Below are 230,686 nucleotides of genomic sequence, written 5' to 3'. Positions count from 1 at the left end.
AAGGAAGGCACCACCTCCGGCAAGGCGGCCCGGAAGATCCTCCCCGCGTATGTGGCATCGAGCGTCGTCGCCCCCGACATCCCCGCGAAGAACGGCTCCTCGGCCGGTTTCACCAGGGCCGTCTCACCGGACCGGCTCAAGACCTCGGTGCCGGACAAGCTCGGCAGCGGCGGCGAGCTGACGATCATGGCACCCCTGTGGGGCACCCCGCCGGACAACGGCAACCCGTACTACAAGGCCATGAACGAGGCCATCGGCGTCCAGACCAAGTGGCAGAACCAGGACGGCAACACCTACGACGAGAAGCTCGGCGCGATCCTCGCCTCCAGCGACATCCCGGACGTCGTGGTCGTCCCCGGCTGGAACCTGAACGGCAAGATCCCCAACGCCGTCAACGCCAAGTTCGCCGACCTCGGCCCCTACCTGTCCGGCGAGAAGGTCAAGGACTACCCCAACCTCGCCGCCGTCCCCACCGACGCCTGGCAGCGCTGCATCTTCGGCGGCCTGCTGCGGGCGATCCCGCTCCCCGCCTCCTACGTCACCAACATCGCGCCCTTCTACCGCAAGGACGTCTTCGACAAGCACGGCTGGCAACCGCCCAGGACCACCGACGAGTTCCTCGCCTGGGCGAAGGAGGCCACCGACGCCAAGGGCGGGGTGTGGGCCTGCTCCGACATGAAGTGGACCGCGTTCAACGCCTTCGGAGTCCTCAACGGCAGCGACAAGGCGCTGTGGTGGAACCTCCAGGACGGCAAGCTGGTCAACCGGGTCGAGACCGAGGAGTACCTCGAAGCCCTGGAGTGGTCCCGCAAGCTGTTCGCCGCCGGCGTGGTCCACCCCGACGACAAGGCCGGCAAGACCACCAACCCGGCCGGCACCCGGTTCACCGCCGGCAAGCTGCTCGTCTACAACAACGACCTGTCCGACTGGTTCGGCAAGACCTCCGAACAGCGCGCCCAGAACCCGGACTTCGAGATGGCCGCCATGGACGTCTTCACCCATGACGGCGGCGACCCCCTCCTCTGGGCCGTCCAACCCTGCAACATCTTCACCTTCGTCAGCGAGAAGGCGTCGGAGCAGAAGATCAAGGACTTCCTCGCCATCGCCAACTTCTGCGCCGCCCCCTACGGCACGAAGGAGCGCCTGCTCGCCGAGTACGGCGTCGAGGGCACCGACTTCACCCTGGCCAAGGGCGTGCCCACCAAGACCACCAAGGGCGTCAACGAGGTCCTCGGCGCCTTCGACTACACCGGCAAGCCCGCCGCCTACGTCGCCCACCCCGACTTCCCCGAGGTCACCCGGGGCATGGTCGAGTGGCAGCAGCGCATGGGCGCCTTCACCAAGAAGTCCTCCTTCTACGGCCTGACGATCACCGAGCCGGGCCGCTGGTCCAACCTCGCCGACGACTTCGAGCAGCTGGAGGACGACGTCGTCCGCGGCCGGAAGAAGATCGGCGACGTGCAGCAGGCGGTCTCCGAGTGGAAGAAGCAGGGCGGCGACGACCTGCGCGACTGGTACCGCGAGCTGCTCGACACCACCGGTTCGGCGAAGTGACCAGCACGGTGCCCCGCGGCAGCGCCGGGACGAAGCGGAAACCGGTGGCGTCCGGCGGAGCCACCGGCCGCCGGGAGCGCGCCCGGGGGCTCGGCCTGCGCACCAGGTTCCGGCGCGACCGCACCCTGATCCTGATGACCCTGCCCGTGGTGCTGCTGCTCCTGGTCTTCAACTACGTTCCGATCCTCGGCAACGTCGTCGCCTTCCAGGACTACGACCCCTACCTCAGCGACAACGGCTTCATCGCTGTCTTCCAGAGCCCCTGGGTCGGCCTGGAGCAGTTCGAAAGGGTCGTCCAGGACGCCGGGTTCTGGCACGCCGTGCGGAACACGTTCGTCCTGTTCCTGCTCCAGCTGGTGCTGTTCTTCCCGATCCCGGTCGCGCTGGCCCTGCTCATCAACAGCGTGGTCCGGCCCAGGGTCCGCGCCGTCGCCCAGGCGATCATGTACCTGCCGCACTTCTTCTCCTGGGTGCTGGTCGTCACCGTCTTCCAGCAGGTCTTCGGCGGCGCCGGCGTCCTCGCGCAGGCCCTGCGCGAACACGGGCACCCGGGCTTCGACATCATGACCGACCCGGCGGTCTTCAAGTACCTGGTGACCGCCGAGATGGTCTGGAAGGACGCGGGCTGGGGCATCATCGTCTTCCTCGCGGCCCTCGCCGCCGTCCCCCACGACCTGTACGAGGCCGCCGCGATGGACGGCGCCGGGCGCTGGCGCCGCATGTGGCACATCACGCTGCCCGCGCTGCGCCCGGTGATCGCCCTGCTGCTGGTGCTGCGCGTCGGCGACGCCCTCACCGTCGGCTTCGAGCAGTTCCTGCTCCAGCGGCAGGCGGTCGGCCCGGACGCCTCCGAGGTGCTCGACACGTACGTGTGGTGGAACGGCATCCGCAACCAGGACTTCAGCTACGCGGCGGCGGCCGGCCTGATCAAGGGCGTCGTCGGACTGTCCCTCGTCCTCGTGGCGAACAAGGCGGCCCACCTGATGGGCGAGCAGGGGGTGTACAAGAAGTGAGCGCCGTGGTCGGCCGGCCGGTGCCGGAGGGCGTGCGCGGGCGGAGCCGGTGGGCCGCGCCGCCCCGGCCGGTCTGGGAGGAGGAGCCGGCGAAGGCCGGGCTCGCCGCGAAGGGGCTGGTCCTCGGGATCGCGTGCTTCGCCGTGCTCTTCCCGCTGTGGATCGTGATCGTCACCAGTCTGTCCCCGAAGAAGGTCATCGACGACACCGGCGGGCTCGTGGTGATCCCCAAGGGCATCACCTTCGTCGCCTACCAGGAGCTGCTCGGCGGCGGCCAGGTGCAGCGGGCCGCGCTGGTCAGCATCGGGGTGACCCTCGTCGGCACGCTGTTCAGCATGACGGTGTCGGTGCTGTGCGCCTACGGCCTGTCCCGCCGGGACTCGCTGGGCCACCGCTGGATCCTGATGACGCTGCTCGCCACGATGTTCTTCGGCGCCGGGCTCATCCCGACGTACCTGCTGGTGCAGGCGCTCGGCCTCACCGACACCTACCTGGCGCTGATCCTGCCGAGCGCGGTGAGCGTGTTCAACATCCTCGTGCTGCGCGGCTTCTTCATGGGCATCTCGCCCGAACTCGTCGACAGCGCGCGGATCGACGGGGCGGGGGACTGGCGGATCCTGTGGCGGATCGTGCTGCCGCTCTCCCGGGCCGTGCTCGCGGTGATCACGCTGTTCTACGCGGTCGGGTACTGGAGCGCGTGGTTCAACGCGTCGATCTACCTGACCGACCAGAAAATGATGCCGCTGCAGAACGTGATGATCCAGCTGGTGCAGAAGCAGGAGCGGCCGGTGGGGCTGTCGGCCCAGATCAACACCGGGCAACTGTCGCCGCTTGCCGTCCAGATGGCCGTGATGGTCCTGGCCCTGCTGCCGGTGGCCGTCCTCTCGCCGTTCGTCCAGAAGCATTTCCGGAAGGGGATGCTGACGGGGGCGGTGAAGGGATGACCGGGGCGCCTGACCAAAGGGGCGGTGCGGACTCGTCGGTGACCGCGGGTGCGTACGGGGCGCCCGCGCGGTTCCCCGCCTACGACACGGACACCGGGGCTCCGTACGGCGGTACCGACGTACAGGGAGCCCGCATGAGGCCGACCCTCGGCGATGTCACCCGGGGCCGCATCCTCTTCGGCGGCGACTACAACCCCGAGCAGTGGCCGGAGGAGACCTGGTACGAGGACGTGCGGCTGATGGAGGAGGCCGGGGTCAACTCCGTCACGCTCGGCGTCTTTTCCTGGTCCCGGCTCGAACCGGAGCCGGGGGCACGGGAGTTCGGCTGGCTGGACCGGCTGATGGACCTGCTGCACGGGCACGGCGTCGGGGTCGTCCTCGCCACGCCCACCTCCTCCCCGCCGCCCTGGATGGGCCGGCTGCATCCGGACACCCTGCCCCGGGACGCCGACGGCCGGACCGAATGGTGGGGCGGGCGGCAGCACTTCTCGCACTCCAGCGCCACCTACCGCCGGTACGCCGCCGCCATCACCGAGGACCTGGCCGCCCGTTACGCCGGCCACCCGGCGCTGACCATGTGGCACATCAACAACGAGTACTGCACCTTCGATCACGGCGACGAGGCCGCCGCCGCCTTCCGCCGCTGGCTGCGGGAGCGGTACGGCACCCTGGACGCCCTCAACTCGGCCTGGGGAACGGATTTCTGGAGCCAGGGTTACGACACCTGGGACGGCATCCTGCCGCCGCGCCGCCCGCACTACCTGAAGAACCCCGCCCAGGTGCTGGACTTCCGGCGGTTCACCTCCGACATGCTCCTGGAGTGCTGCACCGCCGAACGGGACATCGTCCGCCGGCACACCCCGCACCTGCCGGTGACCACCAACTTCATGCCGCTGTGGACCGGGCAGGACGGCTGGCGCTGGGCCCGCGAGGAGGACGTCGTCTCCGTCGACCTGTATCCCGACCCGCGCGACCCGCTCGGCGCCCAGCGCGGCGCGCTGGTGCAGGACCTCACCCGGTCGCAGGCGCGCGGGCCGTGGATGCTGATGGAACAGGCGGCCGGACCGGTCAACTGGCGCGGGGTGAACCACCCCAAGCCGCGCGGGCTGAACCGGCTGTGGTCCTTCCAGGCCGTCGCCCGCGGCGCCGACGCCGTCTGCTACTTCCAGTGGCGCCAGTCCCGGCAGGGCGCGGAGAAGTTCCACTCCGGGATGGTCAGTCACGCGGGACCGGAGGGGCGTACGTTCCAGGAGGTCAAGCGGCTCGGCGCCGACCTCGCCCGGGTCGCGGGCCAGGTGTCCGGCACCCGGATCACCGCCGACGTGGCGATCCTGCACGACTGGCACTCCTGGTGGGCCGCGGACCACGAGGGGCGCCTGTCGACGCTGGTCGACTACCCCGAGGTGCTCACCGCCTGGCACCGCGCCCTGTGGGAGGCCCACCTCACCGCCGACTTCGCCCACCCCGAGGACGACCTGTCCGGCTACCGGCTCGTCGTCGCCCCGCAGCTGTACCTCCTCACCGACTCCGCCATCGACAGCCTCCTCGCGTACACCGGCGGGGGCGGCACGCTCGTCTGCGGCTTCCTCACCGGCGTCGTCGACGAGGACGACCGGGTCCGACCCGGCGGCATGGACGCCCGGCTGCGCGAGCTGTTCGGCATCCGCACCCTGCACGAGTGGTGGCCGCTGGAGGCGGGCGAGACCGTCGGGTGCGAGGGCTTCCGCGGCACGCTGTGGTCGGAGGAGATCGAGCCGGCGCCCGGGGCCGCCGAGACCGTCCCCTACCGGGGCGGGGAACTGGACGGGCTGCCCGCCGTACTGCGCCGGGACCGCGCCTGGTACCTGTCCACGCTGCCCGAACCGGAGGCGCTGCGCTCCCTGCTGGCCCGCATCGCCGCCGGGGCCGGGGTCCGGCCGGTGCTGGACGGACTGCCCGAGACGGTGGAGGCGGTCCGCCGGGGGGACCTGCTGTTCCTGCTGAACCACGGGCGGGAGCCGGTCACCGTCCCGGTCCCGGGCACCCACCGCGACCTGCTCGGCGGCGCGGACGTCACCGACACGGTCACCCTCGGCCGCCACGGCGTGGCGGTGCTGCGGTCATGAGCGCCACGCCGGTCCACGGCACCTGGGAACCTGCCCCGGCCGGGCGCTGGGAGGACGCCTTCCTGAGCGGCAACGGCCACCACGGCGCCCTCGTGTTCGGTGACCCGGACGACGAGCGGGTCATCGTCACCCAGCACACCCTCGTCCGGCCCAACGGCGGCGAACACGCCCGGCCGCCCCGGCTTGCCGCCGCCCTTCCCCGGATCCAGGACCGGCTGCTGGCCGGCGACCTCACCGCCGCCGAACGCTTCACCGACGGCCGCCCGCTCCAGTGGGTGCAGCCCTTCCACCCCGCCTTCCAGGTCCGGGTGCGCCGGCCGGCGGGCGGCGGGCGCCAGGTGCGCCGGGCCGTCGACTTCACCAGCGGCGAGGTCACCGCGGCCGGCCGTGGTGCCGCGGGCCGGGTCTTCGTCTCCCGCGCGGACGACGTGATCGTGCACGAGGTCACCGCCGGCGACCTGGCCGTCACCCTGGACCACCGGCTGCCGGGCGCCCCGGCCGGGCTGCGCGTCGGGCACGGCGCGCTGCTCACCCCCGAGGGCGCCCTGCTGAGCCTGCGCGTGCGCTACCCGGACAGCGACCGCGCCTACACCGGCGTCACCCTCGTCGCCGTCACCGGCGGCCGGACGGAACTCACCCCGCCGGGCGTCCGCGTCACCGGCTGCCGTTCCGCGCTGCTGCTCACCCGGGTGCTCCGGCACACCGGCGAGGCGGACGTCACCGCCGAGTCCGGGCACCTGAAGGACCTGCTCGACGGCACCGAACACCCCTACGACGGCCTGCTCGCCCGCCATCTCGACCTCCACCGCCCCGCCTATCTGCGGGTCACCCTCGACCTCGGCGCCGACCCGGCCGAGCGCGCCCTGCCCGGCTCCGAACTGCTGAGGCGCCCGCACAGCCCGGCCCTGCTGGAGAGGCTGTTCGCGGCCGGCCGCTACCACCTGCTCTCCAGCAGCGGCCACCACCCGCCCCGGCTCACCGGACTGTGGACCGGCGACTGGGACACCGCCTGGTCCGGGGCGTTCACCACCAACGCCAACCTCAACCTCCAGACCGCCGCAGCGCCCGCCGCCGCGCTGCCCGAGGTCACCGAGGCGCTGGCCGCCTTCGTCGCCCGGCAGCTGCCGCACTGGCGGGCCAACGCCCGCGCGATCTTCGGCACCCGGGGCGCGGTCGCGCCCTCGCACAGTGACGGCGAGTCCGGGCTGACGTACCACTTCAGCCGCGAGTACCCGCTGCACCTGTGGACCGCGGGCGCCGACTGGCTGCTCAAACCGCTGGTCGACCACGACGAGATCCGCGGCGCGCAGGACCCGCGCACCGCCGCCGCCCTCGCCGAAGCCGCCCTCTTCTACGAGGACTTCCTCACCCGCACCGACAGCGACGGCCACCTCGTCGTCGTGCCCTCCTACTCCCCGGAGAACCGCCCCGCCAACGGAAGCTGGGGAGCGCTCAACGCGGCCATGGACCTCTCCGCCGCCCGGCACACCCTGCTCACCGCCGCCCGCTACCACCCCCAACACGCCAATAAATGGCGGGCGTTGGCCGGGCGGCTGCCCCCGCACCGGATCAACTCCGACGGCGCCCTCGCCGAATGGGCCTGGCCCGGCCTCCACGACACCTACGACCACCGCCACCTCAGCCACCTCTACGGCGTCTGGCCCCTGGAGGAGATCACCCCGTACGACACCCCGCGCCTGGCCGCCGCCGCCCACCGGGCGCTCCAACTGCGCGGCGCGGAGAACGACTCCGCCCACGGCCATCTGCACCACGCCCTGATCGCCGCCCGGCTCGGCGACGGGGACCGCGCCGGGCATGCCCTGCGCCGGGTCCTCGACGGCGACTACTTCCACGCCTCCCTGATGAGCGCCCACTACCCCCGCCGCGCCGTCTACAACGCGGACGCCGCGCACACCCTCCCCGGCGTGCTCATCGAGACGCTCCTGCAGTCCACCCCGGACCGTTTGATCCTGCTCCCCGCCGTCCCGGACGCCTGCCCGCGCGGCGAACTGCGCGGCATCCGCACCCGGTTCGGCGCGGAAGTCGACCTTGCCTGGGGCCCGGACGGCGCCCGGGCGGTCGTACGGCCCGGCCGCACCCTCTGCGTCGAACTGCTGACTTCCTCCGGCACCGAACCCCTCGAACTGGTCGCCGGGGAAGACCGCGTCCTCACTTCGAGGGCGCGGTGAACACTCCCCACACCCCCACCCATGGAAGGGACGCCATGGCAACGAGCATCATCAGCAGGGTCGCCAAGGCCCTGATCGCCCCCGCACTCGCCCTCGGCGCCACCGTCGGCCTGGCCTCGGCACCGGCCTCCGCCGCCGTCTGGAGCACCTGCGACCAGTGGGGCAACACCACCCTGAACGGCTACACCCTCTACAACAACATCTGGGGCTCCGGCGCCGGCAGCCAGTGCGTCTGGGCCAACTCCGGCACCAACTGGGGCGTGCACGCCGACCACCCCGACACCGGCGGCATCAAGTCCTACCCCAACGCCAAGAAGGTGATCAACAAGCCGATCACCTCCCTGACCTCGCTCACCAGCAGCTACAACGTCACCGTCCCGGCGTCCGGCGCGTACAACACCTCGTACGACATCTGGGACACGGACTACGACTACGAGATCATGCTCTGGGTCAACAAGACCGGACCCGTCGGCCCCCTGGGCACCGCGCAGGGCACCGTGACGCTGGGCGGGCACAGCTGGGCCGTCTACAAGGGCAACAACGGCGCCAACGAGGTCTTCTCCTTCATCCGCACCTCCAACTCCCGCTCCGGCACGGTGAACATCCTGCCGATCCTGAAGTGGATCAAGGACACGAAGGGTTGGTTCGGCAACGAGACCATCGGTGACGTCCAGTTCGGCTACGAGATCACGTCCTCGTCCGGCGGCCTGGACTTCACTACCAACAACCTGACCGTCAGCAGCAGTTGACCGACCGGGACCGACCCGCGCCGTCAGGAGGCGGCCGGCGCCGGTCCCGAACTCGCCCGCCGGGTCAGCTCGGGCGCGAGCAGGACCACCTCGTCGCCGCCGCGCCCGTCCAGCTTGGCCACCAGGCGCTCCACGGCCCGCCGGCCCATCTCCTGGGCCGGGATGGCCACCGAGGTCAGCCGCACCGACGCCTGCACGGCGACCTGGTCCGGGCAGATCGCGACCACGGACACGTCCTCGGGCACCGCCCGGCCCTGCTGGCGCAGCAGCGCGAGCAGCGGCTCCACCGCCGACTCGTTCTGCACCACGAACCCGCTCGTCGCCGGGCGCTCGTCGAAGACCCGGGCCAGGGTGAGGGCCATCGCGTCGTACCCGCCCTCGCACGGCCGGTGCAGCAGCCGCACGCCCGTCTCCCGGGCCGCGGAGCGCAGCCCGTCCAGGGTGCGCTCGGCGAAGCCGGTGTGCCGTTCGTAGACCGCCGGGGCCTCGCCGATGACGGCGACGTCGCGGTGCCCGAGCCCGGCCAGGTGCTCCACGCACAGCGCGCCGGTCGCGCTCCAGTCCAGGTCCACGCAGGTCAGACCGTCGGTGTCGGCGGGCAGCCCGATCAGTACGGAGGGCTGGTCGGTGCCCCGCAGCAGCGGCAGCCGCTCGTCCTCCAACTCGACGTCCATCAGGATCATCGCGTCGGCCAGCCCGCTGCCGGTGACCCGGCGCACCGCGTCGGGGCCCTCCTCGCCGGTGAGCAGCAGGACGTCGTAACCGTGCGTGCGGGCGGTGGTGGCCACGGCGATGGCGATCTCCATCATCACCGGCACGTACAGGTCGGTGCGCAGCGGGATCATCAGCGCGATGATGTTCGACCGCTTGCCGGCCAGGGCGCGGGCGCCCGCGTTCGGGTGGTAGCCGAGTTCCCGGATGCTCCGCTCGACCCGCTGCCGGGTGCCGGCGGAGATGGACCGCTTGCCGCTGAGGACGTAGCTCACCGTGCTCGCCGAGACTCCGGCGTGCTGGGCGACCTCGGCGAGGGTGACCATCCGGATCTCCAAGCTTGTGAAGCGCTTCGACACTGCGCGTTGCCGACAGGGTGGGTGAGGGTGGAAACGACCCTAACGCCAAGGAAGGCGGGCTGTCCATAGGCGTCGAAGCGCTTCGACAACGCCTGTCGTCCCCTGTCCCGGACCGGTCACGGCAACCTCCGCGCCGGACGGCGGCCACCGCGGCCACCGCGGCCACCACGCTAGACCCGGCCGGCTCCGCCCGGGTGGTGGGCCCCGCCCGTTTCGGGTACCAACGATCCAGCGGCACCGGTCGGTGCCGGTCGTCCCTCTCCGCGGCGAGGTGAGCCTCGATGTCCGCCACCACCACCCCACGCACCACCGTCACCGAGCACGAGGCCCGCCGGGTGGCGGAGGCCGCACGGCAGCGGGACTGGCACAAGCCCAGCTTCGCCAAGGAACTGTTCCTCGGGCGCTTCCGGCTCGACCTCATCCACCCGCACCCGCTGCCCGACGAGGAGTCCGTCCGGCGCGGCGAGGAGTTCCTGGCGAGGCTGCGCGCCTTCTGCGAGACGGAGATCGACCCCGCCCGCATCGAGCGCGAGGCCCGCATCCCCGACGAGGTGGTGGCGGGCCTGAAGGAACTCGGCGCCCTCGGCATGAAGATCGACCCCCGGTACGGCGGTCTCGGCCTCACCCAGCTCTACTACAACAAGGCCCTCGCCCTCGTCGGCTCCGTCAGCCCCGCCGTCGGCGCGCTGCTCTCCGCCCACCAGTCGATCGGCGTGCCGCAGCCGCTGAAGCTGTTCGGCACCCAGGAGCAGAAGGACGCCTTCCTGCCCCGCTGCGCCCGCACCGACATCTCGGCGTTCCTGCTCACCGAGCCGGACGTGGGCTCCGACCCGGCCCGGCTGGCCACCACGGCCGTGCCCGAGGGCGACGCGTACGTCCTGGACGGGGTGAAACTGTGGACCACCAACGGGGTGGTCGCCGATCTGCTCGTGGTCATGGCCCGGGTGCCGGAGTCCGCGGGGCACCCGGGCGGCATCACCGCGTTCGTGGTGGAGGCCGCCTCCGAGGGCATCACCGTGGAGAACCGCAACGCCTTCATGGGCCTGCGCGGCATCGAGAACGGCGTCACCCGCTTCCACCGGGTCAGGGTGCCGGCGGCGCACCGGATCGGCCCCGAGGGTGCCGGCCTGAAGATCGCGCTGACCACGCTGAACACCGGCCGGCTGTCGCTGCCCGCGATGTGCGCGGGCGCCGGCAAGTGGTGTCTGAAGATCGCCCGCGAGTGGGCGGCGGAGCGCGAGCAGTGGGGCAAGCCGGTCGCGCTGCACGAGGCCGTCGGCTCGAAGATCGCGTTCATCGCGGCGACGACCTTCGCCCTGGAGGCGGTGCTCGACCTGTCCTCGCAGATGGCCGACGAGGACCGCCACGACATCCGCATCGAGGCCGCCCTCGCCAAGCTCTACGGCTCGGAGATGGCCTGGCGGATGGCCGACGAACTGGTCCAGATCCGCGGCGGACGCGGCTACGAGACGGCCGAGTCCCTCCGGGCGCGCGGCGAACGCCCGGTCCCGGCCGAGCAGATCCTGCGCGACCTGCGCATCAACCGCATCTTCGAGGGCTCGACGGAGATCATGCACCTGCTGATCGCCCGGGAGGCGGTGGACGCCCACCTCGCGGTCGCCGGCGACCTGATCGACCCCGGCAAGTCCCTGGCCGACAAGGCGAGGGCGGGCGCGAACGCGGGTGTCTTCTACGCCAAGTGGCTCCCGAAACTTCTCACAGGCCCCGGCCAACTACCCACGTCCTACGCCGAGTTCAGGCACCACACCGATCTCTCCGGGCACCTGCGCTACATCGAGCGCACCGCCCGCAGGCTCGCCCGCTCCACCTTCTACGGCATGTCCCGCTGGCAGGGCCGGATGGAGTCCAAGCAGGGCTTCCTCGGCCGGATCGTGGACATCGGCGCCGAACTGTTCGCGATGAGCGCGGCCTGCGTGCGCGCCGAGCGGCTGCGCGCCGAGGACCGGCACGGCCGCGAGGCCTACCAGCTCGCCGACGCCTTCTGCCACCAGGCCCGCGTCCGCGTGGACGAACTGTTCACCCGCCTGTGGACCAACACCGACGACCTGGACCGGACGCTGGTCAAGGCGATCCTGACCGGCTCCCACACCTGGCTGGAGGAGGGCGTCCTCGACCCGTCGGGCGAGGGCCCGTGGATCGCCGACGCCACTCCGGGTGAGAGCCGTCACAAGAACGTTCGGAGGCCGTACGGGAGTTAGCAGTACTTGTCGCTCGGGTCCCGCGTCGTCCAGGAGCAGGAGGCGACCTTGGCGCCGCCCGCCTTGGTCAGGGTGGCCGTGTCCTTGTCGTTGTTCCAGACGTAGGCGCGGCGGCCCTGGTACCGGTCGGACGCGGTGTTCGTGCCGCTGCCGGTGTGGATCTTGAGGTACTTCCCGGCGCCGATCTTGATGTTCGGGAAGACGTACTTGTGGTTGGAGGCGTCCTTCAGCACCCAGCCCTTGAGCGAGACGGCCTGGCCGCTGGTGTTCTTCAGCTGGACCCACTCGCCGTTCAGGCTCTTGTTGGAGCGGTTGTCCGAGCCGGGGCTGTCGAACCACACGTGGTGGATCTTCACACCGCCGGCGGCCTGGGCCGGGGAGCTGAGCAGGGTGCCGGTGAGCAGGGCCGCGCCCGCGAGCGCGGGCAGGGCGGCGCGGAGGCGCACAGAGCGCATGAAGATATCCCCCCAGGATGTCGTCCGTGAATCATGCGGAACGAAGTGTTTATCACAAGATCTTCATGCCGGTTTCACAGGAGGAATTCCGGCCACCGCACCCACCCGGGGGACGCACTGTCCGGCCCGCTGCCGCTTGCCGCAACAATGGGAGGATGACCGACAGTCCCGCCCATCCGGCACCCCTCGCCGATCCGCACCTCGTCTACGACCCCGTCGCCGCCGACGGACCCAAGGACGTGGTGATCCTCGGCTCCACCGGATCCATCGGCACCCAGGCCATCGACCTCGTGCTGCGCAACCCCGACCGCTTCCGGGTCACCGCCCTGTCCGCGCACGGCGGCCGGGTGGCCCTCCTCGCCGAGCAGGCCCACCGGCTGCGGGTGCGGACCGTGGCGGTCGCCCGCGAGGACGTCGTACCCGCGCTGCGCGAGGCGCTCGCCGCCGCGTACGGCACCGAGCCGCTGCCCGAGATCCTCGCCGGGCCCGACGCGGCCACCCAGGTCGCCGCCTCCGACTGCCACACCGTCCTGAACGGCATCACCGGCTCCATCGGGCTCGCCCCGACCCTGGCCGCCCTGGAGGCGGGCCGCACCCTCGCGCTCGCCAACAAGGAGTCGCTGATCGTCGGCGGCCCGCTGGTCACCGCGCTCGCCAAGCCCGGCCAGATCATCCCGGTGGACTCCGAGCACGCGGCCCTCTTCCAGGCCCTCGCCGCCGGCACCCGCGCCGATGTGCGCAAGCTCGTCGTCACCGCCTCCGGCGGCCCCTTCCGCGGCCGGACCAGGGCCGAGCTGGCCGGCGTCACCGTCCAGGACGCCCTCGCCCACCCCACCTGGGCGATGGGCCCGGTGATCACGGTGAACTCCGCGACGCTGGTCAACAAGGGGCTGGAGGTCATCGAGGCACACCTGCTGTACGACATCCCCTTCGAGCGCATCGAGGTCGTCGTGCACCCCCAGTCGTACGTCCACTCGATGGTCGAGTTCACCGACGGCTCCACGATCGCCCAGGCGACGCCCCCCGACATGCGCGGGCCCATCGCCGTCGGCCTCGGCTGGCCCGAACGCGTCCCCGACGCCGCGCCCGCCTTCGACTGGAGCAAGGCTTCGACCTGGGAATTCTTCCCGCTGGACAACGAGGCCTTCCCCTCCGTGAACCTCGCCCGGCACGTGGGCCGGCTCGCGGGCACGGCCCCGGCGGTGTTCAATGCGGCCAACGAGGAGTGCGTCGCGGCCTTCCTGGACGGCGCGCTGCCCTTCAACGGGATCATGGAGACCGTCACCCGGGTGGTCGAGGAGCACGGCACGCCGGTCACGGGAACTTCGCTGACCGTGTCGGACGTCCTCGAAGCGGAGACCTGGGCCCGTGCCCGGGCCCGCGAACTCACAGCCACGACGGCGACCGCGGAGGCGCGTGCATGACGACCTTGATGTTCATCCTCGGCATAGTGGTCTTCGTGATCGGCCTGCTCGTCTCCATCGCCTGGCACGAGCTGGGGCACCTGTCCACGGCCAAGCTCTTCGGCATCCGCGTGCCCCAGTACATGGTCGGCTTCGGCCCCACCATCTGGTCACGCAAGAAGGGCGAGACCGAGTACGGCATCAAGGCCATCCCGGCCGGCGGCTACATCCGCATGATCGGCATGTTCCCGCCCGACGACCAGGGCCGCGTCGCCGCCCGCTCCACCTCCCCGTGGCGCGGCATGATCGAGGACGCCCGCTCGGCGGCCTTCGAGGAACTCCGGCCCGGTGACGAGACGCGCATGTTCTACACGCGCAAACCGTGGAAACGGGTCATCGTCATGTTCGCCGGGCCCTTCATGAACCTGGTCCTCGCGATCGGCCTGTTCTTCTCCGTGCTCATGGGCCTCGGCGTCCAGCAGCAGACCACCACCGTCGCCTCCGTCTCGCCCTGCGTCATCGCCCAGAGCGAGAACCGCGACACCTGTGAGAAGAGCGACAAGCCCTCCCCGGCCCAGGCCGCCGGCCTCCAGGCGCGCGACAAGATCGTCTCCTTCGACGGCAGGCCCACCAAGAACTGGGACACCCTCTCGGACCTCATCCGGGACAGCGCGGGCAAGAACGTGCCGATCGTCGTGGAGCGCGACGGCAAGCGGCTCACCCTGCACGCCGAGATCGCCACCAACCTGGTCGCCAAGAAGGACTCCGGCGGCGGCTACGTCCAGGGCGAGTACGTCAAGGCCGGCTTCCTCGGCTTCGGCGCCGCCACCGGCGTGGTCAGGATGGACTTCGACGACTCCGTGTCCTGGATGACCGACCGGGTCGGCGACGCCGTCGACTCCCTCGCCGCCCTCCCTGGCAAGATCCCCGCCCTGTGGGACGCCGCCTTCGGCGACGGCCCGCGCGAACCGGACTCCCCGGTCGGCATCGTCGGCGCCGCCCGCATCACCGGCGACATCGCCACCCTGGACATCCCCGCCTCCCAGCAACTGGCGATGTTCGTGATGATGCTCGGGATGTTCAACCTGTCCCTGTTCCTGTTCAACATGCTCCCGCTGCTCCCGCTGGACGGCGGGCACATCGCGGGCGCCCTGTGGGAGGCTCTGCGGCGCAACCTGGCCAGGGTGCTGCGCCGCCCCGACCCGGGCCCGTTCGACGTCGCCAAGCTCATGCCGGTGGCGTACGTGGTGGCCGGGATCTTCGTCTGCTTCACCGTCCTGGTGCTCATCGCGGACGTCGTCAACCCGGTGAAGATCTCCTAGCCACCCGGTGTCCGCGCGGCCCGGAACCCCCGGGGTTACGGGCCGCGGGGGCGCGCGCCGGTTTTACGGGTGTGATGTGTGGCGCGCGCCCCGGTGCCGTAATCTCGGACCCTGGAGCCCGCCGTTCACGGGACCCGGATCCTGAACCACGACTTGGGGTTGCACAGCAGATGACTGCGATTTCTCTCGGCATGCCGTCCGTTCCGACCAGGCTCGCCGAGCGCCGGAAGAGCCGGCAGATCCAGGTCGGAAGCGTGGCGGTCGGCGGGGACGCGCCGGTCTCGGTCCAGTCGATGACCACGACCCGTACGTCCGACATCGGCGCCACCCTCCAGCAGATCGCCGAGCTGACCGCCTCCGGCTGCCAGATCGTGCGTGTGGCGTGCCCCACGCAGGACGACGCGGACGCCCTGGCGACCATCGCGAAGAAGTCGCAGATCCCGGTCATCGCCGACATCCACTTCCAGCCCAAGTACGTCTTCGCCGCCATCGAGGCCGGCTGCGCCGCGGTCCGCGTCAACCCCGGCAACATCAAGCAGTTCGACGACAAGGTCAAGGAGATTGCCAAGGCCGCCAAGGACCACGGCACCCCGATCCGGATCGGCGTCAACGCCGGCTCCCTGGACCGTCGCCTGCTCCAGAAGTACGGCAAGGCGACCCCCGAGGCGCTGGTCGAGTCCGCCCTGTGGGAGGCGTCCCTCTTCGAGGAGCACGACTTCCGGGACATCAAGATCTCCGTCAAGCACAACGACCCGGTCGTCATGATCGAGGCCTACCGCCAGCTCGCCGAGCAGTGCGACTACCCGCTCCACCTCGGCGTGACCGAGGCCGGCCCCGCCTTCCAGGGCACGATCAAGTCGGCGGTCGCCTTCGGCGCGCTGCTCAGCCAGGGCATCGGCGACACCATCCGCGTGTCCCTCTCGGCCCCGCCCGTGGAGGAGATCAAGGTCGGCATCCAGATCCTGGAGTCCCTGAACCTGCGCCAGCGCGGCCTGGAGATCGTCTCCTGCCCGTCCTGCGGCCGGGCCCAGGTGGATGTCTACAAGCTCGCCGAAGAGGTCACCGCCGGTCTGACCGGCATGGAGGTCCCGCTCCGCGTCGCCGTCATGGGCTGCGTCGTCAACGGCCCCGGCGAGGCCCGCGAGGCCGACCTCGGCGTGGCCTCCGGCAACGGCAAGGGCCAGATCTTCGTCAAGGGCGAGGTCATCAAGACCGTCCCCGAGTCCAAGATCGTGGAAACCCTCATCGAGGAGGCCATGAAGCTGGCCGAGCAGATGGAGAAGGACGGCGTGGCCTCCGGCGAGCCGTCGGTGTCGGTCGCGGGCTGACCGCGTACTCGTTCTTGCCTCTCTGAGTCCCGTCACCGCCCGGTGACGGGACTCAGCCATACCTCGGCCCATACGGTCTTGCCCGGCTGTCTCCTGATGACGTAATGGCTTACTATCCTGATCTCAGTTCCTACTCGTACGATGCCGGAGCCCGGGGCACGCTCAACGTGGGCTGGCTCTCCCGGGAGCACGCGTACACCACCGGAGTCACGCCCGAGGGACTGGTCGAGGCTCTCGCGGGGCTGGCCCGGCACGCGGTGAACGTGCAGCGGGGGATGCACTTCTGTGATCTCTGCCCGGATTTTCGCACCGCCAGGGAGCGCACCTCCAGGGGAGACCTCTTCCTCGGCAGCGGCGAGATCCACGTGCCGAACGGCAGAGGGCTCACCTACGCGTCCCCGGCCATGATTGTCCATTACGTGGAGGATCACTCGTATCTGCCCCCGGAGGATTACCGCAAGGCGGTCCGAGACCGGTGGGGAGCGCTTCGCGGGCACCCGGGGTACAGTGCCGGGACCAGCAGAACCCCACCGTGAGGCCCCGTAGTGTTGACCCAGACCACCACCCGGGTCCTGGAACCGAACGACCTGGACGCGGCGCTCGCCGTGCTCGACCGTGAGCCGGTCGCCAATGCCTTCGTGACGTCCAGGGTCCGGGTCGCAGGACTGGACCCCTGGCGGCTCGGTGGCGAGATGTGGGGCTGGTACGAGGACGGCATGCTCACGTCCCTCTGCTACGCGGGCGCCAACCTCGTCCCCATCTGCGCCACCCCGCGCGCCGTGCGCGCCTTCGCCGACCGCGCCCGCCGGGCCGGCCGCCGCTGCTCCTCCATCGTCGGCCCCGCCGACGCCACCGCCGAGCTGTGGCGGCTGCTGGAGCCCCACTGGGGCCCCGCCCGGGACGTCCGCGCGCACCAGCCGCTGATGGTCACCGACCGCATGCCCGACGACATCGCCCCCGACCCCTACGTCCGTCGCGTCCGCAAGGACGAGATGGAAACGATCATGCCGGCGTGCGTGGCGATGTTCACCGAGGAGGTCGGCGTCTCCCCGCTGTCCGGCGACGGCGGCCTGCTCTACCAGGCCCGCGTCGCCGAACTCGTCGGCTCCGGCCGCTCCTTCGCCCGCGTGGACGAGCGGGGCCGGGTCGTGTTCAAGGCGGAGATCGGCGCCGCGACCCCCCAGGCATGCCAGATCCAGGGGGTGTGGGTGGCCCCCGAATACCGGGGGAGGGGCCTGGCGGCCCCCGGCATGGCCGCCGTGCTGCGTTACGCCCTCGCCGACTTCGCCCCCGTGGCGAGCCTCTACGTCAACGACTTCAACACCGCGGCGAGAAGGACGTACCGGCGGGTGGGCTTCGAAGAGGTCGGCTCCTTCATGAGTGTGCTCTTCTGACGGCCCTGTACGCTCCCCGCATGGACCCAGTGATCGGCCCCCTGGACCTCACCGCCCACGTCGACGAGGCGTTGGCCGTCCAAGCCGTCGCCTTCGGCCTGGGCCCGGAGGAGGTCGCCGTGCGCCGGCAGATCGTCCAGCGCCACATGCAGTACCAGGGCGCCCGGGCCTACGGCGCGACCGTCGGCGGCCGGCTCGTCGGCTTCGTGTACGGCATGCCCAACAGCCGCACCCACTGGTGGTCCACCGTCGTGGAGCCCCATCTGCGCGCGGGCGGCAACGACCTCTGGCTGGACGACTCCTTCGTCATCACCGAACTGCACGTCCACCCCGACCACCAGAACCGCGGCATCGGCCGGAAGCTGATCACCACCATCACCGACACCGCCGGCGAACCCCGCTCGATCCTCTCCGCGATCGACACCGACAGCCCCGCCCGGGGCCTGTACCGCTCCCTCGGCTACACCGACCTCGCCCGCCAGGTGCACTTCCCGAGCGCGCCGCGCCCCTACGCCGTGATGGGCGCCCCGCTGCCGCTGCGCAGGCGATAACCGATTTCCACCGGCACGGGCGGCCCGGATAACCTCCATGCCACCACCTTTATCCGGCAGGAGTACGAGAACCATGGCCAAGGCACCGGTCCAGCGCATGTCCCAGTTGATGGCGAAGACGCTGCGCGACGATCCGGCGGACGCCGAGGTCCTCAGCCACAAGCTCCTCGTCCGCGCCGGCTACGTCCGCCGTACGGCAGCCGGCATCTGGAGCTGGCTGCCCCTCGGCAAGAAGGTCCTCGCCAACGTCGAACGCGTCGTCCGCGAGGAGATGGACGCCATCGGGGCCCAGGAGGTCACCCTCCCGGCCCTGCTGCCCCGCGAGCCCTACGAGGCGACCGGCCGCTGGGACGAGTACGGGCAGGAGCTGTTCCGGCTCAAGGACCGCAAGGGCGGCGACTACCTCCTCGGGCCCACCCACGAGGAGATCTTCACTCTCCTGGTCAAGGACCAGTGCACGTCCTACAAGGACCTGCCGGTGATCCTCTACCAGATCCAGACCAAGTTCCGCGACGAGGCCCGCCCCCGCGCCGGCATCCTGCGCGGCCGCGAGTTCCTGATGAAGGACTCCTACTCCTTCGACCTGGACGACGAGGGCCTCGGCGCCTCCTACGTCCTGCACCGCGAGGCCTACCAGCGGATCTTCGCCCGCCTCGGTCTCGACTACCGCATCTGCGCGGCCACCGCCGGGGCCATGGGCGGCTCCAAGTCCGAGGAGTTCCTCGCCCCGGCCGAGGCCGGCGAGGACACCTTCGCGGACTGCCCGAACTGCGACTTCGCCGCCAACACCGAGGCGATCGCCTACCAGCTCACGCCGGTGGACGGCTCCGCCGTGCCCGCGCTGGAGGAGATCCCCACCCCCGACACCCCGACCATCGAGACGCTGGCCGCCTCGCTCGGCGTCCCCGCCTCCGCCACGCTGAAGAACCTGTTGATCAAGGTGGACGGCGAGATCGTCGCCGTGGGTGTGCCCGGGGACCGCGAGGTGGACCTGGACAAGGTCGAGGCGCACTTCGCCCCGGCCGCCGTCGAGATGGTCACCGAGACCGACTTCGCCGCCCACCCCGAACTGGTCCGCGGCTACGTCGGCCCGCAGGGCCTGGTCGAGAAGGTCAAGTACATCGCCGACCCGCGCGTGGCCCCCGGCACCGCCTGGATCACCGGCGCCAACAAGGAGCACACGCACGCGAAGAACGTCGTCGCCGGCCGTGACTTCGAGGTCGACGAGTACGTGGACGTCGTCGTGGTCCAGGACGGCGACCCCTGCCCGAAGTGCGGCACCGGCCTGAAGCTGGACCGCGCCATCGAGATCGGCCACATCTTCCAGCTGGGCCGCAAGTACGCCGACGCCCTCAAGCTGGACGTCCTCGGCCAGAACGGCAAGCCGGTCCGCGTCACCATGGGCTCCTACGGCATCGGCGTCTCCCGCGCCGTCGCCGCGCTCGCCGAGCAGACCGCCGACGACAAGGGCCTGGTGTGGCCCAAGGAGGTCGCCCCGGCCGACGTGCACGTGGTCGCCGCCGGCAAGGCGCTCCAGACCGAGCTGGCGCTGGACGTCGCCGGGAAGCTCGCCGACGCGGGCGTCCGCGTCCTGGTGGACGACCGGGCCGGGGTCTCCCCGGGCGTGAAGTTCACCGACTCCGAGCTGATCGGCGTGCCCCAGATCCTGGTCGCCGGCCGCCGCGCCGCCGAGGGCGTCCTGGAGCTGAAGGACCGCAAGACCGGCGAACGCGAGGAACTGACGGTCGAGGAAGCCATCGCCCGCCTGACGGCCTGACCCCGCCCCACCGAAACCGACGGGTCTGACCGGCCCACGACGCCCTCGGGGACTTCCCCCGGGGGCGTCGCCACGGTCGACCGCCATACCGGCCGGTAGCCGGTCGGCCGTGTCTCGGGACAGCCGCCCCTTCGGCCAGCCGCCACGGTCGGCCGCCGCTCCGGCCAGTTGTTGCCACGGGCGTCCTACGGTCGGTCGTGTCCCGGGACAGTCGTTGCTGCGGCCGGTCGCCGCTCCGGCCAGCCGTCCTACAGTCGGCCATTTCTCCGGGCAGCCGTCGCCGCCGTCGGTGGTGGCTGCGGCCGGTCGCCTCTCCGGGGGAGTCGTTGTCGCGGTCAGCCGCCGCTCGGACCGGCCGTCGTTGCGGTCGGCTGCGGCTCGGGGCAGCCGACCTCCGGGCAGCCGCCGCTACGGACAGTCGCGCCACGGCTCATCGCCACTCGGGCCGGCCGTCGCTACGTCGCGTCGGCCCCCGCTACAGCCAGCCCGCGAACTCCAGCAGCAGTTCCGCGTCCGTCGGGCGGCCCACGCGGAGGGCGCGGACCCCGGATTCCACCGCGCGGAACAGTGTCCAGCCGCGCAGGCGGTCCTGGTCGACCTCCAGGGACTCCGCGAGCCGCTTGATCCGGCGGCGGGTGGTGGCCGCGCCGGCCGGCTGGGCGATCAGGTCCTCCACCCGGTCCCGGACCAGCCGCGCCAGGTCGAAGGCGCTCTCGCCGACCACCGGGTCCGGGCCCACCGCGAGCCACGGCATCCGCTCGCCCGACAGCACCTTGCTCTGCCGGAACGTGCCGTGCAGCAGCCGCTCCTCGGGCGGTGCGGCCAGCAACTCCTCGCGGGCGGCGAGCGCCGACTCCACCAGCGGTGCCACCTCGGGTTCGGCGCCGGCAGTCGTCTGCATGGCCGCCGCCTGCCGCCCAGTGCGCTCGGCGACGGTCTCGAAGGCGTGCCCGGCCGGCGGCTCCACCCACAGCCTGCGCAGCGTCCCCGCCGCCTCCAGCAGCGCCTTGGCCTCCGGCAGCGAACGCACCGACACATCCGGATGCAGCCGCTCCAGCAGCAGCGCCCCGTCTTGCGCCCCGTCCTCCAGCAGCTGCACGGCGCCCAGCCCGGCCCAGTGCGCGAGCGCGGCCCGCTCGCTCTCCGGGCGGGCCCGGGGCGGTGCCAGCTTCAGCACGGCCGGGGTGCCGTCCGGCCGCCGTACCAGCAGCACCAGGCTGCTGCGCCCGCCCGGTACCCGCACCCGCTCCACGGTCAACCCGCGCCGGGCGGCGGCCTCCTCGGCCGCCGCGGGCAGTCGCGCCAGCCAGTCGTCCCCGGCCGGTGCCGTCTCACCGAGCGCCCGTACCAGGCGCGGCGGCGCTTCCCAAGCCATGCGCGAGTCGTTCCCTTCCTGTGGGTCCTTGCCGGTTCCCGGTCCGTCCTCCAACGGGCGCACAAGCCTCCTGCCGGTGCCTCAGGGCCTCGCCGGAGCCGTGGCGGACGCCGTGGCCGACGGGGTCGTGCCGGCCGCTCCGGTCCGCTCGTCGGTCCGCTCGCCGGACCGCTCGGCGAGCCCAGGGAAGGCTACGCTCCGCCCGCTCCAGCGCACCGCCCGCACCGCGGCCTCCCGCAGCGCCCCGGCCGCGTCGGCCCGCCGCGCCCCGGTCGTCGCCCGCACCAGGTCCGAGTAGACCCCGGCCAGCCGCTCCTCCAGGCGCGCGGCCAGCCGCACCGCCGCCGCCCCGTCCCCGACCGGGAACGGAAGCTCGTACGCGGCGCTCGCGGCGACCGGGGCGGCACCCAGGTCGCGCACCGCGCGCACCAGCACGTCCCGGCGCGCCCGGTGGGCGTCGTACGCCGTCCGCGCCTCGGCCCGGCGCCGCTCGCCGATCCGCCCGCCGACGACCCCGTAGCCGTACACCGCCGCGTGCTCCGCCGCCAGCGCCGCCTGGAGCGCGGTCAGCTCGGCCCGCTGTGCCTCCTCGCTCACCTGGCCACCTCCGTCAGCAGGTACGCGTGCGCGGCCCCGGCCGCCGCGACCGACGCCAGCAGCCGCGCCAGCTCGCCCGGCACCTGGAGCAGCTCCTTGGCCCGCCGGTCGGCCAGCGCGCGCTCGGCGGCGGCCAGTTGGGCCACGGCGTCCTTCTCGGCGGCGGGCACGGGGGCGGGCGCGGCCGAGGACTTCGACGCCGCCGGCGAGGGCTTCGTACCGTCCTCGAACGCCGTCGCGTGCGCCGCGACCTCGGCCCGCAGCGGGCGCAGCCGGTCCGTCAGGGCGGGATGCGCGGCCAGCACGGCGTCGTAGCGCGCCAGCAGCCCCCGGCTGTCCCGCGCCGCACGCGTGCGTGCCCGCGCGCCGGCCGACGGGCCGTCGTCACCGGTGTCCGCTTCGGCCGAGCAGCCCGCCAGCAGGGCGGCGCCGGCGGCCGAGGCCAGCAGGGTTCTTCTGCGCGGCCCCGAGGGGGTGCGCGACGGCGGGGGGTACGGCACGGCTGACGTCCTCGGGGGGCTCGTACGAACACACGGGCGGGACGGCGCCCGCCGTTGATCACGGTACCCGCGCATCCGCCCCCCGCATGTCACCGGCTCAGCGGTCCCACCCGGGGGCACGCGGCCGTACCGGCACGCGGCCCAGGGCTCCGCTGCGAAGCACCCCCCGCCGGAGGCAGTACCCTTTGACCAGACACGCGACCCATCCCACAACAGCACACGCGGCCGAGGAGTCACCCGGATGAGCACCACCCAGAGCGAGAGGCTGCGAGAGCTGCTGGAACCGCTCGTCACCTCCCATGGGCTGGATCTCGAAGAGATCGCCGTGGACTCCGTAGGACGCAAGCGGGTGCTGCGCGTCGTCGTCGACTCCGACACCGGAGCGGACCTGGACCGGATCGCCGATGTGAGCCGCGCGCTCTCGGCGAAGCTGGACGAGACCGACGCGATGGGCGAGGGCGCGTACGACCTGGAGGTCGGAACCCCCGGCGCGGAGCGCCTCCTCACCGAGCACCGGCACTTCGTGCGCGCCACCGACCGGCTCGTGAAGTTCCAGCTCACCGAGGGCGGCGAGCTGGTCGCGCGAATCCTGGAGGTCGACGACGAGGGCATCGCCGTGGAGGTGCCCGGGGTGAAGGGCCGCAAGGCCACCACCCGCAGAATCGGCTTCCCCGAGATCGCCAAGGCGCGCGTGCAGGTCGAGTTCAACCGCAAGGACAGCAAGAAGGACATGAAGGAAGAGGAGGAGGCGTAGCCGTGGACATCGACATGAGCGCCCTGCGGGGCTTGGTCCGGGAGAAGGAGATCTCCTTCGACCTGCTGGTCGAGGCGATCGAGTCGGCCCTCCTCATCGCCTACCACCGCACCGAGGGAAGCCGCCGACACGCGCGCGTGGAGCTCAACCGGGAGACCGGGCATGTGACCGTGTGGGCGAAGGAGGACCCCGAGGACCTCGCCGAGGGCCAGGAGCCCCGCGAGTTCGACGACACCCCGTCCGGTTTCGGCCGTATCGCCGCCACCACCGCCAAGCAGGTCATCCTGCAGCGGCTGCGCGACGCCGAGGACGACGCGACGCTCGGCGAGTACGCCGGCCGCGAGGGCGACATCGTCACCGGCGTGGTCCAGCAGGGCCGCGACCCGAAGAACGTGCTCGTGGACATCGGCAAGCTGGAGGCCATCCTGCCGGTGCAGGAGCAGGTGCCCGGCGAGACCTACCCGCACGGCATGCGCCTGCGGTCGTACGTCGTCCGCGTGGCCAAGGGCGTGCGCGGCCCGTCCGTGACGCTCTCCCGCACCCACCCGAACCTGGTGAAGAAGCTCTTCGCCCTGGAGGTGCCGGAGATCGCCGACGGCTCGGTGGAGATCGCCGCGATCGCCCGTGAGGCCGGTCACCGCACCAAGATCGCCGTACGGTCCACCCGTTCGGGTCTGAACGCCAAGGGCGCCTGCATCGGCCCCATGGGCGGCCGGGTGCGCAACGTGATGGGCGAACTGAACGGCGAGAAGATCGACATCGTCGACTGGTCGGACGATCCGGCGGAGATGGTCGCGAACGCCCTGTCACCCGCCCGGGTGAGCAAGGTGGAGGTCGTGGACCTGGCCGCCCGCTCCGCACGGGTGACCGTGCCGGACTACCAGCTGTCGCTGGCGATCGGCAAGGAGGGCCAGAACGCCCGCCTCGCCGCTCGTCTCACCGGCTGGAGGATCGACATCCGGCCAGACACCGAGCAGGCCGACGCGTAGCCGCGAAACGCACCGAGGGTGCCCGGACCAGCCCCGGAGCCGCACGGCGGACCCGGGGCCGGGGAATAGATCCCGGCCGCCCGACGCTGAGATCACGACAACAGCCGTTCGATTCTTGCCCCAAAGGGGTGAGGTCGGTACGGGGAGGTAGACTTAACTGTGTCTGGCCGGACGCACGCCCGAGCATGCCCTGAACGCACCTGTGTGGGGTGCCGGGAGCGGGCGGCCAAGAACGATCTCCTGCGGATCGTGAGGATGGAGGATGCGTGCGTCCCCGATCCTCGCGGTACGCTGCCCGGCCGGGGTGTCTACGTACACCCCGCCCTGGTCTGTCTCGACCAGGCGGTACGCCGCCGGGCGTTCCCGCGGGCACTGCGCGTCCCGGGAGCGCTCGACACAAAGGCGTTGCGTCGATACGTCGAGCGGACAACAGTTGCCGAGCAGGCAACGCAGTAAGACGTGCCGTACGGAACCCCGTACGGTCTGGTACCTCGCGAGTCGAAAGCAGGTCGAGATTGCGATGAGCACTCGATGAGTACGCGATGAGTACGCCCATGAACTAGCGACGGTCCGGCTTCAACCCGGACCTCAAAGGAGCGAAGTGGCTAAGGTCCGGGTATACGAACTCGCCAAGGAGTTCGGTGTTGAGAGCAAGGTCGTCATGGCCAAGCTCCAGGAACTCGGTGAATTCGTCCGTTCGGCGTCTTCGACCATCGAAGCGCCGGTTGTACGTAAGCTGACCGACGCCTTCCAGGGCGGTGGCAGCGGCAAGTCCGCGAAGCCCGCCCCGCGCAAGGCCACCCCCAAGCCCGCCGCGCCCTCTCCGGCGCAGGCGGCCCGTCCCGCTGCCCCGGCCCCGCGGCCGGCTGCGGCTCCCAAGCCCCCGACGGCGCCCGCTGCCCAGCAGCCGGCCGCCCCGTCGGCCCCCGCGCCGGCCCCGGGTCCGCGCCCGGTGCCCGGCCCCAAGCCCGCGCCGCGCCCGGCCCCGGCCGCCCCGGAGTTCACCGCTCCGCCGGCCGCCCCGGCCGCGCAGACCCCGCAGGCCCCGGCCGCGCAGGGTCCGCGTCCCGGCGGCGCCCGTCCCGGCGCCCCGAAGCCCGGCGGCAACCGTCCCGCTCCCGGCCAGGGCCAGGCGCCCCGTCCGGGCCAGGGCGGTCAGCGTCCCGGCGGCCAGGCCCCGCGTCCGGGTGCCCGTCCGGCCGGTCCGCGCCCGGGCAACAACCCCTTCACGTCCGGCGGCAACGCCGGCATGGCCCGTCCGCAGGCCCCGCGCCCGCAGGGCGGCCCGCGTCCCGGCCCCGGCGGTCCCGGCGGCGCCCCGCGTCCGCAGGCGCCCGGCGCCCAGGGCGGCGGTCCGCGTCCGCAGGCTCCCGGCGGCCCCCGGCCGACCCCGGCCGGCATGCCCCGCCCGCAGGGCGGCCCGCGTCCCGGCCCGGCCGGTCCGCGTCCGAACCCCGGCATGATGCCGCAGCGTCCCGCTGCCGGCCCGCGTCCCGGCCCCGGTGGCGGCGGTCGCGGTCCCGGTGCCGGCGGTCGTCCCGGCGGCGGCGGTCGCCCCGGTGGCGGCGGCTTCGCCGGCCGTCCCGGTGGCGGTGGCTTCGCCGGCCGTCCCGCCGGTCCCGGTGGCGGCGGCGGTGGCTTCGCCGGCCGTCCGGGTGGTCCCGGCGGTGGCGGCGGTGGCCGTCCCGGCTTCGGTGGCCGTCCCGGCGGTCCCGGTGGCCGTGGTGGCACGCAGGGCGCCTTCGGCCGTCCCGGCGGTCCGGCGCGTCGTGGCCGCAAGTCGAAGCGGCAGCGGCGCCAGGAGTACGAGGCCATGCAGGCCCCGAGCGTCGGCGGCGTGATGCTGCCGCGCGGCAACGGCGAGACCATCCGTCTCTCCCGCGGCGCGTCGCTCACCGACTTCGCGGAGAAGATCAACGCCAACCCGGCGTCCCTCGTCGCGGTCATGATGAACCTCGGCGAGATGGTCACCGCGACCCAGTCCGTCTCCGACGAGACCCTCCAGCTCCTCGCCGACGAGATGAACTACTCGGTTCAGATCGTCAGCCCGGAGGAGGAGGACCGCGAGCTGCTCGAGTCCTTCGACATCGAGTTCGGCGAGGACGAGGGCTCCGAGGAGGACCTGGTCGTCCGTCCGCCGGTGGTGACCGTCATGGGTCACGTCGACCACGGTAAGACCCGGCTGCTCGACGCGATCCGCAAGACGAACGTCATCGCGGGCGAGGCCGGCGGCATCACCCAGCACATCGGTGCCTACCAGGTCGCGACCGAGGTCAACGGCGAAGAGCGCAAGATCACCTTCATCGACACCCCGGGTCACGAGGCGTTCACCGCCATGCGTGCCCGTGGTGCGAAGTCGACCGACATCGCGATCCTGGTCGTCGCGGCCAACGACGGCGTCATGCCGCAGACGGTCGAGGCGCTCAACCACGCCAAGGCGGCCGACGTGCCGATCGTGGTCGCGGTCAACAAGATCGACGTCGAGGGTGCCGACCCGACCAAGGTGCGCGGTCAGCTGACCGAGTACGGCCTCGTGGCCGAGGAGTACGGCGGCGACACCATGTTCGTCGACATCTCCGCCAAGCAGGGTCTGCACATCGACTCGCTGCTGGAGGCCGTGGTCCTCACGGCCGACGCCTCGCTCGACCTGCGGGCCAACCCGAACCAGGACGCGCAGGGCATCTCGATCGAGTCCCGTCTCGACCGCGGCCGTGGTGCCGTGGCGACGGTCCTCGTCCAGCGAGGCACGCTGCGGGTCGGCGACACGATGGTCGTGGGCGACGCCTACGGCCGGGTGCGTGCCATGCTTGACGACAACGGCAACAACGTCGCCGAGGCCGGCCCGTCGACGCCGGTCCAGGTCCTCGGCCTGACCAACGTCCCGGGCGCGGGCGACAACTTCCTGGTGGTCGACGAGGACCGTACGGCCCGTCAGATCGCCGAGAAGCGCGCCGCCCGCGAGCGCAACGCGGCCTTCGCCAAGCGCACGCGCCGTGTGTCGCTGGAGGACCTGGACAAGGTGCTCAAGGCCGGCGAGGTCCAGCAGCTGAACCTGATCATCAAGGGTGACGCTTCCGGATCCGTCGAGGCCCTGGAGTCCTCCCTGCTCCAGCTGGACGTCGGCGAAGAGGTCGACATCCGCGTCCTGCACCGCGGCGTCGGTGCGGTCACGGAGTCCGACATCGACCTGGCGATGGGCTCGGACGCCATCGTCATCGGCTTCAACGTCCGTGCGGCCGGCCGTGCCGCGCAGATGGCGGAGCGCGAGGGCGTGGACGTCCGGTACTACTCGGTCATCTATCAGGCGATCGAGGAGATCGAGGCGGCCCTCAAGGGCATGCTCAAGCCGGAGTACGAAGAGGTCGAGCTGGGCACGGCGGAGATCCGCGAGGTCTTCAAGTCGTCCAAGCTGGGCAACATCGCCGGTGTGCTCATCCGGTCGGGCGAGGTCAAGCGCAACACCAAGGCGCGCCTCATCCGCGACGGCAAGGTGGTCGCGGAGAACCTCACCATCGAGGGCCTGCGTCGCTTCAAGGACGACGTCACCGAGATCCGCGAAGGCTACGAGGGTGGTATCAACCTCGGAAACTTCAACGACATCAAGGTCGACGACGTCATCGCGACGTACGAGATGCGCGAGAAGCCGCGGGCGTAACGGCCCACGGCATCCGAAGCTGGCCGGCGGGATCTCGGTCCCGCCGGCCAGCGCGCCGTTTTCCGGGCGGCACACGGCGGCTCCGGGCGCCGGAAAACCCGGTCGAGCCGTCGGCGGGCACGGGGTAACGTGGCTCCAGGCCATCGATCCCGTACCGGCGGGTAAACCCGGCACGAACATGTACGTGGGGACTCTGTCCTTCGACCTCCTCCTCGGCGACGTCCACTCGCTGAAGGAGAAGCGCTCCGTCGTCCGCCCGATCGTCGCCGAGCTCCAGCGGAAGTACGCCGTGAGCGCGGCCGAGGTGGATCACATGAACCTCCATCGGCGGGCGGTCATCGGCCTCGCCCTGGTCTCCGGCGACGCGGCGCACCTCACCGACGTACTGGACCGGTGCGAACGGCTGGTCGCCGCCCGCCCCGAGGTGGAGCTGCTGTCGGTCCGACGCCGCTTCCACGGCGAAGACGACTGACGACGACCAGACCACAGAACGCAAGCAAGAAGAAAGAACGGGAGACGGACCAGTGGCCGACAACGCGCGGGCGAAAAGGCTGGCGGACCTCATCCGGGAGGTGGTGGCCCAGAAGCTACAGCGCGGGATCAAGGACCCGCGGCTCGGCTCGCACGTCACCATCACGGACACCCGGGTCACGGGTGACCTGCGGGAGGCGACCGTCTTCTACACGGTCTACGGCGACGACGAGGAGCGGAAGGCCGCCGCGGCGGGCCTGGAGAGCGCCAAGGGCATCCTGCGCTCCGAGGTGGGCCGCGCGGCCGGGGTGAAGTTCACCCCCACCCTGACCTTCGTGGCGGACGCCCTGCCGGACACCGCCCGGACCATCGAGGACCTCCTCGACAAGGCCCGGCAGTCCGACCAGAAGGTGCGCGAGGCGGCCACCGGGGCGACGTACGCCGCCGGTGCCGACCCCTACCGCAAGCCGGCGGACGACGAGACCGACACGGACGGCGACGCCACCGAATGACGCAGAAGCACACCACGCCCGACGGCCTCGTCATCGTCGACAAGCCGTCGGGCTTCACTTCGCACGACGTGGTCGCCAAGATGCGCGGGATCGCCAGGACCCGCCGCGTCGGCCACGCCGGCACCCTCGACCCGATGGCGACCGGCGTCCTGGTCCTCGGGGTCGAGCGCGCCACCAAGCTCCTCGGGCACCTCGCCCTCACCGAGAAGGAGTACCTGGGCACCATCCGCCTGGGCCAGACCACCCTCACCGACGACGCCGAGGGCGAGATCACCTCGTCCACCGACGCCTCCAAGGTGACCCGGGACGCCATCGACGCCGGCATCGCGAAGCTCACCGGCGACATCATGCAGGTGCCGTCCAAGGTCAGCGCCATCAAGATCAACGGCGTTCGGTCGTACAAGCGGGCCCGCGAGGGCGAGGAGTTCGATATCCCCGCCCGGCCGGTGACGATCTCCTCCTTCGCGGTCTACGACGTCCGGGACGCGGTCGCCGAGGACGGCACGCCGGTGCTGGACCTGGTGGTGTCGGTGGTCTGCTCCTCCGGCACCTACATCCGCGCCCTCGCCCGCGACCTGGGCGCCGGCCTCGGCGTCGGCGGCCACCTCACCGCGCTGCGCCGCACCCGGGTCGGCCCCTACAAGCTGGACGCGGCCAAGACGCTGGACCAGCTCCAGCAGGAGCTGAGCGTGATGCCGATCGCCGAGGCCGCCACCGCCGCGTTCCCGCGCTGGCAGGTCGACGCCAAGCGGGCCCGGCTGCTGCTCAACGGCGTCCGGCTGGAGATCCCCGACGAGTACGCGGGCGCCGGTGCGGTGGCCGTGTTCGACCCCGAGGGCCGTTTCCTCGCGCTCGTCGAAGAGCACCGGGGCAAGGCCAAGAGCCTGGCCGTCTTCGGCTGAGCCCGCCGGGACGCCGTAGCGGCCGAGCCGTGGCACCTGTGTGTGCCGTAGCAGCTGTGGCCGTACACCTGTGTGCCGTAGCAGTCGTGTGCCGTGGCGGCCATGCCGTGAGGGGCGCCGTGGGGGGCGCCGTGGGGCGTCTGCCGTGGAGCGGCGGCCGGCCATGAGCCGGGCCCTGCCGCCGCTCCACGGTCCCCCCTCTTCCCCCTCCCTAAGGTTCTCCAGCAGCCCCCGCTTATTCACCCGACCGGCCGGGCGCTCGGAGCGAACCGGGGGAGCGGAAGGGGGCGCGTTCGCGGGAGAACGGTCCCGCCATGCTCCTCGTGCCTACCGTCGGGTCAGGGCACAGGGACGGGCGGGAGGGTACGGCCATGGCGGAACGGGGCCCGCGCTCCGAGGGCGGGCGCCGGGAGCGGGAAAAACACGGGCAGCCGGAACCCGGCGCACCGGCCCGGGCGGGCTGCTTTCCCGACGCCGTCCGGCCCACCGGCTCCGACCCCGCCCTCGTACGCGTCCGCGACCTGGCCGGCCGCCCCCTCGGCCTCGGCTTCCTCGCCGACCACGAGGGCACCCTGCTCACCAGTCACGAGACCGTCGACGGCCGCTCCCGGCTGCTGCTGCACGCCCCTGGGGAGCGCACCCGCACGGTCACCGCCGACGCGGTCACCCCGCTGCCCCGCCTGGGCCTCGCCCTTATCCGCACCGAGGGCCTCGGCACGGACCCGCTGCCGCTGACCGTACGGGACCGGATCGACGCGGGCACCTACGTACAGGTCGCCGCCGGCTGCTGGCGGGAGGCACGGGTACTGGCCGCCACCCGGGCCACGTACACCGCCGGGGACGGCCCTCACCTTCTCGACGACGTACTGGAGCTGGCCATCGGCACGGCCGGCCGGGACGCGCTCAGACCCGGCGGCGGCGCGGCCGGGGGACCGGTGTGCGACGCCCGCACCGGCGCGGTCGTCGGCGTCCTCGGCACCGCCCTGCGCACCGCCGGGCGCGAGGCCGGCTTCGCCGTCCCGCTGCGGCCCGCCGCCGACGCCCTCGCCGGACTCCTCGCCCGCAACGCGGCCACCGTGCCCGCCTACGGCGCCGACCTCAACCTCGCCGGCATCCTCCAGCTGACCACGACCTCCGTCGGCCAGGACGGCCCCCCGGGCGCCGCCGACCCGATCGAGCGCCCCGGCATCGCCCGGGAGCTGGCCGCCTTCACCGACGGCGACCGGCCCGTGCTCGGCCTGGTCGGCGCCCCGGGCAGCGGCCGTACGACGCAACTCGCGGCCCTCGCCGCCCGCCGCGCCCGGGGCGAGCGGCCCGCGCCCACCCTGTGGCTGCGCGGCGCCGACCTGGCGGCCACCGACGGCTCGGTGGCCGACGCCGCGCGCCGCGCCCTGACCCGCGCCGCCCGGATCGTCGCCGCGTCCCGCGCCGTGAGCCCCGAGGACCTGGGCGACGTCACCCCGGAGCACCTGGCCCGCCTCGCCGCCCGGGCCGGCCGCCCGCTGCTGCTCCTCCTCGACGGCCCCGAGGAGATGCCCCCGGCCCTCGCCCACCGCCTGCCGGAGTGGACCCGCGGCACGGCCGACTGGCTCCACGGGACCGGGGCCCGCCTGCTGGTCGCCTGCCGGGAGGAACACTGGGAACGCGCGGGGCGGGCGTTCCCCGCGGACCTGCTCCACGCACCGGCGGGCGGGGAGGGCCCCGCTTTTGTGAGTGGTCCTGCTGCCGGGGGTGGTTTCGCGTCCGGGAGTGGTGCCGCGGGCGTGGGTGGCGCCGCGTTCGTGAGTGGTTCTGGGTCCGGGGGTGGTGCCGGGTCTGGGAGCGGTCCTGCGCCCGCGGGTGGTCGTGTGTGCGTGAGTGGTCCCGCTTCCGCGGCCACCGCCCCCGTGCCACCCTGCCTCGCCATCGGCGACTTCACCGCCGACGAGGCGCGCCTGGCCCGGGCCCGGTACGGCATCGCGGACGGTGTCCTCGCCGAGCGGGACGCCCGGCACCCGCTCACCCTCCGGCTGCTGTCCGAGATCCGGGCCGCCGCCCCGTCCGCCCCGCTCGCCGGGCCCCTGGACCGCTACGACGTCTTCGCCGCCTACCTCGATCTGGTGTGCCTGCGCGTCGCGGTCCGGCTCGCCGCCGCCGGCGGGCCGCGCGGTACGGCCGTACGGCGGCTCGCCGCGCGGGTGGCCGGGCAGGTGCACGAGGCGGCCCGGCGCAGCCTCGGCCCGGGGCAGGGCGAACTGGACCGGGAGTCGTTCGAGGCCGTGTTCCCCTGGGGACCCGCCCCGGCCCGCCTAGGCGCGGGCACCGGCTGGGCCTCCGCCGTCCTCGCCGAGGGCCTCCTCGTGCCGGCCGGCCCCGGCTACCGCTTCGCCCACGAGGAGCTTGCCGACTGGCTGCACGGCATGCACCTGGACCTCGACGAGGCCCTGCGCGCCCTGGTGCACGCGCCCGGCGAGCGGCCCGAGGGCGCCCGCCCGGTTCCGGTGCCGCACCACCGTATCGGCCCCGTCGTCCAGTCCCTGCTGTTCCTCGCCCGCCAGCACGGAAGCCAGCAACTGAGCCTCCGGTTGAGGGAGTTGGTGGACGCCCTGGAGCGTGACACCGGCTGCTGGTGGGCCGCCCGGCTGCTCGCCCGGACCCTGCTCCAGGTCCCGGACGCGACGCCGTACACCGGGGTGCTGCGGCTGCTCGCCGACCGGGTCGCCGCCTGGCGCCAGGACCGGCGACCGGTACCGGCCGAGTTCGGCCCCGCCTTCTGGACCGCGCTGCCCGTGCCCGACACCGAGCGCCTGGACCTGCTGCGCCGCCTCGTGCCGGCCGACCCGGCGCCGTCCGCGTCGGCCGCCCGCTGTCTGGACGCCGTCGCCGCACTGCTCGCCGCCGCGCCGGAGGCCGTACAGCCCCTGCTGACCCGCTGGTTCACCGACGAGCGCCCGCTGTCCGCGACCCCGCACGCCACCGTGGCCACGGCCGCGCAGGCGCTGCTGCACACCCACCGGCACCGCGCCCCGGACGACCTCACCGAGGTACTGGCGGCCTGCCCCCACCCACGCGCGGAGGAACTGCTCGGCGCCCTCGCCGAGGACGAGCCGTCGGCCGTCTGCCGGGCCGCCGCCCGCTGGGCGCACGACGAGCGCCACGCCCGCCGGGCCGCGGCCGTCACCTGCGCACTGCGCGCCGCCCCCCACGTCCGTACGGCCGCGGACCGCGCGCTGCTCGGGCGCGCCGCCCGCGCCCTGCTCGCCCGCCCCGCCGACCACACCCTGCACGGCGCCGCCCTCGCCGTCCTGGTCCACGACCCGGACGCCCGCGACCGCCATCTGCCCGCGGTCCTGCGCCACTTCGCCGACGGCGACCCGCGCATCCCGCCCAGCGCCCTCGTCCCGGCCCTGACCACCCACCCCGAACCGGTCCTGGACGCCTTCCGCGTCCGGCTCCGCGCCCCCGCGGACGCCGACCTGCGCACCCTCACGGCGATCACCACACCGGCCCTCGCCCGTCCGGTCGCCGCGCTGCTCCAGGAGGCGGTGCGGCTGCGCCCGGAGACCGCCGGGCGCCTCGCCCGCCGCGTCGACCGCCGGCTCGGCCTCGGCACCGCCGCGCGTCCCGTCCTGCTGCCGCTGGTCACCGCCCTGCTCGACGGCGGCCCGGAACCCCTCCGGGCCTCCCTCGCCACCGTCCTGGCCGGCCCCGGCACGCCCGCCTCCCGTCCGCTCCGCCGCGAGCTGCTGGAGTTCCTGCTCGACCGGGAGCGGGACCCGGCCGTCCTGGACGCCGTCCTGCACGCGGCGGTGGCCCGGGACGACGCCGGTCCGGGGCCGGGGGAGGAGGAGACCCGGGACCTGGTCCACCGCACCGGCCTGCTCCTCGTCCGTACACCCGAGGGCGCCGCCCGCTGCGACCGGGGCCTGGCCGACCTCGTCCGGCACGTGCCCGGCTTCGCCGCCCGCCTGGCCCGCTGGCTGACCGACGCCCCGGACGACTGGGCCGCGCTGACCGGCCCCGGCACCCGCCGCATGATCGAGAACCTGGCGGGCGTGCGCGTACCGGCGTGACCGGGGACCCGGGGCGTGCGCGTACCCGCGTGATCGGGAATCTGGCGGGCGTGCGCGTACCCGCGTGATCGGAATCTGGTGGGCGTTCGTGTACCCGCGTGAGGCACGAGCGGGCGGGCGTGCGCGTATCGGCCTGGGCGGATACGGGGCATACGCGCCCCCGCCCGGGCGCCGCCGCGGACGTGCGCCCCGTCACAGCCCCCATGCCGATGCTGGCGCGGAGCACCCGGCATGGCACCCTTAGACCTGCACAACGAGGTCAGGACAGACACGGACAAGGGTTCGAGGAGCGGTCACAGTGCAGCGCTGGCGTGGCTTGGAGGACATCCCCCAGGACTGGGGGCGCAGCGTCGTCACCATCGGTTCCTACGACGGCGTCCACCGCGGCCACCAGCTGATCATCAAGCACGCCGTCGACCGCGCCCGCGAACTGGGCGTGCCGGCCGTCGTCGTTACCTTCGATCCGCACCCCAGCGAGGTGGTCCGCCCCGGCAGCCACCCCCCGCTGCTCGCCCCGCACCACCGCCGCGCCGAGCTGATGGCCGAGCTGGGTGTCGACGCGGCCCTCGTCCTGCCGTTCACCACCGAGTTCTCCAAGTTGTCGCCCGCCGACTTCGTGGTGAAGGTGCTGGTGGACAAGTTGCACGCCAAGGCGGTCGTGGAGGGCCCCAACTTCCGCTTCGGCCACAAGGCCGCCGGCAACGTCGAGTTCCTCGCCGAGCAGGGCAAGACCTACGACTTCGAGGTGGACGTCGTCGACCTCTACGTCACCGGCGAGGCGGGCGGCGGCGAGCCGTTCTCCTCCACACTGACCCGCCGCCTGGTCGCCGAGGGCGATGTCGCGGGCGCCCGCGAGATCCTGGGCCGCCCGCACCGCGTGGAGGGCGTCGTCGTCCGCGGCGCCCAGCGCGGCCGGGAACTGGGCTTCCCGACGGCCAACGTCGAGACGCTCCCGCACACCGCCATCCCCGCCGACGGCGTCTACGCGGGCTTCCTGCACGCCCAGGGCGAGGCCATGCCGGCCGCCATCTCCGTGGGCACCAACCCGCAGTTCGACGGCACCGAGCGCACGGTGGAGGCGTACGCCATCGACCGCGTCGGCCTCGATCTGTACGGGCTGCACGTCGCCGTCGACTTCCTCGCCTACGTGCGCGGCCAGGCGAAGTTCGAGTCGCTGGAGGCCCTGCTGGAGCAGATGGCCGTGGACGTGCAGCGCTGCCGGGAGATCGTGGCGGCGGAGGGGTAGCCGGAGGGGTCCTTGTCGGTTTTACGAAGCGAAAGGGCGGCCGGTGCGATGCGCACCGGCCGCCCTTTCGTCTGTCCTGCCCGCTACTGCTGGGGCGGAGCCTGCGGCGGCTGCTGGCCCTGGCCCTGGGCCTGACCCGGGTACGGCTGGGCCTGCGGCTGCGGCTGTCCGGGCTGCGGGTAGCCGCCCGGCTGGGGCTGGCCCGGGTACGGCTGGGGCTGGCCCTGCTGCGGCGGGTACGGCTGCTGCGTTGGGGCGTACGGCTGGCCGGGCGCCTGCGGGTACGGCTGGCCAGGTGCCTGGGGATACGGCTGGCCCGCGCCGTACGGCTGCTGGCCCGGCACGGCCTGGCCCGGCATCGGCGGGGCGGCCACCGGCGGCGGGTTGCCGTCGCTCGTCCACAGCCCGTGCGCCTGCTGGTGCCGGGTGAAGTCCTCGGCGACCATCGCGGCCAGGTTGAAGTACGCCTCGCGGGTCTTCGGCCGCATCATGTCCAGGTCGACCTCGGCGCCGGCGGCCAGGTGCTCGTCGAAGGGGACGACGACGACCCCGCGCGTACGGGTCTCGAAGTGCGCCACGATGTCCTCGACCTTGATCATCTTGCCGGTCTCGCGGACCCCGGAGATCACGGTGAGGGACCGGGAGACCAGGTCGGAGTACCCGTGCGCGGACAGCCAGTCCAGCGTCGTACTGGCACTGCTCGCGCCGTCCACCGAGGGTGTGGAGATGATGATCAGCTGGTCGGCGAGGTCCAGCACCCCGCGCATCGCGCTGTACAGCAGACCGGTGCCCGAGTCGGTCAGGATGACCGGGTACTGCCGGCCGAGGACGTCGATCGCCCGCCGGTAGTCCTCGTCGTTGAACGTGGTCGAGACGGCCGGGTCCACGTCGTTGGCGATGATCTCCAGGCCGGAAGGCGCCTGGGAGGTGAACCGCCGGATGTCCATGTACGAGTTCAGGTACGGGATGGCCTGCACGAGGTCACGGATGGTGGCCCCGGTCTCCCGGCGCACCCGGCGCCCGAGCGTGCCCGCGTCCGGGTTGGCGTCGATGGCAAGGATCTTGTCCTGCCGCTCCGTGGCCAGGGTGGAGCCGAGCGCGGTCGTCGTGGTCGTCTTGCCCACGCCGCCCTTGAGGCTGATCACCGCGATCCGGTAGCAGGACAGCACCGGCGTACGGATCAGTTCCAGCTTCCGCTGCCGCTCGGCCTCCTCCTTCTTCCCGCCCAGCTTGAACCGGCCGCCGGCCGCGGCGGGCCGGCCGCTCTTCGCCTTCTGCTTCTTGTTGTTGAGCAGCCGGTCCGAGGACAGCTCCACGGCGGCGGTGTAACCGAGCGGCGCGGCACCGGGGTTGGTCGGCTGCCGCTGGTCGTGCCGCACGGGCTGCGGCCAGGCCGCACCGGAACGCGGATCGGCCGGAGCCTGCGGCACGCCGGACTCCGGACCCTGCGGCGGCTGGGGGAAGCCGTAACCACCGGGCTGCGCCGGGGGGTTGGGCGCGCCGGGCGGCGGGAAGCCGTAGCCGCCGGGCGGGGTGGGACCGTTGGGGTTCGGCGGGGTCGGGCCGCCGGGGTTCGGCTGGGGTGCCGGCGGCTGGGGGAAGCCGTAACCACCGGGCTGCGCCGGGGAGTTGGATGCACCGGGCGGTGGGAAGCCGTAACCGCCGGGCGGCATGGGACCGTTGGGGACCGGCTGCGGACCGGCCGCCGGCACGGTGGGCTGGTTCGGCTGGCCGGGGTTGTTCGGCTGACCCGGGTTGTTGGGGTGGCCCGGGTTGTTCGGCTGCTGCCACGCGGCGGGCGCGGGCTGCGGGGCCTGCGGCTGGAACGGCGGTTGCGCACCGGGAGCGCCGGCCTGGCCCTGGCCCTGGCCGTCCACCGGCTGTGGCTGTGGCTGCTGACCCGGCATCGGCCCGGGCTGCTGCGGCCACTGGGCGGCGGGCGCGGGAGCGGCGGGCTGGTACGCGGGCGGCAGCGGAGGCACCCCGTGCTGCGGCCCGGGCGGCGGCGCCCAGCCGGGCTGGGCCCCCTGCGGAGCCGGGGGAGCGGGCGGCGCGGCGGCGTACGGGGCACCGGGCGCGGGCTGGGGAGCGCCGGGCTGCGGAGTCGCCGGGGGCGGCGGGAAGCCGTAGCCCCCGGGCTGGGGCACGCCGGGCTGCTGGGGCGCCGGGGGCTGGGGGAAGCCGTAGCCGCCGGGCTGGGGAGCGGCGAGCGGCTGGGCGTCCGTGGGCTGCTGGGCGGCGTCGCCCGAGGCGTCGACGGCCACGGCCGCGGCATCGGCGCCCGGGGCACCATTGCTCGCGGTGCCGTCACTCACAGTGCCGTCACTCGCGGTGCTGCCGTCCGGGGTGCCGTCGCCCGGGGCGCTGTCCTGCGGTGCGCCGTCCTCCGGAGCGCTCTGCTGGGCCGTACCGTCCGCCGGTACGGCGTCCGAGGGCGCCGAGGCGTCGGTCCGCGCGGAGTCGGCGGCGCCCTCCTCGGCGCTCCCCTCCTGGGCGGTCACCTCGGCAGCCTTGTCGTCCGTGCCCTCCGCCGCCACGGAACCGTCAGCGGCGGCGGACCCCGCGTCCTCCTGACCGGCCTTGCCTTCCTCGGACGGAGAGTCACCCGAGGCACCGGAATCCGGCACACCGGAGACCGATGCGGCGGTCTCCGAGCCGGCGGCCTCGGCCACCGCGCCCTCGCCGTCCTTCCGATCCCCGGAAGCCCCGGAAGCCCCGGAAGCCCTGGAATCGGCGGAATCCCCGGAATCGCCGGAACCCCCGGCACCGGCTTCCTCGGCCGAACCGTCGGTGCCCTCGGCCGGCTTGGTCTCGGCCGCCACGCGCTCGGCGAACTCGGCCATCTCGCGCTTCAGGGCGACGGCGGAGAACCGCATGGTCGCCCCGCTCTCCAGGTCCCCGTTGTCCGTCTCCGCCGGGACCCCGGCGGGAGCGCCCGGCACCTCCTGCCCGGCCGGCTGCGGCTGCTGAGGCTGCTGCGGTTCGAAGCCCTCGGGCAGCCGCGGCATCGGAACCGGGCCGCCGGCCGGCGGCGCGGGCGGGGCGTACGGCGCACCCTCAGGGGCGTACGGCGCACCCTGCGGAGGCGGGCCCGAAGACCCCTGCGCGGGAGCGGACGGCGGCGGATACGCGGTGCCCTCCGGCGGGGCGAACGGAGTGCCCGACGGCGGGGTGAACGGAGCCCCCGGCGGCGGCGCGAACGGAGTGCCCTGCGCGGGCGTGCCCGTCGGCTGGACGGCAGGCGGCGTGGCACCAGGGGCCGGGGCGGGAGCCGGGGCCTGGGTCGGCGGGCTCGTCGGGAACGACGGCACCGCCGAACCGGCCGGAGCGCCCTGATCCGCGGAACCGGTGAAACCGCTCGCGCCTCCCGACGTACCCGAGGCGTTCTGCGTGTACCAGGCGGGGGGAGCGTAGTCGATGGTGAACTCGCCGGTGGTCTCGACGGCCTCCGCGTCGGGCTGGTCATCGCCGGGTGTGTCCCAGCCCCCGCGCATCCCGTCCCGATCGCTGCTCACAATTCCTCCTGGTGTGGTCGAGCACCCTCATGCCGTGCCGGGGCGACCATGTCGTGTCGTACCGAGTCGTCCGTAGTCGTTCGAGGCGGTCCGACTCACCGGACCTCCCCCCGGGACACCGACGCCCGGCCCACGGGTCCTGCCATCGCGCCCGCTCCCAGCCTAATCACCGGACACCACACCTCGGCAGGCCCGCCCGCCTGTCCGCCCCCGCCCGGCAGGCCGGCGCCCGCCTTGAGACGCCTCAACGACGCCTCAACCGTCCCACCGGTCCACCCCCGGACCATCAGGGCACCCGAATAAAAGGGACACGCAAGGGCAGTTCAGTCCATCCGGCGCGGTGTGCCCAACAATCCGATCTCGGCGTCCGTGGGTTGCGTCAGCACGTACTGCCGGTCACGGTCGGTGCACCACAGGGTGACGCCGTCGGGCAGCGCGGGCAGCGACTCCACCTCGGTCCGCGACAGCCCCATGGTGCGCCCGAGTTCGGCCGCCTCGTCCGGCGAGACCCGCTGGATGCCGGCGAGCCGCGCCTGCCGCAGCAGCCGGGGCGCGACCGGGCTGAGGTACGGCAGCAGCGTCAGCACCGACTGCCAGGGACCGGAGACGACGCGGCCGCGCGGGGGCCGCATGCCGCAGTCCCGCACCACCAGCACCGGCGTACCGGCGGAGGCGCCCTGCGGCGGCACCCGTCCGACGTCGTACACGGACAGGCCGTTCTGTCCGCCGCCCATCGCGTGCACCATCTGCATCCAGGCCTGCGGCCGGCCGGTCTCCACGGCGACCCGGGCACCGGTGGCGGCCGAGCGCAGCGCCAGCACCTGCGCGGTCCACAGGCCGCCGATCAGGACGACGTCGTAGGGCGTGGGCCGGTTGATGCCCAGCACGGCGGGCTGTCCCTCGGCGTCGACCCCGGCCACCACCCCGTCGTCCCCGATGGGCAGGGCGAGCGCGTCCAGGTGCTGCGCGGGCAGTCCGTGCCGGCCGTGCCGGGGCCCGATCAGGCCCAGCCCGTGCCGCAGCCGGTCCACCGTCCGCCGCAGCCCGGACGGCTCCGGGGCGCCGGGCGCCGCCCGGCCCGCCGCCGGGGAAGTCGTCGGAACCGTCGTCACCGCGCACCTCCGAGGGGCAGAGTGGCCAGCATGCCGGGCAGCTGCTCGCGGTCGAGCCGGGCCAGGCCCGCCCCGGACTGCCGGGCGGCGGCCTCCAGCGCGCGCCGCGCCGCCACGAGTTCGTCGTCACTGCGCCCGGTCACCCGCAGGTGCCCGCACAGCGACACTTCCTGCCGCTCCCCGGGCGCGAGCGTCAGGCTGAAGGTGGTCGCCAGGGCCGGTACCGCCGTGACCCGGGCGACGAACTGGGGCAGGGACTCGGCCGGGCCGCCGCCCAGCGGGGGCCAGCGCCGCACCCAGTACGTGGTGTGCCGCCGGTTGTCACAACGCCAGCTGCGCCCCGACTCCTCCGTGCGCCGCTCCCGGGTCTCGCTGCGCCCCGCCTCCGCGGTGACCAGCGGATTGGCGCAGGCGGAGGTGGCGAGGGCGGCGACCAGCTCCTCCTCGTCCAGCACCCGGGCGCGGAACCCGGCGCCGGTGAGCCGGCTCGCCAGGTGGTCGGCGGCCCGTACGACGCACTTCTGCGCGCCCTCCAGCCCGCCGCCGCGCGCGGCCACGGCCTCCGCGCACAGCTCGGGATCCAGCTTCAGCGCGATCCAGGTGATGCGCACGGCCGGGGCGCCGGTCTGCTCCTGCAACGGGATGTAGTTGGCGACGGCCACCGACTGCTGGGGCAGGTGCAGCGCGGGCGCCGGCTGCGTGTGCAGCACGATCTGCGCGGACTCCAGGCGGATGCCGTCCACCTCCAGCGCGCCCCGCACCAGGCCCAGCGGCAGCGGCTGACGGCTCCGCTCGGCGCGCAGCGCGGTCGCGTCGGCCTCCACCTGGAGCACGGCCGTGACGAACGTGCCGTCCCCGACGACACCGACCGGCCGGCGGTCGCGCGCGTTGTACGAGTACGTGCGCAGGGCCGGCTCGCACTCCACCGCCGGAACCAGTCCGGGCTCGGTGCCCGGCGGTATCGGGGTGTTCGCGGCCCGCTTCTGCCGTGCCCGCAGCTCCCGCGCGGTGGCGAGCCACTCCGGCAGGGACCGGCCCCGCCGCCGCACGAAGGCCAGCAGGAGCAGCACCAGTGCGACCACTGCCGCCGGCACCAGGGCTGCCATGCCGACGGCCCAGCCGACGAGCAGCACGGCCGCCGCCAGCTCCACCAGCACAAGCCGTTGCAAACGGAACGACCCGGCCTGGCCCGGCCGTTGCCTGAGCCCGGGCGTGACCTGCCGGCGGTCCGCGCCGCGCCGGGCGGACGCGGCCCGCGGCGCGGACCCGGACCCGGCCGCACGGCCTCGTGCCGCCGACCGGCCGCGCGCTCGCGTCCGCGTTCCGGAAGCCATCACTGCATCCCCCCGATTTGCTCACAACTCGCTGGAACCAGGCCACTGAACAAGGCCCTTGAGGGCCCAGGTACCCTACCCGCTCCACGAGACCCGCTCCGTACCAGGCATAGTAGGGGCCGGGTCCGACAACGGAGGGCGGGGGAGCGTGGTCCCCGGGCGCGCTCCGCGTGAGTCACGGGGAGAAACAGGCACAGATGGCATCTCGGCGGGACCAACTCAACGCCTACACCTTCGCGAAGCGCCGCATGCTCGCGTCGTTCGTGCAGTCGTCACCGGATGCCTCCGACGAGGGAGCGCCCCGGCCGCTGCGTGCCATCCTGCCCGGCGCGATCGTCGGCGTCGTCGTGCTCGCGGCCTTCGGTGCCTGGGGGATGTTCAAGCCGACGGCCCCGCAGGGCTGGGACGCCCCCGGACAGAAGGTGATCATCGCCAGCAAGTCCACGACCCGGTACGTCGTGCTGAAGACCGAGGACAAGGTCCAGCTCCACCCGGTCCTCAACATGGCGTCGGCCAAGCTCGTCCTCGACACCCAGAGCGACGTGGACGTGGTCACCGTCGACGAGTCGGTCCTCGACAACGGCAAGATCCCGCACGGCGTCACCATCGGCATCCCCTACGCTCCCGACCGGCTGCCCTCCGGCAAGGAGGCCGGCGCGGCCAAGGAATGGGCCGTGTGCGAGCGTCCGAGCGGCAGCGGCGGCTCCGTGCAGAAGGCCGCGTTCGTCCTGGCCGAACGGGACCGGGACAAGCTCCGGGGCAGCCGGCAGAAGCTGCGCGGCGGCGAACTCCTCTACGTCGCCACCCCGGACAAGAAGCAGTACGTGATCGACGCGCGCGGCCGGGCCTACCCCGTGGATGCCGGCGACAGCCTGCTGCTCCAGACCATCGTGGGCGCCGACCGCACCCCGCAGCGGGTGACCAAGGAGTGGATCGACACCCTGCACCCGGGCGACCCGATCAGCTTCCCGTCGGTCACCGGGGTGCCCGGCGCCGCCGCGAACGCCCCCGGCCAGCTGGACCCCGGGGCCAACCGCGTCGGCATGGTGCTGCGGGCCCCGGTCAACGGCCAGGAGCAGTACTTCGTGGTCCTGCCCGGCCGGGTCGCGCCCGTCTCCGACTTCGTCGCCCAGCTCCTGCTGGCCAGCACGGACCTGGTGAAGCTCGGCCAGGCCGGGCACGCCCAGGAGGTCAGCGCGGGCGCCATCACCCGGGGCGAGCCGTTCGCCGCCGAGCACACCTGGCCCACCGAGAAGCCCAGCGCCGTCAACAACCCGGCCACGGCCGACGGCAGCCGCAACACCGTCTGCAACATCCTCAACCACGTCGACCCCGACAACGGCGCCACCACCCTGAGCACCTGGGCCGGCACCGACTTCCCCGCGGTGCTGCCCACCGGCTCCTCCAGCGCCTACGTCACCGCCGGCTCCGGCCAGCTCTACCGCCAGTTCCAGGGCCGGGAGACCAAGGCCGGCCCGGTCTTCCTGGTCACCGACACCGGTCTGCGCTACGCGCTCCAGTCCAACGACGACAGCGCCGGCGAGGACAAGGGCATCGGCGTCACCGACAAGCAGCGCAAGCAGCTCCAGCAGGAGGCCAAGCTCGCGCAGACCCGCCTCGGCTACGCCGACGTGAACCCCGCGCCCATCCCCGCCCCCTGGTCCAAGTTCCTGCCGACCGGCCCCCGCCTGTCGACCGCGGCCGCCCGCCAGCCGCAGGGCTCCTGAGGGGTACGCCGATGACGTCTGCGTTCCGCACCCGTACGACCCCGACCCGTACGACTCTGTCTCGTGCGCCCCTGTCTCGTACGACCCTCGTGGCGGCGACCGCGGCGGTGGCCGCCACCCTCCTGACGGCGCCCGCGGCCACGGCGGACTCCGCCTCCGACCAGTGCACGTTCGACAAGACCAACCACAAGTACGCCGGCACGCCGTGGGCCCTGCAACGCGTCAACCTGGACGAGCTGTGGACCCAGTCCAAGGGCGAGAACGTCAGGGTCGCCGTCATCGACACCGGCGTGGACACGGCCAACCCCCAGCTCGCCCACGCCGTCGACGCCTCCCGGGGCGCCAACTTCCTGCCCACCAAGGACAAGAAGGGCCAGCCCATCGACCGCGGCAACAACAAGGGCACCACCGACACCGTCGGGCACGGCACGCGGGTGGCGGGCATCATCGCGGCCCGCCCCATGAAGGGCACGGGCTTCGTCGGCCTCGCCCCCGAGGCCACCATCATCCCGATCAAGCAGAACGACGCGGACGGCAACGGCACGGCCGCCACCCTCGCCCAGGCGATCCGGCACGCGATCCGGGTCAAGGCCGACGTCATCAACATCTCCCAGGACACGGCCAACGCCGCCTCCCCGGACCCCGACCTCCAGCGCTCGGTGAACGAGGCCCTGGGGGCCGGCATCGTCGTGGTCGCCTCGGCGGGCAACGACGGCCTGGGCGGCAACCGGAAGAAGACGTACCCGGCGTCGTACCCGGGAGTCCTCGCGGTGGCGGCCTCTGACCGCAACAACGAACGCGCGGCCTTCTCCCAGTCCGGCGACTTCGTCGGCGTGGCGGCCCCGGGCGTCGACATGATCTCCACCGTCCCGAAGGGCGGCCACTGCCCGGACAACGGTACGAGCTTCTCCGCGCCCTACGTGGCCGGCGTGGCCGCGCTGATCAAGGCCAAGCACAAGGACTGGACACCCCGGCAGATCGTGGCGCAGATCGAGCAGACCGCCGAACGCTCCATCGCCGGCCACGATCCCCTGGTCGGCTGGGGTGTGGTGGACCCGGTGCGCGCCCTCACCGAGGACGACCACCCGATAGAGTCCCCGCACCCCGACGCGGGCCTCACCCACGCGGAGGCACCCACTCCCGCCAAGCTCACCCTCGGCGAGACCCCACGCGAACGCACGGCCCGCATCGCGACCTACGTCGCCGTGGCCGTGGCGGTCCTGGTGGCGGGCCTGAGCGGCGGAGCGGTGGCGGTACGCGACGCCCGCCGCAGACGCCGCGGCCTCAGGGAAGGCACCTCATGGACGCGCTGAACAAGCTGAACGTGCTGGGCCTCGTCCTGGCCGCCGTGCTGGTGGCCATGGCCTGCGTGAAGACGGACCGGGTGCGCTCCTGGCGCGCGAACATCAATCCGTCGGCACCCGAACTGCCCGACTCCGCCTTCGTCGCCGCCCGGGTCCTCTTCCTGAGCCTGGCGGGCTTCGGTGTCTACCTGGCCGTCCAGGGCTTCGGCGTCTCCGACGACGGCTCCTGGAGCGACGGCGAACTCACCAGCGCGGTCGAGCAGACGGCCGACGACCTGAACGGCTACACCTTCCAGGCCGACGACGCGGGCACCCCGCTCGCCTTCCCCGACTACGCGTCCCTGATCGAGGAGAAGGTCCTCCAGTACGGTGGCGGCGACGCCCCCGGATACGGGGTGTCGGTGGACCCGGCCGAGAGCAACACGCCCGCGAAGGCATCCTTCACCATCACCGCCGACGGCACGGACACCGCCTTCTGCACCCACCTCACCCGCACCCGCTCCAAGAAGGACGACTACACACCCCCCGGCATCACGGGCGGCGAGGGAACGCTGACGTACCAGGGGTACCGGCTCACCACGTCCTTGGAAGAGGGCGAGTGCTGACAAGGGCCGCTGCCACATCCCACCCGGAAGAGTGACGGCACGGACGGGAGCCGCGTACGAGAACACTCCCACCGACCCGGCCGGGCCGGTCGCCCCCGGGGCGACGCCCCAAACCCCCAGTTCCCCCTAGCTCGCGGAGCCCCTCATCCCCGCCGACGGCCTCTCGCCCGCCTCCGCCTGCCCGGCCCGCCGCGCGAAGACGCCGGCGAACCGGTTCATGTAGGAGTCGGCCATGGACAGCATGATGACGCTGCCCACCCGCGTCTGAATCATCAAGCTCTTCGACCCTTCGACGATCGAGGGGCCGAGCCCGGCCACGGCATCCCGCTGATCACCGATGCCCCCGGCCGGCACCGCCCTGGCCTCCGGTACCCACACGCGGCCCGCGCCGTGTCCTCGTCACGGTATGCCTGAACGATGAAAGAGATGTCCGGCTCGTTCTCCTGGCGAAAGGCGGCGACACCGAAGAAACGGACCTGCGCGCAGGAGTCCCGCCCGGCCACGTCATGACACTGACCGACACCCATCTCCTTGGCCTCCTTCAGGTCCCACCCCTGCACCCGCTCAGCAGCACAAGACAACCCGCGACAACCATGGCCGCTTTACGCACACTCATCGGCCCGTCCTACGGCTTCGGTGAACGGGCAGTCCCAGCGACCGCAGCATAGTCACCCCGTCACCTTCGACGGCGCGTCACACTTGGCCTTGTGGTGCGCGAACAGCGCGGCGTTCCGCGCAAGCGAGATCAGGCCCTCACGCCCCTCCGCAGCTGTGGCCCCTCCCCGCTGTTTGAGCTCGACGACGACGCTCAGATGCTCACGGAATCCTTTGTCACGGCACGGGACGTAAATGGCGGCGAGCTTCTCCGAGGCGACCGCCTTGTCACCGGCCTGGAAAGACGTCACGTCCGAGGGCGCCGAGGCATTGGCGACCACCTCCTCCACCCACTCCTCGGCCTTGTCGTAGCCCGCCATCTCGGCCGTCGCCACGAGCAGCATCTTCCCGTCACCGTTGACGAAGCAGGACGTCTCATACGTGCGGTCGGAATCGTCGATGCGGAGATGCATGACCCGATCGTCGAAGGAGTACGAGGACTTGTCGGGCAGGACCTTCCGCAACGCGTCAGCCGACCCGGCCGGGGTCCCCAGGGTCTTACAGACAGCCGAGGCCCTGATCTCGCCCTTCTCCTCATCGAACGGGGGAGCACCGCATGCGTAGGCCAGCCCGAAACCAAGACCCACCACACCTATGACGCCTCCGGCGAGCGAAAGCAGCGATCGATTACGCATTGCCGTGGGAGGACAGGGCACGGCAAGCGTCACCCTTGCCGATGGCGGTTGCGTATCCCTTGATGAAATCGCGCATCGACGACGCCTTCATGTCGTGCGAGGTTCGCACGGTGGCCCAGACAGTGCTGTCCGCCGAGGCGGAGCCGGGACACTCGACGAGACTGACGGCACCGGTCTTCGAGTAGATGGTGCGGCCCCCGTCTGCCCGGGTGTCGGTCGGCTCCACGCCGTAGGCGGATGAAGCGACGTCACCGGCGCTGGTGTTCGCATCGTGCTTCTCGACGCTGGTGGACAGGACGACCTTCCCGTCCACCAGAATCCGGCAGCGCTTGACGCCGACCGAGGATGTCGGCTGGGCGCCGACCTTCTCTCCGGGGGGCAACAGCGGCTCCAGCAGAGAACGGGCCACCCGGGTGCCGCAGACATCGCCCGGCACGGCGTACTCACGCGTGGGTGACGAAGACGAGCAGGAGGTCGTCAACCCGACCATCAGCCCTGCCCCCAGAAGAGCGACCACGGAGCGGACTCCGCGCCCGGAGATGTTGTGCATAACGCCTTCCAACGCAGTGAGTGAGAGCCCGTTCAGCCGGCCTGGCTCGGTCCGGCGGTGTACAGCAGGTGTCGGACGTGGTCCGATTTCTTACATCCTTGGGCCAGCTTGACGGCACCTGTGGCGGTATAGAAGAAGTTGTCGTCGACCGACCGCGCCGCTTTTTCGGTCTCCGGATTGGCTGTGACGACGGTCGAGACGTCAACGCCCTCCTCCCACCAGTGGAGTTCCGCCATCACCGCCCGTGTGCCATCCACGTCCACCCGGAACATCTCGCTGGAGGGTACTGGACGCGATTCTCTGACCTTGACCGTCTTGCCCGCCGGAAGGAAGGGAGAAAGAAGGTCCGGGGCCACCGGCACACCACACAGGTACTTGGGAGCGGCGTATCCTCTCTCCGCGTCGGAGCCTGAACAGCCGGCGATCGTGCCCAGTACTGCGAGCATCGCTGTGGCAGCCAAGCCTGCCGAGTCATCGAATTTCCAGTCCCCTGCCGGAAACCGTGCAGTGCGATCCACTCAGTGGCAAACGTCTGATCGCTGCACCGCCTTCGTGTACTCGGTGATCAGCTGCTTCATGGCTGCGGCATCACTGTGTTCGGAGCCGGTCGCCAGCACAGCCGTATAGAGGATCTGGCCACGGCTGTTGCGGCAGCCTTCTGCCTTTCCGAACGCCTGGGTTCCCGAGTATGCGAACCGACCGTCTTCTGTCTGGTGCCCCACCTTGTCGAGGGTCAGGCCTTTGGCGAACTCAAGCACTGACATGTCGTTCCACCACTCCTGCGCGGTGTATACGACCCGCTTGCCGTCGACGGAGACAGCACAGCGCGTTGCTTTGGCGGAAGCGACTGTGACCTCGGTCGACACCTTCTTTCCAGGCGGGAGGAACTTGGCGAGTGCCTCGGCGTCGACAGTGGTGCCACACGCGGTCCGAGGCAAGGAGTACTCGCGCTCCGGCTCGTCCTCAGAGCAGCTCGGGAGTGTGAGGAGGAGAACGAAGACCGCGACGGCAGCCCCGATACGGCGGCCCGGGAAAGGACCCGAAGTCACATTCATGGCATTCTCGTCATGGCTCGATGTCAGGAGGTCGTTCTGCTGCCGGGCGCCTGACCCTGCAGAATGTCGTTGGCATTGATGTAGCCCTGCCGAGCCCCTTCGCGCGACCACGTACCGATGTCGTTCTCGTTCGACAGGTGGTAGCGCTTGGCGGCCTCTTGCGCGCCTATCGCGACATACTCGTTGTTTTTCTCCAGGCCGGCCTGCCAGCGGCTTCCCATTTCCTCGGCAGCCTCCTCAAGGGCGTGCCCTTCGGCGTCCTTGTAGATGTGCTCCAAAAGCACGCTGGTGGCCGTACCGGCCCCACTACCGACAGCCGCGCCGACCCAGGGAGTCGCGATGAACGACGTGCCGACACCCACGACCGTTCCAACTCCGCCCGAGATCGCGTTCTTGCGTTGGGAGACGCTGTAGTCGAAGTCTTTATCCTTGTCGCCGGCAGGCTTCGCGATCTCTTCCTGCCGCCCGAGGCCGAGGACGCCCGACACTTCACCGGAGCGCTGGGCGATGTACTTGACCGTGGTCTCCTGATCCTGAGAGAAGCGCTGATCCGCCGGTAGGTCCGGATTCAGGTGGTACTCCATCAACTTGGACATGTACGCCTGCTGCCCCACCTCGACGGCTGCGTAGCCTCGTGGATCCTGCCCCACGGCAAACAGGAACTTGCTCACATCCCGGTGCCTGACCTCGGAATCGGCGCCGGCGATCGGATAGAGCTTCTCGATCTGCTTCCAGTCCTCCGAATCCCGGCTCACGTCTGTCGTCGCGCGGTTGATGTCCGGAAGGTATTCGGAAGCGATCTGTCCCATACTGTCGGACATGACACTGTGATCGGTAAGCCGTTCAGGGTCGTCTCCTACCGACGAGACGATGGCGTTGAACAGCTTGGCCTGTTCCTTGGTGTGGGGAGCGGTGTCCTGAGTGGGGATCTCTCCCGCGGGATGCCCGGTCGTGGCGGCTTCCAGTGCAGACGCGAGGTTATTGTAGCCGTCCGTGCTCTCGCCGCGGCTCAGGTCGCTGTTGCTCTCATGCGGCCAGTGGCGGTCCTCGAAGAGGTACTTGAAGTTGGAGACCGCGGTCTTGTGGTCGCCGTCCTTCGGGATGAAGTCGTCGTTGAAGAAGTCGGTCGCGGCGCCAGGGTTGTTCGAGAGGCCCTTGAGGTAGCCCGACAAGGGGTCGAAGCCTGTGTCACCCTTCATGTGGTTGAGATAGGGGCTGGGTCCTATCCGCTGCCAGGCCATGTGCTTTCCGTCATGCGTGAACTTCCGCTCCGTCTCCATGAGGCTCTTGCCGTACTGCTTCATGAAGTCGTCGTCGTAATCACCGACGCGCATGAGGTTGCTCATGACCTGGAACCCCAGCAGGCCGCCGCGCTTGCCACCGACCTCCTGGTCGCCGATGTCGACCATGCGCCGCTTCCACTCGGTCATGTCGGCCGTGTCGCTCTGGCTGGCCGTGGCGAGTGTGAGACCGAGGTTCTTCTGCAGCTCTCCCAACTGGTCGCGGCGTTCGTGGTTCACGTCCCAGGCGACGTAGGGGTCACTGACGTTGGCCCAGAAGGACAGGGTCTTGTCCGGCCCGAGGTCCTTCGCGAACCGCTCCGAGAACAGCGGATCACCGTGGTACTTCTTGAGTCCCGCGTTGAGCCGGTCGAAGTCCTTCACCGACAGGTCGTCGATGTCCTTCTTGGCCAGCTTCGCCAACTCGTCGGCTTCCTTGACGGCCGCTGCCGCGCTGTCCCGGTCCTTGTAACTGGCGTCCGAGAACCCCATTCGGGCCTGGTCGACGATCGCCATGAGGACGTCCTTGGCCGAGTTGTCGCTCTCCGTGGCCTTGCTGAGGATGCCCTGGATCTCGTCGCGGAGGTCGTCGACGTCCTTCTGATTGGTCGCGCTCTTGTTGCCGCTAGGGTCCGAGCCCCAGTCGGGCCGGGTGTTGCCCGTGACCGTGAACTTGCCGCCGCCCGCGTCGGCGACGGTCAGGTTCTTCTTCTGACCGCGCGAGACGGCGTCCGTCAGCTGCTGGTGGAACGTCTTCAATTCGTTCCGGGTGTCGAGCAGGATCTTGTAGATGGTGGTGGCCTGCGTGTGGGCGTCGCCGAACTCGCCGGCCGTCTTCCCGATGAACTGCTTCGAGACCTGTGCGTTCACACCGGCCCAGTTGGCCGAGTTGGCGGCCTTGTGCAGACCGTCCTCGGCGTCCTTTTTCAGGTCCGCGAGGTGCTTCACCAGTGTCGACCAGTCGCTGACGGCGTCGTCGAGGAGCTTGAAGTTGGCGTGGTAGAGAGCGTCGAAGTCCATTGGTGCTCGTCCCGGGGATAGCGTGTCGGCGGTGTGATCGTCTGCGTCGTCAACAGCCCGACGCCGCTATTCCTTCTTCTTGCCCTTGTCCTTGCCGTCGTCCCCGTAGTCGTTCTTCTTGCCCGGCGCCCCCACCCGCTCGTCGAACCCGTCGTCCAGGGCGTCGATGCTGCTCATCTGGCGCTGGATGTAGTGCTCGTCGTTCGCGTGCACGGCCTTGGTGGTCTGCATGTGGTTGGAGATCTGGGCGCAGGCGTCCATCAGGGACTTCAACTGCTCTTCCCAGCGGTTCGACACGTGCTGGAGACCGGCGCCGAGGGCGAAGCCCTGCTTGGTGAGGTCACCGGCCGCGGAGTCGCTGCTCGGGGTCGCCACCCGGGCCTTGTCCCACAGCTGGTCGTACAGGTGGTGCGCGGCGCTGCCGATCTTCTCCAGGTCCTTGTGACCGACCTTGAGGTCACCGGTCTTGCTGGGGATGACATAGGGGCCGTACGTGCCACCGCCCCCGTCGACGTGGTTGAGCTGCATCTGTGCCGACTGTCCCTGGGCAGCCTCCGCCTTGAGCTGCTCCCATTCGTCCCAGGCCATGGAAGGGCCCCTTCCCCCGTGGTTAGTCCGGTGCCGGCACAACCTAGCAACCAACGCCATGGAAAATTTGCGCCATGTCCGCCATGTGCGACCTGTCGGACGTGAAAATTCGGCGGAGGGCGGCTGCTCAGGGGCGCGGTTCCGGGATTGTGATGCCACGGTCTAGTCACTCGGACGGCTTCGGCCGCTGTGCGCGTGTGAAGCTTCTGCGTAGAAAACGAAACCCTTCTGTCGTTATTGACCGCCTTGTCGGTATCCGGTGGCTCATGAGTCGGTCACTTCGGGACAGCTTCGCAACTGAACCGTCGTGAAGTTCAGTTGGCCGACATTTCGGCAGTGACTACAGTGGTCCGCGACGGACCGGTGGTGCGGCCGGGTGCCGCCCGGTCCGTCCAGCTCTACCAACGGGGAAACGGGGAAGGGGTCGCGGTGGGCGACGGTGGCGGCTCGGGCATGAGGCGTGGCATCGATGCGCTGAGCAAGTTCAAGAAGGACGTCGACAAAGCGCTGAGGGCCTTCGAGGGCGCTCCCGGCAGTCCCGCCAGGCTCGCGGAGCACACGCTCAGCGCCGGCTCCTTCAGCGGGTCGAACATCCCGTTCCACGAGGCGACCGAACTGCACTCCAAGTACGAGCAGGTGCACGAGCGCCTTACCTCGCTGTCGCAGAACCTCGGCCTGCAGATCGAGGCCCTGACGCTCGCGGCGCACGCGGCCGACGTCACGTACGACGGCACCGAGGACGAGGTGCGGCGCCGGTTCTGGGCGATCCACTCCCACCTCGATCAGGAACATCGGACGGCGACGCAGAAGGACGATCCCGCCGAGCAGCCCGGCAATGCCGGTGAGCACGTTGGCGGCAAGAGGTCCGCGGGGGGCGATCTCCAATGAGTGACAACTGGCAGCAGAAGCCTCAGTACAAGACCGACGTCGAGCAGGCCAACCGTCAGGTCGCCGCAGTCAACGGGATCAGCCGCCTGCGGAACGTTTTTCGGGGCACGCCGATGGGGTCGGCGCTGTCCTTGGGCAGGACCGACTTCGAAGACCACGATCTCAACGCGATGATCGACCTGGTCCAGCACGGCAACCCCGAGCACCTGGAGGCGGCCAGCAAGGCGCTCTGGGACGCCCGGAAAGCCATCCACGACGCCGCGACGGACCTGGAGACCAACCTCAAGGGCGTCGACTGGGAAGGCGAGGGAGCCCAGCAGTTCCACTCGTGGACCAGCGGCCTCATCGGCTGGACCAAGGGACTCGCCACCTTCGCCGATATCGCCGCCACCGAGATCTCCGCCGCCGCCACGGGGCTGGCCTCCGTGCGCAACTCCATGCCGCCCCGGGACACCCGGCCCGCGAGCGAACAGAAGCGGCCCAAGGACCTGCCCAAGGCCAAGCAGGTCGACGGCGACCCGGACTACGCCGCCGCGCTCAAGGTCGAGAAGGACCGGCAAGAGGCGATCAACCAGATGAACCGGTTGGCCTCGTTCTATTCGGTGTCCGCGGCCGGGCTGGAGGTGGCGCTGGACGCCGATCCGAAGCCTTACAAGCCGATTCCGGATGTGGGGGTGCCGAAGCCGGACTCCGGTTACGGCTACAGCGGGTCAAGCGGTTACGGATCGTCCCCTTCCACTCCGCGTCGCAGCCTTGGAACGGCGACGGGAAGCCACGGAACTACGACAGGAAGCCACGCCGGACCGGCTACTGCGCATGGAACCGGGGCTGGTGGCCACGTGCCGCCCCTTACGGAAGTCCACGACCCAGGTGCACCCTCCGGCCACGACGTCGGTACGGAGATCAACACCACGACCACCCTGCCTCCGCAGGTACCTACCGCGCCGCCCAGTTCTCCGACGCCCACTCTGCCGACGACCAGCGGCGGCGGACCGATGCCGCCACTGCCCACGGGGCCGATGGCGCCTCCCGTCACGCCGACTGGTCGTACCCCCGGCTACGGGCCGGGCGGCCGTCCCCCGGTGACCGCGCAGGGGCGTACCGGCCCCATGGGTGCCGGAACCGGCCGAGTGCCGCAGGGACCGGCGGGCCAGCCGGGGCGCACCGTCTCCACCGGGCGTGTCCCGCAGGGACCGGTGAGCCAGGCCGGGCGATCCGTCCCGGGCACCCGGGGGCCGCAGGGCCCTATGGGGCAGCCTGCCCGTGCCATGGGACACGCGACGCCGACCGGTCAGCCGGGTGCACGAGGACCCGTTCAGTCCGGGCGTACCCCGGCGACGGGACGCCCCGTCACCGGAGGCACGCCGAGGACGACCGGAACCCCTGGAGGACGTCCGGGAACAACCGGCCCCACAGGGCCGGCGCGCAACGGCGTCGTGGGCGGCAAGCCCGTCACGGGTCGTACGTCCGGAAGCACGGCCAATCCCCGTGTCCCGCGCGGTATGGTCGTCGGCGCCGAGGAACCGGTCTCCGCCGCACCGGCGAAGGGCGCTTTCGGCCAGCGTGGAGTCGTGGGCGCACCCACGGCCAAGCCGCAACCCGGTGGGGGGCAGGCCGTACTGCGGTCGGCGAGCAATCCCGAGGGTGTCATCGGCGCGGCGCGCAACGCCACCGGATCCCCGCTCAAGGGCTCCGAGCCCGGCGCCACGGGGCTGGGTCGCGGTGCGGTCGGCGGTCGACAGGCTCCGGCCGGTGAGACCGGTCGCGCCGGCGGACCCGCCTCGACGGAACAGCACCGCTCGTCGCAGCAGCGGCGTGACGAGCCTCAGAAGAGCGACTGAACACGAGCGAGGACGTACACAAGCATGAAGCCAGGGACCGGCCGACGCGGCACGAGGACCGCCCTCTTCACGAGGCGCAACGCGAGACGGCTGTCTGCTGTGTGCTCGGTACTGGGCACGCTGGTGATCGCGTCGGCGGGCCTGGCCCCCGGAGCCGCGGCTGCGGACGATGTTCAGTCCAAGCAGTGGTATCTGGACGCGATGGGCGCCGACGAGATCTGGGAGCACAGCACCGGCAAAGGGGTGAAGGTCGCTGTCGTCGACACGGGCGTGAATCCGAACACGCCTTCCCTCAAGGGGCAGGTGCTGGTCGACGAGGTACCAAAGACCGCGAAGTACCACGTCACTCAGGACTATGACGGCCATGGCACATCGATGGCCGAAATCATCGCCGGTACTGGGGCTGGCGGAGGTATCAAGGGCCTTGCTCCCCAAGCGAAAATCATCCCGATTCGTGTGGGGCTTGATCAGCTGAAGGATCAGGACGAGCGGGCGAAGTCTCTTACTTCCGCCAAGGCGATTAGGGCTGCCGCCGACAGCGACGCAAAGATCATCAACATGTCTTTTGGGAGCGAGTACTACGAATCCGAGGAGGAGGATGCCGTCAAATACGCCGCCTCCAAGGGGAAGTTGCTGTTTGCTTCTGTGGGTAATGACGGAGCCAGGGGAAACAAGCGTAGCTATCCGGCTGGTAATCCCTACGCTGTAGGTGTTGCCGCGATCGACAAGACCGGGACAGTCGGTAAATTCTCCACATACGGAAACGACGCGGATCTTGCGGCGCCGGGTCTTGATATTCCCGGCTGGTGCGACAACACGTTCACCAAGTACTGCTCCACCGAGGGGACCAGCCCCGCCGCCGCCATCGCCTCCGCCTCCGCCGCCCTGATCTGGTCCGCGCACCCCGACTGGACGGCCAACCAGGTCCTCCGTTCCCTCATCGACACCGCCGTTCGTAAGTGGCCCAAGGACGAGCCCAGCAAGTACCTCGGCTACGGTGTCGTCCGTCCGCGCCGGGTGCTGATCGACAAGGACATCAACCCGGGCCCGGCCAACAGGGACCCCCTGGCCGCCGAGAACGGAGCGGACCCGGACGAGGACATCACGGCCGCGGTGAGCCCCTCGACCGCGCCCTCCGGGACGCCGTCGAAGCCGGCGGAGAAGGCCGACCCGGCCAGTGGCCCCACCGCTGCCGCCGCGAAGGACGCTGATTCCGGCAGTGACACTCAGACCTGGGTGATCATCGGCGCCGTAGCCGCCGTACTGGTCATCGGAGGCGCCGGTTTCGCCGTGCTGCGCGCACGCCGTAACGCCTGAGCGGTCTCCCGCATACCTGCTCATTCGCCGAGTGAGCAGAGACCCGCTTGCCAACAGTGCTGACGCCCGTCATATGACTCAGCGCCCGGCAAGGTCAGTTCACACAGAAAGGCATGGAAATGGCGACGCAGCGCCAGAAGGTAAGTGACAAGGACATCATCGTCCTCGAAAAGGAGCTTCTGCACCGTTTCGAGGGCATCAAGGGTCAGCTGAAGGAACTGCAGGCCCTCATCGACAGCCTCGAAGGCAACTGGAAGGGCATCGGCGCCGGCGCGTTCAACGCCAAGCAGACCGAGATCAACGAGCGCATGGTCCGCATCGGCAACATCCTCGCCAAGTTCATCGAGGCCATGAGCACGACCCGGAAGATCAAGGACGGCACGGAGGACGAGGTCCGCGCGCAGGTCCAGAGCATCGACGTCAGCGTCGGCGGCTCGACTTCGGCCCTGTCCAGCTACTGATCCCCGCCAGGTCACCACTTCTCAGCAACGGAGCAATCATGGGCGTCAACAACAGCGGCGAGCTCGAAGTTTCCTACGGCAGCCTGGATCAGACCGCCACTCAGCTGGCCAACCACGCGCGGCGGCTCGAAGAGGGCCTTGAGGCCATCAAGCAGAAGGTCGCCGGCGTCGCCAGCATGTGGGAGGGCGAGGCCCACAACGCGTACACCGAGCAGCAGGCCGCCTGGGACCGCGAGGCTCAGGGCATCCACGAGGCCCTGGTCCAGATCGGCAAGGTCGTGCACGCGGCCGGCGGTGACTACCAGGGCGGCGACCGTAAGGCCGCCAGCTACTTCATGTAAGCCACACCGTCACAGCACGGACTGGCACGGCAGGTCAAAAGGGTGGGCACGCACGGGAGGTGCCCACCCTCTGCCGTACCCGGACGGACGAGCGCGCCGAAGAACACGAGGACGGACGCGGACATGAAGTCAGGGACCGGCCGATGCGCTCCGATGACGGCGCCCTGACGAGACGCAACGTACGGCAGTCTGTCCGCCACGAGGCGCCGGTCGAGCCGTGCCGCGAGCACGTCGTAACGCCTGAACGGTCTCTGTACGCCTGCTCGTTCGCCGAGTGATGGCAATCTGTTGCGCAAAAAGGCCCACCGGGTACGTGACTTTGCCGGTACCGGATTCCTCGCGGGTGTCCGAAGGGTAGCTCTGGGATGCCGAGAACCGGATCTCGAGGAGCGGTTCTCCGCTGTCGTCAGCTGTCTTGTACACCCAGCACGCGCTGCGCGCGGCGGTAAGTGTCGTGCGGGTGCTGGACCGCCTTCGTCAAGGAGAAGGCCGCGGCCTCACCGGTGTTGCCCGCTCCAGCGGGCTCGTCGCATCTGTCCGTCCCGGCAAGGCATCGCAGCGCTTCCGCGGCCGGAGCGTCGAATGCTCCGTCGCAGACCTCCGAGAGCTTCCAGGAACCCGGTGGCAGGGTCGCGGTCGCGGTCTTTCTCGTGACCCCAGTAGTTGAGGTCACCAAGGTTGATGTTGTTGACCCAGGCGTTGATGCCCTGCCCGTTCATCTTTTTGTCGTATGCGAGGAGCTCGTCACCGTACTGGTTGAGGAACTGGTCGTCGTAGTCACCGAAACGCATGAGGTTGCTCATGACGGCGTAACCGGTCGGGTTGTTCGCGTCGTCGGTGCCGAGTCGACCGGGGCCGAAGCCGATCATCTGCTTCTTCCAGCTTTGCATCCTGTCGCTGTCGGAGAACGTGGCCCGGCCGATGACGACCCCGAGGTTCCGCTGCAGCCGCTTGGCCTGCTCGGGCCGGTCCGGGGCGTAAGTGCCCTGGTAGGGGTCGGCGATGCCGGCCCAGAAGGTGAGCACCTTCTCGGGGCCGACCTGTGTGGCGAACTCTTCGGCGAAGAGCGGATCTTTCTTGTACCTGGCCAGGGTGGTGTTGAGCGCGGCGAGTTCCGTGTTCGTCACCGCGTGGGGGTTCTTGGCGAGCATGTCCGCCATCCGGTCGGCGTCCGTGACCGCCCTGGCAGCGTCGTCCCGGTTCTCGTAGTGGGCGCCGGAGAATCCGTACGTGGACTGATCGACGAGCAGCCTGGGTGTCTTGGCCGCGCCGCGGTGCTGTCGCTCTCGGTGGCCTCGCCCAGGATGCGCTGGATCTCGTCGCGGAGATCGTCGACGACCTGTTGGCTGACGGGGCTCGGATCACCGCTGGGGCCCGTCGCCCAGTCGGGCCGGGGGTTCCCCGTGACGCTGAACCTGCCGTGGCCGGTGTCGATCACCGCGCAGTACTTGTAAGGGTCGCGTCCGAGTGTCTCGTTCAGCTGATCGCGGTAGCCGAGGAGTTCGTCGTGGGTGTCCTTGAGGATCTTCGTGATGGAGTCCGCCTGGACGTGGGCGTCCGCGAACTCCTTCGCCGTCTTGCCGATGAACTCGCGACCGACCTGGGCGTTCACGCCAGCCCAGTTCGCCTTGTCCGCGCGGGCCTTGAGGCCGCTCCGGGCGTCCTCGCGGAGAGTGGCGAGCTTCTCGGTCATCTCCTCCCAGTCGGCGATGGCTTCCCCGAGCTGGGCGAACCGGCCGTGGCGTAACGCGTCGAGCTCCATCGTGCTCAGCCGCCGTTCCGCTCGTCGAAGCCGTGATCAAGCTCGGTGATGCCGCTGAGCGTGCCGGCGCTGTGGGACTCGTCGGCGGCGTGCTGGTTCTTCGTGTACCGCAGGAGGTTCGAGACGTGGGCGCAGGCGTCCAGCAGTGTCTGTGCCTGGCCGATCCAGCGCTCCGCGACATGGTCGAGGGCGGCCCCGACGTCGAAGCCCTGACTCCTCAGTCCTCCGGCCGCCGCCATGGAAACGAGAGGCGGGCGTGGTCGCTGAACCGGCCGAAGTCCTGGAACAGCTCGTGCGCCGCGGAACCGATCGTGGCGAGATCGCTCTGGTGGACGGTGAGGTCACCGCGCGGACTGCCTGCGCCTCCCGGCGTCGGGAGCCAGTTGATCGAGGCGCAGGCGCGCCGACCGGCCCTGCGCAGCCTCCGCCTGCAACCGCTCCCACCCGTCCCAGCCCATGCGCGGTTTCCTCCCGTCTCCTCGGTGCTCCGCCCGGACGCTCGGTCCGCCAAGCTACCGGCGGCGGAGCATCTCAGTACTCCACTTCCACCAACCCCGTCTGCACCAGCGGCTTGCCGCGCTTGCGGGAGACGAAGACGCCGCGGCCCGGGGGCATCGGGCGGTGGCGGACGCCGCCGAGGATGTCGCCCTCGGCCGGGTCGCCGGCCAGGATCAGGCCCTGGGCGCCGAGTTCCTTCATGCGCTGCATGAACGGCTCGTACGAGGCCCGGCCCGCGCCCGCGGAGGAGCGGGCGATGATGAAGCGGACGCCCACGTCGCGGGCGAACGGCAGCATCTCCGTCAGTCCGCTGAGCGGGTTGCCGCTGGACGTGGAGACCAGGTCGTAGTCGTCGATGACGACGAACACCTGCGGCCCCCGCCACCAGCTGCGGTCCCGCAGCTGCTGCGGCGTGACGTCCGCCGTCGGCGTGCGGCGCTGCATCAGGTCGGCCAGCGCCGCCATGTGGTGGTCCATCTGGCTGGACATCGGGATGTACTCCGCCAGGTGCGACGCGGGCGTCACGTCCAGCAGGGCGCGGCGGTTGTCGACGACGAAGAACTTCGCCTCGTCGCCGCCGTAGCGCAGCGACAGCTGCCTGATCAGCAGCCGCAGCAGGTTGGACTTGCCGGACTCGCTCTCGCCGAAGATCAGGAAGAACGGGTCCTGGTCGAAGTCCACGAACACCGGCTCCAGGTTCTCCTCGTCCAGCGCGAACGCGACGCCCCGCCGCGGGAACCGGTCGCCCGGAGGCAGCTCGGCCGCGTCCAGCCGGCGCGGCAGCAGCCGTACCTTGGGGGCGCCCGGCGCCTGCCAGTGCCGTCCGACCTCGGTGGTCAGCGCGGCCGTGGCCTCGGCCAGGTCCGTGTCGGAGGTGAGGCCGTCGATCCGCGGCACCGCCGCCATGAAGTGCAGCTTCTGCGGGGACAGACCGCGGCCGGGGACGCCTGCGGGCACGTTCGCCGCCACCTTGCGGTCGATCTCCGAGTCCATCACGTCGCCCAGGCGCAGCTCCAGGCGGTTCATCAGGTGGTCCTTCAGGTTCGCGCGGACCTCCATCGAGCGGGACGCCGTGATGACGAGGTGGATGCCGTAGCCGAGGCCGCGCGCGGCGATGTCCAGCACCGCCGGCTCCAGGCCCTCGTAGTCCGTACGGAAGTTGCCCCAGCCGTCGATGACCAGGAAGACGTCACCCCAGGGCTGGTCGGTGACCGAGATGTCGCCCCGGGCGCGCCGCGCGCGGTAGTCGGCGATCGAGGCGATGCCGGCCGTGCGGAAGTACTCCTCGCGGCGGGTCAGGACGCCGTACACCTCGGAGACCGTGCGGCGCACCCGCTCCGGGTCCAGCCGGGAGGCGATCCCGCCGACGTGCGGCAGGCCGTCCACCGCGGCCATGCCGCCACCACCGAAGTCGAGGCCGTAGAACTGCACCTCGTGCGGGGTGTGGGTGAGCGCGAAGGAGCAGATCAGGGTGCGCAGCAGGGTGGACTTGCCGGACTGCGGGCCGCCGATGACCTGCATGTGGCCGGCCGCGCCCGAGAAGTCCAGCATCAGGCGGTCGCGGCGCTGCTCGTACGGCTTGTCGACCAGGCCGACCGGGACCACCAGGCGGCCGGCGCCCTCGTAGTTCGGCTGGGTCAGACCGCGCCCCGGCACCGCCGCCAGGCCCGGCAGCAGGGCGTCCAGCGCGGGCGGGCTCTCCAGCGGCGGCAGCCACACCTGGTGGGCCGCCGGGCCCTGCGCCTCCAGCCGGCGCACGATCACGTCGAGGACGGTGTCGGCCAGTGCCTCGTCCACCTCGGGCTCGGAGTCGGTGCGCTGCTGCGGGATCGCGGTGTACTGCACCGGCACCTCGGTGGCCGTGAACAGCACCGGGCGGCGGTCCACCGGGAGCCGCCCGCCGGACAGGGCCGTCTGCCGGCCCCCGGAGCGGTACACGCCCGAGACGTAGGCGGCCTTGAACCGGACCATCTCGTCCGTGCCGTACTTCAGGAAGCCGGAGCCGGGGACGTTCGGCAGTTCGTAGGCGTCGGGGACGCCGAGCGCGGCGCGGGACTCGGCCGCGGAGAAGGTGCGCAGACCGATCCGGTACGACAGGTAGGTCTCCAGGCCGCGCAGCCGGCCCTCCTCCAGGCGCTGCGAGGCCAGCAGCAGGTGCACGCCCAGCGAACGGCCGATGCGGCCGATCTGCACGAACATCTCGATGAAGTCGGGCTTGGCGGTCAGCAGCTCGCTGAACTCGTCGATCACCAGCACCAGGGACGGGATCGGCTGGAGCGGGGCGCCGGCCGCGCGGGCCTTCTCGTAGTCGTGGATGTTGGCGTAGTTGCCCGCGTCGCGCAGCAGTTCCTGGCGGCGGTTCAGCTCGCCGCGGATGGAGTCGCCCATGCGGTCGACCAGGGTCAGGTCGTCCGCGAGGTTGGTGATCACCGCCGCCACGTGCGGCATCTGCGCCATGCCGGCGAAGGTCGCGCCGCCCTTGAAGTCGGCGAGGACGAAGTTCAGCGTCTCGGAGGAGTGGGTGACCGCGAGGCCCAGCACCAGGGTGCGCAGCAGCTCCGACTTGCCGGAACCGGTCGCGCCGACGCACAGGCCGTGCGGGCCCATGCCCTCCTGCGCAGCTTCCTTCAGGTCCAGCATCACGGGCCGGCCGTCCTCGCCGAGACCGATCGGCACCCGCAGGCGTTCGGCGAGCGCGCGCGGGCGCCAGGTCCGCTTGGTGTCGACGGAGGCCGCGTCGCCGAGGCCCAGCAGGTCGGTGAACTCCAGGTTGGCCAGCAGCGGCTCGTCGTCGTCGCCGCCTGAGGCCATGCGCAGCGGCGCCAACTGGCGGGCCAGCGCCTCGGCGGACTCGTAGGACAGCGCGTCCGGGCTGCCCTCGTACACCTCGCCGTGCCCGGACTCCAGACGCAGCAGGCCGGGCTGGACGACGATGGACAGGTCGCCGCCCGCCGTGGTCAGCTCGCCCGGTACCACCTCCAGGACCGTGACGCCCTGCAAGCCCTCCGGGTTCGCGAGCACCGAGTCCGGCAGCAGGGACAGGTCGTCGAGGACGAGCACGATGTGCGGCTCGTCCAGCAGCGGCGCGGCGGCGGGGTGGAAGCGCGGCCGGCCGGTCAGCCGGGTGGCCAGCAGGTCCTCCAGCTCGCGCGGGTCGGAGCCGATCAGCCGGCGGGAACCCGCCCCGTCCACCGCGCCGGGCGCCTGGGCGTGCGGCAGCCACTTCACCCAGTCCCAGTGCGCCAGCGCCTCCCGGCCCGCGGCCACCGCGATGACCAGGTCCTGCGGGGAGTGCAGCGAGGCCAGCGACCCGACCAGGGCGCGGGCCGAGGACCGTACGGACTGCGCCTCGCCGCTGACCGTGACGTGGTAGAAGGCGCGCAGCGACACCGCCATCGGAAGGTCGCCGACGGTGCCGTGCGCGGCGAGGAAGCGCTGCATCGCGCCCGCGGTCAGCGGCTCCAGCTGCTCGACCGGCCCCGTCTCGGGGGCGATGAGCGGGGACGCCAGCGGCTGCGCGCCCAGCCCGATGCGGACGTGCGCGAAGTCCTCGTCGCCGGGCCGCCGCTCCCACACCCGGCTGCCCTCGGCGACCAGTGCCCACAGCTGCTCGGGGGAGGGGTGCAGGTAGTACTGCGCGTCCCGCTGCTTGCGCGCCGTGGCCACGGCGGACCTGCGGGTCTGCGACAGGTAGCTGAGGTAGTCGCGGCGCATGTCGGCCAGCTGGCCCTGTGAGCCGCGGCGGAAGCGGACCACCATCGCGATGGACATGGCCACCGTCGAGGCGATCATGATCATGCCCATGATCTTCATGAACGGCTGGCCGTTCGTGAAGAAGAAGACCACCGAGCCGCCCATGCCCAATGTGGGCAGGAGCTGCATCAGCACGCTCTCCTGATGCCCCCGCGGCAATTCGGGCGGTGGCTGGACAACGACCTCTTCCGTGGGCACTTCGGACGGAAGCGCCCTAGGGGGGCGCTTGACGACAATCTGGCTCACCGCTCACCAATTCCCTTGCCCGACCCAGGCTTTCCGCCCGCCGCCCCGTGTCCGGCGAGCGCAGGCCGCCGCGTGATCCTACTGAGTTCACGCGGGGCGGGTGGGCGGTAGGGTGCCGGATGTTCGCGTGAGCACACGCCGAACAGGGCGGACACACCGGGGCGAACCCCTCGCGGAAGAGGCGGGAAGACCCCGGAATCCCGTCCTGCGGCACCCGGGCCGCCGCGCACCGCGCAAACCGGCACGGGACCTTCACGACATAGCCGCACCACCACCACCGAGCACGACACAGCACCAGCAGCACTACCGAGCACGACACAGCACCAGCAGCACTACTGAGCACGACACCGCACCAGCACTGAGTACGACACAGCACCAGCAGCACCGCTGAGCACGACACAGACGCATCACCACCACCACTGAGGGGGAGCAGCAGGTGAGCATGACGGCCGCCGCCACCGGCGGACCCGGGACGGGAGCCCCTTCCGGGTCCGGCACCGGACTCGGCTTCTGCCGGGTCACCATCGTCGCGCCGGACAGCCGTATCGACGTGGCCCTGCCCGACGACGTCCCGGTCGCCGACCTCTACCCGGAGATTCTCCGGCTGTCCCGGCAGAGCCCCGCGGCCGGCGCCCCGGTCGGCTACCACCTCGTCCGCACCGACGGCACCGTGCTGGACAGCGCCCGGTCCTTCGCCGCCCAGCGCATCCTCGACGGCGAACTGCTCACCCTGCGCCCGTTCGCCGAGTCCCTGCCGCCGGCCGTCTTCGACGACGTCGCCGAGGCCGTGGCCTCCTCCGTCACCAAGCAGCACAAGCTGTGGAGCGGCGACCTGACCCGGGCCGCCGGGCTCGTCGGCGGCGGCGTGCTGCCCGCACTGCTCGCGTTCGTCGCCTGGACCGCGGACCCGCGTCACGACATGCACGGCCTGGCCGGCATCCTCGCCGCCGTCACCGGCGTCCTGCTGGTCGTGCTCTCCGCCGTCCGCGCCCGCGTCTACGACGACCGCGGCTCGGCCGTCGCCCTCGGCCTCGGCGCGCTGCCCAACATCGGCGTCGCCGGCAGCGGACTGCTGCCGCTGAGCGCCGGCGAGGGCATCGGCAGACTCCAGTTCCTGCTGGCGTGCGCGGCCGTCCTCGTCGCCGCCCTCGTCCTCGCCCTGTGCTCACCCCACGGCGACGGCCCCTTCGTCGCCTTCGTGTTCGCCTCCGCGGTCGCCCTGGTCGCCGTCTTCATCGCGACCCTCACCGGCTGGGCCCCCCGCGAGACCGCGGCCCTGTGCGCCCCGGTCGCCGTCTGCGCTCTCGCCTTCCTGCCCAGCATGTCCATGCGGTTCGCCCGGCTGCCGATCGGCTTCGAGAACCCCAGCGGCGGCACCGCCCCCCGCCCCGCCTACGGCAACGAGCCCGCCGCCCAGGAGCCGGTGGACACCGAGCGCATCGAGGCGCAGGCGCGGCGCGGCCACGAACTCCTCGTCGGCATGGTCGGCGGCTGCGCGCTGCTCGCCATCGGCGCCACGGCCGTGCTCGGCTTCTCCGACGACGCCTGGGCCCAGCTGCTCGCCCTCGCCACCGGCGTCGCCATGCTCATGCGCGCCGGCATGTTCCGCTACACCGCCCAGGTCGCCCCCGTGCTCGCCGCCGGCCTCACCTGCCTGGTCCTGCTCGGCCTCGGCCTCGCCCTCAACCCGCCGCAGCACGTCATGCGCGCAGCGCTGGCCGGCGACCGCACCGACCTCGACATCCGCACCATCTGGCTGATCGCGGCCATCGCCCTGGCCACGGCCCTGGTGACGGCCCTCGGCCTCATCCTGCCGCGCGGCGGCCCGACCCCCTTCTGGGGCCGCTTCCTGGAGATCTGCGAGGGCTTCGTCCTGCTCACCCTGATCCCGCTCGCCCTGGCCGTCTTCGACGTGTACGCCAAGGCCCGCGCCATGACCAGCTGACGGGACCGGAGGACGCGAAAAAGGGGGGCGGCACGCGCGCGTGCCGCCCCCCTTTTTCGCGCACCGTGCAGCTCACTGCACGTCCAGGCCCCCGTTGTGCGCCATCGGCTTCAGATCGAACTCCCCGTCGCGCGCCCCCAGCACGAACGCGGTCCACTCCGCCTCCGTGTAGCGCAGCACGGTGTCCGGGTCGAGGGAGGACCGCATCGCCACCGCGCCACCGGGCAGGTACGCGATCTCGACCCGCTCCTCGTGCTCCTCCGTACCCGGCGCGCAGTGCCACTCCACGCCCGAGATGTCGAGCGCGTACAGCTCGTCCCGCTCGCGCTCCTTGCGCGCCTTCATCTCCGCTTCCGTTTCCGCCATCTGCGGCGACCCCTTCCCGAGGTAGGTACGATCCCGGGGCTCACCCTAGTGGCGCGCGCCACCGCGCCGGCAGCGTTCGCCGACCGGGCGTAAGCCGCCCGCCATCGCCTGGTACCCTGAGTGACGGCCGTTTGTGTACGCACCCCCGGAACCGCTCGCTGTTCTGGAGGCCGCGCCCAGCGGATCCCCGCCTCCCGAGTAACGGAAGCTCCCCCGAGACGCAGACCGGGGGCACTCGGTGGCCACTCACACACCATGAGGAGTACGCGTGTCGCTCGACGCCGCTACGAAGAAGCAGATCATCGCCGAGTTCGGTACCAAGGAGGGTGACACCGGCTCCCCCGAGGTCCAGGTCGCTCTGCTCTCCCGTCGGATCTCCGACCTGACGGAGCACCTCAAGACCCACAAGCACGACCACCACTCCCGCCGTGGCCTGCTGATCCTGGTCGGTCAGCGCCGCCGGCTGCTGCAGTACCTGGCGAAGAAGGACATCCAGCGCTTCCGTACGCTGGTCGACCGCCTCGGCATCCGCCGCGGTGCGGCGGGCGCCAAGTAGGACGCCATGAGGGGAGCGGTTCCCGACGCCTCGGGGACCGCTCCCTTTGCCGTATGCGGGGCTCAGCCGCGCCCACGGCGACCACCGGCGTACCGGTGGAAACGTGCGGAGTGTCACTCACGCTTTGTAGTGTGGTAGCACAACGCACCGCGTACGAGACAGAACAACGAGGAGAAGCGCACCCAGTCGCCGCCGGTCCTCGGTAGTGGCCCCCGGGGAAAACGCCCCGGGTGCTTCGATCGAAGACCGGCCCGCACCGCACGGAGCGCCTCTCCACACGCCGTCCCCCTGCCACACGGGCAGGCACAGGACGAAGACGAGGAGAAAACGCTAGTGGAGAACGAGACCCACTACGCCGAAGCCGTCATCGACAACGGCCCCTTCGGCACCCGCACCATCCGCTTCGAGACGGGCCGCCTGGCCAAGCAGGCGGCCGGCTCCGCCGTGGCGTACCTGGACGACGACACCATGGTGCTGTCGGCCACCACCGCCTCCAAGAACCCCAAGGACCAGCTCGACTTCTTCCCGCTCACGGTGGACGTCGAGGAGCGGATGTACGCCGCCGGCAAGATCCCCGGCAGCTTCTTCCGCCGTGAGGGCCGGCCCTCCGAGGACGCCATCCTCACCTGCCGCCTCATCGACCGTCCGCTGCGCCCGTCCTTCAAGAAGGGCCTGCGCAACGAGATCCAGGTCGTCGCCACGATCATGGCCCTCAACCCCGACCACCTGTACGACGTCGTGGCGATCAACGCCGCGTCCGCGTCCACGCAGCTGGCCGGCCTGCCCTTCTCCGGCCCGATCGGCGGCGTCCGCGTCGCGCTGATCAGCGGCCAGTGGGTCGCCTTCCCGACCCACACCGAGCTGGAGGACGCCGTCTTCGACATGGTCGTCGCCGGCCGTGTCCTGGAGGACGGCGACGTCGCGATCATGATGGTCGAGGCCGAGGCCACCGAGAAGACCATCAAGCTGGTCGAGGGCGGCGCCGAGGCGCCGACCGAGGAGGTCGTCGCCGCCGGTCTGGAGGCCGCCAAGCCCTTCATCAAGGTGCTGTGCCGCGCCCAGGCCGACCTCGCCGCCAAGGCCGCCAAGCCGACCGCCGAGTTCCCGATCTTCCTGGACTACCAGGACGACGTGTTCGAGGCCCTGACCGCGGCCGTCCGCCCCGAGCTGGCCCAGGCGCTCACCATCGCCGGCAAGCAGGAGCGCGAGGCCGAGCTGGACCGCGTCAAGGCGCTCGCCGCCGAGAAGCTCCTGCCGGAGTTCGAGGGCCGCGAGAAGGAGATCTCCGCCGCGTACCGCTCGCTCACCAAGCAGCTGGTCCGCGAGCGCGTGATCAAGGAGAAGAAGCGCATCGACGGCCGCGGTGTCACCGACATCCGCACCCTGGCCGCCGAGGTCGAGGCCATCCCGCGGGTGCACGGCTCGGCGCTGTTCGAGCGTGGCGAGACCCAGATCCTGGGCGTCACCACCCTCAACATGCTCCGCATGGAGCAGCAGCTGGACACCCTCTCCCCGGTGACCCGCAAGCGCTACATGCACAACTACAACTTCCCGCCGTACTCCACCGGCGAGACCGGCCGCGTCGGCTCCCCGAAGCGCCGCGAGATCGGCCACGGCGCCCTCGCCGAGCGCGCCCTCGTGCCGGTGCTGCCCACCCGCGAGGAGTTCCCCTACGCGATCCGCCAGGTGTCCGAGGCCCTCGGCTCCAACGGTTCGACGTCCATGGGCTCGGTCTGCGCCTCCACCATGTCGCTGCTGAACGCCGGTGTGCCGCTCAAGGCCCCGGTCGCCGGCATCGCCATGGGTCTGATCTCCCAGGAGATCGACGGCGAGACGCACTACGTCACCCTCACCGACATCCTCGGTGCGGAGGACGCCTTCGGCGACATGGACTTCAAGGTCGCCGGCACCAAGGAGTTCGTCACCGCCCTCCAGCTCGACACCAAGCTGGACGGCATCCCGGCCTCCGTCCTGGCCGCGGCCCTCAAGCAGGCCCGCGACGCCCGCCTGCACATCCTCGACGTGATGATGGAGGCCATCGACCGGCCCGACGAGATGAGCCCGCACGCCCCGCGGATCATCACCGTCAAGATCCCGGTCGACAAGATCGGCGAGGTCATCGGCCCCAAGGGCAAGATGATCAACCAGATCCAGGAGGACACGGGCGCCGAGATCACCATCGAGGACGACGGCACGATCTACATCGGTGCCGCCGACGGTCCCTCGGCGGAGGCCGCCCGCGCCACGATCAACGGCATCGCCAACCCGACGATGCCCGAGGTCGGCGAGCGGTACCTGGGCACGGTCGTCAAGACCACCACCTTCGGCGCGTTCGTCTCCCTGCTGCCCGGCAAGGACGGTCTGCTGCACATCTCGCAGATCCGCAAGCTCGCCGGCGGCAAGCGCGTGGAGAACGTCGAGGACGTCCTCGGCGTGGGCCAGAAGGTCCAGGTCGAGATCGCCGAGATCGACTCCCGCGGCAAGCTCTCCCTCATCCCCGTGATCGAGGGCGAGGAAGGCGACGAGAACGCGAAGGACGACGCCGAGCAGTGACGTCCCGTAGCTCCAAGGCGACGGCCCGCCCCTCTTCGGAGGCGCGGGCCGTCGCCCGTACCCAAACCCTCATCCAGGGCGCGGGCGGCATCGGCACGGTCCGCAAGACCACCCTCCCGGGCGGCCTGCGCATCGTCACCGAGACGCTGCCCTCGGTCCGCTCCGCGACCTTCGGCATCTGGGCCCACGTCGGCTCCCGTGACGAGACCCGGTCCCTGAACGGCGCCACGCACTACCTGGAGCACCTGCTCTTCAAGGGCACGGCCCGGCGCAGCGCGCTCGACATCTCCGCCGCGCTCGACGCGGTCGGCGGCGAGATGAACGCGTTCACGGCCAAGGAGTACACGTGCTACTACGCGCGCGTGCTCGACACCGACCTGCCGCTGGCCATCGACGTGGTCTGCGACATGCTGACCGGCTCGCTGATCCTGGAGGAGGACGTCGACGTCGAACGCGGCGCGATCCTCGAAGAGATCGCCATGACCGAGGACGACCCCGGCGACTGCGTGCACGACCTGTTCGCGCACACCATGTTCGGCGACAACGCCCTCGGCCGCCCGGTCCTCGGCACGGTCGACACGGTCAACGCCCTCACCGCCGACCGCATCCGCCGCTTCTACAAGAAGCACTACGACCCGACCCACCTCGTGGTCGCCTGCGCCGGCAACATCGACCACGCCAAGGTCGTCCGCCAGGTCCGCGCGGCCTTCGAGAAGGCCGGCGCCCTGAAGAACCCGGAGGCGAAGCCCATCGCCCCGCGCGACGGCAGCCGTACGATCCGCACCTCCGGCAAGGTCGAACTGCTCGGCCGCAAGACCGAGCAGGCGCACGTCGTCCTCGGCATGCCCGGCCTCGCCCGCTCCGACGACCGCCGTTGGGCCATGGGCGTGCTCAACACCGCCCTCGGCGGCGGCATGTCCTCCCGCCTCTTCCAGGAGGTCCGGGAGAAGCGCGGCCTCGCCTACAGCGTGTACTCGTACACCTCCGGCTTCGCCGACTGCGGCCTGTTCGGTGTCTACGCCGGCTGCCGGCCCAGCCAGGTCCACGACGTGCTGCGGATCTGCCGCGACGAACTCGACCAGGTGGCGCGCGACGGCCTGTCGGACGACGAGATCGCCCGCGCCATCGGCCAGCTGCGCGGCTCCACCGTCCTCGGCCTGGAGGACACCGGCGCGCTGATGAACCGCATCGGCAAGAGCGAGCTGTGCTGGGGCGAGCAGATGTCCGTCGACGACATGCTGGCGAAGATAGCCGCGGTCACCCCGGACGAGGTCCGTTCGGTCGCCCGCGACATCCTGGGACAGCGTCCGTCGCTGTCGGTCATCGGCCCGCTCAAGGACAAGCAGGCCGCCCGGCTGCACGACGCGGTCGCCTGAAACACCACCGGTTAGGAAGCAGGAACATGAGCAAGCTGCGCGTGGCGGTCCTCGGTGCCAAGGGCCGGATCGGATCCGAGGCGGTCAAGGCGGTCGAGGCCGCCGAGGACATGGAACTGGTCGCCGCCCTCGGCCGGGGCGACAAGCTGGAGACGCTGGCCGAGACCGGCGCCCAGGTCGCGGTCGAGCTGACCACCCCGGCCTCGGTCATGGGCAACCTCGACTTCTGCGTGCGCCACGGCATCCACGCGGTCGTCGGGACCACCGGCTGGACCGACGAGCGCCTCGCGCAGCTGAAGGGCTGGCTCGACCGGTCCCCGGAGACCGGCGTGCTCATCGCGCCGAACTTCTCCATCGGGGCCGTGCTCACCATGAAGTTCGCACAGCTCGCCGCGCCCTACTTCGAGTCGGTCGAGGTGGTCGAACTGCACCACCCGAACAAGGTGGACGCCCCCTCCGGCACCGCCACGCGCACCGCCCAGCTCATCGCCGAGGCCCGCCGGGCGGCCGGCACGGCCCCGGCGCCGGACGCCACGGCCACCGCCCTCGACGGCGCCCGGGGCGCCAGCGTGGACGGCATCCCCGTGCACGCCGTACGGCTGCGCGGCCTGCTCGCCCACCAGGAGGTGCTGCTCGGCGGCGAGGGGGAGACCCTGACCGTCCGGCACGACTCGCTGCACCACAGCAGCTTCATGCCGGGCATCCTGCTCGGCGCCCGCCGCGTGGTGACCACTCCGGGCCTCACCTTCGGCCTGGAACACTTCCTGGACCTGAGCTGAGCCCGAACACGTCATGCGCGCGAAGATCACCTACCTCGTCACGGCCGCCGTCCTGGTCTTCTACTTCGTCCTGGTCGGCAGCCGTGGCGTGATGCTCATCCAGTCCGGCACGCTCATCACCGTCACCTTCGGCGTGGCGGTGCTGATCCTGCCGGTCATCGGCCTGTGGTTCCTGTGGAAGAACACCGAGTTCGTCCGCAAGGCCAACCAGCTGGCCGCCGAACTGGAGGCCGAGGGGGGCCTGCCGCTGGACGAGCTGAAACGCCTGCCCAGCGGCCGGATCGACCGTGACTCGGCCGACGAGGTCTTCGCCAGGCGCAGGGCCGAGACGGAGGCGTCCCCCGGCGACTGGCGCTGCTGGTTCCGCCTCGCCGTCGCCTACCACGACGCCCGCGACACCCCGCGGGCCCGCAAGGCGATGCAGCGGGCCATCGCCCTGCACGACGGAAAGCCCGTACGGGCCTGACACAGGCCCCCGTACGGGCCTGACACGGGCCCTGCGGCGCCCGGCCGCCCGCGGGCGCCACCGCCCAGCCACCGAGCCGCCCCGGGGCCCCTGCGAGCCTCCGGGGCGGTCAGCCGCGCCCGCACTCCACGCGCACGGCTTCGGAGAGCTCAGCCGCGCCCGCACTCCGCCGCCCACGCCTCCACCGCGTCGGCCGCCCGGTCGAAGGCCATCGGCCGGCCCAGGAAGTCCAGGGTGTGCGTGGTCAGCAGCGGCGGGGTGTCGTCCGGCGGCAGGTCCGTGCGGACGAGGGCCAGCGCCTGCCCCTGCACCGTGCGCGGCAGCCCCAGCCAGCGCACCGGCCGCTGCACCGTGCGCACCGACACCACCCGCTCCCACGGCAGCGTCCGCGTCAGCAGGAAGCCGGTCCGGCGCAGTCCGCGCCGGCTCACCCACACCCCCACGCGCAGCAGCCGCAGCGCGCCCGCGATGATCAGCAGGCCCACGACGAGCACCGCCGTAGCGCTGGGCACCGAGCCGGTCAGCGCGGTGAGCACCGCGCCGAACAGCACGAACGAGGCGATCAGCAGCCACAGCGCGGCCACGCCCACCCGCCAGGGACCGGGCCGGTAGGGGCGCCGCCAGCGGTCCGGGTCGTCATGGGGCAGCGCGCTCTCGGCTGCCGTCTCGAAGCTGCGGTCGGCCGTCAGGAAGGGCAGGGGCACGGCTGGTCCTCACTCGGTCCTCGCGGGGGCTGTGCCCGGTGAGGCTATCCGGCCGGGTGTGCGCCCACCAGCCGTGCGCGTCCGGAAGGGGCAGCGCCCCGCGCTCAGCGCCCCTGGGACGCCTGGGACTGCTGAACCGGCGCGTCGGACGGCGTGGAGAGCGCCGGCATGCCGGCTATCAGGGCGCCCACGATCCCGGCGACGAGGGTGAGGCCCAGCAGCCAGCGCCCGGCCAGCTCACCGAAGGAAGCCCGCTGACGGGGCGGAGGAGTCACATTGCTGCGGAACCTGTCCGCCTCGGCCAGGAAGGCGAAGGGTACGGGCTCTCGCCGACGAAGCATCGCGGTTGACGCTCCTTTCGGGATCGAAGATCGAATGGGCACGCTTCACCGGTAAAGACGTTCGAGTGACGCAAAAGGTGCCCCATGTCCGGAAAAAATCGCAGGGAAGGTCACTTTCGTTCGCGGCCGAGTCCCCCCGTACAGTGGGCGCGAACCTCAAGCAGCAGTGGGAAGGACCTGTCCAACCGTGACCCGCACCCCGGATGAGCCGAAGATCGACCTGCGCAGTGATGTCACCGTCGAACTGGTCAAGCACAGCGCGACGGACTCCGACGTGCTCTTCGCGGCCCGTGTGTCGACCCTCGGGGAGCAGTCCCTGGACGAGCTGAACAAGGACCCCGAGCGCTCCAAGGGCCTGATCAACTACCTGATGCGCGACCGGCACGGCAGCCCGTTCGAGCACAACTCGATGACGTTCTTCATCAGCGCCCCGATCTTCGTCTTCCGCGAGTTCATGCGGCACCGCGTCGGCTGGTCGTACAACGAGGAGTCCGGCCGCTACCGGGAGCTCCAGCCGGTCTTCTACGTTCCCGACGCCGGCCGCAAGCTGGTCCAGGAGGGCCGGCCGGGCAAGTACGTCTTCGTGGAGGGCACCGAGGAGCAGCACGCCCTGGCCGGACAGGCCATGGAGGACGCGTACCGCCAGGCATACGCCGCCTACCAGGAGATGCTCGCCCAGGGCATCGCCCGCGAGGTCGCCCGCTCGGTCCTCCCCGTCGGCCTCTACTCCTCGATGTACGCCACCTGCAACGCGCGCTCCCTGATGCACTTCCTCGGCCTGCGCACCCAGCACGAGCTGGCCAAGGTGCCCTCCTTCCCGCAGCGGGAGATCGAGATGGTGGGCGAGAAGATGGAGGCGGAGTGGGCGAAGCTCATGCCGCTGACGTACGCCGCCTTCAACGCGAACGGACGTGTGGCCCCGTAACGAAGCCTTGTTCCCGCGCCGGGAACGGGCGTACGGGCCAGCCTGGCGAAGTGTCCGTATTGCGGCATTTAGAGAAGTTCATCTAGCCTGATCAGACGGACCCGGCACTGCTTGAACCCCCGAGCAGGCAGTGCCGGGATCCATCTTTGTCCTGACTTTCCCGACACCCCGAGAGCAGACCCCGCAGCGCGCACCGAGTAGCGTGTCACCTATGGCTCCGACCTCGACTCCGCAGACCCCCTTCGGGCGGGTCCTCACCGCCATGGTCACGCCTTTCACGGCGGACGGCGCACTCGACCTCGACGGCGCGCAGCGGCTCGCCGCCCACCTGGTGGACGCAGGCAACGACGGCCTGATCGTCAACGGCACCACCGGCGAGTCCCCGACCACCGGCGATGCGGAGAAATCGGACCTGGTACGAGCCGTCCTGGAGGCCGTCGGCGACCGCGCCCACGTCGTCGCCGGCGTCGGGACCAACGACACCCACCACAGCGTCGAGCTGGCCCGCGAGGCGGAGCGCGTCGGCGCCCACGGACTGCTGGTCGTCACGCCGTACTACAACAAGCCCCCGCAAGAGGGCCTGTACCGGCACTTCACGACCGTCGCCGACGCCACCGGCCTGCCGGTCATGCTCTACGACATCCCCGGCCGCAGCGGCGTCCCGATCAACACCGAGACGCTGGTCCGGCTCGCGGAGCACCCCCGGATCGTCGCCAACAAGGACGCCAAGGGCGACCTCGGCCGCGCCAGCTGGGCCATCGCGCGCTCCGGTCTCGCCTGGTACTCCGGTGACGACATGCTGAACCTCCCGCTGCTCTCGGTCGGCGCGGTCGGCTTCGTCTCGGTCGTCGGCCACCTGGTCACGCCCGACCTGCGCGCCCTGGTGGACGCGTTCGTCTCCGGTGACGTCGTCAAGGCCACCGAGATCCACCAGAAGCTGCTCCCGGTCTACACCGGCATGTTCCGCACCCAGGGCGTCATGACCACCAAGGCCGCGCTCGCGCTCCAGGGCCTGCCCGCCGGACCGCTGCGCTCGCCCATGGTCGAGTGCTCCGCCGAGGAGATCGCCCAGCTCAAGATCGATCTTGCTGCCGGCGGGGTACAGCTCTGATTAAAGACTTGGCACCACAGCACGGGCTTCACAACTGAATCGACAACCGCAGACGCGGGCCACCGGTGCCTGCACCCCACACAAACAACTGCTTCTGCACGAACGTCACGCGCGCCACGTGCCCGACCGGTACGTGGCGCGCGTGGTTGAGGAGAGTCTTTTGAGTCATCCGCATCCTGAACTCGGCCCGCCGCCGCCGCTCCCCGAAGGCGGCCTGCGGGTCACCCCGCTCGGCGGCCTCGGCGAAATCGGCCGGAACATGACCGTGTTCGAGTACGGCGGCCGCCTGCTGATCGTCGACTGCGGAGTGCTCTTCCCCGAGGAGGAGCAGCCCGGAATCGACCTGATCCTGCCGGACTTCTCGTCCATCAGGGACCGCCTCGACGACATCGAGGGCATCGTCCTCACCCATGGTCACGAGGACCACATCGGCGGTGTCCCGTACCTGCTCCGCGAGAAGCCGGACATCCCGCTGATCGGCTCCAAGCTCACCCTCGCCCTGATCGAGGCGAAGCTCCAGGAGCACCGGATCCGTCCCTACACCCTGGAGGTGGCGGAAGGGGACCGCGAGCGCGTCGGTCCCTTCGACTGCGAGTTCGTCGCCGTCAACCACTCCATCCCGGACGCCCTGGCCGTCGCCATCCGCACCCCCGCCGGCATGGTGGTGCACACCGGCGACTTCAAGATGGACCAGCTCCCGCTGGACAACCGCCTCACCGACCTGCACGCGTTCGCGCGGCTGAGCGAGGAGGGCATCGATCTCCTCCTCGCCGATTCGACGAACGCGGAGGTCCCGGGCTTCGTCCCGCCGGAGCGCGACATCTCCAACGTGCTGCGGCAGGTCTTCGCCGGCGCCCGCAAGCGGATCATCGTGGCGAGCTTCGCCAGCCATGTCCACCGCATCCAGCAGATCCTGGACGCGGCGCACGAGTACGGCCGCCGGGTCGCCTTCGTCGGCCGCTCCATGGTCCGCAACATGGGCATCGCCCGCGACCTCGGGTATCTGAGGGTCCCGGCGGGCCTGGTGGTGGACGTCCGGGCGCTGGACGACCTGCCCGACGAAGAGGTGGTCCTGGTCTGCACGGGTTCCCAGGGCGAGCCGATGGCGGCCCTGTCCCGCATGGCCAACCGCGACCACCAGATCCGCATCGTGGACGGTGACACGGTCATCCTCGCCTCCTCGCTGATCCCGGGGAACGAGAACGCGGTCTACCGCGTGATCAACGGCCTGACCCGCTGGGGCGCCCACGTCGTCCACAAGGGCAACGCCAAGGTGCACGTATCCGGCCACGCGTCCGCGGGCGAGCTGCTGTACTTCTACAACATCTGCCGCCCGAGAAACCTGATGCCGGTCCACGGCGAATGGCGCCACCTGCGGGCCAACGCCGAGCTGGGCGCCCTGACCGGCGTCCCGCACGACCGGATCGTCATCGCCGAGGACGGCGTGGCGGTCGACCTGGTCGGGGGCAAGGCCAAGATCTCCGGCAAGGTCCAGGCCGGTTACGTCTACGTCGACGGCCTCTCGGTCGGCGATGTCGGCGAGCCGGCGCTGAAGGACCGCAAGATCCTCGGCGACGAGGGCATCATCTCGGTCTTCGTCGTCATCGACGCCTCCACCGGCAAGATCACCGGGGGCCCGCACATCCAGGCCCGTGGCTCCGGCATCGAGGACTCGGCGTTCGCCGACGTCCTGCCGAAGATCACGGACTCCCTGGAGCGGTCCGCCCAGGACGGCGTGGTGGAGCCCCACCAGCTCCAGCAGCTGGTCCGCCGGACCCTCGGCAAGTGGGTCTCGGACACCTATCGCCGCAGGCCGATGATCCTCCCGGTGGTCGTGGAGGTCTGACGCCCCGTCGGCACTGACCTGGAGCGGGGCGCCTCGATTTGCATCGGGGCGCCCCGCTCCAGTACGTTTACGGCTCCGCCCACCCGGGAACCCCAGCACTTCACGTGCCGGACATGGTTGCCCGGAGCGGGTGGAAAAACCGGCTCAGAACTTCTGATAAAGTCGGAACCGCCGGAAAGGGAAACGCGAGAGCGGGAACCTGGAAAGCGCCGAGGAAATCGGATCGAGAAAAGATCTGATAGAGTCGGAAACGCAAGACCGAAGGGAAGCGCCCGGAGGAAAGCCCGAGAGGGTGAGTACAAAGGAAGCGACCGTTCCTTGAGAACTCAACAGCGTGCCAAAAGTCAACGCCAGATATGTTGATACCCCGTCTCCAGCATCCGCTGGGACGAGGTTCCTTTGAAAAAACACAGCGAGGACGCTGTGTGCGAGGGGACTATTCCTCCTCTCGCACCGCTCTCGTGATGTGTACACCGGATTACCGGTAAACATTCACGGAGAGTTTGATCCTGGCTCAGGACGAACGCTGGCGGCGTGCTTAACACATGCAAGTCGAACGATGAACCTCCTTCGGGAGGGGATTAGTGGCGAACGGGTGAGTAACACGTGGGCAATCTGCCCTGCACTCTGGGACAAGCCCTGGAAACGGGGTCTAATACCGGATATGAGCCTGGGAGGCATCTCCCGGGTTGTAAAGCTCCGGCGGTGCAGGATGAGCCCGCGGCCTATCAGCTTGTTGGTGAGGTAACGGCTCACCAAGGCGACGACGGGTAGCCGGCCTGAGAGGGCGACCGGCCACACTGGGACTGAGACACGGCCCAGACTCCTACGGGAGGCAGCAGTGGGGAATATTGCACAATGGGCGAAAGCCTGATGCAGCGACGCCGCGTGAGGGATGACGGCCTTCGGGTTGTAAACCTCTTTCAGCAGGGAAGAAGCGAGAGTGACGGTACCTGCAGAAGAAGCGCCGGCTAACTACGTGCCAGCAGCCGCGGTAATACGTAGGGCGCAAGCGTTGTCCGGAATTATTGGGCGTAAAGAGCTCGTAGGCGGCTTGTCGCGTCGGTTGTGAAAGCCCGGGGCTTAACCCCGGGTCTGCAGTCGATACGGGCAGGCTAGAGTTCGGTAGGGGAGATCGGAATTCCTGGTGTAGCGGTGAAATGCGCAGATATCAGGAGGAACACCGGTGGCGAAGGCGGATCTCTGGGCCGATACTGACGCTGAGGAGCGAAAGCGTGGGGAGCGAACAGGATTAGATACCCTGGTAGTCCACGCCGTAAACGGTGGGCACTAGGTGTGGGCAACATTCCACGTTGTCCGTGCCGCAGCTAACGCATTAAGTGCCCCGCCTGGGGAGTACGGCCGCAAGGCTAAAACTCAAAGGAATTGACGGGGGCCCGCACAAGCGGCGGAGCATGTGGCTTAATTCGACGCAACGCGAAGAACCTTACCAAGGCTTGACATACACCGGAAAGCATCAGAGATGGTGCCCCCCTTGTGGTCGGTGTACAGGTGGTGCATGGCTGTCGTCAGCTCGTGTCGTGAGATGTTGGGTTAAGTCCCGCAACGAGCGCAACCCTTGTCCCGTGTTGCCAGCAGGCCCTTGTGGTGCTGGGGACTCACGGGAGACCGCCGGGGTCAACTCGGAGGAAGGTGGGGACGACGTCAAGTCATCATGCCCCTTATGTCTTGGGCTGCACACGTGCTACAATGGCCGGTACAAAGAGCTGCGATACCGTGAGGTGGAGCGAATCTCAAAAAGCCGGTCTCAGTTCGGATTGGGGTCTGCAACTCGACCCCATGAAGTCGGAGTCGCTAGTAATCGCAGATCAGCATTGCTGCGGTGAATACGTTCCCGGGCCTTGTACACACCGCCCGTCACGTCACGAAAGTCGGTAACACCCGAAGCCGGTGGCCCAACCCCTTGTGGGAGGGAGCTGTCGAAGGTGGGACTGGCGATTGGGACGAAGTCGTAACAAGGTAGCCGTACCGGAAGGTGCGGCTGGATCACCTCCTTTCTAAGGAGCACTTCTTACCGGGCTTTGCTCGGTCAGAGGCCAGTACATCAGCGAATGTCTGATGCTGGTTGCTCATGGGTGGAACGTTGACTACTCGGTCGGAATGCCGGGCTGGTGGCTGCTAGTACTGCTCTTCGGAGCGTGGAACGCACGATCACCGGACGGGGTCTGGCCGGGCACGCTGTTGGGTGTCTGAGGGAATGAACTTTCCTCAGTTGCCGGCCCCAGTGAACTTCGGATTCGTCCGGGGGTGATGGGTGGCTGGTCGTTGTTTGAGAACTGCACAGTGGACGCGAGCATCTGTGGCCAAGTTTTTAAGGGCGCACGGTGGATGCCTTGGCACCAGGAACCGATGAAGGACGTGGGAGGCCGCGATAGTCCCCGGGGAGTCGTCAACCAGGCTTTGATCCGGGGGTTTCCGAATGGGGAAACCCGGCAGTCGTCATGGGCTGTCACCCGCTGCTGAACACATAGGCAGTGTGGAGGGAACGCGGGGAAGTGAAACATCTCAGTACCCGCAGGAAGAGAAAACAACCGTGATTCCGGGAGTAGTGGCGAGCGAAACCGGATGAGGCCAAACCTTCGACGTGTGAGACCCGGCAGGGGTTGCGTCGTGGGGGTTGTGGGATCTCTCTTCTACGGTCTGCCGGCCGTGGGACGAGTCAGAAACCGTTGATGTAGGCGAAGGACATGCGAAAGGTCCGGCGTAGAGGGTAAGACCCCCGTAGTCGAAACGTCAGCGGCTCGTTTGAGAGACACCCAAGTAGCACGGGGCCCGAGAAATCCCGTGTGAATCTGGCGGGACCACCCGCTAAGCCTAAATATTCCCTGGTGACCGATAGCGGATAGTACCGTGAGGGAATGGTGAAAAGTACCGCGGGAGCGGAGTGAAATAGTACCTGAAACCGTGTGCCTACAAGCCGTGGGAGCGTCGGAACGAGGCTTGCCTTGTTCTCGTGACTGCGTGCCTTTTGAAGAATGAGCCTGCGAGTTTGCGGTGTGTTGCGAGGTTAACCCGGGTGGGGAAGCCGTAGCGAAAGCGAGTCCGAATAGGGCGGTTTTAGTAGCACGCTCAAGACCCGAAGCGGAGTGATCTAGCCATGGGCAGGTTGAAGCGGAGGTAAGACTTCGTGGAGGACCGAACCCACCAGGGTTGAAAACCTGGGGGATGACCTGTGGTTAGGGGTGAAAGGCCAATCAAACTCCGTGATAGCTGGTTCTCCCCGAAATGCATTTAGGTGCAGCGTCGTGTGTTTCTTGCCGGAGGTAGAGCACTGGATAGGCGATGGGCCCTACCGGGTTACTGACCTTAGCCAAACTCCGAATGCCGGTAAGTGAGAGCGCGGCAGTGAGACTGTGGGGGATAAGCTCCATGGTCGAGAGGGAAACAGCCCAGAGCATCGACTAAGGCCCCTAAGCGTACGCTAAGTGGGAAAGGATGTGGAGTCGCAGAGACAACCAGGAGGTTGGCTTAGAAGCAGCCACCCTTGAAAGAGTGCGTAATAGCTCACTGGTCTAGTGATTCCGCGCCGACAATGTAGCGGGGCTCAAGCGTACCGCCGAAGTCGTGTCATTGCAGCGTATAGCCCTAACGGGTGTTGTGATGGGTAGGGGAGCGTCGTCTGCCGGGTGAAGCGGCACTGGAAGGTAGTCGTGGACGGTTGACGAGTGAGAATGCAGGCATGAGTAGCGATACAAACGTGAGAAACGTTTGCGCCGATTGACTAAGGGTTCCTGGGTCAAGCTGATCTGCCCAGGGTAAGTCGGGACCTAAGGCGAGGCCGACAGGCGTAGTCGATGGATAACCGGTTGATATTCCGGTACCCGCTGTGAAGCGTCAAACATCGAATCCAGTGATGCTAAGGCCGTGAAGCCGCCCTGGAGCCTTCGGGCAAAGGGGAGTGGTGGAGCCGCTGACCCAAGTTGGTAGTAGGTGAGTGATGGGGTGACGCAGGAAGGTAGTCCATCCCGGGCGGTGGTTGTCCCGGGGTAAGGGTGTAGCCCGAGTGGTAGGCAAATCCGCCACTCTTGCAGGGTGAGACCTGATGCCGAGCCGATTGTGGTGAAGTGGATGATCCTATGCTGTCGAGAAAAGCCTCTAGCGAGTTTCATGGCGGCCCGTACCCTAAACCGACTCAGGTGGTCAGGTAGAGAATACCGAGGCGTTCGGGTGAACTATGGTTAAGGAACTCGGCAAAATGCCCCCGTAACTTCGGGAGAAGGGGGGCCACGTCTGGTGATCGGCTTTGCGCCGTGAGCTGGGGGTGGCCGCAGAGACCAGCGAGAAGCGACTGTTTACTAAAAACACAGGTCCGTGCGAAGCCGTAAGGCGATGTATACGGACTGACGCCTGCCCGGTGCTGGAACGTTAAGGGGACCGGTTAGCTCACTTTCGGGTGGGCGAAGCTGAGAACTTAAGCGCCAGTAAACGGCGGTGGTAACTATAACCATCCTAAGGTAGCGAAATTCCTTGTCGGGTAAGTTCCGACCTGCACGAATGGCGTAACGACTTCTCGACTGTCTCAACCATAGGCCCGGTGAAATTGCACTACGAGTAAAGATGCTCGTTTCGCGCAGCAGGACGGAAAGACCCCGGGACCTTTACTACAGTTTGATATTGGTGTTCGGTTCGGCTTGTGTAGGATAGCTGGGAGACTGTGAAGCTCGCACGCCAGTGTGGGTGGAGTCGTCGTTGAAATACCAGTCTGGTCGTGCTGGATGTCTAACCTGGGTCCGTGATCCGGATCAGGGACAGTGTCTGATGGGTAGTTTAACTGGGGCGGTTGCCTCCTAAAGGGTAACGGAGGCGCCCAAAGGTTCCCTCAGCCTGGTTGGCAATCAGGTGTTGAGTGTAAGTGCACAAGGGAGCTTGACTGTGAGACCGACGGGTCGAGCAGGGACGAAAGTCGGGACTAGTGATCCGGCGGTGGCTTGTGGAAGCGCCGTCGCTCAACGGATAAAAGGTACCCCGGGGATAACAGGCTGATCTTCCCCAAGAGTCCATATCGACGGGATGGTTTGGCACCTCGATGTCGGCTCGTCGCATCCTGGGGCTGGAGTCGGTCCCAAGGGTTGGGCTGTTCGCCCATTAAAGCGGTACGCGAGCTGGGTTTAGAACGTCGTGAGACAGTTCGGTCCCTATCCGCTGTGCGCGTAGGAGTCTTGAGAAGGGCTGTCCCTAGTACGAGAGGACCGGGACGGACGAACCTCTGGTGTGCCAGTTGTTCTGCCAAGGGCATGGCTGGTTGGCTACGTTCGGGAGGGATAACCGCTGAAAGCATCTAAGCGGGAAGCCTGCTTCGAGATGAGGACTCCCACCCACTTGATGGGGTAAGGCTCCCAGTAGACGACTGGGTTGATAGGCCGGATCTGGAAGCACGGTAACGTGTGGAGGTGACCGGTACTAATAGGCCGAGGGCTTGTCCTCAGTTGCTCGCGTCCACTGTGTTGGTTCTGAAACCACGAACAGCCCCATGTGTTACACATGGTGCGGCGTTCAGTTTCATAGTGTTTCGGTGGTCATAGCGTGAGGGAAACGCCCGGTTACATTCCGAACCCGGAAGCTAAGCCTCACAGCGCCGATGGTACTGCAGGGGGGACCCTGTGGGAGAGTAGGACGCCGCCGAACAAATTTTGATAATAAAGGTCGGATCCTGAACTTCGGTTCGGGGTCCGACCTTTTTTCGCTGTGCGTAACGTGTCGTTCACGTTCCGAGCACAGCATCCCGGCATGGGAACCGCAGCGCTGCTCAGGGCCGCCGGGGTCGGGGTCGGTGACGAGGTCGTCGTACCGGCTTTTGGGAACGTCGAAGTCGCCGAGGCCGTGGCCCTGGCGGGCGCGCTCCCGGTGTTCGCCGACATAGACCCGGTGACCTACTGCCTCGCCCCGGACGCGGTCGAGGCGGCCGTAACTCCCCGTACCGCGGCGGTCGTTGTCGTGCACCGCTTCGGACGGCGGGCCGACACGGGGCGGTTGCGCGAACTCGGGCAGCGGCACGGGCTGCTGGTGCTGGAGCAGGGCGAGTCCGAGGCGCCGTACGACGAGATAGCGCGGCGCCGGCAGCGGGCCGCCTATCTCGACGCCAGACTCAAGGGCGTGCACACGCCGGACGGCGGGGACGGGCACACCTATCAGCAGTACGTCGTGCGGGTGCCGGGCAACGGCCGGCCGGACCGGGACGCCTTCGCGCGGGCCCTGCGGTGCAGGGGAGTGGAGTGCCGGGTGCCGGTGAAGACGCCTGTGCACCGGCTGCCGGCCTTCCGCCGGTGCGTGTCGCTGCCGGAGACCGAGCGGGCCGCCGACGAGACACTCGCACTGCCCGTGGACGCCGCGCTCACCAAGCGGGACATGCAGCGGACGGCCGCCGCCTGCAACGCCCTCGGCGGGCTGCTCCAGCCCGCCTTCTGAACCAGTCCCGAACGAATTTGGGAACCAAGGGCTGTTCGGGGTACAGTTTCTTTGTCGCCGCGAGGGAAACCTCGAAAACGACAGGCCCCTATAGCTCAGTCGGCAGAGCGTCTCCATGGTAAGGAGAAGGTCAACGGTTCGATTCCGTTTGGGGGCTCAGCCAAAAAGGCCCCACCCTTCTCGGGTGGGGCCTTTTTCATGCTTCCTCACGCCTCCTGGTGAATGCCCGGGACGCGCATCGCCAGAATCGCCATGTCGTCCGACGGGGCGTCAGAGGCGAACCGCTCGACCGCGCGCATGATGCGCGCCGCGACCGCACCCGCCGTCAGTCCCGTGCACGTGGTGAGGACATCGGCGAGGCCGTCGTCGCCCAGCATGCGCGAGCCCTCACGGCGTTCGGTGACTCCGTCCGTGACGCAGAGCAGCACGTCCCCCGGGTCGAGGGTGACCGTCTCCTCGTACAGCTCCAGGTCCTCGATGACGCCCAGCAGCGGCTGCGGCTCGGCCGCGGCCGTCACCGTGCCGTCCTGGCGCAGGCGCAGCGGCAGCGGGTGGCCGGCGCAGACCACCTTCAGCTCGGCGCTGCCGTCCGCCCGGGTCCGCAACTCGCCGTAGAGGAGCGTCAGGAAGCGGCTGCGGTCCCCCTCGTCGAGGATCGCGGAGTTCAGGCGTTGTAGCACCGCTGGGCCGGACAGGCCCTCGCGGGCCAGCAGGCGCAGGGCGTGCCGGGCCAGGCCGGTGACCGCCGCCGCGTTGGGGCCGGTACCGCAGACGTCGCCGATGGCGAAGCCGTACGCGCCGTTGCCGATGGGGAAGACGTCGTAGAAGTCGCCGCCGACCTCGTTGCCCTCGCCCGCCGCGCGGTAGATGACCTCGACCTCGACGCCGTCGATCTGCGGCAGGCCGGGCGGGAGCAGGCTGCGCTGGAGGGACTGGCTGATGGCCGTGCGCTCCGAGTACAGGCGGGCGTTGTCCAGGGCGAGGGCGGCCCGGCGGCTGAGGTCCTCGGCGAGTTCCAGGATCTCCTGGCGGAAGTGCTCGTCGGTGGGCTTGCCGAGGGTCAGCATGCCGATGACGCGGTTGCGGGCGACCAGCGGCAGGACCACGGTCTCCCCGCCGACCGCGGCCGCCGTGGCCAGCGTCGGGCCGATGCCGGAGGCGATCCGGTGCGTGGGTCCGCCGGCCAGGCCCAGGCTGCGCATGGAGGTGCGCAGGGCCGCCTGGTGGGCGACCTCGCCCGGGGCCGTCCAGACCCGGGCGCCGGGGGTCGGCACCGGGTCCGGCGGCGGGATCTTCGACAGCAACGACTTGATGCCGTCGATGAGTTCCTCGTCCTCGTGCAGGACGTAGGACAGGTACGGCTCGGAGGCCTGGTCGGCGATCGTGTACACCGCGCACCAGGTGGCCAGGGTCGGGACCGTCATCTGGGCCATCAGGGCCAGCGTCTGGTCCCGGTCCAGGGTGCCGGCCAGCAGGTCGGATGCCTCCACCAGGAAGCTCAGCGAGCCGCGGCGCAGCCGCTCCAGCTCGCCGAGACGGGCCGACTCGACGGCCAGGGCGATCCGGTCGGCGGCGAACTGCAGGCGCAGCGCCTCCTCGTTGGTGTAGCGGCCGGGTGCCTCGGCGGCGACGCCCAGGGAGCCGGTGAGGCGGCCCTCGACCTTCAGCGGGACGGTGACGACCGAGCGCATGCCGGTGCCGGCGAGCAGCGGTACGGCCCCGGGGACGGCGGCCAGGTCGTCGTGGACGGCGGGCATGCGGGCGGAGCCGTAGCGGCCGGGGCCCGCCTCGACCGGTACGCGTGCGAAGCGCTGGCGGGCGGAGGGCAGTCCGGTGGAGGCGCGGACCTCCAGCTCGGTCTCGTCGTCGGTGGCCAGCAGCAGGAACGCGGAGTCGCCGTCGAGCATGTCGCGGGCGCGTTCCACGGTGCGCTGGAGCAGTCCGTCGAGGTCGTCCGGGGCGGGGGAGCCGATGAACACCTCGAAGGGGTCGGTGCTCTGGCCGTCGGAGGACGGCGCCTGGTCGCCGGCCGGGACGCGGGGCGGCGTCTGCAGGACGGCGCGTTCGTGGTCGCGGACCAGCAGGCACACGGTCGAGGGTTCGCCGCCGGTGTCACGGACCCGCAGATGGGAGGCGTACACCTGGGCCACGCGGCCGTCGGCGCGGCGGATGCCGTAGGTGCCCTCCCAGCGGGAGAGCTGGAGGGCCTCGGCGATGCCGGTGCCGGTGCCCGGGGTGTGCGGCCAGGCCGCGAGGTCGGTGAGGGGTTTGCCGATGACGTCGGAGGCCGGGTAGCCGAACAGCTCCTCGGCGTCCTCGTTCCAGGCGCTGATGCCGCCCTTGCGGTCGATCTGGAGGACGGCGACGCGGACCCGGCCGTCGGCCAGCGGCAGCAGGTCGGCGGGCAGGGCGGGCCCGGCGGTGCGGGTGCCGACCGGGCGTTCGGGGAGGTTGAGCTGGAACCAGACGTTCTTGTGGGTGGGGGTGTAGTCGACGCCCCAGCGGGTGGCCAGGGCCGCGCAGAGCTGGAGGCCCCGGCCGCCCTCGCGGTCCGGGCTGCCCATGGAGACGGCGGAGCTCTGGAGGGGGACCTCGCGCTCCGGGTAGCGGTCGGAGACCTCGATGCGCACGCCGTCCTCGGTGCGCAGGCACAGCACGTCCGCGTGCGTGCCCGCGTGGACGACGGCGTTGGTGACCAGCTCGCTGGTCAGGACGACCGCGTCGTCCACGATGTCGGCGAATCCCCAGCCCTGGAGGGTGTCGCGGACGAAGGACCGGGCGGTCGCGACGGAGCGCCCGACGGGTTCGAAACTGGCGGCCGCACGCGCGGTGATCACAGAACTCCTCGGCCGGTCGTCGGCATGCAGGGCTGTCTCGCCGGGCGGTTCGTGCCGCTGCTGCGGCATCAGCTCGCCCGTCGGCTGTGGGTCCGGGGGCTGTCCCCCGGGGATCAGTCCGGTGGTCATGATGTCCGGCCGCCCCTCCGATGCCCGCTCGTACTCGTGCCACCGCCCAGGCCGGTCGGACCGGTGCGGCTGGACAGCCGCATGCAAGGTTACTTACCTTCGCGGTCCGATCGGATGCCGGTCTTCGGTGTTTACGCCCCCAGGGTGTGCGGACGATGTGCGAAGCTGCCGAACTGTTATGGCCGGGTTCGGCCGGGGTGAAACACTGGGCAAGCTTCTGATGAAGGTCGGTCCGGGCCGCGTGTGCCGGGCGCACGGCGGGCAGCAGCCCCTGGTGTGGCCGTATCCCGTCTGGCGGACATACGCAGAAGCAACCGGTACGCGGACGCGGTCGGTATGCCGGTGACCGGCACGCCGGGCCGAAGCGGCCGAGCACAGCAGTAACGGTCTACCCCTCCGGGAGGGACACAGTGGAGTCTGGCGCGGCGACGCGAGGCACGAAGACGCGCGCGAAAGGCGGACCGTCCCTGGGCAGGAGCGGCGGCACCACGACGGTGGACACGGCCGCCCTGAACCGGCTGCTGGCGGCCCTCGTGGCGATGCGGGACGGGAACTTCCGCAAGCGGCTGACGGTCTCCGGGGACGGCGTGATGTCGGAGATCGCGGCGGTCTTCAACGAGGTGGCCGACCGGAATCTGCACCTGACCGGTGAGCTGTCCCGGGTGCGGCGCATGGTGGGGCGTGAGGGAAAACTCACGGAACGGCTGGAGACGGGTGCCTGCGAGGGCTCCTGGGCGACCGCCATCGAGCACTCCAACGCGCTGGTGGACGACCTGGTCTGGCCCGTGTCGGAGGTCAGCCGGGTGCTGACGGCGGTCGCCGAGGGTGACCTGTCGCCGCGCATGGAGCTGCGGACGCAGGCGCCGGACGGCGGTACGGGGCATCCGCTGCGCGGGGAGTTCCTGAAGGTCGGCCGGACCGTCAACAACCTGGTGGACCAGCTGTCGACGTTCACGGACGAGGTCACGCGCGTGGCCAGCGAGGTCGGCACCGAGGGCAAGCTCGGCGGGCAGGCCCGGGTGCGCGGGATGTCGGGTTCGTGGAAGGACCTGACCGAGTCCGTGAACACGATGGCGGACCGGCTGACCGCGCAGGTGCGGGACATCGCCCTGGTGACCACGGCGGTGGCCAAGGGTGATCTGTCCCGCAAGGTGACCGTGCATGTCGCCGGCGAGATGCTGGAGCTGAAGAACACCGTCAACACGATGGTGGACCAGCTTTCGGCCTTCTCCTCGGAGGTCACGCGGGTGGCCCGGGAGGTGGGCACCGAGGGCATCCTGGGCGGCCGGGCACAGGTGCCCGGGGTGGCCGGGGTGTGGAAGGAGCTGACCGACTCCGTCAACACGATGGCGGGCAACCTGACCGCGCAGGTGCGGGGCATCTCGCAGGTGACGACGGCCGTCGCCAGCGGTGATCTGTCGCAGAAGGTGACGGTTCCGGCGCGGGGCGAGGTGGCGCGGCTCGCCGAGACGATCAACCAGATGACCGAGACGCTGCGGATCTTCGCGGACGAGGTCACCCGGGTGGCGAACGAGGTCGGCGCGGAGGGGCGGCTCGGTGGTCAGGCGAACGTGCCGGGCGCGGCCGGTACGTGGAAGGACCTGACGGATTCCGTCAACACGGTGTTCCGGAACCTGACGACGCAGGTGCGGGACATCGCGACGGTGACGACCGCCGTGGCCAACGGCGATCTGTCGCAGAAGGTCACCGTGGACGTGGCCGGCGAGATGCTGGAGCTGAAGAACACCGTCAACGGCATGGTGGACCAGCTGTCGGCGTTCGGTGCCGAGGTGACGCGGGTCGCGCGGGAGGTCGGTGTCGAGGGCGAGCTGGGCGGCCAGGCGCAGGTGCCGGGCGCGGCGGGCACGTGGAAGGACCTGACGGACTCCGTCAACACCGCGTTCCGCAACCTGACCGGTCAGGTGCGCAACATCGCCCAGGTGACGACGGCGGTGGCGAACGGTGATCTGTCGCAGAAGGTCACCGTGGACGTCTCGGGTGAGATGCTCCAGCTGAAGAACACCGTGAACACCATGGTGGACCAGCTGTCGAGCTTCGCCGACCAGGTCACGCGGATGGCCCGGGACGTGGGTACCGAGGGCCGGCTGGGCGGTCAGGCTCGGGTGGACGGCGTCTCGGGTACGTGGAAGGAGTTGACGGACTCCGTCAACTTCATGGCCGGCAACCTGACGTCGCAGGTGCGGCAGATCGCCCAGGTGACGACGGCGGTGGCGCGCGGTGACCTGTCGCAGAAGATCGACGTGGACGCGCGCGGCGAGATCCTGGAGCTGAAGAACACGATCAACACGATGGTGGACCAGCTGTCCGCCTTCGCCGACCAGGTGACCCGGGTCGCGCGGGACGTGGGTACCGAGGGGCGCCTCGGCGGTCAGGCGCAGGTGCCGGGTGTCGCCGGTGTGTGGCGGGATCTGACCGACTCCGTGAACGGCATGGCGGGCAATCTGACGGCCCAGGTGCGCAACATCGCGCAGGTCGCCACCGCCGTGGCGCGCGGTGACCTCTCCCAGAAGATCACCGTGGACGCGCGCGGGGAGATTCTGGAGCTGAAGAACACGCTGAACACGATGGTGGACCAGCTGTCGTCGTTCGCGGACCAGGTCACGCGGGTGGCCCGTGAGGTGGGTACGGAGGGCATCCTCGGCGGGCAGGCCGAGGTGCAGGGAGTCTCCGGCACCTGGAAGGACCTCACGCAGTCCGTGAACTTCATGGCGAACAACCTGACGATCCAGGTGCGCAACATCGCCGAGGTGACGACCGCGGTCGCGAAGGGTGATCTGTCGAAGAAGATCACTGTTGACGCGAAGGGCGAGATCCTTGAGCTCGTCACGACGGTCAACACCATGGTTGATCAACTCTCCAGTTTCGCCGAGCAGGTGACCCGGGTGGCCCGCGAGGTGGGCACCGAGGGCATCCTGGGCGGCCAGGCGCACGTGCCGGGGGTCACCGGCATCTGGAAGGACCTCAGCAACAACGTCAACCTGATGGCCAACAACCTGACCATGCAGGTGCGCAACATCTCGCAGGTGGCCGCGGCCGTCGCCAACGGCGATCTGACGCGGCAGGTGACGATCGAGGCGCGCGGCGAGGTGGCGCAGCTCGCCGACACCATCAACACGATGGTCAAGACGCTGAGTTCGTTCGCCGACCAGGTCACCAAGGTGGCCCGTGAGGTGGGCACGGACGGCATCCTGGGCGGCCAGGCGCATGTCCCGGGCGTGGCCGGCACCTGGAAGGACCTCACCGAGTCGGTGAACCAGATGGCCTCCAACCTGACCGGTCAGGTGCGCAACATCGCCATGGTCACCACGGCGATCGCCAAGGGTGACTTGACGAAGAAGATCGACATTGACGCCCGTGGCGAGATCCTTGAACTGAAGACGACGATCAACACGATGGTGGACCAGCTGTCCAGCTTCGCCGAGGAGGTCACGCGCGTGGCCCGCGAGGTGGGCACGGAGGGACAGCTGGGCGGCCAGGCACGCGTGCGTGACGTGGACGGCACCTGGCGTGACCTGACCGAGTCCGTGAACGAGATGGCCGAGAACCTGACCCGGCAGGTGCGGGCCATCGCGCGCGTGGCGACCGCGGTGACCCGTGGCGACCTGAACCTGAAGATCGACGTGGACGCGGCCGGCGAGATCCAGGAGTTGCAGGACTACATCAACAAGATGATCGCCAACCTGCGTGACACCACGATCGCCAACAAGGAGCAGGACTGGCTCAAGGGCAACCTGGCCCGTATCTCCTCCCTCATGCAGGGCCGCCGGGACCTGGAGGACGTGGCCTCGCTGATCATGAGCGAGCTGACACCGGTGGTGTCCGCGCAGCACGGCGCGTTCTTCCTGGCGATGCCGCTGATGGAGGGCAAGGGCGTCGGCAACGGCGAGGACGACTACGAGCTGCGGATGCTGGGCTCGTACGGCTACTCGATGGGCTCCATGCCGACGTCGTTCCGGCCCGGTGAGGCGCTGATCGGCACGGCCGCCCAGGAGAAGCGCACGATCCTGGTGGACAAGGCGCCCAGCGGCTATCTGAAGATCTCCTCCGGGCTCGGCGAGGCCCCGCCCGCGCAGGTGATCGTGTTGCCGGTGCTGTTCGAGGGCAAGGTGCTCGGCGTGATCGAGCTGGCGTCGTTCACGCCGTTCACGCAGATCCAGCGGGACTTCCTCAGCCAGATCGCCGAGATGATCGCGACCAGCGTCAACACCATCTCGGTCAACACCAAGACCGAGAAGCTGCTCAAGCAGTCGCAGGAGCTGACCGAGCAGCTGCGGGAGCGGTCGGCCGAGCTGGAGAACCGGCAGAAGGCGCTGCAGGCCTCCAACGCCGAACTGGAGGAGAAGGCCGAGCTGCTGGCCCGGCAGAACCGGGACATCGAGGTGAAGAACACCGAGATCGAGGAGGCCCGGCAGGTCCTGGAGGAGCGCGCCGAGCAGCTCGCGGTGTCGATGCGCTACAAGAGCGAGTTCCTCGCCAACATGTCGCACGAGCTGCGCACCCCGCTCAACTCGCTGCTGATCCTGGCGAAGCTGCTCGCGGACAACGCCGAGGGCAATCTCTCGCCGAAGCAGGTGGAGTTCGCCGAGACCATCCACGGCGCGGGCTCCGACCTGCTCCAGCTGATCAACGACATCCTGGACCTGTCGAAGGTCGAGGCGGGCAAGATGGACGTCTCCCCGACCCGGATCGCGCTCGTCCAGCTCGTGGACTACGTGGAGGCCACCTTCCGGCCGTTGACCGCGGAGAAGGGCCTGGACCTGTCCGTGCGGGTCTCCCCGGAGCTGCCGGCGACCCTGCACACCGACGAGCAGCGGTTGTTGCAGGTGCTGCGCAACCTGCTGTCCAACGCGGTGAAGTTCACCGACTCCGGTTCGGTGGAGCTGGTGATCCGGCCCGCCGGCGCGGATGTGCCGGACTCCATCCGGGAGCAGTTGCTGGAGGCCGGTTCGCTGGCCGATCCGGACGGCGAGCTGATCGCGTTCTCGGTGACGGACACCGGCATCGGCATCGCGGCCAGCAAGATGCGGGTGATCTTCGAGGCGTTCAAGCAGGCGGACGGCACCACCAGCCGCAAGTACGGCGGCACCGGCCTCGGGCTGTCGATCTCTCGGGAGATCGCGCAGTTGCTCGGCGGTGAGATCCACGCGCAGAGCGAGCCCGGGCGCGGTTCGACGTTCACGCTGTACCTGCCGCTGCACATGAGCGAACTGCCGCCGCAGGGCTACCAGCAGCCCGCGCCCGCCCTGGAGGCCGGCGACCTGGTGGCCTCCGAGGCGCATCTGTCCTCGGAGCTGTCCGCGGTGGAGATCGAGACGCCGGCCGAGGTGAAGTCGTACCAGGAGACGCAGAACGGCCCCGCCGCGCTCTTCCGGCGCCGGCGGCGCTCCTTGCCCGAGGAGACGCAGCGGGCCGAGCAGTGGGCGGCCGTTCCCGAGCAGGAGCAGCCGGCGCCGCCCGTGGTGCGGTTCGGCGGCGAGAAGGTGCTGATCGTCGACGACGACATCCGCAACGTGTTCGCGCTCACCAGCGTCCTGGAGCAGCACGGGCTGTCGGTGCTGTACGCCGAGAACGGCCGGGAGGGCATCGAGGTCCTGGAGCAGCACGACGATGTGGCGGTGGTGCTGATGGACATCATGATGCCCGAGATGGACGGGTACGCGACGACCACGGCGATCCGCCGGATGCCGCAGTTCGCGGGCCTGCCGATCATCGCGCTCACCGCGAAGGCGATGAAGGGCGACCGGGAGAAGGCGATCCAGTCGGGCGCCTCCGACTACGTCACCAAGCCCGTCGACCCCGATCACCTGCTGTCGGTGATGAACCAGTGGATGCGGCCGGAGTGACCCGGGCCCGGCGGCCCGGCGGGGCGCGCCCGAAGGCGGGGGATCCCGCGGCGCGTGCGGGGAGTTGCTGCATGATGGGGGCCGGGAACACGCGGGAATCCCGGATTCCGGGAACCATCCGGGATCCCGCCGCGTTTCCGGTACGTGCACAGTGACATCGCGGTGACAGGGTGTGGCGACAGGCGGGGTGCGGCTACGATGACCGGCACAAGGACGGGCGGCGAAAGGGAGTCGTCCCCTGGGGCGGCGCCCGGTGTACCGCCGGGGCGAGGAGGGCGGGCCATGGTGCAGAAGGCCAAGATCCTCCTGGTCGATGACCGGCCGGAGAATCTGCTGGCGCTGGAGGCGATCCTCTCGGCGCTCGATCAGACACTGGTGCGGGCATCGTCCGGGGAGGAAGCGCTCAAGGCACTGCTCACGGACGATTTCGCGGTCATCCTGCTGGATGTCCAGATGCCGGGCATGGACGGCTTCGAGACGGCCGCGCACATCAAGCGGCGGGAGCGGACGCGGGACATCCCGATCATCTTCCTCACCGCCATCAACCACGGCCCGCACCACACCTTCCGGGGCTACGCGGCGGGCGCGGTGGACTACATCTCCAAGCCGTTCGACCCGCTGGATGTCCAGATGCCGGGCATGGACGGCTTCGAGACGGCCGCGCACATCAAGCGGCGGGAGCGGACGCGGGACATCCCGATCATCTTCCTCACCGCCATCAACCACGGCCCGCACCACACCTTCCGGGGCTACGCGGCGGGCGCGGTGGACTACATCTCCAAGCCGTTCGACCCGTGGGTGCTGCGCGCGAAGGTCTCGGTGTTCGTCGAGCTGTACATGAAGAACTGCCAGCTGCGGGAGCAGGCGGCGCTGCTGCGGCTGCAGTTGGAGGGCGGCGGCAAGGGCGGGGTGGCCGGCAAGGAGTCGGCCGGGCTGCTCGCCGAGCTGTCCGCGCGGCTCGCGGCCGTCGAGGAGCAGGCGGAGGCGCTGTCCAAGCAGCTCGACGACGACTCCGCGGACGCGGCGGCGGTGGCGACGGCGGCCCATCTGGAGCGCAAACTCACCGGGTTGCGCCGTGCTCTGGACGCGCTGGAGCCGGGCACGGGCGGCAGCGGTGCGTCGGTGCCGTCGCAGAACTGACGGAGCCCGTTCCGCGGATGCGGATGAGTGTGCGTCAATTTCGCTCCCCGGCAGGCACGACACGAACGGGTGAAGCTGTGGGCACACGTGTCCGCCGTCGTCTCCCCCGGTAACCTCACACCCATGGCCTCACGTCCCTCCGCAGCCAAGAAGCAGCCCGCCAAGAAGGCCGCTGCTCCCGCGAAGGCTCCGGCGAAGAAGGCCGCCGCGAAGAAGGCCCCGGCCAAGAAGGCCCCGGCCAAGAAGGCGCCCGCCAAGAAGGCCGTGGCGAGGAAGTCCGCGCCGCCGAAGCCGGCGCCCAGCCCCACCGGGGGCGTCTACCGGGTGGTGCGCGCCCTCTGGCTGGGCCTCGCGCACGCCGTCGGCGCCGTCTTCCGCGGCATAGGGCAGGGCGCGAAGAACCTCGACCCGGCCCATCGCAAGGACGGCGTCGCGCTGCTGCTGCTCGGCATCGCGCTGATCGTCGCCGCGGGCACCTGGGCGGACCTGCGCGGGCCCGTCGGCGACCTGGTGGAGATCCTCGTCACCGGCGCCTTCGGCCGACTCGACCTGCTGGTGCCGATACTGCTCGCGGTGATCGCCGTACGGTTCATCCGGCACCCGGAGAAGCCGGAGGCCAACGGACGGATCGTGATCGGCCTGTCCGCGCTCGTCGTCGGCGTGCTCGGCCAGGTCCACGTCGCCTGCGGCTCGCCCGCGCGCAGCGCCGGCATGCAGGGCATAAGGGACGCCGGCGGCCTCATCGGCTGGGCCGCGGCCACCCCGCTGACGTACACCATGACCGAGGTGCTCGCCGTACCCCTGCTGGTGCTGCTGACGATCTTCGGGCTGCTCGTGGTGACCGCGACCCCGGTCAACGCCATCCCGCAGCGGCTGCGGCGGCTCGGTGTAGTGCTGGGCGTGCTGCACGACCACGAGGCGGACCGGTTCGCCGTCGAGGAGGGGGCCTACGACGAGCAGTGGCGGGAGGCGGCGCCCGCGCGCCCGCGCAGGCGCTCCGGCGCCCCCCAGGCGTACGACCCCGAGGGCGCCGAGGCCGCGGCCCTGGCGCAGCGCCGAGGGCGCCCCAGGCGCTCCGCGGTGCCCCAGCCGGATCCGCAGCGGCAGCCGGACGCCGTGGACGTCGCCGCGGCGGCCGCCGCCGCGCTGGACGGCGCCGTGCTGCACGGCATGCCGCCCTCCCCGCTGGTCGCCGACCTCACCCAGGGCGTGGGCGCGGGCGAGCGCGAGGACACCACCCCGGTGCCCACACCCGCCCCCGCACCGGTGCCCGCCGCCCGCCCGAAGCAGGAGAAGCCCAAGCCCGCGGCCGTACCGGATCTGACCAAGGCCGTACCCGACCTGACGAAGAAGGCCCCCGAGGCGCCCCGTGAGCTGCCCGCGCGGGCGGAACAGCTCCAGCTGTCCGGGGACATCACCTACGCGCTGCCCTCCCTGGACCTGCTCCGGCGGGGCGGCCCCGGCAAGGCGCGCAGCGCCGCCAACGACGCGGTCGTCGCCTCGCTCACCCAGGTCTTCACCGAGTTCAAGGTCGACGCGGCCGTCACCGGCTTCACCCGCGGCCCGACGGTCACCCGCTACGAGGTGGAACTGGGCCCCGCCGTGAAGGTCGAGCGGATCACCGCGCTGACCAAGAACATCGCCTACGCGGTGGCCAGCCCGGACGTGCGGATCATCAGCCCCATCCCCGGCAAGTCCGCGGTGGGCATCGAGATCCCCAACACCGACCGGGAGATGGTCAACCTCGGCGACGTGCTGCGCCTCGCGGAGTCCGCCGAGGACGACGACCCGATGCTGGTCGCCTTCGGCAAGGACGTCGAGGGCGGGTACGTCATGCACTCGCTGGCGAAGATGCCGCACATGCTGGTCGCCGGCGCCACCGGCTCCGGCAAGTCGTCCTGCATCAACTGCCTGATCACCTCGGTGATGATGCGGGCGACCCCGGAGGACGTCCGGATGATCCTGGTCGACCCCAAGCGCGTGGAGCTGACCGCCTACGAGGGCATCCCGCACCTGATCACGCCGATCATCACCAACCCCAAGCGGGCCGCCGAGGCGCTGCAGTGGGTGGTCCGCGAGATGGACCTCAGGTATGACGACCTGGCCGCCTACGGCTACCGGCACATCGACGACTTCAACCGCGCGGTGCGCGAGGGCAAGGTCGAGCCGCCGCCGGGCAGCGAGCGCGAGCTCCAGCCGTACCCGTACCTGCTGGTGATCGTGGACGAGCTGGCCGACCTGATGATGGTCGCCCCGCGGGACGTCGAGGACGCCATCGTGCGCATCACGCAGCTCGCGCGAGCGGCCGGCATCCATCTGGTGCTCGCCACCCAGCGCCCGTCGGTCGACGTGGTCACCGGTCTGATCAAGGCCAACGTGCCCTCCCGGCTGGCGTTCGCCACCTCCTCGCTGGCCGACTCGCGGGTCATCCTCGACCAGCCGGGCGCCGAGAAGCTGATCGGCAAGGGTGACGGCCTGTTCCTGCCGATGGGCGCGAACAAGCCGACCCGTATGCAGGGCGCGTTCGTGACCGAGGAGGAGGTCGCGGACGTCGTCCGGCACTGCAAGGAGCAGATGGCGCCCGTCTTCCGGGACGACGTCACCGTGGGCACCAAGCAGAAGAAGGAGATCGACGAGGACATCGGCGACGACCTCGACCTGTTGTGCCAGGCCGCCGAGCTGGTCGTCTCCACCCAGTTCGGGTCGACGTCCATGCTCCAGCGCAAGCTGCGCGTCGGCTTCGCCAAGGCGGGGCGACTGATGGACCTCATGGAGTCCCGCAACATCGTCGGGCCGAGCGAGGGCTCCAAGGCGCGGGACGTCCTGGTGAAGCCGGACGAGCTGGACGGGGTGCTCGCGTTGATCCGCGGCGAGACCGAGGGGTGACGCGGAGGGCCGTTCGGACCAGCCCGGTTGCGCCGGGTGGCCGAGCGGCCGTGACCCACCCGTTAGGGGGCATGGGGCAACCGTTTGGGTTTGTCGCACGTCCAGTTGAGCGAAAGGTCAGGTAAGGGCCTCGCCCAGGGGTACCTGCTTGTCCGACCATCGGCATGTCGTGCCAATCCATTGGCGTACAAAGTCATACCGTCCGGTTGTCCCACCCTTTCGTCACCCCCCTAGACTGAGCTTCCAGCACAGGTGGCTACACCTCGAAAGGCGCCCCCGTGTCCATCGGCAACTCCCCTGAAGACGAGCGTCCGTTCCGAGACCAGTCCCAGGAAGCCCGGCCTTCCGTGGGCCGCGCCCTGAAGCAGGCGCGGATCGCGGCCGGGCTGACCGTGGACGACGTCAGCACCGCCACCCGGGTCCGTATCGCCATCGTGCGCGCCATCGAGGCGGACGACTTCGCCCCCTGCGGCGGCGACGTGTACGCCCGGGGGCACATCCGCTCGCTGGCCAGGGCCGTCCGCCTCGACCCCGAGCCGCTGATCGCCCAGTACGACGCCGAGCACGGCGGCCGTCCCGCGCCCACCCCCGCCGCACCGCTGTTCGAGGCGGAGCGGATCCGGCCCGAGCGGCGCGGCCCGAACTGGACGGCGGCGATGGTCGCCGCCATCGTCGTCGTGATCGGGTTCGTCGGGTTCACCGCGTTCAAGGGCGGCTCCTCCTCCGGCGACTCCAAGTCCCAGGTCGCCGAGGGCAGCCCGTCCAGCGCCGGCACGAGCGCCCCGGCCCCGCCGAAGAAGGACAAGCCGGCCCGGCCCACCGGCGAGCCCTCCGACAGCGCCATCGCCGCCGCCCCCCAGGACAAGGTGACCGTCCAGGTCAGCGCGCCCAACGGTCGCAGCTGGATCTCCGCCAAGGACCACAACGGGCGGATGCTCTTCGACGGGCTGCTCAAGCAGGGCCAGTCGAAGACCTTCCAGGACAACTCCAAGATCAACCTCATCCTCGGTGACGCGGGCGCGATCGAGCTGTACGTCAACGGCAAGAAGATCGAGGACACCTTCCGGCCCGGCGCCGTCGAGCGCCTCACCTACACCAAGGGCGACCCCGTGGCGGGCTGACGGGCCACATCCCGCGGGATGTGACGGAGTCGGCCGGGCCCGGCCAACCCCGTCGACATGGGCTGTGGGTGAGACAAAGTAGTCTTGAGCACATGCCTGAACGCCGTACCGTCGCACTCGTCACTCTCGGCTGCGCTCGTAACGAGGTGGATTCCGAGGAGCTCGCAGGCCGTTTGGAGGCGGACGGCTGGCAGCTCGTGGACGACGCCGCGGACGCCGACGTCGCCGTGGTCAACACCTGTGGCTTCGTGGAGGCCGCGAAGAAGGACTCCGTCGACGCCCTGCTGGAGGCCAACGATCTCAAGGGCCACGGGAGAACCCAGGCCGTCGTGGCGGTGGGCTGCATGGCCGAGCGGTACGGCAAGGAACTGGCCGAGGCGCTGCCCGAGGCCGACGGCGTGCTCGGCTTCGACGACTACACGGACATCTCCGACCGCCTGCAGACCATCCTGTCCGGCGGCATCCACGCCTCCCACACCCCGCGCGACCGGCGCAAGCTGCTGCCGATCAGCCCGGCCGAGCGGCAGGAGTCGGCAGCGTCCGTCGCGCTGCCCGGCCACGCCCCGGCCGACCTGCCGGAGGGCATCGCCCCCGCCTCCGGGCCCCGCGCGCCGCTGCGCCGCCGCCTGGACGGCTCCCCGGTCGCCTCGGTCAAGGTCGCCTCGGGCTGCGACCGGCGCTGCTCCTTCTGCGCCATCCCGTCCTTCCGCGGCTCCTTCATCTCCCGCCGCCCCAGCGACGTCCTGAACGAAACCCGCTGGCTGGCCGAGCAGGGCGTGAAGGAGATCATGCTGGTCTCCGAGAACAACACCTCCTACGGCAAGGACCTGGGCGACATCCGCCTGCTGGAGTCCCTGCTGCCGGAGCTGGCCGCAGTGGACGGCATCGAGCGGGTCCGGGTGAGTTACCTCCAGCCGGCCGAGATGCGCCCCGGACTGATCGACGTCCTGACCTCGACGCCCAAGGTCGCCCCGTACTTCGACCTGTCCTTCCAGCACTCCGCGCCGAACGTGCTGCGCGCCATGCGCCGCTTCGGCGACACCGACCGCTTCCTGGAGCTGCTCGACACCATCCGGAGCAAGGCCCCCGAGGCCGGCGTGCGCTCCAACTTCATCGTCGGCTTCCCCGGCGAGACCGAGTCGGACCTGGCCGAACTGGAGCGCTTCCTGAACGGCGCCCGGCTGGACGCCATCGGCGTGTTCGGCTACTCCGACGAGGAGGGCACGGAAGCGGCGACGTACGACACCAAGCTGGACGAGGACGTCGTCGCCGAGCGCCTGGCCCACATCTCCCGGCTGGCCGAGGAGCTGGTCTCACAGCGTGCCGAGGAGCGTGTCGGCGAGACCGTGCGGGTCCTGGTGGAGTCGGTGGACGAGGAGGAGGGCGTGCACGGCCGTGCCGCGCACCAGGCGCCGGAGACCGACGGCCAGGTGCTGCTCACGAGCGGCGAGGGCCTGACCGTCGGACGTATGGTCGAGGCGAAGGTGGTCGGTACGGAAGGTGTCGACCTGGTGGCCGAGCCGCTGGCCGGCTCGCTCGCGTGTAGTGAGGAGGCGGGCAGATGACCGGAGTCCCGGCATCCGCCGCGGGCGGCTCCTCCGGCGCGCACCGCGCCCGGGGCACCGCCGCCGCTGCCGACGGCGCCCGGTCCGAGGTCTCCGGTTCTGCTCCAGGTCCCGCCGACGAGGGCGGCAAGGCCGCCCGTGGCGGCAAGATCACCGCTGCGGCCGTCAACCAGGCCAGTGTCTGGAACGTCGCCAATCTGCTGACCATGCTGCGGCTGCTGCTGGTGCCCGGTTTCGTGGCGCTGATGCTCGCGGACGGCGGCTACGACCCGGCCTGGCGCTCGCTGGCCTGGGCCGCCTTCGCCATCGCCATGATCACCGACCTGTTCGACGGGCATCTGGCGCGGACGTACAACCTGGTCACCGACTTCGGGAAGATCGCCGACCCCATCGCCGACAAGGCGATCATGGGGGCGGCGCTCATCTGTCTGTCGGCCTTGGGCGACCTGCCCTGGTGGGTGACGGTCGTCATCCTCGGCCGGGAACTGGGCATCACCCTGCTGCGTTTTCTGGTCATTCGCTACGGCGTGATCCCCGCCAGCCGCGGCGGCAAGCTGAAGACCCTCACCCAGGGCGTGGCCGTGGGCATGTACGTCCTGGCGCTGACGGGGTGGCTGGCCACCCTGAGGTTCTGGGTGATGGCCGCGGCGGTCGTCCTCACGGTCGTGACGGGTCTCGACTACGTAAGACAAGCCATTGTGCTGCGCCGGCGGGGAATCGCCGAGCGCGCTGCGGCGTTGGAGGAGAAGAACGCGTGAGCTCCCAGGCCACCGAACTGGTGCGACTACTGACCGTGAGGGGCGAGACCCTTGCCGTCGCCGAGTCGCTGACCGGTGGCCTGGTGGCGGCGGAGATCACCGGGGTGCCCGGGGCGTCCCGGGTGTTCCGGGGCTCGGTCACCGCCTATGCCACCGAGCTCAAGCACGGGCTGCTCGGCGTCGACGGTTCTCTGCTGGCCCAGCGGGGCGCGGTGGATCCGCAGGTCGCGGGGCAGATGGCGGCCGGAGTCCGCACGCTTCTCGGCGCCGACTGGGGCATCGCGACCACCGGAGTGGCAGGCCCCGACCCGCAGGACGGCAAGCCCGTCGGGACGGTCTTCGTGGCCGTGGACGGACCCCTCACCGGCCGGTCCGGTTCTGCCGGTGGCGGAAAAGTCCGGGCGCTGCGGTTGAACGGCGGCCGTGCGGAAATTCGTATGGAGAGTGTACGGAGCGTACTCGCAGTGCTGCTGGAGCAGCTTGCGGGCGAACAGACTGGGAATGAGCGGGCACAGGATACGGAACGGAACGGGGGGTTTTGATGTTTGCAGCCCTGAGTGAACACGACATCGCTCCCCGCACGGCCGCGGCGCTAGGCGGTACGGTGGGGCGAGAAGGATGCGGCTACGCGGTCCGAGGAGGGAGCCACCGATGATTCTGCTCCGTCGCCTGCTGGGTGACGTGCTGCGTCGGCAGCGCCAACGCCAGGGCCGTACTCTGCGCGAAGTCTCCTCGTCCGCCCGAGTCTCACTCGGCTATCTCTCCGAGGTGGAGCGGGGGCAGAAGGAGGCTTCCTCCGAGCTGCTCGCCGCCATCTGCGACGCGCTGGACGTACGGATGTCGGAACTCATGCGGGAAGTGAGCGATGAGCTGGCGCTCGCCGAACTGGCCCAGTCCGCCCGCGCCACCGAGCCTGTGCCCACGCCGGTCCGGCCGATGCTGGGTTCCGTGTCGGTGACCGGTGTGCCACCGGAACGGGTGACCATCAAGGCGCCCGCGGACGTGGTCGCGGCGTGAGGTCCGCGCGCGCGGCCTGACAACCCTGAACGAACGAAGCCCCGGCAGGGCCCCTCCGGATCTCTCCGGACAGCCCGGCCGGGGCTTCTTGTCTGCCCATAGAGGCTTTTCTCCGAGTAGATCCCGTTTGCCGGTGTTGTGTCGTGCGGTCATCGTGGGGAGGGACGTGACGGCGCCGAAGCACCGGAGGAAACGGATGTACGTCGTGAAGAGCTCGTTGGCCGACGCGGACCTGAAGGTCGTGTCCGAGGCGCTCCAGGGCGCCCTGATGGACCTGGTGGACCTCGCGCTGACCGGCAAGCAGATCCACTGGAACATAGTCGGCCCCCGGTTCCGCTCCATCCACCTCCAGCTGGACGAGGTCGTCGCTTCCGCCCGCACCCACTCCGACACGGTCGCCGAGCGGGCCTCGGCGCTGGGCGTACCGCCCGACGGCCGCGCCGCCACGGTGGCCTCCGGCAGCGGCATCAAGACGGCACCGGCGGGCTGGATCAAGGACACGGACGCGGTCTCGGCGATGGTGGACGCGCTGGGCTCGGTGATCACCCGGATGCGGGAACGGGTGACCGCGACCGAGACGCCCGATCCGGTGTCCCAGGACCTCCTCATCGCGATCACCGCGGATCTGGAGAAGCACCACTGGATGTTCCAGGCGGAGAACGCGTAGCGGGGCGGCCGGGGCCATTCCACGGTTTGCCGGCGCCGAGTGGTCCGGTGGTGCATCGGTGAGCCCGTGGTGCGCCTCCCGCGCGGGGCGGACGACGGTCTAGCGTCCGGCTGGAGGTGATGGCGGGCATGGCAGGACGCATAGTGCGCTGGGGGGGCGCGCTCGGGCTCGGGGCCCTGTGGTGGTGGGCCGCGCTGCGGCTGGCCGTGGGGGAGGGCTCGGGCGTGCTGGAAGCGGCCGTCGCGGCCGGCGGCTGGGGGCTGAGCCTGCTGCCCGTGCACTGCGTGCCCAAGGCGCGCGCGGCCGGGGCGGTGCCGCCCGGACGCTGGGAGGCCGCCTGGCGGGCCGGGGACGTCAGCAGGGCATCGCCACACACCCGTTCAGGCGGAGCATCCGATCCGTCATGAATCCGCATGCGTCCGATGCCGGGTGCAGCATCGAGTGCGTCACGCCGCCCGGCTCGCCGACCCGGCCCAGCGGTGTCCTGCGGGGCGTCACGGCCTCGGTGATCGAGCGGGCCGCTCAGGGGGTGCGGGGGCGGCGGGGGTACTTCTCCCGCCAGCGCTGCGGGGAGCCGGGTGCCGGGGCGGGGCCCGGCTGGCAGGTGGGGCACCAGTAGGTGGGGCGGTCCTGGGAACCGTCGCCCTGGTCGGCCACCCGGACGGAGGTGTGACAGCGCAGGCACGGCCGGGGCGCGCGGCCGTAGACGAACAGGTCGTGTCGGTGCACGCCGGTGGTCTGCCGGACCGGGCGGTCGCGGTTCGCCTCCAGCAGCCGCTTGGCCAGGCCGGGCAGCTTCCGGGCGCGGTCGGCGGGGAGCGCGCCGACGGGCAGCCACGGGGTCACGCCGAGCAGGAAGCACAGCTCGCTCTTGTAGATGTTGCCGATGCCTGCCAGATTGCGCTGGTCCAGCAGGGCTTCGCCGAGCGGCCGGGCGGGGTCCGCCAGGAGGTTGGCCAGGGCGCGCTCGGGGTCCCAGTCCGGGCCGAGCAGGTCGGGGCCGAGGTGGCCGACGACCCGCTCCTCGTCGGCCGTGCGCAGCAGCTCCAGGACCTGGAGGCGGTAGCCGACGGCCGCGCGGTCGGCGGTGGACAGGACGGCGCGGATCTGGTGGGCCGGCCCGCCCCGCCAGCGCTCGCCCGCGTCGTACACCTTCCACGTGCCCTCCATCCGCAGATGGGTGTGCAGGGTCAGGCCGTCCTCGAAGCGGGTCAGCAGGTGTTTGCCGCGTGGGACGGTGTTCAGCACCGCGCGGCCGGCCAGGTCCACCGTCGCGTACTTGGGCACGCGGAAGTCGCTGCGGGTCAGCACCTCGCCGGCGAGGGCCTCGTGCAGTCGCCGCGCGGCCTGCCAGACCGTGTCACCTTCGGGCATGCCTCAAGCCTGCCACGCGGGTGTCACAGGTGCGGGTGCCGTCGTGGGGGCCCGGGCGGCCTCACGGTCTCAGGCGCAGGCCGCGCGGTGTCGCCACGAACCCGGCCGTCTCCAGGAGGGCGCCTATGGGGGACGTCAGGGCCTGGGCGCCGTTGATCCGTTCCACCGTGACCGTGCCGAGCGCGCCCGCGCGGGCCGCCGTGGCCAGCGCCTCGGCGGCCGCGCGCAGGCGGGGGTCGCCCGTCGTGGCGGTGTCCGGGGCGGCGGGCCAGGCCAGCAGCGTCTTGCCGCCGCGTTCCATGTAGAGCGTCAGCTCGCCGTCCACCAGTACCACCAGCGCACCCGCCTTCCGGCCCGGTTTGTGCCCGGCTCCGGCCGGCGGCTCCGGCCAGGGCAGCGCGGAACCGTAGGCGTTCGCGGGGTCGGCAGCGGCGAGGACCACGGCGCGGGGGTCGGGAGCGGTGCCCGTACGGCCGTGGCCGTAGCCACCGCGGGCGCGGTGCGGGGCCGTGCCGGGGGAGGCGCCAGGGCCCGGGCCGTAGGCGGGGCTGTTGCCGCGGGGGCCGCCGTAGCCGGGTGAGGCGAACGGGTCCACGGGGCCGTGGGACGGGAACGGGTCGCCGCCGGCACCGGCGTGGTCGTCCGGGGGCCAGGTGAAGTCACCGTCCAGACCGGGGTGGGTGAAGCCGCCGTCGGCCGCGTCGAAGGGACCGGGGGCGGTGGCATGGTCGTGCGGGCCGCCGTCGGAGCGGTGGGGCGCGTGGGCTTCCAGGGCTCCCTGGGGGCCCCGGGGGCTGTCGAACGGGTCCGGGAAGCCTTGCTCGGCGAAGCCGTTCGCGGCACCTGGGGCGCCGAAGCCGTCCGCGGGTCCCGGGGTGCCGAAGCCGCTCGCCGGGTCCGTTCGGCCGAAGCCGTTTCCCGGCCCCGGGGCGTCGAAGCCACTCGCCGAGCCTCGGGGGTCGAAACCGTTCGCGGTGCCCGCCGTGCCGGAGCCGTTCGTCGTGCCCGGGGTGGCGAAGCCGTTCCGGTCGGCCGGGGCGGGCAGGCCCTCGGTGCGCTCGCGGGCGTTCGCCACCGCGCGCAGGCGATCCACGGCGCCGTCCATCGCGAACTGGGCCGCGCCCAGCCCCTCCACCACGTAACCGCGCCGGGCCTGGCCGCTCTCCTCGAACACCGACAGCACCCGGTACACCGCGGAGAAACCGCCCTCGACACCTTCCGCGGCGACCGCGCCCCGGGTGACCACGCCGTGCCGGTCCAGGAGCGTACGGGCCAGCGCGTGCGCGCGCACCGTGGCGTCCGGCTCGGCCGCCGGCAGCAGCGACCAGCGGCCCGCGACGGTCGGCGGGCCGGTGCGGGAGGCGGTGCGCGCGGCGGCCGTCAGGGAGCCGTAGCGCCCGCGCGGGACGGCGCGCTTGGCGCGGTGCGCGGTCGAGCCCGCCGTACGGCCGGAGCCCAGCAGGGCGCGCATCGGCGCGAGGGTGTCGTTGGTGAGCCGGCCGGACCAGGCGAGGTCCCACAGGGCGTCTGCCAGCTGGGGATCGGTGACCTCCGGGTGGGTGGTGGCGCGGACCTGGTCGGCGATCTGCCGGAAGAACAGGCCGTACCCGCCGGAGAGGGCGTCGAGGACGGACTGGTGGAGCGCGGTCAGCTCCAGCGGGTGCGGTGCCGGGAGCAGCAGCGGGGCCGCGTCCGCCAGATACAGGGAGACCCAGCCGTCCTTGCCGGGCAGGGCGCCCGCACCGGCCCACACCACCTCTCCCGCGGCGGTCAGCTCGTCGAGCATCGAGGGCGTGTAACCAGCCACGCGGGAGGGCAGGACCAGCTTCTCCAGCGCGGAGGCGGGCACGGAAGCGCCCTGCAACTGCTCGACGGCCCGCACCAGACCGTCGACGCCGCGCAGCTCGTGGCCCCTGCCGATGTGCTGCCACTGCGGCAGGAACTGGGCGAGCGCGGCGGGCGGCACCGGCTCCAGCTCGTGCCGCAGGGCCGCCAGCGAGCGGCGGCGCAACCGGCGCAGCACGGCCGCGTCGCACCACTCCTGGCCGATGCCGGCCGGATGGAACTCGCCCTGGACGACCCGGCCGGCCGCGGCCAGCCGTTGCAGCGCGCCCTCGGTGACCGCGACGCCGAGCCCGAACCGGGCCGCCGCGGCGGCCGAGGTGAACGGGCCGTGCGTACGGGCATGGCGCGCGAGGAGGTCACCCAGCGGGTCCTTGACCGGCTCGGTGAACGCCTCCGGGACACCGACCGGCAGCGCCGTGCCGAGCGCGTCGCGCAGCCGGCCCGCGTCCTCCACGGCCGCCCAGTGGTCGGTGCCCGCGATCCGCACCTTGATGGCCCGGCGCGCCCCGGCCAGCTCACGCGCCCACTCCGGGTCCGCGCCCCGCGCCGCCAGCTCCGCGTCGGTCAGCGGGCCGAGCAGCCGGAGCACGTCGGCGACGCCCTCGACGTCCTTGACCCGGCGGTCCTCCGTGAGCCACTGCAGCTCGCGCTCCAGCTCGGTCAGCACGTCGGCGTCGAGCAGTTCGCGCAGCTCCGCCTGGCCCAGCAGCTCGGCCAGCAGCCGCGAGTCCAGGGACAGCGCGGCGGCGCGGCGCTCGGCCAGCGGGGAGTCGCCCTCGTACAGGAACTGGGCGACGTACCCGAAGAGCAGGGAGCGGGCAAAGGGGGACGGCTCGGGGGTGGTGACCTCGACCAGGCGCACCTTGCGGGACTCGATGTCGCCCATCAGCTCGGCCAGCCCGGGCACGTCGAAGACGTCCTGGAGACATTCGCGGACGGCCTCCAGGACGATCGGGAACGAGCCGAACTCGCTCGCCACCTGGAGCAGCTGGGCGGCGCGCTGGCGCTGCTGCCACAGCGGAGTGCGCTTGCCGGGGTTGCGGCGCGGCAGCAGCAGCGCGCGGGCGGCGCACTCCCGGAACCGCGAGGCGAACAGCGCCGAGCCGCCGACCTGGTCGGTGACGATCTGGTCGACCTCGCCCTTGTCGAAGGCGACGTCCGCCGCGCCGACCGGGGCCTGCTCGCTGTCGTAGGCGGTGCCCGCCTTCGTCGGCTCCTGGTCGAGCAGGTCCAGGCCCAGCAGATCGGCGTCGGGCAGGCGCAGCACGATGCCGTCGTCGGCGTGCATGACCTGCGCGTCCATGCCGTACCGCTCGGACAGGCGGGCGCCGAGGGCGAGCGCCCAGGGGGCGTGGACCTGGGCGCCGAAGGGCGAGTGCACGACGACCCGCCAGTCACCCAGCTCGTCGCGGAACCGCTCCACGACGATCGTGCGGTCGTCGGGGATGTGACCGCAGGCCTCGCGCTGTTCGCTCAGGTACGACAGCACGTTGTCCGCCGCCCACGCGTCCAGGCCGGCCGCCAGCAGCCGCAGCCGCGCGTCGTCCCGGGGCAGCGAGCCGACCTCGCGCAGGAACGCGCCCACCGCGCGGCCCAGCTCCAGCGGGCGGCCCAGCTGGTCGCCCTTCCAGAAGGGCAACCGGCCCGGCACGCCCGGTGCGGGCGAGACCAGGACCCGGTCGCGCGTGATGTCCTCGATCCGCCAGGAACTCGTGCCCAGCGTGAAGACATCGCCCACGCGGGACTCGTAGACCATCTCCTCGTCCAGCTCGCCGACCCGGCCGCCGCCCTTCTTGGGGTCGGAACCGGCGAGGAAGACCCCGAACAGACCACGATCCGGGATCGTGCCCCCGGAGGTGACGGCCAGGCGCTGGGCGCCGGGGCGGCCGGTGACCGTGCCGGCCATCCGGTCCCACACCACGCGCGGGCGCAGCTCCGCGAACGCGTCGGACGGATAGCGGCCCGCGAGCATGTCCAGCACCGCCGTGAACGCCGACTCGGGCAGCGAGGCGAACGGGGCCGCGCGGCGGACCACGGCCAGCAGGTCGTCGAACTGCCAGGTGTCCAGCGCCGTCATGGCCACCAGTTGTTGCGCGAGCACGTCCAGCGGGTTCGCGGGCACCTTCAGCGACTCGATGGCACCCGAGCGCATCCGTTCGGTGACCACGGCCGCCTGGACCAGGTCGCCCCGGTACTTCGGGAAGACGACACCGGTCGAGACGGCGCCGACCTGGTGGCCCGCGCGGCCCACCCGCTGGAGGCCGGAGGCGACCGACGGCGGGGACTCGACCTGGACGACGAGGTCGACGGCACCCATGTCGATGCCCAGTTCCAGGCTGGAGGTCGCCACCACCGCGGGCAGCCGGCCGGCCTTCAGGTCCTCCTCGACCAGGGCGCGCTGCTCCTTGGAGACCGAGCCGTGGTGCGCGCGGGCGATCACCGGCGGCGCGCCCTGGGCCGCGCCCGAGCCGCCCATCAGCTGGGCGGGGGCGTGGTGCTCGGCCAGGGTCTCGCCGGTCGCCCGTTCGTACGCGATCTCGTTGAGCCGGTTGCACAGCCGCTCCGCCAGGCGGCGGGAGTTGGCGAAGACGATCGTGGACCGGTGGGCCTGCACCAGGTCGGCGATCCGCTCCTCCACATGCGGCCAGATCGACGGCCGCTCCCCGCCCTCGGCGGCGTCGGCGGCCGGGGCACCCCCCAGCTCGCCCATGTCCTCGACCGGGACGACCACGGAGAGGTCGAACTCCTTGCCGGACTCCGGCTGGACGATCTCCACCTTGCGGCGCGGCGACAGATAGCGGGCCACCTCGTCCACCGGGCGCACGGTCGCCGACAGGCCGATCCGGCGGGCGGGCTTCGGCAGCAGCTCGTCCAGCCGCTCCAGGGAGAGCGCGAGATGCGCGCCGCGCTTGGTGCCCGCGACCGCGTGCACCTCGTCCAGGATCACCGTCTCCACGCCCGTGAGCGCGTCGCGGGTGGCCGAGGTCAGCATCAGGAACAGCGACTCGGGAGTGGTGATCAGGATGTCCGGCGGGCGGGTGGACAGGGCGCGACGCTCGGCGGCCGGGGTGTCACCGGAGCGGATGCCGACCCTGATCTCGGGCTCGGGCAGGCCCAGCCGCACCGACTCCTGCCGGATGCCGGTCAGCGGGCTGCGCAAATTGCGCTCCACGTCGACCGCCAGGGCCTTCAGCGGGGACACATACAGCACCCGGCAGCGCTTCTTGGGGTCGGCCGGGGGCGGCGTCGACGCCAGCTGGTCCAGGGCGGCGAGGAACGCGGCGAGCGTCTTGCCCGAGCCGGTCGGGGCGACCACCAGCACGTCCGAGCCCTCACGGATGGCCTGCCACGCGCCCGCCTGGGCGGCGGTGGGCGCGGAGAAGGCCCCCGTGAACCAGCCGCGGGTCGCGGGGGAGAAGCCGTCCAGGGCTCGGCGTGCGGAGCTGACCATGCGTCCATCGTGCACCCACCCACTGACAATCGCCCTGACCTGGGCAGACGGGGTGGAGGGGAGGGTGTGTGCGGGGCGTGGGAGCCGAAAAAGGGGCGTGCGGCGGACGGGCCGGACGGGACAATGGGCGCATGGCGGGTTCAGGCGAGCGGGCACGGCACTGGCGGTACTCCGAGCTGCCCGGAGTCGACCTGCTGCGGGCCCGGTACATCCGCAAGAACTTCATCCGGCACACCCACGAGAACTTCGTCATCGCGGCCATAGCCGACGGTGTCGAGGTCTTCCACCACCGCGGCTCGGACGTCTCCGCGGGCGCGGGCGCGCTCGCGCTGGTCAACCCGGACACCCCGCACACCGGCCGGGCGGGGGTGCCCGAAGGCTGGCGGTACGGCGCGCTGTACCCCTCGCCCGACGTCGTCGCCGAGATCGCCGCGGAGACCACCACCCTGCGGGGCACGCCCGGCTTCGTCAGCCCGGTCCTCGACGATCCCTACGCCGCCCGTCTGGTCCACCAGGTGCTGCGCGCCACCGACGAGGGCAACGCGCTGGCCGCCGACACGCTCCTGCGGATCGCCGTGACCAGGCTGCTGCGGCGGAACGGCGGTGTGCTGCCCGAGCGGCGGACCCGGACGGCCGGCGCGCCGACCGCCGCACGCGCGCGTGCCGTGCTGGAGGAGCGGATGGCCCGGCCGCCGACCCTGGAGCGGCTGGCCCGGGACCTGGGGACCAGCCCGTTCGCCCTGCTGCGGGCGTTCCGCGACGCCTATGGCATGCCGCCGCACACCTGGCTGACCGACGCCCGTGTGCGCCGCGCCCGGCTGCTGCTGGACGCGGGGACGGCCCCCGCCGAGGCGGCCGTCGCCGTCGGCTTCACCGACCAGCCCCACCTCAACCGGCACTTCACCCGGATCGTCGGCGTGCCTCCGGGCGCGTACCAGCGGGAACACGCGAACCCGGGCGGGCAGGGGCGTGTACCAGGCGGGCGCAAGAACGTACAAGACGCGGGCCCGCCGTCGTCCGTACCGTCCCGGGCGTGACACAGCACATAGCACTCACGGATCAGACAGCCGATGGCACGAAGAAGCCGGACGCGGCCGTCGTACGGGACGCCCTGGGAGTCGGCGTCGCGGTGGGCCTGTCCGGCTTCGCCTTCGGGGTGACCTCGGCCGGCAGCGGACTCGGGCTGCTCCAGACCTGCGCGCTCAGCCTCCTGGTGTTCACCGGCGCCTCACAGTTCGCCCTCGTCGGGGCGCTGGCCGCCGGCGGCAACCCGTTCACGGCCGCGGCCGGCGCCTTCTTCCTGGGCGTGCGCAACGCCTTCTACGGGCTGCGCCTGTCGCAGGTGCTCGCCCTCCCGCGCGCACTACGGCCGCTGGCCGCCCAGTGGGTGATCGACGAGACCACGGCGGTGACCCTGGCGCAGCCGACCCGGCGGGCCGCGCGGATCGGCTTCACGGTCACCGGCCTCAGCCTGTACGCGCTGTGGAACCTCACCACGCTGCTCGGCGCGCTGGGGGCCGAGGCGATCGGCGACACGCGCGCGTGGGGCCTGGACGCGGCGGGACCCGCGGTGTTCCTGGCCCTGCTCGCGCCGATGCTGAAGACGGCCACCGAGCGCGCCGTGGCGGGCCTCGCGGTCCTGCTGGGCCTCGGTCTGCTGCCGGTGCTGCCGGCCGGCGTGCCGGTGCTGATGGCGGCACTGGCGGCGCCGCTCGCCCTCGTCGCCGAGTCCCGGCGTGGCGGCCGTGCCGGCGGGGACGCAACCGACGATCCGCCGGGACCGGACGCCCGGCGCGCACCGCGGGGCACGGGCGGGACGAGCGGAGCGGAGGAGGGCCGGTGAACATCTGGATCGCGATCATCGGGACCGCCGTCGGTTGTTACGCCGTCAAGCTCGCCGGGCTGCTCGTCCCGGCGCACGCCGTCGAGCGGCCGTACGTGCGGCGGCTGGCCGCCCTGCTGCCGGTCGCCCTGCTCGCCGCGCTCACGGCCGAGCAGACGTTCGCCGACGGGGCCGTGCTCATGCTGGACGCCCGGGCCGCGGGGCTCGGCACCGCGGCCGTGGCGCTACTGCTGCGCGCGCCGTTCCTGCTGGTCGTGGCGGCGGCCGTGGTGGTGACGGCGGGCCTGCGGGCCATCGGCGGGTGAGCCGGCCGGGCCCGGTCCGCCGGGGCGGGGCAGGGCCCGGGGCGGTGGCTCAGCCCACGAAGCGGCCGTAGGCCCGCAGGGTGCGCAGGGCTTCGATCGTCACCACGGGACGAGCCTCCAGCGTGGGCGCCGGGGCCCACTGCCGCCAGGTGACGGGCCAGCCCCCGTCCTCCTGCTGTCCGGCGGCCAGGTGGTCCAGGGAGCGCGCCATCTCGTCGTCCGTGAACCACGCGCGCGCGAGCGAGTCCGGGCTGCGGGCGAAGTCGTGCGGGAAGTGGTGCTCCCCCGGGGCGTAGCCGGCGGCGACCGGGAACGCGTCCAGGCGGTCCGGGTCCAGCGCCGCCAGCCGCTGCTCCCGCACCAGGCGGCCCAGCCGGTCGGCGGCGGCCTGAGCGCGCGGGCGGTCGGGAGCGGAGTCCAGGAAGGCCACGGCTGCCTGCACCTCGTAGGGGTGTGACTTCTCCAGGGACTCCACCGCCTGCCAGCAGTAGTCGGTGGCCCGGAACAGCCAGGCGTGCCACACCTCGTTGCGGTGCAGCAGCCCGACCACCGGGCCGGTGGTCAGCAGCTCGCTGGGCGGGTTGTCGACGACCGTGAGGAACGGCGCCGTCGGATAGCCGCGCTGGCCGGGATGGACCGCGGGCAGGGCGCCGTCCGGGGTGGAGACGGAGGTCAGGTAGCGGCACACGCGCTCCACCCGCTGCCCGCCGCAGCGCCCGACGGTGTCCAGCACGCGCAGGGCGCGCGCGGTGTGCAGGGGCTGGCTGACGGGCCCGCGCAGATCGGGCTCCAGCGCGTGCCCGTACCCGCCGTCCTCGTTGCGGTAGGCGTCCAGCGCCGTTTCCACCGCGTCCGGGCAGTCGTGCAGGAAGTGGTGGGCGAAGAGACGCTGCTCCAGTACGCGTGCGGTGAGCCACATGAACTGTTCGGCGCGGAAGAGCGGGGAGCGCGCCGGGGGCGTGGAGGGGAGCGGGGAGACTCCTGAATCTGCCATGGGTCAGACCGTAGGGCGGAAAGCGGTCCCGGCAGGCGCTCCGGGGCAGGCCCACCCCCGGGGGCGGGATACTGGAGTCATGCGGTTGACGGTCTTCTGGCAGCGAATGGCGGAACACTTCGGTCCGGGGTACGCCGAAACCTTCGCGCGCGATCACGTGATGTCCGAGCTGGGCGGACGCACGGTGAACGAGGCGCTGGACGCGGGCTGGGAGGCCAAGGACGTGTGGCGCGTGGTCTGCGCGGTCATGGACGTGCCGGGCGAGAGGCGCTGACGGGCCGCCGGGGCACCGGGTGTGTCACAGACCACTGAAACGCCGGATTCGCCGGTATGCGCTGGTCGGAAAATCGACAGTACGGTTCCGATCCGTCCCGAGGACCGCGCACGGGCCCCGGTTGTCGGTGGCGTGGGCGAGACTGGGCGAGTGGCATCCACTGACGAGGAATCCCTGGCACCCACCGCCGAGGACGGCGAGCCGTCCGTCCGGCAGGCAGCACCGGCCGTGACGGCACCGTCCGGCCGGTCCTCGCTGGCCGGCGCCGTCGCGCCGGGCGGCCGGATGCCGCGCTGGCTGCCCCGCGCCATGGTGCTCGCGCTCGCGCTGATCGCCGCGTTCCAGCTGGGCAGCTGGGCCTTCCACCAGCTGACCGGACTGTTGATCAACATATTGATCGCGTTCTTCCTGGCCCTCGCGGTCGAGCCGGCGGTGAGCCGGATGGCGGCCCGCGGCATACGCAGGGGGCTCGCCACCTTCCTGGTCTTCTTCGGGCTGACCGTCGTCATAGCCGGGTTCGTCACCCTGCTCGGCTCGATGCTGGCCGGCCAGATCATCAAGATGGTCGAGGGCTTCCCGGAGTACCTCGACTCGCTGATCAACTGGACCAACCACACCTTCCACACCGAGCTCAAACGGGTGGACATCCAGGAGGGCCTGCTCCACTCCGACTGGCTGCGCAAGTACGTGCAGAACAGCGCGGCCGGCGTCCTCGACGTGTCCACCCAGGTGCTCGGCGGGCTCTTCCAGCTGCTCACGGTCGGCCTGTTCTCGTTCTACTTCGCCGCGGACGGCCCCCGGCTGCGGCGCGGCCTGTGCTCCGTCCTGCCGCCCGCGCGCCAGGCCGAGGTGCTGCGCGCCTGGGAGATCGCCGTCGACAAGACGGGCGGCTATCTCTACTCACGCGGTCTCATGGCGCTCATCTCCGGGATCGCGCACTACATCCTGCTGGAGATCATGGGCGTGCCGTACGCGCCCGTGCTCGGTGTCTGGGTGGGCCTGGTCTCGCAGTTCATCCCCACCATCGGGACCTACCTCGCGGGCGCGCTGCCGATGCTGATCGCGTTCACCGTCGACCCCTGGTACGCGGTGTGGGTGCTGGGCTTCGTCGTGATCTACCAGCAGTTCGAGAATTACATGCTCCAGCCCAAACTGACCGCCAAGACCGTCGACATCCACCCGGCGGTCGCCTTCGGCTCGGTCATCGCCGGCACCGCGCTGCTGGGCGCGGTCGGCGCGCTGATCGCCATCCCGGCGGTGGCCACCCTCCAGGCGTTCCTAGGGGCATACGTGAAGCGGTACGCCGTCACGGACGACCCCCGGGTGCACGGACACCGCAGCAGGACGCCGTCCGGCCCCGGGGCGCTCACGCGCGCGCGACGGCTTTTGCTCGCCCGCCGCTCGGGCGGGCGGGCAGGATCGTAGGGACGCTCGCGCGGACCGGCGTCGCGCCCGATCGTGCCGGGAGGTGCGGGTCGGCGGCGCGGCGCCCGCCACGCCGGGTCCATGAAGACCGGAGTACGCCTGGGTTGCGGGTCTGCCACGGACAGGTCGGAGGAGGGTTCCGCGCGACCGTGTGGCTATGACCGGGCGTAACAACAAGCAGTCTGCCGGTGAGAGGGGCGCGTTCACCGCGGGCTGTCTCCTGGTCCTCAGGTTGCTGGTGGACGCCGCGGCCGGCTTGCTGGTCGCCGTCCTGCTCCTGGCGCGGGGCTGGGCCGGACGGACACCGGCTCCGCGCCTGCCGGCGCGCCGTCCGCGGACTGGGCGCCGGTGTGGTCGTTCGGCGCTCTGGCCCTGGTGGTCGGCGTGACGGGCGGTGTGCTGCTGCGGCTCGGGCACCGTGGTCTCGGGGCGGTTCAGCTCGTGCTCTGCGGCGTGCCGGCGTGCTCCGTGCCGGCCGTCCGGCCCTGAGCCGGAGCGGTTGGCGGTCCGCTTGACACAAAAATCGAACATCCATTCTTATTGAGGCTCAGGCCAGGCTGCTGACTGGGGTATTCGCCCTGCCATGCTGGGAAATGTCCCACAGTTATCCACAGGCCGGGCCCGCGTCGGGGCGCATTGTCAGTGGCAGGCGTTAGCGTCTTTGACGTGAAGCGATCGACTCAAGCAAACCGGGTGGAACCCATGGCAGGAACCGACCGCGAGAAGGCGCTCGACGCCGCGCTCGCGCAGATTGAACGGCAATTCGGCAAGGGCGCGGTCATGCGCATGGGCGAGCGGTCGAAGGAGCCCATCGAGGTCATCCCGACCGGCTCGACCGCGCTCGACGTCGCCCTCGGCGTAGGTGGCCTGCCGCGCGGCCGTGTCGTGGAGATCTACGGACCGGAGTCCTCCGGTAAGACGACCCTGACCCTGCACGCCGTGGCGAACGCGCAGAAGGCCGGCGGCCAGGTCGCCTTCGTGGACGCCGAGCACGCCCTCGACCCCGAGTACGCGCGCAAGCTCGGCGTCGACATCGACAACCTGATCCTCTCCCAGCCGGACAACGGCGAGCAGGCTCTGGAGATCGTGGACATGCTGGTCCGCTCCGGCGCCCTCGACCTCATCGTCATCGACTCGGTCGCCGCGCTCGTCCCGCGCGCGGAGATCGAGGGCGAGATGGGCGACAGCCACGTCGGTCTCCAGGCCCGCCTGATGAGCCAGGCGCTGCGGAAGATCACCAGCGCGCTCAACCAGTCCAAGACCACCGCCATCTTCATCAACCAGCTCCGCGAGAAGATCGGCGTGATGTTCGGCTCCCCCGAGACCACGACCGGTGGCCGGGCGCTGAAGTTCTACGCCTCGGTGCGCATCGACATCCGCCGCATCGAGACCCTGAAGGACGGCACGGAGGCGGTCGGCAACCGCACCCGCTGCAAGGTCGTCAAGAACAAGGTCGCGCCGCCCTTCAAGCAGGCCGAGTTCGACATCCTCTACGGCCAGGGCATCAGCCGCGAGGGCGGCCTGATCGACATGGGCGTGGAGCACGGCTTCGTGCGCAAGGCCGGCGCCTGGTACACGTACGAGGGCGACCAGCTCGGCCAGGGCAAGGAGAACGCGCGCAACTTCCTCAAGGACAACCCCGACCTGGCCAACGAGATCGAGAAGAAGATCAAGGAGAAGCTGGGCGTGGGAGTCCGCCCGGAGGAGCCCGCCGCCGAGCCGGGCGCCGACGCGGCGGTCACCACCGCGGCGGCCGGGGACGCCGCCAAGTCCGCAGCCGTCCCGGCAGCCGCCAAGGCCACCAAGCCCAAGGCCGCCGCGGCCAAGAGCTGACCCGTGACACGGCGAACCGACTGGGCCGAGTACGAGTACGCCACCCCCGGTGCCCTGCGGGGGAGGGGCACTGGGGGCTACCCGGACTCCTCCCCGGACGGTGACGACGGACACCGGTACGGCGAGTACGGCGAACGCGGCGAGCTGGGCAGACGCGGGCGGAACCGAGACCGGCGGGATCACGAGGGAGCCGACGCCTACGGCGGATCCGGTCCCTACGACGGCACCGGCGGGTACGGGGGCGACGGTGGCCCGGACGCGGGCGACCTGGGTGGTGAGCCGCACGGGGGCGGTTCACCCCGTGGCCGGGGTTCCGGGGGAACCGGTGGCGCGCGGGGCGGGGGCCGCGGGCGTGGCCGGCGGCGCGGTTTCGGGGACGCGCCCGGTGAGAACGAAGGCGCCTCCTCCTCGGCGAGGGACGAGCGGGGGGAGTCTTCAGGGGACCCGGCTGAGCGGGCCCGGGCGATCTGCCTGCGCCTGCTCACCGGGACCCCGCGCACCCGCAAGCAACTCGCGGACGCCCTGCGCAAACGGGAGATCCCCGAGGACGTAGCCCAGGAGGTGCTGGACCGGTTCGAGGAGGTCGGGCTCATCGACGACGGCGCCTTCGCGGACGCCTGGGTGGAGTCCCGGCACCACGGGCGGGGACTCGCCCGCCGCGCCCTCGCCCGGGAACTCCGGACCAAGGGCGTCGACTCGGCGCTGATCGAGGACGCCGTCGCCCAGCTCGACTCAGAGCAGGAGGAGACGACCGCCCGGGAACTCGTCGCCCGCAAGCTGCGTGCCACCCGGGGCCTGGACCGCGACAAGCGGCTCCGCCGCCTCGCGGGCATGCTCGCCCGCAAGGGCTATCCCGAGGGCATGGCCCTGCGCGTCGTCCGCCAAGCGCTGGAGGAAGAGGGAGAGGACACCGAGTTCCTCGGGGACGGGGACTTCTGAGCCAGGGAACGGACCGGCGTCCTCGGGAGCGCGAGGGCTGCTGATCGCTCGGGGACACGGGGCTTCCCCGGGCCGGGCCGCACCCACGGTCACTCCGCGCTATACGTCGGGTTCGCCGGCCTTCTCGCGCTGGTGGCCGGCGCCGTGCCGGGACGCACGGCGCTACGAGTGCGGGCGGTGACGGCCGACACGGCGAGGGAGTGACACCGGCGGCCGTGACGCGTACCCGTGTCCGCAGCGCCTGCGCTGTCCTCAGGCCGTCGCCGGCTCCACCGGCAGGCCCTCCGCCCGCCACGCCTGGAAGCCGCCCACCAGGTCCGTCGCCCGGTGCAGGCCCAACTGGTGGAGGGAGGCGGCGGCGAGACTGGAGGCATACCCCTCGTTGCAGACCACCACGATGCGCAGGTCGTGTCCGGTGGCCTCGGGCAGACGGTGGCTGCCCTGGGGATCGAGGCGCCACTCCAGCTCGTTGCGCTCGACCACGACGGCACCCGGGATGAGCCCGTCCCGTTCGCGCAGAGCCGCGTACCGGATGTCGACCAGCAGCGCGTCACCGGTGAGAGCCGCCTTGTGCGCCTCCCGCGCCTCGATGCGCCGGTAGCCCGCGCGGACCCGCTCCAGCAGCTCGTCGATGCCGGGCGGCCGTTCGCCGGTCGTTCCGGTTGCCGTCGGCTGTTCGCCGGTGTCGCTCACTGCCAGTCCTCCGGGCGTTCGACCTGCTCCAGGCGCAGGACCTGGCCGGTGCGACTGTAACGACGGATCTGGGGGAGCGGCGGGTAGTAGGCGTGGACGGAGATCGCGTGTCGCTCCGTGGACTCGTTGAGCACCTCGTGCACATGGTGGCGGCCGAAGGCGCGGCCTTGTCCGGCGGGCAGCCGGCGTACGCGGTCCACCCCGTCGGTGAGTTCCAGGGTCTTCCAGCCGTCGGTGGGCAGCCGGGCGGCGAGGGAGTTCTCGGTCAGCTCGCCCGAGGCGGTGAGGAAGGCGCCGACCGAGTCGGCGTGGTCGTGCCAGCCCGTGCCGGTGCCGGGCGGCCAGCCGATCAGCCAGGCCTCGCTGCCGCCGGGCCCCTTGAGCCGTACCCAGGTGCGGCCTTCCGGGTCGAGCGGGAGGGAGGCGATCAGCTCGGCGTCGGCCGCCGTACGCCGGACGAAGTCGAGGAGATCCGCCTGCGTGGGCGGCGTGGCGGCGGTGGACACGGGGGCGGGCAGGGAGGAAGGGACAGACACGAGCACCGTCCTGGAAGTTCGCGGAAACGGGCGCGCGACGGCGCCCGGTGAGGAAAGGGAGGCGAATTCAGCAGGACGTGCGACACACGCAGCCCGCGTAGCGGACGAGGTCCATGTGGACCCTCCGCCACAGGCGCACGTAGGTGTCGGTCACGATCGGGAGTACAGCATGCCGGCCCACCCCGGTCAACCGAGTGTCACCCCGTGGACGGAGGGCGGGAGCGCGGAATCGGCGCAGGCCGGAGGCGAACGCCACCCGCGCAGCGCCCGGCGCGACCGGGGCTCGGGCACCTCTGTTCGAGCCTGGCGGTCCGGGCTCGGGCACCTCCGTTCGAGCCTGGGGCCGGGGGCGGACCGTCCGGAGCCGGGCCCCTCCTCCTCCGCCCCCGAGTGGTGCGTCAGCGCAGGCCCGAGCCCGCTTCCGCCGTTGCCGCCCGCTCACTCACCGGCTGCTCCTCCTGCTCCCGCTCCGGCTCCTGCTCCGCCCCCGGTTCCGTCTCCGGCTCCGCCTCCGGTGCCGAGCCTCCCAGCGTGGCCTCGGCCGCCGTGTACAGGTCGGCGGGGCGGACCCCGCTCAGCGCGGTGACCAGGTGGCCGTCGGGGCGTACCAGCAGCACGCTGTGCGCCGGCGCGCCCGGGTAGCTCTCGGCGACCAGCAGCTCCGCGGGGTGCGGGAGCGCGGTCACGGCCGCCGCGAGCCGGGGCATCACGCCGGCGGAGACCCAGTGCTTGCGGTCCCACACCCCCGTACCCGGCGCGATCAGCACGACCAGCAGCGCGCCGCGGCCGAGCCGGTCCCGCAGCCGGACGAAGGAGCCGTCCTCCGCCGTGACCCGGACGTCGGTCACCTGGGCGCCGGGAGGGGTGTCGACGGGGATCGCCGCCTCCAGGTGCCGGGGCATGAGCGGCGAGCCGGCGTGGCCGCCGGGCGCGCCCAGCGCACCGCGCCCCAGGTGGCCGTCGGTGAACTGCGCGTCCTGCCCGCGCGCCGCGCCCGGGACGATGCCGCGCAGCCCGCCGCCGCGCAGCACCGGCAGCGCCTGGTCGGCGGCGCGCAGCCGGGCGGCGACCATCGCGCGCCGCTCGGTCTGGTAGCTGTCCAGCAGGGCCTCGTGCGGGCCGTGATGCCAGGCCGCGGCCAGCTTCCAGGCGAGGTTGTCGGCGTCCCGCAGCCCCTCGTCGAGCCCCTGGGTGCCGAACGCGCCGAGCAGATGGGCCGCGTCCCCGGCGAGGAAGACCCGGCCGGCGCGCCACCGGCGGGCCAGCCGGTGGTGCACCGTGTGGACACCGGTGTCGAGCAGGTCGTACGCCGGTGCGTCACTGCCCGTCCAGCCCGTGAGGGTCTCGTGGATGCGGGTGAGCACGACCTCGGGCGTGACCAGGTCCTTGCCCGGCGGCAGCAGCCAGTCCAGGCGCCAGGCGCCGTCCGGGAGGGGGCGGGCGGTCACCTCCCCGGCCGAGGGCCCGGACGACTTCCACGGCGGCATCCGGTGGAGCAACGCATGGCCCTCCCACGGAAGTTCCGTCCGCAGTGTGGCGACCGCGTGCCGTTCCACCGCCGTACGGCCGGGAAAGCGGATGTCCTGGAGCTTGCGCACGGTCGAGCGGGGGCCGTCGCAGCCGACCAGGTAACTGCCGCGCCACCAGGTCGTCTTCGGGCCGCGGGTGTGCGCGCTGACGCCGGACCGCTCCTGCTCGACGGCGGCCAGGCGGCTGTCGGTGGCCACCTCGGCCAGCGGCTCGCCGGCGAGGGCGGCGCGCAGGGCGTTCGTCACGATGTGCTGGGCGATGTGCAGGGGAGCGGCGGGGTCGCCCTCGGCGAAGGCGATCTCCGTCATCACCTGCTTGCGCCTGACGGACCGCCATCCGGCCCAGCGCACCCCGTGGTCGCCGAGCGCCACCCCGGTCAGCCGTTCCAGCAGGGCGGCCGTGTCCTCGCGCAGAACGACGGTGCGCGCCGGGCGGGGCTCGTCCTTGCCGGGGCCCTCGTCCAGGACGACGACGGGCACGTTCTGACGGGTCAGGAGCAGGGCGAGCGTGAGTCCGACGGGTCCCGCTCCGACGATGATCACCGGGTCCATGGTGCGACGCCCCCTGCCCGTGACGATGCCCTGACGGAGACAAGTGAACAGGAAGGAGGAGCGGGGTGCACGATCACAAAACGTATGCAACCCATTGGCAGAGTTCGCGTCAAGCGACCGGGGGCAGTGGCGATCATGCCATTGCCCCCGGGTGGTGCGTTCGGGTCTGACTTTCCGTCAGGCAGAGGTTCCGGTGCCCGCGTGGCCGGGGATGCCGGCCGTGTCCTCGACGCTCAGCACCGCGCCGGTCGACTTCTTGCGCCGCCGCAGCCGGCCCTCCAGCCAGCTCGCGAACGTGGTCAGCGAGAAGTTGATGATCAGGTAGATCACGGCGACGATCGTGAAGGAGGCGATCGTGTTGGCGCCGTAGTAGGCGCTCGCCGTGTTCGCGGAGGCGAGCAGTTCGGGGAAGGTGAGGACGGCGCCGCCGAGGGCGGTGTCCTTCACGATGACCACCAGCTGGCTGACGATCGCGGGGAGCATCGCGGTGACCGCCTGCGGCAGCAGGATGGTCCGCATCACCTGCCCCTTGCGCAGGCCGATCGCCATGGCCGCCTCGGACTGGCCCTTCGGCAGGGAGAGGATGCCCGCGCGGACGATCTCGGCGAGGACGGAGGCGTTGTACAGCACCAGGCCGGTGACGACCGCGTAGAACGGGCGGTCGTCCGAGCTGACGTCGGTGTACTGGGAGAAGAGCGCCAGACCGAAGATCATGAGGACCAGGACGGGGATCGCGCGGAAGAACTCCACGACGACCGCCGCCGGCACCCGCACCCAGACGTGGTCCGACAGCCGGGCGATACCGAGGACGGCGCCCAGGGGCAGCGCGATGACCATGGACAGCGCGGCCGCCTTCAGCGTGTTCTGGAGACCGGGCCATATATACGTCGAGTACGCCTCGGTACCGCCGCCGAGATAGGGCTTCCACAGCGCCCAGTCCAGCTGATTCTTCTCGTCCAGGGCGGTGTACACCCACCACACGAGGGCCGCGAGGGCGGCGAGGAAGACCACCGTGTAGAGGATGTTGCGCCGCTTGGCGCGCGGCCCCTGGGCGTCGTACAGGACCGAACTCATCGCTTCACCGCCACCTTCTTGCCCACCCAGCCGAGGATCAGGCCGGTCGGCAGGGTCAGGCAGCAGAAGCCGAAGGCGATGATCGCCGAGATCAGCAGCAACTGCGCCTCCCTCTCGACCATGTCCTTCATCAGCAGTGCCGCCTCGGCGACGCCGATCGCCGCCGCCACTGTCGTGTTCTTCGTCAACGCGATGAGTACGTTGGCCAGCGGGCCGACGGCCGCGCGGAACGCCTGTGGCAGCACGACCAGGAACAGCACCTGGGTGAAGCTCAGGCCGATGGCGCGCGCGGCCTCCGCCTGGCCGACCGGCACCGTGTTGATGCCGGAGCGGATCGCCTCGCACACGAAGGCCGACGTGTAGACGATCAGCCCGAGGACGGCCAGCCGGAAGTTGGCCGTGTCCACGATGTCGCCGGCGCCGAGAGTGATCCTCAGCGTCTGGTACAGGCCGAGCGAGGAGAACAGGATGATCACCGTGAGCGGGATGTTCCGCACGATGTTCACGTAGGCGGTGCCGAAGCCGCGCATCAACGGCACCGGGCCCACCCGCATGGCGGCCAGCAGCGTGCCCCAGATCAGGGAGCCCGCGGCGGACAACAGGGTGAGCTGCACCGTCGTCCAGAAGGCGCCCAATACGTCGTAGTCGTCAAGAAAGTCGAACACGTTCTCCCGCGCTTCCGCGTGTAGGGATGCCCGGGTGCGCCGCCCTCACGGACGGCGCACCCGCCGGGCGTTGCCTCAGCTCTTGATGTCGCCGATCTTCGGGGCGGGCTCGTTCTTGTAGCCGGCCGGGCCGAGGTTCTTGTCCACGGCCTTCTGCCAGGAACCGTCGGAGACCATCGCCTCAAGGGCCTTGTTGATCTTGTCCTTGAGGTCGCTGCCCTTCTTGACACCGATGCCGTAGTTCTCGTTCGTCATCTTCAGGCCGCCGAGCTTGAACTTGCCCTTGAACTGGGACTGCGAGGCGTAGCCGGCCAGGATCGAGTCGTCCGTGGTCAGGGCGTCGATCGCCTTGTTCTGCAGACCGGTCAGACAGGCCGAGTACGTCGGGTACTTCTGGAGCTGCGCCTTGGGGGCCAGCTTCTCCTTGACGTTCAGCGCCGAGGTGGAGCCGGTGACCGAGCACAGCCGCGCCTTGTTCAGGTCCTGCGCCGACTTGATGGAGGTGTCGTCCGCGCGGACCAGCACGTCCTGGTGGGCCAGCAGGTACGGGCCGGCGAAGTCGACCGACTTCTGGCGCTCCGGGGTGATGGAGTAGGAGGCGACGATGAAGTCGACGTCACCGCGCTGGAGCATGGTCTCGCGGTCGGCGCTCTTCGACTCCGTCCACTCGATCTGGTCCTCCTTGTAGCCGAGCTTCTCGGCGACATAGGTGGCCACCTCGACGTCGAAACCCGAGTACCCCTTCGGCGTCTTCTGGCCGATGCCCGGCTGGTCGAACTTGATGCCGATGGTGATCTTCTTGCCACCGCCGGAGCCCTTGTCGTCCTTGTCGCCGCCGCACGCGGTGGCGGCCACGGACAGGGCGAGGAGGACGGCCGAGGCGGCGGTGACCTTGCGGAGCTTCATCGTGAACATCCTTCTGAGTGGTGAGGAACGAGTCCTGAGGCGCGGGGGGAGGGGGCCGTGCCGGTCAGTGGTGCAGGATCTTGGACAGGAAGTCCTTGGCCCGGTCGCTGCGCGGGTTGTTGAAGAACTGGTCGGGCGAGGATTGTTCAACGATCCGCCCGTCCGCCATGAAGACGACCCGGTTCGCGGCCGACCGCGCGAAACCCATCTCGTGCGTGACGACGATCATCGTCATGCCCTCGCGCGCGAGCTGCTGCATGACCTCCAGGACCTCGTTGATCATCTCGGGGTCGAGCGCGGAGGTCGGCTCGTCGAAGAGCATGACCTTCGGGTCCATCGCCAGCGCCCGCGCGATCGCGACCCGCTGCTGCTGACCGCCGGACAGCTGGGCGGGGTACTTGTCGGCCTGGGTGCCCACGCCGACCCGGTCGAGCAGCGCCCGGGCCTTCTCCTCGGCCTCCTTCTTGTCCGCCTTGCGGACCTTGACCTGACCCAGCGTCACGTTCTCGAGCACGGTCTTGTGCGCGAACAGGTTGAACGACTGGAACACCATCCCGACGTCCGCCCGCAGCCGGGCCAGCTCCCGGCCCTCGTGCGGCAGCGGCTTGCCGTCGATCGTGATCGTGCCCGAGTCGATCGTCTCCAGGCGGTTGATGGTGCGGCACAGCGTCGACTTACCGGACCCGGAGGGCCCGATGACCACGACGACCTCGCCGCGGGCGATCGTCAGGTCGATGTCCTGGAGCACGTGCAACGCGCCGAAGTGCTTGTTGACGCTCTTCAGGACGACCAGTTCGTCGGACGTGGCCACGTCTTCCTTGGCCACCGTTACTTTGGTCATCGCTCTCAGGCTCCGTCCTCCTCGGGTTTCCGAGGACAGTAGTGAGGCGCTGTGACCTGCGTCATCACATCTGAGGGAGATCTGAGCATCACGATCCGGTAGCAATCGGACACGTGTCGTAGCACTTGGGGGCCGTGCGCGTATCGGCCGGATAACGGAAGAGGCGGGCAACCCGAACCCCCTTGACGCCGTCCTCCTCCATCGGCGTCACTGCCATGGTGCACGCGCGCGTGCCCGTGATCTACAAGAACGACGGAAACCGAGACCGTACGACCGCTGAACCGGAGGGGGCCGGAATGAGACTGCTGCTCGTCGAGGACGACAACCACGTCGCCGCGGCCCTGTCCGCCGTCCTCGCGCGCCACGGCTTCCAGGTCACCCACGCGCGCAGCGGCGAGGAGGCCCTCCAGGCGCTCGTCCCCGAGGGCAACGGCTTCGGCGTCGTACTGCTCGACCTCGGCCTGCCCGACCAGGACGGCTACGAGGTCTGCGGCAAGATACGCAAGCGCACCAGCACCCCGGTGATCATGGTCACCGCCCGCGCCGACGTACGCTCCCGCATCCACGGCCTCAACCTGGGCGCCGACGACTACGTGGTCAAGCCGTACGACACCGGGGAACTGCTCGCCCGGATCCACGCCGTCAGCCGGCGCACCGTTCAGGAAGACCCCGTCACCGGCGGCGAGAGCGCCCTGCTGCTCGGCTCCGTCCGGATCGAACTGCCCACCCGCCAGGTCAGCGTGGACGGCGCGGCGATCCAGTTGACCCGCAAGGAGTTCGACCTGCTCGCCCTGCTCGCGCAGCGGCCCGGCGTGGTCTTCCGGCGCGAGCAGATCATCAGCGAGGTCTGGCGCACCAGTTGGGAGGGCACCGGCCGCACCCTGGAGGTGCACGTCGCCTCCCTGCGCGCCAAACTGCGCCAGCCCGCGCTGATCGAGACCGTACGCGGCGTCGGCTACCGGCTCGTCGCCCCGGCCGCCTAGCGGGGACGGGTGCGCACACGTCTCCTCCCGCTGCTCATCGTGCTGCTGGCGGCCGTCCTGCTCGCGCTCGGCATCCCGCTCGCCGGCAGCCTGGCCGCCGCACAGCAGCAACGGGTCGTCGTCGACCGGATGGACGACACGGCCCGGTTCGCCGCGCTCGCCCAGTTCGTCACCGACGGGCCCGGCGGATCGCGCCGCACCACCGCGGACGAGCGCCGGGCGAGTCTGCGCAGCGAACTGGAGAGCTACTACGACGTCTACGGCATACGCGTGGGTGTCTTCTACCGCAACGGTACGGAGGCGATGGCCAACGCGCCCGGCGACTGGTTCGTCCCGCGCGCGGGTGAGGTACGCCGGGCGTTCGACGAGGCGTTGCTCAGCCGGCGCAGCCACGACCCGCCGCAGGCCTGGCCCTGGCAGCACAGTCGGCTCGTCGTCGCCTCACCGGTGATCCGGGACGGGGACGTCGTCGCCGTCGTGGTCACCGACTCGCCCACCGAGCAACTGCGTTCCCGGATTTTGCGCGGCTGGCTGGTCATAGGAGCCGGGGAGATCGCGGCCATGCTGCTCGCCGTCGGCGCCGCGCTCCGGCTGACCGGCTGGGTGCTCAAGCCGGTCAGGGTCCTGGACGCCACCACGCACGACATCGCCACCGGGCGGCTCAAATCCCGGGTCGCGGTGGCCGGCGGGCCGCCGGAACTCAGACGGCTGGCCCGATCGTTCAACGAGATGGCGCACAACGTCGAGGCCGTGCTGGAGCAGCAGCGCGCCTTCGTCGCCGACGCCTCGCACCAGTTGCGCAACCCGCTCGCGGCGCTGCTGCTGCGCATCGAACTGCTCGCCCTCGAACTCCCCGAGGACCACGCGGAGATCGCTTCGGTCCGCGCCGAGGGCAAGCGCCTTGCGCAGGTCCTGGACGACCTGCTCGACCTGGCGCTGGCCGAGCACGCGGAGGCCGACCTGGGGCTGACCGACATCGGCGCGCTGGCCGGGGAGCGGGTGGCCGCCTGGGCACCGGCCGCCGGGGCCAAGGGCGTGAGCCTGACCGGCGACTGCCCGCCCACCACCGCCTGGGCCGACCCGATCGCCCTGTCCAGCGCTCTGGACGCGGTGATCGACAACGCCGTGAAGTTCACCCCCGAGGGCGGCACGGTCGAGGTCGCCGTCTCCGCCGACGGCGACACCACCACGGTCGTCGTCACGGACACCGGGCCCGGCCTCACCGACGAGGAACTCGCGCGCGTGGGCGACCGGTTCTGGCGCAGCGGCCGGCACCAGAACGTCAAGGGCTCGGGCCTGGGCCTGTCCATCACCCGCGCCCTGCTCGCGGCGGGCGGCGGCTCGGTCGACTTCGCCCACCACGAGCCGCGCGGACTACGGGTCGCCGTCAGCGTGCCACGGCACCCACCGACCGCCGAGCCGACTCCGGGCGCCCGCTAGGCGCACGGCGCACACCGAACGCGCCCCGAGCCACCCGGCCGTACCGCGTACGCCGGCCGGCCGTCAGGGCTTGACCGACCGGTAGTAGCGCCGGGCGCCCTCCTGGAGCGGCAGCGGGTCGGTGTAGATGGCGGTGCGCAGGTCGACCAGTTGCGCGGAGTGGACATGGGCGCCGATGCCGTCCCGGCTCTTGATCACCGTGCGGGTCACCCACTCGGTCAGCCGGGGATCGACGTCCGTACGGGTCACCAGCACGTTGGACACGGCGATCGTCGGCACCTCGGCCCCCCGCTGCACGTTCGGGTAGGCCGATTCGGGGATCTTCGTGGGCCGGTAGTAACGCGCCCACTCGCCCTGGTCGTGCAGCTTGGCGACCAACTCGTCGCCGATCGGCACGAACTGGAAGGCACCCTTCTGCGCCAGCGCGGCCAGCCCCTTCGTGGGCAGCCCGCCGGACCAGAAGAAGGCGTCGATCTTCCCCTCCCGCAGCCGTCCCGGCCCGGTGTCGATGCCGTCCGAGGTCGGGATGATGTCCTTGCGTGGATCGATATCGGCGGCCCCGAGCACCCGCTCGGCTATCAGCCGCACCCCCGAATCCGGCTGTCCGATCGCCACCCGCTTGTGCCGCAGCTGCTTGACGTCGTTGATGCCCGAGCCCGGGGCCACGATGAGCTGCACGTAGTCGTCGTAGAGCCGGGCCACCCCGCGCAGCCGCTCGGCACCCTTGCCCTGCCGGAGCCCGTACGCCGCCACCGCGTCGGCCGCCGCGATGGTGAAGTCCGCCCGCCCGGACGCCAGCCGCTCCACGTTCTCCTGGGAACCGGCGCTGTGGAGCAGGTTCACCGTCAGTCCCGGCATGTCCTCGCCCATCTCGGTGCGCAGGCGCTCGCCGTACTCCTGGTACACCCCGCGGGGCGTACCCGTGCTGAACACGATCGTCCCGCTCGGCGGCTTCTCGCCCAGCGGCAGCAGCCACCACAACAGCAGCCCGAGCGCCACGACACCGACGGCCGCGCCTCGCAGCGCCGCGCGCCTGCCGACCCGGGGGAACCTCTTGGACATGCGGCGATCCTGCCAGCAGGGCCACGGAGGTGACCAGGGCCGGGGGCACAGAGATCGCGGCCGGCGGGCGTTGTCAGTGCCGCCCGTTAGAGTCGCCGCATGAGCACTTCGCCCGCCCGCCTCGTCCACGAGTTCCACCGCGCCTTCGGCCTCGACGTGCGCGACACCCCGACGGAGGTGGACCCCGGCCTGGCCGCCCACCGGGGTGAACTCCTCGCCGAGGAGGCGGCGGAGGTCGCCGAGGTCGCGGTCCAGGGCCCGCTGGACCGGCTCGCGCACGAACTGGCCGACGTGGTGTACGTGGCCTACGGCACGGCCCTGGTGCACGGCATCGACCTCGACGAGGTGATCGCCGAGATCCACCGCGCCAACATGAGCAAGCTCGGTCCGGATGGACAAGTCGCCCGCCGGGCCGACGGCAAGGTGCTCAAGGGGGAGCACTACCGCGCCCCGGACGTCTCCGCCGTACTGCGCCGCCAGGGGTGGATACCGGGCGGCGACGGCGCCTGACGCACAGGGCCGGCCAGGAGGCACCGGCCGAGACGCACCGGCCTTCCGCCGGCGCACGCCGGCGGGGACCGGGGAGCGCCGGGCCAGGTAGGCCCGTGTCCCGTCGACGTATGCCTGCGGGATGCGGGGTGCGGGGCACGGGGTGCGGGGTGCATTGGGCGGTTCGGTGTCCCGTGGCCGCGCGCCTGCCAGGGCCGGGTCGTTCAGCGTTCCATCGACGCATGCCAGCCGGGCCGGGTGGTTCAGTGTCCCGCCGGCGCACGCCTGCCAGGTCGAGTGGTTCAGTGTGCCGGCCGGCGCATCCCTGCCGGGCCGGGTCGTTCAGGGTCCCGTCGGTGTGCGTTCGCCGGGACGGGGTGTGTTCGGGCGGTGTGGGTCAGGGGCCCTTCAGGCCCGTGCCGCCCAGGCGGGTCAGCAGGGCCGTGAGGCGGGCGAGGTCGGCCGGGGGCCAGTCCAGGCCGGTGAAGATCTCGGCGGCCGTCTCCCGGGCGGTGGCCAGCATCTCCGTCAGCCGCCGCCGGCCCGTCCCGGTCAGCGCCGCGTACGCCACGCGCGCGTCCCGGGCGTCCGGCTCCCGGGTCACCAGCCCGATCCGCTCCAGCGGGGCGAGTCCGCGCGTGACCCCGGAGGCGGTCAGCCCCAGTGCCTCGGCCAGGTCGACCCGGCGCATCCGGGCGCCGGGTGCCTGTGCCAGCCGGAGCAGCAGCGTGAAATCGGCGAGGCTGACGCCGTGCAGCCCGCCGAGCCGCGCGTCGAAGCGCCGTACCAGCGCCGTCTGGGCCCGTACCAGCCGCAGCGCCGCGTCCAGCGCCTCCTCGCTCATCGCGCCCGCCTTCCCTTGCCGACTCCTTGACTACTCAAGTTTATGGGCGTGGTTCAGGAGCCGGACGCCCGGGCGGCGCGGCGCTGTCGCTTGCCCAAGGGGGCCTGGGAGAGGTCCTCGGCGGTGGACCGCAGCTGCTTGTAGCCGTAGCCGCGCCCGGTGAGCCAGGATGTGGCCGCCTCCTCGGCCCGCTCGGTCGCCTCCAGGATGTCCTCCTCCTTCTCGCCCGTGGCGGAGAAGCGGAAGACGAAGGCGGGCCGGGCGGCGATGTCGTAGGTGAGCGTTCCCTCGGGCGTGAACGCGGCGCGCAGGACGTCGTGTTCGGCGGCGTCGGCGAGGAGGGCGGCGCGCTGTGCTTCGGTGAGGCCGTCGAAGGCGCCGCGGACGGTGATGCGGAAGGTCCGTGTGGTCATCCCGCGACTGTAGGCAGGGCAGAGCGGGGACCTCCACCGGGTTTCCGGGCGCCGTAGGGCAGGGAGGGGTCACGGACTCGGTCGGCTCTGGGGCCACCGGAGGCGCCGGTGGTGCCGTCCGGCCCGGTCGGTGGCGGGGCGAACACCGGGCGAGGTCCGGGCCGGCCCTTCACCGGGCCGGATCCCGGTGCTTACCTGAACGTGGCGGAACTACGGTGTGGAGGCGGGGTGGACCTCGGGGATGCGACCGCGCCCGTGGTCGCGGTCGTGGGAGTCGTCGGGACGCTGTTGTCCGCGCTGCTGACCCAGCGCGCGGCCGACCGCGGCCGGCGGCGCGAACTGGACCGCGTCGAGCAGGTACGGGAGCGACGCCGGCACGCCCAGGAACTGCGCGCCTGCTCCGTGGCCCTGAACGCCTCCGCCCGGCAGTACCTGGCCGCGCTCACCGACCAGGTGCACGCGCTGGGCCGGGACGAGGAACCGCGGATCGTACGGCAGCGGCTCACACAGGCACGCGACCACTACCGGGACGTCTACGCCGAGGCCCAGATGCGGCTGCCGGAGCGGGTGCTCGACCTCGTGGCCGACCTCAGCCACGACCTGGGGGCGGTGTACGGCATGGTCCGGCGCCTGGACGACGGCACCCCGCGCGCCGGGGACTCGCCCGAGGCCGTGCGGGAGGGCATCGACGAACTGTGGGGCCGGCTACGGCGGACACGGCGCGCGATACGGACCGAACTGGGCGCGTACGGGGCGGATACGGGGCGGTGAGGGCTGAGCCGGCACCACGGCCGCACGGCCCGGTGGGCCGGCAGCGTGCGGGTTCAGCGCTTGGTGGCCGGCGGCTGGGCGTTGCGGACCGGGATGACGGGGTCCTGGTCGGCCAGGGCGCGCGGCCGCAGGACGGCGAGCAGCGGACCGGCCATCGCCGTCGTCACGACCGCCATCACGACCATCAGCGAGTACAAGCGCTCGTCCAGGACGCCGAGTTGCAGCCCGGCGGTCAGAATGATCAGTTCGGTGAGTCCTCTGGTGTTCATGAGCGTGGCGAGAACCGCCGACTGGCGCGCCGTGACGCGGAAGGCCCGGGCGCTCAGGAACGCGCCGACGAATTTCCCGCTGACCGCCACGAGCAGAATGAGCGCGAAGTCCAGCCAACCCGACCCGCCCAGATCCGACAGGTCGACTTTCAGGCCCACGATGATGAAGAAGACCGGTTGCAGCAACTGACCGCTCACATCGCCGATCCGGTTGACGATGTCCGCGCGCAGCCGCTCTGTGGATTCCTTCGGCATCACCACGCCGAAAAGGAAAGCGCCGAAGATGAAATGCAGGCCGATCCGCTCGGTGACCGCCCCCGAGACGAGAAGCCCCGCGAGCACGACCGTCAGCACCGCCGGGGTCAGCCGGGAGCCGCCGGCGACGACCAGCCTGCGCAGCAACGGACGGACCACCCACACCATCACCCCGGCGTACGGCACGAGCAGCAGCAGGAGCCACTGGTCGCCACCCCCTCCGCCGACCAGGGCCACCACGGCGGCGAGCATGCACCAGGCGAGCACGTCACCGATCGCGGCGCAGGCCAGCGCCAGCCCGCCGATCGGGGTGTGCTGCATCTTGCGGTCCGTGAGGATCCGCGCCAGCACCGGGAAAGCGGTCACCGACATCGCCGTGCCCATGAAGAGCACAAAACCCAGCCGGTGCCCCTGGGCGTGCTCCTCGGCCAGCACCAGGGCGAGCAGCGTGCCGAGTACGAACGGCAGCAGGATGCAGGAGACCGCCACGGTGACGGCCAGCCGTCCGGTGCCGCGCAGGATCTTCCGGTCCAGTTCCAGACCCACGATGAACATGAATACGGCCATGCCCACATCGGCGAGTGCGGTGAGCATCGGCCGTACCCCGGGGGGAAACAGGAATTCCGGCACGGAATGACCCAGGAGAGTGGGGCCGAGCAGAATTCCCGCGAGCACTTCTCCGATGACCGCGGGCTGGGATAATCGCTGCGCCGCGGCGCCCAGTATCCGGGCGAGCACGATGATGAGGGCGAGGTCGCAAAAGAGTGCGAACAGCTGGTTCGTAGTCATCGGTACCTGCCTTGACGACGGGCCGCGTGTGCCGCCCGGAACTATTGAGGTGCCGTAGACGTGCCCAGCAATGCTTTGTCGTGCGCGTCCGCCTTGTCAACGCCCCTAACCGGCTGGCCGGATCAGGGCAGCGGGCCCCGGCAGCCGAGTCGGGGCCGTCGGCGGACGGAAAGCGCCGCCTCCCCGGGTGCGGGCCGGGGAGGCGGCGCCTGTCGTGCGCGGTCCTCAGGAAGTGCCCTGCGCCGTGACGCAACCGATCGATCCGGCGGGCAGGTTGTTGCCGGTGGAGGTGGCGGTGAAGCCGAACGTGGTACTGCCGTCGGCCGCGATGACCCGGTTGTGGTCCGCGTTGCGGACGGTGACCGTGCCGTCGGACGCCGTCACCTGCGTACCGTTCCACAGGCTGCTGATCTTGGTACCGGTGCCTGGTTTCCAGGCCACGGCCCAGCCGTCGAGCGGGGTGGTGCCGTGGTTCATCACCTCGACGGACGCCTGGAAGCCGCCGTTCCACGCGCTGACCACGGAGTACGTGGCCATGCAGGAACCGGTGTGCGGGTCCGTCGGGTTCGGGGTGGGCGTCGGGGTCGGAGTCGGGGTGGGCGTGGGCGCCGGGGTGGGCGTGGTGCCGGAGCCGCCGATGCCCGTCACCTCGCCGTGGCCGCCGTCGAAGACGATGTCGGAGCAGGAGAAGAAGTTCTCCTGGCTGTCCGAGCGGACCCACTGGATGAACAGCAGGGCGTCACCGGAGCGCCCGGCGGGCAGCTGCATGTCCCAGTAGTAGTGGCCGCCGTCGGTGCCGGCCGAGCCCTGCTGGGGCGGGTTGGTGACCGTCTGGATCAGGTCGAGGTCGGCCCAGCGCAGCGTACTGGTCGGCGACCAGCCGGGCTTGGTGAGGTACACCCGGAAGCTGCCCGGGTGCGCCGCCCAGTTGCTGTACTGCGCCTTGATCGTCGCCCCGCTGGTCAGGTGGGTGCGCGGCCAGTCCGAGCGAGCGGCGTTGTACGCGGAGAAGTCGTACGGCGACCGGTCGCCGGCGCTGCACAGGGTGCCGTCCGGAACGTAACCGGCGCCGCGGCCACCGGCGTTGGAGTCGAGCACGGCGAACCAGTTGTACAGCGGCGTCCCGCCGCTCTTGGCCACCGCGTCCTTGCAGGCGGGGTTGGTCGGGTTCATCCCGCCGGTCCCCGTGTGGCCGTCCAGGTAACACAGGTAGGTACGGGAGCCGGGCAGCATCGCCACGCCGTGCGCCTTGGCACTGCCCTGTCCCAGCAGGGCCAGGCCGAGCGCGGCCAGCAGGGTCGACAAGGCCGCCACGACCGACAGGAGCCTGCCGCGTCGGGCCACGATTCTCTCCTTCCGTTGGACCGGCTGGATCGGACGGGCGGTAGGCCCCGGGAGGGTGCCGTCCGGTGGGTGACTCATGTGCGCTCCTCGGGGTGGGTGCGTGGGGGAGACGGGACGCGGGGGTGCGTCACGCGGTGGTGCAGGCGGTTCCGTTGAGGCTGAACCCGGCGGGCTCGGCGAAGGTGCCGCGGTAGGCGCCCTGGAAGCCGAAGGCCACCCGGCCGCCGGCCGCGATCTGCCCGTTGTGAGCCAGGTTCGTGGCCATGACCGCGCCGGACGACGGCGTGATCCCGGCGTTCCAGGCGCTGGTGACGCGCTGTCCGGAGGGCAGGGTGAAGGCGAGCCGCCATCCGTCGACCGGGGTCGCGGAGGTGTTGGTGACGGTGACGTCGGCGGTGAAGCCGCCCGGCCAGACGCTCGTCGCGTACGTCACCTCGCACGCCGCGGGGGTCCCGGGGCCGCCCGGGCCGCCGCCGCCGGTGTTGACCGTGGAGGAGAACGAGTTCACGGCGAGCCCGGCACCGTTCTGCCAGGGCTCGAAGCCGGCCTGCACGCTCGTCAGGTACCAGTTGTTCTGCGCCAGTCCGCGGGCGACGGCCTGCCGGGCGAAGTCCATGACGTCGAAGCTCCAGCTGGTGATCGCCGACGGGGCGACGAAGGACAGCACGTCGTTGGAGCCGTTGTTGCCGGACCACACCTGCCACTGGCGCCCGGCCACGGTGGCCGTGCCGACCTGCGAGCCCACTGGCTGGATCGGACCCACCTTGTTGAACCAGACCATGATCTCGGTCCGGCTGACGCCGTCGGTACGGGGCGTGGGGTCGAGCCAGATGTCGTACGCCGCGTCGTACACGGCGTTGCTCACGTAGGTGTACGAGATGCTGGTGGGCGCGCTGGAGATGGTGCTGAGCTGGGCCGGAAGGCTGGTTCCGGGCGAGCAGTTGGTGTAGTGGCAGCCGTTGAAGACGGACGGGTACGACTTCGGGGCGCCGTTCGTCGGGACCGAGCCGTCGGCCTGGGTGATCCGGAAGCCGCTGTCCGTGACGTTGATGCACTGGGTCTCGCTGGTGCCCCAGCGGTTGTTCTGGACGACGTAGCGGCCCTGGATCGTCGTCGAGCCGTACTGTTCGCAGATCGCGGTGTCGGCCTGGGCCGCCGGGGCCGTGGTGAGCAGGGCCGCCAGTGCGGCGAGCGCGGCGAGCAGCGCGCCGACCAGACCACTCGCGCCACGGACGGGGTGCGTTGACGGTCGCATGCGGGTCCTCTCGGGGACGGTCGGATGCGGGAGCGCTCCCGCGCAGATGGGAGCGCTCCCATTACCTCCGTTGGGCAGGGACTGTAGGGAGAGTTCATGTCCCTGACAAGGTGTTGCGCGGCAATGTGTCGAAGAGGTTTCGAAAGCGCAGGTGGGGTGGGGGTGCCGATAGTTTCGAGAGGCGGCGATTTCTGGGAGCGCTCCCGGAAGCGGGGGTGCGGACCGGTACCGGGGTGAAGCACGACGGGATTTGCGGGGGCGGAGGCCGGCGCAGACCGGAACCGGTCGGGCGGATTCGGTAGCGGAGTGGACGGGGCTCGGACAGCTCGGGGCTGTAGGGCTCCGCGCCGGTTCGGCCGGGGCCGTTCCGGGGGTACTCGAATGCCGGCGAGGGCCGCCGCCGACGACCGCACTGCCATCGCTCGGCAGCCACCGCGCGCACGAGCCGTAGCCCCGAGCCGGGCCCACGCCGCTCGGCCGTGCGGTGTCCCCTCGCCCGGCCGTGCCTTGTCCCGTCGCTCGGCCGTGCCGTGTCCCGTCGCTCGGCCGTGTCGCCGGGCCGGAGCCGCCGTCGCTCGGCCGTGCCGTGTCCCGTCGCCCGGCCGTGTCGCCGGGCCCGAGCCGCCGTCGCTCGGCCGTGCCGCCGGGCCGGGTCCCGGTTGCCCGGCGGTGTCCTCGGACCGTGCTCCGGGACCCGGCGGCGTCAGGCCGAGTCGCGTCGTATCAGCTCTGTGCGGAGGATGACATGGCGCCAGGCCAGGGACGGTTCCTCCAGTTCCTCCAGCAGGAGCCGGACCATCGCCCGGCCGATCTCCGCCAGCGGCTGGCGGACCGTGGTCAGGCGGGGCTCGGTCTGTTCGGCCAGCGGGAAGTCGTCGAAACCGATGACGGCGACGTCCTCCGGCACCCGGCGTCCCGTCGCGTGCAGCTCCCGCAGCGCGCCGGCCGCCGTGGTGTCCGACGCGGCGAGCACCGCGTCGACCTCCGGGTGCCGTTCGAGCAGCCGGGCCATGGCGCGCCGGCCGCTCTCCTCGGTGAAGTCGCCCTCGGCGATCCAGGACTCGTCGGTGCTCAGCCCGGCCGCGGCGAGCGCCTGGCGGTAGCCGCGCAGCCGGGACTGGGCGACGTACATGTCCAGCGGCCCGGTGATCGTCGCGATCGCCTTGTGGCCCGTGGCCAGCAGATGGGTGACCGCGCTGCGGGCGCCGCCGGCGTTGTCCGCGTCGACGTAGCTGACGTGCTCGTCGCCCGAGCGGCGGCCCAGCATGACGGTCGGCAGCCGGGCCTCGGCGAGCATGTCCGGCAGGGTGTCGTCGGCGCGCACCGAGACCAGTAGCGCGCCGTCCACCCGGCCGCCGCGCGCGTACTCCAAGAAGCGCTTGCGTTCGGTGTCCGAGCGGACCATCGTCAGCAGCAACTGCATCCCGGTGTCGGCCAGCGCGTCGCCGAGCGAGCTGACGATCTCCGAGAAGAAGGGCTCCGCGAACAGCCGCCAGTCCGGCTCCGTGACGACCAGCGCGACCGCGTCGGCACGCCGGCCGGCCAGGGTCCGGGCCGCGAGATTGGGCACGTACCCCAGTTCGGCGATGGCCTGCTGCACGGCCTGGCGCGTCGATTCCCTCACCCCCGCCGCGTTGTTGACGACGCGGGAGACCGTGCCCCGGCCCACTCCTGCGCGGGCGGCCACCTCCTCCAGCGTCGGCGTGTCAGGGCGCCGCCTGCCCATTGACCACCTCCCCCCATGAGATCCCCGATCTTACGATTCGCGGGGCATCGCGCACACGGCTTCTTCCGACGACGACCGGTATGGCGCCCACCGCCCGGGAGGCCCCCGGCGGCGTCGACCGCTGCCCAGGTGCGCGGCGGCGCGCCCGGCGCCGCCGCGGACGCCCGGCGGTCCGGACCACCAACTCGGCGCGAACTCGCTGGTTCGGTGGTGACGCGGGCAAGCCCGGTGCCGGTGCCGGGGCTGGAGCCGGAGTCGGCCTGGAGCCGGAGCGGATCTCCTACGGGGGCCGCCGGGGCCGCCGGGGCCACCGGACGCGGGTGTGCGGCGAAGGGCCGGACGGTCAGTGGGCCCGGTGTCCGGCTGGTCGCCGGGCGTTCGCAGGGCCGTACCCGCACCGGAGCCGGGCAGTCGCCCGCGACGCCCAGGCCCCGGCAGGCACCGGCCGGGTACCGGCGCCGGCACCCGGAACCGGCAGCACAGCGCGGGTGCCCCGCCGCTCCCGGGGCGCTGGCCGGAAGTCGTCACCCCGAGATCACCGGGCCCTAAGCTCGACCCGCTGGGCGCACTCGTCGATCTTGGTGGAAGGAGCCGGAACTGGTGGAGGACAAGAGGGTTGTCATCGTGACCGGTGGAGGCTCGGGCATCGGACAGGCCACGGCCCGGTTGCTCGGCGAGGCCGGGCACCACGTGGTGGTCTCCGGCCGGCGGACCGAGCCCCTGGAGCGCCTCGCGAAGGAGACCGGCGCGCTGGCGCATCCGTCGGACATCGGGGACCCCGACGCGGTCGAGGGACTCGTCCGGGCGGCTGTGGACACGTACGGCCGGCTCGACGGAGTGGTGCTGAACGCGGGCATCGGGCGCGGCGGAGCCGTCGGCGACATGTCGCTGCGCGACTGGGACGACGTGATGCGCACCAACCTCACCGGCCCGCTGCTCCTGCTGCGCGCGGCTGTCCCGCACCTGCTGGAGTCCAAGGGCGCGGTGGTCGCCGTCGCCTCGGTGTCCGCGCTGCGCAACGGCACGAGCAATGCCCCGTACGCCACCTCCAAGGCGGCCCTGCTCCAGCTGTGCCGTTCCGTCGCCGTGGACTACGGACGGCAGGGCGTGCGGGCCAACACCGTGTGCCCGGGATGGGTGCGCACCGAGATGGCCGACCGGCGCATGGTCCGCTTCGCGGAGGAGGAGCGGCTGCCCGGCGGTTTGGAGGACGCCTACGCGGAGGCGACCAGGCTGCTGCCCCAGGGCCGCCCCGGCGAGCCCCGCGAGGTCGCGGAGGCGATCGCCTGGCTGCTGTCCCCGGCGGCGTCCTACGTCAACGGAGCGGTGCTCACCGTGGACGGCGGGGCGACGGCCCTCGACCCCGGCACGCTCGGGTTCGACTACCGCATCACGCCACGCGGCGCCACCACCCTCGGCTGAGCCCGGCCCCCGTCGGCTCGGCCCGGCGGAGCAGGCCGCCGCCGGCACCGGCTCGACCGACTCAGGGCGCCGTCGGCGCGGCCCGACCGATTCCGGGCGCCGTCGGCGCGACCCGGCCGGGTCCCGGTGCCGTCGGCGCGGGCCGACTGGCCGGGCGGCGGCTGTGCGGTTCGGTCGGGTCCGGGTGCCGTCGGCGGGGGCTGGTTGTTCCAGGTTGTGGCCGTGCGGTTCGGTCGGGTCCGGGGCGTCGGTACGGTGATCCGGCCGACGCCGCTTCCGGCACAGTGGTTCCGGCGAGTTCCGCCGTCGCGATCAGCGCGGTGCTGCCGGGTCGGGGCGGCGCCGCGGGTCGGCGGGGTCCGGGCAGCGGCCTTGCGTTTCGGCGGGTCCGGGCCTCGTCAGCGCGGTCCCGTCGGCCTGGGCGGCGTCAGCGCGGGTCGGTTGGGACGGGACGGCGGCACCGTGGGTCGGCCGCGTCCGGGCCGCGGCACCCCGGTCCGGCCGAGTTCCGCCTCCGGCACAGAGGTGCCCGTCGACTTCCGCCGCCGTCAGTGGGTCCCCGCTTCCAGCACCGCCCGCGCGGTCCCGCGACGTTCCGCGACCGTCAGCGTCGGCCCTGCAGGGTTCCCGTCAGCCTCAGCGCCGCAGGGTTCCCGCCACTGTCAGCGTCGTCCCTGCCGGGTTCCCGCCGTCAGCCTCAGTCCCGCCAGGCTTCGCGACCGTCAGTGTCGGTCCCGCCGGGTTCCGTCCCCGTCGGCCTCGGTCCCCGCCGGCTGTCGCCCGTCAGCGCGTCTCCGCGTGGCCCGTGGCGGGAGAGGGCTGTGCGGGGCAAGGCAGTGCGTCGGTCATGGAGGGCCACATGCGGGCGATTCCCAGCAGGGTCTCGGAACTGCCGTGTGTCACCCCGGGCAGCGGGCGCGGGTCGGACGGCGGCACGCCGACGAGCACGGCACGCCGGGCCTGGCCCACGGCGCCGGCCAGCGCCGCACAGGCGAGGCGGTCCTCCGGCACCCCGGCCCGCCGGGCGTGCCGCTGCGCCTGCTCGTAGGCGTCCGGCCGCACGTACTGCTGGAGCGTCAGCAGCGCGTCGTACGTCTCGATGGTCTGCCGGTGCGCCTGGAGCACCGGTGGGTAGCGCGGCCGGAGCACCTCCTGGAGCCGGCTGCGCCGGGGCCTGGCGAGCGCCACGTGGGGGACCGCCGTGACCAGGTCCCGCCACAGCGGCCACAGCCGCCAGGAGGTCCGCAGCGCGGCGGCCGTCCGGGCCAGCGCGGTCGCGGTGGGCACCAGCAGCGACGCCGCCCGCAGGAAGCCGTGCGCCCCCATCACCATGGACAGCCAGGGCAGCACGGACGGCGCGAGTCCGTAGAGGTGGCCGAGGTAACCGCACCAGAAGACCGCGGCGAGGACGCTGCCCACCGCGAACAGCCGCAGCGACCACACCAGATCGCGTTCCGTCGTGCGCAGGCTGTAGCGCCAGCACACCACCAGGGCGACGGCGTCGCCGAGCAGGTGGGCGACGCTGAGGATCAGCCAGTAGGCGGCCGTCGCGGACGCGGGCCGCTGCGCGGACGCCGCCCCGATCGGCTCACCGGCCCCCAGCAGATCCAGCACGAGCAGCGCCGCCAGGGCCGCAGTCAGCCCCGCCGCCACCGAGCGGCGCAGCCGCGGGGAGCGCCGACAGTCCACCACGAAGAGCAGGACCAGTCCCGCGCTGAGGACCCCGATCAGATTGCGCGCCAGCGACACCGTGTGAACGTCGATGCCGATGGACGTGAGCGCGGTGACGACTCCCCGCTGGAAGAGCGTGATCGCGGTGGCCGCCGCCAGCACGGTGATCCACAGCCCCCGTAGCCGCGGCTCGCGCAGCGCCGGGCGCGCCCGCCAGCCGAGGGCGCACCAGAGAGCGACGACGCTGGCGAGTCCGACCCGGGCCGCCAGCTCAGTCACCGGCATCGGCGGTCACCCCCAGGAACGCGCCGAGGCGTCCCAGGGGGCCCGCCACCCGGCCGGTCTTCCCGGCGCTCAGGATCAGGCTGGCGATCATCTCGGCTTCTTGTTCCTCGGTGGTCGTGTAACTGGTTCTGGCCATCAGCCGCCTGACGAGATGGGGCGTGGGAGCCTCCAGGAGCCGGGCGGCCGGCTGCTCACCGTCGTCCGTGAAGCTCCGGTGGTGATCGCACAGCACATGGCCGATCTCGTGCAGGATGATGTGCTCCTGGTGCAGGGGAGCCGTCCTGGTCTCGTAGAAGACGTAGTCGGCGTCCTCGGTGCCCAGCCACAGCCCGCACGCCCCGGTGGCCGCCGCCTGCTCGGGCAGCTCCCGGAGCACGAGCGGACGGCCTCTCAGCTCCTCCACCCGCGCGCGGAGCTCCTCCAGGGTGAGCGACCGGTCCACCCCGAGATCCCGCAGGATCGCGGCGCACCTGCGCTGCAGGGCCGCGTGCTCGCTCGTTCTCCTCACCTGACGTCACCCCCGTTCGCTGTTCTCACCGTCCGGAACGGCTGCGGCGGCTCCCCGTCCCGGACGAGTCGGGGGCGACCGCGGACTCGCTTGGGCGTCTCACTCGCTCGGAGACCTCCTCGTCGGTGAAGTGGTCCGGTGTGGCCCCGGAATGGCTTTGCCGGTACGGATACGGACCGTGTCCCGGGGGCAAGCTGCCGCCCACCTAAGCAGGTCGTCCGCCCTTTTGCACGCGCCGGCCCGGGCTTTCGGTCGCCCTTTGGCGGAAAACGTCTCCTGCCCGCGCGGCCTTTGCGGACGCCTCTCCGGTAAACATCTGTGACTGCCGTCACAGGCGGCGGGGGCGGGCGTGGCATCGTCCCTGTCACCTGTGTCGGGGTGCCGTGCCACCTGGGAACTCCCGGGACACCGGCCGCCGCGGACCGCCTACCCTGGAACGCATGACCAGCAGCAGCGACCGGAGCCCGGCAGTGGACGTTCCCGCCCCCAAGAGTTACGAGATCCGCACCTACGGGTGCCAGATGAACGTCCACGACTCCGAGCGATTGGCCGGGCTGCTCGAAGAGGCCGGATACGTGCGGGCCCCCGAGGGCGCGGACGGGGACGCCGACGTCGTCGTCTTCAACACCTGCGCGGTCCGGGAGAACGCCGACAACCGGCTCTACGGCAACCTCGGCCGGCTCGCGCCGAAGAAGGCATCGCGCCCCGGCATGCAGATCGCGGTCGGCGGCTGCCTCGCGCAGAAGGACCGGGACACCATCGTGAAGAAGGCGCCCTGGGTGGACGTCGTCTTCGGCACGCACAACATCGGCAAGCTGCCCGTCCTGCTGGAGCGCGCCCGCGTCCAGGAGGAGGCGCAGGTGGAGATCGCCGAGTCCCTGGAGGCGTTCCCCTCCACGCTGCCGACCCGCCGCGAGAGCGCCTACGCGGCCTGGGTGTCGATCTCCGTCGGCTGCAACAACACCTGCACCTTCTGCATCGTCCCGGCGCTGCGCGGCAAGGAGAAGGACCGCCGCCCCGGCGACATCCTCGCCGAGATCGAGACCCTGGTCGGCGAGGGCGTCTCGGAGATCACGCTGCTCGGCCAGAACGTCAACGCCTACGGCTCCGACATCGGCGACCGCGAGGCCTTCAGCAAGCTGCTGCGCGCCTGCGGGAAGATCGAGGGCCTGGAGCGGGTCCGCTTCACCTCCCCGCACCCGCGCGACTTCACGGACGACGTGATCGCGGCCATGGCCGAGACCCCGAACGTCATGCCCCAGCTGCACATGCCGCTCCAGTCCGGCTCGGACACGGTCCTGAAGGCGATGCGCCGCTCCTACCGCCAGGAGCGGTACCTGGGGATCATCGAGAAGGTGCGGGCCGCCATCCCGCACGCCGCGATCACCACCGACATCATCGTGGGCTTCCCCGGTGAGACCGAGGAGGACTTCGAGCAGACGCTGCACGTCGTCCGCGAGGCCCGGTTCGCCCAGGCGTTCACCTTCCAGTACTCCAAGCGCCCCGGCACCCCCGCCGCGACCATGGAGAACCAGATCCCCAAGGAGGTCGTCCAGGCGCGCTACGAACGGCTGGTCGCCCTCCAGGAGGAGATCTCCTGGGAGGAGAACAAGAAGCAGGTCGGCCGCACGCTGGAGCTGATGGTCGCCGAGGGCGAGGGCCGCAAGGACGGCGCCACCCACCGCCTCTCCGGCCGCGCCCCGGACAACCGCCTGGTCCACTTCACCAAGCCCGGCCAGGAGGTCCGCCCCGGCGACGTCGTCACCGTCGAGGTCACCTACGCCGCCCCGCACCACCTCCTCGCCGAGGGCCCCGTACTCGCCGTGCGCCGTACGCGCGCGGGCGACGCCTGGGAGAAGCGCAACGCGGCGGAGACCGCCAAGCCGGCGGGCGTGATGCTGGGCCTGCCGAAGATCGGCGTGCCCGAGCCCCTCCCGGTGGCGGCGGGCAGCGGCTGCGGCTGCGACTGAGGCCCGCCGAGGCAGGGTCGTACGGGGCCCGGGCGCCCGGAGTCGTACGGGCACTCGGGGACCCGAGGCCGTACCGGCACCTGGGAGCCCTGGGCCGTACGGGGGTACCGGGACGGCGCAAGTCGTACGGGTACCCGGGCATCCGGGCCGTACATCCTCGGTGACCGAGGGTGGCGCCCGGCCGGTCAGCGCGGGGAGTTAACCTGCCGACCATGCTTGTCGCCGCCGCAGTCTGCCCCTGCCCCCCGCTGCTCGTGCCCGAGGTCGCCGCGGGTGCCGCACCAGAACTGGACGCCGCACGCGCGGCCTGCTCGGACGCGCTCGGCGTGCTCGCCGCGGCCCGCCCCGACCTGCTGGTGGTCGTCGGCACGGCCGAGCCGGGCGGGCGCGGCCCGTTTCCGCAGGGTACCCCGGGCACGTTCCGCGGGTTCGGGGTCGACGTGGACGTACGTCTGGGCCCCGCCACCGGCGCCGCCCCCGACCGCGAGCTGCCGGCCTCGCTGGCCGTCGGCGCCTGGCTGCTGGAGCGGACCGGCTGGGCGGACGCCCCCGTCGAGGGGCTCGGCGTCGCCGACACGCTGGAGCCCGAACGGTGCGCCGAGACCGGCCGGGAATTGGCCGGCCGGGCCGAACGCGTGGCGCTGCTGGTGATGGGCGACGCCAGCGCCAGCCGCACCCTCAAGGCGCCCGGGTACCTGGACGAGCGCGCGGCGCCCTTCGACGCGGAGGCGGCGCGGGCGCTCGGGGCCGCCGACGTGGCGGCCCTGCGGGCGCTGGACCCCGAGCTCGCCCGTGAACTGAAGGCGGCCGGCCGCGCCCCTTGGCAGATCCTCGCCGGCGCGGCGCACGAGGCCCGCCTCACCGGCACGCTGCTGTACGAGGACGCGCCGTACGGGGTGGGGTACCTGGTCGCTACCTGGTCCTGAACTTCCTCATCGACCGGACTTCCTCATGAAGTCGGTGGCGGTCCCTCCGGGCGGGTCGGGGTCGTCGGGTCGGGGGGCGGCGGCGTCGCCGTGGGGCCGCTCTTGTGCGCGAGGCGGTCCATGGCCTCCTTGGCCTTGCCCGTGCCCGCCTGGATCCTGTCGCTGTACTTGCCCTTGGTCCGCTCGTCGACGGCCTTGGCGGCCCTGTCGATCCCGTGCTGGACCTTGTCCCCATGCTGCCGGGCGAGGTCCGAGACCTTGTCCTTGGCCGGGCCCAGCCTGGCCTTCATGTTGTCCATCAGACCCATGGTCCACCTTCCCTCGCGGGCGGTTGCCCGCGGTCGCCCTCGCCGACCGCGTCGTCCACCTGACGGGAAACCGTTCAGGAAAACCGTGCGAACACGCCCGAATCCACTCCATACGGTACTCGTGCGGGCGGTTTCCCGCGTCGCCCGATGCGTACCCGCCCGACCCGCTGCCTATCCGCCGGGCAGCCGGTGGACAGGCACCGCCGGCCGACTCCTTCGAGGCGTCTCCGGGGCGTTTGCGAGACTGGTGCGGTGAGCAGTGCACCCGTCGCCCCCCGCGTCATCGCCGTCGTAGGCCCCACCGCGGCCGGAAAGTCCGATCTCGGTGTCTTCCTGGCCCAGCAACTCGGCGGCGAGGTCGTCAACGCCGACTCCATGCAGCTGTACCGGGGGATGGACATCGGTACCGCGAAGCTGACGCCCGGGGAACGCGGCGGCGTCCCGCACCACCTGCTGGACATCTGGGACGTGACGGTCACCGCCTCGGTCGCCGAGTACCAGAAACTGGCCCGCGCGCGGATCGACGCGCTGCTCGCCGAGGGCCGCTGGCCCATCCTGGTCGGCGGCTCCGGCCTCTACGTCCGGGGAGCCGTCGACAACCTGGAGTTCCCCGGCACCGACCCCGAGGTCCGGGCCCGGCTGGAGGAGGAGCTGGCGCTGCGCGGCCCGGGCGCCCTGCACGCCCGGCTGGCCGCCGCCGACCCCGAGGCCGGCCGCGCGATCCTGCCGAGCAACGGCCGCCGGATCGTCCGCGCGCTGGAGGTGATCGAGATCACCGGCCGGCCCTTCACGGCCAATCTGCCGGGCCACGACTCGGTGTACGACACCGTCCAGATCGGTGTCGACGTCGCCCGCCCGGAACTGGACGACCGCATCGCGCGGCGCGTCGACCGGATGTGGGAGGCGGGTCTCGTGGACGAGGTACGCGCACTGGAGGCGCAGGGACTGCGCGAGGGGCGCACGTCCTCGCGCGCGCTCGGCTACCAGCAGGTACTCGCGGCGCTGGCCGGGGAGTGCACCGAAGCGGAAGCGCGGGCCGAGACCGTGCGTGCCACGAAGCGCTTCGCGCGCCGCCAGGATTCGTGGTTCAGGCGGGACCCCCGGGTGCACTGGTTGAGTGGGGCCGCCGCGGACCGCGAGGAACTTCCGCAGCAGGCCCTGGCGTTGGTCGAACGACCGGTTACAGCCTGATCACGTCATGGCATCGGGATGCGCCGCCGGTCATCGCGGCCTGCGGCGCCGTGCCATCATCGAGCTTCGATCGACCAAGTGGAGCCTAGTTGGGAGGGCGCGTGGCGATGGAGGCCGGCCCTCGCGACACCGCACAAAGCACCGAGCCCGTCACCACGGAGAGTGACGACCCCGGCCCGGGCGCGGACCACCCGCACGAGTACCACCCCCGGAAGAACGGCTCCTCCGAGGACGGGCCCCACACCGGCCGTCCGCACGGCGGCCCTCCCGGCCACGGCCCGACGGACGACCATCCGACCGGAAACCCCCGGGCGGACGACCACCCGACCGGAAACCCCCGGGCGGCGGACCCCGTGCCCGGCGACCGCCTGGCGGCGGACCCCCGTGCCGCTGACCGCCCTGCCGCCGGCCTTCCTCCCGCCGATCCCCTGTCCGCGGACCGCCTGACCGACGACCGTCTCGCCGACGACGGCCCCGACGACACCCAGGGCGGTGTCACCGCCGACGGACCGGCGCCCGAGGAGATGTACCCGGGCGGCCCGGAGGTCGAGGTCGAACTGCGCCCGCAGCGCCGGCTGCGCATCTGGCAGCTGGCACCCATCGTGGGCCTCGGCGCCGTCGGCTCCCTGATGTTCGCCTTCCCGCTCGCCTTCGACTTCGGCGACAGCGGCGCGGTCATCGCCATGCTCGGCCTGCTGATCTGCTCCTGCGCCGCGGGCTGGGGCATGATGGCCGCCCGCCGGGTCGGCTACACCTGGCCGGGCCTGCCCCCGCGCGGCTCGGGCCGCCGCCCGGACTGGCGGGTCGTCCTCGGCTACGTCCTCCTGGTGGCCTTGGTGGTCGTCCTCGCCGTCTGGCGGGTGGCGAGGCTCCGCTGAGCCGCCCGGCCTGCCCCGGCCCGCTGTCGGTGCCCTCCCGTACGATCGAGGAATGAGCACACGGATCGCCTTCCTCAAGGGTCACGGCACGGAGAACGACTTCGTGATCCTCCCGGACCCGGAGAACGCTTTCGACCTGTCCCCGGCAGCCGTGGCCGCGCTGTGCGACCGCCGGGCGGGCATCGGAGGCGACGGCCTGCTGCGCGTCGTACGGTCCGCGGCGCACCCGGAGGCCCGGGCGATGGCCGGCGAGGCCGAGTGGTTCATGGACTACCGCAACGGCGACGGCTCGATCGCCGAGATGTGCGGCAACGGCACCCGTGTGTTCGCGCGCTACCTCCAGCACGCCGGACATGTGACCGAAGGCGACCTGGCGATCGCCACGCGCGCGGGCGTGAAGACTGTCCACATCGCGAAGGACGGTGACATCACGATCGGGATGGGCCGTGCCCGGCTCCCCGAAGGGGACGTCACGGTGACCGTCGCCGAGCGCAGCTGGCCCGCGCGCAACGTCAACATGGGCAACCCCCACGCGGTGGCCTTCGTGGCCGACCTGGCGCACGCCGGCGATCTGCGCACCGCGCCGCCGGTCAGCCCGGCGAGCGTCTACCCGGACGGTGTGAACGTCGAGTTCGTCGTCGACCGGGGCCCCCGGCACGTCGCCATGCGCGTGCACGAGCGCGGCTCCGGCGAGACCCGCTCGTGCGGCACGGGCGCGTGCGCCGTCGCCGTGGCCGCCGCCCGCCGGGACGGCGCCGACCCGGCCGTCACCGGCACCCCGGCCACGTACACCGTCGACGTGCCCGGCGGACGCCTGGTCATCACCGAGCGGCCGGACGGCGAGATCGAGATGACCGGACCCGCCGTGATCGTCGCCGAGGGCGAGATCGACGCCGAGTGGCTGGCGCAGGCGCTCGGCTGATCGAAAAACTTAAACCTCGATTTCGTCGCTCGAATGGGTGATCCGTTTCACGCTGGGCCGGAGGCGGTCGGTCGGGCGTGGCGAGCTCGGTAGCATCAAGCACCGGCACGGACGGGGGAATGCCGCCAACCCTGAGCCGCGTGTGCCCCGGGACTCCGTCCGCCGGTCCACGAGCCGGAGGTGCCCATGAGTGCGGAGGCCACGAACCCTGCGACCGCTGGTCCGGCGGCGCCCCCGGTGCCGCAGGCGCTCACCGCGTCCGCGGCGCCCGCGGCGCCGCGCAGAAAGGCCCGGCCCCGGATCGACCTGCGCCGGCTCGGCCGCGCCGCGCTGCTCGGCTCCGCCACCCGCGACAAACTGCCCGACGCGATCGGCCACGTCGTGGAGGCGCACCGCGCCCACCACCCCGACGCCGACCTCGAACCCCTGCGCCGCGCCTACGTCCTGGCCGAGTCCTCGCACCGCGGCCAGACCCGCAAGAGCGGCGAGCCGTACATCACGCACCCCCTCGCCGTGACCCTGATCCTCGCCGAACTCGGCGCGGAGACCACGACGCTGACGGCCTCTCTGCTGCACGACACGGTCGAGGACACCGACGTGACGCTCGAACAGGTGCGGGAGCAGTTCGGGGAGGAGGTGCGTTACCTGGTCGACGGCGTCACGAAACTGGAGAAGGTCGACTACGGAGCCGCCGCCGAACCGGAGACCTTCCGCAAGATGCTCGTCGCCACCGGCAACGACGTGCGCGTGATGTCGATCAAACTCGCCGACCGCCTGCACAACATGCGCACGCTCGGTGTGATGCGCCCCGAGAAACAGGCCCGGATCGCCAAGGTCACCCGTGACGTCCTCATCCCGCTCGCCGAGCGCCTCGGCGTGCAGGCCCTCAAGACCGAGCTGGAGGACCTGGTCTTCGCCGTCCTGCACCCCGAGGAGTACGCCCGTACCCGCGAGCTCATCGCGGAGAACGCCGCCCGCCCCGGCGACCCGCTCGCCGAGGTGGCCGAGGAGGTGCGCGGGGTGCTGCGCGAGGCCGACATCCCGGCCGAGGTCCTCATCCGCCCCCGGCACTTCGTCTCCGTCCACCGGGTGGCCCGCAAGCGCGGCCGGCTGCGCGGCACGGACTTCGGCCGCCTGCTGGTGCTGGTCAACGAGGACGCCGACTGTTACGCCGTCCTCGGCGAACTGCACACCTGCATGACACCGGTGGTCTCGGAGTTCAAGGACTTCATCGCCGTACCGAAGTTCAACCTCTACCAGTCCCTGCACACCGCGGTCGCCCGGCCCGACGGGCAGATGGTCGAGGTCCTCATCCGCACCCACCAGATGCACAAGGTCGCCGAGGCCGGTGTCGTGGCCCTCGGCAACCCGTACGCGCCCGCCCCCGAGTCCGGCGCCTGCGACGCCCCCGCGCACGACGCGTCCCCCGCCGAGGGCGAGCGCGTCGACCCCACCCGTCCCGGCTGGCTCTCCCGCCTCCTCGAATGGCAGCGGGCCGCCCCCGACCCCGACACCTTCTGGTCCACCCTGCGCGAGGACCTCGCGCAGGACCGCGAGATCACCGTCTTCCGCCCCGACGGCGGCACGCTCGGCCTGCCCGAGGGCGCCACCTGCGTGGACGCCGCCTACGCGCAGTACGGCGAGGACGCGCACGCCTGTATCGGCGCCCGGGTCAACGGCCGGCTCGCCACCCTCAGCACGGTCCTGCGCGACGGCGACACCGTCCAGCTCCTGATGGGCCAGGACCCGGCGTCCGAACCGTCCCGCGAATGGCTGGACCACGCCCACACACCGGCCGCCCGCATCGCCATCCAGCGCTGGCTGGCCACCCATCCCGGCGGCGGCGACGGCACGGACGACGACGCCGGCGCGACCGAGCCGGCCGACCGCGCTCCCGCCCAGATCGCCGCCGAGGCCCGTACGGCCCCGGCCCGGGACGGCGAGACAACGGCCGCCGCCTTCACGGAGGCCCCGCGCCCCCGGCGCGCCGACGTCCTCGCGGACCGGCCCGGCGCCACCGTACGGCTCGCCGGGTGCTGTACGCCCGTACCGCCGGACGAGATCACCGGGTTCGCGGTGCGCGGGGGAGCGGTGACCGTGCACCGTGCGGAGTGCGCGGCGGTGGCGCACATGAAGGGCCTGGGGCGCGCGGAGATCGGCGTGCGCTGGGGGGACACCGCCGAGTGCCGGGTCACCCTGGTCGCTGAATCGTTCGGCCGCCCCCATCTGCTGGCCGACCTCACGGAGGCCATCGCCCTGGCGGGCGCCGAGATCGTCTCCGCCACCGTCGAACCGCCCAGCCAGCAGCGGGTGCGCCACACCTACACCCTCCAGCTCCCCGACGCCTCCCGCCTGCCGGCCCTGATGCGGGCCATGCGGGACGTACCGGGGGTGTACGACGTGAGCCGCGCCCAGCACCAGGCGCCGGCCCCCTGACGACACCGCTCCGCACTCCGGCCGCCCCGCCGTCACCCACCGGCGGCGGCCAGGCCCGCACCCGTTGCCTCCCGGCTCCGCCGACGGCACTGCGGCCCGCCCCCTGTTTCCCGGTCTGCCGGCGGCTGCCCCTCGACCGCGGCGCCAGCCACAGCAGCCACACCACCCCCTGCCCAAGCACCCGCCCCACCCTTCGCACCGCCTCCTGACGACGGCGTCCGGTCTACCCGTTCGAGTGGGCCGGACGCGCGTCGTCGCCGTGCGGCGGGCCCGCCCTGGTAGCGGTGGTCCATGCCGCTCAACCCCCGCCCCCGCCTCCACCCCCGGGCCTTGCCCGAGTACTCCCCGCAGCCCCTCCAGCCCCAGCTTGAGCCCTCTCCCCACCGCGCCCGGTCCGCAAGGTCCCGGTGCCGCAAGGCAGCCCTGCTCGCCTCCGCCGTCTCTCTCTGCCTGGTCGCCGCCGCGGCCCCGGCCGAGCCCCTCGGTGTCGGCGACCGGCTCTACCCGTACCTGGGCAACCCCGGCTACGACGTCGACTCGTACGCCCTGGACTTCACCTACACCGCCCAGGACAAGCCGCTGGAGGCCGTGACCACCATCGACGCCAGGGCCACCGCCGACCTGGAGCGCGTCAACCTCGACTTCACCCATGGCACCGTCCGCTCGGTCGAGGCCGACGGACTCCCGGCCGGGTTCACCAGCGCCGGCGAGGACCTGGTCGTCACCCCGCGCCACCCTCTGGCCGAGGGCCGCCGGTTCCGGATCACCGTGCGGCACACCAGCGACCCCGTCTACGGCAAGGACCAGCAGGGCGGCTGGGTGCGCACCGCCGACGGGCTCGCCATGGCCAACCAGGCGGACGCCGCCCACCTGGTGTTCCCGTGCAACGACCATCCGTCCGACAAGGCGATGTTCGCCTTCCGGATCACCGCGCCCAACGCCTACACGGCCGTCGCCAACGGCCTGCCCACCGGAGCCGCCCGGCACGGTGCCACCACCACCTGGACCTACCGCAACCGGCACCCCATGGCCACCGAACTCGCCCAGGTCTCCATCGGCCGCTCCGCCGTGGTCCGCCGCGAGGGACCGCACGGGCTGCCCCTGCGCGACGTCGTCCCCGCCGCCGCCCGCGAGGCCCTCGAACCGTGGCTGGCGAAGACCCCGGACCAGATCGCCTGGATGGAGGGCAAGGTCGGCCGGTACCCCTTCGAAACCTATGGCGTGCTCATGGCGCAGGCGTCCACGGGTTTCGAACTGGAGACCCAGACCCTCTCCCTCTTCGAGAAGAGCCTGTTCACCGAGCCCGGCTACCCCGAGTGGTATCTGGAATCGATCATGGTGCACGAGCTGTCCCACCAGTGGTTCGGCGACAGCGTCACCCCGCGCGCCTGGTCCGACGTCTGGCTGAACGAGGGGCACGCCACCTGGTACGAGGCGCTGTACAGCGAGGAGACCGCGAAGCGGCCGCTGGAGCGGCGGATGAAGGACGCGTACGGCGCCTCCGACCGCTGGCGCGAGGCCGGCGGCCCGCCCGCCCGGCCCAAGCCGCCCGCCCCCGGCCAGAAGATCGACCTGTTCCGGCCCAACGTCTACGACGGCGCCGCCCTCGTCCTCTACGCCCTGCGGCAGGAGATCGGCCGGCCGGCCTTCGAGCGGCTGGAGCGGCTCTGGGTCCAGCGGCACCGCGACGCCACCGCCACCACCGCCGACTTCGTCCGGCTGGCCTCGGCCGTCGCCGGCCGCGACCTCGACGGCTTCCTGCGGCCCTGGCTGTACGGCGAGAAGACCCCGCCGATGCCCGGCCACCCGGACTGGAAGCCGGCCGCGGCACCCAAGGCGGCCGAGCCCCACCTGAGGCGATAACCCGGTGACGAGACGTGCCGTCCCGTGCGACCATCTACGGGTCGGCGCACGCACGGGACACGGGAATCTCCCGGGGTACCCGTACGTTGAACAAGGCGAGCGGTCGGGTAAGACCGCCGTACCGACGCCGTAACGGCAATCCCATCGACGTAAGGATCCAATGACCTCCTCTTCTTCCCCTTCCCAGGACACCAAGCGCCTCGCGCACGCCTATCCCGAGGGTCTTCGGGCCGATGCCCTGATGGAAGAGGACGTCGCCTGGAGCCACGAGATCGACGGAGAGCGGGACGGCGACCAGTTCGACCGCTCCGAGCGCGCGGCCCTGCGCCGCGTGGTGGGCCTGTCCACCGAGCTGGAGGACGTCACCGAGGTCGAGTACCGCCAGCTCCGCCTGGAGCGGGTCGTGCTCGTCGGCGTGTGGACCACCGGCACCGCCCAGGACGCCGAGAACTCCCTCGCCGAGCTGGCCGCCCTCGCGGAGACCGCGGGCGCCCTCGTGCTCGACGGCGTCATCCAGCGCCGCGACAAGCCCGACGCGGCCACCTACATCGGCTCCGGCAAGGCCGCCGAGCTGCGGGACATCGTCCTCGAAACCGGCGCCGACACCGTCATCTGCGACGGTGAGCTGAGCCCGGGCCAGCTGATCCAGCTGGAGGACGTGGTCAAGGTCAAGGTCATCGACCGTACGGCCCTGATCCTGGACATCTTCGCCCAGCACGCCAAGTCCCGCGAGGGCAAGGCGCAGGTCGCGCTCGCGCAGATGCAGTACATGCTGCCGCGACTGCGCGGCTGGGGTCAGTCGCTGTCCCGGCAGATGGGTGGCGGTCGCGGCGGCCTCGCCACGCGTGGCCCGGGTGAGACCAAGATCGAGACGGACCGGCGCCGGATCCGCGAGAAGATGGCGAAGATGCGCCGGGAGATCGCGGACATGAAGACCGGCCGCGAGGTCAAGCGCCAGGAGCGCCGGCGTAACAAGGTGCCGTCCGTGGCCATCGCGGGCTACACCAACGCCGGCAAGTCCTCCCTGCTCAACCGCCTCACGGGCGCCGGCGTCCTGGTCGAGAACGCCCTGTTCGCGACCCTGGACCCGACCGTCCGCCGGGCCGAGACCCCGGGCGGCCGGCTGTACACGCTGGCCGACACCGTCGGCTTCGTCCGGCACCTGCCGCACCACCTGGTCGAGGCGTTCCGCTCCACCATGGAGGAGGTCGGCGACTCCGACCTGATCCTGCACGTGGTGGACGGCTCGCACCCGAACCCGGAGGAGCAGCTCGCCGCCGTGCGCGAGGTGATCCGGGACGTCGGCGCCACCGACGTGCCGGAGATCGTCGTGATCAACAAGGCGGACGCTGCCGACCCGCTGGTGCTCCAGCGGCTGCTGCGGGTCGAGAAGCGCTCGATCGCCGTCTCGGCGCGCACCGGCCAGGGCATCGCGGAGCTGCTCGCCCGGATCGACGACGAGCTGCCCCGCCCCGCGGTCGAGGTCGTGGCGCTCGTGCCCTACACCCACGGCAAGCTGGTCGCCCGTGCGCACGCCGAGGGCGAGGTCCTCTCCGAGGAGCACACCGCGGAGGGCACCCTGCTCAAGGTCCGGGTGCACGAGGAACTGGCGGCCGACCTGGCGCCGTACACGCCGGTCTCCGCCTGACCCACGGCGGTACGAGGGCCCGTCACCCCACCTGGGGTGACGGGCCCTCGTCACGCTCACCGCGGTGTCACGCTCAACCCGGTGTCACGCTCACCGCGGTGTCACGCTCACTGTCCGGCGAACTGCTCGCTCACCGAGTCGTACACGCTCTTGGCCACCTCGCCCAGCCGGGGACCGGCCAGCCAGCCCGCGTTCACCGGGCCGATGGACGTGTTGGACACCAGCTTGGGCTTGCCGTCGGCGCCGGTCTCCACCCAGCCGCCGCCGGACGAACCACCGGTCATCGTGCAGCCGATCCGGTACATCGTCGGGTCGGCCTGTTCGAGGGAGAGCCGGCCCGGCGTGTCCTGGCACTGGTACAGCAGCCCGCCGTCGTACGGCGCCGCCGCCGGGTATCCGGACGCCGTCACGCTGCCCACGTCCGCCACGGCCGGCGCGTCGAAGTCCACCGGCAGCGCCCCGCCGACCGTCTCCTCCAGTGACTTGCCGCCGCTGCCCTGCTCCGGCGTCACATGGATGACGGCGAAGTCGTACGCGGCACCGGCACCGCCCGTCTTGCCGCCCTCGCTGATCCACTGCTGCGAGGTCTTCGCCGCGTCGGCCCACCACACGCCGTACGGGGCGACCTGGGACCGGCTCGCGTTCTGCAGCGCGGCCGACGACAGGGCCTGGTCGTTGTACGACGGCACGAAGGCGAGGTTGCGGTACCAGCCGCCCTTCTTGCCGGCGTGCACACAGTGGCCCGCCGTCCAGACCAGGTTCGACTTGCCCGGGTGCGCCGGGTCCTGCACGACCGTCGCCGAGCAGACCATGGTGCCCTCGGGCGAGTCGAAGAGCAGCTTGCCCGACGTGGCCGCGTTGGTGTGGTACGGCGCGTCGACCGCCCGCGCCCGCACCGGCTGCGGCGTCGGGTCCGTCACCCCCTGGTCACCGGAGAGGTCGTTGTCGTCGACGCCCTGGTCCGGCTCCTCGGCCTCGCGCATCCGGTCCGGGTCCCACAGACCGCTGATGATCGGGTTGACGAAGTCGTTGGCCTCCCGCAGCCAGTCGTCCTTGTTCCAGTCCTTCCAGGCGCCGTTCTTCCACTTGTCGATGTCGATCCCGTGTTCCTTGAGCCTGCGCTTGAGCTCGTCGGGGATACGGATCTTCCCGTCACCGGAGCCCGCCGCGCTCGCGGTGGCACCCGGATTGCCGTCGTCGGCACCGCCGCTGTCACAGGCGGTGGCGGTCAGCGCCAGCGCCGAGACGAGGGCGACCGCCGTCAGCGAGGCCGAGGTGCGGCGACCGCCCCTTCCTCGCCGAGCGGTGAACGACGGCCGTATGGATCGCATGGTCTTGACTCCCCCTGCTGTGAAAGGAACTCGGCGCTTCGGCCCCGGTACCGGCGGACAACCCATGGACGGTTCATGCCGGTTCCGCGACCTTCTGGGAACGGCATCACACACTATGCGGTCGCTGTGGGGGAGTTCTGCCCGGACGGCAACGGTTCCGTCACAGGCTGCCTGAACAGGGCCGCACCGCGCCGGCCGCTCCCTCGCGCGCACCGCTGCCGCACGCCGTGCGCCCGTTCTGCGGAAGGGCGTCGGGAAGGCTGACCTCACTTCCGGCCAAGGATGTCCGGGTCACCCCGTAACCGGCCGAACGGTCGGCGGTTGTAGCCGGTGGAACCGGCCGTCTGGGTCCGGTCCCCGAGCACCGACTCGCCCTTGACCAGCCAGGAGGACAACGCGCCGTGGCCGTAACGGAGTCGATGGCCGGAGCCGCATCCGGAGAAACGCGGGGCCCGCACGAGGGCATCCTCAGACGCCAGTCGGCGCGCGAGTCCTCGGCGCGCACCTACGCCCGCGCCCTGCCCATCGTTCCCGTGCGGGCCCGTGGGCTCACCATCGAGGGCGCCGACGGCCGCCGTTACCTGGACTGCCTCTCCGGCGCCGGCACCCTCGCCCTCGGCCACAACCACCCGGTCGTGCTCGAAGCCATCCGCGGGGTCCTGGACTCGGGCGCCCCACTCTCCGTCCTCGACCTCGCGACCCCGGTCAAGGACGCCTTCGTCACCGAGCTGTTCCGCACCCTCCCGCCCGGCCTCGCCGACCGCGCCCGCGTCCAGTTCTGCGGGCCGGCCGGCACCGACGCCGTCGAGGCCGCCCTCAAACTGGTCCGGGCCGCGACCGGTCGCTCCGGCATCCTCGCCTTCGCCGGCGCCTACCACGGCATGACCGCCGGCGCCCTGGCCGTCTCCGGCGGCGCCCCCGACGTCCAGGCGGCCCGCCTGCCCTACCCGCAGGACTACCGCTGCCCGTTCGGCATCGGCGGCCCGACCGGCGCCGAACTCGCCGCCCGCTGGGCCGAGTCCCTCCTCGACGACCCCAAGTCCGGCGTGCCGCTGCCCGCCGGGATGATCCTCGAACCCGTCCAGGGCGAGGGCGGAGTGATCCCCGCGCCGGACGACTGGCTGCGCCGTATGCGCCGGCTCACCGCGGACCGCTCCATTCCGCTGATCGCCGACGAGATCCAGACCGGGGTCGGCCGCACGGGCGCCTTCTGGGCCGTCGACCACGCCGGCGTCACTCCCGACGTCATGGTCCTGTCCAAGGCCATCGGCGGCAGCCTCCCACTGGCCGTGATCGTCTACCGCGACGACCTCGACACCTGGCAACCCGGCGCCCACGCCGGCACCTTCCGCGGCAACCAGCTCGCCATGGCCGCGGGCACCGCCACCCTCGCCTACGTCCGAGAGAACGCCCTCGCCGAACGCGCCGCCACCCTCGGCTCCCGCATGCTGAACCGGCTCGCGGAGTTCGGCCGTGAGCACGCGTGCGTGGGGGACGTACGGGGCCGTGGGCTGATGATCGGCGTCGAACTGGTGACCTTGGAGCCGGAGCAGCGTGAGCCGGGGGCGCCGGAGTGCGGGGTCGGGGGACCGGACGGCCGACCCGCCGCCCGCACGCCGTACCCGCCCGCGCCCGGACTCGCCGCCGTCGTCCAGCGCGAGTGCCTCCGGCGCGGACTGATCGTCGAACTGGGCGGTCGGCACGCGTCCGTGGTCCGGTTGCTTCCGCCGCTGACGATCAGCGACGAACAGGCGGAGGCCGTACTCGACCGCCTGACCGACGCGATCACGGCGGCGGCCCGTGACCACGAGAGCCACGGCCCTGACCGGCGCGATCACGGCGGCGGCCCGCGACGACAAGAGCCAAGGTCCTGACCGGCGACGACACCCCGGCACCGCCCAGCGCACCGGCTGAAGACCACGCGCGCCGCACCCGCCCACCGACGGCCCCGGAAACCCGCTCCGGACCGTCAGCACCTCCCATCCCGGCTCCGCCCTTCTTCCGAGCGCTCCGGGCCGACACCGACCGTCGGCCACGCCTCACAGCCGTCCGGCCCGAACGAGGCCCGGAACGGACGACAGCACCAGCCCGCAGCACTCCACACCCCAGCCCCAGAGGAGCCGTCATGAACGCCACTCCCCACCCCGACGGCCGCTCCGGCGCCCCCGACGACCAGGGAGACACCGGCACCCCGCCCGCCGCCGTACCGCTCACCGACTCCGTCCCCCAGCAGAAGAGGCGGGCGGCGGGCACCGGCCGGCGGACGGTGCCCGGCCCCGACCCGCTGGACGACCCCGACCCGCACACCGCGGCGCAGGCCGCCGCCGTCGAGAACCTCCTGCGGTGCTGGGTCCGCGAGACCGGCCTCGCCGCCCCCGCCACCGCGAGCCTCACCATCCCGCTGCCCGCCAGCGGCACCGCCCTCATCGCACCGGTCCGGTACTGGTCCCCGACGGGCTGGCACCGCTTCGACCCGCCCCGCCTCGCCGCCGCACCCGGCACCGCGCCACCCGTCGACGCCGTGACCCTCGCGGCACTCCTGGCCAGGGAAACCCCCACCCCGCCCGGTCCACCGGCCCCGGCCCTCACCACACCCGGTCCCCGCGCCGACCGGGACAGCGGTACCAGCCGCACGCCCGCGGCGCACACCTGGGCCCGCGCGGGAGGCGAGGGCACCGCCGAGGACACCGCTGCCGCCCTCGGCTCCGGTTCCTGCGGCGACCCCGCCTCTTCCGCCCAACCCGCGGCCGGCGGCGATCTCGTCGCCAGGGTCGCCGATTCCGCCCGCCGCACCGCCGAGTTCATCCGGTACCGGCGCGCACACCCCGCGGACACCCCCGACCTCTTCCTCAGCGCCGAACAAGCCCTCCTCCTCGGACACCCGCTGCATCCGGCCCCCAAGAGCCGGGAGGGCCTGACCGAGGCCGAGGCCGACCGGTACTCACCGGAGACGCACGGCTCCTTCCCCCTGCACTGGCTCGCCGTCGCCCCCTCCCTCCTCGCGACCGACTCGGCCTGGACCGAGCGCGGCCGTCCCGTTGCCGCCGGCCGGCTCGTCCGGAGCCTCGCCGGAACCGACCTGCCGCTGCCCGACGGCTACACCGCCCTGCCCCTGCACCCCTGGCAGGCCCGCGAGGTACGACACCGCCCGGCCGTCGCCGCACTGCTCGACTCCGGGCTGCTCCGCGACCTCGGACCCCTCGGCACCACCTGGCACCCCACCTCCTCCGTACGAACCGTCCACCGCTCCGGCGCCCCCGCCATGCTCAAGCTCTCCCTGGCCCTGCGCATCACCAACTCCCGCCGCGAGAACCTGCGCAAAGAACTCCACCGAGGAGTCGAGGTGCACCGGCTGCTGCGCACCGGCCTCGCGGCGCAGTGGCACGCGGCCCACCCGGGCTTCGACATCGTCCGCGACCCGGCCTGGCTCGCCGTGGACGACCCGGACGGTCTGCCCGTGCCGGGACTCGACGTGGTGATCCGGCACAACCCGTTCACCCCGGCCGACGACGTCGGCTGCGTCGCCGGACTCGTGTCCCCCCGCCCCCTCGCCGTACCGCCTCCCAACACCCCGGAACGACCCGCTGCATGGCCGGTGCGGTCGCGCCTGGCCCACCTCCTGGCCCGGCTCACGGCACGTACCGGCCGGCCCGTCGGCGCCGTGGCGGCGGAGTGGTTCCTGCGCTACCTGGAGCACGTCGTCCGCCCCGTCCTCTGGCTGGACGGCGAAGCCGGCATCGCCCTCGAAGCCCACCAGCAGAACACGCTGGTCCTGCTGGACGGCGACGGCTGGCCCGTCGGCGGCCGTTACCGTGACAACCAGGGCTACTACTTCCGCGAGTCACGGCGCACCGAACTGGCCGCGCGGCTGCCCGGCGTCGGAGACCGCAGCGACACCTTCGTCCCGGACGACGTCGCCGACGAACGCCTCGCCTACTACCTCGCCGTCAACAACGTGTTCGGACTGATCGGTGCCTTCGGCTCCCAGCGCCTCGCCGACGAACGCCTGCTCCTCGCGGCCTTCCGCCGCTTCCTCACCACCCTGGCCTCGGGCCCCGCCCCGCTGCGCGGCACTCTGCCCGGCCGCCTCCTCGACTCACCCGTGCTGCGCTGCAAGGCCAACCTGCTGACCCGGCTGCACGGCCTCGACGAACTCGCCGGCCCGGTCGACACCCAGTCCGTCTACGTCACCATCGCCAACCCCCTTCATTCCTGAGCGGCATACGCACATGACCGACTTCGTCTCCTGACCACCTCGTCCCTGCCCCACCTCGTCTCCTGAGAGGAGAGCACCGTGCCCCCCACCGACCTGACCGCCGGAACCGGTCGTGCCCCAGCCCACCCGGACAGCGCCGGCCCACGGCCCGGTACGACGGGTCCCCGGCACTCCCCGTTCGGCCCGTTCACCGCGGAGGACGACGACCCGGGCAGCGAGGACACCCTGGATCTGCACCTGCCCGCCGAGTTCCTCGCCCTCCGCGCCGGGGCGACGACCGGCCTCCTCGGCCGGATCGCCACATGGGGCGCGGTCCCCACCCCCGTCGGCTCCTTCCAACTGGTGCCCGTACGCGTCGACCAGGACCTGCCGCTCGTCCACCGCTGGATGAACGACCCGGCCGTCGCCGCGTTCTGGGAACTCGCCGGACCTCCGCACCGGACGGAGGACCACCTACGGGCCCGACTGCACGGCGACGGGCGCTGCGTACCGTGCCTCGGCGTACTCGACGGCACTCCGATGAGCTACTGGGAGATCTACCGGGCGGACCTGGATCCGCTGGCCCGCAGCTATCCGGCCCGTCCGCACGACACCGGCATCCATCTCCTCATCGGCGACGCGGCGGACCGGGGACGAGGAGTGGGCACCGCCCTGCTGGGAGCCGTGGCCGACCTGATCCTCGACCGGCGCCCCGCCTGCCCACGGGTGGTAGCGGAACCCGATCTTCGCAACACCCCCTCCGTCGCCGCTTTCCTGAGCGCGGGCTTCCGGTTCGCCGCCGAGATCGACCTGCCCGGCAAGCGGGCGGCCCTCATGATCCGGGACCGGGTCCTGCGCGATGCGCTGTAGCGCCGGGTAATCAGGCGCTCACCATGAGATACGAACGGCGGTGTCCCGGTGTTCCCGGATCGCGGAAAAAAAATCGGCGAGCAGGAGCCGACCCCTGCAGAGGAGCCGTCCGTCCGTCCCACCGGCCCAGCCGCCCCGACCCACGCCCAGGAGCCCCGGCCGTGATCCCGTTCCTCATCCCCGTCACCGCCGCCCGTTTGTCAGTGCGGGGCCGTAGGGTGGTCAGGCTATGACGAAGCCCTCCCTCTCCGAACTCCTGCATGCCGCCGTCGCCGCCGTCGGCGGCACGGAGCGCCCCGGCCAGGTGACCATGGCCGAAGCGGTCGCCGAGGCGATCGACGACGGCTCCCACCTGCTGGTCCAGGCCGGCACCGGTACCGGTAAGTCGCTGGGCTATCTCGTGCCCGCGCTCGCGCACGGAGAGAGAGTGGTCATCGCGACGGCCACGCTCGCCCTGCAACGCCAGCTCGTGGAGCGGGACCTGCCGCGCACGGTCGACGCCCTGCACCCGCTGCTGCGCCGCCGTCCGGAGTTCGCCATGCTCAAGGGCCGGTCGAACTACCTGTGCCTGCATCGCCTGCACGAGGGCATGCCGCAGGACGAGGAGGAGGGCCTGTTCGACCAGTTCGAGGCCGCCGCGCCCACCAGCAAACTGGGGCAGGACCTGCTGCGGCTGCGGGACTGGGCGGACGAGACCGAGGACGGCGACCGGGACGACCTCACCCCCGGCGTCTCGGACCGCGCCTGGGCCCAGGTGTCGGTGTCCTCGCGGGAGTGCCTGGGCGCGTCGAAGTGCGCGTACGGCGCGGAGTGCTTCGCGGAGATGGCCCGTGAGCGGGCGAAGCTCGCCGAGGTCGTGGTCACCAACCACGCCCTGCTGGCCATCGACGCCATCGAGGGCGCCCCGGTGCTGCCGCAGCACGAGGTACTGATCGTGGACGAGGCGCACGAATTGGTCTCCCGCGTCACCGGCGTCGCCACCGGCGAACTCACCCCCGGGCAGGTCAACCGCGCCGTGCGCCGAGCCGCCAAGCTGGTCAACGAGAAGGCCGCCGACCAGCTCCAGACCGCCGCCGAGGGCTTCGAGCGGCTCATGGAACTCGCCCTTCCCGGCCGCCTGGAGGAGATCCCGGAGGACCTCGGCTACGCCCTGATGCAGCTGCGGGACGCGGCCCGCACGGTGATCTCGGCCATCGGCGCGACCCGCGACAAGTCCGTCCAGGACGAGGACGCGGTCCGCAAGCAGGCGCTGGCCTCCGTGGAGACGGTCCACGACGTGGCGGAGCGGGTCGTGAACGGCTCGGAGTGGGACGTCGTCTGGTACGAGCGGCACGACCGGTTCGGCGCCTCCCTGCGGGTCGCCCCCATGTCGGTCTCCGGCCTGCTCAGGGAGAAGCTCTTCGCCGACCGGTCCGTCGTCCTCACCTCGGCGACGCTCAAGCTGGGCGGCGACTTCAACGGCGTCGGCGCCTCCCTGGGACTCGGCCCGGAGGGCACGCAGGGCGAGGACCTGCCGCAGTGGAAGGGTATCGACGTCGGCTCGCCGTTCGACTACCGCAAGCAGGGCATCCTGTACGTCGCCAAACACCTGGCCCGCCCCGCGCGTGACGGTGACCGCGCCGACATGCTGGACGAGCTGACCGAGCTGATCCAGGCGGCAGGCGGGCGCACCCTCGGCCTGTTCTCGTCCATGCGGGCCGCCCAGCTCGCGGCGGAGGAGCTGCGCTCCCGGGTTCCCGAGTTCCCGATCCTGCTCCAGGGCGAGGAGACACTCGGCGAGCTGATCAAGAACTTCGCCGCCGACCCGAAGACCTGTCTCTTCGGCACGCTGTCACTCTGGCAGGGCGTCGACGTCCCCGGCCCCAGCTGCCAGCTGGTCGTCATGGACAAGATCCCGTTCCCGCGCCCCGACGATCCGCTGATGAGCGCGCGCCAGAAGGCGGTGGAGGACGCGGGCGGCAACGGCTTCATGGCGGTCGCCGCCACGCACGCGGCGCTGCTCATGGCGCAGGGCGCCGGCCGCCTCGTCCGGGCCTCCGGGGACCGGGGCGTGGTCGCCGTACTGGACCAGCGGCTGGCGACCGCCCGCTACGGCGGTTTCCTCAAGGCGTCACTGCCGGACTTCTGGTACACCACGGACCGTAATCAGGTCCGCAGGTCGCTCGCGGCGATCGACGCGGCGGCGAAGGAGACGGAGGGGAAGTGACCGGGGGCGGACCGTCTGCGGTCCCCCGTGGGCAGGAGGTGCCCGCGACGGCCTGGAGAACGGGCAGGGCCCCGGAACCGGCGCAGGGGTTCCGGGGCCCGGTCAGGGAGTGAGCCGGGTGGGGCTCGTCGTCCGCGGCGGTCAGACGCGCCGCAGCACGGCGACGACCTTGCCCAGGATGGTCGCGTCGTCGCCGGGGATCGGCTCGTAGGCCGCGTTGTGGGGGAGGAGCCAGACGTGGCCGTCCTCGCGCTTGAAGCGCTTGACGGTGGCCTCGCCGTCGAGCATGGCGGCCACGATGTCGCCGTTCTCGGCGACCGGCTGGCGGCGCACGGTGACCCAGTCGCCGTCGCAGATCGCGGCCTCGATCATGGAGTCGCCGACGACCTTGAGGACGAAGAGTTCGCCGTCACCGACGAGCTGGCGGGGGAGCGGGAAGACGTCCTCGACGGACTCCTCCGCGAGGATGGGGCCACCGGCGGCGATGCGGCCGACGAGCGGGACGTACGACGCGGCGGGCTTGCCGGCGGTGTCCGTGGGCTGCACGGTGACTGTCTGGTCCGATCCGCGGACCTCGTAGGCGCGCGGACGGTGGGGGTCGCGGCGCAGGAAGCCCTTGCGCTCCAGTGCCATCAGCTGGTGGGCGACGGAGGAGGTGCTGGAGAGGCCGACGGCCTGGCCGATCTCCCGCATCGACGGCGGGTAACCGCGCCGCTGCACGGAGTCCCTGATGACCTCGATCACCCGGCGCTGCCGGTCGGTGAGTCCGGAGCTGTCCGCCCGGATGCCTGGAGGTCGGCCCGGCAGGGAGCGCTTGGTTCCCTCGGGATTCGTGGCTTCGTTCATCGCGTGTACCGGCTCGACTCGGCCCTGGGAGCGGTCCTGGGCGGTGATGGTGGCACTGTCTGCGGTGGTGGTCACGGCGGCCCCTCTCGATGGTCTCCCTGCTGCACAACGGTAGTTGCTTTCGAAAGGTTGCGCCAAACACACGTTCGAGTGAAAAAGTGCGTTTCGCCTGACGGGATCAGGTGTCCGGGTGTATAGCTGGCGCGACGCTCGGCGGACAAAAGCGCCCATTGTTGTACTCTTCACCGCTGGAGTCGCTCGCCTCATGAGCGGCGCCCCCAGTCTGCCATCCGGAATGTCGCAGTCCGGTCGCCGGGGCCCTTTCCGTGCGGCTGCGCCACGCGCGCTCCCCGCGGCGCCCACCGTATCCCCGCGAGCGCGCGGTGGCGCGGCCGCGCCACCGCGCGTCCCCGCAGGTCGGCCGCCGGCCCCCGGGGCGCCGTTCCGGCGCGACACGCGTGTCTGCCTTGGTGAATCAGTCAATCCCCACATGTAGTGGTTGGATGGCTACAGCGGCCCACAAGTTGTGGTCCCCCCGGTCGGAGACGGCTCACCGATCGCCTATGCTTAGGGCTGCTTCGCGAGGCCTGTGTGTCCAGCGAGGCTGACGAGTCTGCTGTGAGGAGGGTTGGAGAACATGCACTGCCCCTTCTGCAGGCACCCCGACAGCCGCGTGGTCGACAGCCGTACGACCGACGACGGCACGTCCATCCGCAGGCGCCGCCAGTGCCCTGACTGCTCCCGTCGTTTCACGACCGTGGAGACGTGCTCGCTCATGGTGGTGAAGCGGTCCGGAGTCACCGAACCGTTCAGCCGTACCAAGGTCATCAACGGCGTGCGCAAGGCGTGCCAGGGGCGGCCGGTCACCGAGGACGCGCTCGCCCAGCTCGGGCAGCGGGTCGAGGAGGCGGTGCGCGCGACCGGAAGTGCCGAGCTGACCACCCACGACGTGGGACTGGCCATACTCGGCCCCTTGCAGGAGCTGGACCTCGTCGCCTATCTGCGGTTCGCCTCCGTCTACCGGGCGTTCGACTCGCTCGAGGACTTCGAGGCCGCCATCGCGGAGCTGAGGGAGGCGACGCGCCCCGCCGCGGACGAGGAAGACGCCGGCGCGGGGAGCCAGGAAGACCATCGCGGGCCGGTCGGGACCACGCAGGTTCCCGAGCCCGCGCACGCCGCCGACTGACCGGCGGACCGGAATCCGGTCGGAGAACCTGGTTCCGGCCGTACGGCGGCGAACGAAGACCTGTCGCGGGCGGCGGCTGAGGGTGCCCGCGACGCAAGACAGAAACATGTGCCCACGGGAACAACGGGGGCATTTCAGGGCGTTTTCGCCCGTAGGGAGGCGGCATGACAGAGACGGCGAGCGGTCCGGCACGAGGTTCCCGCGCCAAGGGAGCCAAGGGCAGCAAGGGACTGCGCATCGAGCGCATCCACACCACCCCCGGCGTGCACCCGTACGACGAGGTGACGTGGGAGCGCCGTGACGTCGTCATGACCAACTGGCGCGACGGCTCGGTCAACTTCGAGCAGCGTGGCGTCGAGTTCCCCGACTTCTGGTCGGTGAACGCGGTCAACATCGTCACCAGCAAGTACTTCCGTGGTGCCGTCGGCACCCCGCAGCGCGAGACCAGCCTCAAGCAGCTGATCGACCGCATCGTGAAGACGTACCGGAAGGCCGGTGAGGACCACAAGTACTTCGCTTCCCCCGCCGACGCGGAGATCTTCGAGCACGAGCTGGCGTACGCCCTCCTGCACCAGATCTTCAGCTTCAACAGCCCTGTCTGGTTCAACGTCGGCACCAAGCAGCCCCAGCAGGTCTCGGCCTGCTTCATCCTGTCCGTCGACGACTCCATGGAGTCGATCCTCGACTGGTACAAGGAAGAGGGCATGATCTTCAAGGGCGGCTCCGGCGCCGGCCTGAACCTCTCCCGGATCCGTTCCTCCAAGGAGCTGCTCTCCTCCGGCGGCAACGCCTCCGGCCCGGTCTCCTTCATGCGTGGCGCCGACGCCTCCGCCGGCACCATCAAGTCGGGCGGTGCCACCCGTCGCGCCGCCAAGATGGTGGTGCTCGACGTCGACCACCCCGACATCGAGGACTTCATCGAGACCAAGGTCAAGGAAGAGGAGAAGATCCGCGTCCTGCGCGACGCGGGCTTCGACATGGACCTGGGCGGCGACGACATCACGTCCGTCCAGTACCAGAACGCCAACAACTCGGTCCGTGTGAACGACGAGTTCATGAAGGCGGTCGAGGAGGGCGGCAAGTTCGGCCTGCGTGCCCGTATGACCGGTGAGGTCATCGAGGAGGTCGACGCCAAGGCGCTCTTCCGCAAGATCGCCGAGGCCGCCTGGGCCTGCGCCGACCCGGGCATCCAGTACGACGACACGATCAACAACTGGCACACCTGCCCCGAGTCCGGCCGGATCACCGCGTCGAACCCGTGCAGCGAGTACATGCACCTGGACAACACGTCCTGCAACCTGGCCTCGCTGAACCTGATGAAGTTCCTGAAGGACGACGGCAAGGGCGACCAGTCCTTCGAGACCGAGCGCTTCCAGAAGGTCGTCGAGCTGGTCATCACCGCGATGGACATCTCGATCTGCTTCGCGGACTTCCCGACCCAGAAGATCGGCGAGAACACCCGCGCCTTCCGCCAGCTCGGCATCGGCTACGCCAACCTCGGCGCCCTGCTGATGGCCACCGGCCACGCCTACGACTCCGACGGCGGCCGCGCCCTGGCCGGCGCCATCACCTCCCTGATGACGGGTACGGCCTACCGCCGTTCCGCCGAGCTGGCCGAGGTCGTCGGCACCTACGACGGCTACGCCCGCAACGCCGACGCCCACAAGCGCGTCATGAAGCAGCACTCCGACGCCAACGCCACGGCCGTGCGCATGGACGACCTGGACACCCCGGTCTGGGCCGCCGCCACGGAGGCCTGGCAGGACGTGCTGCGGCTCGGCGAGAAGAACGGTTTCCGTAACTCCCAGGCGTCCGTCCTCGCGCCGACCGGCACCATCGGTCTCGCGATGTCCTGCGACACCACCGGTGTCGAGCCCGACCTCGCGCTGGTGAAGTTCAAGAAGCTCGTCGGCGGCGGCTCGATGCAGATCGTCAACGGCACCGTCCCGCAGGCCCTGCGCCGCCTGGGCTACCAGGAGGAGCAGATCGAGGCGATCGTCGCCCACATCGCCGAGCACGGCAATGTGATCGACGCCCCCGGCCTCAAGCAGGAGCACTACGAGGTCTTCGACTGCGCCATGGGCGAGCGCGCCATCTCCCCGATGGGCCACGTCCGCATGATGGCCGCGATCCAGCCGTGGATCTCCGGCGCCATCTCCAAGACGGTCAACATGCCGGAGACGGCGACCGTCGAGGAGGTCGAGGAGATCTACTTCGAGGCATGGAAGCTGGGCGTCAAGGCGCTCGCGATCTACCGCGACAACTGCAAGGTCGGCCAGCCGCTCTCCGCCAAGAAGAAGGACTCGGCGGACGAGAAGAAGGCCGAGGAGCCCGCGGCCGCCGAGACCAAGGTCGAGAAGGTCGTCGAGTACCGTCCGGTCCGCAAGCGCCTCCCGAAGGGACGTCCCGGCATCACCACGTCCTTCACCGTCGGCGGCGCCGAGGGTTACATGACGGCCAACTCCTACCCGGACGACGGCCTGGGCGAGGTCTTCCTGAAGATGTCCAAGCAGGGTTCCACCCTCGCGGGCATGATGGACGCCTTCTCCATCGCCGTCTCCGTCGGCCTCCAGTACGGCGTGCCCCTGGAGACGTACGTCTCGAAGTTCACCAACATGCGCTTCGAGCCGGCCGGCATGACGGACGACCCGGACGTGCGGATGGCGCAGTCGATCGTCGACTACATCTTCCGCCGCCTGGCGCTGGACTTCCTGCCCTTCGAGACCCGCTCCGCGCTCGGCATCCACTCCGCCGAGGAGCGCCAGCGACACCTGGAGACCGGCTCCTACGAGCCGGCCGAGGACGAGGTGGACGTCGAGGGCCTGGCCCAGTCGGCGCCGCGCGCCCAGGAGCTGAAGGCGGTCGCCACGCCGAAGGCCGAGTCCGAGGCGGCCAAGCCCGCCCCGAAGCAGGCCCACACCAGCGCCGAACTGGTGGAGATGCAGCTGGGCATCCAGGCCGACGCCCCGCTGTGCTTCTCCTGCGGTACGAAGATGCAGCGGGCCGGCTCCTGCTACATCTGCGAGGGCTGCGGCTCGACCAGCGGCTGCAGCTGATGACACGCCGTTCGTGAGGTAAGGGGCGCCGGCCATGGCCGGCGCCCCTTACCCGTATGCGCTGAGGACGTCAGGGCCGGTGCGCCCGGCCCATGACCCGGGTGAAGGTCGCCGGGTCCCCGTCGAAGCCGTGCAGGCCGGGGTGGAAGGTCCACTCGCCGGAGTCGTCCCGGACGAACTCGGCGAGCGCGGCGGCCGTCGCCCCGGCCACCGAGCCGAAGCCGTCCTCGGCGAGCACCGTGTAGCCCTCACGGATACGGAGGGCGGGATTCAGCACGTCGGCGAACGTCGTGTGCCCGTACCGCTGTTGGATGACGGCGCCCACCACCACGCGCGCGTAGCGCCCGTCGAGGCGGTCCAGTTCGAGCGTCATGACCTCGTCCCAGCCGAACCCCTTGCCGTCCGTGCTGTCGCGGTTGAGGGTGATCGTGCCGTCCGGTGAGCGGCTGTCGAAGTGCACCAGATAGGCCGGATCCCCGTACGCGTCACCGGAGACGAAGGTCGCGGCGATGATGTCCAGGTCGGTCGGCGAGTGACCCGCCGGACTGGGGTCCCACTTGAGCGCGACCTCGACCTTGCGGATTCCCTTGCTGAAGCCGGTCACCAGGCTTCCCCCTTCCGCTGTGGCTCGACCCCAACTTCCCTGCGGCCGGGGTTCGTTGTCCATCGTGCCATGCACGGGGGTCCGTACGCGCGGGCGATCTCCGCAAAGACGTGACCGACGCCACGCCCGGTGGCCGTACGATGGCGCGGTGCTGGTCAAGTGGATTCGCTGCACCGTGGTGGACCGCCGGGGGTTCGAGCGGGGGCAGCGGAAATGGGCGGGGCTTCCAGGGGAGCCGGGTTTCCGGGGACAGGGCGGGGGCTGGAGCCGGCGGCGGCCGGGCGTGGCGCACCTCTTCGCCTTCTGGGAGAGCCGTGCCTTCTACGACTCCTTCATGGCCCGCTCCCACGACCGGCTGGCCGCCGCCCAGTCCGGCACCTTCAAGGACGCCCAGGTCAAGCTGTTCGAGTACCGCTTCGATGTCAAGACCGGATTCGAGCCCCGCTTCACCGACGCCGATCTGATCCGGGTGGCCCTGTGCACGGTCCGCGAGGAGCGCGTGGAGCACTTCACGCTCATGCAGGAGAAGGTCTGGAACCCCGCCATGGCCGGCTCGCCCGGCATGATCCGCGGCATGTTCGCCGAGGCGCCCGGGCACGAGTTCCTGATCCTGTCGATGTGGCGCTCGGCGGCCGAGCACGGCAAGTACCGCACCGAGCGGGTGGAGCGCCTCGCCCTGCGCGCCCAGACCGAGGCGGACATCGCGGCGCTCTCCGGCGACATCGTGGACCTGGAACCGTCCTGGACGGTCTGAGGCGCGTGCTGGTTCGAAAAGCGAATGCGGCAGCCGTGGGCGGTCCCGTCGCGGCGGCCCGGGACGCCGGATTCATGTGACCTACGCCGTATGGAGCCCGTACGAGTGCTCGACGCGTCGCCGTACCCTCTAGGGTTTCGGCATGGCACGACCACGGCGCATCGTCCTTGTCCGGCACGGCGAGTCAACGGGCAACGTCGACGACTCCGTGTACGAGCGCGAACCCGACCACGCCCTCGCGCTGACCGAGCGCGGCCGACGGCAGGCGGAGGAGACCGGCGAACGGCTCCGCGAGCTGTTCGGCCGGGAACGGGTCAGCGTGTACGTCTCCCCGTACCGCCGTACCCACGAGACACTCCGCGCCTTTCACCTGGACCCCGAGCTGATACGCGTCCGGGAGGAGCCCCGGCTGCGCGAGCAGGACTGGGGCAACTGGCAGGACCGCGACGACGTGCGCCTGCAGAAGGCGTACCGGGACGCGTACGGGCACTTCTTCTTCCGGTTCCCCCAGGGTGAGTCCGGCGCGGATGTCTACGACCGGGTCGGCGGCTTCCTGGAGAGCCTGTTCCGCAGCTTCGAGGCCCCCGACCACCCGCCGAACGTCCTCCTGGTGACCCACGGCCTCGCCATGCGGCTGTTCTGCATGCGCTGGTTCCACTGGACGGTCGCGGAATTCGAGTCGCTGTCCAATCCGGGGAACGCCGAGATGCGGATGCTCGTTCTCGGAGAGGACGGCAAGTACACACTCGACCGGCCCTTCGAACGCTGGCGCGAGCCGGTGCCGCAGTGGGTCACCGGATAGAGTGGCAGGGCGATGACCGCTGACTCCTCTTCCCCCGGGCGCCTGCAGCGCGCTCTGACCAGCCTGCGGGGACTGGCCGTGGGGGACGCCCTGGGCTCCCAGTTCTTCGTCCCCGCGCACTATCCCCTGCTCAAGCGCCGCGAGCTGCCCGCGGGCACCTGGCAGTGGACGGACGACACCGAGATGGCCTGCTCGGTGGTCGCCGTCCTCGCCGCCCACCAGCGCGTCGACCAGGACGCCCTCGCCCGCTCCTTCGCCGAGCACCACGACTTCGACCGGGGCTACGGCCCCGCGGTCAACCGGCTGCTGCGCCTGGTCCGGGAGGGCGAGGACTGGCGCCGGCTGGCCGCCGGGCTCTTCAACGGCCAGGGGTCCTGGGGCAACGGGGCGGCGATGCGGATCGCGCCTTTGGGTGCGTGGTACGCGGACGATCCGGAGCAGGCGACCCACCAGGCGGAGATCTCGGCCTACACCACCCACCAGCACCGGGAGGCCGTGGTCGGTGCGATGGCCGTGGCCGCCGCGGCGGCGTTCGCCGGCTCCCCGGACGGCCCGCCCGCCCCTGAGGCACTGCTCGACGGCGTCATCGCGCTCGTACCGAAGAGCGCGGTCGGCCAGGGCCTCCGCCGGGCCCGGGACATGCTCGACTACGACGACGCGGTCACCGTGGCGGCCGTCCTGGGCTGCGGACGACGTACGACCGCGCATGACACCGTCCCCTTCGCCCTCTGGTCCGCCGCACGGTCCCTCGGCGACTTCACGTCGGCGTTCTGGACCACCGCCCAGGTCGGCGGGGACGTGGACACCACCTGCGCGATCGTGGGCGGGGTGCTCGCCGCGGGCAAGGCGGGGACACCGCCCGCCGAGTGGGCCGAGCGCACCGAGGCCCTGCCGGACTGGGTGCCCACGGGCGCCTGACGGCCGCCGTCGCCGCGCCAGCCCGGCCCGGCGCGCGCCCCTCGTCGAAACTCTCCGTTCCCGGCGGGAACTCTCCGTGACCGTCGCTCGTTGTCCCGATGTCCGCTGCCCGCTGCCCGCCGTGTCCGGGTCCGGGACGTCCGGCGGGGCCGCGAGCGCGAGGGGGACGGAGGGGAGGAAGATGGCATTCGGTGCGCGAGTGCTGTCGGCGGTGCCGCCGGAGCGGGGCCGGGGAGCGGCTCGGGCGCTGCTTTCCACCGTGGTCCGGGCCCTGCTCCTGGCCCTCTCGTGCGTTCCGCCGAGCGTGGTGCGGCCGGCCGGACCTCCGCGAGGGCCGTCTGTCGCCCGGCGGCGGTCCGGCCGGCCGCGGCATCGCGCGGCGCGTCCCGGTTCAGCCCATGTGCGGGCCCGCCGTGCCCGCGAGGGAGTCGAGGTCGCTCTTGCGGACCCTCAGCACCAGCCAGGCCGTGACGAAGGCGAGTACGGCCATCGCGGCGGCCGGGATGAAAGCCGTGGAAATGCCATGGGCGAGCACCTCGTTCCCCCACGGCGCGGGCATCTGGTGCGTCTTGGCGAACTCCGCCTTCTGCTCCGGGGAAGCGCCGGCGAGGAACCGGGGCAGCTGCTTCTTCCCCTCATCGGTCGCGGCCGATCCGAAGACGGTCGTCAGGATGGACAGCCCGAGCGAACCACCGACCTGCTGCATGGCGTTGAGCAGTCCGGAAGCGGCGCCCGCCTGGTGCGGGGCCACGCCGGACACGGCGGTGACGGTGGCCGTCACGAAGGTCAGGCCCATGCCGAAGCCGAACACCAGCATCGGCCCCAGCACCCCGCCCGCATAGGTGCTGCCGGGCTCGATGAAGGTCTGCCAGCCCAGCCCGACCGCCACCAGCGCCGCGCCGGCCATCATGAACGGCTTGGGGCCGAGCACCGGAAGGAAGCGCTGCGACAACCCTGCGCCGATTGCGATCGCGGCCGTCACGGGAAGGAACGCGATACCGGCCTTGATGGCGCTGTAGCCGAGCACGTTCTGCACGAACAGCACGATGTAGAAGAACATGCCGAACATCGCCGCGGCCAGGCTCAGCATGATCACGTACGTGCCCCAGCGGTTGCGGTCCGCGAACATCCGCAGCGGGGTGATCGGTTCCTTCGCCCGCGTCTCGATGAAGACGAAGGCGAGCAGCAGCACCACGGCCGCGGCGAAGGACCCGATCGTGAGCCCGTCCCGCCAGCCCTTCTCCGCGGCGCGGATGAACCCGTACACCAGCGAGGCCATGCCGACCGTGGAGGTGAGTGCGCCGGCCAGGTCGAAGCGGCCCGGATGACGCTCGGACTCGTTGATGTACAGCGGCGCGAGCGACGCGATCAGCACGCCGATGGGCACGTTGACGAACAGCACCCACCGCCAGTCGAGCCAGTCGGTGAGCATGCCGCCCGCCAGCAGGCCGATGGCACCGCCGCCCGCGGAAACGGCGGCGAAAACCCCGAAGGCCCGGTTGCGTTCCGGGCCTTCGGGGAAGGTGGTCGTTATCAGCGCCAGCGCCGTGGGGGACGCTATCGCGCCGCCCACACCCTGGAGGGCTCGCGCGGCCAGCAGCTGCCAGGGCTCCTGGGCCAGGCCGCCCAGCAGCGAGGCGAAGGTGAACAGCAGGATGCCGGTCATGAACACCCGGCGGCGGCCGAGGATGTCACCGGCCCGCGCACCGAGCAGCAGCAGGCCGCCGAAGGTGAGCGTGTAGGCGCTGACCACCCATGTCAGATCGGTCGTGCTGAAGCTGAGCGCTTCTTGAATGTGCGGGAGCGCGATATTCACAATCGTCGCGTCGAGTACCACCATGAGCTGACTGGCCGCGATGACGGTGAGCGCGATGCCGGGGTGCCCTCCCCGACGGGCCGCGCCCGATTTCTGATCGTCTGTGAGGAGCTGAGAGGTCGTCACCATGGGTCCCCCATACAGGCATTAGTGAACGCTTACGTTCACTGTTGCGCCCACCGTAGTGAGTGCCCAACAGTGAACGCAAGCGTTCACTCAAGCGCGCGTCGCGCCCGCGTCCCCCGTTGCTGCAGCGCGGCGTCACTGCCCCGGAATCACCGCTCACCTCGCATGCAGGAGAAACACAGATGGTTACCTCGCGCTGTACGGCCGCGCCCGCCGGAACGGCTTCCCCCCGCCGGCGCGGCGCGGTACTGGAGCGGGCGATCCTCGACGCCGCCCTGGAGCAGCTCAGCACGGTCGGCTGGAAGGGACTGACCATGGAAGGCGTCGCGGCCGGCGCCCACACCGGCAAGGCGGCCGTCTACCGCCGCTGGCCCTCCAAGGAGGACCTGGTCGCGGACGCCCTGGTGTCCGGGCTGCCCCGGGTGGAACGGGCTCCCGACCTGGGCAGCGTGCGCGAGGACCTGCTCACCCTGTGCCGTCAGGTGCGGCAGATCATGTACTCACGGCCCGGCGCCGCTCTGCGCTCGGTCATTCACGAATGCGATCAAGTGCAAGCGGAGCGCTTCGAAGGGGTAATCCTCGGCAGTGTGGTCGAGCCGACCGTCAAGCTGGTGCGTGAGGTCATTGTCCGTGGAATAGAGCGCGGAGAGGTCCGTGAGGACGCGGCCAACGGCTATGTCTTCGACGTCATCCCGGCCATGATGATGTACAGGTCAAAGGTGTGCGCCAGCGAATGGAACGACCAAGATCTCGAAGGGATGGTCGACCGGCTGATGCTTCCGCTGCTGCGGCCCTACGGAGCCTGACGTCCTCTTCCGGCGCCCCTCGCGTCCCTCGGGAGACCGGGGTGTCGCGCGCCGGTCCCGGCGGCGTACGCTAAGGGCGCCATGCCGTACGAACCGCCTACCCACACCGTCGAGCGCTCCCTGCGCGCCACGACCGGAGCGAAGGTCATTGCCGGTGTCGACGAGGTGGGGCGCGGCGCCTGGGCCGGTCCTGTCACGGTCTGCGCGGCGATCACCGGACTGCGCCGCCCGCCCGCGGGCCTGACCGACTCCAAGCTGCTCACGCTCAAGCGGCGCAGGGAACTCGCCGAGATCCTGCGGTCATGGGTGACGGCCTATGCCCTGGGGCATGCTTCCCCCGAGGAGATCGACGACCTGGGGATGACGGCCGCGCTGCGGCTGGCCGCGGTCCGCGCCCTGGACGCCCTGCCGGTCCGCCCCGACGCCGTGATCCTCGACGGGAAGCACGACTACCTCGGCGCTCCCTGGAAGGTCCGCACGGTGATCAAGGGCGATCAGTCGTGTGTGGCCGTGGCGGCGGCGTCGGTGATCGCCAAGGTTCAGCGCGACAAAATGATGGCCGAACTGGGTGTCGACCATGCAGACTTCGGATTTGCGGACAACGCCGGGTATCCGTCGCCCGTGCACAAGGCCGCACTGGCGGAGCGGGGGCCCACCCCGCACCACCGTTTGTCCTGGGCGTATCTTGATGCGTTGCCTCAGTGGCGGCACCTCAAGAAGGTCCGCAACTGGGCGGACGGAAGCGTTCCGGAAATTGAGGGTCAGCTCGGCTTCGATTTCTGACGGTTCCGATCGCACTGATGTGCCACCCGGTCATCCGCGCCGCACCAACGTTTGATAAAAATCAGCTCATGCCTCTCATTCCCGAGGAGCCTCAGATTCACGAGAGTGCCCAGGGTCCCCGCGCCACGCCGGCCAGCGGCCGCACCGCGCCGACCCCTCGCCCCGTACCCGGCCCCCGCCCCGCGGCTCCGTCCCGCCCCGGTCGTCCCGGCCCTCCCCGGCCCACGCCGCCGGCGCAGCGCGCACCGCGAGACGCGGCTCCGGCCAAGCCCGGTCCTTCCGCCCCGGCCGCTCCCGCCGCCGCGGCGAGCCCGCAGATCCAGTTGATCCCGGCTTCGGCCGAGGGTGCGCTCGACGCCGCCGAGGAGGCAGTGGACCTGCTCCTGGACTCGGGCCGCGCCCCCGGTGACGTGCTCGTGCTCACCACCGGTGCCCAGCACCCGTGGGCCGAACACGAACTGTCCTTCGGTGAAGCGTCCTACTGGGCGCAGCACGACGCCGGTGACGACGTCTTCTACGCGGACGCCGCCGTCGCCGCCCGCGCCGCCACCCGCCCGGTGGTCGTCGTGGCCGTCAACGGAGGCCCCGCCTCCGCCGCTGCCACCGCCCTCCCGCTGGCTCACTCCCGTGCCGGTGCCCTGCTGATCGTCTGCGGCGACCCGCAGCAGATCAACTCGGTGCTGGGCGCCGGCGTCTGAGTCGCGTCGGCACCGCGGGACACCGAGGGGCCGAAGGAGCCGCTCCGGCGGAATCCGCCCGGTGCGGCTTTTGGCGTGCCCGGGCGACGGACCGACGCCCACCGGACGACGCGGCGCGGCCATGACGCCGCCGGGTCCGTTCCTGGCGAGGCCCGGGAGCGCCCATCGACGTGGTGCCGGGGAGTGATCCGGACCCGCCATGGCGATGCCCGCCTGGCCCGGCGCGTACCCCAGGGGGTGGGCCCGCACCGACCTACGGCCGTCTCCGGGCGTACCAGAGGGCGGTTCCCGCAGGTACCCGCGCAGCGGGGGCAGCTCCCGCAGGTCACCCAGGGTTCCTCGGGGTCCGGAAGGCAAGTCCGCCGGTGCTCCTCGGGACCGCTCCGCGCGCAACCGAATCGGCCCGGCCGTCAGGCGTCGGCCGGATGTGCGGTAGCAGCCCGAGGCCGGTGGCGCGAACCGTTGTACCGCCCGTACTTCGGTGGTCAGCGAGCCGCCGCCCGGCTCAGTACCTCGGAGACCGGGCCGCCGGTGCGTGGCGCCAGTGGCGGGGCTTCCGACGTGGCGAGCGGCTCCGGGGCCGAGTGGGCGTTCGGCCGACGCCCCCCGCGTCCCTCGCCGAGCACCTGCCAGCCGTCGTGGGTCAGCGTGATGTACGCGCCGCAGCGCAGCCCGTGCAGGGTGCAGGCATCGCGCAGTCCCCACATCCAGGCGCCGTCCTCCTCGGTCCAACGCGCGTCGCCCTGGCGGCAGTAGAGCAGGACGGCCGTGCGCACAGGGGTGCGGCGGCGCAGGTCGTGCGGAATCACCCGGCGCAACTGGGCCAGCAGCGCGTTGCGGAACATCCAGCCGTCGGCCGGAGTCGCACGGCGCGTGAACGAGGCGCTCGCCCGCAATCGCTCGTCCGGGTCGAGCACCGCCACGACCGCCGTGAGCGGCTTCGGGTGGTGGCGGGCGTGCAGACCGCTGACGACCTCACGAGGGTTGCGCAGCAAAGGGATTCCGGCGGCGGCCCACTCCGCGGGCTCGAGCAGGCGACTGGCGGAGGCGTCGGACGCCGGCGTCGACAACGAGGCCGCCGAGGACGATGCGAATCCGAAGGTCACGTTCCTCCCTTCGGCTACGCGCCCACACTGCGGGCGAGGTCGGATTCGGGGGAGCGCGCGCCGCAGCGGAGCCCAACCGGATCACGGGTGAGTCGTGCGGGTAGCGGATCTCAATTCTTCCTGTCGAACTTGGTTGCGGCAACGAGCAATTGGCGCCGCCGAGTGTTATCTGGTAGTGCGTGGCTTATATCCCTCCTACCCAAAGGAGGGGCCGTCGACGCCTGCGCCCTCCGCGGACCCGCCCGGCGGGCCGCCGCGAACGGCCGCGCGGCAGCCCGGAACAGCGGTAACGCGCGTCGGCCCGGAACAGCGGTAACGCGCGTCGGCCCGGAACAGGGGTAACGCCGCACTCATCCCTGGACGGCGAGAACCAGCGGCAACACGCCACGCGCCCCGGACTTGCGAAGCAGGCGCGCCGCTATGGCCAGGGTCCAGCCCGTCTCCGTGAAGTCGTCGACGAGGAGCACCGGACCATCGGCCGCGGCGAGCGCCGAGGCCAGGGCGGGGGGCACCGTCAACGCCCCGTCGAGCGCTTTCAGCCGCTGGGCGCTGTTGCTGCGGGGCACCCGGGGTGTGTCCTCCGCGTATTCCACCGAGCCGAGCAGGGGCAGTCTGCCGACCTCGGCGATGCGGGCGCCCAGGGAGTGGATCAGCCTGGGCCGGCTGCGCGAGGCCATGGTGACCACGCCCACCGGCCGGGCCGGGGCGTCGGACGCGCCGGAGGCCCAGCCGCCCGGACCACGGGCCCAGTCGGCCAGCACGCCGACCACGGCCTGGGCCACGTCGTCCGGCACCGCAGCGTCCGGTGCCTGCGGCGCGAACAGGGGACGCAACCGGTTGCCCCAGCCGATGTCCGACAGCCGCCCCAGAGCCCTCCCCGGCGAGGCCTGTTCCCCCGCCGGGATACGGCCCTTGAGGCCGATGCCGATGGCCGGGAGCCCGGTCGGCCACATGCGCCGGGGCTCCACCTCCACCCCGGCGCGGCCCAGGTCGCTCCGCGCGGCGTCCAGGGCCGCCGGGGACAGGCCGGAAGTGAAGCGCGGCCCGGCGCAGTTGTCGCAGCGGCCGCATGGTTTGGCGCCCTCGTCGTCCAGCTGGCGCTGGAGGAATTCCATCCGGCACTCGGTGGTGCTCGCGTACTCGCGCATCGCCTGCTGCTCGGCCGCGCGCTGCCGGGCCACCCACGCGTAGCGCTCGGCGTCGTACGACCAGGGCTGTCCGGTGGCCGTCCAGCCGCCCTTGACCCGTCGCACCGCTCCGTCCACGTCGAGGACCTTCAGCATGGTCTCCAGGCGGGAGCGGCGCAGCTCCACCAGCGGTTCCAGGGCGGGCAGCGACAGGGGGCCGTCCGCCCGGGCGAGCACGTCGAGGGTGCGCCGGACCAGATCTTCGGAGGGAAAGGCCAGCGAGGAGAAGTACTCCCAGATCGCCTCGTCCTCCTTGCCCGGCAGCAGCAGTACCTCGGCGTGGGCGACGCCGCGGCCGGCCCTGCCGACCTGCTGGTAGTAGGCGATGGGGGAGGAGGGCGAGCCGAGATGGACGACGAAACCGAGATCCGGTTTGTCGAAGCCCATGCCGAGCGCCGAGGTGGCCACCAGGGCCTTGACACGGTTGGCGAGCAGGTCCTCCTCCGCCTGCTGCCGTTCGGCGTTCTCCGTCTTGCCCGTGTACGAGGCGACGGTGTGCCCGCGCTGCCGCAGAAAAGCGGTGACCTCCTCGGCGGCGGCGACGGTGAGGGTGTAGACGATGCCGGAGCCCGGCAGGTCGTCGAGGTGGTCGGCGAGCCAGGCCATCCGGTGCGCGGCATCCGGCAGCCGCAGCACACCGAGGCTCAGACTCTCCCGGTCCAGCGGCCCGCGCAGCACCAGCGCGTCCATCGTGCCGCCCGTGCCGAGCTGCTCGGCGACGTCCGCGGTCACCCGGGCGTTGGCCGTGGCGGTGGTGGCCAGCACCGGGACTCCGGACGGCAGGTCGCCGAGCATGGTGCGCAGCCGGCGGTAGTCGGGGCGGAAGTCGTGGCCCCAGTCGGAGATGCAGTGGGCCTCGTCCACCACCAGCAGACCGGTGGCAGCGGAGAGCTTGGGCAGGACCTGGTCGCGGAAGTCGGGGTTGTTCAGCCGCTCCGGTGAGACCAGCAGCACATCGACCGCGCCCGCCGCGATCTCGGCCTGGACGGCGTCCCATTCCTCGGTGTTGGCCGAGTTGATGGTCCGGGCGTGGATACCGGCCCGGCCCGCGGCCTCCACCTGGTTGCGCATGAGCGCGAGCAACGGCGAGACGATCACCGTGGGGCCGCTTCCTCTGGCCCGCAGCAGTGAGGTCGCGACGAAGTACACCGCGGACTTGCCCCAGCCCGTGCGCTGTACGACCAGGGCCCGGCGCCGGTCGGCGACCAGCGCCTCGATCGCCCGCCACTGGTCTTCGCGCAGCCGGGCGGCGCCCGTCGCGTCCCCGACGAGCCGGGCGAGAACGGCGTCGGCTTCTGCCCTCAGATCCGCGTTGCTCGTGTGTTCCATGCGTTCCATACAACAGGACCGCACCGACAACCGGGCGGGCCCGGGCCGAGTCTGTGGATAACCAGGACAGCGTTGTCGTGTCCCTGATCCGACTTATCCACAGGCCGCTAAGCGGAATCTGGGAATCCGCGAGATCGTCGGCGCATGACGAATCACAGCGAAACCACCGGACCCTTCGGAAACGACGACATCTCCGGGCACGGCCCGTCGGCCGGACCGGCCGACCACACCGCGCAGGTCACCCTGCGCACCCCCGCCGAACTGGCCGACGCCCTGCCCTACCTGCTCGGCTACCGCCCCGAGGACAGCATGGTGCTCGTCGCCCTGCACGACCGCGGAGGCAGCGGCAGGTTCGGCGGCCGGGCCCGGCTCGGCATCCCGGCGAACGAGGAGGACTGGGAGGCCGCCGCCCGGCAACTGACCCGCGGGCTGGTGACCGGCAGCGAGCGGCGAGGCGCCCGGCCCGAGGGCATGGTGGCCTATGTCTGCCAGGAGCCGGGCCCCGGGGAGTCCGGCCGGGAGGTCAAGCAACGGCTGACGAGGCTGGCCCAGCTGATGCGCACCGAGTGCGGAAGCCTGGACGTGCCCGTCGTCGAGGCCCTGTGCGTCTCGGACGGGCGTTTCTGGTCGTACTGCTGCCCGGTCAAGGGCTGCTGCCCTGAGGACGGCTCCCCGATGGGCCTGCCCGGCACCTCCGTACTCGCCGCGGCGGCCACCTACGCCGGCCTCCAGGTGCGCGGCACACTGAAAGAACTGCGCGCCAGGCTGCAACCCTGGGAGTCCGCCGCGGCGCTGGACCAGGAGATCGCCCTCGACGCGGCGGGCATGAGCCTGGTGCCCCGCATCCTGGACGAGACGACCCGCGAGCAGGTGGTGCAGGAGACCCTCGTCCTCGCCGAGCGGATCATCCGCCGCTTCGCCGCGGCGGCACCGGTCTCCGGCACCCATCCGGCGGATGTCCGCGACGACGGCCTCCTCGATGCCGACGAGGCGGCGACCCTCATCCTCGGACTCCAGGACCGCACGACCCGCGACCGGGCCGCAGCCTGGATGGAGGGGGACGTCGCGGGCCCGGCCCTGCGGCTCTGGCGCGCCCTGGCCCGCCGCTGCGTCGGCCCTTACAGCGAGCACGCCGCCGCACCGCTGACCCTGGCGGGCTGGGTCGCCTGGTCGACGGGCGACGAACTGGAGGCGCGCGAGGCACTGGCCATGGCACTGGGCGCGGATCCCGACTACCTCTTCGCCCGCCTGCTGCACCAGGCGTGCAACGAAGGACTCGACCCCGAAGCGGTCCGCCGCTGCCTGCGCGTCCAGGACACGCAGGACAAGCAGGACGCGCCGGTGTGGGCGGCGCGGCAATCGGGCCCGGCACCACGGCAGGCGTCCGCCGAGAGCACGCGGAACCCCGACCCGGCACCCCTGACCGCGGCGGACGGCCCGGCTCCAGGTCCTCGGGCGGCCGGGCAGCGCAGGCGCCGCACGCGCGGCGCGGACAGTGACGACCACCGCCCCACGGCCCGGACCAAGGCCGACCGACGCGGGCCGGCCGGCTCCCGCCCCCGGTCGACCGCGCCCGGAACGGCCAGGCCGGGCCTTCGGGCAGGGAGCACCAGGCGCACGCGTACCACCGGCCCCGGCGACACCGCGACCGGCGGTGCGCCGTCGGAGGGCGGACGCACGCGGGCCGAGGGCGACGGATGAGCCTCCTCCGGTCCGCGCCCGGACAGGCGGCACCCCGGGAGCAACGGCCGTGGAAACCGGACCGGGCCGTGCCCGCCGGCCCGGCGAACCCCGGTGCGGTGCGGGGAGCGACTCCTGGAGAGCCCCCTGGCCACGCCGGTCAGGGAGGCACCCCGCGGGCGCTGTACCCCGGCTGCCGCTCGGGCAGGCCGTTGGTCGTGGGGGGACGGCCCGCTGGTCATGAGAGGCAGCCCGCTGGTCACAGGGGACGGCGACAGCCCGCCGCCACGGCGGCTCTCCGCGCCGGCTCGTGGGGGGAGAACCGCATCGGCGGACACCCGGCCGCCGCCCTGGCGACGGCCGGCCGGCCCGTGCCCCGCCTGTCCGCCGCCGTCCGCTTCCCTCGAACCGGCCTGCTGGGCGTCGGCCTGCTCGGCGTCGGTTCGGCATGGGGCCGGCTCGGCCCGGGTCTGCCGCGCGAGGTCCGTACCGAACATCTCGCCCGGCTGCTCGATCGCCCTCGCCGCCGAACGCGGGCTGGGGGCGGGACCTCGGAACCAGGGAGGCGGGGTACAACCCGTTCGGTCTCCGGACCGGAGTCGCGCGGGTGGAGGCAGACGACCGCGCGCGAGCCCCGGCCGGTGGCAGGAACCCGGCTCCGCGCGCCACACCGGAACGAAGCGGGGCAGCAATCGATGCGACAGCCGAGGGAGTGTTTATCGTCAGGAAGACGACTATGATCGCGGCATGCCCTACGACCCGTCAGCCTTTCCGCCCTTCGCCGTGACCGTGGACCTGGTCGTGCTGACCGTGCGCCGCCATGCCCTGTGCGCGCTGGCGGTACGCAGGGGCGAGCCCCCCTTCCAGGGGCGCTGGGCACTGCCCGGAGGCTTCGTACGGGCCGACGAGGACCTGACCCAGGCGGCGGCGCGCGAACTGGCCGAGGAGACCGGGCTCTGCGCCCACGACTCCGCCGCCCCGGCCCAGGACAACGGAGCCCATCTGGAGCAGCTCGCCACCTACGGCGACCCCGAGCGGGACCCGCGTATGCGCGTGGTCAGCGTCGCGCACCTCGCGCTCGCACCCGACCTGCCCGCACCGCGCGCCGGCGGCGACGCCAGCAACGCTCGCTGGGCCCCGGTCGAGGAACTGCTCCAGCAGTGCGGGTACGGCCGTGACGGCGAACCCGTGGCACCGCTCGCCTTCGACCACGCCCGGATCCTCGCGGACGGAGTGGAACGCGCCCGCTCCAAGATCGAGTACTCCTCGCTGGCCACCGCCTTCTGCCCGCCGGAGTTCACGGTCGGCGAACTGCGCCGGGTGTACGAGGCGGTGTGGGGTGTCGCGCTCGACCCGCGCAACTTCCACCGCAAGGTGACCGGTACCCCCGGTTTCCTGGTTCCCACGGGAGGGACGACCACGCGCCAGGGCGGACGACCGGCCCAGCTCTTCCGAGCCGGCGGCGCCACGCTGCTCAACCCGCCGATGCTGCGCCCCGAGGTCTGAGACACGGGAAAGCGGCAGCGGTGATCGCCTGACCCACTACTCGTTACCGGTCTGGCTGCTGGCTGCTGGCTGCTGGCTGCTGGGCTTTGCATGTCGAGTGCGGGCTCCGTCGAACGGCGGAAAAGGGAGAAGACGGGTCGCACGCGCCTTTCCGCAAAACGCCTTATACCCGAAAAACCAGACATGTCGCGCTATCTTGCTGCAGGTGATCCAGGCCTTCGGACTGACCAGCAATCCCCGCAAGGCGCATCCGCCCGCCGTCGACGATGTCTCCTTCGAGGCGCGCGCCGGGCAAGTCACCGCGCTCCTCGGACGCGCCGGCGCGGGCAAGACGACGACGCTCAAACTCATGCTTGAGCTGCAACAAGGGCGCGGCATCACCTACTTCAGAGGCCGGCCCCTGCACCGGATCGCCCATCCGGCGCGAGAAGTCGGCGTGCTCCTCGGTGATGTGCCAGGCCATCCCGCGCGCTCGGTCCGCGGTCATCTGCGCATGCTGTGCGCGGCGTCGGGAGTTCCCGCGCGGCGAGCCGACGAGGTGCTCGAAGTGGTCGGTCTCGTCAGCCTCCGCGAGGAGCGTCTCGGCACGCTGTCACGCGGTATGGACCGCAGACTCGGTCTCGCCTGTGCCCTGCTGCCCGACCCGCACACGCTCGTCCTGGACGAACCCGCCGACGGCCTCTCCGCCCGGGAGACCCAGTGGCTGCACGGCATGTTGCGGGCCCATGCCGACCAGGGCGGCACGGTGCTGTTCACCACGGCCGAGCCCAAGGAGGCGGCGCGGACCGCCGACCGGGTCGTCACCCTCGACGGCGGCAGACTCGTCGCCGACCAGGATGCAAGGGTGTTCGCCCGCAGCCGGCTGCGTCGGCGAGTGGCCGTCCGCAGTCCCCACGCGGCACGCCTGGCGGCCCTGCTGACCAAGGACGCACGCACCGCCCGCCGCTCCGTCGAAGTCGTACGCGAGGGCGGCAACCGCCTGTCGGTGTACGGCAGCACCACCGCCGACGTCGGCGAGATCGCCTTCCGCCATGGCATCCTCGTCCACCAACTCGCCGACGAGGTCGGTGACATGGGAGCGGGGGCCGGATCTGGTGGCGACGACGGCGCGCGCCCCGCCGAACCGCGGCCGCCCGTACCGGACTCACCGCCTGCCGACCGGTGGGCCCGGCCGGAGCAGGACCCGGCGGCGACCGGCGTCTCGTACGGGGAGCGGAAAACCGCCCCGGCCGGCCGAGTGCCGAAGGAACGCGGCCGCGCGGCGTCGGACCCCGTCCTCGACGGCCGCCACGTCGGGTTGAGCGGCGCACCCGAAGTCCCGGCGCGCAGCGCGCGCGACGTGTCGGCGGAGCCGCGACACGCGAGGCAGTCCGCCCCACGGGAGAGCGCGAAGGCCGGCTTTCCGGCGGCGGAACCACGCTCCGCTGAGCCGGTGACGGAGCCGCGGACCGTCTCGCCCGGCCGGGCGGTGGCCGGACCCCACCCGACGGCACCGAACCGGTCCGCGCCGGAACCGCACACCCCAGCGCAGGGCCTCTCGACCGGGAACAGCACGGCGTCCGGACACCCGGCCGGGCAACGGAAGCGCACCCCGCCCGTACCGTCTGCACCGGCGGCGGAACCGGCGGTGGCCGACCTGTCCCCGATGGCCGAAGGGCAGTTGACGTCCGGCCGTTCGGCCTCGCAGCGGGCGCGGGGCGCCGACGGTGGGCGTACCCAAGGCGCCGCTCGGCGGACCGAACCGGCCCACCCCGTGACCGCCCCCAGCGATGTGACCGCCCCCAGCGATTCACCGCGCGATGCGGCCCCGGCCGCCGCGGCGTTCCCGGCCGACGGCACGGCGCCCACCGTCAGCGCATCCGGTGCGAACGGCACGGCGGGTGAGGCGCGCGGAAGATCCGCACGGCAGGCGCACCGGCACGACGACAGAGGGGCCGACACCCGGAACGGCGGCAACGACGGCCGGTCGCGGGCCGAGGCCACGACCGCAGCCGGGGAAGAGGGCGGCGACGGCTGGTCCGCCGGCCCGGCGGCCACCCCGGAGACCGGGTCCGGTGCGGTCACGTCGCCCTCGGGGCCGCAGACCGACGGCACGCCCGTCCCCGCGCCGACCGGCCCCGGCGCTCGTCTCCTCCTCCCGGGGGCCAGGAACCCCGGCGCCCGGAAGGAGCGGGACGACCACTCCGGCCGTACCGACGGTGACCGTGCCGCCGCCGTGCTCCCACCTCTCCCGCCCCCCATCGCCGTCCGCCCCGCCCCGAGCCCCCTGCGCCCCCTCCGCTACGAGATCCGGCGCGCCGCCGGCATCGGCACCGGCTTCCTCACCTGCGGCGCCGTACTCGTCGTGTCCGCGCTCACCGCCGTACTCCTCGCCCGGATCGGGCACACCCCACAGGCGCGGCTGTTCGCGGCCTGGCCGCGGGAACTGCCGCTGCCGCCCGCGGCGCTCGGGGCGGGACTGCTCGGCGCGCTGGCCTTCGGGGACGAGTTCCGCCACCCCGCCCTGGCGGCCGACCGCGGCACTGTCCCCCGCCGACTCGGGCTGCTCACCGCGAAACTGCTCGTCTCCGGAGCCACCGCGGGGCTGCTCGCCTTCCTCACCCTGGGCTGCGACGCCGAGGTGCTCTACATCGTCTACGGACGGGAGCTGACGGAAGTGCCCGCGGACTGGCTGTCACTGACCGCGAGTTGGTTCGGCCTGGTCGTCGGCTGTTCCTGGGCGGGAGTGCTGGCGGCCGGCGTGTTCCGGTCCACCACGGCCGGTCTTGCCGCGGTCCTCGCCGTGCCCGTCCTGGTCGTACCCCTCGTCCACAAGGCGCTCCAGGGCCCGGCCGTGCGCATGGCGGCGGACTTCCCGGTGCGGATGCGGGAGGTCTTTCTGTTGCAGTGGCCCTTCGGAGGGGAGCGGTACCTGCTCGCCGCCGCGCGTCTCCTCGCCCAACCCGTGGGCGGCGCACTGGCGTTGTCGCTCGCGGGTCTCCTCTGCGCGTATCTGCTCACAGCGCTGCGGGCCCGGTTGCGCTGACCGCCCTTCGTTCACTTCTGGTGCTGCTTTGCCCGCAACTCCCCGCAGAAAGTCCACTTCTTTCCGATAAGGCGTCAATTGCGACGGGGTGAGCGATCACCCTTTCGTGTGCTTTTCACCAAAGACCTCAAGGGAGTTGGAGGCGGCGCCGACAAAGGTTCCGTGAGTACCCTTGCGCACACCATGATGACCGCCGCCCGCTCCGCAGACTCAGGTCTGGTCGGCCCGGGCGAACTCGACCGCTACCCCTACGCGGAAGGCCCGGCGGCCGACCGCGTCGGCGCACCCGCCTGGGACGGCGGGGAACCCGAGCTGGGCCGGGTCAGCCGGCGGGCCGCGGCCAGCCGCGGACGCGGGCTGCACGGCCAACTCGTCCAGCAGCTCGGACAGATGATCGTCTCCGGCGATCTGGGCGCGGACCGACCGCTGGTGCCGGAGGAGATCGGCCAGCGCTTCGAGGTCTCCCGCACCGTCGTCCGCGAGTCGCTCCGGGTGCTGGAGGCCAAGGGCCTGGTCAGCGCCCGCCCGAACGTCGGCACGCGGGTGCGCCCCGTCAGCGACTGGAACCTCCTCGACCCGGACATCATCGAGTGGCGGGCCTTCGGGCCGCAGCGCGACGACCAGCGCCGGGAGCTCAGCGAGCTACGCTGGACGATCGAGCCGCTGGCCGCCCGCCTCGCCGCCGGACACGGGCGCGAGGAGGTGCAGCAGCGCCTGTGCGACATGGTCGAGATCATGAGCCACGCCATGGCACAGGGTGACGCGCTCACCTACGCGCGCGCGGACACCGAGTTCCACTCCCTGCTGATCCAGATCGCGGGCAACCGCATGCTGGAGCACCTCTCCGGCATCGTCTCGGCGGCACTCCAGGTCTCCGGCGGACCGGTCACCGCCTGTGACCGCCCCAACGAGGCGTCCCTCGCCCAGCACGCGCGGATCGTCGACGCCCTCGGCACCGGCGACGGCATGGCGGCGGAGACGGCCATGCGCCAGCTGCTGACCGTCCACCCGGAGGTGGAGCGCGTGGTGCCCGCCCCGCGCGAGCACTGACCCGAGAGGGACGTGGTGCGGTCGCCGGTGTGTGACGTCCCAGTGGTGCTCGCGGCGGCGCCGGGCCCGGGTACCGGGCGCCGCCGGACCTCGCCGGACCTCCTGGAGTCCGGCGGAGTCCGGCGATGCGGCAGGCCCCCTGATTACGGGGACGGCCGGATTGGTGGCCACTGGTGATCCCATCTGCACATGTCTGACCGCTTTTGACCGCTTACGGGGTGTGACTCGGGCCACGCAGAATGGGCGTAACGCTCGTGGAGACAGCGCGATGACCTAAGAGGTGATAGCCGCGGAGGGAATACGGACGCCGTGCATGGCGCTGTGCATCTTCCCGGCCCCCGCCCGCGCCGTCGGCCCATCCCCAGGCCGGTGGTCGGCTCCTGTCCGCAGTGGACGGTGCCGGAAGCCGTTTTCCAACGTTCCGAGAGGTTGTTCGTGTCGGCCAGCACATCCCGTACGCTCCCGCCGGAGATCGCCGAGTCCGTCTCTGTCATGGCGCTCATTGAGCGGGGAAAGGCTGAGGGGCAGATCGCCGGCGACGATGTGCGTCGGGCCTTCGAAGCTGACCAGATTCCGGCCACTCAGTGGAAGAACGTACTGCGCAGCCTCAACCAGATTCTTGAGGAAGAGGGTGTGACGCTGATGGTCAGTGCCGCAGAGCCCAAGCGCACCCGCAAGAGCGTCGCAGCGAAGAGCCCGGCCAAGCGCACCGCCACCAGGACGGTCGCGGCGAAGACGGTGACCACCAGGAAGGCCACCGCCACCACGGCCGCCCCCGCGGCGCCCACCGTCGCGGCCGCAGCCGATTCCGCCGATGAAGCCGCCACCGCCAAGAAGGCCGCCGCCAAGAGGACCACGGCCGCCAAGAAGGCGACCGCCAAGAAGACCGTCGCCAAGAAGACGGCCGCCAAGAAGACCACCGCCAAGAAGGACGACGTCGAGCTTCTCGACGAAGAGGTCCTTGAGGACACCAAGGTCGCCGACGAGCCCGAGGGCACCGAGAACGCGGGCTTCGTCCTGTCCGACGAGGACGAGGACGACGCGCCCGCGCAGCAGGTCGCCGCGGCCGGCGCCACCGCCGACCCGGTCAAGGACTACCTGAAGCAGATCGGCAAGGTCCCCCTGCTCAACGCCGAGCAGGAGGTCGAGCTGGCCAAGCGCATCGAGGCGGGCCTCTTCGCCGAGGACAAGCTGGCCAACTCCGACAAGCTCGCCCCGAAGCTCAAGCGCGAGCTGGAGATCATCGCCGAGGACGGCCGCCGCGCCAAGAACCACCTCCTGGAGGCCAACCTCCGTCTGGTGGTCTCCCTGGCCAAGCGCTACACCGGCCGCGGCATGCTCTTCCTGGACCTCATCCAGGAAGGCAACCTCGGTCTGATCCGCGCGGTCGAGAAGTTCGACTACACCAAGGGCTACAAGTTCTCCACGTACGCCACCTGGTGGATCCGTCAGGCGATCACCCGCGCCATGGCCGACCAGGCCCGCACCATCCGTATCCCGGTGCACATGGTCGAGGTCATCAACAAGCTCGCGCGCGTGCAGCGCCAGATGCTCCAGGACCTGGGCCGCGAACCCACCCCGGAGGAGCTGGCCAAGGAACTCGACATGACCCCGGAGAAGGTCATCGAGGTCCAGAAGTACGGCCGCGAGCCCATCTCGCTGCACACCCCGCTGGGCGAGGACGGCGACAGCGAGTTCGGTGACCTCATCGAGGACTCCGAGGCCGTCGTGCCCGCCGACGCGGTCAGCTTCACGCTCCTCCAGGAGCAGCTGCACTCCGTGCTCGACACCCTGTCCGAGCGTGAGGCCGGCGTCGTCTCCATGCGCTTCGGTCTCACCGACGGCCAGCCGAAGACCCTCGACGAGATCGGCAAGGTCTACGGCGTGACGCGTGAGCGCATCCGTCAGATCGAGTCCAAGACCATGTCGAAGCTGCGCCACCCGTCGCGCTCCCAGGTGCTGCGCGACTACCTGGACTAGTCCGCGACAGCTCGGCCGGACTGCCTGGACTGGTCCGCGACAGCTCGGCCGGGCCGCACAGTACGACGGCGAAAGGCCCGGTTCCCCTCGCGGGAGCCGGGCCTTCGTGCTGCGCGATCCCGCGCGGTGGATCACTCTGGGTCCCCCAGGAAGACCTGAGAGTGAGGAGCATGCATGCGCCGTTCCCTTGCCCGGGCACTGGTCCGGCCGCTGGCACTGGCGGCCGCCATGGCCGCGATGCCGCTGGTGAGCGCGGCTCCCGCAGCCGCCGGCGGCGTGGTCGTGGGGGGCTTTCCGATAGACGTCTCCCAGGCCCCGTGGACGGTCGCACTGGCCAGCCGTGACCTGTTCGGCGGAGCGCGCGCGGGGCAGTTCTGCGGCGCTGTGGCCATCGGGCGGACCACGGTGCTCACAGCGGCCCATTGCATGAGCGAGGAAGCCCTCGGGGTGCCGCCGAACCGGGTGCGTGACCTCAAGGTCATCACGGGCCGTACCGACCTGCTGTCGGCGGAGGGCGAGGAGATCGCCGTACGGGAGATCCGGCTCAACCCCGAGTTCGATCTCACGACCAACTCCGGGGACTTCGCGGTCCTCATGCTCGCCCGGCCGCTGCCGCAGAGTGCGGTCATCACCATGGCCCGCGCGGGCGATCCGGCCTACCGGCCCGGTACGAAGGCACTGGTGTCCGGATGGGGCGACACGACCGGCGAGGGAGCGTACGCGCGGCGGTTGCGGGCCGCACACGTGCGCGTGCTCCCCGATGACGTGTGCGCCAAGGCCTACCCGGGCGGCCCCGAGGGCACCTACCGGCCCGCCACCATGCTGTGCGCCGGCGAAGTTGCCGGAGGACCGGACGGCTGTCAGGGGGACAGCGGGGGCCCACTGGTGGCCGCAGGGCGGCTGATCGGCCTCGTGTCGTGGGGGAGCGGCTGCGGACGCCCGGAGCACCCCGGCGTCTACACGCGCGTCTCCGAGGTCGTACGAGCGCTGGGACCGGCCACAGGGGCCCCGAAACGGCCCTCCAGCGGCTCTGAGCGCCTTTGAGCGGACATGAGCACGGGCGGCCGCTCCTGGTGGGGAGCGGCCGCCCGATCACCGGCCTGTGCCGGGGCTGGCTCGTCGTGTGTGCGAGATTCAGCGCTCTTCTTCGGAAGCGTTGCCCGGAACGGACGTCAGTCGCTCGGTCTCGTCCTGTATCTCAGCGGCGATCTTCTTGAGTTCCGGCTCGAACTTGCGACCGTGGTGGGCGCAGAAGAGCAGTTCTCCGCCGCTCAGCAGGACGACGCGCAGGTATGCCTGGGCGCCGCAGCGGTCGCAGCGATCGGCGGCCGTCAGCGGGCTCGCGGGGGTCAGAACAGTAGTCACGTCGCCTCTTCTCTAGCTCGACGAGCTGTCGTACCAGGGTCAACATCCAACCAGCCCGAAAACGTTCCCGCTCGTGGCCTTTCCGCGAAAAATTTTTTCCGGGGACGGCTGTCTGCTGCCCGTTGGCGGCGAATGTGCCGTATTGCGTGTCTTGTATGCGTACGGGTTCGCGCTCTCTTGCTGTCTCGTCCTCCCGGCTGGGTTGCCGGTTGTTCATGAGGACGTGCCCGGAGCCTAAATGGTTCATGCCCCAAAGGGAACGTGATATGTGCTTCACTCCATCGAGGGATCGAACAGGCATGCGAGCCTGGACTAGTGTGAGGTGCCGACGAGGGTGGCGTTACACCGGCTCTACCAGGGCTCGGTACCCTCTGAGCGGCGAACGAAGCCGCCCCCTTACCCAGAAGGGGGCCATCTGAAATTCAGCGAGGAGCGAACCGCGTGACCGCCGAGACGTCCGTGCCGTCCACAGCGCTGCTGGCAGGAGCAGACCGCGACGGTTCCAACTACACCGCGCGGCACCTGCTCGTCCTCGAGGGTCTGGAGGCCGTGCGCAAGCGCCCCGGCATGTACATCGGCTCGACCGACAGCCGCGGTCTCATGCACTGCCTGTGGGAGATCATCGACAACTCGGTGGACGAGGCCCTCGCGGGTGTGTGCGACCGCATCGAGGTGATCCTGCACGACGACGGCTCCGTGGAGGTGCGGGACAACGGCCGCGGCATCCCTGTCGACGTGGAGCCGAGGACCGGCCTGTCCGGCGTCGAGGTCGTCATGACCAAGCTGCACGCGGGCGGCAAGTTCGGCGGCGGCTCCTACGCGGCCTCCGGCGGCCTGCACGGCGTCGGCGCCTCCGTGGTCAACGCGCTCTCCGCCCGCCTCGACGTCGAAGTGGACCGCGGTGGCCACACGCACGCCATCAGCTTCCGGCGGGGTGTGCCCGGCGCCTTCGCGGCCGACGGTGCCGAAGCCAAGTTCGAGGCCAAGAGCGGCCTGCGCAAGACCAAGAAGATCCCCAAGACGCGCACCGGCACGCGCGTGCGCTACTGGGCCGACCGCCAGATCTTCCTCAAGGACGCCAAGCTCTCCCTGGAGACCCTCCACCAGCGCGCCCGGCAGACCGCGTTCCTGGTCCCCGGCCTGACCATCGTCGTCCGCGACGAGTTCGGCCTCGGCGAGGGCGGCAGCAAGGGGGAGGAGTCCTTCCGCTTCGACGGCGGCATCAGCGAGTTCTGCGAGTACCTGGCGAACGACAAGGCGATCTGCGACGTCCTCCGTTTCTCGGGCAAGGGCACCTTCAAGGAGACCGTCCCGGTCCTGGACGAACACGGCCAGATGACCCCGACCGAGGTCGCTCGCGAGCTGGGCGTCGACATCGCGCTGCGCTGGGGGACGGGTTACGACACGACGGTCAGGTCGTTCGTCAACATCATCGCCACCCCCAAGGGTGGCACCCACGTCGCCGGCTTCGAACAGGCTCTCACCCAGACGCTGAACGACGTGCTGCGCGCCAAGAAGCTGCTGCGCGTGGCCGAGGACAACGTCGTCAAGGACGACGCCCTCGAGGGCCTCACCGCCGTCGTCACGGTCCGCCTCGCCGAGCCCCAGTTCGAGGGGCAGACCAAGGAGGTCCTCGGCACCTCGGCGGCACGCCGCATCGTGAACAACGTGGTCAGCAGCGAGCTGAAGGCCTTCCTGACGGCCACCAAGCGTGACGCCGCCGCCCAGGCCCGGGTCGTCATGGAGAAGGTGGTCGCCGCCGCCCGCACCCGGGTCGCGGCTCGCCAGCACAAGGACGCCCAGCGCCGGAAGACCGCCCTGGAGTCCTCGTCCCTGCCGGCCAAGCTCGCCGACTGCCGCAGCGACGACGTCGACCGCAGCGAGCTGTTCATCGTCGAGGGCGACTCCGCGCTCGGCACGGCAAAGCTGGCGCGGAACTCCGAGTTCCAGGCCCTGCTGCCGATCCGCGGCAAGATCCTGAACGTGCAGCGGTCGTCGGTGACCGACATGCTCAAGAACGCCGAGTGCGGGGCGATCATCCAGGTCATAGGAGCGGGCTCCGGCCGCACCTTCGACATCGACCAGGCGCGGTACGGCAAGATCATCATGATGACCGACGCCGACGTGGACGGCTCGCACATCCGCTGCCTGCTGCTCACGCTGTTCCAGCGCTATATGCGGCCCATGGTCGAGGCCGGCCGGGTCTTCGCCGCCGTGCCGCCGCTGCACCGCATCGAGCTGATCCAGCCGAAGAAGGGCCAGGAGAAGTACGTCTACACGTACTCCGACCGCGAGCTGCGCGACAAGCTCATGGAGTTCCAGAGCAAGGGCATCCGGTACAAGGACTCCATCCAGCGCTACAAGGGCCTGGGCGAGATGGACGCCGACCAGCTGGCCGAGACCACGATGGACCCGCGCCACCGCACCCTGCGCCGCATCAACCTCTCCGACCTGGAGGCCGCCGAACAGGTCTTCGACCTGCTGATGGGCAATGACGTGGCTCCCCGCAAGGAGTTCATCTCCAGCTCGGCGGCGACGCTGGACCGGTCCCGCATCGACGCGTAGCCGCCGCGCCGAGCACCGGCCGACGGAGCGGAAGCGACTGGGCCGGGGGTGGAAGCGGCTCGTCCGACGGGACGGAAGCGGTTGGCCGGCCGGTGTTGGTGACTGGCCGGCCGACGTGGTGGGCGGGACCCTGGCCGGGAGTGGCTGGGGCCCGCCTGGGAACGCATGTCAGGTGCGGTGCGGTGCCGTGTAGGAGGCCGACTGAGCGAGTTCCGTGTCGGCGGGCTCCGCCCGTCGAGCGCCCGGCCCCGCGGCACCCGGCCCTCAGGCGTCGCCGTCGGCTTCCGTCCCGGCGATGCCTTTACCTCCTGGGCACGCGCGCACCTGGTCACCGCACTCCGGCACACCGCGTCACCGCGCCAAGCACCGCACCCGCAGCACACCGTGCCGCGGGGCCCGAACCGTTCTCGCTCCGTCCCTCGCCCCACACCTCCCTGCCCCTGTCCTTCCCTGCCCCTCACCCTCCCCCCAACCCTGACCCGAACCCGCCACCCCTCCACTCCCCACGCCTCCGCCCCGGAGCGTTTCTCCACCCGTGGGTGGAGGCGGGCCGCTCCGGGGTTCCACCCGTGATCCACCCCAGGTCCGATCAGCTGACCTGCGAATTTCCGTAGCTTTGAAGGCGTCGGGAGCACTCTCTCCGGCCCCACCTTCTCGCTCACGGAGGCTTAGATGTCCGGGCTCGTCAACGCGCTGGTGATCGTGGCCGTTGTCGCCGTGGTGATCGCCAGGCAGTTCCGTGCCCGCGCGATCGACACGGACCGGCGCTGGTGGCTGCTGCCCGCGGTCCTCGCCGTCGTCGCGCTGCGCGAACCCGGCATACTTGACGCCCACGACCGCGTGGAGTCCGCCGCCCTGCTCACGGCCGAACTCGTCATCGGCCTGGCCACCGGCGTCGGCTGGGGCTTGACCACCCGGCTCTGGACGGCACCGGACGGCACCGTGTGGGCCGAGAGCACCAAGGCGAGCATCGCCGTATGGGCCGTGGGCATAGCCGTGAGAGCCGGTGTCTTCGCCCTCGGCGCCGCACTCGGTCTGCACCAGGAGAGCTCCGCGCTGATGCTCGGTCTCGCCGGCACGCTGCTGCTCCGCGGCGGAATCCTGGCCTGGCGGGCCCACTCCTTCGGACCAGCGAGGCGCCTCGCCCCGGCATACGGTGGCGACAACCCGTCGGCCTGGAAGGAGCGCGTGTGACAGAGAACGCCTGGACGCGCTGGCCGTCCCGTGAAGCGCTCGGCCCCTTGGGTATCAGCCGGCCCCGGCGCTTGCTCGCCTGGACGATCCGCCTGCTGGTGCTGTCCATGCTGCTGTGGGCCGCCTTCAGCCAGCGGCACGTAGGTCTGCGGGGAGCGCTCGCGGCGGGGGCGGGAGTGGCACTCGCCGCTCTCGTCGCCTGGGCCTTCTTCCGGACGACCTACGAGCACCGGCTCGTGCCGTCCCTCGCGCTCATGGGGGTGCTCCTTGGTATCGCGGCCACCGCAGAGGTGACGGGATTCAGAGGGCCGGCCCTCGTCATCTGGTGCGGCTGCGGAGTCAGCGCGCTGGAACGGCTGCCGCTCGGTGTAGGTGTCCCCGTCGCGTCGGCGGCACTGGCCTCGTACTCCGCGACCACCGACGACGCCTGGCTGACCACGGCCGCCACCGTGGCCGGCCTGGCCCTCGCCGGGTACGTCCTGCGGCTGGACGCGGAAGCCCGGGGCAATGCGCAGCGGCTGCTCGCCCAGGAACGTGCCGCCCGCGCGGCCGAGGCCGAGTCCGCGGCGCTCGCCGAGCGGGCCCGTATCGCACGGGAGATCCACGACGTGCTGGCACACAGCCTCTCGGCGCAGCTCGTGCACCTGGAGGCGGCCCGGTTGCTGATCGAGAACGGCGCGGACCGGGAACGAATCCTGGAGCGGGTGGTGGCCGCGCGGGGGATGGCCCGGGACGGACTCGCCGAGACCCGGCAGGCGCTGTCCGCGCTGCGCGGCGAGCTGACCCCGCTGGAGGACTTCCTGACCGAACTCGCCCGTACGGCCGACGGCGCCGAGGTCACCGTCACAGGTGAACGCAGACCCTTGTCGGCCGAGGCGTCCCAGGCCGTGCGGCGGGTGGCACAGGAGGCGCTGACGAACGTCCGCAAGCACGCCCATGGCGCCAGAGTGGATGTCCGGCTCGACTACAGCGACCACGAAGTCACGCTCAACGTCCGGGATTCGGGCGGTCGGCCGAGCGAACTCGACGGATCGGGAGGCGGGTACGGTCTGCTGGGGATGCGTGAGCGCGCCGAACTGCTCGGTGGTTCGCTGGACGTGGGGCCGGATGAAGAAGGGTTCGTGGTGACGCTGAAGGTGCCCGTATGACAGAGACGGAGGGGCAGGAGAAGATCGCGCGGGTGGTCGTCGCCGACGATCAGACCGTGGTCCGTGAGGGCATCGTGATGCTGCTGGGGCTGCTTCCCGGTGTGGAGGTCGTGGGGGCCGCGGGCGACGGCGAGGAGGCCGTGCGGCTGGTTGCTGAACTCGCGCCGGACGTCGTCCTGATGGATCTGAGGATGCCGCGCTGCGACGGCGTGGAGGCCACCCGGCGGATCCGGGCGCAGTATCCCGGGACCCAGGTCGTGGTGCTCACCACCTTCTCGGACGACGAGTCGCTGTTTCCCGCGCTGCGGGCCGGTGCCCGGGGCTATCTGACCAAGGACGCGGACGGTGAGGAGATCGTGCGTGCCGTGCACAGTGTGCTGTCGGGCGACGCGGGGCTGTCGCCGAGTGTCCAGAGACGGCTGCTGGAGCGGCTGTCGCGGCCGGAGCCCGAACCTGTACCAGCGGCAGGCCAGGCGCCCGACGGGCTGACCACGCGGGAGGTCGAGGTCCTGGTGCTGATCGCCGAAGGGCTCAGCAACCAGCAGATCGCTCGCAGACTGCATGTGTCGACCGCGACCGTGAAGACCCACATCAACAACCTCTTCGCCAAGGCGGACCTCAAGGACCGGGCGCAGGCCGTGCGGTACGCCTACAGCAAGGGGCTGGCGAAACCTCCCGCCCGATGACCGACTCCTCGCCGTCCTCCCAGGCTCCTCCTCAGCACGTCCTCACAATGGGCTGGACAACGGACCGGGTGAACGGGCGCAAGGAGAGCGTCCAGAAGTTGGTCGACGCATTCGTCAAGGTGTTCAACCCCCACATCAAGAACGCGGAGGCCGACGTGAGCAGCGATCTACACGGCAGCGTTCGTCAACGCGGTCGAGTGACCGCCGCGCGCCTCGCGTTCAGGCGTGGGTCGCCCACACATAGCGGTGTTCCGGGCGCCCCGCCTCGCCGTACTTGAGGGTCAGCCGGGCCCGGCCGGTGCGCTCCAGCAGCTTCAGATACCGCTGGGCGGTCTGCCGGCTCACCCCCGTCCGCTCGGCGATCTCCTGGGCGGACAGGGGGCGTTCGGCGCTCAGCAACGCCTGGCGCACCAGTTCGGCCGTCGTGGGGGAGTGCCCCTTGGGCAACTCGGGTTCCGACGGGGCGGACAGCGCGCCGAAGATCCGGTCCACCTCCGCCTGCTCCGCCTCCCCGCCGCCGTCCAGGGTGCGCCGCAGCTCGGCGTACGCCTCCAGCTTGGCCCGCAGTCCCGCGAAGGCGAATGGTTTCACCAGGTACTGAAGCGCCCCCTGCCGCATGGCCGCCTGCACGGTCGACACGTCCCGCGCCGCCGTCACCATGATCACGTCGGCCTGGTGGCCGCGTCGGCGCATCTCCCGGACCACCGCGAGACCGGTGTCGTCGGGCAGGTAGTGATCCATCAGGACCAGATCGAGCCGCGGCAGGCTCTCCACCTGACGCAGTGCCTCTGCCGCGCTGTGCGCCTCGCCGGCCACGTGGAAACCGGGCACCTTCTCGACGTAGGCGGCGTTGACGCGGGCCACGCGGGTGTCGTCGTCCACGACCAGGACCTCGATCATCACGCCTCCTCCTCGGTGCCGGTGCCGGTGCCGGTGCCGGTGCCGGTGGGGGCGCCGGCGGCCTGCTCGGCGCCCGCGGGCACCAGGCCGGGCTCGGCCAGCGCCTCGGGCAGTACCACGGTGAACTCCGCGCCGCCGCCGGCCGCCGGTCCCACGGTCGCGCTCCCGCCCTGCCGTTCGGCGAGCCGCCGGACCAGGGACAGCCCGATGCCCCGCTTGCCGTGCGCGGGCGGCTTCTTGGTGGACCACCCCTCCGTGAAGATCAGCTCGCGTAGGTCCGCCGGCACTCCGGGTCCCGTGTCGCGCACCTCCAGCACGACAGTACGGCCCTCGGCGCGCGCTTCGACCTCCACGCGCGCGTGCGGGGTGGCCGCGACGGCGTCGAGGGCGTTGTCCACGAGGTTGCCCACCACCGTGACCAGCCCCCGCGGATCGATCAGCCGGTCCGGGAGCCGGGTGCGTTCCGACACCCCCAGGGCGACTCCGCGCTCGGCCGCCACGGTCGCCTTGCCGACCAGGAGCGCGGCCAGCAGCGGGTCCTGGATCCGTTCCGTGACCTGCTCGGCGGTGGCCCGGTGGTCCCCGACCACCTCGCCGACGAACTCCACGGCGTCGTCGTACATCTCCAGCTCCAGCAGCCCCAGCAGGGTGTGCATGCGGTTGGCGTGTTCGTGGTCCTGGGCGCGCAGCGCGTCGATCAGCCCGCGTGTGGAGTCCAGTTCCCGCCCCAGCTGTTCCAGCTCGGTGCGGTCGCGCAGGGTGGCCACGGCACCGCCGTCCCCGGTGGGCATGCGGTTGGCGACCAGGACGCGCTGGCCGCACACGGTGAGCAGGTCGGTGCCGGTCACCCGGCCGGCCAGCACATCCGTCGTACGCCCCGCGCCGAGCGCCTCGTCCGGGGTCCGCCCGAGGGCCTCGTCGCCGATCGCCAGCAGTCGTCGTGCCTCGTCGTTGAGCAGGCGGATACGGCCGCCCCGGTCCAGCGCCACCACCCCCTCCCGGATGCCGTGCAGCATCGCCTCGCGTTCCGCGAGCAGCGCCGAGATATCGGAGAAGGCCAGGTCCCGGGTCTGCCGCTGGACCCGCCGGGAGATCAGCCAGGCGGCCAGCGCGCCCACCGCCAGGGCACCGCCGGCGTACGCGAAGAGCCCCGGGATGGCGCTGATCAGCCGCGCCCGCACACTGTCGTACGCGATGCCGACCGAGACCGCGCCGATGACGTGGTGACCGGCGTCGTACAGCGGCACCTTGCCACGCGCCGAGCGGCCCAGGGTGCCCCGGTCGATCTCCATGACCTCCTTGCCGGCCAGGGCGTCGGACGGGTCGGTGGAGACGCGCCGGCCGATCTCCGAGGGCGTGGGATGCGACCAGCGCACCCAGTCGCGGTCCAGCACCACGATGTACTCGGCGTGCGTGGCCCGCCGGATCCGTTCGGCCGCCCGCTGCACGGGGCCGTTCCCGCTCGGCGCGGTGGTCCGCACGCCCTCGGCGATCTGCGGGTCCTGCGCGGTGGTGGCGGCGATGGCCAGCGCCCGCCGCATCGCCTCCTGATCGAGCTGTTTGCTCAGCGGTGCCAGGAAGAGCCCGGTCGCGAGCACCGCGACCCCCGCGGCGATCGCCACCTGCATCAGCAGCACCTGGGAGAACATCCGCCGGGGCAGACCGAGGCGCAGACGGCGTACGGGGGGAGTGGAGCGCATGCCCAAGACGGTACGTGGCGCGGCCGGAAGCCCCCAGCGGGTGGGGTGTGGACCTCTTGATCAGCTGTTGATCAACATGGACGGGACGCGCGCCGGGTCAGCTCGCCAGTGCCGTCGGCCGCAGCTCGCGCACCTCGACCACGTCCATCCGCGCGGGCGCGCCGAGCACCTCCGCACCGCAGCTCTCCGGGCGGGGCGGCAGCGACGCGCCCTGTGCCACGGTGACCCGCCACCGGCGGCCGTCGGCGTGGGCGACGGTGACCTCCCAGCGCGGACCCGTGCCCTCGGTCCGTACGACGCTCAGCACCCCCGCCCGGTACTCGTCCGCGGCCGTCCGCACGGCCAGCTCCGCCGCCTGCCCGGGCCGCTCCCACGCGGAACACCCCCGGCACCCCTCGACCAGCACGCGCCCCTCCTGGGCACCGTGCAGGGCCTCCTTCACGGTGTGGGCCCCGGCGCGGCCGTAGGCGTAGCCATAGGGCAGGACAAGCACTGTAGGAGCGAACCGATGTCCACCCAGATGAGTGACTTCCCAGACGCCGCGCACCCCCGACGCGACCAGCTCCGCGGCGAGGGGGCGGCCCAGGAGGGCGCAGCAGCGGTCACGCTTGCCGTTGGTGCACACGAGCGCCAGCGGGTCACCCTGATGGGGCCGCCCGCCGAGCACCGTGTCGAAGGACCGGTGGTCGCCCGCCCCCAGCGCGGCGAAGTCCATGTCGAGCAGGCGCCGCGGCTCGACGGTGGTGGCACTGTGCAGCCACACCCGCCCGGGAACGGTGTGCGCGGCGTACACCTGCCGCACCGGGGGCGGGCCGGGGTCGGCGTGGCGTCCGGGACGGCGGATCAGCGCGATCCGCACGCCGGTCCCGTCGGCGGCGGCCTCCAGCGCACGGCCCAGCGCGGGATCGAGATGGCTGGACCGCAGGGCCTTCGCGCCCCACGGGCCCGGCTGTTCCAGCAGCAGCCAGGTCGTCGCCGTGGCAGCCGTACCGGAAACCGGCTCGTCGAGCACGCGGGAGACGGTCGCACACCTACTCACACAGGTGAGCCTAACCTGACTTTCCCGGCGGTGACTTGTGGGCCCGCCGTGCCCTACTCCGGGAGGGGCCGGGGCGGGCGCGGACCGACGTAGTGGCCGCTGGGGCGCATGCGCAGCGGGCGCTCGCCGTACTCCTCCAGGGCGTGCGCGATCCAGCCCGCGGTCCGCGCGACGGCGAAGATCGTTTCGGCTGCCGTGGCCGTCATGCCGCTGGACACGGTGAACACCGCGAGAGCCAGGTCGACGTTGGCGTGCAGCGGGGCGTGCCGGGCCGTGGTGGCGACGATGTCACGGGCCGCGAGCAGCGCGGACTCCGCGCGCGGGATCTCCTTCAGCAGCTCGAACAGCGCCCGCGCGCGGGAGTCCTCGCCGGTGTACAGCCGGTGGCCGAGGCCGGGGACGCGGCGGCCCGCGCGCAGCTCTTCGGCGATGACCGGGACCGCGTACCCTGGTCCAGCACGTCCAGGAGCATCCGGTGGGCGAGCCCGCCGGCCGCACCGTGCAGCGGGCCCTCCAGCACGCCGAGCCCGGCCGAGACCGCCGCGTACGCGTGCGCCCGGGCCGAGGCGGCGACCCGGACCGCGAGGGTGGACGCGGCCAGGTCGTGGTCGGCCAGCAGGGCCAGCGCCGTGTCCAGGACGTGCAGGGACGCCTCGTCGGCCGGGTGACCGGTCAGCCGGCCCCACAGGCGGTGGGCCAGCGGGCCGTCGTCCTCGTGGTCGTACCGGACCCGCGGCAGCGCGGCGACGAGGGTGGGGACGAGGGTGCGCGCCGTGTGCAGCACGGTCTCCTCGGACAGGTCGAAGCGCAGCGGGTCCTCGGCCGCCGCGGCGATCGCCGCCACCCGCAGCCGGTCGACGGCCGAGGCGTGTTCGGAGAGCGCGTCCACCGCGCGGCGGGCGACCTCGGCGGTGGCCTCGGGCGCGGTGAACGTCGCGCCCGGCGCGGGCCGGCCGGTCCACAGCCACTCCGCGACCTCCTCGTAGGAGTGGCGGGCTGCCAGCTCGACCGCGTCGACGCCGCGGTAGTAGTACCGGTCCTGCTCGATCAGCGTGATGCGGGTGCGGACGGACAGTTCGCCGCCGGTGCCCGGACTCCCGGCGGCGTCCCGGCGGTTGCGGCGGGCGAGCGCCTCGACCTCCCCGGCCTCGAAGGTGCTGGCCCGGCCACCGGGCTCGCGTCTGCTGCTGAGCAGGCCGCGGCTCACGTACGCGTAGACCGTCTCGGGCTTCACGCCGAGCAGTTCGGCGGTCTCCTTGGTGGTCAGCCGGCGCCCGGGGCGGTGGGGAGCGGTGTCGTGATCGCGCATGAGGGTCACCGTAGCCGCCTGTGGACATGTTGATGATTGAGTATTGATCCAAGCAACATTGATCCAACTTTGATCGGTTATCGATCGTCGAATCAAGACCGGGTACGCGGGCCGGAAGCCGGTTCCGGGCCGCTCGTATCCTGGACCCTCCGTCCATGCCCGTCCGCGCACCGGGCCCGAGCCGGTGCGCGCTGGTACGTCTGAGAGGTCGCCCGTTGGGGAACAGCTTGGCAAGCGGCGGCAGCCCGCAGCAGATCCCGGTCGTCGTACTCGCCGGTTTCCTGGGCTCCGGGAAGACCACGCTCCTCAACCACCTGCTGCACCGCAGCGGAGGCAGCCGCATCGGGGCCATCGTCAACGACTTCGGCGCCATCGAGATCGACGCCATGGCCGTCGCCGGCGCTCTCGGCGACTCGACCGTCTCGCTCGGCAACGGCTGCCTGTGCTGCGCCGTGGACGCCGGCGAACTCGATCTGTACCTGGACCGGCTCGCCGCGCCCGCCGCCGGCATCGATGTGATCGTCATCGAGGCCAGCGGACTGGCCGAGCCGCAGGAACTCGTGCGCATGGTCCTCGCCAGCGAGCACCCGGGCATCGTCTACGGCGGCCTGGTCGAGGTGGTCGACGCCGCCGAGTTCGACGACACCCGCGCGAAGCACCCCGAGATCGACCGGCACCTCGCCCTCGCGGACCTGGTCGTCGTCAACAAGCTCGACCGCGCCGGCGACGCGGACCGCATCCTCGGGCTCGTCCGCTCGCTCACCGACCGCGCGGCCGTCGTCCCCGCCACCTACGGCCGGATCGACCCCGAGTTCCTCTTCGACTGCCGGCCCACCGAGGAGCGCGTCGGCCAGCTGTCCTTCGACGACCTGCACGACCACGACGGCCCGGACCACACCGGGCATCTGCACACCGGCTACGACAGTCTGTCGTTCGCCTGTGCCGTCCCCCTGGAACCCCGGCGGCTCATGCGGTTCCTGGACAGCCGGCCCGAAGGGCTGTACCGGATCAAGGGCTACGTCGACTTCGGGCCGTACGACATGGCCAACCGCTACGCCGTGCACGCCGTCGGCCGGTTCCTGCGCTTCTACCCGGAGCCCTGGGCGCCCGGCGACGAACGCCTCACCCAGCTCGTGCTGATCGGCTCCGGCATCGACGCGGACGCGCTCCGCAAGGAACTGGAGGCGTGCGGGAACGACGCCCCGCACGCCGACGAGCACGGCATGTGGGGCGTCCTGCGCTACGTACAGGGACCGGACGAGCCGGACGAGCCGGGCACCGACGTGGAGGAACCGCCCGCCTAGCCGCCGCCCGGCCGGCCCCTGCCCGGACCGTCTAGAGCACCGGCCCCGCCACCACAGCCACCGTCTTCGGCAGCGACGTGCCCGAGCCGTCCCGGCGCGGGTCCGGCTCCGGCAGCTCCGCCGGGGTGCCGTTCTTCTGCGCCGCCCGCGCCGGCGCCGGGCCCGCCCAGGCCAGCGACAGGCAGTCCTCGCCCTTCAGGAACCGCTGGCAGCGCACCCCGCCGGTGGCCCGGCCCTTGCGCGGGTACTGGTCGAACGGGGTCAGCTTGGCCGTCGTCTGCACCGAGTCGTCCAGCGTGCCGCGCGAGCCCGCCACCGTGAACACCACCGCGTCGGCGGCCGGGTCGACCGCCGTGAAGGAGATCACCTTCGCGCCCTCGGCGAGCTTGATGCCCGTCATGCCGCCCGCCGGACGGCCCTGCGGACGGACGATGGAGGCCTGGAAGCGCAGCAACTGCGCGTCGTCCGTGATGAACACCAGGTCCTCCTCGCCGGTGCGCAGCTCCACCGCGCCGACGATCCGGTCCCCCTCCTTGAGCGTGATGACCTCCAACTCGTCCTTGTTGGACGGATAGTCGGGCACCACCCGCTTGACGACACCCTGCTCGGTGCCGAGCGCCAGACCCGGCGACGACTCGTCCAGCGTGGTCAGGCAGACCACCGTCTCGTCGTCCTCCAGGGAGACGAACTCCGCCAGCGGGGCCCCGCCCGAGAGGTTCGGCGCGGTCGTCGGCTCGGGCAGCTGCGGCAGGTCGACCACGTTGATCCGCAGCAGCCGGCCCGCCGAGGTCACCGCGCCGATCACCCCGCGCGCGGTCGTCCGCACGGCCGAGACGATCACGTCGTGCTTGACCCGTTTGGCGCCCGCCGCCCGCGGGAGCGGCGCGTCGGTCGCCGTACGGGCCAGCAGGCCCGTCGAGGACAGCAGCACCCGGCACGGGTCGTCGGCCACCTGGAGCGGCACGGCGACCGGCGTGGCGGCGGACTCCAGCAGGACCGTGCGCCGGTCGGTGCCGAACTTCTTCGCCACGGCGGCCAGTTCGGCCGAGACCAGCTTGCGCAGCTCCGCGTCCGACTCCAGGATCCGGGTCAGCTCCTCGATCTCCGCGGTGAGCTTGTCCTTCTCCGCCTCCAGCTCGATCCGGTCGTACCGGGTGAGGCGGCGCAGCGGCGTGTCGAGGATGTACTGCGTCTGCACCTCGCTCAGCGAGAAGCGCTCGATCAGGCGCTCCTTGGCCTGTGCCGAGTTGTCGCTGGACCGGATGATCCGGATGACCTCGTCGATGTCGACGAGCGCGGTCAGCAGGCCCTCGACCAGGTGCAGCCGGTCGCGCTTCTTGCCGCGGCGGAACTCGCTGCGCCGCCGGACCACGTCGAAGCGGTGGTCCAGATAGACCTCCAGCAGCTCCTTCAGGCCCAGGGTGAGCGGCTGGCCGTCGACCAGGGCGACGTTGTTGATGCCGAAGGACTCCTCCATCGGGGTCAGCTTGTACAGCTGCTCCAGGATCGCCTCCGGCACGAAGCCGTTCTTGATCTCGATGACCAGGCGCAGGCCGTGCTCGCGGTCGGTGAGGTCCTTGACGTCGGCGATGCCCTGGACCTTCTTCGCGTTGACCAGGTCCTTGATCTTCGCGATGACCTTCTCGGGACCGACCGTGAACGGCAGTTCCGTGACCACCAGGCCCTTGCGGCGGGCGGTGACGTTCTCGATGGAGACGGTCGCGCGGATCTTGAAGGTGCCGCGGCCGGTCGCGTACGCGTCCCGGATGCCGTCCAGGCCGACGATCCGGCCACCGGTGGGCAGGTCGGGGCCCGGAACGTGCTTCATCAGCGCGTCCAGGTCGGCGTTCGGGTGCCGGATCAGGTGGCGGGCGGCGGCGATGACCTCGCGCAGGTTGTGCGGCGGCATGTTCGTCGCCATGCCGACCGCGATGCCCGAGGCGCCGTTGACCAGCAGGTTCGGGAAGGCGGCGGGCAGGGCCACCGGCTCCTGCTCCTGGCCGTCGTAGTTCGGCGCGAAGTCGACCGTGTCCTCGTCGATCGACTCGGTCATCAGGCCCGTCGCCTCGGCCATCCGGCACTCGGTGTACCGCATGGCGGCCGGCGGGTCGTCGTTGCCCAGCGAACCGAAGTTGCCGTGGCCGTCGACGAGCGGCACGCGCATGGAGAAGGGCTGCGCCATGCGCACCAGCGCGTCGTAGATCGACGAGTCGCCGTGCGGGTGCAGCTTGCCCATGACCTCGCCGACGACCCGCGCGCACTTCACGTAGCCGCGGTCGGGGCGCAGGCCCATCTCGTTCATCTGGTACACGATCCGGCGGTGCACCGGTTTCAGTCCGTCACGGGCGTCCGGCAGGGCGCGCGAGTAGATGACCGAGTACGCGTACTCGAGGTAGGAGCCACGCATCTCGTCCACGACGTCGATGTCGAGGATCCTCTCCTCGAACGAATCGTCGGGCGGCGGGGTCTTCGTGCTGCGGCGGGCCATCGCTGCCTGGCTCCTTCTGATCTGGTCGCTCGCCTACGGGGCGCTTGGTGCTGAAGCGTTTGACGGATCTGACGCCGACCATTGTGGACCGAGGTACTGACAACCCGTGCACGACCCGGTCCGGGCGGCCCCGGCCGGCACCGGGGAGCGGAAGCGCCCCCAGCGCCGGGGAACCGTCCGGGAAGGGGTCCGACGCAGCGTACGCGATCCGCTGTCGGCGTACGTCCGCGGGAACTTCGCGAAGGCCCCGCACGCTTTGCATACAGTGGCAGGAACGGCAGCACAACCGCGGTTTCCATCAACCGCCTCCGCTCGCGAAGGGACGTACATGCCCATGGGTCACACGACCACAGCCGAGGCAGGCTCCGGGGGCCTGGCAGCGACCGAGCACCGCCTGGCCAACGGTCTGCGCGTGGTGCTCTCCGAGGACCACCTGACCCCGGTGGCGGCGGTCTGCCTCTGGTACGACGTCGGCTCCCGCCACGAAGTCAAGGGGCGTACCGGCCTTGCTCACCTCTTCGAGCACCTGATGTTCCAGGGCTCCGCACAGGTCAAGGGCAACGGCCACTTCGAACTGGTGCAGGGCGCCGGCGGCTCGCTGAACGGCACCACGAGCTTCGAGCGCACCAACTACTTCGAGACCATGCCCGCCCACCAGCTGGAGCTCGCCCTGTGGCTGGAGGCGGACCGCATGGGCTCGCTGCTGGCCGCCCTGGACGAGGAGTCCATGGAGAACCAGCGGGACGTCGTCAAGAACGAGCGCCGCCAGCGCTACGACAACGTGCCCTACGGCACCGCCTTCGAGAAGCTGACCGCCCTCTCCTACCCGGAGGGCCACCCGTACCACCACACGCCGATCGGCTCCATGGCGGACCTGGACGCGGCCACCCTGGAGGACGCGCGCCAGTTCTTCCGCACCTACTACGCGCCGAACAACGCGGTGCTCTCCGTGGTCGGCGACATCGACCCCGAGCAGACCCTCGCCTGGATCGAGAAGTACTTCGGCTCCATCCCGTCCCACGACGGCAAGCCCGCGCCCCGTGACGGCTCCCTGCCGGACGTCATCGGCGAGCAGAAGCGCGAGGTCGTCGTGGAGGAGGTCCCGGCGCGCGCCCTGATGGCCGCCTACCGGCTCCCGCACGACGGCACGCGCGCGTGCGACGCGGCCGACCTCGCCCTGACCATCCTCGGCGGCGGCGAGTCCTCCCGCCTGTACAACCGCCTGGTGCGCCGCGACCGCACGGCCGTCGCCGCCGGCTTCGGCCTGCTGCGCCTGGCCGGCGCGCCCTCCATGGGCTGGCTGGACGTGAAGACTTCCGGTGACGTCGAGGTGCCGGTGATCGAGACCGCCATCGACGAGGAGCTGGCCCGGTTCGCGGAGGAGGGCCCCACCCCCGAGGAGATGGAGCGCGCCCAGGCCCAGCTGGAGCGCGAGTGGCTGGACCGGCTCGGCACGGTCGCCGGCCGCGCCGACGAACTGTGCCGGTACGCCGTCCTGTTCGGTGACCCGCAGCTCGCCCTGACCGCTGTGAATCGCGTCCTCGAGGTGACCCCCGAGGAGGTCCGGGAAGTCGCCAAGGCGCGTCTGCGGCCCGACAACCGCGCGGTGCTGGTCTACGAACCGAAGTCCCCGGAGGCCGCCCCCGACGCCGATGTCCCGGAGGACCCGGAGCAGGAAGCGACCGTAGAGGCGGGCCGCGACGAGACCGAGAACGAGGAGACGGCCAAGTGACCGAGCTCGCCACCATGGAGTTCCACCCCCAGCCGCAGCCCGGCGAGGCCAAGCCCTGGGCGTTCCCGGCCCCCGAACGCACCGCGCTCGGCAACGGCCTGACCGTGCTGCGCTGCCACCGCCCCGGCCAGCAGGTCGTCGCCGTCGAGGTGCTGCTGGACGCGCCGCTGGACGCGGAGCCGGCCGGCCTGGACGGCGTCGCCACGATCATGGCGCGCGCCTTCTCCGAGGGCACCGACCAGCACTCCGCCGAGGAGTTCGCCGCCGAGCTGGAGCGCGCGGGCGCCACCCTGGACGCGCACGCCGACCACCCCGGCGTCCGGCTCAGCCTGGAGGTCCCGGTCTCCCGCCTGGCCAAGGGCCTCGGCCTGCTCGCCGACGCGCTGCGCGCGCCCGCCTTCGCCCCGAGCGAGGTCGAGCGCCTCGTCCGCAACCGCCTGGACGAGATCCCGCACGAGCTGGCGAACCCCTCCCGCCGGGCCGCCAAGGAGCTCTCCAGGCAGCTGTTCCCGGCGGCCTCGCGCATGTCCCGGCCGCGCCAGGGCACCGAGGAGACCGTCGAGAAGATCGACGCGGCGGCGGTACGCGCCTTCTACGACCGCCATGTGCGGCCCGCCACGGCCACCCTGGTCGTCGTCGGTGACCTGACCGGCACCGACCTGGACGCGCTGCTCGGCGACACCCTGGGCGCCTGGACCGGCGCCCCGGGCGAGCCGCGGCCGGTGCCGCCGGTGACCGCCGACGACACCGGGCGCGTGGTGATCGTGGACCGTCCCGGTGCCGTGCAGACGCAGCTGCTCATCGGCCGGGTCGGCCCCGACCGGCACGACCGCGTGTGGCCCGCCCAGGTGCTCGGCACCTACTGCCTCGGCGGCACCCTCACCTCCCGCCTGGACCGCGTCCTGCGCGAGGAGAAGGGCTACACCTACGGCGTGCGCTCCTTCGGGCAGGTCCTCAGGTCCGCGCCGGACGGCACGGGCGCGGCGATGCTCGCCATCAGCGGCTCCGTGGACACGCCGAACACCGGCCCGGCGCTGGACGACCTGTGGAAGGTGCTGCGCACCGTCGCGGCGGAGGGCCTGACCGACGCCGAGCGGGACGTCGCCGTGCAGAACCTCGTCGGCGTGGCGCCGCTGAAGTACGAGACCGCGGCGGCCGTCGCGAGCACGCTGGCCGACCAGGTCGAGCAGCACCTGCCCGACGACTTCCAGGCGACGCTGTACCGGCAGCTGGCCGCCACGGGCACCGTGGAGGCCACCGCGGCCGTCGTGAACGCCTTCCCGGTGGACCGTCTGGTGACCGTCCTCGTCGGCGACGCTTCCCAGATCAAGGCGCCGGTCGAGGCGCTCGGCATCGGTGAGGTGACCGTGGTGCCGGCCGAGTAGCGGCCCGGCGCGTCCGGCGCACGCGCGCGTGGGGCCCTGACGGCTTACGGGCCGTCAGGGCCCCACGCTGTTCCACTCGGTTGCCCAGATGCCCGTTTTGGGGCGGAGGTTGCCTGTCTGACCTGTGGGATGCGCTACAAAACCCCGGATCCGTTTGAGGATCGCGAGCGGGCCGCCGTAGCTTCGTCCGGGCTGTTCGTCAGGCAGTGCGCCGCACCCGCGGCACCGGACAGCCATCGCCGAGTCCCCGTACGGCGCGAGCCAGGGGAGCCGGGGACCCACCGTCCCTGGGGTGAATCGGGCGCCCGCGAGGGGGCCCGTAGGAGACCTTCCTGCTCCGAACCCGTCAGCTAACCCGGTAGGCGAGAGGGAAGGAAAGGACCAGCCACTTCATGGCGTTCATGTGCGCCACCGGGAAGCACCGCAAGCCCGGCCGGGTCAAGCGCACCACCGCTCAGGCGGCCGGCGTCGCGGCCCTGACCACCACCGGTGTCATCGGCACCCTCGCCGCCTCCCCGGCGCTCGCCGCCGACAACCCCGTGGACCAGACCGGCCTCACCCCGGTCCTCGCCGCCACCGAGGACGTCGCCGAGCAGATCGACGCGCAGGCCACCGCCCAGCAGCAGGCCGCGGACCGCAAGGCGGCCGAGGAGGCAGCGGCGAAGGCGGCCGCCGAGCGGGCCGAGGAGGAGCGGGTCCGTGCCGCGCGCGAGGCCGAGCGCCGCCGGCTGAACACCTTCGTCGCCCCCATCGCGCACTCCTACGTCTCCACGGCCTACCGGGCCTCCAGCTCCCTGTGGTCCTCCGGTTCGCACACCGGCATCGACTTCCACGCGGCCAGCGGCTCCACGGTGCACGCGGTGGGCGCCGGCACGGTCGTCGCCACCGGCTGGGGCGGCGCCTACGGCAACCAGGTCGTGATCCGGATGGCCGACGGCATGTACACGCAGTACGGGCACCTGTCCTCCATCGGCGTCACGGTGGGCCAGCAGGTCGAGCCGGGCCAGCAGATCGGACTGTCCGGCGCCACGGGCAACGTCACCGGCCCGCACCTGCACTTCGAGGCGCGCACGACGCCCGAGTACGGCTCGGACATCGACCCCGTCGCCTACCTCCGCGGGCACGGCGTCCAGATCTGACGCACGCGCGTTTTCCGGCGGCCCCGGCTCATCGAGCCGGGGCTTTCGCCGTTTTTCACGCCGTCCGCCGGACTCCTTGTCCAAAAAATAACCATGGATTACCGCCCGCCATCGGAAATTCCGGCCCGCTGGAATAGAGTCACGGTATACGCGTCCATCGTCGGCGTTTCACGGGGATTAAGGCGGAGGTCGGTCATGCGTATTCCGGCGCACTCGGTGTGCAGCGCTGTCCGGGACGACATCGTCGCGGGTGTCTACGAGCGCGGCAGCCGGCTCACCGAGGAAGTCCTGGCCCGCCGTTACGGCGTCTCGCGCGTCCCCGTCCGCGAGGCGCTGCGCACGCTGGAGGCCGAGGGTTTCGTGGTGACGCGCCGGCACGCGGGCGCGTGCGTGGCCGAGCCGACCGAGCAGGAGGCCGCCGACGTGCTGGAGATGCGGACGCTGCTGGAGCCGCTGGGCGCCGCGCGGGCCGCCCAGCGGCGTACGGAGGCCCATCTGAAGGTGCTGCGCGGCCTGGTCCGGCTGGGTCAGGAGCGGGCCAGGAAGGGCAACAGCGAGGATCTGCGCGCGCTCGGCGGCTGGTTCCACGAGACGCTCGCGCAGGCCTGCGGCAGCCCCTCGCTGACCTCGACGCTGACCCGGCTGCGGCACAAGATCGCCTGGATGTACGCGGTGGAGCCGCCGGTGAGCCCGGTGGAGTCCTGGGTGGAGCACGGCGCGATCGTGGACGCGGTGGCGCGCGGGGACGGCGAACGCGCGCGGGCGCTGACGGCCCTGCACGCCGAGCGTGCGACGGGCGCGCACCGGCTTCGCTTTTCCGGCGCCGGGGAGCGTGTGAGGACTTCGCAACATGCCGTAAACATGTCGGGCCTGCGGCATTAACACGGGCGCCGTATACAAAGAAGGGTAATTCGGTGGCGGGTGTTTTCCGCTGCCCTTTTCCGGTTCCGCTAATTCCCCTGCCCGCCGTGTCCGGGCGACCCGGCGAACGCCCGGGAAGAAATCCGCCGACGGAACCGGAGCGATTGTGGAACCGGTGCTGAAAACGCGGAAGCCGCGCCGCCCGGTACGGACGGCGCGGCTTCCCGGTCCCGCTCAGACGGTCTCGGGCAGCTCCTCCAGGCCCTCGGAGACCAGCTTGGCCAGACGGTCCAGGGCGGCGTCGGCGCCCTCGGCGTCGGAGGCGAGGACGATCTCCTCGCCACCCTGGGCGCCCAGGCCCAGGACGGCCAGCATCGAGGCCGCGTTGACGGGGTTGCCCCCGGCCTTGGCGATCGTCACCGGGACGCCTGTGGCCGTGGCGGCTCGGACGAAGAGAGAAGCGGGGCGGGCGTGGAGGCCCTCGGCCCAGCCGACGTTGACGCGGCGCTCAGCCATGTGTTGCTGCCCTTCAGTGCTCAGGGTTGTCTAGACCAGTTTCCCATACCGTGAAGCGTGCCCGGAGCGGGTCCGAAGGACCGCCCCGGCGCGACCCCGGACCGCGGCCTCGGTCCGGCGTCGCCCCCATAGACTGCCTCGCGCCGTTGTCGTACGCGACCCTTACGCTGGGGCCCATGCACACCTCGGCGGACCGGCAGGACCGGCACCAGTACCCCGCCCACTGGGAGGCGGACGTGGTGCTGCGCGACGGCGGCACCGCGCGCGTCAGGCCCATCACCGTCGACGACGCCGACCGCCTGGTCAGTTTCTACGAGCAGGTCTCGGACGAGTCGAAGTACTACCGCTTCTTCGCGCCGTACCCACGCCTGTCCGCCAAGGACGTCCACCGCTTCACGCACCACGACTTCGTGGACCGGGTGGGACTCGCGGCCACCATCGGCGGCGAGTTCATCGCCACCGTACGCTACGACCGCATCGGCACCGACGGCCTGCCCGCCTCCGCGCCCGCCGACGAGGCCGAGGTCGCCTTCCTGGTGCAGGACGCCCACCACGGCCGCGGCGTCGCCTCCGCCCTCCTGGAACACATCGCGGCCGTCGCGCGCGAGCGGGGCATCCGCCGCTTCGCCGCCGAGGTGCTGCCCGCCAACACGAAGATGATCAAGGTGTTCACGGACGCCGGCTACACCCAGAAGCGCAGCTTCGAGGACGGCGTCGTACGCCTGGAGCTGGACCTCGAACCCACCGACCGGTCCATGGCCGTGCAGCACGCCCGGGAACAGCGCGCCGAGGCCCGCTCGGTACGACGGCTCCTCGCGCCCGGCTCGGTCGCGGTCGTCGGCGTCGGCCGCGCCCCCGGCGGGGTGGGCCGCGGCGTCCTCGGCAACATCCGCGAGGCCGGCTACGCGGGCCCGCTGCACGCCGTGAACAAGGCATTCCCCGAGGACCTCAAGGAGATCGACGGGGTCCCCGCGTACCGCTCGGTGCGCGACATCGACGGGCACGTGGACCTCGCCGTCGTCGCGGTACCGGCCGAGCAGGTGCCCGCCGTGGTCGCCGAGTGCGGCGAGCACGGCGTCCAGGGGCTGGTCGTCCTGTCCGCCGGGTACGCCGAGAGCGGGCCCGAGGGGCGCGAACGGCAGCGCGCGCTCGTCCGGGCCGCCCGCGCCCACGGCATGCGGCTCATCGGCCCGAACGCCTTCGGGATCATCAACACCGCCGAGGACGTCCGGCTGAACGCCTCGCTCGCCCCCGAGCCGCCCCGCCCCGGCCGCATCGGGCTCTTCGCCCAGTCCGGCGCCATCGGCATCGCCCTGCTGTCCCGGCTGCACCGGCGCGGGGGAGGGGTGACCGGCGTCACGGGCGTCTCCACGTTCGTGTCCGCCGGCAACCGCGCCGACGTCTCCGGCAACGACGTCCTGCAGTACTGGTACGACGACCCGGACACCGACGTCGTCCTCATGTACCTGGAGTCCATCGGCAACCCCCGCAAGTTCACCCGGCTCGCCCGGCGCACGGCCGCCGCCAAGCCCCTGGTCGTCGTGCAGGGCACCGGCACCGCCCCGCAGGGACACGCGGTACGCGCTACCCGGCTGCCGTACGCGACCGTGTCCGCGCTGCTGCGGCAGGCCGGGGTGATCCGGGTCGACACCATCACCGAGCTGGTCGACGCGGGGCTGCTGCTCGCCCGGCAGCCGCTGCCCGCGGGACCGCGCGTGGCCATCCTCGGAAACTCCGAGTCGCTCGGCGTGCTGACGTACGACCGGTGTGTGGCGGAAGGGCTGCGACCGGCCCGGCCGGTGGACCTGACCACCGAGGCGACGGCGGAGGACTTCCACCGGGCGCTGGCCGCCGCGCTGGCCGACGACACGAACGACGCCGTCGTCGTCACGGCGATCCCCGCGATCGGGGAAGGGTCGCCGGGCGACGCGGAACTGGCGGAGGCGCTGCGGTCGGCCGCGGCGGCGGTGCCGGGCAAGCCGGTGCTGGTGGTCCATGTCGAACTGGGCGGCCTGGCACAGGCACTGTCGGCCGCGACGAGCACGGCACCGGGCGCACCGGGAGCCGCCGACAAGACGCCCGGCGCGGAGGCCGGTACTCACTCGGCCCACCGCGCGGAACGCCTGCCCGGCGCGGGAGCGGACCGACAGTTCACGGCGGAGCCGGGCCGAAAGCCCTCGGCGGAGGCGGTTCCCGAGTCCACGGCGGGGCTGGGCCGGGAGTCCGCGGCGCAGGCGCGCCGGCAGCACACGACGGGGCCGGACCGGCCGCTGAGCGCCGCGGGAGAGCGACCGCCCGCCGAGCAAGCGGGAGGACCGTCCGCCGCGACAGCGGAACGACCGCCGGCCACCCCATCGGCTCCCGCCCCCGAGACCCCCGCACCCCTCGTGCCCCCCGCGCCCCCGGCCGGCCAGGCATCCCCCGCGTCCCCCCAGGACGGCACCCGTCTCATCCCCGCCTACCCCGCCGCCGAGCGCGCGGTGCGGGCGCTCGCCGAAGCCGTGAGGTACGCGCGGTGGCGGCGGGAGGCGGCCGACCCCGGGAAGGTGCCGGAGTTCGACGACATCGACGAGAAGGGGGCCGCCCGGCTGATCGGCGAGCTGCTCGCCCGCGGCGAAGGGCTCACGATCTCCGCCGAGCACACCTGCGAGCTGCTCGGCCGCTACGGCGTACCCGTGCGCCGCGCCCTGCCCGCGCCCGGCCCGGACGCCGCCGTGGACGCCGCCCGCGCGCTCGGCTACCCGGTGGCCCTGAAGGCGACCGCCCCGCACCTCAGGCACCGCGCCGACCTGGGCGGGGTCCGGCTGGACCTCGCGGACGAGGAACAACTGCTGCGGGCGTACGCCGAGCTGACCGAGCTGTTCGGGCCGCCGGAGGAGCTGCGGCCGGTGGTGCAGGCGATGGCGCCCCGGGGCGTGGACACCGTCGTCCGCGCGGTGATCGACCCGGCGGCCGGTGCCGTGCTGTCCTTCGGCCTGGCCGGCGCCGCCTCCCAGCTGCTCGGGGACATGGCCCACCGGCTGATCCCCGTCACGGACCGGGAGGCGACCTCGCTGGTGCGTTCCATCCGCACCGCGCCCCTGCTGTTCGGCTGGCGCGGCTCCACCCCCGTGGACACCCCCGCCCTGGAGGAGCTGCTGCTGCGGGTGTCCCGGCTGGTCGACGACCACCCCGAGGTGGTGGCGGTCACCCTGGAGCCGGTCGTCGTCGCCCCGCACGGCGTGAGCGTCCTCGGCGCCACGGTCCGGCTCGCGCCCCCGCCCGCCCGCGACGACCTCGGCCCGCGCACGATGCCGGCCTACTGAGAAGCCCCCACCGCCGTCCGGAACCCCTTCGCCCCCTTGGGCCACGCCCGCCCCCGGACCCTCCGACTGGCCCGGAGCGCCCCTGCCCACGGATTAGGATGGACGCCATGGCCAAGACCAGTACGACGACCCAGGGGCTGCGCGCGGCGATCGAGCGCAGCGGCTACTACCCGGCCCTCGTGGCCGAGGCGGTGGAGGCCGCTGTGGGCGGCGAGCCCGTCCGGTCGTACCTGGTCCACCAGGAGACGACGTTCGACCAGAACGAGGTCCGCCGGCACGTCACCGTGCTGGTCCTCACCGGCAACCGCTTCATCGTCAGTCACACCGACGAGCAGGCCGCCGACAGCACCTCCCCGACGCCGTACGCCACCACCTCCACCGAGTCCGTGAAGCTCGACCGGATCTCGTCGGTCGTGGTCAGCCGGGTGGTCGCCAACCCCGAGCAGTACACGCCGGGCACGCTGCCCCGCGAGGTCGTGCTGACCATCGGCTGGGGCGCGGTCAACCGCATCGACCTGGAGCCCGCCGCCTGCGGCGACCCCAACTGCGACGCCGACCACGGCTACACGGGCAGCTCCACGGCGGACGACCTGAGCCTGCGCGTCAGCGAGGCCGGGGACGGCCCGGAGACGGTGCGCCAGGCGCTCGCCTTCGCGCAGGCCATCTCGGAGGCGACCGCGGACCTCACGCGCTGATGTCCCAGCTCTCCGCCTGGGACCACCCCGAGCCCCTCGCCCTGGACACCGCGCCGCTGCCCGAGTACGGCAGCGGCTCCCTGGCCGACCTGCTGCCCACCCTGGCCGCGGGCCTCGGGGTCCCCGGCCTGACCGCCACGATCGGCGAACTGACCCCCGCCGACCGGGTCTGCGTCTTCCTGGTCGACGGCCTCGGCTGGGAGCAGCTCGCCGCCCACCCGGACGAGGCCCCCTTCCTGACCTCCCTGCTCGGCAGCTCCCGAGGCGGCACCGGCCGCCCGCTCACCGCCGGCTACCCGGCGACCACCGCGACCTCCCTCGCCTCCGTCGGCACCGGCCTGCCGCCCGGTGCCCACGGTCTGCCCGGATACGCCGTGCGCAACCCGGCCACCGGCGAGCTGATGAACCAGCTCCGCTGGCACCCGTACACCGAACCGGGCGCCTGGCAGCCGTACCCCACCGTCTTCCAGCAGGCCCACCAGGCCGGGGTGCACACCGCCCAGGTGACCTCGCCCGCCTTCGAGCACACCCCGCTCACCAAGGTCGCGCTCAGCGGCGGCACCTTCCACGGGCGGCTCACCGGCGAGGAGCGCATGGACCTCGCGGCCGAGCAACTGGCCGCCGGCGACCGCTCGCTGGTGTACACGTACTACGCCGAACTGGACGGCTCCGGGCACCGCTACGGCATCGCCTCCGACACCTGGCGCGGCCAGCTGATGTACGTCGACCGGCTCGCCCAGCGGCTGGCCGAGCAGCTGCCCCCGCGCAGCGCCCTGTACGTCACCGCCGACCACGGCATGGTCGACGTGCCGTTCGACGAGCGGCACCGCATCGACTTCGACGAGGACTGGGAGCTGCGGGCCGGTGTCGCGCTGCTGGGCGGCGAGGGCCGGGCCCGGCACGTGTACGCGGTGCCGGGCGCCGAGAACGACGTGCTGGCCGTGTGGCGCGAGGTGCTCGGGGAGCAGTTCTGGGTGGCCTCGCGGGACGAGGCGATCGCGGCCGGCTGGTTCGGGCGGCCCGGCGCGTGCGACGAGCGCGTGTACCCGCGGATCGGGGACGTGATCGCCGCCGCGCACGACGACGTGCTGATCGTCGCCTCCGAGCGGGAGCCCAAGGAGTCGGCGCTGGTCGGCAACCACGGCTCGATGACCCCGGCGGAACAGCTCGTCCCGCTGCTCGAAGTACGCTCCTGACCCCCTGCCCTCCTTTTTTCACCGATTTCGCCGAAAGGTGCTCAACTCCTCATGCCCGAGCTGGTGTTCTTCTCCGGAACGATGGACTGCGGGAAGTCGACGCTGGCTCTGCAGATCGAGCACAACCGTTCCGCGCGCGGCCTGGCGGGCGTGATCTTCACCCGTGACGACCGCGCGGGCGAGGGCAAGCTGTCCTCCCGGCTGGGCCTGGTCACCGAGGCGGTGGAGGTCGAGGACGGCAAGGATCTGTACGCGTACCTCGTGGACCACCTCTCCCAGGGCGGCCGGGCCGACTACGTGATCGCGGACGAGGCGCAGTTCCTGGCGCCCGAGCAGATCGACCAGCTCGCGCGCGTGGTGGACGATCTCGGCCTGGACGTCTTCGCCTTCGGCATCACCACCGACTTCCGCTCCAAGCTGTTCCCCGGCTCGCAGCGGCTGGTGGAGCTGGCCGACCGGATCGAGGTGCTCCAGGTGGAGGCGCTGTGCTGGTGCGGCGCCCGTGCCACGCACAACGCCCGCACGATAGACGGCGAGATGGTGGTCGAGGGCGCCCAGGTGGTCGTCGGCGACGTCAACCAGTCCGCGGGCGAGGTCGGCTACGAGGTGCTGTGCCGCCGGCACCACCGGCGCCGGATGACCGCCGCGACGGCCCGCGCGGCGGCCCTGTCCCCGGACGTGCTGCCCGTCTCGCCCTCCTGAGGGCTCAACGCGGACCCTGGACCACGGAGAACTCGGCGCCCTCCGGGTCCGCCACCGTCGCCACCCGTCCGTGCGGGCCGTCGTGCGCCGGCGCGAGGACCCGGCCGCCCAGCGCCGCCACCCGGCGCAGCGTCGCATCGAGGTCGGCGACCTCGAAGTACGTCCGCCAGTGCGGCCCCCGGTCCGGGGGCAGGCCGTGGCCCACGCCGTGCAGCCCCGCCACCGGACGGCCGTCCAGACGCAGGGTCAGACAGTCGTCACCGGCGGAGACCACCGGCTCCTCCTCGTAGGGAAAGACGCTTTTGTAGAACTTCGTGACGCTTTCCGTCTCGAAGGTGAGCAGTTCGTTCCACACGGGGGCGCCCGGCACGCCGGTCAGGGCCGCGCCGGGATGCGCGGAGCCCTGCCAGATCCCGAACACCGCCCCGGAGGGATCGGCGGCGATCGCCATCCGCCCGGCCTCGGCGGCGTCCAGCGGGCCGACGGCCACCGTGCCGCCGCACAGCCGCACCGTGTCGGCGGTCCGGTCCGCGTCGTCCGAGGCGAGGTACGGGGTCCAGGCGACCGGCAGCCGGCGGCCCGTCGGCAGCCGGCCCACGCCCGCCACCTCCCGCCCGTCGAGCAGCGCCCGCACGTACGGGCCGAGCTGCTGCGGACCGGGTCGGAACTCCCAGCCGAACAGCTCGCCGTAGAACTCCTCGGTGGCGTCCAGCCCGTGCACCATCAGGCTCACCCAGCAGGGTGTGCCGGGCAGGCGCCGCGCGTGCGGACCGGCCGGCTCCCGTGCCTCGGTCATCGATCACTCTCTCCCCGGCCCCTCGCGGTGGCCGTGTCGCTTCCGCTCCCCGGAAGGGTGTCCGCGCCGTCGGCGCGCACGCCCGTGCCGGTCCCCGCATCCTCCGGGTGCCGCGGGGCCGTACCGCGCCGTCGCCCTACCCACGAGAGGATGCCCGATCCGCCGTCTTTCGCCGCATCTTGACGAGGGCCGACGGGTGTCCGTCAGTGGTACACCATGTGCTCGATCCCGTACCGACCGTGATCGAGCCTGTCCGGCCGAGCAGAGTAGCCGGACCTGGACGCCACGGCCACCCCTGGCGTATGGATGGACCCCATGACAGCCATCATCACCGCATCCGAACTCCTGCCCGCGCTCACCGGCGGCAATCCGCCCGTCCTGCTGGACGTGCGCTGGCAGCTGAGCCTGGCCAAGGCGGCCGGCGCGCCCGCCTTCGACGGGCGGGCCGAGTACGCGGCCGGACACATCCCGGGCGCAGTCTTCGTCGACCTGGACCGGGAGCTGGCCGGGGCGCCGGGCGCGGGGGGCCGGCATCCGCTGCCCGGACTCGCGGAGTTCGGTGCCGCGATGCGCCGGGCGGGCGTGTCGGCCGGCCGGCCGGTCGTCGTGTACGACGGCGGGCAGGGCTGGGCGGCGGCGCGCGCGTGGTGGCTGCTGCGCTGGACGGGTCACCCGGACGTGCGGGTCCTCGACGGCGGGTTGCCGTCCTGGCGGGGTGAGCTGTCCACCGAGGTGCCGGTCCCGGCCGAGGGCGACTTCACGCCGACGCCCGCGGCCGGGGGGCTGCTGGACGCGGACGGGGCCGCCGAACTGGCCCGCACGGGTGTGCTGCTGGACGCCCGCGCGGGGGAGCGGTACCGCGGTGAGGTGGAGCCGGTCGACCGGGTCGGCGGGCACATCCCGGGCGCGGTGTCGGCGCCGACGACGGAGAACGTGGGCCCCGACGGCCGCTTTCTGCCCGCGGCGGAGCTGAGGGACCGCTTCAAGGCCCTGGGGGTGTCCGGGGACACCGAGGTCGGCGTGTACTGCGGTTCGGGCGTCTCCGGCGCCCACGAGGTGCTCGCGCTGGCGGTGGCGGGCATCCCGGCGGCCCTGTACGTGGGCTCCTGGTCGGAGTGGTCCTCGGACCCGTCGCGTCCGGTGGCGGTGGGGGCGGACCCGCGGTAGCGCCACGACCGGAGAACCGGCGAAAGGGGGGGGGGGCACGCGCGCGTGCCCCCCTTTTTTTTTCTGGCTGCCGTCGGCCGCCTACTCCTGCTTCTTGCGGCGGGTGCCGAAAACGATCTCGTCCCAGCTCGGCACGGCGGCGCGGCGGCCGGGGCGGACGCCGTCGGCCTCGGCCTGGCGGTCGGTCGCGCCGACGAGCCGGTCGCGGTGGCTGCCGACGGAGCGCGGCATGAGGACGTCCGCGTAGGCGGATCCGGCCGAGGCGGCGGGCGCCGGCGGCTCCTCCGCTTCGGGCTCGTCGCCGGGCTCCTCCGCGGCGTCCGACGGGCGCTCGGGTACGACGAGGTCGCCCCGGAAGCTCGGCACGGCCTCCAGCAGGCTGGTCAGCGAGTCGCGCTCGCCCGTGCTCTCCTCGGCCGGCTCCGGCGGTGGCGCGGTCAGGCCGGGCCGCTCCCGGTCCACCCGTTCGAGCGCACGGTCCATCGAGCGTTCGCGGGGCAGCCGGGCGATCCGCGGGACGAACGGGAAGCTCGGCTCGGGCGCGGCGAGGTCGTCGGACTCGCCGATCAGCGAGCGCGCCTCGTCGTCGACGGCCTGGACGAGCCGCCGGGGCGGGTCGTACGTCCAGCTCGCCGAGTGCGGTTCGCCCGCGACCCGGTAGACGAGGAGCACCTCCCAGGTGCCGTCGTCGCGGCGCCAGGAGTCCCACTGCACGGTGTCCTTGTCGGCGCCGCGCAGCAGCAGCCGTTCCTGCACGGCCTCGCCGAGCAGCGGGCCGGAGTTCTCGCCGGGGCGGCGGACCGGGGTCTTTCGGGCGCGCTCGGCCATGAAGGCACGCTCGGCCAGCACGGGCCCCTCGAAGCGGCGCACCCGGTCGACGGGGATGCCGGCGAGCTGTGCGACCTCTTCCGCGGTAGCTCCGGCTCGTATCCGGGCCTGGATGTCCCGCGGGCGCAGATGGCTCTCGACCTCGATCTCGATCTGGCCGAGGCGCGGCCGGTCGCCGCGCACGGCAGCGCGCAGGCGTTCGTCGATCGGAAGTGTGTACTCCGTGGAGTCGGCAGCCTTCAGCACCAGCCGTGTGCCGTCATTCGAGACGGCCACGACACGCAGTTCGGGCATGGGGACCTCCCGGGTGGTGCCTGCCGACGTCACGTGCGTCGCTGCTTCCGCTAGTCGAGTGTGGCCTGCCCGGGTGCAGCCTGCCACAACCTTGCCGAGTTGCCCGGCGTGTCGGGCGCGGGCCCGGGACCGCCGTTATGGCACGGTTACCTGTTCGCCACGCTAAGTGACCAACTCCGTCACCCTGTGCAACTAGTCCCCTCCCGGTGATCCAGCGGGGGCCGCGGACCTCCTGGTGGGAGACCGGACCCAGGGCTCGCAACAGTACTCCATTCGGGCCACGTGCGTGGATTGGCGCGCTGGCCAACTTCTCGCAAGGAGTGCGACTTGGCCGTTCGCAACCGGTTTTGTCGATCATGACGTGGTGAACTTCACGCAATCGCCAGAAACGGAACTAATGGTTTCGTCCATACGTCCCCTTCTCGTGCAGTCGGTCGGTCAATGTCGATCAAGTACGGGAAAGGCAGGCAAGTTCCGGGTATGCGTGAGACACCCGATACGGGGCGCAAGAGGATCGATCTGAACGTCCCCCAGGTGGCGGGCGGCGCCCTGGCGGCGGTCGTGGCGGCCAAACTGGCTTCGTATTTCGGGGTGTACGGCACGATCCTCGGTGCCGGTGTGGTCAGCGTCCTCGCCACCTGCGGCGGATCGGTCCTCCAGCACTTCTTCAAGCGGACCGGGGAGCAGCTGCGGGAGAAGGCGGTGGTGGCGGCCCGGCCCCGGGAGCGGACGGCGCCGGCCCCCGGGGAGTTCACCGAGGGCACCGTCTACCGGGCGCGGGTGAAGAGCTGGCGCCGCCCCCTGGTCGCCGCCGCCCTGGTCTTCGGCGTCACGATGGCCGGTATCACGGCGTACGAACTGATCTCCGGCAACAGCTTCAGCGGTGGCAAGGGCACGACCGTGAGCGACGCCGTCACCGGCCGGAACTCCTCCGGCAGCCGGTCCGACCACACGCCGGCCCCGTCGGACACGCCGTCCCCGGGGCACACCCCGGCAGGCGGCGGCGATACGGACCGCGGCACGTCCCCGGCGCCCGGCGGCTCCCCGAGCGGCGAGCCGGACGGTGGCTCCGGCGGGACCCCGAGCGGCACCCCGAGCGGCACCCCGGCCACCCCGTCGGCCCCCGCCACCCCGAGCCCCACGCCCAGCGCGCCGGGCGCGTCCGCCACGGCGCCTACGCCCCCAGGACCCTCCGCAGATAGTCGTTCTGGAACAGCCGGTCCGGGTCGAGACGGTTCCGCAACGCCGTGAACTCGCCGAAGCGCGGATATACCCGGGAGAAGTACTCGGCGTCCCGTGTGTGCACCTTGCCCCAGTGCGGACGTCCCTCGTGCGCGGTGAAGACGCGCTCGGCGGCCGTGAAGTACGCCTGGTACGGCGTGCCCCGGAACATGTGCACGGCGATGTAGGCGCTGTCCCGGCCGGAGGCGGTGGACAGGGTGATGTCGTCGGCCGGGGCGGTGCGCACCTCCACCGGGAAGCTGATCCGCAGCCCCGAGCGGTCGACCATGGTCCGCAGCTCGCGCAGGGTCTCCACGACGGCGGCGCGCGGGACGGCGTACTCCATCTCCACGAAGCGCACCCGGCGCGGTGAGGTGAAGACCTTGTACGGGATGTCGGTGTAGGTCCGCGCGGACAGGGCCCTGCTGGAGATCCGGGCGATGGCCGGGACGGCGGCCGGCGCGGCCCGGCCGGCCCACTGGGCCACCTGGAACACCCCGTTGGACAGGAACTCGTCCTCGAACCAGGCGGCCGCCCGCCCCACCGGCCGCGGGGGACCGGCGCTGCGGTTGTTGCGCTTGGTGGTGGTGTTCCCGGTGTGCGGGAACCAGTAGAACTCGAAGTGCTCGTTCTCCGCCCACAGCTGGTCGAACTCCGACAGGACCCGCTCCAGCGGCATCGGTTCCTCGCGCGCGGTGAGCAGGAAGAGGGGCTCGACGGCGAACGTGATCGCGGTGACGATGCCCAGGGCGCCCAAGCCGATCCGGGCGGCGGCGAAGACCTCGGGGTTCTCCTGCGCGGAGCAGGTGAGGACGGAACCGTCTGCCGTGACGAGTTCCAGCCCCTTGATCTGGGCGGCGATGGAGCCGGAGGCGCGGCCCGTGCCGTGGGTGCCGGTGCTGGTGGCTCCGGAGACGGTCTGCTCCATGATGTCGCCCATATTGGTGAGCGACAGGCCCTCGCGCGCGAGGGCGGCGTTGAGCCTCTTGAGCGGGGTGCCCGCCTCCACCGTGACCGTCATGGATTGCCGGTCAATGTTGCGTATGCCCGTCAACAGTTGAGGGCGGATCAGGACACCGTCGGTGGCGGCGATCGAGGTGAAGGAGTGCCCGGTGCCGACCGCCTTCACCTTCAGGCCGTCCTCCCGGGCCCGGCGCACCGCCGCGGCCAGCTCCTCCACCGAGGCCGGCGCGACCTGCCTGGCGGGCCGCGCCGTGACGTTGCCGCCCCAGTTACGCCAGGTTCCGTACGTCCCGCTCGCTGTGCTGCTCAACGGTGCCTCCCCGCCCCGCGGCCGGCCTGCGCAGCCGGCGGTACCCGAGGAAACCGACCACGACCGCGACGGCCCCGGACACGGCCGGGACCCCGTACCCGGCCCGCGCCCCGGCCGCGTCGATCGCCCAGCCGGCCGCGGACGAGCCGAGCGCGACACCGACCGCCAGGCCGGTGCTCACCCAGGTCATGCCCTCGGTGAGCCGCGCGCGAGGTACGTGCTCCTCGATGAGGGACATCGTCGTGATCATCGTCGGCGCGATGGACAGCCCCGCAACGAACAGCGCCACGGCCAGAAGCGGCAGGTTTCCGACCAGTAGGAGGGGGATCATACTCACGGCCATCGCCGCCACGCCCAGCAGCCAGCGGCGTTCCGGCGCCCCGCCGAAGCGCAGCAGCCCGAAGACCGCGCCGGCCACGCAGGAACCGGCCGCGTACAGCGCGAGGACGACGCTGGCGGCGCCCTTGTGGCCCCGCTCGTCGGCGAAGGCGACGGTGACCACGTCCACGGCGCCGAAGATCGATCCGGTCGCGACGAAGGTGGCCACCAGCACCCGCAGCCCCGCCGAGCGCAGGGCGCTGCCGCCGCTTTGCCGCTCGTCCGGGTGCGGGACCGGTTCGGTGGCCTGCTGGGCGGTCAGCCAGAAGACGCCGGCCGCGAGGAAACAGGCGGCCAGCAGCGGGCCCGCCTCCGGGAACCAGGCCGTGGACAGGCCGATGGAGATGATCGGCCCGAAGATGAAGCACACCTCGTCCACCACCGACTCGAACGAGTACGCGGTGTGGAGCTGGGGGGTGCCCCGGTACAGCGCGGCCCAGCGGGCCCGGATCATCGCGCCGAGGCTCGGCACCGAGCCGGTCCCGGCGGCGCAGACGAACAGCACCCAGTCCGGCCACCGGAAGCGGACCGCGCACAGCAGCACGGCCGCCGCCGTCAGGGCCACCAGGGTCGCCGGGCGCAGCACCCGGCGCTGCCCGTGGCGGTCCACCAGCCGGGAGACGCGCGGTCCGATGGCGGCGGCGGACAGCGCGAGGGTGGCCGACAGGGCGCCCGCGAGGCCGTACCGGCCGGTGACCTGGGAGACCATCGTGACCACGCCGATGCCCATCATCGACAGCGGCATCCGGCCGAGGAATCCGGCGGCGGTGAAGGCCTTGGTGCCGGGCGCGGCGAACAAGGCTCTGTAGGGGCTGGGCACGGGGTCTCCGGAAGCGGTTCGGTAAGGCGCGAATAGAGCCGATACAGCTTACAAGTTAGGTCACCCTAAGTGAACCCGTGACGGAGGCCCCGAATGCGCCCATACGGGACGCGCGGACAAAAAGGCCGGAACCTGTGCGGATAAAGAGGACCAACGGCCCGAATCCGACTCGTCGCACCGCTGTTTCCCCGCTGTCAGTGCCGGGTGGCAGGATCGACCCATGCCAGACGCGCTCGATGCCACCCCGTACGACGCCCTGCTCCTGCTCTCCTTCGGCGGCCCCGAAGGCCCCGACGACGTGGTCCCGTTCCTGGAGAACGTCACGCGCGGGCGCGGCATCCCCAAGGAACGCCTCAAGGAAGTGGGGCAGCACTACTTCCTCTTCGGCGGGGTCAGCCCCATCAACGACCAGAACCGCGCCCTGCTCCAGGCGCTGCGCGAGGACTTCGCCGCACACGGCCTGGACCTGCCCGTCTACTGGGGCAACCGCAACTGGGCGCCGTATCTGACCGACACCCTGCGGCAGATGGCCGCCGACGGCCACCGCCGCATCCTGGTCCTGGCCACCAGCGCCTACGCCTCCTACTCGGGCTGCCGCCAGTACCGCGAGAACCTCGCCGACGCGCTGGCCACCCTCCAGGCCGAGGGCGTGGACGTGCCGGCCGTGGACAAGCTGCGGCACTACTTCAACCACCCCGGCTTCGTCGAGCCCATGATCGACGGCGTGCTGCGCGCCCTGGCCGACCTGCCCGAGGACGTCCGCGCGGGGGCCCACATCGCCTTCACCACCCACTCCATCCCGACCGCCGCCGCCGACACCTCCGGACCCGTCGAGTCCCACGGCGACGGCGGCGCCTACGTGGCCCAGCACCTGGACGTGGCCCGGCTGATCGCCGACGCCGTCCGCGAGCGCACCGGCGTCGACCACCCCTGGCAGCTCGTCTACCAGTCCCGCTCCGGAGCCCCGCACATCCCGTGGCTGGAGCCCGACATCTGCGACCACCTCGAGGAGCGGCACGCGGCCGGCGTCCCGGCCGTCGTCATGGCCCCCATCGGCTTCGTCTCCGACCACATGGAGGTCCTGTACGACCTCGACACCGAGGCGAAGGCCAAGGCCGAGGAGCTGGGCCTGCCGGTGCGCCGCTCGGCGACCGTGGGCGCCGACCCGCGGTTCGCCGCCGCCGTCCGCGAGCTGATCCTGGAGCGGGCCGCCGTGGAGCGCGGCCGGGAGGTCACCCCCTGCGCCCTGGGCGCCCTCGGCCCGAGCCACGACGTCTGCCCGGTCGGCTGCTGCCCGGCCCGTGCCCCGCGCCCGGCCGCCGCGGGCGCCGACAGCCCCTACGCGTGAGGAGAGCCGTGACCGACCCCCTGCACCGGGACCTGCTCGCGCTCGCCCGTGAGGCCGCACGCCGGGCCGGCGAGCTGCTGCGCGACGGCCGCCCCAGCGACCTGGCCGTGGCCAGGACGAAGTCCAGCGACGTGGACGTCGTCACCGAGATGGACATCGCGGCCGAGAAGCTGATCACCGATCTGATCTCCGGCCGGCGCCCCGACGACGGCTTCCTCGGCGAGGAGGGGGCCTCGGCCGAGGGCACGAGCGGCGTCCGCTGGGTGATCGACCCGCTGGACGGCACGGTGAACTACCTGTACGGGCTGCCGACCTGGGCGGTGTCCATCGCCGCCGAGCAGGACGGCGAGACCGTCGTCGGGGTCGTCGCGGCGCCGATGCGCGGCGAGACGTACCACGCGGTGCGCGGCGGCGGCGCGTGGGCCACGGGCGCGTGGGAGGGCGAGCGGGCGCTCGCCTGCCGGCCCGCGCCCCCGCTGGACCAGGCGCTCGTCTCCACCGGTTTCAACTACGTCGCCGAGGTCCGTGCCCACCAGGCCGGGCTGGCCGCCCGGCTGATCCCGCTGGTGCGGGACATCCGGCGCGGCGGCTCGGCGGCGGTCGACCTGTGCGACGTGGCCTGCGGCCGGCTCGACGGGTACTACGAGCGGGGCCTGCACCCGTGGGACTTCGCGGCCGGGGACCTCATCGCCCGGGAGGCCGGCGCGCTGACCGGCGGACGGCCCGGACAGCGGCCCTCACGGGAGCTGACGGTGGCGGGTTCCCCGGGTGTCTTCGAGCCGCTCCAGCGGCTGCTGGAGGACTTCGGGGCCTGGCACGACTGACCGGGTCCGGGGCCCGGCCCGACCGACCCGGTCCGAGGCCCGGCCGACGGCCGCACGCGAAGGGACCCCGGCGCTGGATTCGCCGGGGTCCCTTGTCGCGCTCGGGCCGATCAGACGCGTGACGCGCCGACCTCCACACCGTGTTCGGCGGCGAGGCGTCGCAGGTCGTCGAGTTCCGCCTGCTCCACTTCGACAAGGAAGTCGTCGCCCTCGTCACGAGCCCGCGAAAGGTCGGACTCGGTCGCCCTTATGCGCTGCAGAAGTCCTGAGGTGAAAGCGTCCATGCTGCGCCCCCTCGTCCTGGGTCGTGGGTCGGTGGCACGGGGCTGTGCCGTTTGGAAGGGGCGATCACGTCTCGCGGGTGCCCAGCGCTGCCCGGCCGGGCGGCGACGGTGCCGGACACCCACGCCCGCTCTGCGGAGCGGAAGGCGGAGTACCGCATGGTGCTGCGGCACATGCAGAGCGTGATCGCGGGGTGTAAAGCCGTCCTCCCCCCGCTCCCCTCCGGGGAAACCTAACCGCGGGAGAAATTCTCGTATTCCCGCCCCGCAACCCCTGTCCCTGCGGTCCCGGGGACCGCCTTACAGCCGACTTATGGCCGAAAAGGGCAGGATGGGGGTCACACCCCAACGCGAGACCCCTGCCCGCACGCGCCCGCTGCGCGCTACGCGGGCGGACACAGGAAGGACAAGCGACGTGCGCGTACTCGTCGTCGAGGACGAGCAACTGCTCGCCGATGCGGTGGCCACCGGACTGCGCCGGGAGGCCATGGCCGTCGACGTCGTGTACGACGGTGCGGCCGCCCTGGAGCGCATCGGCGTCAACGACTACGACGTGGTCGTCCTCGACCGCGACCTCCCGCTCGTGCACGGCGACGACGTCTGCCGCAGGATCGTGGAGCTCGGCATGCCCACGCGCGTGCTGATGCTCACCGCCTCCGGCGACGTCAGCGACCGTGTCGAAGGCCTGGAGATCGGCGCCGACGACTATCTGCCCAAGCCGTTCGCGTTCAGCGAGCTGATCGCGCGCGTGCGGGCCCTCGGCCGCCGTACCAGCGTGCCCCTGCCGCCGGTCCTGGAGCGCGCCGGCATCAAGCTCGACCCCAACCGCCGCGAGGTCTTCCGCGACGGCAAGGAGGTCCAGCTCGCGCCCAAGGAGTTCGCGGTGCTGGAGGTGCTGATGCGCAGCGAGGGCGCCGTCGTCTCGGCGGAGCAGCTGCTGGAGAAGGCCTGGGACGAGAACACCGACCCGTTCACCAACGTGGTGCGGGTGACGGTGATGACCCTGCGCCGCAAGCTGGGCGAGCCGCCGGTCATCGTCACCGTCCCCGGCTCCGGCTACCGGATCTGATCCCGGTGGCCGCGACACCCGCGCCGCCCCAGGCGCCGCCGAAGCCCACCTGGGATCCCAGGAGGCCGCAGCCGCCCTTCCCGTGGCTGCGTCCCACGATCCGCATACGGCTGACGCTGCTGTACGGCGGCATGTTCCTGATCGCCGGCATCCTGCTGCTGTCGATCATCTACCTGCTGGCCGCGCAGGCGATCAGCACCGGCAACCAGCCGCTGTTCAAGATCGTCAGCGGTTCGGCGATCAAGGTCACCAGCGACAACTGCCCCGCGGTCACCGCGATCAACTCGGGCCCGGTGCCGCTGTCGGACTTCAACGAGGCGATCGCCCGCTGCGTCGACCAGCAGCGCCAGGCGGCTCTGGACAACCTGCTCAGCCGGTCCCTGCTGGCCCTGCTGGGGCTGGCCGTGATCGCCTTCGCGTTCGGGTACGCCATGGCCGGCCGGGTGCTGTCCCCGCTCGGCCGGATCACCCGCACCGCCCGCCAGGTGGCCGGCTCGGACCTGTCCCGCCGCATCGAGCTGGACGGCCCCGACGACGAGCTGAAGGAGCTGGCGGACACCTTCGACGACATGCTGGAGCGGCTCCAGCGGGCCTTCACGGCGCAGCAGCGCTTCGTCGGGAACGCCTCGCACGAGCTGCGCACCCCGCTCGCGATCAACCGCACGCTCCTTGAGGTGCACCTGTCGGACCCGAACGCGCCGGTGGAGCTCCAGCAGCTCGGCAAGACGCTGCTGGCCACGAACGAGCGCAGCGAACAGCTGGTCGAGGGCCTGCTGCTGCTGGCCCGCAGCGACAACCAGATCGTGGAGCGAAAACCGGTCGACCTGGCCGAGGTCGCCACGCAGGCCATCGACCAGGTGCACGCCGAGGCGGAGGCCAAGGGGGTGTCCGTCCAGGGCGAGCGCCGACCGGCCGTGGTCCAGGGCAACGGCGTGCTGCTGGAGCGGATCGCGCTGAACCTGGTGCAGAACGCGGTGCGCTACAACGTGTCCGACAAGGGCTGGGTCGAGGTGAACACCGAGGTCGAGCACGGGCAGGCGGTGCTGACGGTCTCCAACACCGGGCCGGTGGTGCCGGCGTACGAGATCGACAACCTCTTCGAGCCCTTCCGCCGGCTGCGCACCGAGCGCACGGGCAGCGACAAGGGCGTGGGTCTCGGCCTGTCCATCGTCCGGTCCGTGGCCCGGGCGCACGGCGGCCACATCCACGCCCGTCCCCGGGAGGGCGGGGGCCTGGAGATGCGTGTCACTCTGCCCATGTGACGCGGACGGGACACACGCGGGCCGTGTTCGCTCTACGCGGAATTTTCAAGCGGCCGAACGGACGCCCCATTGTGTGATCAGTCACATGAGCGGATTTCCGGCCATGCACGGAGAGTGATCATGATGCTGCATGGAAAGCCGGGAATGTCCTGGTTTTCAGGGTCGTTGTTCACGGGAAGTACACGGAGGGGCGCCTTTGAGGTGCGGCATCGGGACCGTGTACGGTCCTCACCGCCATCCAAGCCGATCACTCCTGAGGGGTCGGATTGGGTGTCGATTGAGTAACAGACCTTGATGTGAGGCAAAATCTCCGCTTCAGGTCGGGCACAAGTCCGGCCTCTCACGCGTTACGTGCGCTGGAGAACACCGCAGACACCCAGAGGGGGAGAGCGATATGGCAACCGATTACGACACTCCACGCAAGACCGACGACGACGTCGACTCGGACAGCCTTGAAGAGCTGAAGGCCAGGAGGAACGACAAGTCCACCTCGGCGGTGGACGTCGACGAGTTCGAGGCCGCAGAGGGCCTGGAGCTGCCCGGCGCCGACCTCTCGAACGAGGAACTGGCCGTCCGGGTCCTGCCCAAGCAGCAGGACGAGTTCACCTGCATGAGCTGCTTCCTGGTGCACCACCGCAGCCAGCTGGCCCGGGAGAAGAACGGTCAGCCGATCTGCCGCGACTGCGACTGAGGACGGGTCGGCCATGTCTGGCTCGACCCCTCCCCGGAAGCGCCGCTTCCCCCTGGGGAAAGCGGACCAAGGGCCGCTCGACGGCCCGCACGGCGCGCGTGACGACGAGCGGGGCTCACCCGGCGCGGGAGCCTCGCTCGGACCGGCGGCGGACCGGGACGGCCCCCCGGCGCCGGACCGGTACCCCGCGCCCGTCGCCCGGCGCCGGGCGACGGCGATCCGCGACAAGGCCCGGGACCTGGCCCGGGAAGGCGCCCGCAGGGGCGGCAGCCGGGCCCGTGCGGGCCTCGCCCACCTCGCGGACCGCGTCATCGACATCGCCCCGCGCATCCCCGTACGCGACCTCGCGACCCTGCGCCGCCAGTTCCCCGGCCTCGGCCCCGAGGAGCTGGCCGACAAGCTGGTGAAGGGCGCGGCGGCCGGCACCTCCACGGTCGGCGCCGGTATCGGGGCGGCGGCGATGCTGCCGGTACCCCCGGCCATGCCGACCGAACTGGCCGCGGAGATCACCGGGGTCGCCGCGATCGAGCTGAAGCTGATCGCCGAACTGCACGAGGTCTACGGCCTGCGCCCGCCCGGCGGCCCGAAGGCCCGTACCGCCGCGTATCTGTCCTCCTGGTCGGGGGAGCGCGGCATCGACGTGACGAAGCCGTCGACCTACGACACGGCCCTCGGCGGCCGGATGAAGCGCGAACTGCGCCAGCGGATCATGAAGCGGATGGTGCGCAACCTGCCCAACCTGACGCCGTTCCTGGTCGGGGCCGCGGTCGGGGCGGTGGTGAACCGCCGGGAGACCAAGAGGCTCGCCGACCGCGTCCGGGCGGACCTGCGCAGGATGCGGGTGCCCTGGGACGAGCTGCCGGAGCTGCCCCCGCTGGAGAAGCCGGAGCGACCGCTGGAGCTGCCCGAGCCTCCCGAAGACGCCTAGCCGGGCGCCGGCCAGGCGTGCGTTTCAGGCGTGCGCCTTGCGTGCCGCGTCGATCGCCGCGGCGAGCTTCCGCGGCTCCCGCGTCGACAGGTACAGGTACGGCGTCGGGTCCTCCGGGTCGGTGACCTCCACGCGCAGGGCCGTGGGGATGTAGGCGCGCAGCAGCAGGAAGGCGCGGGTGTCCGCCTTGTACGTCCGCCAGGCGCGGGCCTCCTCGGCGTCCAGGATCTCCGTCGCGCCCAGCGCCGACACCGGCAGTTTGGCCTCGCCGGCGATCAGGGAGTCCCCCACGACCCGGATGCGCGGCGAGCCGTAGGCGCTCGCCACCACGGCCGCCGCGGCCGTACCGCCGACCAGGCCGCCGAGCAGGGGCAGGGTGCCGAACGGCAGCAGGATCAGGGCGAGCGAGACGCCCACCAGGAGGCTGATCACCCACCACGAGCGGGGAGCCGTGAGACGTTCTTCGTAGGGGGTGGCGGAGAGCTGCATGAAACCTAGCTTGGCATGGGATCCGTAGTCGGCCGATGCGCGGGTAAGGTCTGCGCCTGTGAGTGGTAGTTCCGCAGCTCTTCAGCCCCCCGCCGACGCGGGCAAGCCCATACGGCACCCCGACGCGCCCGCGCCCGGGGAACTCCTCGGCGCCCACTACGAACACTGTTTCGGCTGCGGGCCCGGCCAGCCGCACGGGCTGCACCTGGAGGTCCGGGCCGGCGAGGGCGTGTCGCTGACCGCCGAGTTCACCGTGCGCCCCGTCCACCAGGGTGCCCCGGGGCTCGCCCACGGCGGAGTGCTCGCCGCGGCCCTGGACGAGACCCTCGGCTCGCTGAACTGGCTGCTGCGCACCATCGCCGTGACCGGACGCCTGGAGACGGACTTCGTCCGGCCCGTGCCCGTGGGTGCCACGCTGTTCTTTTCCGCCGAGGTCACCGCCGTCGCCGGGCGCAAGATCTACTGCACCGCCACCGGACGCGTCGGCGGCCCGGACGGCCCGGTCGCCGTCCGCGCCGACGCCCTCTTCATCGAGGTCAAGGTGGACCACTTCATCGACCACGGCCGCCGGGAGGAGATCCAGGCCGCCATGAACGACCCGGACCAGATCCGGCGCACCCGCGCCTTCGAGGTGAACCCGTGAGCCGTAGCCCTCTCGACGTGCTGATCCGCCGGGTGGACCCCGACGTCCCGCTCCCGGCGTACGAACACCCGGGTGACGCCGGGGCCGATCTGCGCACCACCGAACCCTGCGAGCTGGCGCCCGGCGAGCGCGCCGTGCTGCCCACGGGAGTGTCGATCGCCCTCCCGGAGGGGTACGCGGCGTTCGTGCACCCGCGGTCCGGTCTCGCCGCCCGCTGCGGTGTCGCCCTCGTGAATGCCCCGGGGACGGTTGATGCCGGGTACCGTGGGGAGATCAAGGTGATCGTGGTGAATCTCGACCCGCGCGAGAGCGTGCGGTTCGAGCGCTTCGACCGGATTGCCCAACTGGTCGTCCAGCAGGTCGAGAGGGTCCGCTTCCAGGAGGTCGCGGAACTTCCCGGCTCGGCGCGGGCCGAGGGGGGCTTCGGGTCCACCGGTGGCCATGCCGCGGTGGGCGGCGACAGCGGCACAAGCGGTCAGGCCGCCGTAGGCGGTCCGACGGGTGGGAATCGATACGCTTCGGTCGTATCCGACCGGGAAGGACAGTGACGTGTTCGGACGTCGCAAGAAGAAGGGTGCCGCCGAGGACGCGGCCGGCGAGGCCGAGCAGGTCGTCGACAGCGTCGACACCGAGGCGGAGGAAGAGGAGGCCGGGAGCGAGCGCCTCCGGCTGGAGCCCGGGCCCCGGCCCGACGGGCCGTGGGACAGCAGCGAGGTGCGCGACCCGGCCGAGGGCCGCGTGGACCTCGGCGGACTGTTCGTGCCGGGCGTCGACGGCATGGAGCTGCGGGTCGAGGTCGCCGGGGACGCCATCGTCGCCGCCACCGTCGTGCTGCGCGACAGCGCCATCCAGCTCCAGGCGTTCGCCGCGCCCAAGCGCGAGGGCATCTGGGGCGAGGTACGCGAGGAGATCGCCTCCGGCATCACCCAGCAGGGTGGCATCGTCGACGAGGTCGAGGGCCCGCTCGGCTGGGAGCTGCGCGCCCGGGTGCCGGTGCAGCTGCCCGACGGCACCGGAGGCTTCCAGGTCGTCCGGTTCGTCGGCGTGGACGGCCCGCGCTGGTTCCTGCGCGGTGTGATCTCCGGGCAGGGCGCGGTGCAGCCGGAGGCCGCCGGGCTGCTGGAGCAGATCTTCCGCGACACCGTCGTGGTGCGCGGCGAGGGTCCGATGGCTCCGCGCGACCCGATCGTCCTCAAGCTGCCGAACGACGCGCAGATGGTGCCCGAGGGTGTCCAGCAGGAGGAGGGCTCGCGCTTCTCCGGCGGGATGGGGCAGTTGCAGCGGGGACCGGAGATCACCGAGGTCCGCTAGACGCTCCGCTGGGTTCAGCAGGGATGTACGGGCCGTGCCTTCGAAGGGTGCGGCCCGTTTTTTGCGGGGTCGCGTCGGCTGGGTGCCTGTCCGTTGCCGGGTGCGGGTTCGTCTTGGTTGCTCGCGCAGTTCCCCGCGCCCCTTCGGGGCGCGCCTCGTCAGGGTTGCGTCAAAGTTGCCCCCCGCTCGTCCCTCCGGGCCGGATCACCGAGCCGGGCGGCCGTAAGGTCGACGCTGCGCAGACTTCGGGCACGGAAAGACAATGTGGGCATGGGACGCGGCACGCTTCGGATCTACCTCGGTGCGGCACCGGGCGTGGGCAAGACCTACGCCATGCTGGCTGAGGGACACCGCCGTACCGAGCGGGGCACGGACTGTGTGGTGGCGTTCGTCGAGCACCACGGCAGGCCGCGCACCGAGGTGCTGCTGCACGGCCTGGAGCAGGTGCCGCGCAGGAGGCTGGAGTACCGGGGCGCCGTCTTCGAGGAGATGGACGTGGACGCCGTGCTGCGCCGGGACCCCGCCGTCGCCCTCGTGGACGAGCTGGCCCACACCAACGTCCCGGGCTCCCGCAACGCCAAGCGCTGGCAGGACGTGGAGGAGCTGCTGGCCGCCGGTATCGACGTCGTCTCCACCGTCAACATCCAGCACCTGGAATCACTCGGCGACATCGTGGAGTCGATCACCGGGGTGCGCCAGCGCGAGACCGTCCCCGACGAGGTCGTACGCCGGGCCGACCAGATCGAGCTGGTCGACATGTCCCCGCAGGCGCTGCGCCGCCGCATGGCGCACGGCAACATATACGCGCCGGACAAGGTCGACGCGGCCCTGTCCAACTACTTCCGGCCCGGCAATCTGACCGCCCTGCGCGAGCTGGCGCTGCTGTGGGTGGCCGACCGGGTCGACGAGTACCTGAACGAGTACCGCAGCGAGCACCGGGTCTCGGCGATATGGGGCTCCCGGGAGCGGATCGTGGTGGGTCTGACCGGCGGCCCCGAGGGACGCACCCTCATCCGCCGGGCCGCCCGGCTCGCCGAGAAGGGCGCCGGCGGCGAGGTCATGGCCGTCTACATCGCCCGCAGCGACGGGCTGACCTCGGCCTCCCCGAAGGAGCTGGCCGTCCAGCGCACGCTCGTGGAGGACCTCGGCGGAACGTTCCACCACGTGGTCGGCGACGACATACCGGCCGCGCTGCTCGACTTCGCGCGCGGGGTGAACGCCACCCAGATCGTGCTGGGCTCCTCGCGCCGCAAGGCCTGGCAGTACGTCTTCGGGCCCGGCGTCGGCGCCACGGTCGCCCGCGACTCCGGCCCCGACCTGGACGTGCACATCGTCACCCACGAGGAGGTCGCCAAGGGCCGGGGACTGCCCGTGGCCCGCGGCGGCCGGCTCGGCCGGGCCCGGATCCTGTGGGGCTGGGCGGTCGGAGTGGCCGGCCCCGTCGTCCTCGCGCTCGGCCTGAACACCGTCGGCCTCGGCCTCGCCAACGACATGCTGCTGTTCCTGGCCGTCACCGTGGCCGCGGCCCTGCTCGGCGGCCTGCTGCCCGCGCTGGCCTCGGCGGCCTTCGGCTCGCTGCTGCTGAACTACTTCTACACCCCGCCGCTGCACCGGCTGACCGTCGCCGACCCCAAGAACATCGTCGCCATCGCGATCTTCTTCGGGGTGGGCATGTCGGTCGCCTCGGTGGTGGACCTCGCCGCGCGGCGCACCGACCAGGCGGCCCGGCTGCGTGCCGAGTCGGAGATCCTCTCCTTCCTCGCCGGCAACGTGCTGCGCGGCGAGACCAGCCTGGAGGAGCTGCTGGAACGGGTCCGCGAGACCTTCGCCATGGAGTCCGCCGCGCTGCTGGAGCGGGAGAGCGACGTGGCGCCCTGGACCTGCGCGGGCCGGGCCGGTTTCGGGCCGCCGCTGGAGCGCCCCGAGGACGCCGACGTGGACATGCCCGTCGGCGACCACATGGCGCTCGCGCTCACCGGCCGGGTGCTGCCCGCCGCGGACCGCCGGGTGCTGGCCGCCTTCGCCGCCCAGGCCGCCGTGGTCCTGGAGCGCCGGCGCCTCCAGGAGGAGGCCGACCAGGCCCGCGCGCTCGCCGAGGGCAACCGCATCCGCACCGCCCTGCTGGCCGCCGTCAGCCACGATCTGCGCACCCCGCTGGCCGGCATCAAGGCCGCCGTGACCTCCCTGCGCTCCGACGACGTGGCCTGGTCCGAGGAGGACCAGGCCGAGCTGCTGAAGGGCATCGAGGAGGGCGCCGACCGGCTCGACCACCTGGTGGGCAACCTCCTCGACATGTCCCGCCTCCAGACCGGCACGGTGACGCCGCTGATCCGCGAGATCGACGTGGACGAGGTCGTACCGATGGCCCTGGGCGGCGTGCCCGAGGACAGCGTCGACCTGGACGTGCCCGAGACGCTGCCGATGGTCGCCGTGGACCCCGGGCTGCTGGAGCGGTCGGTGGCCAACCTGGTCGAGAACGCCGTCAAGTACAGTCCACCCGGGCGGCGCGTCCTGGTGGCCGCGAGCGCCATCGCCGACCGGGTCGAGGTGCGCGTGGTGGACCGCGGCCCGGGCGTGCCGGACGAGGCCAAGGAGCGGATCTTCGAGCCCTTCCAGCGCTACGGCGACGCTCCGCGCGGCGCCGGCGTCGGGCTCGGCCTCGCGGTCGCCCGGGGCTTCGCCGAGGCCATGGGCGGCACCCTCACCGCGGAGGACACGCCGGGCGGCGGGCTCACCATGGTGCTGAGCCTGTGCGCGGCGGGCCCGCGCCCCGAGCCGCTCCCCGCCGCGGAGTTTCGTACCGAACCGGAAAGGCACACCATATGACCCGGGTGCTCGTGGTCGACGACGAGCCGCAGATCGTGCGCGCCCTCGTGATCAACCTCAAGGCACGCGCGTACGAGGTGGACGCTGCCCCCGACGGCAGGGCCGCGCTCGAACTCGCCGCCTCCCGCCACCCCGACGTGGTCGTCCTCGACCTGGGCCTGCCCGACATGGACGGCGTGGAGGTGATCCGGGGCCTGCGCGGCTGGACCCGGGTGCCGATCCTGGTGCTGTCCGCCCGGCACTCCTCGGACGAGAAGGTGGAGGCGCTGGACGCGGGCGCCGACGACTACGTGACCAAGCCGTTCGGCATGGACGAGCTGCTGGCCCGGCTGCGGGCCGCGGTGCGCCGGGCCGAGCCGGCCGGGTCGGGCGAGGACGGCCTGACGACCGTGGAGACCGAGGGCTTCACCGTCGACCTCGCCGCGAAGAAGGTCCACCGCGACGGCAAGGACGTCCGGCTCACCCCGACCGAGTGGCACCTGCTGGAGGTGCTGGTGCGCAACACCGGCCGCCTCGTCGGCCAGAAGCAGCTGCTGCAGGAGGTGTGGGGGCCGTCGTACGGCACCGAGACCAACTACCTGCGGGTGTACATGGCCCAGCTGCGCCGCAAGCTGGAGGCCGACCCGTCGCATCCGAGGCACTTCATCACGGAGCCGGGCATGGGATACCGGTTCGAGAAGTGAGCCGGCGGGCGCTCTCAGCGCCCTGTCGGCCCTGTCGGCGGCCCCGGTACGCTTCACATATGACTGCTGTCCCTCGTTCCGAAAAGCCGGCCGGCCGGTTCCGGCGCATGCTCGACCGGCTCTCCTCGTCGCAGGAGGACCTGGAGTCCGAGGAGCTGCGCGAAGACGCCGAGACGGCAGGCTGCATCAAGATAGGCGACTGCCACGACCGGCAGATCGTCACCGTAACTGGTACCTTGCGCACGGTCACCCTGCGCCCGCGCGCCGGAGTCCCGGCCCTGGAGGCCGAACTCTTCGACGGCTCCGCCGCCCTGGACGTCGTGTGGCTCGGCAGGCGTTCCATCGTCGGGATAGAACCGGGGCGCAAGCTGATCGCATCGGGCCGGATCTCGATGAGCCGGGGCCGCCGGGTGCTGTTCAACCCGAAATACGAACTGCGACCCCTCGGACGGGAGTAGCCGGTGACGTCCCTCGACAAGCCGACCGAAGACACCGACCAGACTCAGCCCCAAGACGCCCGCGCGGTGACCGAGGCGGCGCTCTTCGAGGCCTTCGGCGGGGTCCGCGGCATGGTCGAGACGGTCGTGCCGGGCCTGCTCTTCGTCGCGATCTTCACGATCAACAAGGACCTGCACCTGTCCGCGATCGCCGCGCTGGCGGTCTCCCTGGTGCTGGTCGTGGTCCGGCTGGCCATGCGGGACACCGTCAAGCACGCCTTCAGCGGCGTCTTCGGGGTGGCCTTCGGCGTCGTCTTCGCGATGTTCACCGGCAACGCCAAGGACTTCTACCTCCCCGGCATGCTCTACACGCTCGGCCTGGCCGTGGCGTACATCGTCACCGCCCTCGCCGGGGTCCCCCTGATCGGCCTCATCCTGGGCCCGGTCTTCAAGGAGAACCTCTCCTGGCGCACCCGCAACCCGGGCCGCAAGAAGGCGTACACCAAGGCCAGCTGGGCCTGGGGCCTGATCCTGCTCGCCAAGTGCGCGATCCTCTTCCCGCTGTACTGGTGGGCCGACACCACCCAGCTCGGCTGGGTCCTGGTCGCCCTGAAGATCCCGCCGTTCCTGCTCGCGGTCTGGCTGACCTGGGTCTTCCTGGCGAAGGCACCCGCGCCCATCGACGTGTTCGCGGAGATGGAGGCCCAGGAGAAGGCGGAGCAGGCCGAGAAGGCGCGCGAGGCGGCCCTCGCCGCCGAGACCGTTGAGACCGGTGAGCCGAACGCGGGGCGGCACCGCCGGGAGGCGTGAGCGGCCGTCGTACGACGAGAGGGGCGCCCTTGTCACCAAGGGCGCCCCTCCGCGTGCCTGGGCTCAGCTCTCGCGCCGCACCGACAGCAGTTCCTCCAGCTGCTCCTCCCGGGCCTGGGCGGCCACGAACAGCAGCTCGTCACCCGGCTCCAGGGAGTCCTCCTTGGAAGGGGTCAGCACCCGGGTGCCGCGGATGATCGTGACCAGGGAGGTGTCCTGCGGCCACTCCACGTCCCCCACCTGAGTGCCGGCCAGGGCCGACTCCTCCGGCAGGGTCAGCTCCACCAGGTTGGCGTCGCCGTGGCTGAAGCGCAGCAGCCGGACCAGGTCGCCCACGCTCACCGCCTCCTCGACCAGGGCGGACATCAGCCGCGGGGTGGAGACGGCCACGTCCACGCCCCATGCCTCGTTGAACAGCCACTCGTTCTTGGGGTTGTTCACCCGGGCGACGACGCGCGGGACGCCGTACTCGGTCTTCGCCAGCAGCGAGACGACCAGGTTCACCTTGTCGTCGCCGGTCGCGGCGATCACGACGTTGCAGCGCTGGAGCGCCGCCTCGTCCAGGGAGGTGATCTCACAGGCGTCGGCGAGCAGCCACTCCGCCTGCGGGACGCGCTCGACCGAGATGGCGGTCGGCGCCTTGTCGATCAGCAGGACCTCGTGGCCGTTCTCCAGCAGCTCGCCCGCGATCGAGCGGCCGACCGCGCCGGCCCCGGCAATGGCGACCCTCATCAGTGACCGCCCTCCTCTTCCGGGCCCCCGGCGAACGCCGCCTCGACCTTGTCCACGTCGTCCGTCCGCATCATCACGTGCACGAGGTCGCCCTCCTGCAGCACCGTCTGGGAGGTGGGCAGGACCGCCTCGCCCAGCCGGGTCAGGAACGCCACCCGGACGCCCGTCTCCTCCTGGAGCTTGCTGATCTTGTGGCCGACCCACTTCGGGGAGGCGTGCACCTCGGCGAGCTGCACCCCGCCGGTGGGGTCGCGCCACAGCGGCTCGGCGCCCGAGGGCAGCAGCCGGCGCAGCATCTGGTCGGCGGTCCAGCGGACCGTGGCCACGGTGGGGATGCCCAGCCGCTGGTAGACCTCGGCGCGCCGGGGGTCGTAGATGCGGGCCGCCACGTTCTCCACGCCGAACATCTCGCGGGCCACCCGCGCGGAGATGATGTTGGAGTTGTCACCGCTGGAGACCGCGGCGAAGGCGCCGGCCTCCTCGATGCCCGCCTCGCGCAGGGTGTCCTGGTCGAAGCCGACGCCGGTGACCCGGCGGCCCCCGAAGCCCGGGCCCAGCCGGCGGAAGGCGGTGGGGTCCTGGTCGATCACGGCGACCGTGTGGCCCTGTTGCTCCAGGGTCTGGGCAAGAGCGGAACCCACTCTTCCGCAGCCCATGATGACGATGTGCACGACCGTCCTTCCGGTGTCCAAAAGTTACTGCTCAAGCATCAGGGTCTCAGACAGAGGCCCAAAGCTACACACGGGCGC

At 71.6% G+C, this 230,686-nt stretch carries 180 protein-coding genes, 1 tRNA gene, 3 rRNA genes, 3 pseudogenes and 1 riboswitch (1 of these 188 only partly in view); of the genes and pseudogenes, 122 read left to right on the top strand and 65 right to left on the bottom strand.

What is annotated here, in order from left to right:
- The 6 genes from Srubr_RS23490 to Srubr_RS23465 all read left to right on the top strand — a co-directional run.
- Nucleotides 1-1,554, top strand: the 3' portion of a protein-coding gene (locus Srubr_RS23490; protein WP_189997565.1) for an extracellular solute-binding protein. Its footprint begins 129 nt before the window's first position; only the last 1,554 of its 1,683 coding nucleotides appear in the window; its start codon lies off the left edge, out of view; its stop codon occupies nt 1,552-1,554.
- Entirely contained in the window at nt 1,551-2,567 is a 1,017-nt protein-coding gene (locus Srubr_RS23485) for an ABC transporter permease (RefSeq protein ID WP_189997564.1), read from the top strand. Before Srubr_RS23490 ends, Srubr_RS23485 begins: the two co-directional genes overlap by 4 nt.
- Nucleotides 2,564-3,511: a carbohydrate ABC transporter permease gene (locus tag Srubr_RS23480; RefSeq protein WP_189997563.1), complete on the top strand. Its 948-nt coding sequence runs from the start codon at nt 2,564-2,566 to the stop codon at nt 3,509-3,511. Before Srubr_RS23485 ends, Srubr_RS23480 begins: the two co-directional genes overlap by 4 nt.
- A gap of 134 nt (nt 3,512-3,645) precedes the next feature.
- Nucleotides 3,646-5,616 carry a beta-galactosidase gene (locus Srubr_RS23475; RefSeq protein ID WP_189997562.1) on the top strand — a complete coding sequence of 657 codons (1,971 nt, stop codon included), beginning with the start codon at nt 3,646-3,648 and terminating at the stop codon, nt 5,614-5,616.
- Nucleotides 5,613-7,805: a glycosyl hydrolase family 95 catalytic domain-containing protein gene (locus Srubr_RS23470; RefSeq protein ID WP_189997561.1), complete on the top strand. Its 2,193-nt coding sequence runs from the start codon at nt 5,613-5,615 to the stop codon at nt 7,803-7,805. Before Srubr_RS23475 ends, Srubr_RS23470 begins: the two co-directional genes overlap by 4 nt.
- Before the next feature lie 35 nt (nt 7,806-7,840).
- On the top strand, nt 7,841-8,554 hold the full coding sequence (locus Srubr_RS23465; protein WP_189997560.1) for a glycoside hydrolase family 12 protein: 714 nt from the start codon (nt 7,841-7,843) through the stop codon (nt 8,552-8,554).
- Between the two features lie 23 nt (nt 8,555-8,577).
- Here Srubr_RS23465 and Srubr_RS23460 read toward each other — a convergent pair whose 3' ends face one another.
- Nucleotides 8,578-9,591, bottom strand: coding sequence for a LacI family DNA-binding transcriptional regulator (locus tag Srubr_RS23460; RefSeq protein WP_189997559.1), 1,014 nt, complete (start codon nt 9,589-9,591; stop codon nt 8,578-8,580).
- Between the two features lie 314 nt (nt 9,592-9,905).
- Here Srubr_RS23460 and Srubr_RS23455 point away from each other — a divergent pair, with 314 nt between their 5' ends.
- The gene (locus tag Srubr_RS23455) at nt 9,906-11,843 is read left to right on the top strand and encodes an acyl-CoA dehydrogenase family protein (RefSeq protein ID WP_189997558.1); all 1,938 of its coding nucleotides are present in this window, start codon (nt 9,906-9,908) and stop codon (nt 11,841-11,843) included.
- Here Srubr_RS23455 and Srubr_RS23450 read toward each other — a convergent pair.
- A complete protein-coding gene (locus Srubr_RS23450) occupies nt 11,840-12,298 on the bottom strand; it encodes a lamin tail domain-containing protein (RefSeq protein WP_189997557.1) in 459 nt (152 codons plus the stop codon). The two genes, Srubr_RS23455 and Srubr_RS23450, sit on opposite strands and share 4 nt — an antisense overlap.
- 155 nt (nt 12,299-12,453) lie before the next feature.
- Between Srubr_RS23450 and dxr the strand changes: the two genes are divergently transcribed.
- From dxr to Srubr_RS23415, 7 genes are all read left to right on the top strand, one after another.
- On the top strand, nt 12,454-13,722 hold the full coding sequence (gene dxr / locus Srubr_RS23445; RefSeq protein WP_189997556.1) for a 1-deoxy-D-xylulose-5-phosphate reductoisomerase: 1,269 nt from the start codon (nt 12,454-12,456) through the stop codon (nt 13,720-13,722).
- Nucleotides 13,719-15,023 carry a M50 family metallopeptidase gene (locus tag Srubr_RS23440; RefSeq protein ID WP_189997555.1) on the top strand — a complete coding sequence of 435 codons (1,305 nt, stop codon included), beginning with the start codon at nt 13,719-13,721 and terminating at the stop codon, nt 15,021-15,023. Before dxr ends, Srubr_RS23440 begins: the two co-directional genes overlap by 4 nt.
- A gap of 170 nt (nt 15,024-15,193) precedes the next feature.
- A complete protein-coding gene (gene ispG, locus Srubr_RS23435; RefSeq protein ID WP_189997554.1) occupies nt 15,194-16,351 on the top strand; it encodes a flavodoxin-dependent (E)-4-hydroxy-3-methylbut-2-enyl-diphosphate synthase in 1,158 nt (385 codons plus the stop codon).
- Nucleotides 16,352-16,455: 104 nt separating this feature from the next.
- Nucleotides 16,456-16,887, top strand: a complete 432-nt coding sequence (locus Srubr_RS23430) for a DUF7919 family protein (protein WP_189997553.1) — start codon at nt 16,456-16,458, stop codon at nt 16,885-16,887.
- Nucleotides 16,888-16,896: 9 nt separating this feature from the next.
- Nucleotides 16,897-17,745, top strand: coding sequence for a GNAT family N-acetyltransferase (locus Srubr_RS23425; protein ID WP_189997552.1), 849 nt, complete (start codon nt 16,897-16,899; stop codon nt 17,743-17,745).
- A gap of 20 nt (nt 17,746-17,765) precedes the next feature.
- Complete coding sequence (locus tag Srubr_RS23420; protein WP_189997551.1) at nt 17,766-18,296, top strand: GNAT family N-acetyltransferase; 531 nt, start codon at nt 17,766-17,768, stop codon at nt 18,294-18,296.
- Between the two features lie 73 nt (nt 18,297-18,369).
- Complete coding sequence (locus tag Srubr_RS23415) at nt 18,370-20,073, top strand: proline--tRNA ligase (RefSeq protein ID WP_189997550.1); 1,704 nt, start codon at nt 18,370-18,372, stop codon at nt 20,071-20,073.
- Between the two features lie 475 nt (nt 20,074-20,548).
- Here the strand turns inward: Srubr_RS23415 and Srubr_RS23410 are convergent, their stop codons facing one another.
- From Srubr_RS23410 to Srubr_RS23400, 3 genes are all read right to left on the bottom strand, one after another.
- Nucleotides 20,549-21,448 (bottom strand): aminoglycoside phosphotransferase family protein, encoded by a 900-nt coding sequence (locus Srubr_RS23410; RefSeq protein WP_189997549.1) that lies wholly within the window; start codon nt 21,446-21,448, stop codon nt 20,549-20,551.
- 81 nt (nt 21,449-21,529) lie between these two features.
- Nucleotides 21,530-22,045, bottom strand: a complete 516-nt coding sequence (locus Srubr_RS23405; RefSeq protein ID WP_189997548.1) for a ferritin-like domain-containing protein — start codon at nt 22,043-22,045, stop codon at nt 21,530-21,532.
- Complete coding sequence (locus Srubr_RS23400; protein ID WP_189997547.1) at nt 22,042-22,545, bottom strand: hypothetical protein; 504 nt, start codon at nt 22,543-22,545, stop codon at nt 22,042-22,044. Before Srubr_RS23400 ends, Srubr_RS23405 begins: the two co-directional genes overlap by 4 nt.
- Before the next feature lie 241 nt (nt 22,546-22,786).
- Here Srubr_RS23400 and rimP point away from each other — a divergent pair, with 241 nt between their 5' ends.
- The 9 genes from rimP (at nt 22,787) to Srubr_RS23355 (ending at nt 35,126) form a co-directional block, all read left to right on the top strand.
- On the top strand, nt 22,787-23,299 hold the full coding sequence (gene rimP, locus Srubr_RS23395; RefSeq protein WP_189997546.1) for a ribosome maturation factor RimP: 513 nt from the start codon (nt 22,787-22,789) through the stop codon (nt 23,297-23,299).
- Nucleotides 23,300-23,301: 2 nt separating this feature from the next.
- On the top strand, nt 23,302-24,288 hold the full coding sequence (nusA, locus tag Srubr_RS23390; protein ID WP_189997545.1) for a transcription termination factor NusA: 987 nt from the start codon (nt 23,302-23,304) through the stop codon (nt 24,286-24,288).
- Nucleotides 24,289-24,447: 159 nt separating this feature from the next.
- The gene (locus Srubr_RS23385) at nt 24,448-24,744 is read left to right on the top strand and encodes a YlxR family protein (protein WP_189997544.1); all 297 of its coding nucleotides are present in this window, start codon (nt 24,448-24,450) and stop codon (nt 24,742-24,744) included.
- A 145-nt stretch (nt 24,745-24,889) separates the two neighbouring features.
- Entirely contained in the window at nt 24,890-27,943 is a 3,054-nt protein-coding gene (infB, locus tag Srubr_RS23380) for a translation initiation factor IF-2 (RefSeq protein ID WP_189997543.1), read from the top strand.
- Nucleotides 27,944-28,121: 178 nt separating this feature from the next.
- Nucleotides 28,122-28,415: a DUF503 domain-containing protein gene (locus tag Srubr_RS23375; RefSeq protein ID WP_030784857.1), complete on the top strand. Its 294-nt coding sequence runs from the start codon at nt 28,122-28,124 to the stop codon at nt 28,413-28,415.
- A gap of 52 nt (nt 28,416-28,467) precedes the next feature.
- Complete coding sequence (gene rbfA / locus Srubr_RS23370; RefSeq protein WP_189997542.1) at nt 28,468-28,926, top strand: 30S ribosome-binding factor RbfA; 459 nt, start codon at nt 28,468-28,470, stop codon at nt 28,924-28,926.
- Nucleotides 28,923-29,828, top strand: a complete 906-nt coding sequence (gene truB, locus Srubr_RS23365) for a tRNA pseudouridine(55) synthase TruB (protein WP_189997541.1) — start codon at nt 28,923-28,925, stop codon at nt 29,826-29,828. Before rbfA ends, truB begins: the two co-directional genes overlap by 4 nt.
- Before the next feature lie 371 nt (nt 29,829-30,199).
- On the top strand, nt 30,200-33,880 hold the full coding sequence (locus Srubr_RS23360; RefSeq protein ID WP_189997540.1) for a serine protease: 3,681 nt from the start codon (nt 30,200-30,202) through the stop codon (nt 33,878-33,880).
- Between the two features lie 298 nt (nt 33,881-34,178).
- The gene (locus Srubr_RS23355; RefSeq protein WP_189997539.1) at nt 34,179-35,126 is read left to right on the top strand and encodes a bifunctional riboflavin kinase/FAD synthetase; all 948 of its coding nucleotides are present in this window, start codon (nt 34,179-34,181) and stop codon (nt 35,124-35,126) included.
- A gap of 83 nt (nt 35,127-35,209) precedes the next feature.
- On the opposite strand, the gene Srubr_RS23350 is transcribed toward Srubr_RS23355, so the two are convergent.
- The 3 genes from Srubr_RS23350 to eccE all read right to left on the bottom strand — a co-directional run bounded on the left by Srubr_RS23350 (nt 35,210) and on the right by eccE (nt 41,087).
- Nucleotides 35,210-38,641 carry an SCO5717 family growth-regulating ATPase gene (locus tag Srubr_RS23350; protein ID WP_189997538.1) on the bottom strand — a complete coding sequence of 1,144 codons (3,432 nt, stop codon included), beginning with the start codon at nt 38,639-38,641 and terminating at the stop codon, nt 35,210-35,212.
- Between the two features lie 323 nt (nt 38,642-38,964).
- Nucleotides 38,965-39,753, bottom strand: coding sequence for a hypothetical protein (locus Srubr_RS23345; RefSeq protein ID WP_189997537.1), 789 nt, complete (start codon nt 39,751-39,753; stop codon nt 38,965-38,967).
- On the bottom strand, nt 39,750-41,087 hold the full coding sequence (gene eccE / locus Srubr_RS23340; protein ID WP_189997536.1) for a type VII secretion protein EccE: 1,338 nt from the start codon (nt 41,085-41,087) through the stop codon (nt 39,750-39,752). Before eccE ends, Srubr_RS23345 begins: the two co-directional genes overlap by 4 nt.
- Before the next feature lie 197 nt (nt 41,088-41,284).
- On the opposite strand from eccE, the gene eccB reads away from it, so the two are divergent.
- The 3 genes from eccB to Srubr_RS23325 are packed head-to-tail and all read left to right on the top strand — an operon-like array spanning nt 41,285 to nt 44,723.
- Nucleotides 41,285-42,814, top strand: a complete 1,530-nt coding sequence (gene eccB, locus Srubr_RS23335) for a type VII secretion protein EccB (protein WP_189997535.1) — start codon at nt 41,285-41,287, stop codon at nt 42,812-42,814.
- Nucleotides 42,815-42,825: 11 nt separating this feature from the next.
- Nucleotides 42,826-44,127, top strand: a complete 1,302-nt coding sequence (gene mycP / locus Srubr_RS23330) for a type VII secretion-associated serine protease mycosin (RefSeq protein WP_189997534.1) — start codon at nt 42,826-42,828, stop codon at nt 44,125-44,127.
- The gene (locus Srubr_RS23325) at nt 44,115-44,723 is read left to right on the top strand and encodes a hypothetical protein (protein WP_189997533.1); all 609 of its coding nucleotides are present in this window, start codon (nt 44,115-44,117) and stop codon (nt 44,721-44,723) included. Before mycP ends, Srubr_RS23325 begins: the two co-directional genes overlap by 13 nt.
- Before the next feature lie 126 nt (nt 44,724-44,849).
- On the opposite strand, the gene Srubr_RS23320 is transcribed toward Srubr_RS23325, so the two are convergent.
- The 7 genes from Srubr_RS23320 to Srubr_RS23290 all read right to left on the bottom strand — a co-directional run bounded on the left by Srubr_RS23320 (nt 44,850) and on the right by Srubr_RS23290 (nt 50,505).
- The gene (locus Srubr_RS23320) at nt 44,850-44,999 is read right to left on the bottom strand and encodes a hypothetical protein (protein ID WP_189997532.1); all 150 of its coding nucleotides are present in this window, start codon (nt 44,997-44,999) and stop codon (nt 44,850-44,852) included.
- Nucleotides 45,000-45,391: 392 nt separating this feature from the next.
- Entirely contained in the window at nt 45,392-45,790 is a 399-nt protein-coding gene (locus Srubr_RS40990) for a hypothetical protein (protein WP_229926835.1), read from the bottom strand.
- Between the two features lie 214 nt (nt 45,791-46,004).
- On the bottom strand, nt 46,005-46,562 hold the full coding sequence (locus Srubr_RS23310) for a hypothetical protein (protein WP_189997530.1): 558 nt from the start codon (nt 46,560-46,562) through the stop codon (nt 46,005-46,007).
- Nucleotides 46,563-46,594: 32 nt separating this feature from the next.
- Nucleotides 46,595-47,008: a hypothetical protein gene (locus Srubr_RS23305; protein WP_189997529.1), complete on the bottom strand. Its 414-nt coding sequence runs from the start codon at nt 47,006-47,008 to the stop codon at nt 46,595-46,597.
- Nucleotides 47,009-47,080: 72 nt separating this feature from the next.
- Nucleotides 47,081-47,428 carry a hypothetical protein gene (locus Srubr_RS40985; protein WP_229926834.1) on the bottom strand — a complete coding sequence of 116 codons (348 nt, stop codon included), beginning with the start codon at nt 47,426-47,428 and terminating at the stop codon, nt 47,081-47,083.
- Between the two features lie 212 nt (nt 47,429-47,640).
- Nucleotides 47,641-49,917 carry a hypothetical protein gene (locus Srubr_RS23295; protein WP_189997527.1) on the bottom strand — a complete coding sequence of 759 codons (2,277 nt, stop codon included), beginning with the start codon at nt 49,915-49,917 and terminating at the stop codon, nt 47,641-47,643.
- A 66-nt stretch (nt 49,918-49,983) separates the two neighbouring features.
- Nucleotides 49,984-50,505: a hypothetical protein gene (locus tag Srubr_RS23290; protein ID WP_189997526.1), complete on the bottom strand. Its 522-nt coding sequence runs from the start codon at nt 50,503-50,505 to the stop codon at nt 49,984-49,986.
- Nucleotides 50,506-50,934: 429 nt separating this feature from the next.
- On the opposite strand from Srubr_RS23290, the gene Srubr_RS23285 reads away from it, so the two are divergent.
- From Srubr_RS23285 to Srubr_RS23265, 5 genes are all read left to right on the top strand, one after another.
- A complete protein-coding gene (locus Srubr_RS23285; RefSeq protein ID WP_229926833.1) occupies nt 50,935-51,393 on the top strand; it encodes a hypothetical protein in 459 nt (152 codons plus the stop codon).
- Nucleotides 51,390-53,234: a WXG100 family type VII secretion target gene (locus Srubr_RS23280; RefSeq protein WP_189997525.1), complete on the top strand. Its 1,845-nt coding sequence runs from the start codon at nt 51,390-51,392 to the stop codon at nt 53,232-53,234. Before Srubr_RS23285 ends, Srubr_RS23280 begins: the two co-directional genes overlap by 4 nt.
- A 201-nt stretch (nt 53,235-53,435) precedes the next feature.
- Nucleotides 53,436-54,551 (top strand): S8 family serine peptidase, encoded by a 1,116-nt coding sequence (locus Srubr_RS23275; RefSeq protein WP_229926841.1) that lies wholly within the window; start codon nt 53,436-53,438, stop codon nt 54,549-54,551.
- A 119-nt stretch (nt 54,552-54,670) separates the two neighbouring features.
- Entirely contained in the window at nt 54,671-55,012 is a 342-nt protein-coding gene (locus Srubr_RS23270; RefSeq protein ID WP_030784826.1) for a WXG100 family type VII secretion target, read from the top strand.
- A 38-nt stretch (nt 55,013-55,050) separates the two neighbouring features.
- Entirely contained in the window at nt 55,051-55,353 is a 303-nt protein-coding gene (locus Srubr_RS23265; protein WP_189997523.1) for a WXG100 family type VII secretion target, read from the top strand.
- A 497-nt stretch (nt 55,354-55,850) separates the two neighbouring features.
- Here Srubr_RS23265 and Srubr_RS23260 read toward each other — a convergent pair whose 3' ends face one another.
- The 4 genes from Srubr_RS23260 to eccCa all read right to left on the bottom strand — a co-directional run bounded on the left by Srubr_RS23260 (nt 55,851) and on the right by eccCa (nt 61,612).
- Nucleotides 55,851-56,504, bottom strand: a complete 654-nt coding sequence (locus tag Srubr_RS23260; protein WP_189997522.1) for a hypothetical protein — start codon at nt 56,502-56,504, stop codon at nt 55,851-55,853.
- A complete protein-coding gene (locus Srubr_RS23255) occupies nt 56,477-57,115 on the bottom strand; it encodes a hypothetical protein (protein ID WP_189997521.1) in 639 nt (212 codons plus the stop codon). Before Srubr_RS23255 ends, Srubr_RS23260 begins: the two co-directional genes overlap by 28 nt.
- Nucleotides 57,116-57,120: 5 nt before the next feature.
- Nucleotides 57,121-57,354, bottom strand: a complete 234-nt coding sequence (locus tag Srubr_RS41720; RefSeq protein ID WP_308439926.1) for a hypothetical protein — start codon at nt 57,352-57,354, stop codon at nt 57,121-57,123.
- 292 nt (nt 57,355-57,646) lie between these two features.
- Nucleotides 57,647-61,612 carry a type VII secretion protein EccCa gene (gene eccCa / locus Srubr_RS23245; protein ID WP_189997520.1) on the bottom strand — a complete coding sequence of 1,322 codons (3,966 nt, stop codon included), beginning with the start codon at nt 61,610-61,612 and terminating at the stop codon, nt 57,647-57,649.
- A gap of 442 nt (nt 61,613-62,054) precedes the next feature.
- Between eccCa and eccD the strand changes: the two genes are divergently transcribed.
- Complete coding sequence (gene eccD / locus Srubr_RS23240) at nt 62,055-63,557, top strand: type VII secretion integral membrane protein EccD (RefSeq protein WP_189997651.1); 1,503 nt, start codon at nt 62,055-62,057, stop codon at nt 63,555-63,557.
- Between the two features lie 72 nt (nt 63,558-63,629).
- Here the strand turns inward: eccD and Srubr_RS23235 are convergent, their stop codons facing one another.
- A complete protein-coding gene (locus Srubr_RS23235; protein WP_030619136.1) occupies nt 63,630-63,923 on the bottom strand; it encodes a DUF397 domain-containing protein in 294 nt (97 codons plus the stop codon).
- Nucleotides 63,924-64,191: 268 nt separating this feature from the next.
- On the opposite strand from Srubr_RS23235, the gene rpsO reads away from it, so the two are divergent.
- From rpsO to Srubr_RS23210, 5 genes are all read left to right on the top strand, one after another.
- On the top strand, nt 64,192-64,479 hold the full coding sequence (gene rpsO, locus Srubr_RS23230; RefSeq protein WP_030619140.1) for a 30S ribosomal protein S15: 288 nt from the start codon (nt 64,192-64,194) through the stop codon (nt 64,477-64,479).
- 333 nt (nt 64,480-64,812) lie between these two features.
- Complete coding sequence (locus Srubr_RS23225; protein WP_189997519.1) at nt 64,813-67,032, top strand: polyribonucleotide nucleotidyltransferase; 2,220 nt, start codon at nt 64,813-64,815, stop codon at nt 67,030-67,032.
- The gene (locus Srubr_RS23220; RefSeq protein ID WP_189997518.1) at nt 67,029-68,408 is read left to right on the top strand and encodes a M16 family metallopeptidase; all 1,380 of its coding nucleotides are present in this window, start codon (nt 67,029-67,031) and stop codon (nt 68,406-68,408) included. Before Srubr_RS23225 ends, Srubr_RS23220 begins: the two co-directional genes overlap by 4 nt.
- A 26-nt stretch (nt 68,409-68,434) precedes the next feature.
- Entirely contained in the window at nt 68,435-69,187 is a 753-nt protein-coding gene (gene dapB / locus Srubr_RS23215; protein ID WP_189997517.1) for a 4-hydroxy-tetrahydrodipicolinate reductase, read from the top strand.
- Between the two features lie 13 nt (nt 69,188-69,200).
- Nucleotides 69,201-69,653: a tetratricopeptide repeat protein gene (locus tag Srubr_RS23210; protein ID WP_189997516.1), complete on the top strand. Its 453-nt coding sequence runs from the start codon at nt 69,201-69,203 to the stop codon at nt 69,651-69,653.
- Nucleotides 69,654-69,802: 149 nt separating this feature from the next.
- Here Srubr_RS23210 and Srubr_RS23205 read toward each other — a convergent pair whose 3' ends face one another.
- Nucleotides 69,803-70,357, bottom strand: a complete 555-nt coding sequence (locus Srubr_RS23205; protein ID WP_189997515.1) for a YdbT family protein — start codon at nt 70,355-70,357, stop codon at nt 69,803-69,805.
- 104 nt (nt 70,358-70,461) lie between these two features.
- Complete coding sequence (locus Srubr_RS23200; RefSeq protein WP_189997514.1) at nt 70,462-70,698, bottom strand: hypothetical protein; 237 nt, start codon at nt 70,696-70,698, stop codon at nt 70,462-70,464.
- A 187-nt stretch (nt 70,699-70,885) separates the two neighbouring features.
- Here Srubr_RS23200 and thyX point away from each other — a divergent pair, with 187 nt between their 5' ends.
- The 8 genes from thyX (at nt 70,886) to Srubr_RS23160 (ending at nt 81,163) form a co-directional block, all read left to right on the top strand.
- A complete protein-coding gene (gene thyX / locus Srubr_RS23195) occupies nt 70,886-71,623 on the top strand; it encodes an FAD-dependent thymidylate synthase (protein WP_189997513.1) in 738 nt (245 codons plus the stop codon).
- 211 nt (nt 71,624-71,834) lie between these two features.
- Nucleotides 71,835-72,734, top strand: coding sequence for a 4-hydroxy-tetrahydrodipicolinate synthase (gene dapA, locus Srubr_RS23190; protein ID WP_189997512.1), 900 nt, complete (start codon nt 71,835-71,837; stop codon nt 72,732-72,734).
- A 160-nt stretch (nt 72,735-72,894) separates the two neighbouring features.
- The gene (locus Srubr_RS23185) at nt 72,895-74,580 is read left to right on the top strand and encodes a ribonuclease J (protein WP_189997511.1); all 1,686 of its coding nucleotides are present in this window, start codon (nt 72,895-72,897) and stop codon (nt 74,578-74,580) included.
- A gap of 491 nt (nt 74,581-75,071) precedes the next feature.
- Nucleotides 75,072-76,598: ribosomal RNA gene (locus Srubr_RS23180) — 16S ribosomal RNA — on the top strand.
- Nucleotides 76,599-76,902: 304 nt separating this feature from the next.
- Nucleotides 76,903-80,025, top strand: a 23S ribosomal RNA gene (locus tag Srubr_RS23175).
- Between the two features lie 84 nt (nt 80,026-80,109).
- A 5S ribosomal RNA gene (gene rrf, locus Srubr_RS23170) occupies nt 80,110-80,226 on the top strand.
- Together the 16S, 23S and 5S rRNA genes form the textbook arrangement of a ribosomal RNA operon.
- Before the next feature lie 117 nt (nt 80,227-80,343).
- Entirely contained in the window at nt 80,344-81,006 is a 663-nt protein-coding gene (locus Srubr_RS23165; protein WP_189997334.1) for a DegT/DnrJ/EryC1/StrS family aminotransferase, read from the top strand.
- Between the two features lie 84 nt (nt 81,007-81,090).
- A tRNA-Thr gene (locus tag Srubr_RS23160) sits at nt 81,091-81,163 on the top strand.
- Nucleotides 81,164-81,212: 49 nt separating this feature from the next.
- Here Srubr_RS23160 and Srubr_RS23155 read toward each other — a convergent pair.
- Nucleotides 81,213-83,972, bottom strand: a complete 2,760-nt coding sequence (locus Srubr_RS23155; RefSeq protein ID WP_189997319.1) for a SpoIIE family protein phosphatase — start codon at nt 83,970-83,972, stop codon at nt 81,213-81,215.
- 410 nt (nt 83,973-84,382) lie between these two features.
- Between Srubr_RS23155 and Srubr_RS23150 the strand changes: the two genes are divergently transcribed.
- The 11 genes and pseudogenes from Srubr_RS23150 (at nt 84,383) to Srubr_RS23100 (ending at nt 99,397) form a co-directional block, all read left to right on the top strand.
- On the top strand, nt 84,383-89,836 hold the full coding sequence (locus Srubr_RS23150; RefSeq protein WP_189997318.1) for a HAMP domain-containing protein: 5,454 nt from the start codon (nt 84,383-84,385) through the stop codon (nt 89,834-89,836).
- Nucleotides 89,837-90,034: 198 nt separating this feature from the next.
- A pseudogene (locus tag Srubr_RS41715) lies at nt 90,035-90,442 on the top strand (response regulator); the annotation flags it as partial.
- 12 nt (nt 90,443-90,454) lie between these two features.
- Nucleotides 90,455-90,976 (top strand): annotated as a pseudogene (locus tag Srubr_RS41710) (response regulator); the annotation flags it as partial.
- A gap of 123 nt (nt 90,977-91,099) precedes the next feature.
- On the top strand, nt 91,100-93,862 hold the full coding sequence (locus tag Srubr_RS23135; protein ID WP_189997317.1) for a DNA translocase FtsK: 2,763 nt from the start codon (nt 91,100-91,102) through the stop codon (nt 93,860-93,862).
- A gap of 278 nt (nt 93,863-94,140) precedes the next feature.
- Nucleotides 94,141-94,983 carry a helix-turn-helix domain-containing protein gene (locus Srubr_RS23130; protein WP_189997316.1) on the top strand — a complete coding sequence of 281 codons (843 nt, stop codon included), beginning with the start codon at nt 94,141-94,143 and terminating at the stop codon, nt 94,981-94,983.
- 92 nt (nt 94,984-95,075) lie between these two features.
- Nucleotides 95,076-96,548 (top strand): 30S ribosomal protein S12 methylthiotransferase RimO, encoded by a 1,473-nt coding sequence (rimO, locus tag Srubr_RS23125; RefSeq protein ID WP_189997315.1) that lies wholly within the window; start codon nt 95,076-95,078, stop codon nt 96,546-96,548.
- Nucleotides 96,545-97,306 carry a CDP-diacylglycerol--glycerol-3-phosphate 3-phosphatidyltransferase gene (gene pgsA / locus Srubr_RS23120; protein WP_189997314.1) on the top strand — a complete coding sequence of 254 codons (762 nt, stop codon included), beginning with the start codon at nt 96,545-96,547 and terminating at the stop codon, nt 97,304-97,306. Before rimO ends, pgsA begins: the two co-directional genes overlap by 4 nt.
- Nucleotides 97,303-97,848 carry a CinA family protein gene (locus Srubr_RS23115; protein WP_030785593.1) on the top strand — a complete coding sequence of 182 codons (546 nt, stop codon included), beginning with the start codon at nt 97,303-97,305 and terminating at the stop codon, nt 97,846-97,848. The genes pgsA and Srubr_RS23115 overlap by 4 nt, the downstream gene beginning before the upstream one ends.
- A 109-nt stretch (nt 97,849-97,957) precedes the next feature.
- Nucleotides 97,958-98,323 (top strand): helix-turn-helix domain-containing protein, encoded by a 366-nt coding sequence (locus Srubr_RS23110; RefSeq protein ID WP_030608842.1) that lies wholly within the window; start codon nt 97,958-97,960, stop codon nt 98,321-98,323.
- A gap of 196 nt (nt 98,324-98,519) precedes the next feature.
- On the top strand, nt 98,520-98,990 hold the full coding sequence (locus Srubr_RS23105) for a Dps family protein (RefSeq protein WP_189997313.1): 471 nt from the start codon (nt 98,520-98,522) through the stop codon (nt 98,988-98,990).
- Between the two features lie 128 nt (nt 98,991-99,118).
- A complete protein-coding gene (locus tag Srubr_RS23100) occupies nt 99,119-99,397 on the top strand; it encodes a hypothetical protein (RefSeq protein WP_189997312.1) in 279 nt (92 codons plus the stop codon).
- Between the two features lie 115 nt (nt 99,398-99,512).
- Here the strand turns inward: Srubr_RS23100 and Srubr_RS23095 are convergent, their stop codons facing one another.
- Entirely contained in the window at nt 99,513-100,364 is an 852-nt protein-coding gene (locus Srubr_RS23095; protein ID WP_189997311.1) for an Fpg/Nei family DNA glycosylase, read from the bottom strand.
- Between the two features lie 61 nt (nt 100,365-100,425).
- Nucleotides 100,426-105,660, bottom strand: coding sequence for an ATP-dependent helicase (locus tag Srubr_RS23090; RefSeq protein WP_189997310.1), 5,235 nt, complete (start codon nt 105,658-105,660; stop codon nt 100,426-100,428).
- A 131-nt stretch (nt 105,661-105,791) separates the two neighbouring features.
- Between Srubr_RS23090 and Srubr_RS23085 the strand changes: the two genes are divergently transcribed.
- Genes Srubr_RS23085 through Srubr_RS23075 form a run of 3 tightly spaced genes read left to right on the top strand, consistent with a single transcriptional unit; the run spans nt 105,792 to nt 107,808 of the window.
- Nucleotides 105,792-106,697, top strand: a complete 906-nt coding sequence (locus Srubr_RS23085; protein WP_189997309.1) for an AraC family transcriptional regulator — start codon at nt 105,792-105,794, stop codon at nt 106,695-106,697.
- The gene (locus Srubr_RS23080; RefSeq protein ID WP_229926813.1) at nt 106,694-107,503 is read left to right on the top strand and encodes an AzlC family ABC transporter permease; all 810 of its coding nucleotides are present in this window, start codon (nt 106,694-106,696) and stop codon (nt 107,501-107,503) included. Before Srubr_RS23085 ends, Srubr_RS23080 begins: the two co-directional genes overlap by 4 nt.
- Nucleotides 107,500-107,808 carry an AzlD domain-containing protein gene (locus tag Srubr_RS23075; RefSeq protein WP_189997308.1) on the top strand — a complete coding sequence of 103 codons (309 nt, stop codon included), beginning with the start codon at nt 107,500-107,502 and terminating at the stop codon, nt 107,806-107,808. Before Srubr_RS23080 ends, Srubr_RS23075 begins: the two co-directional genes overlap by 4 nt.
- Nucleotides 107,809-107,857: 49 nt before the next feature.
- Here the strand turns inward: Srubr_RS23075 and Srubr_RS23070 are convergent, their stop codons facing one another.
- Complete coding sequence (locus Srubr_RS23070) at nt 107,858-108,802, bottom strand: prenyltransferase/squalene oxidase repeat-containing protein (RefSeq protein ID WP_189997307.1); 945 nt, start codon at nt 108,800-108,802, stop codon at nt 107,858-107,860.
- Between the two features lie 79 nt (nt 108,803-108,881).
- Here Srubr_RS23070 and Srubr_RS23065 point away from each other — a divergent pair, with 79 nt between their 5' ends.
- The 4 genes from Srubr_RS23065 (at nt 108,882) to recX (ending at nt 113,273) form a co-directional block, all read left to right on the top strand.
- Entirely contained in the window at nt 108,882-109,076 is a 195-nt protein-coding gene (locus Srubr_RS23065; RefSeq protein WP_030608876.1) for a DUF3046 domain-containing protein, read from the top strand.
- Nucleotides 109,077-109,250: 174 nt separating this feature from the next.
- Nucleotides 109,251-110,501, top strand: a complete 1,251-nt coding sequence (locus Srubr_RS23060) for an AI-2E family transporter (RefSeq protein ID WP_373313577.1) — start codon at nt 109,251-109,253, stop codon at nt 110,499-110,501.
- 702 nt (nt 110,502-111,203) lie between these two features.
- On the top strand, nt 111,204-112,334 hold the full coding sequence (recA, locus tag Srubr_RS23055; protein WP_030608882.1) for a recombinase RecA: 1,131 nt from the start codon (nt 111,204-111,206) through the stop codon (nt 112,332-112,334).
- Nucleotides 112,335-112,337: 3 nt separating this feature from the next.
- Entirely contained in the window at nt 112,338-113,273 is a 936-nt protein-coding gene (recX, locus tag Srubr_RS23050) for a recombination regulator RecX (RefSeq protein ID WP_189997306.1), read from the top strand.
- A 252-nt stretch (nt 113,274-113,525) separates the two neighbouring features.
- Here the strand turns inward: recX and Srubr_RS23045 are convergent, their stop codons facing one another.
- The 8 genes from Srubr_RS23045 to Srubr_RS23015 all read right to left on the bottom strand — a co-directional run bounded on the left by Srubr_RS23045 (nt 113,526) and on the right by Srubr_RS23015 (nt 120,069).
- Nucleotides 113,526-113,966 (bottom strand): rhodanese-like domain-containing protein, encoded by a 441-nt coding sequence (locus tag Srubr_RS23045; RefSeq protein WP_229926812.1) that lies wholly within the window; start codon nt 113,964-113,966, stop codon nt 113,526-113,528.
- Nucleotides 113,963-114,502, bottom strand: coding sequence for a cupin domain-containing protein (locus Srubr_RS23040; protein ID WP_189997305.1), 540 nt, complete (start codon nt 114,500-114,502; stop codon nt 113,963-113,965). Before Srubr_RS23040 ends, Srubr_RS23045 begins: the two co-directional genes overlap by 4 nt.
- A 67-nt stretch (nt 114,503-114,569) precedes the next feature.
- Nucleotides 114,570-114,641, bottom strand: a complete 72-nt coding sequence (locus tag Srubr_RS42095) for a putative leader peptide (RefSeq protein ID WP_332836340.1) — start codon at nt 114,639-114,641, stop codon at nt 114,570-114,572.
- Nucleotides 114,642-114,900: 259 nt separating this feature from the next.
- Nucleotides 114,901-116,583, bottom strand: coding sequence for an FAD-dependent monooxygenase (locus Srubr_RS23035; protein ID WP_189997304.1), 1,683 nt, complete (start codon nt 116,581-116,583; stop codon nt 114,901-114,903).
- 177 nt (nt 116,584-116,760) lie between these two features.
- The gene (locus Srubr_RS23030; protein WP_189997303.1) at nt 116,761-117,657 is read right to left on the bottom strand and encodes an amino acid ABC transporter permease; all 897 of its coding nucleotides are present in this window, start codon (nt 117,655-117,657) and stop codon (nt 116,761-116,763) included.
- Nucleotides 117,654-118,322 carry an amino acid ABC transporter permease gene (locus Srubr_RS23025; protein WP_189997302.1) on the bottom strand — a complete coding sequence of 223 codons (669 nt, stop codon included), beginning with the start codon at nt 118,320-118,322 and terminating at the stop codon, nt 117,654-117,656. Before Srubr_RS23025 ends, Srubr_RS23030 begins: the two co-directional genes overlap by 4 nt.
- Nucleotides 118,323-118,397: 75 nt before the next feature.
- Nucleotides 118,398-119,228: a glutamate ABC transporter substrate-binding protein gene (locus tag Srubr_RS23020; protein WP_189997301.1), complete on the bottom strand. Its 831-nt coding sequence runs from the start codon at nt 119,226-119,228 to the stop codon at nt 118,398-118,400.
- 64 nt (nt 119,229-119,292) lie between these two features.
- On the bottom strand, nt 119,293-120,069 hold the full coding sequence (locus Srubr_RS23015) for an amino acid ABC transporter ATP-binding protein (protein WP_189997300.1): 777 nt from the start codon (nt 120,067-120,069) through the stop codon (nt 119,293-119,295).
- A 296-nt stretch (nt 120,070-120,365) separates the two neighbouring features.
- On the opposite strand from Srubr_RS23015, the gene Srubr_RS23010 reads away from it, so the two are divergent.
- Nucleotides 120,366-121,052, top strand: a complete 687-nt coding sequence (locus Srubr_RS23010; RefSeq protein WP_189997299.1) for a response regulator transcription factor — start codon at nt 120,366-120,368, stop codon at nt 121,050-121,052.
- A gap of 9 nt (nt 121,053-121,061) precedes the next feature.
- The gene (locus Srubr_RS23005; protein ID WP_189997298.1) at nt 121,062-122,492 is read left to right on the top strand and encodes a sensor histidine kinase; all 1,431 of its coding nucleotides are present in this window, start codon (nt 121,062-121,064) and stop codon (nt 122,490-122,492) included.
- Nucleotides 122,493-122,555: 63 nt separating this feature from the next.
- On the opposite strand, the gene Srubr_RS23000 is transcribed toward Srubr_RS23005, so the two are convergent.
- The gene (locus tag Srubr_RS23000; protein ID WP_189997297.1) at nt 122,556-123,554 is read right to left on the bottom strand and encodes a TAXI family TRAP transporter solute-binding subunit; all 999 of its coding nucleotides are present in this window, start codon (nt 123,552-123,554) and stop codon (nt 122,556-122,558) included.
- A 99-nt stretch (nt 123,555-123,653) separates the two neighbouring features.
- Here Srubr_RS23000 and Srubr_RS22995 point away from each other — a divergent pair, with 99 nt between their 5' ends.
- Nucleotides 123,654-124,064, top strand: a complete 411-nt coding sequence (locus Srubr_RS22995; RefSeq protein WP_189997296.1) for a pyrophosphohydrolase domain-containing protein — start codon at nt 123,654-123,656, stop codon at nt 124,062-124,064.
- A gap of 376 nt (nt 124,065-124,440) precedes the next feature.
- Here the strand turns inward: Srubr_RS22995 and Srubr_RS22990 are convergent, their stop codons facing one another.
- Together Srubr_RS22990 and Srubr_RS22985 are read right to left on the bottom strand one after the other, a co-directional pair.
- The gene (locus Srubr_RS22990; RefSeq protein WP_189997295.1) at nt 124,441-124,887 is read right to left on the bottom strand and encodes a MarR family winged helix-turn-helix transcriptional regulator; all 447 of its coding nucleotides are present in this window, start codon (nt 124,885-124,887) and stop codon (nt 124,441-124,443) included.
- Between the two features lie 53 nt (nt 124,888-124,940).
- Complete coding sequence (locus tag Srubr_RS22985; protein ID WP_189997294.1) at nt 124,941-125,300, bottom strand: DUF6204 family protein; 360 nt, start codon at nt 125,298-125,300, stop codon at nt 124,941-124,943.
- Nucleotides 125,301-125,528: 228 nt separating this feature from the next.
- Between Srubr_RS22985 and Srubr_RS22980 the strand changes: the two genes are divergently transcribed.
- A complete protein-coding gene (locus Srubr_RS22980) occupies nt 125,529-126,071 on the top strand; it encodes a hypothetical protein (protein WP_229926811.1) in 543 nt (180 codons plus the stop codon).
- 53 nt (nt 126,072-126,124) lie between these two features.
- Here Srubr_RS22980 and Srubr_RS22975 read toward each other — a convergent pair whose 3' ends face one another.
- The 4 genes from Srubr_RS22975 to Srubr_RS22960 all read right to left on the bottom strand — a co-directional run bounded on the left by Srubr_RS22975 (nt 126,125) and on the right by Srubr_RS22960 (nt 131,709).
- A complete protein-coding gene (locus Srubr_RS22975) occupies nt 126,125-127,384 on the bottom strand; it encodes a cation:proton antiporter domain-containing protein (protein ID WP_189997293.1) in 1,260 nt (419 codons plus the stop codon).
- Nucleotides 127,385-127,609: 225 nt separating this feature from the next.
- A complete protein-coding gene (locus Srubr_RS22970; protein WP_189997292.1) occupies nt 127,610-128,728 on the bottom strand; it encodes a lytic polysaccharide monooxygenase in 1,119 nt (372 codons plus the stop codon).
- 127 nt (nt 128,729-128,855) lie between these two features.
- Nucleotides 128,856-129,983 (bottom strand): GH12 family glycosyl hydrolase domain-containing protein, encoded by a 1,128-nt coding sequence (locus Srubr_RS22965; protein ID WP_189997291.1) that lies wholly within the window; start codon nt 129,981-129,983, stop codon nt 128,856-128,858.
- A gap of 703 nt (nt 129,984-130,686) precedes the next feature.
- On the bottom strand, nt 130,687-131,709 hold the full coding sequence (locus Srubr_RS22960; RefSeq protein WP_189997290.1) for a LacI family DNA-binding transcriptional regulator: 1,023 nt from the start codon (nt 131,707-131,709) through the stop codon (nt 130,687-130,689).
- 600 nt (nt 131,710-132,309) lie between these two features.
- Here Srubr_RS22960 and Srubr_RS22955 point away from each other — a divergent pair.
- Nucleotides 132,310-133,131, top strand: coding sequence for an SDR family NAD(P)-dependent oxidoreductase (locus Srubr_RS22955; RefSeq protein ID WP_189997289.1), 822 nt, complete (start codon nt 132,310-132,312; stop codon nt 133,129-133,131).
- A 783-nt stretch (nt 133,132-133,914) separates the two neighbouring features.
- Here the strand turns inward: Srubr_RS22955 and Srubr_RS22950 are convergent.
- Together Srubr_RS22950 and Srubr_RS22945 are read right to left on the bottom strand one after the other, a co-directional pair.
- Nucleotides 133,915-135,087, bottom strand: a complete 1,173-nt coding sequence (locus Srubr_RS22950; RefSeq protein WP_229926810.1) for an MAB_1171c family putative transporter — start codon at nt 135,085-135,087, stop codon at nt 133,915-133,917.
- Nucleotides 135,074-135,595 carry a regulator component gene (locus tag Srubr_RS22945; RefSeq protein WP_189997288.1) on the bottom strand — a complete coding sequence of 174 codons (522 nt, stop codon included), beginning with the start codon at nt 135,593-135,595 and terminating at the stop codon, nt 135,074-135,076. The genes Srubr_RS22950 and Srubr_RS22945 overlap by 14 nt, the downstream gene beginning before the upstream one ends.
- 440 nt (nt 135,596-136,035) lie before the next feature.
- On the opposite strand from Srubr_RS22945, the gene miaB reads away from it, so the two are divergent.
- On the top strand, nt 136,036-137,565 hold the full coding sequence (miaB, locus tag Srubr_RS22940) for a tRNA (N6-isopentenyl adenosine(37)-C2)-methylthiotransferase MiaB (protein ID WP_189997287.1): 1,530 nt from the start codon (nt 136,036-136,038) through the stop codon (nt 137,563-137,565).
- A gap of 212 nt (nt 137,566-137,777) precedes the next feature.
- The gene (locus Srubr_RS22935) at nt 137,778-138,491 is read left to right on the top strand and encodes a class III extradiol dioxygenase subunit B-like domain-containing protein (protein WP_189997286.1); all 714 of its coding nucleotides are present in this window, start codon (nt 137,778-137,780) and stop codon (nt 138,489-138,491) included.
- A gap of 23 nt (nt 138,492-138,514) precedes the next feature.
- Here the strand turns inward: Srubr_RS22935 and Srubr_RS22930 are convergent, their stop codons facing one another.
- Nucleotides 138,515-138,799 carry an antitoxin gene (locus tag Srubr_RS22930; protein WP_189997285.1) on the bottom strand — a complete coding sequence of 95 codons (285 nt, stop codon included), beginning with the start codon at nt 138,797-138,799 and terminating at the stop codon, nt 138,515-138,517.
- Between the two features lie 252 nt (nt 138,800-139,051).
- Between Srubr_RS22930 and miaA the strand changes: the two genes are divergently transcribed.
- From miaA to hflX, 6 genes are all read left to right on the top strand, one after another.
- The gene (gene miaA, locus Srubr_RS22925) at nt 139,052-139,990 is read left to right on the top strand and encodes a tRNA (adenosine(37)-N6)-dimethylallyltransferase MiaA (RefSeq protein ID WP_189997284.1); all 939 of its coding nucleotides are present in this window, start codon (nt 139,052-139,054) and stop codon (nt 139,988-139,990) included.
- 428 nt (nt 139,991-140,418) lie between these two features.
- Nucleotides 140,419-140,868, top strand: a complete 450-nt coding sequence (locus tag Srubr_RS22920) for a hypothetical protein (protein ID WP_308439923.1) — start codon at nt 140,419-140,421, stop codon at nt 140,866-140,868.
- A gap of 52 nt (nt 140,869-140,920) precedes the next feature.
- On the top strand, nt 140,921-141,790 hold the full coding sequence (dapF, locus tag Srubr_RS22915; RefSeq protein WP_189997283.1) for a diaminopimelate epimerase: 870 nt from the start codon (nt 140,921-140,923) through the stop codon (nt 141,788-141,790).
- Nucleotides 141,791-141,976: 186 nt separating this feature from the next.
- A complete protein-coding gene (locus tag Srubr_RS22910) occupies nt 141,977-144,226 on the top strand; it encodes a RelA/SpoT family protein (protein WP_189997282.1) in 2,250 nt (749 codons plus the stop codon).
- 291 nt (nt 144,227-144,517) lie between these two features.
- Nucleotides 144,518-146,089 (top strand): M1 family metallopeptidase, encoded by a 1,572-nt coding sequence (locus Srubr_RS22905; RefSeq protein WP_189997281.1) that lies wholly within the window; start codon nt 144,518-144,520, stop codon nt 146,087-146,089.
- 160 nt (nt 146,090-146,249) lie between these two features.
- Nucleotides 146,250-147,737 (top strand): GTPase HflX, encoded by a 1,488-nt coding sequence (gene hflX, locus Srubr_RS22900; RefSeq protein WP_189997280.1) that lies wholly within the window; start codon nt 146,250-146,252, stop codon nt 147,735-147,737.
- 107 nt (nt 147,738-147,844) lie between these two features.
- On the opposite strand, the gene Srubr_RS22895 is transcribed toward hflX, so the two are convergent.
- The gene (locus Srubr_RS22895) at nt 147,845-149,068 is read right to left on the bottom strand and encodes a trypsin-like serine peptidase (RefSeq protein WP_189997279.1); all 1,224 of its coding nucleotides are present in this window, start codon (nt 149,066-149,068) and stop codon (nt 147,845-147,847) included.
- 419 nt (nt 149,069-149,487) lie between these two features.
- Here Srubr_RS22895 and Srubr_RS22890 point away from each other — a divergent pair, with 419 nt between their 5' ends.
- The 4 genes from Srubr_RS22890 (at nt 149,488) to Srubr_RS22875 (ending at nt 156,339) form a co-directional block, all read left to right on the top strand.
- Nucleotides 149,488-150,942, top strand: a complete 1,455-nt coding sequence (locus Srubr_RS22890) for a diaminobutyrate--2-oxoglutarate transaminase family protein (RefSeq protein WP_189997328.1) — start codon at nt 149,488-149,490, stop codon at nt 150,940-150,942.
- Between the two features lie 251 nt (nt 150,943-151,193).
- A complete protein-coding gene (locus tag Srubr_RS22885; protein ID WP_189997278.1) occupies nt 151,194-153,284 on the top strand; it encodes an IucA/IucC family protein in 2,091 nt (696 codons plus the stop codon).
- A gap of 78 nt (nt 153,285-153,362) precedes the next feature.
- A complete protein-coding gene (locus Srubr_RS22880) occupies nt 153,363-154,133 on the top strand; it encodes a GNAT family N-acetyltransferase (protein WP_189997277.1) in 771 nt (256 codons plus the stop codon).
- Nucleotides 154,134-154,362: 229 nt separating this feature from the next.
- A complete protein-coding gene (locus Srubr_RS22875; protein WP_189997276.1) occupies nt 154,363-156,339 on the top strand; it encodes an ATP-dependent DNA helicase in 1,977 nt (658 codons plus the stop codon).
- 141 nt (nt 156,340-156,480) lie between these two features.
- On the opposite strand, the gene lexA is transcribed toward Srubr_RS22875, so the two are convergent.
- A complete protein-coding gene (lexA, locus tag Srubr_RS22870) occupies nt 156,481-157,260 on the bottom strand; it encodes a transcriptional repressor LexA (protein WP_189997275.1) in 780 nt (259 codons plus the stop codon).
- A 562-nt stretch (nt 157,261-157,822) separates the two neighbouring features.
- Between lexA and nrdR the strand changes: the two genes are divergently transcribed.
- Nucleotides 157,823-158,371, top strand: coding sequence for a transcriptional regulator NrdR (nrdR, locus tag Srubr_RS22865; RefSeq protein ID WP_189997274.1), 549 nt, complete (start codon nt 157,823-157,825; stop codon nt 158,369-158,371).
- A gap of 164 nt (nt 158,372-158,535) precedes the next feature.
- Nucleotides 158,536-161,427 carry a vitamin B12-dependent ribonucleotide reductase gene (locus Srubr_RS22860; RefSeq protein WP_189997273.1) on the top strand — a complete coding sequence of 964 codons (2,892 nt, stop codon included), beginning with the start codon at nt 158,536-158,538 and terminating at the stop codon, nt 161,425-161,427.
- 70 nt (nt 161,428-161,497) lie between these two features.
- Here the strand turns inward: Srubr_RS22860 and Srubr_RS22855 are convergent, their stop codons facing one another.
- Complete coding sequence (locus tag Srubr_RS22855; RefSeq protein WP_189997272.1) at nt 161,498-162,031, bottom strand: TerD family protein; 534 nt, start codon at nt 162,029-162,031, stop codon at nt 161,498-161,500.
- Between the two features lie 148 nt (nt 162,032-162,179).
- Between Srubr_RS22855 and Srubr_RS22850 the strand changes: the two genes are divergently transcribed.
- From Srubr_RS22850 to Srubr_RS22840, 3 genes are all read left to right on the top strand, one after another.
- Entirely contained in the window at nt 162,180-162,785 is a 606-nt protein-coding gene (locus Srubr_RS22850) for a YdbC family protein (protein WP_189997271.1), read from the top strand.
- A 142-nt stretch (nt 162,786-162,927) separates the two neighbouring features.
- Nucleotides 162,928-163,587, top strand: coding sequence for a histidine phosphatase family protein (locus Srubr_RS22845; protein WP_189997270.1), 660 nt, complete (start codon nt 162,928-162,930; stop codon nt 163,585-163,587).
- Between the two features lie 12 nt (nt 163,588-163,599).
- Entirely contained in the window at nt 163,600-164,505 is a 906-nt protein-coding gene (locus Srubr_RS22840) for an ADP-ribosylglycohydrolase family protein (RefSeq protein WP_189997269.1), read from the top strand.
- 391 nt (nt 164,506-164,896) lie between these two features.
- Here the strand turns inward: Srubr_RS22840 and Srubr_RS22835 are convergent, their stop codons facing one another.
- Nucleotides 164,897-166,447, bottom strand: coding sequence for an MFS transporter (locus tag Srubr_RS22835; RefSeq protein WP_189997327.1), 1,551 nt, complete (start codon nt 166,445-166,447; stop codon nt 164,897-164,899).
- Nucleotides 166,448-166,629: 182 nt separating this feature from the next.
- On the opposite strand from Srubr_RS22835, the gene Srubr_RS22830 reads away from it, so the two are divergent.
- The 3 genes from Srubr_RS22830 (at nt 166,630) to Srubr_RS22820 (ending at nt 168,734) form a co-directional block, all read left to right on the top strand.
- A complete protein-coding gene (locus tag Srubr_RS22830) occupies nt 166,630-167,253 on the top strand; it encodes a TetR/AcrR family transcriptional regulator (RefSeq protein WP_189997268.1) in 624 nt (207 codons plus the stop codon).
- A gap of 81 nt (nt 167,254-167,334) precedes the next feature.
- Nucleotides 167,335-168,036 (top strand): ribonuclease HII, encoded by a 702-nt coding sequence (locus Srubr_RS22825; protein ID WP_189997267.1) that lies wholly within the window; start codon nt 167,335-167,337, stop codon nt 168,034-168,036.
- A gap of 68 nt (nt 168,037-168,104) precedes the next feature.
- Entirely contained in the window at nt 168,105-168,734 is a 630-nt protein-coding gene (locus Srubr_RS22820) for a hypothetical protein (protein WP_189997266.1), read from the top strand.
- Nucleotides 168,735-169,219: 485 nt separating this feature from the next.
- Here Srubr_RS22820 and Srubr_RS22815 read toward each other — a convergent pair whose 3' ends face one another.
- Nucleotides 169,220-169,840, bottom strand: coding sequence for a hypothetical protein (locus Srubr_RS22815; protein WP_189997265.1), 621 nt, complete (start codon nt 169,838-169,840; stop codon nt 169,220-169,222).
- A gap of 350 nt (nt 169,841-170,190) precedes the next feature.
- Nucleotides 170,191-172,356, bottom strand: coding sequence for a RecQ family ATP-dependent DNA helicase (locus Srubr_RS22810; RefSeq protein ID WP_189997264.1), 2,166 nt, complete (start codon nt 172,354-172,356; stop codon nt 170,191-170,193).
- Between the two features lie 144 nt (nt 172,357-172,500).
- On the opposite strand from Srubr_RS22810, the gene Srubr_RS22805 reads away from it, so the two are divergent.
- The 6 genes from Srubr_RS22805 (at nt 172,501) to Srubr_RS22780 (ending at nt 182,641) form a co-directional block, all read left to right on the top strand.
- Nucleotides 172,501-174,057 (top strand): DUF4192 domain-containing protein, encoded by a 1,557-nt coding sequence (locus Srubr_RS22805; RefSeq protein ID WP_189997263.1) that lies wholly within the window; start codon nt 172,501-172,503, stop codon nt 174,055-174,057.
- Nucleotides 174,058-174,783: 726 nt separating this feature from the next.
- Entirely contained in the window at nt 174,784-175,542 is a 759-nt protein-coding gene (locus Srubr_RS22800; RefSeq protein ID WP_189997262.1) for an NUDIX hydrolase, read from the top strand.
- A gap of 205 nt (nt 175,543-175,747) precedes the next feature.
- A complete protein-coding gene (locus Srubr_RS22795) occupies nt 175,748-178,567 on the top strand; it encodes an ATP-binding cassette domain-containing protein (RefSeq protein WP_189997261.1) in 2,820 nt (939 codons plus the stop codon).
- Between the two features lie 162 nt (nt 178,568-178,729).
- Nucleotides 178,730-179,617: a FadR/GntR family transcriptional regulator gene (locus Srubr_RS22790; protein ID WP_189997260.1), complete on the top strand. Its 888-nt coding sequence runs from the start codon at nt 178,730-178,732 to the stop codon at nt 179,615-179,617.
- 435 nt (nt 179,618-180,052) lie between these two features.
- Nucleotides 180,053-181,597 carry an RNA polymerase sigma factor gene (locus Srubr_RS22785; protein WP_189997259.1) on the top strand — a complete coding sequence of 515 codons (1,545 nt, stop codon included), beginning with the start codon at nt 180,053-180,055 and terminating at the stop codon, nt 181,595-181,597.
- Between the two features lie 174 nt (nt 181,598-181,771).
- The gene (locus tag Srubr_RS22780; RefSeq protein WP_189997258.1) at nt 181,772-182,641 is read left to right on the top strand and encodes a serine protease; all 870 of its coding nucleotides are present in this window, start codon (nt 181,772-181,774) and stop codon (nt 182,639-182,641) included.
- A 90-nt stretch (nt 182,642-182,731) separates the two neighbouring features.
- Here the strand turns inward: Srubr_RS22780 and Srubr_RS22775 are convergent, their stop codons facing one another.
- Entirely contained in the window at nt 182,732-182,962 is a 231-nt protein-coding gene (locus Srubr_RS22775; protein ID WP_073939430.1) for a DUF7455 domain-containing protein, read from the bottom strand.
- A 441-nt stretch (nt 182,963-183,403) separates the two neighbouring features.
- Between Srubr_RS22775 and Srubr_RS22770 the strand changes: the two genes are divergently transcribed.
- The 4 genes from Srubr_RS22770 (at nt 183,404) to Srubr_RS22755 (ending at nt 188,555) form a co-directional block, all read left to right on the top strand.
- Nucleotides 183,404-185,527 (top strand): DNA gyrase/topoisomerase IV subunit B, encoded by a 2,124-nt coding sequence (locus Srubr_RS22770; protein WP_189997257.1) that lies wholly within the window; start codon nt 183,404-183,406, stop codon nt 185,525-185,527.
- Between the two features lie 672 nt (nt 185,528-186,199).
- Complete coding sequence (locus Srubr_RS22765; RefSeq protein ID WP_189997256.1) at nt 186,200-186,721, top strand: DUF1453 family protein; 522 nt, start codon at nt 186,200-186,202, stop codon at nt 186,719-186,721.
- A complete protein-coding gene (locus tag Srubr_RS22760) occupies nt 186,718-187,869 on the top strand; it encodes a sensor histidine kinase (RefSeq protein WP_189997255.1) in 1,152 nt (383 codons plus the stop codon). The genes Srubr_RS22765 and Srubr_RS22760 overlap by 4 nt, the downstream gene beginning before the upstream one ends.
- Nucleotides 187,866-188,555: a response regulator transcription factor gene (locus Srubr_RS22755; protein ID WP_189997254.1), complete on the top strand. Its 690-nt coding sequence runs from the start codon at nt 187,866-187,868 to the stop codon at nt 188,553-188,555. Before Srubr_RS22760 ends, Srubr_RS22755 begins: the two co-directional genes overlap by 4 nt.
- 219 nt (nt 188,556-188,774) lie before the next feature.
- On the opposite strand, the gene Srubr_RS22750 is transcribed toward Srubr_RS22755, so the two are convergent.
- The 4 genes and pseudogenes from Srubr_RS22750 to Srubr_RS22735 form a co-directional block, all read right to left on the bottom strand.
- Nucleotides 188,775-189,455: a DUF7342 family protein gene (locus Srubr_RS22750; protein ID WP_189997326.1), complete on the bottom strand. Its 681-nt coding sequence runs from the start codon at nt 189,453-189,455 to the stop codon at nt 188,775-188,777.
- Complete coding sequence (locus Srubr_RS22745) at nt 189,455-191,155, bottom strand: ATP-binding protein (protein WP_189997253.1); 1,701 nt, start codon at nt 191,153-191,155, stop codon at nt 189,455-189,457. Before Srubr_RS22745 ends, Srubr_RS22750 begins: the two co-directional genes overlap by 1 nt.
- 97 nt (nt 191,156-191,252) lie before the next feature.
- Entirely contained in the window at nt 191,253-192,194 is a 942-nt protein-coding gene (locus tag Srubr_RS22740; RefSeq protein WP_189997252.1) for a sucrase ferredoxin, read from the bottom strand.
- A gap of 53 nt (nt 192,195-192,247) precedes the next feature.
- Nucleotides 192,248-193,503, bottom strand: a pseudogene (locus tag Srubr_RS22735) (citrate/2-methylcitrate synthase).
- Between the two features lie 215 nt (nt 193,504-193,718).
- Between Srubr_RS22735 and Srubr_RS22730 the strand changes: the two are divergent.
- Nucleotides 193,719-194,807: a CobW family GTP-binding protein gene (locus Srubr_RS22730; RefSeq protein ID WP_229926807.1), complete on the top strand. Its 1,089-nt coding sequence runs from the start codon at nt 193,719-193,721 to the stop codon at nt 194,805-194,807.
- Nucleotides 194,808-194,838: 31 nt separating this feature from the next.
- Here Srubr_RS22730 and Srubr_RS22725 read toward each other — a convergent pair whose 3' ends face one another.
- Nucleotides 194,839-197,295: a DNA gyrase/topoisomerase IV subunit A gene (locus Srubr_RS22725; RefSeq protein ID WP_189997250.1), complete on the bottom strand. Its 2,457-nt coding sequence runs from the start codon at nt 197,293-197,295 to the stop codon at nt 194,839-194,841.
- Between the two features lie 328 nt (nt 197,296-197,623).
- Between Srubr_RS22725 and Srubr_RS22720 the strand changes: the two genes are divergently transcribed.
- The 4 genes from Srubr_RS22720 (at nt 197,624) to Srubr_RS22705 (ending at nt 202,433) form a co-directional block, all read left to right on the top strand.
- Nucleotides 197,624-199,027 (top strand): M16 family metallopeptidase, encoded by a 1,404-nt coding sequence (locus Srubr_RS22720; protein ID WP_189997249.1) that lies wholly within the window; start codon nt 197,624-197,626, stop codon nt 199,025-199,027.
- Entirely contained in the window at nt 199,024-200,412 is a 1,389-nt protein-coding gene (locus Srubr_RS22715; protein WP_189997248.1) for a M16 family metallopeptidase, read from the top strand. The genes Srubr_RS22720 and Srubr_RS22715 overlap by 4 nt, the downstream gene beginning before the upstream one ends.
- Nucleotides 200,413-200,639: 227 nt before the next feature.
- A riboswitch (cyclic di-AMP (ydaO/yuaA leader) is annotated at nt 200,640-200,792 on the top strand.
- Between the two features lie 12 nt (nt 200,793-200,804).
- Nucleotides 200,805-201,551: a M23 family metallopeptidase gene (locus Srubr_RS22710; RefSeq protein WP_189997247.1), complete on the top strand. Its 747-nt coding sequence runs from the start codon at nt 200,805-200,807 to the stop codon at nt 201,549-201,551.
- Nucleotides 201,552-201,746: 195 nt separating this feature from the next.
- Entirely contained in the window at nt 201,747-202,433 is a 687-nt protein-coding gene (locus tag Srubr_RS22705) for a GntR family transcriptional regulator (RefSeq protein WP_189997246.1), read from the top strand.
- A 213-nt stretch (nt 202,434-202,646) separates the two neighbouring features.
- On the opposite strand, the gene Srubr_RS22700 is transcribed toward Srubr_RS22705, so the two are convergent.
- Nucleotides 202,647-202,928, bottom strand: coding sequence for an HPr family phosphocarrier protein (locus Srubr_RS22700; protein ID WP_030609104.1), 282 nt, complete (start codon nt 202,926-202,928; stop codon nt 202,647-202,649).
- Nucleotides 202,929-203,104: 176 nt separating this feature from the next.
- Here Srubr_RS22700 and Srubr_RS22695 point away from each other — a divergent pair, with 176 nt between their 5' ends.
- From Srubr_RS22695 to Srubr_RS22680, 4 genes are all read left to right on the top strand, one after another.
- Nucleotides 203,105-206,233, top strand: a complete 3,129-nt coding sequence (locus Srubr_RS22695) for a GNAT family N-acetyltransferase (protein ID WP_189997245.1) — start codon at nt 203,105-203,107, stop codon at nt 206,231-206,233.
- Between the two features lie 107 nt (nt 206,234-206,340).
- A complete protein-coding gene (locus Srubr_RS22690) occupies nt 206,341-206,928 on the top strand; it encodes a DUF5998 family protein (RefSeq protein ID WP_223283776.1) in 588 nt (195 codons plus the stop codon).
- Nucleotides 206,928-208,124, top strand: coding sequence for an alkaline phosphatase family protein (locus Srubr_RS22685; protein ID WP_189997244.1), 1,197 nt, complete (start codon nt 206,928-206,930; stop codon nt 208,122-208,124). The genes Srubr_RS22690 and Srubr_RS22685 overlap by 1 nt, the downstream gene beginning before the upstream one ends.
- Nucleotides 208,125-208,175: 51 nt before the next feature.
- Complete coding sequence (locus Srubr_RS22680; protein ID WP_189997243.1) at nt 208,176-208,826, top strand: thymidine kinase; 651 nt, start codon at nt 208,176-208,178, stop codon at nt 208,824-208,826.
- A gap of 4 nt (nt 208,827-208,830) precedes the next feature.
- Here the strand turns inward: Srubr_RS22680 and Srubr_RS22675 are convergent, their stop codons facing one another.
- Nucleotides 208,831-209,622, bottom strand: coding sequence for a VOC family protein (locus Srubr_RS22675; RefSeq protein ID WP_189997242.1), 792 nt, complete (start codon nt 209,620-209,622; stop codon nt 208,831-208,833).
- A gap of 315 nt (nt 209,623-209,937) precedes the next feature.
- On the opposite strand from Srubr_RS22675, the gene Srubr_RS22670 reads away from it, so the two are divergent.
- Nucleotides 209,938-210,789 carry a sulfurtransferase gene (locus tag Srubr_RS22670; protein WP_189997241.1) on the top strand — a complete coding sequence of 284 codons (852 nt, stop codon included), beginning with the start codon at nt 209,938-209,940 and terminating at the stop codon, nt 210,787-210,789.
- An 81-nt stretch (nt 210,790-210,870) separates the two neighbouring features.
- Here Srubr_RS22670 and sepH read toward each other — a convergent pair whose 3' ends face one another.
- Nucleotides 210,871-211,911 carry a septation protein SepH gene (gene sepH / locus Srubr_RS22665; protein ID WP_189997240.1) on the bottom strand — a complete coding sequence of 347 codons (1,041 nt, stop codon included), beginning with the start codon at nt 211,909-211,911 and terminating at the stop codon, nt 210,871-210,873.
- 480 nt (nt 211,912-212,391) lie between these two features.
- Here sepH and Srubr_RS22660 point away from each other — a divergent pair, with 480 nt between their 5' ends.
- Nucleotides 212,392-213,162, top strand: a complete 771-nt coding sequence (locus Srubr_RS22660; protein ID WP_189997239.1) for a hypothetical protein — start codon at nt 212,392-212,394, stop codon at nt 213,160-213,162.
- Here Srubr_RS22660 and Srubr_RS22655 read toward each other — a convergent pair.
- Both Srubr_RS22655 and Srubr_RS22650 read right to left on the bottom strand, forming a co-directional pair.
- Nucleotides 213,086-214,405: a D-arabinono-1,4-lactone oxidase gene (locus Srubr_RS22655; protein WP_189997238.1), complete on the bottom strand. Its 1,320-nt coding sequence runs from the start codon at nt 214,403-214,405 to the stop codon at nt 213,086-213,088. The two genes, Srubr_RS22660 and Srubr_RS22655, sit on opposite strands and share 77 nt — an antisense overlap.
- Nucleotides 214,365-215,603: an MFS transporter gene (locus Srubr_RS22650; RefSeq protein ID WP_189997237.1), complete on the bottom strand. Its 1,239-nt coding sequence runs from the start codon at nt 215,601-215,603 to the stop codon at nt 214,365-214,367. Before Srubr_RS22650 ends, Srubr_RS22655 begins: the two co-directional genes overlap by 41 nt.
- Before the next feature lie 220 nt (nt 215,604-215,823).
- On the opposite strand from Srubr_RS22650, the gene Srubr_RS22645 reads away from it, so the two are divergent.
- Both Srubr_RS22645 and Srubr_RS22640 read left to right on the top strand, forming a co-directional pair.
- Nucleotides 215,824-216,951, top strand: coding sequence for a ferrochelatase (locus tag Srubr_RS22645; protein WP_189997236.1), 1,128 nt, complete (start codon nt 215,824-215,826; stop codon nt 216,949-216,951).
- Between the two features lie 8 nt (nt 216,952-216,959).
- The gene (locus Srubr_RS22640) at nt 216,960-217,775 is read left to right on the top strand and encodes an inositol monophosphatase family protein (protein WP_189997235.1); all 816 of its coding nucleotides are present in this window, start codon (nt 216,960-216,962) and stop codon (nt 217,773-217,775) included.
- A 110-nt stretch (nt 217,776-217,885) separates the two neighbouring features.
- Here the strand turns inward: Srubr_RS22640 and Srubr_RS22635 are convergent, their stop codons facing one another.
- Nucleotides 217,886-218,059, bottom strand: a complete 174-nt coding sequence (locus Srubr_RS22635) for a hypothetical protein (protein WP_167345744.1) — start codon at nt 218,057-218,059, stop codon at nt 217,886-217,888.
- 412 nt (nt 218,060-218,471) lie between these two features.
- On the opposite strand from Srubr_RS22635, the gene Srubr_RS22630 reads away from it, so the two are divergent.
- From Srubr_RS22630 to Srubr_RS22615, 4 genes are all read left to right on the top strand, one after another.
- Nucleotides 218,472-219,125 (top strand): response regulator transcription factor, encoded by a 654-nt coding sequence (locus Srubr_RS22630; protein ID WP_007387794.1) that lies wholly within the window; start codon nt 218,472-218,474, stop codon nt 219,123-219,125.
- 5 nt (nt 219,126-219,130) lie between these two features.
- Nucleotides 219,131-220,387 (top strand): sensor histidine kinase, encoded by a 1,257-nt coding sequence (locus Srubr_RS22625; RefSeq protein WP_189997234.1) that lies wholly within the window; start codon nt 219,131-219,133, stop codon nt 220,385-220,387.
- Between the two features lie 394 nt (nt 220,388-220,781).
- Nucleotides 220,782-221,078 (top strand): DUF4193 domain-containing protein, encoded by a 297-nt coding sequence (locus tag Srubr_RS22620; protein WP_005481602.1) that lies wholly within the window; start codon nt 220,782-220,784, stop codon nt 221,076-221,078.
- 13 nt (nt 221,079-221,091) lie between these two features.
- On the top strand, nt 221,092-222,006 hold the full coding sequence (locus Srubr_RS22615) for a hypothetical protein (RefSeq protein ID WP_189997233.1): 915 nt from the start codon (nt 221,092-221,094) through the stop codon (nt 222,004-222,006).
- 24 nt (nt 222,007-222,030) lie between these two features.
- On the opposite strand, the gene Srubr_RS22610 is transcribed toward Srubr_RS22615, so the two are convergent.
- Nucleotides 222,031-222,495, bottom strand: coding sequence for a DUF3093 domain-containing protein (locus Srubr_RS22610; protein ID WP_189997232.1), 465 nt, complete (start codon nt 222,493-222,495; stop codon nt 222,031-222,033).
- 58 nt (nt 222,496-222,553) lie between these two features.
- On the opposite strand from Srubr_RS22610, the gene Srubr_RS22605 reads away from it, so the two are divergent.
- The 7 genes from Srubr_RS22605 (at nt 222,554) to Srubr_RS22575 (ending at nt 229,205) form a co-directional block, all read left to right on the top strand.
- Nucleotides 222,554-223,138 (top strand): PaaI family thioesterase, encoded by a 585-nt coding sequence (locus Srubr_RS22605; RefSeq protein ID WP_189997231.1) that lies wholly within the window; start codon nt 222,554-222,556, stop codon nt 223,136-223,138.
- Nucleotides 223,135-223,686, top strand: a complete 552-nt coding sequence (dut, locus tag Srubr_RS22600) for a dUTP diphosphatase (protein ID WP_030609154.1) — start codon at nt 223,135-223,137, stop codon at nt 223,684-223,686. Before Srubr_RS22605 ends, dut begins: the two co-directional genes overlap by 4 nt.
- Before the next feature lies 1 nt (nt 223,687).
- Nucleotides 223,688-224,449, top strand: a complete 762-nt coding sequence (locus Srubr_RS22595; protein ID WP_189997230.1) for a DUF3710 domain-containing protein — start codon at nt 223,688-223,690, stop codon at nt 224,447-224,449.
- A gap of 270 nt (nt 224,450-224,719) precedes the next feature.
- Entirely contained in the window at nt 224,720-227,275 is a 2,556-nt protein-coding gene (locus Srubr_RS22590) for a sensor histidine kinase (RefSeq protein ID WP_189997229.1), read from the top strand.
- Nucleotides 227,272-227,958, top strand: a complete 687-nt coding sequence (locus Srubr_RS22585) for a response regulator (protein ID WP_189997228.1) — start codon at nt 227,272-227,274, stop codon at nt 227,956-227,958. The genes Srubr_RS22590 and Srubr_RS22585 overlap by 4 nt, the downstream gene beginning before the upstream one ends.
- A gap of 59 nt (nt 227,959-228,017) precedes the next feature.
- Nucleotides 228,018-228,416 carry an OB-fold nucleic acid binding domain-containing protein gene (locus tag Srubr_RS22580; protein ID WP_078844252.1) on the top strand — a complete coding sequence of 133 codons (399 nt, stop codon included), beginning with the start codon at nt 228,018-228,020 and terminating at the stop codon, nt 228,414-228,416.
- Nucleotides 228,417-228,419: 3 nt separating this feature from the next.
- Nucleotides 228,420-229,205, top strand: a complete 786-nt coding sequence (locus tag Srubr_RS22575) for a DUF3159 domain-containing protein (RefSeq protein WP_189997227.1) — start codon at nt 228,420-228,422, stop codon at nt 229,203-229,205.
- Between the two features lie 63 nt (nt 229,206-229,268).
- Here Srubr_RS22575 and Srubr_RS22570 read toward each other — a convergent pair whose 3' ends face one another.
- Both Srubr_RS22570 and Srubr_RS22565 read right to left on the bottom strand, forming a co-directional pair.
- On the bottom strand, nt 229,269-229,937 hold the full coding sequence (locus tag Srubr_RS22570) for a potassium channel family protein (RefSeq protein ID WP_030609167.1): 669 nt from the start codon (nt 229,935-229,937) through the stop codon (nt 229,269-229,271).
- The gene (locus Srubr_RS22565) at nt 229,937-230,608 is read right to left on the bottom strand and encodes a potassium channel family protein (RefSeq protein WP_189997226.1); all 672 of its coding nucleotides are present in this window, start codon (nt 230,606-230,608) and stop codon (nt 229,937-229,939) included. The genes Srubr_RS22570 and Srubr_RS22565 overlap by 1 nt, the downstream gene beginning before the upstream one ends.
- Nucleotides 230,609-230,686: the final 78 nt, after the last annotated feature.

Origin of the sequence: Streptomyces rubradiris (assembly GCF_016860525.1) — a bacterium.
Taxonomy (GTDB): Bacteria; Actinomycetota; Actinomycetes; order Streptomycetales; family Streptomycetaceae; genus Streptomyces; species Streptomyces rubradiris.
Note: the sequence above shows the minus strand (reverse complement) of the source record. Positions and strands in the feature narration are given on the sequence as shown.

Coding starts and splice junctions, on each gene's coding strand:
- Srubr_RS23475 (WP_189997562.1), top strand. CDS start 3,646: ATGAGGCCGACCCTCGGCGATGTCACCCGGGGCCGCATCCTCTTCGGC.
- Srubr_RS23470 (WP_189997561.1), top strand. CDS start 5,613: ATGAGCGCCACGCCGGTCCACGGCACCTGGGAACCTGCCCCGGCCGGG.
- Srubr_RS23465 (WP_189997560.1), top strand. CDS start 7,841: ATGGCAACGAGCATCATCAGCAGGGTCGCCAAGGCCCTGATCGCCCCC.
- Srubr_RS23460 (WP_189997559.1), bottom strand. CDS start 9,591: ATGGTCACCCTCGCCGAGGTCGCCCAGCACGCCGGAGTCTCGGCGAGC.
- Srubr_RS23455 (WP_189997558.1), top strand. CDS start 9,906: ATGTCCGCCACCACCACCCCACGCACCACCGTCACCGAGCACGAGGCC.
- Srubr_RS23450 (WP_189997557.1), bottom strand. CDS start 12,298: ATGCGCTCTGTGCGCCTCCGCGCCGCCCTGCCCGCGCTCGCGGGCGCG.
- dxr (WP_189997556.1), top strand. CDS start 12,454: ATGACCGACAGTCCCGCCCATCCGGCACCCCTCGCCGATCCGCACCTC.
- Srubr_RS23440 (WP_189997555.1), top strand. CDS start 13,719: ATGACGACCTTGATGTTCATCCTCGGCATAGTGGTCTTCGTGATCGGC.
- ispG (WP_189997554.1), top strand. CDS start 15,194: ATGACTGCGATTTCTCTCGGCATGCCGTCCGTTCCGACCAGGCTCGCC.
- Srubr_RS23430 (WP_189997553.1), top strand. CDS start 16,456: ATGGCTTACTATCCTGATCTCAGTTCCTACTCGTACGATGCCGGAGCC.
- Srubr_RS23420 (WP_189997551.1), top strand. CDS start 17,766: ATGGACCCAGTGATCGGCCCCCTGGACCTCACCGCCCACGTCGACGAG.
- Srubr_RS23415 (WP_189997550.1), top strand. CDS start 18,370: ATGGCCAAGGCACCGGTCCAGCGCATGTCCCAGTTGATGGCGAAGACG.
- Srubr_RS23410 (WP_189997549.1), bottom strand. CDS start 21,448: ATGGCTTGGGAAGCGCCGCCGCGCCTGGTACGGGCGCTCGGTGAGACG.
- rimP (WP_189997546.1), top strand. CDS start 22,787: ATGAGCACCACCCAGAGCGAGAGGCTGCGAGAGCTGCTGGAACCGCTC.
- Srubr_RS23375 (WP_030784857.1), top strand. CDS start 28,122: ATGTACGTGGGGACTCTGTCCTTCGACCTCCTCCTCGGCGACGTCCAC.
- truB (WP_189997541.1), top strand. CDS start 28,923: ATGACGCAGAAGCACACCACGCCCGACGGCCTCGTCATCGTCGACAAG.
- Srubr_RS23360 (WP_189997540.1), top strand. CDS start 30,200: ATGGCGGAACGGGGCCCGCGCTCCGAGGGCGGGCGCCGGGAGCGGGAA.
- eccE (WP_189997536.1), bottom strand. CDS start 41,087: ATGGCTTCCGGAACGCGGACGCGAGCGCGCGGCCGGTCGGCGGCACGA.
- eccB (WP_189997535.1), top strand. CDS start 41,285: ATGGCATCTCGGCGGGACCAACTCAACGCCTACACCTTCGCGAAGCGC.
- mycP (WP_189997534.1), top strand. CDS start 42,826: ATGACGTCTGCGTTCCGCACCCGTACGACCCCGACCCGTACGACTCTG.
- Srubr_RS23325 (WP_189997533.1), top strand. CDS start 44,115: ATGGACGCGCTGAACAAGCTGAACGTGCTGGGCCTCGTCCTGGCCGCC.
- Srubr_RS40990 (WP_229926835.1), bottom strand. CDS start 45,790: ATGCATCTCCGCATCGACGATTCCGACCGCACGTATGAGACGTCCTGC.
- Srubr_RS23310 (WP_189997530.1), bottom strand. CDS start 46,562: ATGCACAACATCTCCGGGCGCGGAGTCCGCTCCGTGGTCGCTCTTCTG.
- Srubr_RS23305 (WP_189997529.1), bottom strand. CDS start 47,008: ATGCTCGCAGTACTGGGCACGATCGCCGGCTGTTCAGGCTCCGACGCG.
- Srubr_RS23295 (WP_189997527.1), bottom strand. CDS start 49,917: ATGGACTTCGACGCTCTCTACCACGCCAACTTCAAGCTCCTCGACGAC.
- Srubr_RS23290 (WP_189997526.1), bottom strand. CDS start 50,505: ATGGCCTGGGACGAATGGGAGCAGCTCAAGGCGGAGGCTGCCCAGGGA.
- Srubr_RS23280 (WP_189997525.1), top strand. CDS start 51,390: ATGAGTGACAACTGGCAGCAGAAGCCTCAGTACAAGACCGACGTCGAG.
- Srubr_RS23275 (WP_229926841.1), top strand. CDS start 53,436: ATGGGCGCCGACGAGATCTGGGAGCACAGCACCGGCAAAGGGGTGAAG.
- Srubr_RS23270 (WP_030784826.1), top strand. CDS start 54,671: ATGGCGACGCAGCGCCAGAAGGTAAGTGACAAGGACATCATCGTCCTC.
- Srubr_RS23265 (WP_189997523.1), top strand. CDS start 55,051: ATGGGCGTCAACAACAGCGGCGAGCTCGAAGTTTCCTACGGCAGCCTG.
- Srubr_RS23260 (WP_189997522.1), bottom strand. CDS start 56,504: ATGCTCGCCAAGAACCCCCACGCGGTGACGAACACGGAACTCGCCGCG.
- Srubr_RS23255 (WP_189997521.1), bottom strand. CDS start 57,115: ATGGAGCTCGACGCGTTACGCCACGGCCGGTTCGCCCAGCTCGGGGAA.
- Srubr_RS41720 (WP_308439926.1), bottom strand. CDS start 57,354: ATGGCGGCGGCCGGAGGACTGAGGAGTCAGGGCTTCGACGTCGGGGCC.
- eccD (WP_189997651.1), top strand. CDS start 62,055: ATGACGGCCGCCGCCACCGGCGGACCCGGGACGGGAGCCCCTTCCGGG.
- Srubr_RS23235 (WP_030619136.1), bottom strand. CDS start 63,923: ATGGCGGAAACGGAAGCGGAGATGAAGGCGCGCAAGGAGCGCGAGCGG.
- dapB (WP_189997517.1), top strand. CDS start 68,435: ATGAGCAAGCTGCGCGTGGCGGTCCTCGGTGCCAAGGGCCGGATCGGA.
- Srubr_RS23210 (WP_189997516.1), top strand. CDS start 69,201: ATGCGCGCGAAGATCACCTACCTCGTCACGGCCGCCGTCCTGGTCTTC.
- Srubr_RS23200 (WP_189997514.1), bottom strand. CDS start 70,698: ATGCTTCGTCGGCGAGAGCCCGTACCCTTCGCCTTCCTGGCCGAGGCG.
- dapA (WP_189997512.1), top strand. CDS start 71,835: ATGGCTCCGACCTCGACTCCGCAGACCCCCTTCGGGCGGGTCCTCACC.
- Srubr_RS23155 (WP_189997319.1), bottom strand. CDS start 83,972: ATGACCACCGGACTGATCCCCGGGGGACAGCCCCCGGACCCACAGCCG.
- Srubr_RS23135 (WP_189997317.1), top strand. CDS start 91,100: ATGGCCTCACGTCCCTCCGCAGCCAAGAAGCAGCCCGCCAAGAAGGCC.
- rimO (WP_189997315.1), top strand. CDS start 95,076: ATGCCTGAACGCCGTACCGTCGCACTCGTCACTCTCGGCTGCGCTCGT.
- pgsA (WP_189997314.1), top strand. CDS start 96,545: ATGACCGGAGTCCCGGCATCCGCCGCGGGCGGCTCCTCCGGCGCGCAC.
- Srubr_RS23110 (WP_030608842.1), top strand. CDS start 97,958: ATGATTCTGCTCCGTCGCCTGCTGGGTGACGTGCTGCGTCGGCAGCGC.
- Srubr_RS23105 (WP_189997313.1), top strand. CDS start 98,520: ATGTACGTCGTGAAGAGCTCGTTGGCCGACGCGGACCTGAAGGTCGTG.
- Srubr_RS23100 (WP_189997312.1), top strand. CDS start 99,119: ATGGCAGGACGCATAGTGCGCTGGGGGGGCGCGCTCGGGCTCGGGGCC.
- Srubr_RS23095 (WP_189997311.1), bottom strand. CDS start 100,364: ATGCCCGAAGGTGACACGGTCTGGCAGGCCGCGCGGCGACTGCACGAG.
- Srubr_RS23090 (WP_189997310.1), bottom strand. CDS start 105,660: ATGGTCAGCTCCGCACGCCGAGCCCTGGACGGCTTCTCCCCCGCGACC.
- Srubr_RS23085 (WP_189997309.1), top strand. CDS start 105,792: ATGGCGGGTTCAGGCGAGCGGGCACGGCACTGGCGGTACTCCGAGCTG.
- Srubr_RS23070 (WP_189997307.1), bottom strand. CDS start 108,802: ATGGCAGATTCAGGAGTCTCCCCGCTCCCCTCCACGCCCCCGGCGCGC.
- Srubr_RS23065 (WP_030608876.1), top strand. CDS start 108,882: ATGCGGTTGACGGTCTTCTGGCAGCGAATGGCGGAACACTTCGGTCCG.
- recA (WP_030608882.1), top strand. CDS start 111,204: ATGGCAGGAACCGACCGCGAGAAGGCGCTCGACGCCGCGCTCGCGCAG.
- Srubr_RS23035 (WP_189997304.1), bottom strand. CDS start 116,583: ATGGACCCGGTGATCATCGTCGGAGCGGGACCCGTCGGACTCACGCTC.
- Srubr_RS23030 (WP_189997303.1), bottom strand. CDS start 117,657: ATGAGTTCGGTCCTGTACGACGCCCAGGGGCCGCGCGCCAAGCGGCGC.
- Srubr_RS23020 (WP_189997301.1), bottom strand. CDS start 119,228: ATGAAGCTCCGCAAGGTCACCGCCGCCTCGGCCGTCCTCCTCGCCCTG.
- Srubr_RS23015 (WP_189997300.1), bottom strand. CDS start 120,069: ATGACCAAAGTAACGGTGGCCAAGGAAGACGTGGCCACGTCCGACGAA.
- Srubr_RS23010 (WP_189997299.1), top strand. CDS start 120,366: ATGAGACTGCTGCTCGTCGAGGACGACAACCACGTCGCCGCGGCCCTG.
- Srubr_RS23000 (WP_189997297.1), bottom strand. CDS start 123,554: ATGTCCAAGAGGTTCCCCCGGGTCGGCAGGCGCGCGGCGCTGCGAGGC.
- Srubr_RS22995 (WP_189997296.1), top strand. CDS start 123,654: ATGAGCACTTCGCCCGCCCGCCTCGTCCACGAGTTCCACCGCGCCTTC.
- Srubr_RS22990 (WP_189997295.1), bottom strand. CDS start 124,887: ATGAGCGAGGAGGCGCTGGACGCGGCGCTGCGGCTGGTACGGGCCCAG.
- Srubr_RS22985 (WP_189997294.1), bottom strand. CDS start 125,300: ATGACCACACGGACCTTCCGCATCACCGTCCGCGGCGCCTTCGACGGC.
- Srubr_RS22975 (WP_189997293.1), bottom strand. CDS start 127,384: ATGACTACGAACCAGCTGTTCGCACTCTTTTGCGACCTCGCCCTCATC.
- Srubr_RS22965 (WP_189997291.1), bottom strand. CDS start 129,983: ATGCGACCGTCAACGCACCCCGTCCGTGGCGCGAGTGGTCTGGTCGGC.
- Srubr_RS22960 (WP_189997290.1), bottom strand. CDS start 131,709: ATGGGCAGGCGGCGCCCTGACACGCCGACGCTGGAGGAGGTGGCCGCC.
- Srubr_RS22950 (WP_229926810.1), bottom strand. CDS start 135,087: ATGCCGGTGACTGAGCTGGCGGCCCGGGTCGGACTCGCCAGCGTCGTC.
- miaB (WP_189997287.1), top strand. CDS start 136,036: ATGACCAGCAGCAGCGACCGGAGCCCGGCAGTGGACGTTCCCGCCCCC.
- Srubr_RS22935 (WP_189997286.1), top strand. CDS start 137,778: ATGCTTGTCGCCGCCGCAGTCTGCCCCTGCCCCCCGCTGCTCGTGCCC.
- Srubr_RS22930 (WP_189997285.1), bottom strand. CDS start 138,799: ATGGGTCTGATGGACAACATGAAGGCCAGGCTGGGCCCGGCCAAGGAC.
- dapF (WP_189997283.1), top strand. CDS start 140,921: ATGAGCACACGGATCGCCTTCCTCAAGGGTCACGGCACGGAGAACGAC.
- Srubr_RS22910 (WP_189997282.1), top strand. CDS start 141,977: ATGAGTGCGGAGGCCACGAACCCTGCGACCGCTGGTCCGGCGGCGCCC.
- Srubr_RS22905 (WP_189997281.1), top strand. CDS start 144,518: ATGCCGCTCAACCCCCGCCCCCGCCTCCACCCCCGGGCCTTGCCCGAG.
- hflX (WP_189997280.1), top strand. CDS start 146,250: ATGACCTCCTCTTCTTCCCCTTCCCAGGACACCAAGCGCCTCGCGCAC.
- Srubr_RS22895 (WP_189997279.1), bottom strand. CDS start 149,068: ATGCGATCCATACGGCCGTCGTTCACCGCTCGGCGAGGAAGGGGCGGT.
- Srubr_RS22890 (WP_189997328.1), top strand. CDS start 149,488: ATGGCCGGAGCCGCATCCGGAGAAACGCGGGGCCCGCACGAGGGCATC.
- Srubr_RS22885 (WP_189997278.1), top strand. CDS start 151,194: ATGAACGCCACTCCCCACCCCGACGGCCGCTCCGGCGCCCCCGACGAC.
- Srubr_RS22875 (WP_189997276.1), top strand. CDS start 154,363: ATGACGAAGCCCTCCCTCTCCGAACTCCTGCATGCCGCCGTCGCCGCC.
- nrdR (WP_189997274.1), top strand. CDS start 157,823: ATGCACTGCCCCTTCTGCAGGCACCCCGACAGCCGCGTGGTCGACAGC.
- Srubr_RS22860 (WP_189997273.1), top strand. CDS start 158,536: ATGACAGAGACGGCGAGCGGTCCGGCACGAGGTTCCCGCGCCAAGGGA.
- Srubr_RS22845 (WP_189997270.1), top strand. CDS start 162,928: ATGGCACGACCACGGCGCATCGTCCTTGTCCGGCACGGCGAGTCAACG.
- Srubr_RS22840 (WP_189997269.1), top strand. CDS start 163,600: ATGACCGCTGACTCCTCTTCCCCCGGGCGCCTGCAGCGCGCTCTGACC.
- Srubr_RS22830 (WP_189997268.1), top strand. CDS start 166,630: ATGGTTACCTCGCGCTGTACGGCCGCGCCCGCCGGAACGGCTTCCCCC.
- Srubr_RS22825 (WP_189997267.1), top strand. CDS start 167,335: ATGCCGTACGAACCGCCTACCCACACCGTCGAGCGCTCCCTGCGCGCC.
- Srubr_RS22820 (WP_189997266.1), top strand. CDS start 168,105: ATGCCTCTCATTCCCGAGGAGCCTCAGATTCACGAGAGTGCCCAGGGT.
- Srubr_RS22810 (WP_189997264.1), bottom strand. CDS start 172,356: ATGGAACACACGAGCAACGCGGATCTGAGGGCAGAAGCCGACGCCGTT.
- Srubr_RS22805 (WP_189997263.1), top strand. CDS start 172,501: ATGACGAATCACAGCGAAACCACCGGACCCTTCGGAAACGACGACATC.
- Srubr_RS22800 (WP_189997262.1), top strand. CDS start 174,784: ATGCCCTACGACCCGTCAGCCTTTCCGCCCTTCGCCGTGACCGTGGAC.
- Srubr_RS22780 (WP_189997258.1), top strand. CDS start 181,772: ATGCGCCGTTCCCTTGCCCGGGCACTGGTCCGGCCGCTGGCACTGGCG.
- Srubr_RS22765 (WP_189997256.1), top strand. CDS start 186,200: ATGTCCGGGCTCGTCAACGCGCTGGTGATCGTGGCCGTTGTCGCCGTG.
- Srubr_RS22755 (WP_189997254.1), top strand. CDS start 187,866: ATGACAGAGACGGAGGGGCAGGAGAAGATCGCGCGGGTGGTCGTCGCC.
- Srubr_RS22750 (WP_189997326.1), bottom strand. CDS start 189,455: ATGATCGAGGTCCTGGTCGTGGACGACGACACCCGCGTGGCCCGCGTC.
- Srubr_RS22745 (WP_189997253.1), bottom strand. CDS start 191,155: ATGCGCTCCACTCCCCCCGTACGCCGTCTGCGCCTCGGTCTGCCCCGG.
- Srubr_RS22725 (WP_189997250.1), bottom strand. CDS start 197,295: ATGGCCCGCCGCAGCACGAAGACCCCGCCGCCCGACGATTCGTTCGAG.
- Srubr_RS22720 (WP_189997249.1), top strand. CDS start 197,624: ATGCCCATGGGTCACACGACCACAGCCGAGGCAGGCTCCGGGGGCCTG.
- Srubr_RS22710 (WP_189997247.1), top strand. CDS start 200,805: ATGGCGTTCATGTGCGCCACCGGGAAGCACCGCAAGCCCGGCCGGGTC.
- Srubr_RS22705 (WP_189997246.1), top strand. CDS start 201,747: ATGCGTATTCCGGCGCACTCGGTGTGCAGCGCTGTCCGGGACGACATC.
- Srubr_RS22700 (WP_030609104.1), bottom strand. CDS start 202,928: ATGGCTGAGCGCCGCGTCAACGTCGGCTGGGCCGAGGGCCTCCACGCC.
- Srubr_RS22695 (WP_189997245.1), top strand. CDS start 203,105: ATGCACACCTCGGCGGACCGGCAGGACCGGCACCAGTACCCCGCCCAC.
- Srubr_RS22690 (WP_223283776.1), top strand. CDS start 206,341: ATGGCCAAGACCAGTACGACGACCCAGGGGCTGCGCGCGGCGATCGAG.
- Srubr_RS22685 (WP_189997244.1), top strand. CDS start 206,928: ATGTCCCAGCTCTCCGCCTGGGACCACCCCGAGCCCCTCGCCCTGGAC.
- Srubr_RS22680 (WP_189997243.1), top strand. CDS start 208,176: ATGCCCGAGCTGGTGTTCTTCTCCGGAACGATGGACTGCGGGAAGTCG.
- Srubr_RS22675 (WP_189997242.1), bottom strand. CDS start 209,622: ATGACCGAGGCACGGGAGCCGGCCGGTCCGCACGCGCGGCGCCTGCCC.
- Srubr_RS22670 (WP_189997241.1), top strand. CDS start 209,938: ATGACAGCCATCATCACCGCATCCGAACTCCTGCCCGCGCTCACCGGC.
- sepH (WP_189997240.1), bottom strand. CDS start 211,911: ATGCCCGAACTGCGTGTCGTGGCCGTCTCGAATGACGGCACACGGCTG.
- Srubr_RS22660 (WP_189997239.1), top strand. CDS start 212,392: ATGCGTGAGACACCCGATACGGGGCGCAAGAGGATCGATCTGAACGTC.
- Srubr_RS22645 (WP_189997236.1), top strand. CDS start 215,824: ATGCCAGACGCGCTCGATGCCACCCCGTACGACGCCCTGCTCCTGCTC.
- Srubr_RS22635 (WP_167345744.1), bottom strand. CDS start 218,059: ATGGACGCTTTCACCTCAGGACTTCTGCAGCGCATAAGGGCGACCGAG.
- Srubr_RS22620 (WP_005481602.1), top strand. CDS start 220,782: ATGGCAACCGATTACGACACTCCACGCAAGACCGACGACGACGTCGAC.
- Srubr_RS22615 (WP_189997233.1), top strand. CDS start 221,092: ATGTCTGGCTCGACCCCTCCCCGGAAGCGCCGCTTCCCCCTGGGGAAA.
- Srubr_RS22610 (WP_189997232.1), bottom strand. CDS start 222,495: ATGCAGCTCTCCGCCACCCCCTACGAAGAACGTCTCACGGCTCCCCGC.
- Srubr_RS22590 (WP_189997229.1), top strand. CDS start 224,720: ATGGGACGCGGCACGCTTCGGATCTACCTCGGTGCGGCACCGGGCGTG.
- Srubr_RS22585 (WP_189997228.1), top strand. CDS start 227,272: ATGACCCGGGTGCTCGTGGTCGACGACGAGCCGCAGATCGTGCGCGCC.
- Srubr_RS22580 (WP_078844252.1), top strand. CDS start 228,018: ATGACTGCTGTCCCTCGTTCCGAAAAGCCGGCCGGCCGGTTCCGGCGC.
- Srubr_RS22570 (WP_030609167.1), bottom strand. CDS start 229,937: ATGAGGGTCGCCATTGCCGGGGCCGGCGCGGTCGGCCGCTCGATCGCG.